The sequence below is a fragment of the Actinacidiphila yanglinensis genome (genome assembly GCF_900107965.1).
GTDB classification, from domain to species: Bacteria; Actinomycetota; Actinomycetes; order Streptomycetales; family Streptomycetaceae; genus Actinacidiphila; species Actinacidiphila yanglinensis.
The window spans coordinates 57,672-288,357 of sequence record NZ_FNVU01000003.1; the positions used below are offsets into that span (position 1 = coordinate 57,672).

A 230,686-nucleotide genomic window follows, 5' to 3' on the forward strand; every position below is an offset into this window, starting at 1 on the left:
GCCCGTGGTGGTGGCCACCGCCACCCTCGCCCTCCAGCGGCAGCTGGTCGAGCGCGACCTGCCGCGGACGGTCCAGGCGCTGAAGCCGCTGCTGCGGCGCGAACCGCAGTTCGCGATCCTCAAGGGACGTTCGAACTACCTGTGCCTGCACCGGCTGCACGAAGGCGTGCCGCAGGACGACGAGGACGGCCTCTTCGACCCCTTCGAGGCCGCCGCGCCGACCAGCAAGCTCGGCCAGGACCTTCTGCGGCTGCGCGACTGGGCCGACGAGACCGGGACCGGCGACCGGGACGGACTCAGCCCCGGCGTCTCCGACCGTGCCTGGAGCCAGGTCTCGGTCACCTCCCGCGAGTGCCTGGGCGCCACCAAGTGCGCCTACGGGGCCGAGTGCTTCGCGGAGGCCGCACGCGAGCGCGCCAAACTCGCCGATGTCGTCGTGACCAATCACGCGCTGCTCGCCATCGACGCCATCGAGGGCGCCCCGGTGCTGCCGAGCCACGAGGTGCTGATCGTCGACGAGGCGCACGAACTGGTCTCCCGTGTCACCGGAGTCGCCACCGGCGAGCTGAGCCCGATCGGGGTGAACCGCGCCGTCAAACGCGCCGCCAAGCTCGTCAACGAGAAGGCCGCCGACGCGCTCCTGAGTGCCGGGGAGGGCTTCGAGCGGGTGATGGAGCTGGCTCTGCCCGGCCGGCTGGAGGAGATTCCCGAGGACCTCGCCTACGTGCTCGCCGCGCTCCGCGACGCCTGCCGGCTGGTGATCACCGCGCTGGGCGAGACCCGGGACAAGTCCGTGCAGGACGAGGACGTGGTCCGCAAGCAGGCCCTCGCGTCCGTCGAGCACGTCCATGAGGTCGCCGAACGCCTTGTGCAGGGTTCGGAGTTCGACGTGGTGTGGTGCGAGCGGCACGACAGGTTCGGTGCGTCGCTGCGGGTGGCGCCGCTGAGCGTGTCGGGCCTGCTGCGCGAGAAGCTCTTCAGCGAGCGGTCCGTGGTGCTCACCTCCGCCACGCTCAAGCTGGGCGGCGACTTCAACGGGGTGGCCGCCTCGCTCGGCCTTGCCCCCGAGGGCGCGAAGGCAGCCGAGGGCGAGGAGGACCCGCCGCCATGGAAGGGCATCGACGTCGGGTCGCCCTTCGACTACCGCCGCCAGGGGATCCTGTACGTCGCGAAGCATCTTTCCCAGCCGGGCCGCGACTCCGGCCGCGAGGACATGCTCGACGAACTCGCCGACCTGGTGGAGGCGGCAGGCGGTCGCACTCTCGGGCTCTTCTCGTCGATGCGCGGCGCCCAGGCAGCCGCGGAGGCGATGCGGGGGCGGTTGGACCACCCGGTGCTGCTCCAGGGCGAGGAGACGCTGGGCGAGCTGATCCGCGCGTTCGCCGAGGACGCCCGGACCTGCCTGTTCGGCACGCTGTCGCTGTGGCAGGGGGTGGACGTGCCGGGCGTGAACTGCCAGCTTGTGGTGATGGACCGGATCCCGTTCCCGCGGCCGGACGACCCGCTGATGAGCGCGCGGCAGAAGTCGGTGGAGGAGCGCGGGGGGAACGGCTTCATGGCGGTGGCGGCCACGCACGCCGCCCTGTTGATGGCGCAGGGCGCCGGGCGGCTGATCCGCGCCACGGGAGACCGGGGCGTGGTGGCGGTGCTCGATCCGCGGCTTTCCACCGCGCGTTACGGCGGCTTCCTGCGCTCGTCGATGCCCGAGTTCTGGTACACCAACGACCGGAACCAGGTGCGGAAGTCGCTGGCGGCGATCAATGCCGCGGCGGAGCAGCCGGTGGCGGCGGAGGCTGCGGAGACGGCCGAGGTCTAGCTGCTGAGGTGCCGCTGCCGGCGGCGCACGGTGGTGGGGCGTGCGCGGAGCGTCGTCCCCGCCGCCCCGGCACCGGGCGCTCGCCGACCGCAGCGGCTCCTGCCGGCCGTCCCGGCCGCGCTGGGCTGCCTGTTGGGCGGTTGCGCGGGGCGGCAGCGGGCGGGTCTCCAGAGCCCTCCAGAGGGCACGACAGGGCCCAGCAGGCCGCCCGTGGCGGACTGCTGGGCCCTGTCGGTCCTGTCTGCTGCCGGCGGCTGTGAGAGGCCGGCTCAGGCTCGCTCAGATTCGGCGGAGCACCGCCACGACCTTGCCGAGGATCGTCGCCTCGTCACCGGGGATCGGCTGGTAGGCCGCGTTGTGCGGCAGCAGCCACACGTGGCCGTTGTCCCGCTTAAAGCGCTTCACGGTGGCCTCGCCGTCGAGCATCGCCGCGACGATGTCGCCGTTCTCCGCCACGGGCTGGCGCCGCACGGTCACCCAGTCGCCGTCGCAGATCGCCGCCTCGATCATCGAGTCGCCGACCACCTTCAGCACGAACAGCTCGCCGTCGCCGACGAGTTGCCGCGGCAGCGGGAAGACGTCCTCGACGGACTCCTCGGCGAGGATCGGACCGCCGGCCGCGATCCGGCCGACCAGCGGGACGTACGACGCCGAGGGCTTGCCGGTGGTGTCGGTGGGCTGCGGGTGGCTCGCGTCGGACGCGCGGACCTCGTACGCGCGCGGGCGGTGCGGGTCGCGGCGCAGGAATCCCTTGCGCTCCAGCGCCATGAGCTGGTGGGCGACCGAGGAGGTGCTGGACAGCCCGACGGCCTGGCCGATCTCGCGCATGGACGGCGGATATCCGCGGCGCTGCACGGAGTCCCGGATGACCTCGATGACGCGCCGCTGGCGCTCGGTCAGTCCGGAGCTGTCGGCGCGAATACCCGGGGGCCGTCCGGGGAGTGCGCGCGCGGGCTTCGGGGCGTTGTCTTCGTTCGTCACGTCCAACGGGCCGATTCCGTCCGGGGAGCGGTCATGGGCGGGCAATGTGGCAGTGGCGCTCTCTGCGGTGGTGGTCACGGCGGCCCCTTTCGAGTTGTTCTCCACCGCATGGACTGCGGTCGGCTCGCATCCGCGTGCGGGCAGTTAGTACAACGGTAGTGGGTTTCGAAAGGTTGCGCCAAACACACGTTCGAGTGAATTAGCGTAAATCTGCTGACGCGATCAAGGTACCGGGTGTATTGATCGAATGGAAGTTCGATTCCCACATCACTTCCGGCGTGCCGGTCCAGGGTGCCGGATCGCGTGTGCGCGGCGACGCGCGGGGTGGTCCGCATTCCGTCGCAGCCAGTCTCGCACCGCCCCCGCGCGTCGCTTTCCGGACACCTTCCCGTACGCTCCGGGATGTCGCGGACGCGCTCTGTGGCGACCTCCGCAGTCACGACACGCGGACGGCACCCCTTGATGCACGAGCACCAGATCTAGTGGTTGGATAGGGCCCGGCCACCACAAGTTGTGGTTTCCAAGCGGGTCCGATGACTCCAATGTCGTTGCGATCGCCTATGCTTGAGGCTGCTTCGGGGGTTCGAGCAGGGCCCTGCGGAAGCATGTCCGCCGTGTGCTCACCGTGGTGAGGAAGGGAGTGGGAAACGCCGTGCACTGCCCCTTCTGCAGACACCCCGACAGCCGCGTCGTCGACAGCCGGACCACCGATGACGGCGCCTCGATCCGCCGCCGTCGGCAGTGTCCTGACTGCGGGAGGCGCTTCACCACCGTTGAGTCGGCCTCGCTGATGGTGATCAAGCGCAGCGGCGTCACTGAGCCCTTCAGTCGCAACAAGGTGATCGCCGGGGTGCGCAAAGCGTGCCAGGGCCGGCCGGTCACCGAGGACGCCCTCGCCCAGCTCGGGCAGCGCGTCGAGGAGGCGGTCCGGGCCACCGGCAGCGCCGAGCTGTCCACCCACGACGTGGGGCTGGCCATACTCGGCCCGCTCCAGGAGCTCGACCTCGTCGCCTACCTGCGGTTCGCCAGCGTCTACCGGGCCTTCGACTCCCTTGACGACTTCGAGCGGGCCATCACGGAGCTGCGCGAGCAGCTCCCACCCATGACTCCCGGCGGGCTTGACGAGGACCTCGGGGTCCCCGCGCCCGCAGTCGCCGACTGATCGGCGCCGGGACACGGATTTGCCCCGGTGCCCCTAGGGCCCGAGGCGGCAGACAACACACCGTGCTGCGGGAAGAACCGCGCACATCAGGGCGTTTTGCCCGTATAGGGAGGCGGAATGACAGAGACGACGAGCGGCCCGGCACGCGGTTCGCGCACCAAGGGGACGAAGGTGGCCAAGGGCCTGCGTGTCGAACGCATCCACACGACCCCGGGCGTGCACCCGTACGACGAGGTGGTCTGGGAGCACCGTGACGTCGTCATGACGAACTGGCGCGACGGGTCGATCAACTTCGAGCAGCGTGGCGTCGAGTTCCCCGACTTCTGGTCGGTGAACGCGGTCAACATCGTGACCAGCAAGTACTTCCGCGGTGCGGTCGGCAGCCCGAAGCGGGAGAAGAGCCTCAAGCAGCTCATCGACCGGGTGGTGCTCACCTACCGCAAGGCAGGCGAGAAGAACGGCTACTTCGCCGGCCCCGCGGACGCCGAGATCTTCGAGCACGAGCTGACGTACGCCCTGCTGCACCAGGTGTTCAGCTTCAACTCGCCGGTGTGGTTCAACGTCGGGACGGCCCAGCCGCAGCAGGTCTCGGCCTGCTTCATCCTGTCGGTCGACGACTCGATGGACTCGATCCTGGACTGGTACAAGGAAGAGGGGATGATCTTCAAGGGCGGCTCGGGTGCCGGCCTGAACCTCTCCCGCATCCGCTCCTCCAAGGAACTGCTGTCCTCCGGGGGCAATGCCTCGGGCCCCGTCTCCTTCATGAGGGGCGCCGACGCCTCCGCGGGCACCATCAAGTCGGGCGGTGCCACCCGCCGCGCCGCCAAGATGGTGGTCCTGGACGTCGACCACCCCGACGTCGAGGCCTTCATCGAGACCAAGGTCAAGGAAGAGCAGAAGATCCGCGCCCTGCGGGACGCCGGCTTCGACATGGACCTCGGTGGGGACGACATCACCTCCGTCCAGTACCAGAACGCCAACAACTCGGTCCGGGTCAACGACGAGTTCATGAAGGCCGTCGAGGACGGCCGCGAGTTCGGACTGCGCGCCCGGATGACCGGTGAGGTCATCGAGCAGGTCGACGCCAAGGCGCTGTTCCGCAAGCTGGCCGAGGCGGCATGGGCCTGCGCCGACCCCGGCATCCAGTACGACGACACCATCAACCACTGGCACACGTCCCCGGAGACCGGCCGGATCACCGCGTCCAACCCGTGCAGCGAGTACATGCACCTGGACAACTCCAGCTGCAACCTCGCGTCGCTGAACCTGATGAAGTTCCTGCGCCATGACGACCAGGGACACCAGACGTTCGACGCCGAGCGCTTCGCGAAGGTGGTCGAGCTGGTCATCACGGCGATGGACATCTCGATCTGCTTCGCCGACTTCCCGACCGAGAAGATCGGCGAGACCACTCGCGCCTTCCGCCAGCTCGGCATCGGCTACGCGAACCTGGGCGCGCTGCTCATGGCCACCGGGCACGCGTACGACTCGGACGGCGGTCGCGCGCTGGCCGGCGCCATCACCTCCCTGATGACCGGCACGTCCTACAAGCGGTCCGCCGAAATGGCCGCCGTGGTCGGTCCGTACGACGGCTACGCGCGCAACGCGGACGCCCACAACCGCGTCATGAAGCAGCACTCGGACGCCAACACCGTCGCCAAGCGGGTGGACGACCTCGACACCCCGGTGTGGGCCGCGGCGACCGAGGCGTGGCAGGACGTCCTCCGGCTCGGTGAGAAGAACGGTTTCCGCAACGCCCAGGCGTCGGTGCTGGCCCCCACCGGCACCATCGGCCTGATGATGGACTGCGACACGACCGGTGTGGAGCCCGACCTGGCGCTGGTCAAGTTCAAGAAGCTGGTCGGCGGCGGCTCGATGCAGATCGTGAACAACACGGTCCCCGTCTCGCTCAAGCGCCTGGGTTACCAGGAGGAGCAGATCGAGGCGATCGTCGCCCACATCGCCGAGCACGGCAACGTGATCGACGCGCCCGGCCTCAAGCAGGAGCACTACGAGGTCTTCGACTGCGCGATGGGCGAGCGGGCGATCTCCGCGATGGGCCACGTGCGGATGATGGCCGCAGCCCAGCCCTTCCTGTCGGGTGCCATCTCCAAGACGGTCAACCTGCCGGAGTCCGCGACCGTCGAGGAGGTCGAGCAGGTCTACTACGAGGGCTGGAAGCTCGGCCTGAAGGCGCTCGCGATCTACCGCGACAACTGCAAGGTCGGCCAGCCGCTGTCGGCGAAGAAGAAGCAGGACGCGAAGGCGGACGCCACGGCCGAGGCCCCCGCCCCGGTGGAGAAGGTGGTCGAGTACCGCCCGGTCCGCAAGCGCCTGCCCAAGGGCCGCCCCGGGATCACCACCTCCTTCACCGTCGGTGGCGCCGAGGGCTACATGACGGCGAACTCCTACCCGGACGACGGCCTCGGCGAGGTCTTCCTGAAGATGTCCAAGCAGGGCTCGACCCTCGCGGGCATGATGGACGCCTTCTCCATCGCGGTCTCCGTCGGCATGCAGTACGGCGTCCCGCTGGAGACCTACGTCTCGAAGTTCACCAACATGCGCTTCGAGCCCGCCGGCCTCACCGACGACCCGGACGTGCGGATGGCGCAGTCCATCGTGGACTACATCTTCCGCCGCCTGGCGCTGGACTTCCTGCCCTTCGAGACCCGCTCCGCCCTCGGCATCCACTCCGCCGAGGAGCGCCAGCGGCACCTCGACACCGGCTCCTATGAGGCCGGTGAGGACGACGTCGACGTCGAGGGACTCGCGCAGTCCGCGCCGCGCCACGTGGAAGCCCCCAAGCCGCTGTCGGTGGCCAAGCCCGCGGCCGCGGCTCCCGCTCCCAAGGAGGCGCACAACTCCACGGAGCTGCTGGAGATCCAGCTCGGCCTGAACGCCGACGCACCCCTGTGCTTCTCCTGCGGCACGAAGATGCGTCGCGCCGGAAGCTGCTACCTCTGCGAGGGCTGCGGCTCGACCAGTGGGTGCAGCTGAGCACTGACCGGCCAGGGCCGAACTGAGCGGCTGATGCCGGGTTGATCGACTCGGATCCGACCGGCCGAGTGACGTCGCGCAAAGCGATGCCACCCGGCCGGTCGCGTCGTTCGCGGGCACTGCTCGTCGGCGCTGCCCCTCGGGCACGGGGCGTCGGGTCCGGTTCCTCGGGCCGGAGACGGTGGGCGCGCGGCGGTTGTGGCGTTCGGGTGAACATCGGGAAGCGGGTGTTTCGCGCGTCAGGGCGACGTGGGGAACAGTTCCGGGAGAAGGACGTCCGAGGCGAGGGAAAACCGCCTCGGGCACGGTGAAGTCATCGATGAGCGAGGGGGATTGGTCATGGCAGGTGTGGACATTCGGTACGTGGGCGGGCCGACGGCGGTGGTGACGATCGGCGGGCTCCGTCTGCTCACCGATCCGACGTTCGACGCACCGGGGGAGTATCCGATCGGCGCCAGGAAGCTGGTGAAGACGGCAGGGCCGGCCCTGGGGCCCGCGGAGGTGGGACCGGTCGACGCCGTGTTGCTGTCGCACGACCAGCATCCGGACAACCTCGATCGTGCGGGCCGGGATCTGCTGGCCGAGGCGCCGTTGGTGCTGAGCACGCGCTCGGCCCACGACCGGCTCGTCGGCGCGGTGCGCACGCTGCCGAACTGGGAGCACGTCGACCTGCCCCGGCCGGACGGCGGGGTGCTGCGGGTGACCGGCGTGCCCGCGCAGCACGGTCCGGACGGCAGCGAGAAGCTGGTCGGCGAGGTCACGGGGTTCGTGCTGTCGGGCAGCGGCCTGCCGACGGTCTACGTCAGCGGGGACAACGCCTCGCTCGAGGTGGTGCGGTCCATCGCCGCGCGCCTGGGGCCGTTCGACGTGGCCCTGCTGTTCGCGGGCGCGGCCCGCACCGAGCTGGTGCCGGACGGCACACTGACCCTGACCAGCGCCGAGGCGGCGGAGGCCGCCGTGATCCTGGGTGCAGGACAGGTCGTGCCGCTGCATTTCGAGCAATGGGCGCACTTCACGGAGGACGGCGACAGCCTGGAGGCGGAGTTCGGGAAGGCGGGTCTGGCCGACCGCCTGCACCGGCTCGGACCAGGTGCTTCCATAGCGCTCTGAGCGAGACCCCCGCGGTGCCGGATTGGACCGGGCCGGATGCCTGACGCCACTACGATGGCGCGGTGTTGGTCAAGTGGATACGCTGCGGGGTCGTCGACCGGCCCGGATTCGATCGCGGGCAGCGCCGGTGGGTGGCGCTGCGGCAGCAGCCGGGATTTCTCGGTCAGGGCGGGGGTTGGAGCCGGTCCCAGCCGGGAGTCGCGCACCTGTTCGCCTTCTGGGACGACCGGCGCTCGTACGACGCGTTCATGGCCGGCCCGCACGACGGCGTCGCCGCTCATCAACAGGGCACGTACGAGCTGCTCGCGGTGCGGTTGTTCCAGCACCGGCTCGATGTGAAGGTTGGCTTCAAGCCGCGTTTCACCGACACGGATCTGCTCAGGGTCGCGCTGTGCAAGGTGCGACCGGAGCGCGTCGACCACTTCACGCAGATGCAGGAGCGGGTGTGGAATCCGGCCATGGCCGGCTCGCCCGGGATGCTGCGCGGGTCCTTCGGCCAGGGCGAGACGGACGACTTCCTTGTCCTGTCGATGTGGAACTCGGCCACGGAGCACGGCAAGTACCGGGAGGGGGCGGTGGAGCGGCTGTCGGAGCGTGCGGACCTGGACGGTGACGTGATCTCCGTCGCCGGTGACGTGGTGGATGTGGTGCAGGCCTGGACGGTCTGATCCGCGTTCCCGGTCCGGTCGGGTGGATGGGTTCAGCCGGCGCCGGACAGTGGGCTGCGGCCCCTCGATGCCTGCGCGGGCGCTGGTGGGCGAAGCCGCGACGGTGGCAATAGGCTGGCCGCATGGGACGCCCGCAACGCATCGTGCTCGTCCGGCACGGCGAGTCCCAGGGCAACGAGGACGACACCGTCTACGAACGGGTCCCCGACCACGCCCTGGAGCTGACCGCCGAGGGCAGAAGGCAGGCCGCACGTGCGGGCGCCCGGCTGCGCAAGGTGTTCGGCGGGGAGCGGGTGCAGGCATTCGTCTCCCCGTACCGGCGGACCTGGCACACCTTCGAGGAGTTGGGCCTGGACCCGGGGCTGGTCCAGGCACGCGAGGAGCCCCGCCTGCGGGAGCAGGACTGGGGCAACTGGCAGGACCCGGAGGACATCCAGCGCCAGCGCAAGGCCCGGGACGCGTACGGCCACTTCTTCTACCGTTTCGCGATGGGGGAGAGCGGCGCCGACGTCCATGATCGGGTGGGGGCGTTCCTGGAGACGCTCTACCGTGCCTTCGACAAACCGGACTTCCCGCCGAACGTCCTGCTGGTCACCCACGGCCTGACGATGCGACTGTTCTGTATGCGCTGGTTCCACTGGACGGTCGAGGAGTTCGAGACGCTGTCCAACCCGTCCAACGGCGAGACCCGCATGCTGCTCCTCCAGAGCTCCGGCCGCTATCACCTGGACCGTCCGTTCGAGCGCTGGGGCACTCCCTGCCCGCCCGGCGGCGGCCTGCAGTGACCGCTGTTCCGCCGGGGTGGTGCGATGTGATTCCGGTGGGAGCACACGCGAGCGCGGGCCGGTCCCGCAGCGTGTCCAGCCGCTCTCGCTGACGGGTCACCGCCCGCTCGCTCTGCCGGCTCCGGCCGCTCTGTGGGTGCCGGTGCGTGTTCCTTCCCGGTGCCGGTCAGTACGATGCGTGCGATGAGACCAGAGGTTCCGACACGATGATTCCTGAGCCCGCCCCCGAGCCTGCCTCCGAGCCGGGTCCCGTATCTGCCCGCCTGTCCCGCGCCACGGCCAGCCTGCGCGGGCTGGCGGTGGGCGACGCGCTGGGGTCCCAGTTCTTCGTCCCCGCCAACTACGCCGCCCTCCAGAGCGGCGACCTTCCGCCCGGCCCGTGGGCCTGGACCGACGACACGGAGATGGCCTGCTCCGTCCTCGCCGTGTTGGTGGCGCACGGCCGGATCGACCAGGACGCGCTCGCCCGGTCCTTCGCCGAGCACCACGACTTCGACCGCGGTTACGGGCCGGCCGTGAATCGGATGCTGCGGCTGATCCGGCAGGAGGGTGCCGACTGGCGTGAGCTCGCCGCCGGGCTGTTCAACGGGCAGGGGTCGTGGGGCAACGGGGCGGCGATGCGGATCGCGCCGCTGGGCGCCTGGTACGCGGGCGACCCGGAGCAGGCCACCCACCAGGCCGAGATCTCCGCGTACACCACGCACCAGCACCGGGAAGCCGTGGTCGGGGCGATGGCGGTCGCGGCCGCCGCCGCTCTCGCCGCGGATCCGGCGGGACCCGACGACCCCGACGCGCTCCTGGGCGCGGTGCTGGAGCTGGTGCCACGCAGCGCCGTGCACGCGGGTATCCGCCGCGCTCGCGACATGCTCGACTACGCCGACGTGGCCACCGTCGCCGCGGTGCTCGGCTGCGGCCGCCGCACCAGCGCGCACGACACGGTGCCCTTCGCACTGTGGGCCGCGGCGCGCCACCTCGGCGACTACGAGCGGGCGTTCTGGACCACGGCGCGGGTCGGCGGCGACGTGGACACCAATTGCGCGATCGTCGGGGGCATCATCGCCGCCCGCACCGGCGGGGAGCCGCCCGCCACCTGGACGCGATGGACCGAACCCCTGCCGGAATGGGCCGGATCGGCCTGATCACCCCACGGTCAGCTGCCCGTTGCCGAAGGGTAGGCTGAACACGTCATGCCCTACGTACCGCCAACCCACACCGTCGAGCGTTCGATGCGCGCCACCCTCGGCGTACGCACCGTCGCCGGAGTGGACGAGGTGGGCCGTGGCGCGTGGGCCGGACCTGTCACCGTCTGCGCGGCGGTCACTGGACTGCGCCGCCCGCCCGAGGGCCTGACCGACTCCAAGCTGATCACCCCGAAGCGACGGGCCAAGCTGGCCGCCCTCCTCACCGACTGGGTGACCTCCTACGCGCTGGGCCACGCGTCACCCGAGGAGATCGACAGCCTCGGGATGACCGCGGCGCTGCGGCTGGCCGCGGGGCGTGCCCTGGCGGATCTGCCCGAACGCCCCGACGCGGTCATCCTGGATGGCAAGCACAACTACCTGGGCGGGGCCTGGCGGGTGCGGACGGTGATCAAAGGCGACCAGTCCTGTGTCGCGGTGGCTGCCGCATCGGTGATCGCCAAGGTGCGCCGCGATGCCGCGATGGCCGAACTCGGTGTGGAATACACCCCGTTCGCCTTCGCTGACAACGCCGGATATCCGTCACCCGTTCACCGTGCGGCACTTGAGGAACTGGGTCCGACCGCGCAGCACCGGCTGTCCTGGTCGTATCTGGACGCGATGCCGCGGTGGCAGCACCTCAAGAAGGTGCGGGACGACGCCGACGCAGGGGAACAACTCGGTTTCGATTTCTGATTGGGGACCCACCCCCCGCTGCGCATTCACAGCACGTTTGATAGACATCAACTCATGCCTCTCACCCCCGAGGAGCCTCAGATTCACGAGAGCGTCCCGGGTCCCCGCACTGCTCCGACCGCCGGTCGGAATGCGTCGACCCCCCGTCCAGTTCCCGGCCCGCCGCGGCCCGCGGCACCGCGTCCCGCACCGCCGAGGGACGCCGCAGGCGCCGGCCCCGGCCGTCCCGGGCCCCACCGTCCCGCGGGCAAGGCCGGACCGGTGACCCCGTCCGCGCCGTCCGCCGTCGGCGCCGTGCCGCAGCAGCGGTCCACCGGGACCACGAGCCCCCAGATCCAGGTCATCCCCGTTCCCGAGGCCGGCGCGATCGACGCTGCCGACGAAACGGTTGACCTGCTGCTGGACACCGGCCGTGCACCCGGCGAGATCCTGGTCCTGACCGCCGGCGAGGCGCATCCGTGGGCCGCCCACGAGATGTCCTTCGGCGAGACGTCGTACTGGGCCCAGCACGACGCGGCGGACGACGTCTTCTACGCCGACATCCGGGCCGCGCGCGCCACCGGCCGCCCGGTGGTCGTCGTCGCCCTCAACGGCGGGGACGACGAAGAGATGTCGCGTGCGCTTGCGGGTGCACTGGCCCGCGCCGGTGTGCTGCTGATCGTGTGCGGCGATCCGACGCGGACCAACGGCCTGCTCGGCGCGAGCGCGTGACCGCGCCGACCGCTCGCCGGTGGGAATCGGCCCGCTGACCGCCGATCCCGGCCCCCGACGACCTGTGGTCGGTGGGCCGGCGGCCGGTGTCAGTGTGCGGCTGCCCGGCGTTCCGCCAGCGGTGCCGTCTGCGGCTCGGCGGTGTGCGCCGGCGCATTCGTGTGCTGGGCCACCGAGGTGCGGGCGTTGGGCGTTCGCCCAGCACGGCTCTCACCGATGACGTTCCAGCCGTCGTCGGTGAGGGTCACATACGATCCGCAGCGCAGGCCGTGCAAGGTGCAGGCATCGCGCAGGCCCCACATCCAGGCGCCGTCCTCCGCGGTCCAGTCCGGTCCGCCGTCGCGGCAGACCATGAGCACCGCGGTCCGCACGGGGTGGCGTAGCCGCAGGTCGTGTGGAATCACCCTGCGCAGGTGGGAGAGCAGGGAGTTGCGGCGCTCCCAGCCGTCGAGCACCCCGCTGCGGGCGGTGAAGGAGGCGCTGGCCCTGATCCGTCCGTCCGGGTCGTAGACCGCGACCACGGCGGTCGACGGCGACGGCAGGTGCCTGGCGTGCAGATCCTTGATGACATCGCGCGGGTTGGCCAGCATCGGCACTCCGCTGCCGGCCCACGCCGCCGGCTCGACGCTGCGCGACACCGGAGGGGAAGCGCTGGACGAGGTCTCAGGAACGAACCCGATGGTCACGGTCCTCCCTTCACGGATGCACCCGTAGACCGGGCGCGGGCGCACGCCGGTCAGGGGGCTCGGAGAGCCGATCGGGGAATCCAGCGCCAATTCTTCCCCTCGTACTGCCGTGCGGCAACGGTCAATTGGCACCAACGACCGGTATGGCACCGTCCGCCGGATAGATCCCCTCCGATGCGGCCGGCTAGCCCTGCACCGCCAGGACCAGCGGGAACACCGCGGTCGCCCCGGCCTGGCGGAGCAGCCGGGCCGCGACCGCCATCGTCCACCCGGTGTCCGACAGGTCGTCCACCAGCAGGATCGGGCCCGGATTCGCGCGCAGAGACGCACTTACGGGCGCGGACACCTCGAATGCGCCGTGCAGGGCGCGCACCCGCTGCGCGCTGTTGCTGCGCGGTACCGCGCCCGGATCCGCGTCCTGGGTGTGGGCGACCTCCCCCAGCAGCGGCATCCGGCCGATCTCGGCGATCTTGGTCGCCAGCGACTCCACGAGGCGGCGGTGGCGGCGCGAGGCGATGCCGACCACGCCGACCGGGCGTTGAGCCGCCCCCGGCTCGCCGCTCGCCCAGCCTCCCGGGCCCTTGGCCCAGTCCGCGAGCACCTGGACCACGGCATCCACCGCCTCATCGGGAACCGGGCGGTCCTCCGCGTCCGCGGCGAACAGCGGGCGCAGCCGGTTGCCCCATCCGATGTCGGACAGCCGGCCCAGCGCGCGGCCGGTCGCGGCCTGCTCGCCGGCCGGGACCCGCCCCTTGAGGGGTACGCCCGCCGCCTCCATACCCGTGGGCCACATCTTGCGGGGTTCGAGTTCGATGCCGGGACGTCCCAGAGCGGCACGCGCGGCTTCGAGGGCGGCGGCCGACACCTCCACCGGGAAGCGTGCGCCGGCGCAGTTGTCGCACCGGCCGCAGGGGGCGGCCTGCTCGTCGTCGAGCTGGCGGCGCAGGAACTCCATCCGGCAGTCCGTCGTCGTGGCGTACTCGCGCATCGCCTGCTGCTCCGCCTCGCGTTGGCGAGCCACCCACGCGTAGCGCTCCGTGTCATAGACCCACGGCCGACCGGTGGAGGTCCAGCCGCCGCGCACTCGCAGCACTGCCCCGTCCACGTCGAGGACCTTCAGCATGGTCTCCAGCCGTGAGCGGCGCAGGTCGACTCGCGCTTCCAGCGCGGGCACGGACAGCGGCCGGTCGGCCGCCGCCAGCACGTCGAGCGTGCGACGGACCTGGTCCTCGGGCGGGAAGGCCAGGGAGGCGAAGTACCGCCAGATCGCGGCGTCCTCCGGACCGGGGAGGAGCAGCACCTCGGCATGGTCGACGCCGCGGCCGGCCCTGCCGACCTGCTGGTAGTAAGCGATGGGGGAGGAGGGCGATCCGACGTGCACCACGAAGCCGAGGTCGGGTTTGTCGAAGCCCATGCCCAGGGCGGAGGTGGCGACCAGCGCCTTGACGCGGTTGGCCAGCAGATCCGCCTCGGCGGCCTGCCGGTCGGCGTTCTCGGTTCGGCCCGAGTACGAGGCCACCTCGTAGCCGCGGTGGCGCAGGAAGGCGGTGATCTCCTCGGTGGCGGCCACCGTCATCGCGTAGATGATCCCGGAGCCCGGCAGGGTGTCGAGGTGGTCGGCCAGCCACGCCAGCCGGTGGGCCGCGTCCGGCAGGCGCAGGACGCCGAGCGAGAGGCTCTCGCGCTCCAGCGAACCGCGCAGCACGAGGGCGCCCTCCTCCGCACCCGCGGCCGTGCCGGTACCGAGCTGCTCGGCGATGTCCGAGGTGACACGGGCGTTGGCGGTGGCGGTGGTGGCCAGCACCGGCACGCCGGGCCGCAGGTCGGCGAGCATGGTGCGCAGCCGCCGGTAGTCCGGGCGGAAGTCGTGTCCCCAGTCGGAGATGCAGTGCGCCTCGTCGACGACGAGCAGGCCGGTGGTCGCCGCCAGCTTCGGCAGCACCTGGTCCCGGAAATCGGGGTTGTTCAGCCGCTCGGGGCTGACCAGCAGGACGTCGACCTCGCCGGTGGCGATTTCGGCCTCGATCGCGCTCCACTCCTCGCTGTTCGACGAGTTGATGGTGCGGGCGTTGATCCCCGCGCGCGCGGCCGCCTCCACCTGGTTGCGCATGAGCGCGAGCAGTGGAGAGACGATCACCGTCGGCCCGCTGCCCCGCTCGCGCAGAAGCGCGGTGGCCACGAAGTAGACCGCGGACTTGCCCCATCCCGTCCGCTGGACCACCAACGCTCTGCGGCCGTGCGCGACGAGCGCCTCCACGGCCCGCCACTGGTCCTCGCGCAGGCGCGCGGATCCGGGCTCGGCGTCGAGGAGTCGGCTCAGTACGGTGTCGGCCGCGCTGCGCAGCGCGGTGGTCGTCTCGGTCATGCCTCTATGCAACCCGACCGGACCGACACTTCGCCAACCACCGGCCGTCGACCTGTGGAAAACCTGCCCGCACAGGTTTTCCACAGCCGAGCGGGTGATCCTCCGCGGGCCGACCGCGCCGTGCGTCATCGTCGAGACATGACACAGAGCGACGAGATCCGGCACGGACAGTCATCGGACGGACCGATGGACGTCAAAGTCACGCTGCGCGGCCCCGCGGAACTCGCGGACGCGTTGCCCTACCTGCTCGGCTTCCACCCGACGGACAGCCTGGTCCTCGTGGCGCTCCACGGGGAGCACGGCCGCTTCGGCGGCAGACTGCGGGTGAGCCTGCCGGAGAATCCAGTCGACTGGCCCGGCAGCGCCGACCGGCTCGCGGAGTGCCTGGTGAGAAACAGTGCCCGCCGCAGTGGACACCCGGACGCGGTCGTGGTCTTCCTCTGCCAGGACCCGTCCGAAGGCGAGCGCCCCTCGGAGGTGATGGAGCGACTGCGACCGCTCGCGCAGCGGTTGAGGGTCGCCTGCGGAGAGTTGGAGGTGCCGGTGGTCGAGGCGCTGTGCGTGTCGGCCGGGCGCTGGTGGTCCTACTGCCGGCCGGACCGCGTGCCCGCACCTGCCGAGGGCACCGCGCTTCCCCTGCCGGGAAGCAGCGCGATGGCTGCCACGGCCGCGTATGCGGGCCTGCCGGTTCCCTGCTCTCTGCGGGACGTCGAGGGTCGGCTCAGCCCGCCACGGGCTCGCGACTCCCGCCAGGAGAACGCCTTGGATGCGGCCTGCGCCGAACTGCTGCCGCGGTTGCTGACCGACAGCCGCGTGGAGGAGATGCGCCGCCGCACCCTCGGCCTGGCGCGCGTCGCGCTGGAGAGGTTCCGGGCCGCGCCACGGCTGGAGGACCCGGCCCGCGCCGACCGGCAGGACGACGCGCTGCTGGCGGACGACGAAGCGGCCACCATGATTCTGGGCCTCCAGGACAAGGCGGCGCGCGACCGGGCGGCTGAATGGGCGGACCCCGGCCAGGCCGACGCGGCGGTGCGGTTGTGGCGTGCCCTGGCCCGCCGCTGCTCCGGGCCGTACCAGGAGCACGCCGTCGCGCCCCTCACCCTCGCCGGCTGGGTCGCGTGGTCGACCGGGGACGAGAGCGAGGCCCGCATTGCCCTGGGGATGGCGCTCCACCTCGATCCGCACTACACCTTCGCCCGGCTGCTGCACACATCCGTCAACGAGGGCCTTGACCCCGAGTTGGTGCGGTGCAGCCTGCGCAAGGAGAGGCGCAAACGGGTGCTCGGCACGGCGGCCGCTCGCCGAGGGCCGACGGGGCCGGCCGGAAGGGGCCCGGCCCATCGTTCACCCGGTGACCGACGTGCGCGGAGCCGACGATGAGCCAGCTGTGCGACCTGCGTCCCGCATCTGCCGTCGCGGGGGCGGTGGAGTCGGCGGCGGAGCGAGGTCCGCTGGTGAGCAGCGAAGGGCATCGGAGGGCCGTCCGGGAGCCGAGCGTAGGTGAGCGCGGTGTGAAGCATGCGGTGAAGGGTGCGCCCGCCGGAGGGAGTACGGGCGGGTGCGCCGGACGGGTCCAGCGCCCTGCTCGACCTGGATGCCCAGGTGATCCGGGACGTGGCGGGTGCGCGCCGAGCGGCGAGCCCGACGATGGCCGGGAATCACCGCGACCTGATCGTCAAGAGCGTCGATCCGGCTGTTTATCGTCAGGCAGACGACTAAGATCGCGTCATGTCGCCCTACGACCCGTCGGCCTTTCCGCCCTTTGCCGTCACCGTCGACCTGGTGGTGCTCACGGTGCGACATCACGCGCTGTGCGCGCTCTCGGTCCGCAGGGGCGAGCCCCCCTTCCAGGGTCGATGGGCACTGCCGGGCGGCTTCGTGCGCGACGACGAGGACCTGTCGCAGGCGGCGGCGCGCGAGCTGGCCGAGGAGACGGGTCTGCGGGCGCAGAACGGCGCCCATCTGGAACAACTCGCCACCTACGGAGATCCGCAGCGCGACCCGCGGATGAGGGTGGTCAGCGTGGCGCACCTCGTACTGGCTCCGGACCTGCCGGCGCCGCGAGCCGGTGGCGACGCCCGCAGTGCCCGCTGGGCGCCGGTCGGCACGCTCCTGGCGGAGAACGGGCAGGACCACGCGGGGGATGCGACCGGGCTCGCCTTCGACCATGGCCGCATCCTGGCCGACGGAGTGGAGCGGGCGCGTTCGAAGATCGAGTACTCGTCTCTGGCCACGGCCTTCTGTCCGCCCGAGTTCACCGTCGGCGAGCTGCGGCGGGTCTACGAGGCGGTGTGGGGAGTGGCGCTCGACCCGCGCAACTTCCACCGCAAGGTGACCGGGACGGTCGGGTTCCTCGTACCGACCGGGGGCACGACGACCCGTCAGGGCGGCCGTCCTGCACAGCTGTTCAGGGCCGGGGGCGCGGCGCTCCTCAATCCGCCAATGCTCCGACCAGAAGTGTAATTTCAAGGCTTTTGTCCGTTTTATTAGGTATTCCAGCGCTATGGTGCTGGAGTGATCCAGGCCATCGGACTGACCAGCTTCTCCCGCCGCAAAACCCCGCCCGCCGTCGCCGACCTGACCTTCGAGGTGCGGGAGGGCGAGGTGACCGGTCTGCTCGGGCCGACCGGCTCGGGAAAGTCCACGGCGCTCCGCCTCCTGCTGGGAGTGCAGGCCGGCCGTGGCGCCACCCTGGTCGACGGTCGCCCCCTGCACGAACTGGCCCGCCCCGCCCACGACATCGGATCCCTGCTGGGGGACGTCCCCGGGCACCCCCGGCGTAGCGCCCGCGGTCACCTGCGCATGCTCTGCGCCGCCTACGGGCTGCCGCTGTCGCGGGCCGACGAGATCCTCGACGTGGTCGGCCTGGACGCGGTGGCGGAAGAGCGGCTGGAGACGCACTCGCTCGGCATGGACCGCCGGCTGGGCTTCGCCGTCGCGCTGCTCTCCCGCCCGCGCGCCCTGATCCTGGACGACCCTGCCCGCGGGCTCCTGCCGCGGGAGGCCGCCTGGGTCCACGAACTGGTGCGCCGGCACGCGGCGGAGGGCGGAGCCGTCCTGCTCACCGGCAGGGACGCGGGCGCTCTGGCGCGGACGTCGGACCGCGTCATCGCGCTGGACGGGGGACGGCTCGTCGCGGACGAGACCGCCGATCAGTTCGCGCGCAGCCGGCTGCGGCCCTACGTGGCGGTGCGGTCGCCCTACGCCCAGCGGCTGGCCGAACTGCTCAGCGGTGAGGGGGCCGAGGTGGTCGCCGCGAGCGGCAGCCGCATCGCCGTCTACGGCACGACGTCCGCGGTGGTCGGGGAGACCGCCTACCGGCACGGCATCCTGCTGCACGAACTGGCCGACACCACCGGTGACCGGCTGGAGCGGCCGCCCGCCCAGGCGGACCCGGAGGAGCGGGCAGTGCGGAGGCGGCGGTTCGCGACCCGGCGGGTGCGTCGCATCGGGCGCCGCCCGGGCCCGGTCCGCGCGATCGGGTACGAGGTCCGGCGGGCCTTCGGGGTGCGCACCCCCTGGCCGACCGTGTTCACCGCGCTGGCGTGCTCGGTGCTGGCGACCGTCTGGATCGCGCGTACCGGTTCGGCGAACTCCTCGCCCCTGCGGATGCTGTCCGGCTGGGCGCCCGAACTGCCGATCCCCGCGTCGGCGATCGGCGCCGGGCTGCTCGGCGCGCTCAGCTACGGGCAGGAGTTCCGCTTCCCGGCGCTGGCACCCGGACACGGTCCCGAGCCGCGCAGCTCCCGCCTGCTCCGCGCCAAGCTCCTGGTCGGCGCGCTGACCGCACTGGCCCTCGCGTTCATGGCCTCCGCCGCCGACGTGGCCGTGCTCCGGCTGATCGCCCCCGCCCGCGTCCCGGATCCGCTGGACCACCCGGCGGCGCTGGCCGGTTGCGCCGCCCTCACGGTCGGATGCTGCTGGGCCGGAGTCCTGGCGGCAGCGGTGTTCCGTACGACGGCGCTCGGGCTGTCCGCGGTCCTGGCGGTGCCGCTGCTCGCCGTACCGGGCGTACGCGCCCTGCTCGGTGGGCGGCAGGCCAAAGAACTCGGCGACGCCGGAGGAGCGTTGTGGTCGGTGGTGACCGGGGTGTCACAGGACGGCGGCGGGGGAGCGGGCAGGGTGCTGCGCTTCGTCGGTCAACCGTTCTTCCTGGGACTGGCGTTGTCGCTCACGGTGCTGGTCGGCGCTTTCGCGGTAAGCGCGTTGCGCGGCCGGCGCCAGGAGCGGAGGTCAACTGCCGTCCCCACTGCCGGAAGCGCGACGCTCACAGGCAAGAAGGGATGAATCCTCCAGAAAAAACGTCAATGATCAGGTGATGAGTGCTCACCCTTTCGTGTGCTTTTCAGCAAAGCCCTCAAGGCCCGGTTCGGCATCGCCGACAAAGGATGCGTGAGTACCCTTGCGCATTCCATGATGACCGCGGCCCGTTCCGCCGACTCCGGCATCGCCGGTTCGGGCGAGCTTGATCGCTATCCGTACACCGAGGGCCCTGGCGCGGAGCGCCCCGGGCTCGCCGCCTGGGAAGGCGTGGAACCCGACATGGGCCGGGTCGGCCGCCGCGCCGGAGGCAGCCGCGGCCGTGGTCTGCACGGCCAACTCGTCCAGCAGCTGGGTCAGATGATCGTCTCGGGCGACCTGGGTGCGGACCGCCCGCTGGTCCCCGAGGAGATTGGTCAGCGCTTCGAGGTCTCCCGCACCGTGGTGCGCGAGTCCCTGCGCGTGCTGGAGGCCAAGGGCCTGGTCAGCGCTCGTCCCAATGTCGGCACCCGGGTCCGCCCGGTCAGCGACTGGAACCTGCTGGACCCCGACATCATCGAGTGGCGTGCCTTCGGCCCCCAGCGCGAGGACCAGCGGCGCGAACTGCTCGAACTGCGCACGACCATCGAGCCCGTCGCCGCCCGCCTGGCAGCCGGCCACGGCCGTGAGGACGTCCAGCAGCGGCTCGCCGACATGGCCGAGATCATGGCCCACGCCAGCGCCCAGGGCGACACGCTCACCTTCACCCGCGCCGACGTCGAGTTCCACAGCCTCGTGCTCCAGGTCGCGGGCAACCGGATGCTGGAGCACCTGTCCGGCATCGTCTCGGCCGCTCTGCACGTCTCCGGCGGTCTGGCCACCGGGTGCGAGCGTCCGGGGGACACCTCGGTCGGCCTCCACCACCGGATCGTCGAGGCGCTGGCCGAGGGCGACGGCGGCACCGCCGAGGCGGCGATGCGCCAGTTGCTGGCCGCCCCCGCCGAGCCGGCCTCCGTGCCCCCCGCCGACCACGTCGTCCCGGCACCCCGCGAGAAGAACTGATCCCCCGCGAGCCGCCGCGGACTCCGATCCAGGGGTCAGCGGCGGCCCCATGTGTGCGAGATGTCCCGCTCTGGTATGTATCAGTACGTTATGGGGTGTGACTCGGGCCACGTAAGCTTGGCGTAACGCTTGGCGAGGCAGTGCGATGACTTAAGAGGTGGCCGCCGCACACGCAATGTTCAACAGAATATTCGGCGTCGTCTCTGACGCTGAGTCGCTGTGCGGTACCACCCAGTCGTTCCCATCGTTCCGAGAGGTTGTTCGTGTCGGCCAGCACATCCCGTACGCTCCCGTCCGAGATCGCCGAATCCGAGTCTCTGATGGCGCTCATCGAGCAGGGTAAGGCCCAGGGCCAGATCGCCGGCGACGATGTGCGTCGGGCGTTCGAAGCGGACCAGATTCCGGCAACCCAGTGGAAGAACGTTCTGCGCAGCCTCAACCAGGTCCTCGACGAGGAGGGTGTGACGCTGATGGTGACCGCCGCAGAGGCGCCCAAGCGCACCCGTAAGAGCGTCGCAGCCAAGAGCCCGGCGAAACGTACTGCCACCAAAACGGTCGCCACCAAGGCGGCGGCCCCAGCCAAGAAGACCGTAGCGCCCAAGGTCGACGCCCCGGAGGCGGCGACCGAGGCCGAGACCACGGTGGAGCAATCGGTGGAGGCGGAAACCCCAGCCAAGAAGGCGCCCGCGAAGAAGACCGCCGCCAAGAAGGCGGTTGCCAAGAAGGCCCCGGCGAAGAAGGTGGCGGCGAAGAAGACCGCCGCGCCCGGGGACGAGGCTGCCGCCGAGACGGACGAGCCGGTCGAGGACGGCGCGCCGGGCAAGGGCGGCGAGGACGAGGCCGAGAAGCCGGAGTCCGAGAGCTTCGTGCTCTCCGACGACGACGAGGACGACGCGCCTGCCCAGCAGGTCGCCGTCGCCGGTGCCACGGCCGACCCGGTCAAGGACTACCTGAAGCAGATCGGCAAGGTCCCGCTGCTCAACGCGGAGCAGGAGGTCGAGCTCGCCAAGCGGATCGAGGCCGGCCTGTTCGCCGAGGACAAGCTGGCGGCGGCGGACAAGCTCGCGCCGAAGCTCAAGCGCGAACTGGAGATCATCGCCGAGGACGGCCGGTGGGCGAAGAACCACCTGCTGGAGGCGAACCTCCGCCTCGTGGTCTCGCTGGCCAAGCGGTACACCGGTCGGGGCATGCTCTTCCTCGACCTGATCCAGGAGGGCAACCTGGGCCTGATCCGTGCGGTCGAGAAGTTCGACTACACCAAGGGCTTCAAGTTCTCCACCTATGCCACCTGGTGGATCCGCCAGGCGATCACCCGCGCCATGGCCGACCAGGCCCGCACCATCCGTATCCCGGTGCACATGGTCGAGGTCATCAACAAGCTGGCCCGCGTCCAGCGCCAGATGCTCCAGGACCTGGGCCGCGAGCCCACTCCGGAGGAACTGGCCAAGGAACTCGACATGACCCCCGAGAAGGTCATCGAGGTCCAGAAGTACGGCCGTGAGCCCATCTCGCTGCACACCCCGCTCGGCGAGGACGGCGACAGCGAGTTCGGTGACCTGATCGAGGACTCCGAAGCGGTCGTGCCCGCCGACGCGGTGAGCTTCACGCTCCTCCAGGAACAGCTCCACTCGGTGCTGGACACCCTGTCCGAGCGCGAGGCCGGCGTGGTCTCCATGCGCTTCGGCCTCACGGACGGGCAGCCCAAGACGCTGGACGAGATCGGCAAGGTCTACGGAGTGACGCGTGAGCGCATCCGCCAGATCGAGTCGAAGACGATGTCCAAGCTGCGCCACCCGTCGCGCTCGCAGGTGCTGCGCGACTACCTCGACTGACAGCTCGTCGCTCGAGCGTCGAAGGGGCCACGCGGGGAGACCCGCGTGGCCTCTTTCGGTCCGATTTCAGTCCGGCGTCTTTGCGGATGCGGCCCCCTGACCTGTCGATGACTCTGGGTATCCCGAGTGATTCACAGGGTCAGGAGGCCCCCGCATGCGTTTCAGCGTCCGTACCGTCATCGCGGCCATAGTCGCGCTGCTGCCGGCTCTGGTGGTGCCTCTGGCGCTGCCCGCCACTCCGGCAGCGGCCCACGAGGTCGTCGTGGGCGGTACCCCGACCACGACCCAGCAGGAGCCCTGGGTGGTGGCGCTGTCCAGCCGCTCCCGCTTCGGCTCCGACCGTTCGGGCCAGTTCTGCGGTGGAGTGGCCGTAGGGGCTCGAACGGTGGTCACCGCCGCACACTGCTTCGGCAAGGAAGCGCTCGGTGTGGACGACTGGCAGCAGCTGCCGGATCTCCGGGTCATCGCGGACCGCACCGATCTGACCAGTGCCAGCGGTGAGGAGATCCAGTTGTCCAAGGTCTGGGTGAACCCGGACTTCGACCAGACCACCAACGCCAACGACGTTGCGGTGATCACGCTCGCGCAGCCGCTGCCGAGCGGTGCGGCCATTCCGATGGCGGAACCGTCCGACGCGGATTCCTACCGCGCCGGCACCGTGGCGGAGGTCTACGGCTGGGGGGACACGACCGGCAACGGGGGGTACGCGACCGGATTGCGCACCGCAGGCGTCACCGTCCTCGCGGACTCAGCCTGTGAGAAGGCATATCCGGGCGGTAGCGTCGGTACGTACGCCCCGGCGTCGATGATGTGCGCCGGGGTGAACGGCGGCGGCCGGGACGCCTGCCAGGGCGACAGCGGTGGGCCGCTGGTCGTCGCCGGCAAGCTGGTCGGCCTTGTCTCGTGGGGGAACGGGTGCGCTCTCGCGGACTTCCCGGGCGTCTACACCCGGGTCTCCGCGATGGAGGCACTGATCGCGCAGCACATGTGAGCGGCGCCCCGAGGGGCCCGGCTCATGGCTGCGCGTGTCGTGGCTGAACGGGAAAACCCGCGGGCGGACACCCCCTCAAGGGGTCCGTCCGCCCGCGGCTCCGAACTCGTCGCTGGTGTGAAGGCTCAGCGCTCGTCGTCTCCCGTCGACGCCGGGGTCTCGTTCAGCCGGCCGGTCTCGTCCTGTATCTCGGCTGCGATCTTCTTCAGTTCGGGCTCGAACTTGCGGCCATGGTGCGCGCAGAAGAGCAGCTCTCCGCCACTGATGAGCACGACACGCAGGTAGGCCTGAGCGCCGCAACGGTCGCAGCGGTCGCCCGCTGTCAGCGGACTCGCGGGGGTCAGAACAGTAGTCACGTCGCCTCTTCTCTAGCTCGACGAGCAGTCGTACCAGGGTCAACATCCAACCAGGCCGAAAACGTTCCCGCAGACGGCTTTTTCTCGGAACCGTCTTCGATATGACCGGGTGTGACCGATTGGCGGCGAATAGGAGTCAATTGCGCCGGATGTCGGGTGTGGAGCTGTTGTCCGGCTCGCCCCCCGGTTGGCGACCGGGTTGTTGGAGAGGACGTGCCCGGAGCCTAAATGGTTCATGCCTCTTTGGGAACGTGACATGTGTATCACTCGCGCGGGTTATCGAACGCCTGCTCGACAAGGATTAGGATGGGCTGTCCGGATGCCGGGTCGCAGCACTGTCCGCCTGCCCCGCATCGGTACCCTCTCACCGATACGGCTGAATATCTTGACCGAGGAGCTGCCCGCGTGACCGCCGAAACAACCGTGCCGCCCTCCGCGCTACTGACCGGTGCAGATCGCGACGGTTCCAACTACACAGCGCGGCATCTCCTTGTCCTCGAAGGTCTCGAGGCCGTCCGCAAGCGACCCGGTATGTACATCGGGTCGACCGACAGTCGCGGCCTGATGCACTGCATCTGGGAGATCATCGACAACTCCGTCGACGAGGCGCTGGCCGGTCACGGCGACCGCATCGAGGTCGTGCTGCGCTCCGACTCATCCATCGAGGTGCGCGACAACGGCCGCGGCATCCCGGTCGACGTCGAGCCGAAGACCGGACTGTCCGGCGTCGAGGTCGTCATGACCAAGCTGCACGCCGGCGGCAAGTTCGGCGGCGGGTCCTACGCGGCCTCCGGCGGTCTGCACGGAGTCGGCGCCTCGGTGGTCAACGCGCTGTCCGCGCGCCTGGACGTCGAAGTGGACCGTGGCGGGCACACCCACAGCATCAGCTTCCGCCGGGGCGTGCCCGGCGTCTTCGCCGAGTCCGGCCCGGACGCCGCCTTCGAGCCGGCCAGTGGCGTGAACCGCACCAAGAAGGTCCCGCGCACGCGCACCGGCACCCGGGTGCGTTACTGGGCGGATCGGCAGATCTTCCTCAAGGACGCCAGGCTCTCGCTGGACACCCTCCACCAACGGGCCCGCCAGACCGCCTTCCTGGTCCCCGGGCTGACCATCGTGGTGCGCGACGAGCGTGGGGTGGAGGAGGGCCGGCCGGTCGAGGAGGTCTTCCACTACGACGGCGGGATCAGCGAGTTCTGCGAGTACCTCGCCCCCGACAAGCCGATCTGCGACGTGCAGCGGCTGTCCGGCAGTGGCACCTTCAAGGAGACCGTCCCCGTACTCGACGACCGCGGCCACATGACGCCCACCGAGGTCACCCGCGAACTCGGCGTCGACATCGCGCTGCGCTGGGGCACCGGATACGACAGCAACCTCAAGTCGTTCGTCAACATCATCGCGACGCCCAAGGGCGGTACCCACGTCACCGGGTTCGAGCGCTCGGTGGCCAAGACGGTCAACGAGGTGCTGCGCGCCACGAAGCTGCTGCGCGTCGCCGAGGACGACGTCGTCAAGGACGACGCCATGGAGGGCCTGACGGCGGTGGTCACCGTCCGGCTGGCCGAGCCGCAGTTCGAGGGGCAGACCAAGGAGGTGCTGGGCACCTCGGCGGCAAACCGCATCGTGGCCGCCGTGGTGGCCAAGGAGCTCAAGGACTTCCTCACCTCCACCCGGCGCGACACCAAGGCCCAGGCAAGGGCGGTGCTGGAGAAGACCGTTGCCGCGGCCAGGACCCGGATCGCGGCCCGGCAGCACAAGGAGGCGCAGCGCAGGAAGACCGCGCTGGAGACCTCCTCGCTGCCCGCCAAGCTCGCCGACTGCCGCAGCGACAACGTCGAACGCAGCGAACTGTTCATCGTCGAGGGCGACTCGGCGCTCGGCACCGCCAAGCTGGCGCGCAACTCGGAGTTCCAGGCACTCCTGCCGATCCGCGGCAAGATCCTCAACGTGCAGAAGTCCTCCGTCTCGGACATGCTCAAGAACGCCGAGTGCGGCGCGATCATCCAGGTCATAGGAGCCGGCTCCGGGCGCACCTTCGACATCGACCAGGCGCGCTACGGCAAGGTGATCTTCCTGGCCGACGCCGACGTCGACGGCGCCCACATCCGCTGCCTGCTGCTGACCCTCTTCCAGCGCTACATGCGGGCCATGGTCGAGGAGGGGCGGGTCTTCTCGGCGGTGCCCCCGCTGCACCGGATCGAGCTTGTCCAGCCCAAGAAGGGCCAGGACAAGTACCTGTACACCTACTCCGACGCCGAGCTGCGGCAGACGCTGCTGGACCTCAAGCGGCGCAACGTCCGCTACAAGGACAGCATCCAGCGCTACAAGGGCCTCGGCGAGATGGACGCCAACCAGCTCGCGGAGACCACGATGGACCCGCGCCACCGCACCCTGCGCCGGATCAACATCAGCGACCTCGAAGCCGCGGAGCAGGCGTTCGACCTCCTGATGGGCAACGAGGTGGCGCCGCGCAAGGAGTTCATCTCCAGCTCCGCGTCCACCCTGGACCGTTCGAAGATCGACGTCTGACGCGAGGCGTCGGGTGCGCGGGGCGTGAGGAGACCCGGAGGGGGGCCGGCGTGCTCCCCCAGAGGCGCGCTGACGGGTGGTCAGGGTGGGAGGGCCTCGCCCGCGGGACAGGGACTCTCGCGGGCGCAGGAGGCCGCGATGACGCGGACGAGCCGCCGGCCGGAGCGCGGGCGGCGGCTCGCCGGGTTTGCCCATGGGGGCTCCACGGCCCGGGGCGGGCGGGTTCGGGCCTGCTTGTTGCAGGGGTTGAGCTTCCCGCTCACCTTGACGATGTTCGGCGCGTAGATCCAGCCGCCCACGCCGGTGGAGACGTTCTCGCCGTGGATCCACTCGCGTCCCGCGGTGTTGCCGTGCCAGCAGTACCCGACCGACCTGCGCACCGCGAACCCTGCCCGACGCAGGATCGACCGCCGCCAACTCCGGATCCAGGCAGGGCTGTCGGGCGCCGTGGCCGGGATCGGACCGGGTTGACTCCACGGCGCAGTCGAGGCAGCGGTCGGCTGCCCCTCCGGCTGGTTCTGTCGGCGGAAGTGGGTGAGCCTGCCGAACGAGGCGACCCTGGCGGGCGGCGACTCCACCAGGGAGGACAGCCAGTCCGTGTCGTGGCAGCACTTGACCATCAGCAGCGCGCTGGAGCGTGTCCTCACGCCGCCAGGTGTCGCGCACGGAGGAGTGGGCGAAGTGAACCGCGCGGGTCGTGAACGGCACTGGCGGGGAGCGGGCTTACCTGGGTCGGGGCGGGGGCTCCACCCGAGGGTGGAGAGACGGTTTCAACCCGGGGCTTGATCCGCTGACCAGTGGATTTCCGTAGATTCGACGACACAAGCCCCTCGTCTCGTCGAGCCTCGGAGGCACCCGCCATGTCCGGTTTGACCAATGCCCTGGTGATCGTCGCGGTCGTCGGCGTGGTGATCGCCCGTCAGCTCAGGCCGCGCGCGGTCGCGGGCGGCCGCTGGTGGCTCATGCCGGTCATCCTGCTGGCGCTGGCGATACGCGAGGGCGGCGGTCTCATCGACAGCCATCACGAGCAGGCCGCCGTGGTGCTGCTCGCCGCCGAGTTGGTGGTCGGCGGCGTGATGGGTGTCGTCTGGGCCACGACCACTCACCTGTGGACCGAGCCCGACGGCCGGGTGATGGCCAAGGGCACCAAGGCCACCATCGCGGTGTGGGTGCTCGGCATAGCGGTTCGCGCGGGGCTGTACGCGATCGCGGCGGCGGTCGGTGTGCGTCAGACCTCGACCTCGGTACTGATCGCGGTCGCCGCGACGCTGCTGATACGCAGCGGCGTGCTCTACTGGCGGGCCCAGAGCCTGGGGCCGTCGTACCGTACGGCTTCATGAGCATCTGGACGACTTGGCCCTCAATTGAGGCGCTGTCCCGTGAGGGCCGGCCGAAGTCCCGGCGGCGCGTCGGGCGCGGTGTCCGGCTGGTGCTGATGGCCGTCGCGGTGTGGGCGATCGCCGCCAAGGGGGACCTGAACCCGTGGGCTTCCCTGGGTGCGTGTCTCGGGGTGCTGGCCGCGTGGGCGGTGCTGTGGGCGTACTTCCGCGTCACTCTGCGCCACCGGTTGTGGCCGGCGCTCGGGCTGATCGCGCTGCTGGTGGCGGGTGGTGCGATCGCGGACGGAGCGGGCGCGCGGCTGGCGGCGGGGCTGCTGTGGTGCGGGTGCGGGGTGCTGTCGTTGGAGCGGCTGCCGCTGGCCGCGGGGTTGCCGACCGCGGCGGTGTCGCTGACCTTGTTCGGGTTGCTCGCGAGCGGTGCGAACTGGTTGGTGGCGACCGTGACCGCGCTCGGTCTGGCTCTCGCGGGCTACACGGTGCGACTGGACGCCGAGGCCCGAGGGAACACCCAGCGGCTGCTGGTCCAGGAGCGGGCCGCGCGGAAGGCGGAGGCACAGACGGCCGCGCTCGCCGAGCGGGCCAGGATCGCCCGGGAGATCCACGACGTGCTCGCGCACAGCCTGTCGGCGCAGACCGTCCACCTGGAGGCCACTCGTCTGCTGGTCGAGCGTGGAGCGGAGCGGGAGGTGGTGCTGGAGCGAGTGGTGGCGGCTCGCCGGATGGCGCGGGAAGGGCTGGCCGAGACGCGGCAGGCGCTGTCCGCGCTGCGCGGCGACCTGGCGCCGGTGGAGGACTTCCTCCGGGAGTTGGTGGCGTCGGAGGGAGCCCGGCTGGAGGTCGAGGGGGACTCGCGGCGGCTGCCGGCGGAGGCGGGGCTCGCGGTGCGGAGGGTCGCGCAGGAGGCGATGACGAACGTGCGCAAGCACGCGCCCGGGGCGGAGGTCGTGCTGCGGCTGGAGTACCGGCCGGAGGAGGTGGAGTTGGAGTTCCGTGATTTCGGCGGCCGATCGCCTGTGGACAACTCTTTGGGGGCGTCCGGGTCGGGCTACGGTCTTCGGGGGATGCGGGAGCGCGCCGAGTTGCTGGGAGGCGCGCTGGACGCCGGACCGGCCGAGGAGGGCTTTGTGGTGCGCTTGCGGGTGCCCGCATGACGCGGGTGGTGGTCGCGGACGACCAGACGGTGGTGCGCGAGGGAATCGTGATGTTGCTGGGATTGCTGCCCGGGCTCGAAGTGGTGGGGGCGGCGGGAGACGGAGAGGAGGCGGTGCGGCTGGTGGCGGAGCGGCATCCGGACGTGGTGCTGATGGATCTGAGGATGCCCCGGTGCGACGGGGTCGAGGCGACCCGGCGGATTCGTGAGCAGTACCCGGGGACGCAGGTGGTGGTGCTGACGACGTATGCGGACGACGACTCGTTGTTCCCCGCGCTGCGGGCCGGCGCTCGCGGATACCTGACGAAGGACGCGGGCGGGGAGGAGATCGCCCGGGCCATCACGGATGTGACGGCGGGCCGTGCGGGGCTGTCTCCGGCAGTGCAGAGCAGGGTGCTGGACGCTCTGACGAAGGGTGGGCGGCCGGTGCCGGGGCCGGTGCGTCGGGAGGGAGAGGAGTTGCCCGACGGGTTGACGATACGGGAGGCGGAGGTGTTGGCACTGGTGGCGGAGGGATTGTCCAACACGGAGATCGCCGGGCGGTTGCACGTGAGCATGGCCACGGTGAAGACGCACATCAACAACCTGTTCGCCAAGACCGGAGTGCGCGATCGGGCCCAGGCGGTGGGATACGCCTACCGCCACGGGATCACCTGATGGTGTGAAGGTTTGGGCTTGTTGGACCTGGATCTTCCCGCTCTGTCCATGATTGGGCGCACGGCCGACCGGCCGGTGGAACGAGGAGAGTTCGGTGGACGAGCACGGCGGGGCGGACCCGGGGACGCTGGGGGTGGACAGCCCGTGGCAGCAGGCCGCGGTGGTGCGGCGGTGGGAGCCGGAGGCGGATACCGATCCGGATGCGGGTGCCGAGAGAGAGTCCCCCGCCGTGTCGGCGACGGTGCCGCGGGCGCGCCGGGAGGACGAGGCGGCGGTCCGGTCGGCGGTGTATCGGGAAGTGCAGGACAGCGCGGCGTTTCGGGAAGTGCGGGCGCGCTACCGGGGGTTCGCGTTCCCGGCGGCGGCGGTGTTCGTGAGCTGGTACCTGCTGTACGTGGTGATGGCGACCACCGCACCGGGCCTGATGGCGCATCAGGTGGCGGGGCAGCTGAATGTGGCGATGGTCGCCGGGCTGGCGCAGTTCGCGACGACCTTCCTTCTGACGTGGGCGTACGCGCGGCATGCGCGGCTGCGGAGGGACCGGGCGGCGCTTGACCTTCGGTGGACGCTGGCCACCAGGACCGGGCAGGAGCGGGTGCGGTGACGGCGCAGTGGGCGGGGCAGTTGACGGGGCAGCAGATGGGGCCGCGGACGGGTGTCGCGTATCTGGCGGAGGGGACGGGGGATCACCAGGGGCTGGCGATCGTGCTGTTCACCCTGTTCGTGTCGGTGACGTTGGCGATCACCGCGTGGGCGGGGCGGCGGCGTAGCTCGTCGGTGGAGTTCTTCGCCGGAGGGCGCCTGTTCACCCCGGCGGAGAACGGCTTCGCGATCGCCGGGGACTACATGTCGGCGGCGTCGTTCCTGGGGATCTCCGGGCTGATCGCGCTGTTCGGGTACGACGGGCTGCTGTACTCGGTCGGGTTCTTCGTGGCGTGGCTGGTCGTGTTGATGCTCATCGCCGAACTGGTCCGGAACGTCGGCCGGTACACCCTGGCGGACGTGCTGTCGGCGCGGATGCGGCACCGGCCGGTGCGGATCGCGGCGGGCACGGCGTCGGTGACGGTGTCGATCCTGTACCTGGTGGCGCAGATGGTCGGCGCGGGCAGCCTGGTCGGGCTGCTGCTCGGCGGCACCGGGGCGGCCAGGACCTGGACGGTGATCGGGGTCGGTGCGCTGATGGTGGTCTACGTGTCGTTCGGCGGGATGCGGGCGACCACGTGGATCCAGATCGTCAAGACGGTGCTCCTGATGGGCGGGACGATCGCGCTGACGGTGATGGTATTGGTCAAGTTCCACGGAAACGTGGACGGGTTGCTGCGGGCGGCGGTGACGGGCAGCGGGCAGGGCGAGGCCTTCCTCGCGCCCGGGTTGAAGTACGGCGGCAGCGGCACCTCCCGGCTGGACTTCATCAGCCTGGGACTGGCGCTGGTGCTGGGCACGGCGGGGTTGCCGCACATCCTGTCGCGGTTCTACACGGTGCCGACGGCGCGTTCGGCGCGGCGGTCGGTGGTGTGGGCGATCGGGCTGATCGGGGCGTTCTACCTGATGACGATCGTGCTGGGGTTCGGCGCGGCCGCGATGGTCGGTTCCGACACGGTGCGCGCGTCGAACGAAGCGGGCAACACCGCGGTGCCGCTGCTCGCGGAGGAACTCGGCGGCGGATCGGGCACGACCGGCGGTGCGGTGCTCTTCGCGGTGGTGGGGTCGGTGGCGTTCGCGACGATCCTGGCGGTGGTGGCGGGCATCACGCTCGCGTCGTCGGCGTCGGTGGCCCACGATCTGTACGCCACGGTGCGGCGCAGCCCGCGGCATGCGGCCAGGGGCGAAGCGGGCAACCCCAGCGGGCAGATGGAGGAGGACGAGGTACGGGTGGCGCGGTTCTCGGCGGTCGGGATCGGCGCGGTCGCGATCGCGCTGAGCCTGCTGGCGCAGGATCAGAACATCGCGTTCCTGGTCGGGTTGGCGTTCGCGGTGGCGGCGTCGGCGAACCTGCCCTCGCTGCTCTACTCGCTGTTCTGGCGGCGGTTCACCAGCAAGGGCGCAGTGTGGTCGATCTACGGCGGCCTGATCCCGGCGCTGACCCTGGTGGTGCTGTCGCCGGTGACCTCCGGCGAGGCCGACTCGCTCTTCCCGGGCGTGGACTTCCACGTCTTCCCGCTGGAGAACCCGGGGCTGGTCTCGATCCCGCTGGGCTTCCTCGCCGGCTGGTTGGGCACGCTGCTGACCCGGGAGCCCGCGGACGAAGTGGCGTTCGCGGAGACGGAGGTGCGCTCGCTGACGGGAGCCGGGGCCGTGTAGCGCGGCGAGGTCAGTGCGCCGGGGCCGGGCCCGAGTCCGGGAGCGGGAGCGGGTCGACGGACTCGACGTCCATCCGGGCGGGGGTGCCGAGTTTGGCGCCGCAGCTCTCCGGGCGCGGGGGAGTGGCGGCGCGCTCGGCGACCAGAACCCCCCACGCGCGGCCGTCGACGTGCTCGACCCGTACGTTCCAGGCGGCCCGAGGCCCCGGGCCGGCTCCGGCAACCGCGGCGCGCACCCCGGACGCGTCCTCAGGGTCGACGGGGTCCGCGCCGCCCACCGCGAGCGCGCCCGCCCGGTCCTCGCCGATCCGCGCGCGGACCGCCAACTCGGCTGCCTGGCCCGGCCGGGACCAGGTGGAGCGGCCACGGCAGCCGGTGAGCGCGACCCGCCCGTCCTGCGCGGCACTCAACGCGTCCTTGGCGAGGGCGGCGTCGAGACGTCCGTAGGCGTAGCCGTGGGGGAGCACCAGCATGGTCGGGGCGAAGCGGTGGCCGCCGAGGTGGGTGGTCTCCCAGACGTCGAAAGCGCCGTCGGCGGCGAGTTCGGCCGCGAGCGGGCGGCCGTGCAGGGCGCAGCAGCGGTCGCGGGTGCCGTTGGTGCAGACGAGGGCGATCGGCGGGCCGTCGTGGGGGGAGCCGAATCCGTCGTCGCGGCCGGCGCCCAGGGCGGTGAAGTCGAGGTCGGCCAGTTCGGCGGGGTCGGCGACTTCGGTGCCGCGGATCCAGGGGTCGCCGGGTGCCGTGTGGGCGGCGATCACCCGGTGGCGGCGCGGGCGGTGGGTGTCGGCGTGCCGCCCGGGGCGGCGGACAAGGCCGAGCCGGACGCCAGTGCCGTCGGCGAGCCCCTCCAGCGCGCGCCCGACGGCCGGGTCGAGATGGCTCGCCCTGAGGGCCTTGGCGCCCCACGGGCCCGGCTGCTCGATCAGCAACCAGGTGCGCGCGGTCGCCGCGGTGGCGGCCACCGGTTCGGCGAGTTCGGCTGAGGCATCCGTGCACAGGCTCACCCCGCCGAGCCTAGTGCGCTCGGCGGGGCGTACCCGTACCCGTACCCGGATGTGCACCCGTCCCCGACGACACGCGGCAGCCGTACCTGCACCCGTCCCGGAACGCACGCGGCACCCCGGGCGGGCCGTACCTGGGCCGTACCCGGGGCCGCGTCGATCCGGACTACACCGGTCCCGCCACCACCGCGACCGGCTTCGCCAGCGGCACGCCGGAGCCGTCCCGGCGCGGGTCCTTCGGCGGGAGTTCCGCCGGCGTGCCCGTGGACGTGGCCGCGCGGGCGGGCGCGGCGCCGGCCCAGGCGAGCACCAGCCCGTCCTCGCCGCGCAGGAAGCGCTGGCAGCGCACCCCGCCCGTGGCCCGCCCCTTGCGCGGGTACTGGTCGAACGGCGTGAGCTTCGCGGTGCCCTCGGTGGCGCCGTCCAGGGTGCCCTCGGACCGGGCCACGGTGAAGACCACCGCGTCGACCGCCGGGTCCACCGCGGTGAAGGAGATCACCTGGGCGCCGTCGGCGAGCTTGATCCCGGCCATGCCGCCGGCCGGACGCCCCTGTGGACGGACCTGGGAGGCGGGGTAGCGCAGCAGTTGGGCGTCGTCGGTGATGAAGACCAGGTCCTCGTCGCCCGTGCGCAGCTCCACCGCGCCGACGATCGTGTCGCCCTCCTTGAGGCCGATGACCTCCAGATCGTCCTTGTTCGGCGGGTAGTCCGGCACGACCCGCTTCACCACGCCCTGTGCGGTGCCGAGCGCCAGCCCCGGCGAGGACTCGTCGAGGGTGGTCAGGCACAGCGCGCGCTCGCCGTCGTCGAGCGCCAGGAACTCCGTGAGCGGTGCGCCGCCCGCGAGTGACGGGGGGCCCACGGTGTCGGGCAGCATCGGCAGGTCGATGACGGTCAGCCGCAGCAGCCGCCCGGTCGACGTCACCACACCGATGTCGGACCGGGCGGTGGTCGGCACCGCCGAGACCACGACGTCGTGCTTGGCCCGCTTGGACGAGCCCGACCCCTTCCCCGTGTCGGAGTCCGATCCGTCGGCGCCGTCGTCGAGTCCGGTGCGCGCCAGCAGACCGGTCGAGGAGAGCAGCACCCGGCACGGGTCGTCGGCGACCTCCAGGGGCACCGCGCTGACCGGTGCGCCCGCCGACTCCAGCAGGACCGTGCGCCGCTCGGTGCCGTACTTCTTGGCGACCGCGGCGAGTTCCCCCGACACCAGCTTCCGCAGCTCCGCGTCCGATTCGAGGATGCGGGTCAGCTCGGCGATCTCCTCGTTGAGCCGGTCGCGTTCGGCCTCCAGCTCGATCCGGTCGAAGCGGGTCAGGCGGCGCAGCGGTGTGTCGAGGATGTACTGCGTCTGGATGTCGGACAGGCCGAAGCGCTCCATCAGCCGTTCCTTGGCCTGCGCCGCGTTCTCGCTGGCCCGGATGATCGAGATGACCTCGTCGATGTCGACCAGCGCCACCAGCAGGCCGTTCACCAGGTGCAGCCGGTCGCGGCGCTTGGTACGCCGGAACTCGCAGCGCCTGCGCACCACGGTGAAGCGGTGGTCGACGTAGACCTCGAGCAGTTCCTTCAGGCCGAGGGTGAGCGGCTGGCCGTCCACCAGGGCCACGTTGTTGATGCCGAAGGAGTCCTCCATCGGCGTCAGCTTGTAGAGCTGTTCGAGCACCGCCTCCGGGTTGAAGCCGTTCTTGATCTCGATGACCAGCCGCAGGCCGTGTTCGCGGTCGGTGAGGTCCTTGACGTCGGCGATGCCCTGCAGCTTCTTCGCGCCGACCATGTCCTTGATCTTGGCGATGACCTTCTCGGGCCCGACGGTGAACGGCAGTTCGGTGACGACCAGGCCCTTGCGGCGCGGGGTGACGTCCTCCACCGACACGGTCGCGCGGATCTTGAAGGTGCCGCGGCCGGTCTCGTACGCGTCGCGGATGCCGGACAGGCCGATGATCCGGCCGCCGGTGGGCAGGTCGGGTCCGGGGACGTGGCGCATCAGCGCGTCCAGGTCCGCGTTGGGGTACCGGATCAGGTGCCGGGCGGCGGAGATCACCTCGCCCAGGTTGTGCGGCGCCATGTTGGTGGCCATGCCGACCGCGATCCCGGAGGAGCCGTTGACCAGCAGGTTCGGGTAGGCGGCCGGCAGGACGTCGGGCTCCTGCTCCTGGCCGTCGTAGTTGGGCGCGAAGTCGACGGTGTCCTCGTCGATCGACTCGACCATGAGCTGGGCCGGCCCCGACATCCGGGCCTCGGTGTAGCGCATCGCGGCCGGAAGGTCGTCCAGCGAGCCGAAGTTGCCGTGCCCGTCGACCAGCGGCAGCCGCTGGGAGAAGGGCTGCGCCATCCGGACCATGGCGTCGTAGATCGACGCGTCGCCGTGCGGGTGCAGCTTGCCCATCACCTCGCCGACGACGCGGGCGCACTTGACGAAGCCGCGGTCGGGGCGCAGGCCCATCTCGTTCATCTGGTAGACGATGCGGCGGTGCACCGGCTTCATGCCGTCGCGGGCGTCGGGCAGAGCGCGGGCGTAGATCACCGAGTAGGCGTACTCAAGGTAGGAGCCCTTCATCTCGTCCACGACGTCGATGTCGAGGATGCGCTCCTCGAAGTCGTCGTCCGGGGGCGGGCTCTTCGTCGTGCGGCGGGCCATCTCGGCGGCGCTCCTTTGCCTTGCGTGGTGCCTAGCGGGTGCGTGACGGGTGCTGCTGCGTGCTGCTGGGTGCTGTCGAGTCCTGCGTGCGGTGCTGCGTCGGGGGCAGGGCTACGCCGCGGTGCGGCGCGGTCCATTGTGGACCGAGGCACCGACAGCGCGGACCGCGACCCGGCACGAGCGGCGTCCCGAGCGGGAACTTCGCGCGGCGCGGCCACGCGTGCCTAGAGTGGCAGCACTCTACGCAGTCACGCAGCAGCGACCGGAAGGACAGCTTGCCCATGGGTCACACGGCCACGCCGGAGGCACACTCCAGCGGCCTGACAGCCACCGAGCACCGCCTGGCGAACGGCCTGCGGGTGGTGCTCTCCGAGGACCACCTCACCCCGGTCGCCGCGGTCTGCCTCTGGTACGACGTCGGTTCGCGCCACGAGGTCGAGGGCCGTACCGGTCTCGCCCACCTCTTCGAGCACCTGATGTTCCAGGGTTCGGCCAGCGTCAAGGGCAACGGCCACTTCGAACTGGTCCAGGGCGCGGGTGGCTCGCTGAACGGCACCACCAGCTTCGAGCGCACCAACTACTTCGAGACCATGCCCGCCCACCAGCTCGAACTGGCCCTGTGGCTGGAGGCGGACCGCATGGGCAGCCTGCTGACCGCCCTGGACGAGGAGAGCCTGGACAACCAGCGGGACGTGGTGAAGAACGAGCGCCGCCAGCGGTACGACAACGTGCCCTACGGCACGGCCTTCGAGCGGCTCACCGCGCTCGCCTACCCCGACGGGCACCCGTACCACCACACCCCGATCGGGTCGATGGCCGACCTGGACGCGGCCTCCCTGGAGGACGCCCGCGCGTTCTTCCGCACGTACTACGCGCCCGGCAACGCGGTGCTGTCCGTGGTCGGCGACATCGACCCGGCGCAGACCCTCGGCTGGATCGAGAAGTACTTCGGCACCATCCCCGCCCACGACGGCAAGTCCGCGCCGCGTGACGGCTCGCTGCCCGACGTGGTCGGTGAGAACGTCCGCGAGGTCGTCGAGGAGGACGTGCCCTCCCGCGCCCTGATGGCCGTCTACCGGCTGCCCCACGACGGCACCCGGGAGAGTGACGCCGCCGACCTCGCGTTGACGGTGCTGGGCGGCGGTGAGTCCTCCCGGCTGCACAACCGGCTGGTCCGGCGGGACCGTTCCGCGGTCACCGCCGGGTTCGGCCTGCTGCGGCTGGCGGGGGCGCCCTCGCTGGGCTGGCTGGACGTCAAGGCGTCCAGCGGTGTCGAACTGTCCGCCATCGAGGCGGCGGTGGACGAGGAGCTGGCCCGGTTCGCCGTCCAGGGCCCCACGCCCGAGGAGATGGAGCGCGCCCAGGCCCAGCTGGAGCGCGAGTGGCTGGACCGGCTGGCCACGGTCGCCGGCCGCGCCGACGAACTGTGCCGTTTCGCCGTCCTGTTCGGCGACCCGCAGCTCGCCCTCACCGCGGTCCAGCGGGTGCTGGACGTGACCGCCGACGAGGTCCGGGAGATCGCCGCGGCCCGGCTGCGCCCCGACAACCGCGCCGTCCTCGTCTACGAGCCCACCGCGGGCGCCGCCACCACCGAGCAGGACGACCAGGACGACCAGGACGACCAGGGAGAAGGTGCCGAGGCATGAGCGACACCGCCGCCACCATGACGTTCCACCCGCAGCCGCAGGGCGGCGAGCCCAAGCCGTGGGCGTTCCCCGCCCCCGACCGGGGCACCCTGGCCAACGGCCTGACCCTGCTCACCAGCCACCGCCCCGGCCAGCAGGTCGTCGCGGTCGAGGTGATGCTCGACGTGCCGCTGGCCGCCGAGCCGAAGGACCTCGACGGCGTGGCCACCATCATGGCCAGGGCGCTGTCGGAGGGCACCGACGAGCACACGGCCGAGGAGTTCGCCGCCGAACTGGAGCGCTGCGGCGCGACCCTGGACGCCCACGCGGACCATCCGGGCGTGCGGGTCTCCCTCGAAGTGCCCGCCTCGCGGCTGGACAAGGCGCTGGACCTGCTCGCCGCGGCGCTGCGGGCCCCGGCCTTCCCGGACGACGAGATCAAGCGGCTGGTCGCCAACCGCCTCGACGAGATCCCGCACGAGCTGGCCAACCCCAGCCGCCGCGCCTCGATGGCGCTGTCCAAGGAGCTGTTCCCGGCCGACGCGCGCAACTCGCGCCCCCGCCAGGGCACCGAGGAGACCGTGCGCCGGATCGACGCGGCCGCCGTGCGCGCCTTCTACGGCGCGCACGTCCGGCCGTCGACCACCACCGCGGTCGTGGTCGGCGACCTCACCGGCATCGACCTGCCCGCGCTGCTGGACGCCACCCTCGGCCGCTGGACCGGTGCCAAGGCCGATCCGCCGGCCCGCCCGGTGATCACCGCCGACGACACCGCCCGGGTGGTGATCGTCGACCGGCCCGGCTCGGTGCAGACGCAGCTGCTCATCGGCCGGACCGGTGCGGACCGGCAGGACCCGGTGTGGGCGGCGCAGGTGCTCGGGGTGTACTGCCTCGGCGGCACCCTCACCTCCCGGCTGGACCGGGTGCTGCGCGAGGAGAAGGGCTACACCTACGGGGTGCGCGCCCTCGCCCAGGTGCTGCTGTCCTCCGCGGACGGCACCGGCGCCGCGCTGCTGGCCATCAGCGGCTCGGTCGCCACCGAGGTCACCGGTCCGGCGCTGGCCGACGCCTTGCGGGTGATCCGCGAGATCGGCGAGGGCGGTCTGACCGACGCCGAGCGCGACGTGGCAGTGCAGAACCTCGTCGGGGTCGCCCCGCTGCGGTTCGAGACGGCCGCGGCGGTGGCCGACACCTTCGCCGACCAGGTGGAGCAGGAACTGCCGGACGACTTCCAGGCCGCGCTGTACGCCCGGCTCGCGGAGACCGGCACGGTGGAGGCGACCGCCGCGGTCGTCAACGCCTTCCCGCTCGACCGGCTCGTGGTGGTCCTGGTCGGCGACGCGGCCGCGATCACCGAGCCGGTACGGGAGCTGGGCATCGGCCCGGTGACCGTCATCTCCTGACCCCGGTCCGCCGCACACCCGCACCACCGCGCACCACCTCCGCAAGACCCCGGCGCCCACCGGCGCCGACCGGAACCCCGGCCCGCCCGCGCGGCGCCGGGGTTCCGGCGTTTTGTGGCCTCCGCTACATATCGGTCGATCTGCTTGGTATACGGTCGCGCGCCCGGTTAGCGTCGCGCTCACTGCCCCCACGGCAGCCCGTCAGCCGACCCGGGTGGGCGCGTAGGAAGAAAGGAGGACGCCTCGTCATGGCGTTCCCCGTTCGCCCCGCCTCGCGCGGGAAGCACCGCCGTCCGCACCGTCTGGGCGCGGGCGCGGCTCTCGCGGGTGTCGTGGTCCTCGCCGGCGGCGGCACCGCCGGCGCCCTCGCCGCGGTGTCGCCCGGCCGGGCCACCGCCCCCACGGCCCGCAACGCCCTCTTCGCCCAGGTGCTCGGCGCACCTGGGCTGCTCGCGCAAGGTCTCGACACGCAGGCGACGGCCCAGCGCGAGGCCGCCGACGTCCACGCGACACCTCCCGCGCCGCCGACCCCCGCCGCGCCCCGGACGACGTCCCCGGCCCAGGCCGCGCCGAAGTCCGGGCCGACGAACCGGCCCGCGGCCAAGTCGCCGGACCCGGCCACCCCCGCGCCGAAGTCCACCGCCAAGACCGGCGCCGGAAGCGCCGTCAAGCCCGCGCCGAAGCCCGGCGCCGGCTCCACGCCGAAGCCGAGCGCCAAGCCCGCGTCGAAGCCCACCGCCAATCCCCGCACCAAGAGCAGCGCCAAGGCCGCGCCCAAGCCCGCGCCGAAGCCGAAGGCCACACCCGCGCCGGAGCCGAAGGCCACCCCCGCCTCCCCGGCGAAGACCGCCACCGGATCGGCCGGAGCCGCCGCCGTCAACGGCTGGACCAGGCCCGTCGCCAACGGCCCGATCGGCACCGCGTACGGGACCCCCGGCTCCCTGTGGTCCGCCGGCCACAGCACCGGCGTGGACCTCCTCGTCCCGTCCGGCACGGCCGTCCACGCGGTCGCCGCCGGCACGGTCGTCTCGGCCGGCTGGGACGGCGGGTACGGCTACGACGTGATCATCAGGCACGCGGACGGCAGGTACACCCTCTACGGCAACCTGTCGAAGACCCTGGTCTCGGCCGGGCAGGCCGTCACCGAGGGGCAGCAGATCGGTGTCTCCGGCGCGACCGGCAACTCCACCGGCCCGCATCTGCACTTCGAGGTGCGCACCTCTCCCGCCTACGGCTCGGACATCGACCCGGTGGCATACCTGCGCAGCCACGGCGTCGAGCTCTGATCCGACCCTCCTGATCCGGGCCCGACCGCGCCCGGCTCCATCCGTTCTGTCCGAAAACAATCCAAGAATTCAGGGGCTGCTTTCCCGTTCTCGTTCGTGCTGGAATAGAGTCACGGCAGAATACGGGGAGAGAACGGAGTCCTTGCGATGCGGAAACGGATGTGAACGGCACGGAGAGCCCCGGGCGGCGTATCTCGGCCCAGGTGGTGTGCACGGCGATTCGCGACGACATCGTGGGCGGTTTCTATCCGCCGGGCAGCCGGTTGACCGAGGAACTGCTCGCGCAGCGGTACGGGGTCTCCCGGGTGCCGGTGCGCGAGGCGCTGCGCACCCTGGAGTCCGAGGGCTTCGTGCGCACCCGCCGGCACGCCGGCGCGTCGGTGGCCGAGCCGACCGAGCAGGAGGCCGCGGACCTGCTGGAGATCCGCGGCCTGCTGGAACCGCTGGGCGCCGCCCGGGCCGCCCAGCGGCGTACCGAGTCCCATCTGAAGGTGCTGCGCGGCCTGGTCCGGCTCGGTCAGGAACGCGCGGTGCAGGGGCAGTTGTCGGACCTGCCGTCGCTGGGCGGCTGGTTCCACGAGACGCTGGCGCAGGCGTCGGGCAGTCCCACGCTGGCCGCCCTGCTGACCCAGCTGCGGCACAAGATCGCCTGGGTGTACTCCGACGACGGCACCGGCCGGGCCGCGCAGGCGTGGGAGGAGCACGCCGCGATCGTGGACGCGGTGGCCCGCGGTGACGCGGAGCGCGCCCGCCGGCTCGCGGCGCTGCACGTGGAGCGGGCCACCGCGGTGAGGACCCTGAAACATCCCGTACACGCCGGGCGCCGCCGTACTTAACAATCGCACCGTATACAAGAGTGAATTGCCGTTCCGCGTATTGCGGAGAAGCGGGACAGGGCGTTGCCGGACAATCCGTGGGGGACTGTCCGGACCGTCGAATTCAGCTGCGCGGGATTACCGTACGGTGGTCGGTGATCCTGCGCGGCGGCGAGGGTGCATCCGCGGGCGGAATTCCCGCGGGAAAAGCCGTCCGCCCGAAAGCGGAATCATCCGCCCGAAAACGGAACCGTCCGACGGCGGAACCGTCCGCCCGAGGAATGCCGCCCGCCCGAGGGACGCCGCCGCCGGGGAGCGCCGTGCGGCGGCGGTGGCTCAGACCGTCTCCGGCAGCTCTTCCAGTCCCTCGGTGACCAGCTTCGCCAGCCGGTCGAGCGCCGCGTCGGCGCCGTCGGCCTCCGAGGCGAGTACGACCTCCTCGCCACCCTGCGCGCCGAGGCCGAGCACCGCGAGCATGGAGGCGGCGTTGACCGGGTCGCCGCCGGCCTTCGCGATGGTCACGGGAACTCCGGCGGCCGTCGCCGCGCGGACGAAGATGGACGCGGGACGGGCGTGCAGGCCTTCCGCCCAGCCGACATTGACGTGCCGCTCAGCCATGGTGGTGTCCTTCGGGTCGGTGCATTCGGTGCAGGTGGTACCAGTTGTCTAGACCAGTTAAGCACGCCCGCGGTGCTGCTCCGGCACTCCGGCCCGCGCTTGAACGCCTCTCCCCAGACTGCCTCCTGCGCGTCGGGGGCGCGCGCAGACACCCCACAGCGGGCCCGCCGCATACGCTGGAACCATGAGCGATCAGCCGTACCCCGTCCACTGGGAGGCGGATGTCGTGCTGCGCGACGGCGGCATCGCCCGGATCCGGCCGATCGGGCCGGAGGACGCCGGGCGGCTGGTCGACTTCTACGAGCAGGTCTCCGACGAGTCGAAGTACTACCGGTTCTTCGCGCCCTATCCGCGGCTGTCCGACCGGGACGTGCACCGCTTCACCCACCACGACTACGACGACCGGGTCGGCCTGGCCGCCACCGTGGGGGACGAGTTCATCGCCACCGTCCGCTACGACCGCACCGACGAGCAGGGCCGGGCCGTCTCCGGGCCGGCCGGCACCCGCGCCGAGGTCGCCTTCCTCGTGCAGGACGCCCATCAGGGTCGCGGGGTCGCCTCCGCGCTGCTCGAACACATCGCCGCTGTCGCCCGCGAGCGCGGCATCCTGCACTTCACCGCCGAAGTCCTCCCCGCCAACCGCAAGATGGTCAAGGTCTTCACCGACGCCGGCTACACCCAGCAGCGCAGTTTCACCGACGGCGTGGTCCACCTCGACCTCGACCTGGAACCCACCGACGAGTCCGTACGCGTGATGCGGGCCCGCGAGCACCGTGCCGAGGCCCGCTCCGTCCAGAGGCTGCTGCGGCCGGAGTCGGTGGCGGTGGTCGGCACCGGCCGCCGGCCCGGCGGCGTCGGCCGCACGCTGCTGCGCAACATCGCGGCGGGCGGCTTCACCGGGCGCCTCTACGCGGTCAACCACTCCTTTCCCGAGGGCGGCACCGACCTCGACGGCGTGCCCGGCCACCGCTCGGTGCGGGAGATCGCGGCGAGCGGCGCGAGCGTCGACCTCGCGGTGATCGCGGTCCCCGCCGACCGGGTGCCCGACGCCGTAGCCGACTGCGGAGCCGCCTCCGTGCGCGGCCTGGTCGTGGTCAGCGCGGGCTACTCCGAGACAGGACCCGAGGGCAGGACGCGCCAGCGCGAACTGGTCCGCCAGGCCCGCGCCCACGGCATGCGGGTGATCGGCCCGAACGCCTTCGGGGTGCTCAACACCGCGCCCGACGCCCGTCTGAACGCCTCGCTGTCGCCCGAGATGCCGCACCGCGGCCGGCTCGGGCTGTTCACCCAGTCCGGGTCCATCGGCATCGCCCTGCTCTCCGGCCTGCACCGCCGGGGCCTGGGTCCGTCCACCTTCGTCTCCGCCGGCAACCGAGCGGACGTCTCCGGCAACGATCTGCTGCAGTACTGGCAGGACGACCCGGACACCGGCGCGGTACTGATGTACCTGGAGTCGTTCGGCAACCCGCGCAAGTTCACCCGGCTCGCCCGCCGCACCGCCACCGACAAGCCCGTGGTCGTGGTGAAGGGCGCCCTGCACTCCGGGGCGGTGCCCGCCGGCCACGAGGTGCCGGTCACCCGCATCCCCGACTCCACCGTGTCCGCGCTCTTCCGCCAGGCGGGCGTGATCCGCGTCGACACGGTCACCGAACTCCTCGACGCCGGGCTGTTCCTCGCGCTCCAGCCGCTCCCGGCCGGCAACCGGGTCGCCGTCCTCGGCAACTCCGAGTCCCTGGGCCTGCTCACCTACGACGCGGCCCTCACCGCCGGTCTGCGCCCGGCCGCCCCGATCGACCTCACCACCGCCGCCGGCCCGGCCGACTTCGCCGCCGCGCTCGCGACCGCGCTCGCCGACCCCGGCAGCGACGCGGTCGTGGTCACCGCGATCCCACGGGTCGGCACGGACCTGCTGACCGCGGACCCGAGCGATCCGGCCGGGCCCGCCGATCCCGCCGACCCCGAGTCGGGCGACGACCCGGCCCTCGCCGCCGCCCTGCGCACGGCCGCCGCCGGCGCGGGCAAGCCCGTCGTCGTGGTCCATCTCGCCCTCGACGCCATGGCCGACCGCCTGGCCGCCCGCGCCGACGCGGGCGGCGGCCCCGGCGCCCGCATCCCCGCCTACCGCGCCCCCGACCGGGCGGTGGGGTCGCTCGCCGAGGCCAGCGCGTACGCCGCGTGGCGGGCGGCCGCCGCGGAACCGGGCCGGGTCCCGGACCTGGACCGGATCGACGAGGCCGCCGCGGCCGAGGACGTCCGCCGGCTGCTGCCCGCCGGGACACCCGCGGGGGAGGGCATCACCCTCGCGGACGCGGACGCGGCGGCGCTGCTCGGCCGCTACGGCATCGAGGTGCTGCGGGCCCGCCCCGCTCCCGACCCGGACGCCGCGGCCGAGGCCGCCGCCGCGCTCGGCTACCCCGTGGCGCTGAAGACCACCGCACCCCACCTGCGGCACCGCGCCGACCTCGGCGGTGTGCGACTCGACCTGGCCGACGAGGCGGACCTGCGGCGGGCCTACGGCGAGCTCACCGCGCGGCTCGGCGGCCCGGCCGAACTGCGGCCGGTGGTACAGGCGATGGCCCCGCGCGGGGTGGACACGGTGGTGCGGGCGGGGGTCGATCCGGCGGCCGGCGCGGTGCTCTCCTTCGGCCTGGCCGGGGCGCCCTCCGAACTGCTCGGGGATGTCGCGCACCGCCTCGTGCCGGCCACCGACCGGGACGCCGCGGAACTGGTGCGGTCCATCAAGGCCGCGCCACTGCTGTTCGGCTGGCGCGGCGCCGAGCCGGTGGACACCGCCGCGCTGGAGGAGCTGCTGCTGCGGGTGTCGATGCTCGCCGAGGACCTGCCCGAGGTGGTCGCGGTCTCCCTGGAACCCGTGGTGGTCGCGGCGCGCGGCCTGAGCGTGCTCGGCGCGCGGGTGCGGCTGGCCACCCCACCGGCCCGCACCGACCTGGGACCCCGCGCGCTGACCACCTACTGACCGCGAAAGTGCCGAGCGCGCCCTGACGTGCGGCGCGGAGGGGACCGGCCCGCGACCGCACCCGCGACAGGCGGAGCCGGGCTCGAAAGCGGGCACCGACCCGTGCGACGACTGAGTTCTGACCACCGCGGAGCGCGCATAGGATGGACGGCATGGCGAAGACCGGTACGACGACTCAGGGCCTGCGCACAGCCATCGAGCGCAGCGGCTACTACCCGGCTCTGGTGGCCGAGGCCGTCGAGGCCGCGGTCGGGCGCGAGCCGGTCACGTCGTACCTGGTCCACCAGGAGACCACCTTCGACGCCAACGAGGTGCGGCGGCACGTGACGGTGCTGGTGCTCACCGGCAGCCGTTTCATCGTCAGCCATACCGACGAGCAGGCCGCCGACGACACGTCGCCGAGCCCGTACGCCACGACGTCCACCGAATCGGTGAAGATCGGGCGGATCTCCTCGGTGGTGGTCAGCCGGGTGGTGGCCAATCCCGAGTCCTACACGCCCGGCACCGCGGGGACTCCGGGCACCCTGCCGCGCGAGGTGGTACTCACCATCGGGTGGGGCGCGGTCTCCCGGATCGACCTGGAGCCGGCCGCGTGCGGTGACCCCAACTGCGAGGCGGACCACGGCTACACCGGGTCCTCGACCGTCGACGACCTGTCCCTGCGGGTGAGCGAGGCGGGCGACGGCCCCGACACCGTCCGCCAGGCCTTGGCCTTCGCGCAGGCCCTCTCCGAGGCGACAGCGGCGACGGACTGATGGGCGCACCCCTCCCCGGCGCGCCCCGCGTCCCGCACGGTCCCCGCTCGCAGAACTCCCACCACCAGGGCTCCCCCTCCCAGGGCGCACCCCCGCACGCCTCGCACCCGCTGGGCGCCGACCCGCACGACCCCGTGCCGCTCGACCCGCGGGCCGCCCCCGTGCCGGCCTACGGCACGGGCGCGCTGTGCGACGTGATCCCGGCCGCGGTCGCCGGGTTCCGCATCCCCGGGATGCCCGCCACCGGGCTCACCCTCGAACCCGCGGACCGGGTCTGCGTGTTCCTGGTGGACGGGCTCGGCTGGGAGCTGATCCTGCGCCACCCCGACGAGGCGCCGTATCTGACGTCGCTGCTGGGTACCTCGCTCGGCGGCAGCGGCCGGCCGCTCACCGCCGGGTTCCCGGCCACCACCGCGACCTCGCTGGCGTCGGTGGGCACCGGGCTGCCGCCGGGCGCGCACGGCCTGGCCGGTTACACCACCCTCAACCCGGACACCGGCGAGCTGATGAACCAGCTGCGCTGGCAGCCGTGGACCTCGCCGAACGTCTGGCAGCCGCACCCCACCGTCTTCCGGCTCGCCGACGCGGCCGGCATCGCCACCTGCCAGGTGTCCTCGCCGACCTTCGCGCAGACCCCGCTGACGAAGGTCGCGCTGTCCGGCGGCACCTTCCACGGCCGGCTGACCGGGGAGGAGCGGATGGACCTGGCGGCGGACCGGCTCGCCGCCGCCGACCGCACGCTGGTCTACACGTACTACAGCGAGCTCGACGGGATGGGCCACCGGCACGGCGTCGACTCCGACGCCTGGCGCGGGCAGTTGGCGATGGTCGACCGGCTGGTGCAGCGGCTCGCCGAGCAACTGCCGCCGCGCAGCGCCCTGTACGTCACCGCTGACCACGGCATGATCGACATCCCGTTCGACGAGGAGTCCAGGATCGACTTCGACGAGGACTGGGAACTGCGGGCCGGGGTCGCGGTGCTCGGCGGCGAGGGCCGGGCCCGGCACGTGTACGCGGTGCCCGGTGCGGCCGCCGACGTGCTCGCGGTGTGGCGGGAGGTGCTGGGCGACCGGATGTGGGTGGCAAGCCGCGCGGAGGCGGTCGCCGCCGGCTGGTTCGGTCCCGAGCCGGAACGCCGGGTGCTGGGCCGGATCGGCGACGTGGTGGCCGCCGCCCGCGACGACATGGCGATCGTCGCCCACCGCACCGAGCCGGGCGAGTCGAAGATGGTCGGGCTGCACGGCTCCATGACCCCCGTCGAGCAACTGGTGCCGCTGCTGCAAGTACGCTCCTGAGCTGTCACCGTCCGTCCCGCGTACCGCCGCCGTCGCCCTCGGCCGGCCGAACGCCCGCCGTCCGTCCCGAAAGGCCGTCGTCCTTCCCATGTCCGAGCTGGTCTTCTTCTCCGGAACGATGGACTGCGGCAAGAGCACCCTCGCCCTGCAGATCATCCACAACCGCACCGCCCGCGGGCTCCAGTCGGTGATCTTCACCCGCGACGACCGGGCGGGACAGGGCAAGCTCTCCTCCCGGCTCGGCCTGGTCACCGAGGCGGTCGAGGTCACCGACGCCATGGACCTGTACGGGCATCTGGTCGGCGTGATCAGCCGCGGCGGCCGGGTGGACTACGTGGTCGTCGACGAGGCGCAGTTCCTGGCTCCGGAGCAGATCGACCAGCTGGCCCGGGTGGTGGACGAACTCACCCTGGACGTCTACGCGTTCGGGATCACCACCGACTTCCGCACCCGGCTCTTCCCCGGCTCGCGGCGGCTGATCGAACTCGCCGACCGGATAGAGGCGCTCCAGGTCGAGGCGCTGTGCTGGTGCGGCGCCCGCGCCACCCACAACGCCCGCACCATCGACGGCGTCATGGTGGTCGAGGGCGCCCAGGTGGTGGTCGGCGACGTGGACCGCGCGGCGGAGGTCGGCTACGAGGTGCTGTGCCGCCGCCACCACCGGCGCCGGATGACCTCCGCGTCGGCCGCCGCGAGTGCCCTGTCGCCCGACGTGCTGCCGGTCAACCACGGCTGATCCCGCCGACCACGGTTGATCCGGGCGGACTTCGGGCGGAACCGGTGGCAGCGGGCCCGGGCCACCGCCGGCGAGGACGGTCACCCGGGCCCGCTCACGGCCGGACATGCGTGCCGGGTCAGGCACCTGGCAGCGGCCCGGGCCGCGCGACGACGGTACGTTCAGCGGTCACCGGCACCGTGATCGTCCGTGCGCCGTCGGGAGGTCCGGCACCGCCGCGCCTGCGCACGAGGGCCGGTCTGTCCATGGCGGTCAGCGCGGGTTCGCCCGCCGGTGCCGGGCCCGCTCCGCCTCGAAGCGCGCCGCCCACTGGGCGGTCCGGTCCAGGTAGGCGGTCTGCGCGGACCTGCCGTGCCGCCCGTAGGCACCCTCGAAGTCGAGGTAGTCCAGCGTGCCGGGGGTGTGGGCGGTGGCGGGTTCGATCATGGTGCCCTCGTGCCACTCGTTGAAGGACGTGATGCTCACCCAGTCCGGCGGCGCGTCACCGTTGCCCGACGCCAGGGCGTACGCCCACTCCTGGTCGTAGGTCGCGCCGTCGGCCCGGTCCAGGGTCGGGGTGGTGTTGCCGGGCACCGCGCGGTCGTCGAGGTACCCGGGGCCGAGCGAGGGCGCCCACACCATGCCGCGGTCCGCGCAGAACGCGGCGACCTCGGTCCAGTCCGGCGTGTTGTGGGTGGCGATCGCGTCGTAGGTGTAGGCGCCGCCGAAGTCGCCGATCCGGGTCAGGTCCCAGGTCTGCGCCATCACGATGGCCTGGTCGTCGACCTGGTGCAGCGCCGACCAGTCCACGGTGAGCAGGCTGTTGAAGATGTAGTACGCGGTGCGGTGGCCGTGCTCCGGGTCGCGGTGGAAGGCCGGGTGGTCGCCGTACTTCCCGCTGATGTAGCGAATGTCGGCCACCACCGAGTCCGCGTCGCGGCCGTCGTACGGCTCGATGTGCCAGGCGACCTGGAGGCCCTGCCGGGCTGCGGCCTCCAGCACCACCTCGGCCTGCTGGTCCTCGTAACTGCCCTGCCCCCACCAGCTGCTGACCAGGACGCCGGTGCCGGCCTGCCGCAGCCAGCGCATGTGCTGGCCGACCGCGCCGTGCAGGTCCCCGGAGTCGTAGGGGCCGAGCACCGGGTAGTAGTTGGAGGCGATGTCGTCCGGCGGGGTGAGGGAGCCCTGCTGCCAGTGCCGCCACTGCCCGGAGAAGTCGGGGTTGCCGTACCACGGGTAGTAGAAGATGTGGGTGTGCCGGGAGACCGACTGCGACAGGGCGTCCTGCGCGCCGCCGGTGGCGGGTGCCGGGGTGGCGGCCTGCGCGTTCTGGCCGGTGAGGCCGACCAGCGCGGCGGCGCCCGCCGCGGCGGCGCCGGTCAGCAGGGTGCGGCGGGAGGGGGGCGTGGGTGCGGGGGACATCAGCTCTCTCCTTCGGTCGTACGCCAGGTGCGCCGCGGGGCGAATCCCAGCAGATCGATGCAAGCGGTCCGGTCGAAGAGCGTGGCGTGCCCGCTGACTGCCGAGCGCAGGGGCACCCCGGGATGGTGCGCGGCCATCAGGGCCGCGGAGGTCTGGGCCGAAGTGGTGTCCGGGGCGGTCACGTTGATCACGTGGGCGCCGCTGAGCGGGAGTTCCAGGGCGAGCCGGATCGCGGTGGCCGCGTCCAGGGTGTGCAGCCAGCCCCACAGGTCGTGCCGCTGGCCGGCCGGGTCGGCGGCGCAGGCGGCGAGGAAGTCCGCCAGCCGGCCGCCGGTCCCGGTGAAGGGGAAGCGCATGCTCACCGCGTCCATGCCGTACCGGCGGTGCGCGGTGCGGGCCACCTCCTCCAGCACCGTCTTGGACAGCCCGTACGGGTCGCGCAGCAGGCTCGGGTGGGCCTCGTCCAGCGGCACATACGCGGGCGAGACCGGCACCGGCGACCAGGCCAGGCCGACCGCGGCCATGCTGGACGCGGCCACCACCCGGCGCACCCCGGCGCGTCCGGCCTCCTCGAAGACCCGGTGCGCGGTGTGGCAGTTGTGCGCGAACAGGGTGCTCGGGTCGGGCGTGTTCGGGTGCGGGATCGCGCCGAGGTGGACCACGGCGTCCGCACCGTCCACGGCCTTGCGGACCAGGTCCGGGTCCTGGAGGTCACCGGTGTGCACCCGCAGCGCGCGCGGTTCGTCCACCGGACGCAGGTCGGTGAGCACCACGTCGTGGCCGGCCGCGAGCAGTTCCGCGGTGACGTGGCCGCCGATGTGCCCGGCGGCCCCCGTGACGAGCACCCGCATCAACCCTTCACCGCCCCGACCAGGCCGTTGACGAAGTAGCGCTGGAGGGAGAGGAAGAGCAGCACCACGGGCACGACGACGATCAGGGCGCCGGCCATCATCTCGTTGTAGTGCGGGACGTTCTCCGACGACAGCGTCTGCAGGCCGAGCGGAAGGGTGTAGGAGCCGGGGTTGTTGAGGGAGACCCGGGTCAGCAGGTACTCGTTCCAGGTCGGAATGGCCGTCAGCAGCCCGACGGTGATCAGGGCCGGCCGGCTCAGCGGCAGGTAGATGCGGGTGAAGACGTGGAACTCGTTGGCGCCGTCCACCCGCGCCGACTCCCGCAGTTCTTTCGGTACCGCGGAGAACGCCCCGGTCATCAGCAGGATCGACAGCGGGGCGCCGCCGTTGACGAAGGGCAGCACCAGCCCGATGTGCGAGCCGAGCAGGTGGAGCTTGTCCTCCAGCAGCACGATCGGCAGCATCACGGTGATGCCCGGCACGAACAGCAGCGAGATGAACAGCTTCTGCAGCAGCCCGCGGCCGGGGAAGTCCAGCACCGCGAAGGCGTAGCCGGCCGCCGCGTAGACCACCAGCGTCAGCACCACCGTCATCGCGGTGACCTCGAGACTGTTGACGAAGTAGCGGAAGAAGTGCAGCTGGTTCCAGGTGCTGGTCAGGGTGTGCAGGGTCGGCTGATGGGGGATCAGGTGACCGCCGCGCACCACCTCGATCTGGTTCTTGAAGGCGGCGGAGACCATCCACAGGAACGGGTAGACGCTCACCAGGCCGTAGGCCGTCAGCAGGACGGCGATCACGACCTTGGCGCTGATCCTGCGGGCCAGCCGGCCGCCGTCGGACCCGGACTCGCCACCGGAGCCGGCCGTGCCGTTGGTGCGCCCCGCGGCGGACGCGCCGTCCGCCGGGCCGAGGGGAATCGTTGTCATGTCCTGCTCCGCAGTACTCGGAGGTTGATCAGGGCGATCACCAGTGCGGCGGCGAACAGCAGCCAGCCGAGCGCGCTGGCCAGGCCCAGGGTCGGATCGAGGTCCATGAGGAAGGCCAGCCGGTACGCCTCCAGGCCGAGCACGTTGGTGTGGTCGCCGGGGCCGCCGTTGGTCATCACCAGGAAGGTCTGGAAGCCCTGCAGCGAGTCGCGCAGGTTCAGCAGCACCACGATCGCGGTGATCGGCCGCACCAGCGGCCACACCACCGAGAAGTTGGTGCGCCACCAGCCGGCGCCGTCCAGCTGCGCGGCCTCCAGCACGCTGCGGTCGATGGACTGCAACCCGGTCAGGTACATCAGCATCGCCACCGGCACCGCGCCCCACACCGTCACCACGATCATGGTCGGGAGCGCGGTGTGCGGGTTGCCGAGCCACCCCTGCGGCTGGGAGAGCGAGCCCATGCCGACGCTCTTGAGCAGGGTGTTGATCGCGCCGTCGGGCTGGAGGATGTACTGCCAGGCGAAGAACACCGCGATGCCGCTGGTCACGTAGGGCACGAAGTACACCGAGCGCAGCAGGGTCTGCATGCGCCGCGCGGAGTTGAGCAGCACCGCCAGCGGGAAGGACACCAGGACGGTGAGCGCCGGCACCGCGAGCATGACGTACAGGGTGTGCAGGGCGGCGTGCTGGACCCGGGGCGCGTAGCGCGGGTCGGCCCACAGCAGATCCTTGTAGTTCTGGATGCCGACCCAGGTCCAGTGCGCGGCGAAGCCGTTCCACTGGGCGAAGCTGAGCAGGAAGCCGTAGCCCACGGTGTACAGGCCCATGACCGCGAAGAGCACCACGGCCGGGGCGACGAACAGCCAGCCGGAGACCGCCTCGTAGCCGCGGCGCCGCGGGCGCAGCCGGGCGGCCCGGGCGGCGGGGCCGGCGCCCGGCCGGGGGTCGCGCGGACCCCCGCCGGGCGCGGCCGTCTCCGCCGACAGGGCGGGACGGGGAGCGGTGGTCACTTCGCCAACTTCCAGAAGGAGTTGTTGAGCTTCGCCATCGCCTTGCCGGTCGCCGCCACGCTCTTCTGGTGCAGGGGGGTCAGGTCGGCGAGGATCTCGCTCATCGAGTCCTGGTCGTAGCCGGGCGGGCGGAAGCTGCTGTCACTCGGGTCGTAGGTGTTCTCCGGCGTGCCGACGAACGTCCTGGTCATGTCCGCGAGCGTCGGGCCCATCACCTGCGCCGCGTCTGCGCCGAGTTCGGTGGCCGGCACCTCGGTGGCGTCCTTGGCGAACTTCGAGGCGATCGACGGCTGGGAGAGGAACTTCATCCACTTCTCGGCGTTCGCGGAGTGCGAGCTGGTCGAGGTGACGGTCAGTCCGGTCAGCGCCAGCGGGCCGAGCGCGGGCTTGGGCACGGCGCCGCCGGCCGGGCCGGGGATGCCGAAGGCCATCACGTCGTCGGGGTTCATGCCGTTCTGCTGGAGGAAGGCCAGCGTGAAGGTGCCGCCGATGTCCCAGGCGGACTTGCCCTGCGCGAACGCCTGGTCGGCGGTGTCGATGTCGAGGATCTGGGTGCCGGGCATCCAGTACGGCTGCAGTTTGGCGTACTCGCTCAGCACCTTCTGGCCGTCGGCGGAGGAGAAGTCCTCGGAGGCGTTCTGGCCGAAGAGCGCGTGGTACTTGTCCTTCCCCAGCAGCGAGAAGGCCAGCGGCTGCATGGTCCAGGTCATCCCGGTCGCCTTGACCTTCAGGCCCAGGCTGACCCCGCCGGTGGTGGGGTTCTTCGCGGTGGTCGCCTTCAGGTCGGCCAGCCACTCCTCGTACGTGGCCGGGGGCTTGGTGATGCCGGCCGCGGCGAGCACCTTCTTGTTGCCCATCACGATGCCGAAGGTGCCGGAGGTGAAGGGGACGCTGAAGCGCTGGCCCTTCTTGACACCGTGGTCCTTGGAGTCGGCCGGCAGCGACTCCTTGTACATCTCGGGCGTGACCGTGCCGGAGGCCTGCACGCCCTTCTGGTACAGGCCGTTCCAGGAGGAGTCGACGTCCTGGGAGATGTCCTTGGCGATGCCGGTGGAGCCCAGCGCCAGGTCCTCGCCGTCGGAGTGCACCTCCAGCACGTCGGGCAGGTCGTGGGTCTTCGCGGCGGCCTGCACCTTGGTGGTGTAGGCGTCGTCGGGGCCGTACGCCGTGATCTTCACGGTGATTCCGGTCTGCTTCTTGAACGCGGCGGCGGCGTTGCGCAGGCCCGCGACGTGGGACTGCTTGAAGGTCCACATCTCCAGTGTCTTGCCGTTGCCGGAGGATCCGCCCGAGCCGCCGCAGGCGGCGATCGGCGCCAGCGACAGCACCGTCACGACGGCCAGGGCGGTGCTCCTGGTCCGGCGGGTTCTCCGGCCGCTTCCCGTGACAGATCCTGCAGAAGGTTCCGCACCAGGTCCCACAAAAGGTATCCGCATAGCCCCTGCCTAGGGTTCGATCGTTCAGAAGACCGAATGACGTTGGAGTCCCTGAACTTACGGTGGTGTTTGATATAGCGTCAAGGCGTGCGGTGCGATTGGGTGTGCACCCAGGGGCCGGCAGGTTTCGGCGCAGGGGAGCGCGGTGAGCGGAGGATCAGTGGAATCGGTGGCATCAGCGGGGCGCGGGCGCGGGCCCGAACGCAAGCCCGAAGAGGTCAAGTCCGCGGCGCGGGTCCTGGAGGTGCTGGAACTCCTCGGCGCCGACGGGGCCCGGCTGTCGCTGGCCGAGATGGCCGCGTCGATGGCCGTGCCCAAGAGCAGCCTGCACGCGATCCTGCGCACCATGCAGGCGCGCGGCTGGGTCGATCTCGACCCCTCCGGGACCCGCTACAGCCTGGGCCTGAAGGCCCTGTTGACCGGGACCGCCTACCTGGAGGGTGACGACGTCACGAGCCTGGCGGGGCCGGTGCTCGACGCGCTCGCCGAGGAGACCGGCGAGGCGGTCCACCTCGGCAGGCTGGACGGCACGCACGTCGTCTACCTGGCCAAACGCGAGTCCCGGCATGCCCTGCGGATGTACTCGGCGGTCGGCCGGCGGCTGCCCGCGCACGCCACCGGACTCGGCAAGGCGGTGCTCGCGCAGTACGACCCGGCCGAGGTGCAGCGGCGGTTGGACTGGCCGCTGGAGCGGCTGACCCCGGACACCGTGGTCGACCCCGAGGAGTTCCTGGCCCAGCTCGCCGAGGCCCGGCTGCGCGGGTGGGCGGCGGACGACGGCGAGAACTCGGTGGACATCCGCTGCGTCGCGGTCGCGCTCGGCAGCGGCCAGGGCGAGGACGCGATCAGCTGCTCGGCCCCCAAGAGCCGGATGGACGACGCCAGGATGGAGGAGATCGCGCAGGCCGTGACCGAGGCGGCGCACTCGCTGAGCACGCTCCTCAAGCGCCTCGGCCCGCACTGAGACACCGTCACCCAGACCTGGACGCCCTGCTTCCGACGCCCGTTGCGCACCGGCCGGTCCGAGTTTGTCAGACCTCTTGACAAACTCGGACCGGCTTCCTTACGTTCGTGATCCGGTACGGCATTCTGCTATCTGTACAGCTGCCTGTACGTGCCATGCGTGAAGTCGTCGCCCCCCAAAGGGATAGCACACGCTGCCCCGGAGCGGTCGGTGACCGCTTCGCGCCGACCGGAACCGCCTTCCTGCACGTGGGAGTTCGCATGGCTTTGCCTGATGCCGGCCCCGCTCCGCTCGCCCCCGCACCCTGGGTCGACGAGCGCGGTGCCACGATCCGCATCACGGCCGTCCGCACGTTCCTGACCGCCCCCCACGGCTGTCCTCATCTCATCGTCCGTATCGAGACCAACGACCCGGGACTGTACGGCCTGGGCTGCGCCAGCGACCCGCAGCGCACTCTGGCCGTCCGCTCGGTGCTCGACGACTACGTGGCCCCGCTGCTGATCGGCCGGGACCCCGACGACATCGACGACATCCACCGGCTGCTGCTCAACAGCGCGTACTGGCGCGGCGGCTCGATCACCGGCAACGCGCTCGGCGGCGTCGACGTCGCGCTGTGGGACCTGAAGGCCAAGCGGCTGGGCGCCCCGCTGTACTCGCTGTTCGGCGGCAAGGTCCGCACCTTCGCCGAGGCGTACACCCATGTCGACGGCCTGGACGCGGCGGAACTGGCCGACAAGGTGCAGGCCGCCCGCGAGCGCGGCTACCGGCACGTGCGCATCCAGGCCGCGGTGCCCGGCGCGGACACCTACGGCGCGCACGGCGGCGGCACCGACCCCGAGGCGGTCCGCACCCGGCGCGCGCCCTGGGACGGCGCCGGCTACCTGCGCTACGTCCCCGGGGTGCTCAACCGGGTGCGCGAACTCGTCGGCGACGGCGTGGAACTCCTGCACGACGTGCACGAGCGGCTCGACCCGCGGCAGGCCCGGGAGTTCCTGCGGCGGGTGGAGGACGCCCGGCTGTACTTCGTGGAGGACCTGCTCGCGCCGGAGGACGCCGGGCACTTCAAGCGGCTGCACGACGTCTCGCCGGTGCCGCTGGCGGTCGGCGAACTGTTCCACGACCCGGCCCAGTTCACCGCCCTGATCGCCGGCGGCGACGGCCCCGACATCGACTTCGCCCGGATCAGGGTGCCCACGCTCGGCGGCCTGACCCCGGCCCGTAAGATCGCTGTGCTGTGCGAGCTGCGCGGGGTGCGGCTGGCACCGCACGGCCCGGCCGACGTCAGCCCGATCGCCCAGGCCGCCACGATCGCCATGGACGTCTCCAGCCACGCCTTCGGGGTGCAGGAGGCCGCGGTGTTCCGGCCGCCCGTCCATGAGGTCTACCCGGGCACCGTCGCCGCCACCGACGGCGGCCTGGTGCCACCGGAGACCCCGGGCCACGGCGTCGACTTCGACGAGGCCGCGGCCGCCCTGTACCCGGTGCCCGAACCCCTGGCCCACGACCGGTGGGCCCTGCTGCGCAACATCGATGGGAGCGTGCAACGCCCGTGACCGATCCGAACCGTCCGCACCGCAGGGCCCTGGTGGTCCGAGGCGGCTGGGAAGGCCACTCGCCGGTGCAGATCACCGATCTGTTCGTGCCGTTCCTGAAGGACAGCGGCTTCCAGGTGGACACGGCCGACACGCTGGAGGTCTACACCGACGCCGAGCGGCTGGCCGCCACCGACCTGGTGGTGCAGTGCTGGACCATGGGAGAGATCACCCCCGAGCAGACCCGGGGCCTGGTCGCGGCCGTCCGGGCCGGCACCGGTTTCGCCGGCTGGCACGGCGGGATCGTCGACTCCTTCCGCGGCGACGTCGACTACCACTTCCTGACCGGCGGCCAGTTCCTGCACCACCCCGACGGGTTCGTGGACCACACCGTCCACCTCGTGCCCGAACGGGCCGACCACCCGCTGCTCGCCGGGCTCGGCGACTTCGCGGTGCACACCGAGCAGTACTGGGTCTCCACCGACCCCGACATCGACGTGCTGGCCACCACCGTCTTCCCGGCCGGCGAGGAGCGCGACCACCCGGTCGTGATGCCGACCGTCTGGACCCGGCAGCAGGGCGCCGGCCGGGTCTTCGTCAACGCCATCGGCCACAAGGCCGACGACTTCGACGTGCCCGAGGTGCGGGCACTGACCGAGAGGGGACTGCTGTGGGCGAGCCGCTGAGGATCGGCATGGTCGGTGCGGGCAAGATCAGCGGCCAGTACCTCGACACCATCGCGAAGCTGGACACGCTGCGGCTCACCGCCCTCACCGACCTGGACGCCGCCCGGGCCCGGGAGGCCGCGGACCGCACGGGTGCCGAGGTGGCGGGCAGCGTCGCCGCACTCGTCGCCCGCGACGACGTGGACGCCGTGCTCAACCTGACCATCCCGGCCGTGCACGCCGAGGTCGCGCTCGCCGCGATCGCCGCGGGCAAGCACGTCTACGGCGAGAAGCCGCTCGCCACCTCCCGCGAGGAGGCCGCCGCGATCCTGGCCGCCGCGCAGGCGGCGGGAGTTCGCGTCGGCAGCGCGCCCGACACGGTGCTCGGCACCGGCACCCAGACCGCCCGCAAGGCGGTCGACGACGGGCTGATCGGCGTCCCGGTCGCGGCGACCGCCTTCATGACGACGCCGGGCCACGAGGCATGGCACCCGGACCCGGAGTTCTACTACCGTCCCGGCGGCGGCCCGTTGCTCGACATGGGCCCGTACTACCTGTCCGCGCTGGTGCACCTGCTGGGCCCGGTGGTCAAGGTCACCGGTGCCGCCGCCACGCCGCGGGCCGAGCGGGAGATCGGCAGCGGCCCCCGGGCCGGGCAGCGCTTCGCGGTCGAGGTCGACACCCACGTCACCGGGGTGCTCGAACACGCCGGCGGGGCACTGTCCACGCTCGTCATGAGCTTCGACATCCATGCCGCGCACCTGCCGCGGATCGAGGTGCACGGCACCGCCGGATCGCTGTCGGTGCCCGACCCGAACGGCTTCGACGGCACGGTCGAGGTGTTCACCGCGGGTGGTGCGTGGCAGCCGCTGCCGGTGTCGGCCGGGTACCCCGGCGCCGGGCGCGGCACCGGGCTCGCCGACCTCGCGGACGCGCTGGCGGCCGGCCGCCCGCACCTGGCGTCGGCCGAACTCGCCGCGCACGTCCTCGATGTGATGCTCACGCTGCTCGACTCGGCGCACCGCGGGCAGGCGCTCCCGGTGGCCCGCACGTGCGAGCGGCCCGCGCCGGTGGGGCGGCCGGTCTAGGGGCGGGGCCGGACCGGGAAGGGCGGAGCCGGGACCGGAAAGACCGGGGCCGGACGGGAAAGGCCAGGCGGCGGGCGCGGACACCAGGGACCGCGCCCGCCGCCTTTTGCTGCGTGAATTGTCAGGCGACTTATCTTCCGGATCGGGCCCGAAATGACCTCGAAATAGCCTGACAAACACGTTCTCGCAGGTCACGACCTGCAAGAAAGCCGAATTGGTGAGAGGCGTTGACTTGATAACACACATGGTTTTACATAGCGGGAACCCGCTGGACAGGAAGGCTGCCCATGCATGACCGGATCGCCTCGGGCGAGGAGCGGATAGCCGCCTTCCTCTCCGAGAAGCTGCGCCCAGCGCTGTATCCGCAGCGGCTGCCCATGGACATCGGCGCCTGGCACATCCCGGGCGAGCCGGTTCCGGCGGACGTCGCACTGCGCGCCGAGTACACCCCGTTCGCGGTGGGCGAGCCCTGGGGGCGGCCCTGGGCCACCACCTGGTTCCGGGTGCACGCCACGGTGCCCGAACGCTGGGCGGGCCGCCGGGTCGAGGCCCTGATCGACCTCGGCTCCGACCCCGACGGCGGCAGCGCCGAAGGGCTCGTCCACGACGAGCGGGGCATCCCGCTGCAGGGCCTGCACCCCCATCTGCGCGCCGTGCCGGTGGCGTTCCGCGCGGCCGGCGGCGAACCGGTGCGGCTGCTGGTCGAGGCGGCCGCCAACCCGCTGATCGACAGCGGCAGCGGTGCCGGCAGCCGCTACGGCGACCCGGCGACCGCCGGCGACACCCCGCTGTACCGGCTGCGGCGCGCCGACATCGCGATCCGCGACGAGGACGTCTGGCAACTCCTGCACGACATCGAGGCGTTGCACGGGCTGATGCGGGCGCTGCCCGACGCCTTGCCGCGCACCTACGAGATCCTCGCCGCCCTCGAGGCCGCCGTCGACGCCGTCGACCCGCGGGCCGTCGCCCGCACCGCGGGGCGCGCCCGGACGCTGCTCGGCCCGGTGCTGGGCCGGCACGCGCACGAGTCCGCGCACACCTTCGCGGCGGTGGGCCACGCGCACATCGACTCCGCCCGGTTGTGGCCGGTGCGCGAGACCGTGCGCAAGTGCGCCCGCACCTTCAGCACCATGGCCGCGCTCACCGAGGAGTACCCCGGCCTGGTCGTCGCGGCGTCCTCCGCCCAGCACTACGCCTGGATGAAGGAGCACCACCCGCACGTCTTCGAGCGGATCCGCAAGGCCGTCGCCGACGGCAACTGGGCGCCCGTCGGGGGCATGTGGGTCGAGGCCGACGCCGAACTGCCCGGTGGCGAGGCGCTGGCCCGCCAGTTCGTGCACGGCCGCCGCTTCTTCCGCGACGAGCTCGGCCTGGACAGCGACGGGGTCTGGCTGCCCGACGCCTCGGGCGCCTCCGCCGCCTTCCCGCAGCTCGCCGCGCTGGCCGGGGCCCGCTGGCTGCTCGCCCCCCGCCCCGGGCCGGACCGGCCGGGCGCCCCGGCCCGGCACACCTTCCGCTGGGAGGGGATCGACGGCACCCGCCTGTTCACCCACCTGGTGCCCGGCGGCGCCGAGGGCACCACCCTGACCGGGTCCGAACTCACCGGCGCCGTCGCCTCCTTCGCCGACCTCGGCGCCGCCACCACCTCGCTGCTGCCCGTCGGCCGCGGCGACGCCGGGCCCGACCGGACCGTGCTGGAGCACGCCCGCCGCTTCGCCGACCTCGAAGGCGCCCCCCGCGTCGTGCCACGTACCCCGTCGGCGTTCTTCCGCGACGCGGAGCAGGAGTACCCGCACGCCCCGGTCTGGCGCGGCACCCTCGATCTCGCCGCCCACCGCGGCTCCTACACCAGCCAGGCCCGCACCAAGCGCGGCAACCGCCGCAGCGAGGCCCTGCTGCACGAAGCCGAACTGTGGTCGGCGACCGCCGCGGTGCGCCACGACATCCCGTACCCCTACGCCGAGTTGGACCGGCTGTGGCGGCAGGTGCTGCTCCAGCAGGCGCACGACATCCTGCCCGGCACCTCCATCGCCTGGGTGCACGAGGAGGCCGAGCAGACCCATCGCGACGTGCACCGGCGGCTGGAGCGGCTGATCCGGCGGGCGACCGCCGACCCCGACGCCGAACCGGACGGCACCGGCGTGCTCAACGCCGCGCCCCGCGCGCGCCGCGAGGTCGTCGTGCTCGACGCGGACGCCCGGCCGCTTCCGGGCGGTCAGCAACTGGCCGGCGGCGGCACCGCCGTCCTCGCGCAGGCGCCCGCCCTCGGCGCCGGCCGGGCCGGCCTCCCGCTCGGCGACCTGCCGCCCGTCACCGTGGAGACCCGCGCCGACGGCGGGCACGTGCTGGACAACGGGCTGCTGCGGGTCGTGGTCGACGCCGCCGGGCTGGTCCGCTCCGCCGTCGAGTCGCGCACCGGCCGCGAGGCCATCGCGCCCGGCGAGGCCGGCAACCTGCTCCAACTCCACCGCGACGAGCCGGCCGACCGCAGCGCGCTGCGGCTGGCCCCGGGCACCCGGCGCGACCTCGACCGTGCCGACGTGGTGGAACTGCGCGACGCCGGACCGCTGCTGGCCACCGTCCGGGTGGTCCGCGGCACCGGCCGCTCCACCGTCGTCCAGCACCTCACCCTCGGCGCCGGCAGCCGCTCCCTCACCGTCGACACCGAGGTCGACTGGCGCGAGCAGGACACCCTGCTCAAGTCCGCCTGGCCGCTGGACGTGCATGCCGAACACACCAGCGCCGAGACCCAGTTCGGGCACGTCACCAGGCCCACCCACGACAACGTCGGCGCCGGCGCGGCCGGCCGGGAGGCCGCGGCACTGCGCTGGCTGCACGTCGGCGAGCACGGCTGGGGCGTCGCCCTCGCCTCCGACGCGTCCTACGGCTACGACACCACCCGCCGCACCCGCCCGGACGGCGGCACCACCACGGTCGTGCGCCACACCCTGCTGCGCGCCCCGCACAGCCCCGACCCGCACGCCGACCGCGGCCCGCAGCACTTCCGGCACACCCTGCGGCCCGGCGCCGGCATCGAGGACGCGATCACCGAGGGGTACGCGCTCAACCTGCCGCTGCGCCCGGGGCCCGGCGCCGCCGCACCGCCCCTGGTCGCCGTCGACCATCCCGGCGTGATCGTCGAGACGGTCAAGCTCGCCGACGACCGCAGCGGGGACGTCGTGGTCCGCCTCTACGAGTCCCGCGGCGGCCGCGCCCGCACCACCCTGACCGCGGACTTCCCGGTCGGCGCCGTGCGCGAGGCCGACCTGCTCGAAGTCCCCCTCGCCACCCATCCCCCCTCGGCCCCGCTCACCCTGCGTCCTTTCCAGATCCTCACCCTCCGCATCACGCCCAAGGACCGGCACCGTGCCTGAGACAGCCCTGCCCCCCGCGCCCGCGCCCGCCCGCCGCGGACCGCGCGACGTCCGGCCCCGACCCGCCGCGGGGGTGCGGCGTGGCTGAGGTCGTACAGGAACCCGGACCGGTGGACGTGTTGCGGGAGTGGGCCGGCGGGGGCGGCCCCCTCGCGGTGCGGGCACGGGTCGTGCTGCTCGCCACGCAGGGGCTGCGGGACGCGGAGATCGCCCGGCGGCTCGGGGTGTCCCGGCAGACCGTGGGCACCTGGCGGCACCGCTGGCAGAGCGCCGGTCTCGCCGGGCTCGAACAGCGCCCGCGCACCGGCCGGCCCGCCACCGTCGACGAGGCGGAGGTCGTCGCCCGGGCCCTGCTGGCCCCCGGCGGCTCCGGCGCGAGCCGCGCGATCGCCCGCGAACTCGGCCTGTCCCACGCCACGGTGGCCTCGATCCGCCGCCGCTGGGCGCTCGGCGGCGACGTGACCCGGGGCGCCCGGGTGCCCACCCGCCCGCCGCTGCCCGGCGCGGACGTCTGGGTGATGGGCGTCTACGTCGACGAGCGCCGCGCGGTCCTGCTCGCCGGCACCCGCCCGGACACGCCGCCGCCGGCCGCCGTGGCCACGGTGCTCGGGGAGGACGTGCTGTCCGGGCTGGCCGGGGCGATGGACGCGCTGCGCCCCGGCGGGCCGGTCGCGCCCCCGGAGGACGGTCCGGCCGCCGGCCCGGACCCGGAACTCGCGCGCTACCTGGCCGAAGCCACCGCGCACCACCCCGACATCGCGCTGCACGCCGTGACGCTGTGGGACGGCGGGCTCGTCGAAGCGGCGCCGGCCGGCCCCGTGCCGGGCGGTGTGACCGCGCACCGGCTCCCCGCCAACGCCTCCTGGCGCAGCTTCCTGCGGGCCATGGCCGCGCTGGACAGCACCAGCCACCCCGAGTCCTCGCGCCGGGTCTACCTCGACCTGGTCGCGGCGCTGGGCCGTGGCGCGGCACCCGTGCGGTGGCTGCGCGAGAACGTCGCCGGCCACCTGCGCAGCAGCGTCCCGGCCCCGCCCGTCACGGCGAACCCGTCGCACCCGTCGCACCCGTCGAATTCGGCGAACCCGGCGGCGAATCCGGCGGCGGGCACGGCGAACCCCGCCAACCCGGCGGGGACTTCGGGGACGTCCGTTCCGGCGGAGCCGATCGCCTCCAGCGGGGTGAACCAGATCGACCTGGGCTCGTTCAACGAGTGCGTGGTGATCGAGTCGGTGCGGCTGTCGGGCACCATCACCCGCGGCGAGATCGCCCACCGCACCGGCCTGACCCAGCAGTCCGTCTCCAGGATCGCCCGCTCGCTGATCGACCGCGGCATCCTCGTGGAGGACGCGCAGCGCCGGGCCACTTCGGGCAAGCCGCGTACCCCGGTGCGGCTGTGCGGCAGCGCCGCGCACGCACTCGGCCTGCACATCGACCCCGAGGTGCTGACCGCCGTGGTGATCGACCTCGACGGGGCGATCGTCTGCACCTGCACCCGGCCGGTGGGCGCGGACACCGACCCGGCCGAGTTCGTCGCGCAGGTCGTGGCGTTGGGGCGGGAGGCGCTGGAGAAGGCGCAGGGCTCGGTGCCGGAGGACGGCTTCCTGGGCATCGGCGTCGCCGTGCCGGGCCCGGTCGACATCGCCTCCGGCACGGTGCTCGGCCCGCCGCTGATGTCGGCGTGGAACGACATCCCGCTGCTGTACCTGCTCAAGGACCACTTCCCGTGCCCGGTGATCATCGAGAAGGACTCGCTGGCCGCGGCGGCGGGGGAGCGCTGGATCGGCCGCGACCGCAGGGCGCGCGACTTCGCCTACCTGTACCTGGGCACCGGCGTCGGCTCCGGCCTCTACCTCAACGGCGACCTCTACCGCGGAGTGAGCGCCAACGCCGGGGAGTTCGGCCAGCTGTGCGCGATCTCGCTCGGCCGCACCGGTCCCGACGGGCGGCCCGAGATGGTGCCCGAGTGCAACCCGCCCGCCTCCGTGCCGGAGTTCGCCGCCCGCAACGGCTTCCCCGGGTCGGGCGCGGCCGCCGGGAGCACCGCCGCGTACCGCGAGGTGGGCCGGGCCGCCGCGGCCGGCGACGCGTTCGCGGCCGCCGCGCTGCGGGAGGTCGCCGGTGCGGTCGGCCGCGGCGCGCTGGGCCTGGTCGACCTGCTCGACATCGACCTGATCGTGCTGGGCGGTCCCTTCTTCACCGAGGACACGGCGGGCTTCTACCTCGACGAGATCCACCGGGTGGTCAACGACTTCCCGACCGCGCGCCGGCTGCGGCGGGTCGAGGTCGAGCCGTCCGTGCTCAGTGCCGAGGCCGCCGCCGTGGGGGCGGCGTCCACGATCTTCCATGCCACGTTCACCCCGCGGTTGCGCACCCGTGCTCGCGCCTGACCGGGGTTTTGTCATCATCAGTCAAAACGGTGCGGCGTAGTCCTGTCAGAACTCTTGACTCAAGGTCAAACCTGACCACAAACTGCCGCCTTGGGAACGCATGGCCCGGACTTTCTTCGGACTTGCACCAAAGGCAGCCCCACGAGTCCGAGTGGGACCGGGTGTTCCGCTTGATCGCGCTTGAAGACACTCCCCGGACGACGGAGGCAGGATGGACAAGCGAAGGCGTCGGCGCGCGAGCCTGGCCGCAGTGTGCGCGATGGCGTGCGCGGTGGGACTGAGTGCCACCTACGGCGGGACCGCCGTGGCACAGGCCCCGCACGCGGCCGCGAGCACGCCGATCTACCTGGACACGCACTACTCCTTCCAGGAGCGAGCCGCCGACCTGGTGTCGAGGATGACACTCCAGGAGAAGGTGCAGCAGCTCAGCACGAACAGCGGACCTGCGATCCCGCGGCTGGGGGTGCAGCAGTACACGTACTGGAGCGAGGGGCAGCACGGCGTCAACAGCCTCGGCGCGGACCAGAACAACGGCGGGGTGCAGGGCGGCGTCCACTCCACCAGTTTCCCCACCAACTTCGCCTCGTCCATGTCCTGGGACAAGAGCCTGATGTACCAGGAGAGCACCGCGATCTCCGACGAGGCCCGCGGCTTCCTCGACAAGTCGCTCTTCGGCACCGGCCAGAACAACCTCGGCCCGTCCGCCGACGACTACGGCTCCCTGACCTACTGGGCGCCGACGGTCAACCTCGACCGGGACCCGCGCTGGGGCCGCACCGACGAGGCGTTCGGCGAGGACCCGTACTTCGTCGGGCAGATGGCCGGGCAGTTCATCGACGGCTACGAGGGCAACAACCCCGACGGCACCTCGCAGACCGGCTACCTCAAGGTGGCCGCCACCGCGAAGCACTACGCGCTGAACAACGTCGAGGACAACCGCACCGGCATCAGTTCCGACGTCAACGACACCGACCTGCGCGACTACTACACCGCGCAGTTCCGCGACCTGATCGAGGACGCGCACGTGTCGGGCCTGATGACGTCGTACAACGCGATCAACGGCACCCCCTCGACGTCGGACACCTACACCACCAACGAACTCGCCCAGCGCACCTACGGGTTCGGCGGCTACATCACCTCCGACTGCGGTGCGGTCGGCACCAACTGGCGCCAGTTCCCCGGCGGCCACGACTGGGCGCCGCCCGGCTGGACCACCGACCACGACCCGAACAACCCCACCTGGACCCAGACCGCGACCGGGAAGACCATGTCCGGCCAGGCCGGCGGCCAGGCGTACTCGCTGCGGGCCGGCACCGACCTGAACTGCACCGGCGACGAGGCCACCACCGCCAACATCGAGCAGGCCATCGAGGCCGGCGCGCTCAGCGAGGGCGTCATCGACACCGCGCTGGTGAAGGTCTTCACCATCCGTATGGAGACCGGCGAGTTCGATCCGGCCGGCAGCGTGAAGTACACCTCGATCACCAAGGACCAGATCGAGAGCCCGGCCCACCAGGCGCTGGCCACCAAGGTCGCCGACAACGCGCTGGTGCTGCTGAAGAACTCCGCGCCCGCCACCGGCACCGGCGCGCTGCTGCCGGTCGACCCGTCGACGACGAAGAAGATCGTCATCCTCGGCGACATGGCCAACACCACCTCGCTCGGCCTGTACTCGGGCGCGCCGGACCACACCACCAGCCCGGTGCAGGGCATCACCGACGAGGTGAAGGCCGCCAACCCGGACGCCGACGTGGTCTTCGACGCCGCCGGTACCTCCTCGACGGCCACCTCCGCCGCGACCCTCAGCGACCAGACCAAGGCCGACATCCAGTCCGCCGACCTGGTCGTGGTCTTCGTCGGCACCTCGCAGGCCAACGCCGACGAGGGCAAGGACCGCGCCAACCTCGACATGCCCGGCAACTACGACTCGCTGATCGACCAGACCACCGCGCTCGGCAACAAGAAGGTGGCCCTGGTCGTCCAGTCCGACGGGCCGGTGGACATCCAGTCCCGGCAGGCGGCGGACTCGGGGGTCTCCTCGATCGTCTTCAGCGGCTACAACGGCCAGTCCCAGGGCACCGCGCTCGCCGATGTCCTGTTCGGCAGGCAGAACCCGTCCGGGCACCTCAACTTCACCTGGTACAAGGACGACTCGCAGCTCCCGGACAAGTCCGACTACGGACTGACCCCCGGAGAGACCGACGGGCTCGGCCGCACCTACCAGTACTTCACCGGCACCCCGACCTACCCCTTCGGGTACGGCCTGAGCTACAGCTCCTTCTCCTACTCGCACGTCACCGCCGACCACACGCAGATCACCGCGGACGGCTCGGTGAAGATCGGCGTCGACGTCAAGAACACCGGCAAGGTCGCCGGCGCGACCGTCGCGCAGCTCTACGCGGCCACGCCGTTCACGGTCAAGGGCGTCCAGCTGCCGAAGAAGCGGCTCGCCGGCTTCGCGAAGACCGGCGTCCTCAAGCCCGGCCAGACCCAGCACCTGACGATCACCGTCAAGGCCGCGGACCTGTCGAGCTGGGACGCCGCCGCCTCCCGGCAGACCGTGTACAACGGCCCCTACCAGTTCCAGGTCTCCTCGGACTCCGCGCACCCCGCGGGCACCGCGACCGTCCGCATCAGCGGGCGGCTCACCCCGAAGGTGCAGACCGTCACCGTCCAGCCGGAGAACGTCGTCCTCAACGCGGGCGACACCTTCAGCCTCGCCGGCAAGAACCAGTGGATCAAGGACGACACCGACCACTCCAAGGAGCAGCGCGACACGTCCATCACCGCGGACAACGTCGTCGAGGCGGTCGACAACGACCAGTCGTTCGTGGACCTGAGCACCCACCGGCCCACCTACAAGAGCAGCAACCCGAAGGTCGCCACGGTCGACAGGAACGGGACCGTGCACGCGGTCGCGGACGGGGTCGCCACCCTCTCGGCGACGGTCGGCGGGGTCACCGGCTCCGCACCGATCGTGGTGCGCAACTCGCTGACGCTCGGCGCGGTGCCGATCGCGAAGGCCGGCTCCACGCTCACCGCGACCACCACGTACACCAACGGCAGCGCCGCCGCGGTCAGTGGCATCTCGGTCGGGCTGCAGGTGCCCGACGGCTGGACCGCCACCGCGACCACGCCGTCCACCTTCGACCAGGTCGGCGCCGGACAGAAGGCCGTCACCACCTGGTCGGTCGCCATCCCGACGGGCGCCGACCCGGCGTCCTTCACCCTGGACGCGACGGTCAGCACACCCGGCGGCGACCACACCGCGCAGGCGCCGGTCACCGTGCCGTACGCCTCGCTGACCGACGCCTACAACAACTCCGGCATCAGCGACGACTCCGCACCCGGCACCGGCAGCCTCGACGGCGGCGGGGCCAGCTACTCCGCCCAGGCACTCGCGGCGGCCGGCTGGACGGCGGGGCAGAGCACCACGCACGACGGGGTGTCCTTCGCCTTCCCCGCGACCGCGGGCACCGGCAAGCCGGACAACACCATCGCCGGCGGGCAGGCGGTCGAGCTGACCGGGACCGGCGGCAAGCTGGGCTTCGTCGGCACCAGCGACTTCGGCGCCTCCTCGGGCAGCGGCACCATCCTCTACACCGACGGCACCACCCAGACGTACGCGCTGGCACTGGCCGACTGGTGGGGCAGCAGTGCCTCGCAGGGCAGTGACATCGCGGCGACGACGCCCTACATCAACAACGCCGGCGGACCGCAGAACCAGACCGTGCACCTCTACGCGGCCACGGTGAACCTGCAACCCGGCAAGACCGTGCAGGCCATCACCCTGCCCAACGTGAGCCAGACGGCGACCAACAGCCAGCTGGCCATGCACCTGTTCAGCATCGCCATCGGCGGCTGATCCCGCCGGGTGGGAGCCGGCCACCACCGGTGGCCGGCTCCCACCCGCGCCCCTCCTCCCGGGCCCGCCCGGCCCCCCGCGTGCATCCGCTCCCCGGGCCGGCCCGTTCTCCCCGCATGCCCACACACCCGCGCACGCCCATGGACCCCCATGGAAGGAACCATGACCAACCAGCACGAGAAGCCCGGTTCAGCCCTGGTGCCGACCCGCCGCCAGATGCTCACCCTCGGTGCCGCGACCGCCGCCGCCCTCGGCCTGCAGCGGCTCGGCGCCGCCCAGGCGGCCGCGCCCGGCGACGGCCGGTTCGCCGCGCCCGCCACCGGCGGCGCCCAGGTGCTCCAGTCGCTCAACGGCACCTGGGACTTCCTGCCCGCCGCGGCCGGCGCCGCCTACCCGCCGCCGGACTCCGGCTGGGCCGGCATCCCGGTGCCGGCCGAATGGAACATGAACACCGGGCCGTTCGCCACCTCCTGGAACGCGTACGACCTGTTCGGGACACCCGCGGACTGGAACGACGTGGACACCGCCTGGTACCGGCGGACCGTCGCGGTGCCGGCCAAGGCGAAGGGGCAGCGGATCGTGCTGCGCTTCGAGGCGGTCAACTTCGAGGCCACCGTGTGGTTCAACGGCGTCCAGGTCGCCCACCACCTCGACGGCCTGCTGCCCTTCGAGGCCGACGTCACGGACCACGTCGCCTTCGGCGGCACCAACACCGTGCACCTGCTGGTGCGTTCGCCCGGCGCGGCCGCCCACCAGTCCGACGGGTTCCACCACCCCGCGGGCTCCTGGTGGGGCCAGGAGGCGGCCGGGATCTGGCAGGACGTGTGGCTGCTGGCCCGCAACCCGGTCTCCACCGCCGACACCGCGATCGTCACCTCCGTCACCGACGGGAAGCTCACCGCCACCACCGAACTGCGCAACGACGGCGCGGCCGACACCACCGTCCGGGTCGACCACACGGTGTGGGACGGCGCCCGCCAGGTCCTGCGGCTCAGCCGCCAGGTGACCGTCCCGGCCGGCGGCACCACCACCGTCGAGGAGAGCACGGCCTGGAGCAAGCCGCGGCTGTGGTCCCCGGCCGACCCGCACCTGTACGAGCTGCGGGTCGACGTCCGCGGCTCCGCGAACGGCCCGGTGCTCGACTCCACCACGCACCGCTTCGGCTTCCGCGAGGTCACCGTCGACGGCCCGGCGCTGCTGCTCAACGGCGAACCGCAGCTGCTGCGCGGCGACTCCTGGCACTACATGGGCTCCGTCCAGAACAGCCGTGCCTACGCCGAGATGTGGATGGGCATGGCCAAGGACGCCGGCGTCAACTACATGCGGCTGCACGCCATGCCGTACCCGCCGGTCTACTACGACGTCGCCGACGAACTCGGCATGATGATCGTCGGCGAGTCCGGCATCTACGGCTCCTCCGGCAACTACGCCATGAACGCCGACGACTTCTGGGCCAACTGCGCGACCCACCTGAAGGACCGCGTGGTCCGCGACCGCAACCACCCCTCGATCATCGCCTGGAGTGCGGAGAACGAGATGCTGGCCGCCTTCGGCCAGAGCTGGGTGCCGCAGGTCGCCGCGCTCAAGCCGCCGGTGCTCGCCGAGGACACCAGCCGCCCGGTCTACTTCGAGGGAGACGGCGACCCGCAGAGTGCGGGCGACCTGCGCAGCACCCACTACCCGCTGGAGATCACCACCGGCAACACCGCGATCCCCGAGAGCGCCCGTGCGCTGGCCCCCGGCCAGTCCCGCGGCGACGAGTGGGACCGCAAGAAGCCGTTCCTGATCAGCGAGTTCAGCTCGATGTACTACGCCAACCCGTCCGACGTCAGCGCGATCGGCGGCCCGGCGGCGTACGCCGACCTGGACGGCCTGTGGTCCGCGCACGCGCTCACCCTGCGTGCCCAGATCGAGGGCTTCCGGTACGCCGGGATCACCGCGATCTCCCCCTGGAACACGGTCTGGTACGGCATGCGCCCGCTGCCCTTCGACGGCACGTCGGTGCCGGCGGCGGACCCGAGCGGGTCCGGGCCGCGGCTGAAGCGGGTCGGGCCGTTCGCGGCCACCCTCAACCCCGGCTTCCAGCGCGGGCTGCCCGACTTCCGGCCCAACCCGATCCACGACGCGGTGGTGCGGGTCTTCCAGCCGGTCGCCGCGCTCGCGATGGACTACCGCACCCACTACTTCGGCGGCAGCACCCTGTCGAAGGACCTGATGATCTGCAACGACACCGCGGACAGCGCCAGGTTGACGGTGGCCTGGTCGCTGAGCGGACCCGGCATCCCCACCCGCAAGGGCTCGGCGAAGACCACCGTGGCCGCCACCGGCCGCGGCTCCGTGACCGCGAAACTGGCCCTGCCGAAGGTCTCGAAGGCCACTCCCGCCACCCTGCGGATCAGCGTCACCGGCGACGGGAGGTTCAGCGACGAGATCGCGCTGACCCTGTACCCGGTACCGGCCGCGAAGCTCGGCGCACCGCTCAAGGCCGCGGTGCTGGAAGGGACGTCAGGCGCCGCCACCACCGCGGCACTGACCGCGCTCGGGATCACCACGAGGACCCTGACCGGCTTCGGTGCGCTGCCCGACCCCGCCTCCGGCGAGGTGCTGGTGGTCGCCGAGGGCGCCGACCCGGCCGCGACCGGCGACGACGGCACCGCGGTCGCCGCGTTCGCCGCGGCCGGCGGCCAGGTGCTGGTGCTGGCGCAGACCGCGTTCCCGCAGATCCTGCCGTGGCCGCAGTTCACCACCGGCAGCAAGCAGACCGTCACCCACGTCGCCGCGCCGCACCACCCGGTGCTGGCCGGCATCGGCGCCGACGACCTGCGCTGGTGGCAGACCGCCGACGAGACGGTGACCTCCACCGTCCTGCTCAAGCCCCGCTTCGGCAGCCTCCTCTCGCTCGCCGACGCCGGACCCGCGCTGGCCGCGACCGCCCTCGCGGAGGCGCGGTACGGCAAGGGCCGCTACGTGATGTGCCAGTACCCGGTGGTGGCCGCGCAGTCCGCCGAGCCGGTCGCGGCGGCGCTGCTGCGCAACCTGCTGGGGTACGTGGCCCGACCGGCCGCGGCCACCGGCCGGTTCGGTGTGCTCGCCGCGGACGGCACGAGCGCGGCCGCGGTGACGCTCAAGGCCGCGGCGGCCGACCTGACCGTGCTCGGCACGGTCGACGCGGACGCGCTCGCGAACCTGGACATCCTGCTGGTGGACGCCTCGGCCGGCAACGACGCGGCGCTGGCCTCGCTCAAGGCCGCCGCCTCCGACGTGACCGCCTGGACCGCCGCCGGCGGCACCCTGTGGATCAACGGCGCCACCCCGGACACCTGGGCGTCGCTGGCTCCGTTCCTGCCGTCCGGCGCCAAGCTCACCGCCGTGGACGCCGACCACGCCCACGGCGCCGTGGCCACCGGCGACTCGGCGCTGACCACCGGGGTCAGCAACGCCGACCTGGACTGGCCGGGCGCCGGCGCCGCGCTGGTGGCGTACACCGTGCAGGCCAAGGGCGGCACCAGCGCGGTGGACACCCGGGCGGTCGCCTGGAGCCTGTTCAGCGCGGGCAACGAGCAGACCAAGTACGGGAAGGCGGCGCACAGCGCGCTCGGCTTCACCGCGGGCAGCGCGCTGCTGCGGGTGGCCACGGGGAAGGGATCGGTGATCGTCGACCAGTTGCTGTGGCCGAACAAGAGCGCGCTGCCCACCCAGGTCGGGCTGGCCGCGCTGCTGGCCGCGAACGTCGGGGCGGCCTTCGCCGCGGGCGCCGGCTCGGGCGAACTGCCCACCGACGGCTGGAAGGGGTTCACCAACCCGGCCACCGGCAATCCGGCCAATGCCTTCGACCGGAACCCCAGCACCCGGTGGAGTACCGACACGCTGCGCCAGCCGGGGATGTACTTCGGCCTCGACCTGGGCGCGTCGCACCGGATCGACAAGATCGTGTGGGACGCGTCCGCGTCGAGCGGCGACGTCCCCAGCGCCGCCGATCTGCTGGTCTCCACCGACAACTCCACCTGGACCACGGTGCTCAGCCTCGCCGACACCTCGCCGTACACCACGGGTGGCGTCATGACGCTCGGCTTCGACCCGGTGGACGCCCGGTACTTCAAGGTCGTCAACACCAAGGCGGGCGGCCTGTACATGTCGGTGCACGAGATCTACGTGTACACGGCGGCGCAGTGAGCGGCACGGGTCGGGAGCGGTGCGGCGGTGCGCGGATGAGGTGCTGATCCGTTGAGGTACTGATCCAGTGATCTGCTGAGCCGCCGCTCCATCGAGCCGGTCGGACGGGCGTGGGGGCCCGTTCGGCCGGCTTCCGGCGTTATGGCACCACCTTCCGCGAGTCATCGGAGGTATTTACGGCGATCTCGTGCGCAACGTCTTTACACGCCCCGTGGGCGGGCCTATAAAGGTGCGGACATCGGATGAATGGCGGGGCGTCAGACCGGGGAGCAACCGAACTCCCCTGCCGGCGAGGCCGGTTGCCGTCCCGTTCCGGTGCCCGCGAGCCGCACGTGCGCACCTCCGCACCTCCCGCAGGTCCCGCACCTCCCGCACGGTCCGAACCCCCGACAGCCCGCTGCCCGCACCGGCACCGGGTGAGGAGCCGTCATGAGCAGATTCAGCCGCAGAGGCTTCCTGCAGATCGCGGGCGGAGCCGCGGCCACCGGCGCACTGCCGCTGGTCGCCGCCGACCCCGCCGCCGCCGCGGCGCCCGACCGGTCCGGCGGGCACCATGAGCCCGGACCCCGGCCCGGGGACGCCGGCCCGCGCAGCGCGGTCAGCACGTCCTGGACCGAGAACTGGGAGAGCGGCTTCGTCACCGGCAACGGCAACCTCGGCGCCGTCCTCTACGGCAAGCCGGAGGCACCCGTCCTGCTGGTCAACCACAGCAAGCTCTACACCTCGCAGTACTCCCCGCAGCAGCGCACCATCGCCGAGACCGCCGCCTTCGTGCCGCAGATCCGGCAGTTGATCGCCGACCAGGGCTACGCGGCCATGCTCGACTGGTCGTTCGAGCAGTCCAAGGAGCACGGCCTCGCCCCCGACGAGGCGATCGACTACCACCCGGGCCTCTTCCTCACCTGCGCGATCACCGGCGCCGACCAGGCCGCGGACCACCGGCGCACCGAGAACTTCGAGAACGGCGAGATCACCACCACCTGGCAGGGCAGCGCCGGCGCCTTCACCACGAAGGCGTTCGCCTCGCGGGCGGACAACGTTGTCGTGTTCCTGATCTCGGGTCCCGGCAAGGGCGCCCTCGACGCGACCCTCAGCCTCGGCCCGGTCGGCACCGACCTGATCACGGCCGGCCCCGCCCAGGGCGCCGACTGGATCGGCTTCCACAACCTTTACGCTCCCGGCAACGGAGGCTACGACGGCGTCGTGCGGATCGCCACCACCGGCGGCACCGCCACCACCGCCGCCGGACCCGACGGCGCGGGCACCATCACGGTCACGGGCGCCGACCAGGCCCTCGTACTGGTCAGGATCGACCGCTGGCGGCCGCCGCAGACCGGGGGAGTGGCCGCGCTCGCCGCCGCGGTGGCGAAACTGCCCACCGACTACGCCAAGCTGCTGCGCCCGCACGCGGCCGTGCACGGCGAGCTGTTCAGCCGGGTCAGCGTCGACTTCGGCGGCGGCGCCGACCGCGCGCTGACCACCGACGTCCTGCTCGCCCGGGCCGCCCGCGACCGGGTGATGCCGCCCGCTCTGCTGGAGAAGGTCTACGACGCGAGCCGCTACGTCATCCTCTCCGCCAGCGGCGACCTGCCGCCCAACCTCCAGGGTGTGTGGAACGGGAGTTGGGCGCCGCCCTGGCACAGCGACTACAGCGCGGACGCCAACCTCCAGCTCGCCGTCGACTCGCTGGTCAGCGGCGCGATGCCCGAACTCATGGCGGGCTTTTTCTCCCTCGTCGAGTCCGGGGTGCCCTCCTGGCGCGAGGGCGCCACCAAGCTGGCCGGCTGCCGAGGCATCCTCTACCCGGCCCGCATGCAGGACCAGGGGACCTACTTCCAGCAGAACCACGACTGGCAGTGGTTCAACCAGGTCTCCATCGCCGGCTGGCTCGGCCACTACTTCTACGACTACTACCGCTACACCGGCGACCTCGACTTCCTGCGCGAGCGGGCCCTCCCGTATCTCAAGGACTGCGCGCTGTTCTACGAGGACTGGTGGACCTCCGACGCCGACGGCACGCTGCGCTCCACCCCGTCCTTCTCCTACGAGTGCGCCTTCGCCGACAACGCCACCATCGACTTCGCCGTCGCCAAGGAGGTGCTCACCAACCTGATCGAGGGCTGCCGGCTGCTCGGCGTCGAGCACGAGGGCGTGGCCCGCTGGACCGCGCTGCTGGCCCGCTTCCCCGCCTACATGGTCAACACCGCGCAGACCACCGGCGGCACCCCGCCGCCGAACTGGCTGATGGACGGGGGCGTCCCGGCGGTCGCGGACGGCACCCTGAAGGAGTTCATCGGCGCGAACATGCTGGAGTTCCCGCCGCACCGCCACCTGTCCTCGCTCTACCCGCTGTTCGTCAGCAACGAGTTGAGCCCCGAGGCCACGCCGGACCTGTGGACCGCGGCGGGCAAGCAGTACGACAAGAAGATCCGCAGCGTCACCGAGTCCGAGTCCCACTACCGGATGCAGGCCTCGCTGTGCGCCGCCCGGCTCGGCCGCGGCGACGACATCTGGAACTTCCTCACGCTGATGGCCGCCAACAACGTCTTCCACACCAGCCTGGTCCCCTCGCACTACGACGACCTGAACGTCTTCAACGTCGATGCCAGCGGCGGCATCCCCGCGGTCCTGCACAACGCCCTGGTGTTCTCCGCCCCGGGCCGGCTCGACCTGCTGCCCGCGCTGCCCGGCGCGCTGCCGGCCGGCGCGATCCACGGCATCCTCGCCCGCGGCCGGATCACGGTGACCTCGCTGGCCTGGGACTACCCGGCCGGCACGGTCCACGCCCGGCTCGACTCGGCGGTCCGGCAGTCCGTGGAACTGTCGGTGCCGCCCGGGCTGGCGGACGTGACGCTCACCCTCGACGGCCGCGCCCGGCCGATCGGCCCGCTCGGCACCGCCGGACGCCGCGGCCTGCGGGTCACGCTGCCCAAGGGTGCCAGCGACATCGGGATCACCTTCACCCCCGTCACGCCGCCGACCCCCTCGCACCTCCTTTCCTTCGGCGCCGCGGCCACCGCGTCCTCCACCCGCACCACCGACGGGGACGTCGGCCCGGAGAAGACCGTCGACAGCGACAGCACCACCCGCTGGACCAGCGACTACGCCGACGACCAGTGGCTGCAGCTCGACCTGGGCGCCGTCCACGACCTCACCGAGGTCAAGCTGAACTGGGAGACGGCCACCGCGAAGGACTTCGCGGTCGACGTCTCCGCCGACGGACACACCTGGACCACGATCGCCAACGTCACCGGCAACTCCGCCGCCGGCTGGATGGACTTCCCCGGCCTCGCCGTCTCCGGCCGCTACGTCCGCCTCGACCTGACCACCCGCGCCACCTCGTACGGCTTCTCGCTGTGGGACGTCGAGGTCTACGGGAGCTGAGCCCGCCGCGCCGCGTCCGCACGCCATCCGCACCGCCCGCCCACCTCTCCCAGGAGGAGCCCGTGCGCGACCCCGAACTCCCCGAGGAATCCCCCGAAGCCTCCGACCAGCAACCGCGGCCGCCCCGGACGACGGCCGGGCTGTCCCGGCGGCGGTTCCTCGCCGCCAACTCCACCGTGCTCGCCGCCTTCGGGGCCGGCGTGCTGCTGCCCGCCGGGGTCGCCGCGGCGGCCGGACCTGCCGGCGGCACGCGCGGCGCCGGGGCCGGCGAGGACCTCGCGCTCCACCGGCCGGTCGCCGTGTCCTCCACCGCCTACGCCGCCACCATCGCGCCCTTCGCGGTCGACGGCCTCGACGGTACGGGGGTGCGCGGCAGCGGCTGGCGGGCGGCGGTGGGCGACCCGCAGTGGATCACGGTCGACCTCCAGTCGGTGTGCACCCTCACCGGTGTCGGCCTCGTCTTCGAAGCCGAGGCGGGCGACACCCCGTACCTGCCGCCGGCCGGCGCGCACTCGCGGGAGGGTTCCACCGGCACCGAGATCCAGTCCAGTTGCGCGGTGGCCTTCACCCTGGAGGTGTCGAAGGACCACGCGAACTGGCAGACCGTGCACGAGGAGAGCGACGGCGCGGGCGGCGCGGTGCACATCACCCTGGATCCGGCCGTCGCCGGCCGCTGGATCCGGATGACCGCGACCGAGCGCTCCAGTGCCGCGCCGCTCGGCCTCAACGGGCTGCGGGTGTACGGCACCGCGGGCGCCGGCCGGCCCGCCGCCGAGGGCTGGACGGACTGGCGGATGCCCGCGGGCGATCCGCCGGATCTGGCCGTCGCCGCCGACGGCAGCGTGCCGATCGAGTCCGGATGGGCCCTGACCGCCGACGACTTCGCGCCCTCGGCCGACGGCGCGGTGCTCTCCGGCGCGGGGGTGGACGTCTCCCGCTGGCTGCCCGCGACCGTTCCGGGCACCGTGCTCGCCGCGCTGGTCGAGCAGGGCAAGCTGCCCGATCCGGTGGTCGGGCGGCAGAACCTCGAGGTGCCCGAGGCACTCTCCCGGCACTCCTGGTGGTACCGCCGGTCGTTCCGCGTCCCGCCCGGGCTGGAGCGGGGCCCGGGCCGCCGGGTCCGGCTGGAGTTCGACGGGGTCAACCACCACGCCGAGTTCTGGCTCAACGGCATCCGGCTGGGCGAGGCCACCCATCCCTACGCCCGCGCCGCGTTCGACATCACCGGCGCGCTGCGTCCGGGCAGCGCCGAGAACGTCCTCGCGGTGCGGGTGGACCCGATGCCCTACCCGGGCAGCCCGGCCGACAAGGGCCCGAGCGGCGACTCCTGGCTCGACGCGGGCAGCGGGACCATGAACCGCAACGCGCCCACGTACATGTCCGTGTCCGGCTGGGACTGGATGCCGCCCGTGCGCGACCGCGCGACCGGCATCTGGAACCACGTGCGGCTGCGTGCCACCGGCGCCGCGCTCGTCGCCGATCCCCGGATCTCCACCACGCTGCCCGACCTGCCGGACCTCGGCACCGCCGAGGTGACCGTCGTCGTGCCGGTCACCAACACCGCGGACAGCGACCAGCGCGTCACCGTCACGGCCGCGTTCGACGGCATCACGGTCCGCAAGGACGTCACCGTGCCGGCCGGGAAGACCTCGGATGTCTCGCTGGCTTCGGGGGAGTTCCCCGCGCTGCGGATCACCGACCCGAAGTTGTGGTGGCCCAACGGGTACGGCGACCCCGCCCTGCACGACCTCACCCTCACCGCGGCGGCCGGCGGCGCCACCAGCGACCGCAGGACGTTCCGCTTCGGCATGCGGCAGTTCGACTACGCCTTCAGCATGCCCATCGCGTTCGTGAACGGGCACGGCACCCAGACGGTCGACTTCGCCACCCGGTCGGCACGGTACGTGAGAGTGCTCGCCGCCCACCGCGCCACCCAGTACGGCGTGTCGATGTGGACGCTGTCGGTGTACGCCGCCGGCGACCACGACACCGACCTCGCCCGCGGCAGGACGGCCACGGCGTCCTCCACCGACGGCAGCGCGGGCCCGCCCGGCAACGTCACCGACGGCGACTCCGGCACCCGCTGGTCGTCCGCCTACCAGGACGGCCAGTGGATCCAGGTGGACCTCGGCGACACCGTGGACACCGACCGGGTCACCATCGAGTGGGAGACCGCCTACGCCACCGACTTCACCGTCCAGGTCTCCGCCGACGGACAGCAGTGGACCGACGCGGCCTCGGTCTCCCAGCCGCCCGTGCGCCCGCTGGAGATCTCCGTCAACGGCACCCGCGTCTTCTGCCGTGGCGGCAACTGGGGCTTCGACGAGCTGCTGCGCCGCGTGCTGGGCACCCGCACCGCGGACACCGTTGCCCTGCACCGCGACCAGAACTTCACGATGATCCGCAACTGGGTCGGGTGCAGCAACCGCGAGGAGTTCTTCGCTGCCTGCGACGAGAACGGCCTGCTGGTCTGGAACGACTTCTGGGACGGCTGGTCGATGGACCCGCCGGACCACGCCACCTACCTCGCACTCGCCCGCGACACGCTGCGCGCCTACCGGCACCACCCGAGCGTCGCCGTGTGGTGCGGTGCCAACGAGGGCGCGCCGCCGTCCGCCATCGACGACGGGGTGCGGCAGGCCGTCGCCGACGAAGCGCCCGACACCCTCTACCTCGGCAGTTCCGCCGACGGCGTGGTCAAGGGCCACGGCCCCTACGGCTGGACCGACCCGGGCAGTTACTTCGGCACCGGGAACTTCGGCTTCCACACCGAGATCGGCATGCCGGTGCTGCCGGTCGCCGAGACCATGCGCAACCTCGCCGGGGACGAGGCGCCCTGGCCGATCGGCGACGTCTGGGGCGCCCACGACTGGGCCCGCAACGGCGCCCAGTCGCCGCAGAGCTACCAGGCCGCCATCGAGGACCGGTTGGGCACCTCCGCCGACCTGGACACCTTCACCACCAAGGCGCAGCTGGTCAACTACGAGAACGCGCGCGCCATGTTCGAGGCGTGGACCTCCGCGCTGTGGGACAACGCCTCCGGCCTGCTGCTGTGGATGTCGCACCCCGCCTGGTACAGCACGGTGTGGCAGACCTACGACTACGACCTGGACGTCAACGGCTTCTACCACGGCGCCCGCAAGGCGTGCGAGCCGCTGCACGTCCAACTGAGGCCCGCCGACGGGCAGATCACGGCGGTCAACCACACCACGGCGGCGCTCGTGGGGGCGACGGCGACCGCGACCACGTACGACCTGCTCGGCAACCGCCTGGCCGACCCGGTCACGGCGACGGTCGACGTGGCGCCCTCGGCCACGGCGGCCGGCCCGACCGCCGCCTTCACCGCCGACCTGCCGGCGCTGCACCTGCTGCGCCTGGAGCTGACCGCCGCCGACGGCACGAAGCTGTCCGAGAACACCTACTGGCGCTACCGGCAGACCTCCGACCTTCGCGGGCTCAACGCGCTGGCGCAGACCCGGGTGACGGTCGGTTCGGTGCGCGCGGCCGGACCGGCCGGACCGGGCGGGCACGCCGGGCGGGGGCACGGGACGTCCGCGGAAGGCGGCGCCCTGACCGCGGTGGTGCGCAACACCGGTGCCACCACGGCGGTGATGGTGCGGATCTCGCTGCGGGACCGCACGACCGACGCGCGGGTGCTGCCCGCGTACGTGAGCGACAACTACCTGTGGCTGCTGCCGGGGGAGGAGCGGACCGTCACCGCGCGCTGGCCGCACGCCACGCGCGGCGGGGCCCGTCCGCGGATCGTGGCCGAGGGCTACAACGTGCGCCGCACGGTTGCCGGGTGAGCCGGGTGAGCCGGGTGAGCCGGGTGAGCCGGACCGGCCGGTCGCGCCGGGTGCCGCCGTCGAGCGGGCCGTCGCGCGGATGAGGGTGCCCCGGCCGCCGCCCCCCTGACCAGGGTGGCGGCCGGAGCACCGGTCCTCGGGGGCGCGGGGATCAGGACGAGGAGCTGAACGCCGAGTCGAAGGATGCCTCGGGCGGCTCGATCGCGGCCAGCGCCCTGACGTGCGCGAGCGCCTGCGGGGCGCCCAGCAGCCGGTCCATCCCGGCGTCCTCCCACTCCACCGAGATCGGCCCGTCGTAGCCGATGCTGTTCAGCATCCGGAAGACGGGCTCCCACGGCACGTCGCCGTGCCCGGTGGAGACGAAGTCCCAGCCGCGCCGCGGGTCGCCCCACGGCAGGTGCGAGCCGAGCCGGCCGTTTCGCCCGTTCAGCTGCTTGACGGACTCCTTGCAGTCCACGTGATAGATGCGGTCCTTGAAGTCGTAGAGAAAGCCCACCGGGTCCAGGTCCTGCCACACGAAGTGGCTCGGGTCGAAGTTCAGCCCGAACGCCGGGCGGTGGCCGATCGCCTCCAGGGTGCGGACCGTGGTCCAGTAGTCGTAGGCGATCTCGCTGGGGTGCACCTCGTGGGCGAAGCGCACCCCGACCTCGTCGAAGACGTCGAGGATCGGGTTCCAGCGGTCGGCGAAGTCCTGGTAGCCGCGGTCGATCATCTCCGGCGGGACCGGCGGGAACATCGCCACGGTGTGCCAGATCGACGAACCGGTGAAGCCCACCACGGTCTTGACCCCGAAGGCGGCGGCCGCCCGCGCGGTGTTCTTGATCTCCTCCGCGGCGCGCTGCCGGACCCCCTCGGGCTCGCCGTCGCCCCAGATCCGGGCCGGGAGGATGCCCTTGTGCCGCTCGTCGATCGGGTGGTCGCACACCGCCTGCCCGGTGAGGTGGCAGGAGATCGTCCAGCTGCGCAGCCCGTGCTTCTCCAGGGTGTCGCGCAACCGCGGCAGGTAGGAGTCGTCGCTCAGCGCCGCCTCCACGTCGAAGTGGTCGCCCCAGCAGGCGATCTCCAGGCCGTCGTAGCCCCACTCGGAGGCGAGCCGGCACACCTCGGTGAACGGCAGGTCGGCGAACTGGCCGGTGAACAGGGTGACGGGTCGGGCCATGGCGTGGGTCCTCCTGCGGTCGGTCGTACGAAGTCGTGGCGGGTCGGGGGAGGTCAGGGGTGGGGCGGGGCCTCGCGGTTCCGGGCCGGTCGGCGCGGGCGGCCCCGCGGCTCAGGACGTGACGGGGATGTGCACGCCCAGCGCGGCGGCGCTGGACTCCACCGCGGCCAGGACCCGTTGCACCTGGAGCCCTTCGGCGAAGGACGGCCGCGGGTCGGTGCCCTCGGCCACCGCCGTGACGAAGTCGCGTACCTGGTGGGTGAAGGAGTGCTCGTACCCGATCAGGTGGCCGGGCGGCCACCAGGCGTCCATGTACGGGTGGGTCGGCTCGGTCACCAGCAGCCGGCGGAAGCCCGCGGTCGCGGCGTCCTCGGTCCGGTCGTGGAAGGCCAGTTCGTTCATCGACTCGGCGTCGAAGGCGATGCTGCCCAGCGAGCCGCTGATCTCGATCCGCATCGCGTTCTTGTGCCCGGTGGCGAACCGCGTCGCCTCGAACACGCCGATCGCGCCGCCCTCGAACCGTGCCGTGAACACCGCCGCATCGTCCACGGTCACCGCGCCGCGCTCGCCCGACGCGGTGCCGGACAGGCCGCTGGAGCTGGCCGGCAGCGGCCGCTCGGTCACGAACGTCTCCAGCAGCGCGCCCACCGACGCGATCCGCCGGCCGGTCAGGTACTGCGCCGCGTCGATGCTGTGCGCGCCCAGGTCGCCGAGCGCTCCCGACCCGGCCCGGTCCTTGCGCAGCCGCCAGGCGAGCGGGAACTCCGGGTCCACCAGCCAGTCCTGGAGGTAGCTCGCGCGCACCTGGTGGATGCGGCCGAGCCGGCCGTCCGCGACGAGTTGCCGGGCCAGCGCCATCGCGGGCACCCGGCGGTAGTTGAAGGCGACCATCGAGCGCACCCCGGCGGCCCGGGCCCGCTCGGCCGCGCCGGCCATCTCCTCGGCCTCCGCGACCGAGTTGGCGAGCGGCTTCTCGCACAGCACGTGCTTGCCCGCGGCCAGCGCCGCCAGCGCGATCGGGGCGTGGCTGTCGCCCGGCGTGCAGATGTCCACGACATCGATGTCCGGACGTGCCACGAGCGCGCGCCAGTCGGTCTCGCAGGACTCCCAGCCGTACCGCTCGGCGGACGCGCGGACGGACGCGGCGTCCCGGCCGCAGACGGCCGCCATCTCGACCCTGCGCGGGAGGTCGAAGAAGCGGCCCGCGGTGCGCCAGGCGTGCGAGTGGGCGGCGCCCATGAAGGCGTGCCCGACCATGCCGACCCGCAGGGCGGGCACCGTGGCCGCCGCGTCCGCGGGCGGCGGGGGTGTAGACGTCAAGGTGGATCCTCCTGGCGGCCCGACGCAATTGTTATTCATCCGGCATCGACTGAAACTCCGTGCGCCGGATAGAACAGTTCGCGAGTTTCTGCCTAAACTTTGTCATAAGTCAAGGCTCTTGACGGCAGGATCCGCAAGAAGGCACCGTGCGGCTGACCATTCGTACACACCCCGGGGGTCATGATCGAAACGCCAGTCAACCTGCGCGAGGTAGGAAGGCTACGGGTCCTGGAGGCCCTGCACACCACTACGCGCAGCAGCCGTCCCGAACTGGTCCGGGTCACCGGGCTGTCCAGGGCCACCGTCTCCTCCCTGATCGCCGACCTGATCGCGGTCGGGCTGGTCACCGAGGACGAAGGCCCCGAGGACCCGGAGCCGCGCCGCACCGGACGCCCCGCGCAGTCGCTCTCCCTGGTCCCGACCGCCGGCTACGCGATCGGCGCGGACATCGGCCACCAGCACGTGCGGGTGATCCTGTGCGACCTGTTCGGCGCGGTGCTGTGGGAGCACTGGGTGGCCAAGGAGGTGGACCGCGCCCCGGAGGAGACCCTCGACCTGGTCGCGGTCCTGGTCGGCCGGGCCCTCCAGGAGACCGGGGTGGTCCGCGAGCGCGTGCTCGGCATCGGCGCCGGCATCGCCTCCCCGGTCGAGAAGGGCAGCGGCGCCCTGGGCGCGGAGGGCATCATGCCCGGCTGGGTCGGCATGCGCCTGACCGACGAGCTGCGCCGCCGTACCTCCCTGCCGGTCCGCGTGACCAACGACGCCAACGCCGGCGCGCTCGCCGAGCGGATGTACGGCGCGGGGCGGCAGGCCGGCGACATGGTCTACGTGCGGCTGTCGGCCGGTATCGGCGCGGGCATCGTCAGCAACGGGAAGCTGCTGCTGGGCGCGCGCGGCCTGGCCGGTGAGATCGGGCACCTCCCGCTCACCGCGGACGGGTTGATCTGCCGCTGCGGCAACCGCGGCTGCCTGGAGACCGTGGCCAGCCCGGTCGCCATCGCCCGTCTTCTGTCGGACAGTTGGGGGCAGCAGGTCGCCCCCCGGGACCTGCCCGCGCTGATCGAGCAGCGCAACACCGGGGCCCTGCGGGCGGTCCGCGACGCCGGGGACGCGGTCGGCCGCGCGCTGTCCACCCTGGTCACGCTGCTCAACCCGCGGCTGATCGTGGTCGGCGGCGACCTGGCGGGTGCCGGCGAGGACATCCTCGAACCGATGCGGGCCGGGGTGCGGCGGCACACGCTGCCGTCGGCGGTGGAGAGCGTCGAGATCGTCACCGGTGGCCTCGGAGACGGCGCCGAGGTCCGCGGCGCGGCGGGGCTGGTCCTGGCCGACGCCCCCCAACTGCTGTCCGGAGCACCCGCCGCGCCGCAGGCGAAGCCCGCGTAGCGCCGCGCGGAGGGACCCTGCGGGCGCGTGGAAGGGAGCGCGTACGGTCCTCCGGCCGCTGCGCGGACGGATGCACGGACGGAGCCGTGGGCGAGCACCCACAATGGGTGCATGGAACCCCTGATCACCGCGGCCGAGCTGACCGCGGCGCCCGCCACGACCGCCGTCCTCGACGTCCGCTACCGGATGGGCGGCCCGCCCGGGCACGGCGAGTACGCCCGCGGGCACATCCCCGGCGCCCGCTACGTCGACCTGGACGCGGCCCTGGCCGCGCCGCCGGGCCCGAACGGGCGGCACCCGCTGCCCGACGTCGAGGTGTTCGGGGCGGCGATGCGCGCCGCGGGGGTCGGCGCGGACACCGACGTGGTGCTCTACGACGACTGGAACGGCTGGGGCCCGGCCAGGGCGTGGTGGCTGCTGCGCTGGGCGGGCCACGCGAGGGTCCGGGTGCTGGACGGCGGGCTGGCCGCGTGGAAGGCCGCGGGGCTGCCGCTGAGCACCGAGGAACCCGTGCCGGGGGAGGGGGACTTCGTGCCCCGGCCCGGCGCGCTGCCGGTGCTCGACGCGGACGGCGCCGCCGAACTGGCCCGCCGCGGGCTGCTGCTGGACGCCCGCGCCGGGGAGCGCTACCGCGGCGAGACCGAGCCGATCGACCCGGTCGCGGGCCACATTCCGGGCGCGGTGAACGCACCGACGACCGAGAACGTCACCGAGGGCGGGCTCTTCCGCACCCCCGCCGAACTCACCGCCCGCTTCGGCGCGCTGGGCGCGACGCCGGGGGCCGAGGTCGGCGTCTACTGCGGCTCGGGCGTGTCCGCGGCCCACCAGATCCTGGCGCTCGCCGTCGCGGGCGTCCCCGCGGCCCTCTACGTGGGCTCCTGGAGCGAGTGGACGGCCGAGGGCTCCCGCCCGGTGGCGACCGGCGGGCGGCCGGGCTGAGCGGCCGGTGCCGGGTTCCGGCGCCGGGGCGGGCCGGCACCGCTCGGCCCGCGCGAGGCACGCGTAAGGGGCAGTCACCAAAGTGGCTGCCCCTTACGGCCGTCGGCTCCCGGTCGGTGACCCGATTCCCCTCACGGGGCCGGGCTACTCCTGCTTCTTACGGCGGCTGCCGAAGACGATCTCGTCCCAGCTCGGCACCGTGGCCCGCCGGCCCGGGCGGACACCGTCCGCCTCGGCCTGGCGGTCGGTGGTGCCCTTCAGGCGGTCGCGGTGGCCCGCCACCGCGCGCGGCATCAGCACGTCGGCATAGGCGGAACCCGCGCCCGCGCTCGCGGCGGGAGCAGCCTCCTCCGCGGCCTCCTGCGGTACTTCGGCCGCCGGTGCGGTGTCCGGCGGTCCCGCGGGGGGAGCGGGCACGACCATGTCGCCACGGAAGCTCGGCACCGCTTCGAGCAGGCTGGTGAGCGAGTCCCGCTCCTCCGGCTGCTCCTCGGCACGCGCCTCCCGGTCCTGGCGCTCCACCCGCTCGGGGCGCTCCGGGCGCTCGGTCCCCGGGCGATCCAGCGGGCGGTCCCTGGGCAGCCGGGCGATCCGGGGCACGAACGGGAAGCTCGGCTCCTGGCCCTGCGTCTGCGTGGTCTCGCCGATCAGCGCGCGGGCCTCGTCGTCGACCGCCTGGACGAGGCGGCGCGGCGGGTCGTAGGTCCAGCTCGCCGAGTGCGGCTCACCGGCCACCCGGTAGACCAGCAGCACCTCCCAGCTGCCGTCGTCGCGGCGCCAGGAGTCCCACAGCACGGTGTCCTTCTCGGCGCCGCGCAGCAGCAGTCGCTCGGCGACCGCCTCGCCCAGCTGGGGGCCGGTGGTCTCGCCCTGGCGCCGCACCGGGGTCTTCCTGGCCCGCTCGGCCATGAAGGCCCGCTCGGCCAGGACCGGCCCCTCGAAGCGCCGTACCCGCTCCACCGGGATGCCGCCCAGCTGGGCGACCTCCTCGGCCGAGGCACCCGCGCGTATCCGCGCCTGGATGTCCCGGGGCCGCAGATGGCTCTCGACCTCGATCTCGATCTGCCCGAGCCGGGCCCGGTCGTTGCGCACGGCGGCGCGCAGCCGCTCGTCGATGGGGAGGGTGTACTCCGTGCTGTCGGCAGCTTTGAGCACCAGTCGGGTGCCGTCGTTGCTGACGGCCACGACCCGCAGTTCGGGCACGGTTACCTCCCGGGTGGTGCCTGCCGACGTCACGTGCGTCGCTGCTCCCGTTGAACGAGTGTGGCCTGCCCGGGTGCAGCGTGCCACAACCTTGCGGAGTTACCCGGCGTGTCGGGGTGAGATGGTGACACGCCGTTATGGGAAGGTGGTCGGTTGGCCACCCAGCGTGACCAACAGGGGCACCCCGGGACGAGCGCTCTCGATTCCCCTCCACACGTCCTGGGCGACCGACCGGGCATCGGAAGCCAGGATTCGTCACGGTACTCCATTCGGACCACCGGAGGGTGGCTGCCGCGCCGTCGAATGTCGTGCGCCGAGGGCGAGTTGGGTGACCCGGCTCACAAACACCTGCTGCACGCATCACCCAAAAGAGGGCGTAGTTCGCCAAACGGCGCCCTAGGCGCCCAGCACCCGTCGCAGGTAGTCGTTGCCGAACAGGCGGTCAGGGTCGAGCCGGTCCCGGAGGGCGGTGAACTCGTCGAAGCGCGGGTAGGCCGCGCGCAGGTGCTCCGCGTCCCGGGTGTGCATCTTGCCCCAGTGCGGGCGCCCGCCCGCCGCCGTCATGATCCGCTCCACCGCGGTGAAGTAGTCCTGGTAGCGGCTGCCCCGGTACATGTGCACCGCGATGTAGGCGCTGTCCCGCCCGGACGCCGTGGACAGCGCGATGTCGTCCGCGGGTGCCACCCGCACCTCGACGGGGAAGCTGATCCGCAGGTCCGACCGCTCCACCATGGCCTTCACCTCCCGCAGCACCGCCACCGCGGCCTCCCGCGGCACCGCGTACTCCATCTCCACGAAACGCACCCGGCGCGGGCTGGTGAAGACCTTGTAGGCGACGTCGGTGTACGTCCGCGCGGACAGTGCCCGGCTGGAGATCCGCGCGATCCCCGGGATCGCCGACGGCGCCACCCGGCCCAGCGCGCAGGCGGCCTGGAAGACGCCGTTGGACAGCAACTCGTCGTCGATCCAGCCGCGCACGGCGGGCATCGGGGCGGCCGGGCCCGGACTGCGGTTGTTCCGCTTGGTGTTGCAGCCCTCGGTGTGCGGGAACCAGTAGAACTCGAAGTGCTCGTTCTCCGCCGTGAACTGCTCGAAGTCGGCCATCACCCGCTCGAAGGCCATCGGCTCCTCGCGGGCGGTCAGCAGGAACAGCGGTTCCACCGCGAAGGTGAGAGCGCTGACGACGCCGAGCGCGCCGAGCCCGATCCGGGCGGCGGCGAACACCTCGGGGTTCCGCTCGGCCGAGCACTCCAGCACCGAGCCGTCGGCGGTGACCAGTTCCAGGGCGGTCAGTTGCGCGGCGATGGAGCCCGAGTCACGGCCGGTGCCGTGCGTGCCGGTACTGGTGGCGCCGGCCGCCGTCTGCTCCATGATGTCGCCCATGTTCCGCAGCGACAGGCCCGCCGCGGCCAGTGCCGTGTTGAGCTGGCGGAGTTGCACCCCCGCCTCCACGGTGACGGTGCCGGCCTCCCGGTCGATCGCCCGGATCGCGGTCAGGCCCTCGGGCCGCACCAGCAGCCCGTCGGTGGCGGCGGCCGCGGTGAAGGAGTGGCCGGAGCCGACGGCCTTCACCCGCAGGCCGTCCCCGGCCGCCCGCCGTACCTCCGCGGCGAGTTCGTCCACGGACGCGGGCGCGGCGACCCGTCCCGGGCGCGCGGTGACGTTGCCGGCCCAGTTACGCCACACCTTCTCCCTCGCGGCAGCCGTCGTGCCGCCCGACACCGTGGACGCTGCTCCGGTCCGGCTCATCGTCGTCCAGCTCCTCCCGATCCGGTGCCGGCAGCAGCCGGCCGTAGCCGAGGAACGCCACCGCGGCCGCGCAGGTCGCGGCGGTGGTGCACACCCAGAAGGCGGCCGAGGCGCCGTGCGCGTCGATCACCCGACCGGCGAGCGCGGCACCGGCGGCGACGCCGACCGCGAGTCCCGTGCTGGTCCACGTGATGCCCTCGGTCAACCGTCCCCGGGGTACCAGCTGTTCGACCAGGCCCATCGCGTTGACCATCGTGGGGGCGATGGTCAGGCCGGAGAAGAACAGCGCCAAGGCCAGGAACGGCAGGCTCCCGACCAGTAGTGGCGGGATCATACTCACCGCCATCAGCCCGATGCCCAGCCGGAACCGCCCGGCGATCGTCCCGCCCGGCTTCACCAGCCCGAACACCAGCCCGGCCAGGCACGAACCGAGCGCGTACGTCGCCAGCACCAGGCTGGCCAGCGCCTTGTGGCCGCGCTCGTCGGCGAAGGCCACCGTGGTCACGTCCACCGCCCCGAAGACCGTGCCCACTCCCACGAACACCCCGCACAGCACCGGCAGTCCGGGGGTGCGCAGCGCCGAGCCGCCGTTGAGGTGGGCGTGCGGGACGGGCGTCGGCTCGGTCGCCCGCTGCGCGGTGAGCAGCAGCACTCCGGTGCCCAGGAACACCGCGGCCAGCAGCGGGCCCGCCTCGGGGAACCACACCGTGCACAGGCCGATCGAGGTGATCGGGCCGACGATGAAGACGATCTCGTCGACGACCGACTCCAGCGAGTACGCGGTGTGCAGCATCTCCGGCGAGCCGCGGTGGATCTCCGACCAGCGGGCCCTGACCATCGCGCCCATGCTCGGGGTGAGCCCCGCGCAGATCACGCAGGCGAAGTACGCCCAGTCCGGGGCCCCGGCGCGGACGCACACCAGCAGTCCGGCCACCGACGCCACGGTCACCGCGGTGACCGGCCGCAGCACGCGGGCCTGCCCGTAGCGGTCCACCAGCCGGGACACCTGCGGCCCGCAGACCGCGCCGGACAACGCGAGCGTGGCGGTCAGCGCACCGGCCAGGCCGTACCGCCCGGTCACCTGGGAGATCATCGTCACTATGCCGATGCCCAGCATCGAAAGGGGCATCCGCCCGATCAGTCCGGCGGCACTGAACGCCTTCGCGCCCGGGGTGCGGAAGACCGCTCGGTAGGGGCTGGTCACGTGGCGCTCCCGGCGTCGTCGTCGCCTCCGTCGGCCCGGGCATCGGCAGGGGTGTCGGCATCGGCACGGGCGGGACGGCAGGCGTCCCGCGTAAGGTACATGGCTGCTGTCTACAGCTTACGGACCGCGGCAACCGGTTTTCGGCGCGGCCGGGCGCGGGGGAATTCATACGGGAGTGGCAGGATCGGACGCATGCCTGATCCGCGTGACCCGCACCCCCTGCCGGACCGGCCGGACGCCGACGCCGGTCCCTATGACGCCCTGCTGCTGCTCTCCTTCGGCGGACCGGAGGGTCCGGACGACGTCGTGCCGTTCCTGGAGAACGTCACCCGGGGGAGGGGCATCCCGCGCGAGCGGCTGAAGGAGGTCGGCAAGCACTACTTCCTCTTCGGCGGTGTCAGCCCGATCAACGCGCAGAACCGCGAACTGCTGGACGCGCTGCGCAAGGAGTTCGCCGAGCACGGCCTGGACCTGCCGCTGTACTGGGGCAACCGGAACTGGGCGCCCTACCTGACCGACGCGCTGCGCGAGATCGCCGACGCGGGACACCACCGGGTGCTGGTCCTGGCCACCAGCGCCTACGCGTCGTACTCCGGCTGCCGCCAGTACCGGGAGAACCTGGCCGCCTCGCTCGCCGTCCTCGCCGAGGAGGGCCGGCCCGCGCTGCGCGTGGACAAGCTGCGGCACTACTTCAACCACCCCGGCTTCGTCGAGCCGATGGCCGACCACACGCTGGCCGCGCTGGCCGCACTGCCCGAGGGCGTCCGCGACGGTGCCCGCCTCGCCTTCACCACGCACTCCATCCCCACCGCGGCGGCCGACACCTCGGGCCCGGTCGAGGGCCACGGCGACGGCGGCGCGTACGTCGCCCAGCACCTGGAGGTGGCCCGGCTGGTCGCCGAGCGGGTCCGCGCGGCCACCGGCGTGGACCGCCCGTGGGAGCTCGTCTACCAGTCGCGCAGCGGCGCCCCGCACATCCCGTGGCTGGAGCCGGACATCTGCGACCACCTGGAGGCCGAGCACGCGGCCGGGGCGCCCGCGGTCGTCATGGTGCCCATCGGGTTCGTCTCGGACCACATGGAGGTCAAGTACGACCTCGACACGGAGGCCACCGCCAAGGCCGAGGAACTCGGGCTGCCGGTCTCCCGCGCCGCCACGGTCGGCGCCGACCGGCGGTTCGCCGCCGCCGTGCGCGACCTGGTGCTGGAGCGGGCCGCGACCGAGCGCGGCCTCGCCCCGGTCCGCTGCGCGCTGGGCGCGCTCGGCCCGAGCCACGACGTGTGCCCCGCGGGCTGCTGCCCGGTCGCCGACAAGCGACAGCCGCCGCGGCCCGCCGCCGCAGGAACCGACTGAGGAGACCGGAACTGATGAGCACACCCGCCCACGGTCCGTCCGAGCCCGGCGGCGTCGCGCCGCAGGCCGGCCCCACCGCCGACGGCGAGAACGCCGAACTGCTGGAGATCGCCCTGGAGGCCGCGCGCCGGGCCGGCGCCCTGCTGCGCGACGGCCGCCCCGCCGACCTTGGCGTGGCCGCGACCAAGTCCAGCCCGATCGACGTCGTCACCGAGATGGACATCGCCGCCGAGAAACTGATCACCGCCTACATCGGCCGACAGCGCCCCGACGACGGCTTCCTCGGTGAGGAGGGCGCCAGCAGCGAGGGCACCAGCGGGATCCGCTGGGTGATCGATCCGCTCGACGGCACCGTGAACTACCTCTACGGCCTGCCGGCGTGGTCGGTGAGCATCGCCGCCGAGCGGGACGGCGAGGCGGTGGTCGGCGTCGTGGAGGCGCCGATGCGCCGGGAGACCTACCAGGCGGTGCTCGGCGGCGGCGCCTACGTCGAGGGCACCCGGGCGCACTGCCGGCCCGCCCCGGACTTCGAGCACGCCCTGGTCGCCACCGGGTTCAGCTACCTGCGCGAGCGCCGGGTCGCCATGGCCGAGGTGATCAAGGGGCTGCTGCCGCAGGTGCGGGACATCCGGCGCGGCGGCTCCGCCGCGATCGACCTCGCCGACGTCGGCTGCGGCCGGCTCGACGCGTACTACGAGCGCGGGCTGAACCCCTGGGACCTCGCGGCGGGCGCGCTCTTCGCCCGCGAGGCCGGCGCGCTGACCGGTGGGCGCCCCGGTGAGCCGCCGTCGGGCGAGCTGACGCTGGCGGCCCCGCCCGGCCTGTTCGAGCCCCTCCAGCGCCGCCTGGACGAGCTGGGGGCGTGGCACGACTGACCCGCGCCGCCGATCTCCGGGGACCCCGGCGACCGGCCCCGGCGACCGACCCGAGCCGCCCCGCGCCCGCGGGGCGGCTCCCCGCGGGCATGCGAACGCCCCGGCACCTTCGCGGTGACCGGGGCGTGCGGCTTTGGGGGCCGGAGGTTCAGGCGACCTTGGGCCGTACGTCCACCCCGTGCTCTGCGGCGAGGCGGCGCAGATCGTCGAGCTCGCTCAGTTCCACATCGGCGAGGAAGTCGTCCCCGGTTTCGCGGGCCCGGCGCAGGTCGGACTCCGTGCTGTGTATGCGCTGGAGGATTCCATTCGTGAACGCGTCCATGTGCGCCCCCTCGTCGTCTCCGTTGACACGCGAGTGTCAAGCCAGGTGCCTCGCGCGGGAAGCGCGGTGCAAGGCGTGATGGGTGGGTGTTGGGTGTAAAGCCGTCCTCCCCACGGGGCCCGAATCGGAAACCTCACCGACCCCAACTAAATTCCGGTGGCCCCCCGCGTCCCGTTCCGCGGCCCTCGGCGTCCCGGTCTCCGGTCTCCGGCGTCCCGTTCCCGGGCCCCCGGGGGCACCGCTGCCCGGTCCTTCGCGCACCGCCGCGAGGTCCTCCAGCCACCGCTCCGCGGGCCGCCGGCGCCTCCCCTTACCGCCGATTTACGGGGGTCCGGTGCAGGATGGAGAAGAATCCCCACAGCTCACGGAAGGAACAACGCCTTGCGCGTACTGGTCGTCGAGGACGAGCAACTGCTCGCCGATGCGGTTGCCACCGGCCTGCGCCGCGAGGCCATGGCCGTCGACGTGGTCTATGACGGCGGCGCGGCCCTGGAGCGCATCGGCGTCAACGACTACGACGTGGTGGTGCTCGACCGCGACCTGCCGGTGGTCCACGGCGACGAGGTGTGCCGCCAGGTGGTCGGCCTCGGCCTGCCCATGCGGGTCCTGATGCTCACCGCGGCCGGCGACGTCAGTGACCGGGTCGAGGGCCTGGAGCTCGGCGCCGACGACTACCTGCCCAAGCCCTTCGCCTTCACCGAGCTGACCGCCCGCGTCCGCGCGCTGGGGCGCCGGACCACGGCGGCGCTGCCGCCGGTCCTGGAGCGCTCCGGCATCCGGCTGGACCCCAACCGCAGGGAGGCCTTCCGTGACGGCAGGGAGATCCATCTCGCGCCCAAGGAGTTCGCCGTCCTGGAGGTGCTGATGCGCAGCGAGGGCTCCGTGGTCTCCGCGGAGCAGCTGCTGGAGAAGGCCTGGGACGAGAACACCGACCCGTTCACCAACGTGGTCCGGGTCACGGTGATGACACTGCGCCGCAAGCTGGGCGAGCCCCCGGTGATCGTCACGGTGCCCGGCTCCGGCTACCGGATCTGATCGGCCATGGCACACCTGTCCTCGCACGGCTCCGCGAACCAGCCGCCCGCCCGCCCGGTGGCCCCGCCCCGCCCGGCCTGGGACCCGCCGACCGCGGAGAAACCGCCGCCCTGGCTGCGGCCGACCATCCGGATACGCCTGACCGTGCTCTACGGCGGCATGTTCCTCATCGCCGGTGTCGTGCTGCTGTGGATCATCTACCTGCTGGCCGCCCAGGCGATCAACCAGGGCAGCGCGCTGCCCTTCCGGGTCACTTCCGCCTCCCAGGTGGTCGTCGCGCCGAACGACTGCGTCGCGCACAGCACCGCCAGCGACCTGAACAGCGCGGTCCAAGCGTGCATGCAGCACCAGCGCGACCTTGCGCTGAATACGCTGCTCAAGCGGTCGCTGCTGGCCCTCATCGGGCTCGCCGTGGTGGCCTTCGCCTTCGGCTACGTGATGGCCGGCCGGGTGCTGGCGCCGCTGGGCCGGATCACCCGCACCGCACGCGGTGTGGTCGGCTCCGACCTGGCCCGCCGCATCGAGCTGGACGGCCCGGACGACGAGCTGAAGGAGCTGGCCGACACCTTCGACGAGATGCTGGACCGGCTGGAGCGGTCGTTCACCGCGCAGCGCCGCTTCGTGGCGAACGCCTCGCACGAGCTGCGCACCCCGCTGGCGATCAACCGCACCCTGCTGGAGGTGCAGCTCTCCGATCCGGACGCCTCGCCCGACCTCCAGCAGCTCGGCAAGACCCTGCTGGCCACCAACGAGCGCAGCGAGCAGCTCGTGGAGGGCCTGCTGCTGCTCGCCCGCAGCGAGAACGAGATCGTGGACCGCAAGACCGTGGACCTCGCCGAGGCGGCCTCCAGAGCCCTGGACCAGACCCGTGCCGAGGCCGAGGCCGCGGGCGTGGCGCTGCGCGACCAGCTGGACCCGGCGGTCGTGCAGGGGAACGGGGTGCTGCTGGAGCGGATCGCGCTGAACCTGGTGCAGAACGCCGTGCGCTACAACGTGGCGAAGGACGGCTGGGTCGACGTGACCACCAGCGCCGAGCACGGCCAGGCGCTCCTGGTGGTGGCGAACACCGGACCGGTCGTTCCCGCCTACGAGGTGGACAACATGTTCGAGCCCTTCCGCCGGCTGCGCACCGAGCGCACCGGGAGCGACAAGGGCGTCGGGCTGGGCCTGTCCATCGCCCGGTCGGTCGCCAGGGCACACGGAGGGGTGATCACCGCGCAGCCGCGCGAGGGAGGCGGCCTGGTCATGAGGGTCGCGATCCCGATGTGAGGTGCGAAAAGAGTGCCGGCCGGGCTGTGAACCACGTCACGCCCGGCCGGGCCCGGCCCGCCACGCCGAAGAAGATCCTGTTCGCTTTGCGAGTAATCGACCTTTCTGGTGGGGACGGCGCATGCCTGTGATCGATTGCACACCGCACTCTCACAGTGTGTACGCTCGGTGATCACAGATCTGGGAGAAACGGCAGTAAATTCCATGTTTCCGCAGGTCATGATCACGGGAAGTACACGGAGAGGCATCCATGGCGGGTGACTTTCAGACCGCCACGGACCATGATCGGCCACCCTTGCGATCACCTCTTCGGGGGCGTTATCGGGTGTCGATTGAGTAACAGGCCTTGATGTGAGGCAAAATCTCCGCCTCGGGTCGGGCACAAGTCCGGCCTCCCGCGCGTTACGTGCGCTGGAGACACCACAGACACCCACAGGGGGAGAGCGAAATGGCTACGGATTACGACACCCCACGCAAGACCGACGATGACGTCAATGAGGACAGCATCGAGGAACTGAAGGCCCGGCGGAACGAGAAGTCGACCTCCGCGGTCGACGTCGACGAGTTCGACCAGGCGGAATCTTTGGAGCTGCCCGGCGCTGACCTGTCCAACGAGGAACTCTCGGTCCGCGTCCTGCCCCGTCAGGCGGACGAGTTCACCTGCATGAGTTGCTTCCTGGTCCACCACAGGAGCCAGCTCGCTGCCGAGAAGAACGGAAATCCCATCTGCCGCGACTGCGCGGCCTGACCGGCCCGCGCCGTGAGCGGCTCACCGGAGGAGCGACGGAATGTCGAGCGAGGCCGCGCGGCCTCGCTCGCGGCCGCGAGCGTCCACGGGGTCACCCGGGGCGTCGGCGGCGGTGCTCGTGCGGGCGGGCGGCTGGCCAAGGTCGGCATCGGCTCGGTCGCCGAGCGGCTCGTCGAGAGTGCTCCGCGCATCCCCGTGCGCGGACTCGACACGCTTCGCGCCCAGTTCCCCGGCCTCGGCCCGGACGAGATCGCGGACCGGCTGATCGCCGCAGCCGTGAAGGGCACCATGACGGTCGGCGCCGGTGTGGGCGCGGCCGCCATGCTGCCGACCCCGCCCGCGATGCCGGCCGAACTGGCCGCGGAGACCCTCGGCGTGGCCGCCGTCGAGTACAAGCTCATCGCCGAGCTGCACGAGGTCTACGGACTGCGTGTCCCCGGCACCGCGCGTGAGCGCGCCACCGCCTACCTGTGGTCGTGGACGGAGCAGCGCGGCATCGACGCGCTGAAGCTGTCGACCCTCAACGTGGCGCTCGGCACCAGCATGAAGCGGGAGATGCGGCAGCGGCTCCTGCGCCGGACCCTCAGACACACCCCGTCGCTGACGCCGTTCATGATCGGCGCCGCCGTCGGCGCGCTGATGAACCGGCGCGACACCCGCAAGCTCGCCCGCCGGGTCCGCAAGGACCTGCGCGCCCACCAGCTGCCCTGGCCGCTGATCGTGGAGAGCGCCGAGCTCAGTGGCGAGGCGGGCCACCCCGGATCGTCCGAACCCCCCGGCCCCGTCCAGGAGTAGCCGCTGAGGGCCCCCAGCGAGGTCCCTCCGCCCGCGTGACCGCCCGTGGCGGGCGCGTCACCTAGCTCGCGCGACCGGCCGTCCTGAGCGCACCCAGCGCGTCGGCCAGCTGCTGCGGCGAGCGGGTCGAGAGGTAGACGTACGGCGTCGGGTCCGCCGGATCGGTCACCTCCACCTTCAGGGCCGTCGGCACGTAGGACCGCAGCAGCATGAACGCGCGCGGGTCCGCCTTGTACGACCGCCAGGCCACGGCCTCCTCCCGGTCGAGCACCACGGCGTCGCCCAGTGCCTCCAGCGGGATGCGCGCCTTGCCCGCGACCAGCGATCCGGCCACCACGCGGATCCGCGCGGAGCCGTAGGAGCTGACCATCATCATCGACAGGGCCGCGCCCACCACCAGGCCGCCGAGCATCGCCAGCAGGCCGAAGGGGAAGAAGACCAGGGCCAGGCCGACGCCCCCGCCGATGGCCATGAACCACCAGGAGCGCGGCACGGTGAGGCGTTCGTCGTAGGGCTGCGTGGCACCAGGCATGGCACAAGACTGCCATGCCCCCCACGGGCCGCCGCTCGCGGACCGGGCGAGCGCGGCAGAGCCGTGCGGGCGAACAGGGGCACCCACTGGTTTGCGCGATAAGGTCTGCGGCGTGAGTGCAGCCACAACACCTCCGAACGCGAGCCGACCGGGCCTGGCGCCGCCGCCCGGCGCCGCCGCGCCCGTACGGCATCCCGAGGCGCCCGTGCCCGGCGAACTGCTCGGCGCGCACTACGACCAGTGCTTCGGCTGCGGCGAATCCCAGCCGCACGGGCTGCACCTGGCGGCCCGCGCGGGCGAAGGCGTGAGCGTCACCGCGGAGTTCACCGTGCAGCCGGCCCACCAGGGGGCGCCCGGGCTCGCGCACGGCGGGGTGCTGGTCACCGCGCTGGACGAGACGCTCGGCTCGCTGAGCTGGATGCTGCGGATCATCGCGGTGACCGGGCGGCTGGAGTCGGACTTCCTGCGGCCGGTGCCGGTGGGTTCGACCCTGTACCTGTCCGCGCGCTGCACCGCGGTGGACGGACGCAAGATCTACAGCAGCGCCGAGGGGCGGATCGGCGGCCCGGACGGCCCGGTGGCGGTCCGCGCCGACGCGCTGTTCGTCGAGGTGGAACTCGGCCACTTCACCCGCAACGGCCGCCCGGAGGAGATCAAGGCCGCGATGGCCGACCCGGACCAGGTCAAGGTCGCGCGCGCCTTCGAGGTGAACCCGTGAGCCGGCCGCCGGTGGATGTGCTGCTGCGCCGGCTCGACGACTCGGTGCCGGTGCCGGAGTACGCGCACCCCGGGGACGCCGGCGCCGATCTGATCACCACGGAAGCGGCCGAACTGGCGCCCGGCGAGCGGGCGGTGCTGCCCACGGGCATCGCCCTCGCGCTGCCGGACGGCTACGCGGCCTTCGTCCACCCGCGTTCCGGCCTGGCCGCGCGCTGCGGAGTGGCGATGGTGAATGCCCCGGGAACGGTGGATGCCGGGTACCGTGGGGAGATCAAGGTGATCGTGGTCAATCTCGACCCGCGCGAAACCGTCAGGTTCGAGCCGGGCGATCGGGTCGCCCAACTGGTCGTCCAGCAGGTCGAGCGGGTTCGCTTCCACGAGGTCGCGGAACTGCCGGGCTCTGCCAGGGCCGCGGGGGGCTTCGGCTCCACGGGGGGTCACGCCGCGGTGCAGACACCGTCGGCGGACACGTCCAGCAACGGATACGCATCGGTCGTCAGCGACCGGGAAGGACAGTGACCGTGTTCCGTCGTCGCAAGGAGCGCGAAGACGCCATCGACGAGCTCGACGAGGCCGAGGGCCCCGGCGACTCGGCGGAGGACACCGCGGAGCCGGACGACTCCGAGGAGTCGTCCGACTACAGCCTCCCGCCCGCCCCGCGGCCCGACGGCCCGTGGGACGTGAGCGAGGTGCAGGAGCCCGGCGAGGGCCGGGTGGACCTCGGCGGCCTGTTCGTGCCCGGTGTCGACGGTATGGAGCTGCGGGTCGAGGTGGCCGGCGAGTCCATCGTCGCCGCGACCGTGGTGCTGCGGGACAGCGCCGTGCAGCTCCAGGCGTTCGCCGCCCCGAAGTCGGAGGGCATCTGGGGCGAGGTGCGCGAGGAGATCGCCTCGGGCATCACCCAGCAGGGCGGCATCGTCGACGAGGTCGAAGGCCCGCTCGGATGGGAGCTGCGCGCGCAGGTCCCCGTCCAACTGCCCGACGGCACCAACGGAGTGCAGCTCGTGCGCTTCATCGGCTGCGACGGTCCGCGCTGGTTCCTGCGCGGCGTGATCTCCGGCCAGGGTGCGGTGCAGCCCGCCGCGGCCGGTGTGCTGGAGTCGGTCTTCCGTGACACCGTGGTGCTGCGCGGTGACGCTCCGATGGCGCCGCGCGACCCGATCGTGCTGAAGCTGCCGAACGACGCGCAGATGGTGCCGGACGGCACGGCGCCCGAGCCGAGCGAGCCGTCGAAGTTCGGTGACGGCATCGACCCGATGCGGCGCGGCCCGGAGATCACCGAGCTGCACTGAGCCCGCCGGACCCACCCCACCCGGTCGCCGGCACGTTCGGCGGCCGGGTGATCTGTGCGTGCCGTGCCCCGTGGCCGGCCTCGCCAACTCCGCGCGTCGTCCTGATCGTTACCCGCCACCGGCTGGTTTCCCGGCGGTCGCGGCGTACCGTACGGATACGCGGCGGCCGGACCGTGACCATGGCGGCGGCCGGGACCGCGCCGGCGGGGACGACCGTGGAAGCGCCGGCGGGGGCCACCGCGACGGGGCCGGCCCGATCGGAGAACGGGCCGGGAGGGGGAGGAAGAAGCATGAGCGAGCAGTTCGCCGACCGGACCGGTGCGGGCACCGCCGTCGACGAGGGTCCGGACGCCGGTGACATGGTCGTCGTCGAGGACCTGCGGCGTACCTACGGCTCCGGCGACACCGCCGTGCCCGCGCTGCGCGGGGTGTCCTTCTCCGTGCCGCGCGGCGAACTGGTCGCGCTCAAAGGCCGTTCCGGGTCCGGGAAGACCACCATCCTGAACCTGGTCGGCGGCCTGGACAGCCCGGACGGCGGCCGCATCGTGCTGGACGGCACCGACCTGGCCGGGCTCGGCGACGACGCCTTGCTGGCGCTGCGCCGCGACCGGATCGGCTTCGTCTTCCAGTCCTTCGGGCTCATCCCGATCCTGACCGCCGCCGAGAATGTCGGCGTGCCGATGCGGCTGCGCAAGGTCCCGCCGCGCGAGCGGGAGGAGCGCGTCGAGTTGCTGCTCTCCCTGGTCGGCCTCGCCGACCACGCCGCGCAGCGGCCGGGGGAGATGTCCGGCGGCCAGCAGCAACGCGTCGCGATCGCCCGCGCGCTCGCCAACCGCCCGGTGCTGCTGATCGCCGACGAGCCCACCGGGCAGCTCGACGCGGACACCGGACTGGCGGTGATGGAGCTGCTGCGCGCGGTGGTGCGCAGCGAGGGCGTGACGGCGCTGGTCGCCACGCACGACGCGCAGCTGCTTGCCCTGGCCGACCGGGTGCTGGAGCTGCGGGACGGGCGGATCGTCGACGCGCGCGAGGCGGACACGCCCTAGCGTCCGGCACGCAGGAGACGGGGCGCGCGGCCCACGCGGGAGACGGGCGCGGTTCGACGGGGCCGGCGTCGCGCCGGTGCGGCGGGAACGTGCCCGGCGTTGCCGCCCGAGCACTCTGGTCCCCGGTGGGCATCCCGGTACCCTGGATCTCATGAGTGGTGGTATCCGTTCCGACAGGCCCGCGGGTCGCTTCCGTCGCATGCTCGATCGCCTGTCCTCCTCGCAGGAGGAACTGGACTCCGAGGAACTGCAACAGGACGCCCTCGCGGTCGGTTGCACGCGGATCTGCGACTGCTCCGACCGACAGATCGTGTCCGTGACCGGTACGCTGCGTACGGTCACGCTCCGTCCTCGGGCCGGCGTGCCCGCACTGGAAGCCGAGCTCTTCGACGGTTCGGCCGCGCTCGGCGTGGTGTGGCTGGGGCGCCGCAGCATCGTCGGCATAGAACCAGGACGCATGATCATCGCGTCCGGCCGGATCTCCATGAACCGGGGCCGTCCGGTGCTGTTCAACCCCAAGTACGAGCTGCGTCCGGTCGGACAGGAGTAACCAGGTGACGTCGATCGACAACACGGATCAGACGGTGGGCGCCGATCCGGCGGGCCCCGACGGTCCGCAGGGCACCGACGAGGCGGCCCGCGCGGTGACCGAGGCGGCGCTCTTCGAGGCGTTCGGCGGGGTCCGCGGCATGGTGGAGACCACCGTGCCGGGGCTGATCTTCGTCGCGATCTACACGGTCAACCACGACATCAAGAGCTCGGCGATCGCCTCGCTCGCGCTGTCCGTGGTGATGGGCGTGACCCGGCTGCTCCAGCGCGACACCCTCAAGCACGCCTTCAGCGGGGTGTTCGGGGTCGCCTTCGGCGCGGTCTTCGCGATGATGTCGGGCAACGCGAAGAACTTCTACCTGCCGGGCATGCTCTACACGCTCGGCCTCGCGATCGCCTACATCGTCACCGCGGCGGCCAGGGTCCCGCTGCTCGGCCTGATCCTCGGGCCGATCTTCAAGGAGAACCTGTCGTGGCGCACCCGCAACCCGGGGCGGCTGCGGGCGTACACCAAGGCGAGCTGGGCGTGGGGCCTGATCCTGCTGGCCAAGTCCGCGATCCTCTTCCCGCTGTACTGGTGGGGCAACGCGACGCAGCTCGGCTGGGTCAAGGTGGCGCTCGGCATCCCGCCGTTCCTGCTGTCGGTCTACCTCACCTGGATCTTCCTGGTGAAGGCGCCGCCGCCGATCGACGTGATCGCGGAGATGGAGGCGGCGGAGAAGGCCGAGAAGGAGGAGAAGGCCGCGCAGGCCGAGAAGGACCACGAGGCGTCGCCCGTCTCGGACTGAGTGCCCTCCCGGACATGCGAACGGGGCCCCGAACCACTTGTGGTGGTTCGGGGCCCCGTTCGCATGTCCGGGCGCTCCGCTTGCCCTGCTTGCCCTGCGCCTTGCGGGCCGGCTGCTCGGGCCTACTCGCCGCTTGCGGCGTCCTGGACCGACAGCAGGTCCTCCAACTGCTCCTCGCGGTGCGGCGCCGCCACGAACAGCAGCTCGTCGCCCGCCTCCAGGGCGTCGTCCTTGGAGGGCGTGAGCACCCGGTTGCCGCGGATGATCGTCACCAGAGAGGTGTCGGTGGGCCACTCCACGTCACCGACCCGGGTGCCGACGAGCGCGGCCTCCTCGGGCAGCGTCAACTCGACGAGGTTCGCGTCCCCCTGGCTGAAGCGCAGCAGTCGTACCAGGTCGCCGACGCTCACCGCCTCCTCGACCAGTGCCGACATCAGGCGCGGGGTGGAGACGGCGACGTCGACACCCCAGGACTCGTTGAACAGCCACTCGTTCTTGGGGTTGTTCACGCGGGCGACGACCCGTGGGACGCCGTACTCCGTCTTGGCGAGCAGCGACACCACCAGGTTGACCTTGTCGTCGCCGGTGGCGGCGATCACCACGTTGCAGCGCTGGAGCGCGGCCTCGTCGAGCGAGGTGATCTCGCAGGCGTCGGCGAGCAGCCACTCCGCTTGCGGGACCCGCTCCACGGAGATGGAGGTCGGGTTCTTGTCGACCAGCAGCACCTCGTGGCCGTTCTCCAGCAGTTCCGCGGCGATGGAGCGGCCGACGGCGCCGGCCCCGGCGATGGCGACCCTCATGACTGCGCCCCCTCGGGCCCCTTGGCGAACGCGGCCTCGACGTCGGCGACGCCGTCGGTGCGCATCATGACGTGGACGAGGTCGCCTTCCTGCAGCACCGTCTGGGAGGTCGGCAGCGTGGCCTCGCCGAGCCGGGTGAGAAAGGCCACACGGACGCCGGTCTCGTCCTGCAGCCGGCTCACCTTGTGGCCGATCCAGGCGGCGGGGGTGTGCACTTCGGCCAGCTGGACACCGCCGCTGGGGTCGCGCCACAGCGGTTCGGCGCCGGACGGCAGCAGCCTGCGCAGCATCTGGTCGGCGGTCCAGCGCACGGTGGCCACCGTCGGGATGCCCAGGCGCTGGTAGACCTCGGCGCGCTTGGGGTCGTAGATCCGGGCCGCCACGTTCTCGATGCCGAACATCTCGCGGGCCACCCGGGCCGCGATGATGTTGGAGTTGTCGCCGCTGCTGACGGCCGCGAAGGCGCCCGCCTCCTCGATTCCGGCCTCACGCAGCGTGTCCTGGTCGAACCCGACTCCGGTCACCCGACGCCCGCCGAACCCGGAGCCGAGCCGGCGGAACGCCGTCGGGTCCTGGTCGATCACCGCGACCGTATGACCATGCTGTTCGAGGGAGTGCGCGAGCGCTGAACCCACTCGCCCGCATCCCATAATCACGACGTGCACGACCGTCCTTCCGGCTGCCAACACTTGATGCCTGAGTCTGACGACTGATGCGACAAAGACCGTGAAACCAAGAGCCGTCGTCGTAAAAGTTGGTCCAAGACTCTCAGACCGAGGGCCCAAGCTACACACGCGAGGGGTGGCGCAGAAGGTTCCGCCGGTGCGGTGGCACAAGTTCGTCACACTCGTCGGCCGCAGGGCACACGGGTGGGAGGCACATCCCTTAACATCGCGGGGTGTCCAAACTGACCGACCTGCCGAAACGGATTCTGATCGGCCGGGCGTTGCGCAGCGACAAGCTGGGCGAAACGCTGCTGCCCAAGCGGCTCGCCCTTCCCGTCTTCGCCTCCGACCCGCTCTCCTCCGTGGCGTACGCGCCGGGTGAGGTGCTGCTGGTCCTGTCGATCGCCGGCGCCTCCGCCTACCACTTCAGTCCGTGGATCACGGGTGCGGTCGTGGTGCTGATGTTCACCGTGGTCGCCTCCTACCGGCAGAACGTGCACGCCTACCCCTCCGGCGGCGGCGACTACGAGGTCGCCACCACCAACCTGGGGCCGAAGGCGGGGCTCACCGTCGCCAGCGCGCTGCTGGTCGACTACGTGCTCACCGTCGCGGTGTCGGTCGCCTCGGGCATCGAGAACCTGGGCTCGGCGGTGCCGTTCTTCGTCACCCACAAGGTCCTCGGCGCGGTCGGGATGATCGTGATCCTGATGCTGATGAACCTGCGCGGGGTGCGCGAGTCGGGGACGATCTTCGCGATCCCGACCTACGCGTTCGTCTTCGGCGTCTTCTGCATGATCGCGTGGGGCATCTTCAAGATCGCCTCCGGGCATGACATGAGCGCGCCGACCGCGCACTACACGATCCATGCCCAGTCCTCCGGCATCGGCGGATTCGCGCTGATCTTCCTGCTGCTACGGGCGTTCTCCTCCGGTTGTGCCGCGCTCACCGGGGTCGAGGCGATCAGCAACGGTGTGCCGGCCTTCAAGAAGCCCAAGTCGAAGAACGCCGCGACCACGCTCGCGGCGATGGGCCTGCTCGCCGTCACGATGTTCTGCGGGATCATCGCGCTGGCCATCGACACCCACGTGCGGATGGCCGAGAACCCGGCCACCGACCTGCTCAACCACGGCAGGCCGCTCGGCGCCCACTACACCCAGGACCCGGTGATCGCGCAGGTCGCCGAGGCGGTCTTCGGGCACAACTCGATCCCGTTCATCTTCCTGGCCGCGGTCACCGCGCTGGTGCTGTTCCTGGCCGCGAACACCGCCTACAACGGCTTCCCGGTGCTCGGCTCGATCCTCGCCCAGGACCGCTACCTGCCGCGCCAGCTGCACACCCGCGGCGACCGGCTCGCCTTCTCCAACGGCATCGTGCTGCTGGCCGGCTTCGCCGCGGTGCTCGTCTACATCTACGGCGCGAACTCCACCCGGCTGATCCAGCTCTACATCGTCGGCGTCTTCGTCTCCTTCACGCTCAGCCAGACCGGCATGGTCCGGCACTGGAACCGGCACCTGCGCAGCGAGACCGACCCGGCCAAGCGCCGGCACATGTACCGCTCCCGCGCGATCAACGCCTTCGGCGCATTCCTCACCGGGCTGGTGCTGGTGATCGTGCTGCTCACGAAGTTCACCCACGGCGCCTGGGTCGCGGTGCTCGGCATGGTGATCTTCTTCGCCACGATGACCGCGATCCGGCGGCACTACACCCGCGTCTCCGAGGAGATCGCCGCCGAGGACGAACCCGGCGACGAGTACGTCCGCCCGTCCCGGGTGCACTCCATCGTGCTGGTCTCCAAGCTCCACAAGCCCACCCTGCGCGCGCTGTCCTACGCCAAGCTGATGCGCTCGGACAGCCTCGAAGCCCTCAGCATCAACGTCGACCCCGACGACACCAAGGCCCTCCAGGCCGAGTGGCAGGCGCGCGGCATCGACGTGCCCCTGAAGGTCCTCGACTCGCCCTACCGCGAGATCACCCGGCCGATCATCGACTACGTCAAGGGCCTGCGCCGCGACAGCCCGCGGGACGTGGTCAGCGTCTACATCCCGGAGTACGTGGTCGGCCACTGGTACGAGCACCTGCTGCACAACCAGAGCGCCCTGCGGCTCAAGGGCCGCCTGCTGTTCAGCCCCGGCGTCATGGTCACCTCGGTGCCATGGCAGCTCGACTCCTCCGAGGCCGCCCGCGCGCGTGCCCGGCGCCGTGCGAACTGGAACGCGCCCGGCTCCATCCGCCGCGGTCCGGTCGGCCCGGCCAGGACCGACCACCGCGAGCAGCGCCCGGCGCCGGACGCGGGTGCGGGCGCCGGTGCCGGCGCGGGGCAGAAGTAGCGGGGCGGAGCAGCGGGAACGGGGTGGGGCTCGGAGCGGGCCTGTCGGGGTCCGGCGGAGCGCGGGCCGGTGGCGTAGGGAGCGCGGGGCGGGTCCGGAAGAAGCAGCCGGTCCGCTCGGGGCGGGAGCGCACGTAGACTGGGCGGTCGCCGTCCCCCGCCGACCAGTCCCGCGAGCCGCCTCGCGGTCCACCTCAGGAGCAGCGCCGCCATGCAGACCGATTCCGCCCCCTCGCTGGTCGGCCACGAGTTCGAGGTCGAGGTCGGGCCGGTCGCACACGGCGGCCACTGCGTGGCCCGCACCGAGGCCGGACAGGTGCTCTTCGTGCGGCACACGCTCCCCGGCGAACGGGTCGTCGCCCGCGTCACCGAGGGCGAGCAGGGGGCACGCTTCCTTCGCGCCGATGCCGTGCGCATCCTCCAGGCGGCCAAGGACCGGGTGGAGCCGCCCTGCCCGTTCTCCGGGCCGGGCCGCTGCGGCGGCTGCGACTGGCAGCACGCCACCCCCGGCGCCCAACGCCGGCTCAAGGCGGCGGTCCTCACCGAGCAACTCGCCCGCCTCGCCGGCCTCACCCCCGAGGAAGCGGGCTGGGACGGCACCGTCGCACCCGCGCCCGGCGACAAGGCCGCTCCTGCGGCGACCACCGGCTCCGACGACGCCCGCCACACCTCCACCGTGCCCGCCTGGCGCACGCGCGTGCAGTACGCCGTGGACGCCGACGGCCGGGTCGGACTGCGCCGGCACCGCTCGCACGATGTCGAGGTGATCGACCACTGCCTCATCGCCGCTCCGGGCGTCACCGAACTCGGCGTCGAGGCGCGCACCTGGCCGCAGATCGCCACCGTCGAGGCGATCGCCGCCACCGGCTCCCACGACCGCCAGGTCGTCCTCACCCCGCGGCCAGGTGGCAGGCTGCCCATCGTCGAACTCGACAAGCCCGTCTCCGTGCAGCGCATCGGCGAACGCGACCACGCCGTGCACCGTGTCCACGGCCGCCCCTTCGTCCGCGAGCGCGCCGCGGGCCGCACCTGGCGGGTCGGCGAGGGCGGCTTCTGGCAGGTGCACCCGAAGGCGGCCGACGTTCTCGTCGAGGCCGTCATGCAGGGCCTGATGCCCCGCAAGGGCGACATGGCCCTCGACCTGTACTGCGGAGTCGGGCTCTTCGCCGGCGCCCTGGCCGAACGGGTCGGTGACCGCGGCGCCGTACTCGGCGTGGAGTCCGCCAAGCGCGCCGTCGAGGACGCCCGGCACAACCTCCAGGACCTCGAACGGGTCCGGATCGAGCACGGCAAGGTCGAGCAGGTGCTGCCCCGAACCGGCATCACCGAGGCCGACCTTGTGGTCCTCGACCCGCCCCGGGCCGGGGCCGGCCACGCCATCGTCCGGCAGGTCGCCTCCCTCGACGCCCGCCGCATCGCCTACGTCGCCTGCGATCCGGCGGCCCTCGCGCGCGACCTGGCATGGTTCGCCGAGGAGGGCTACCACCCGCTGCGGCTGACGGCCTTCGACCTCTTCCCGTTCACCCACCACATGGAGTGCGTGGCGATCCTGGGGCCACGCGGGAAGTGAGCCGCGGGCGCACGGGAAGGGCTGACGTCATGTCCTTCCGTCCGACCCGGGCGTGGGCCGCTCACGCCCCGCTCATCTCCAGGAGCTTGACGACCGTGTTCCAGTTGCGCGAGGTCGCGGTCAGGCCCAGCCACCGGTCGGTGAACCGGGTGGCCAGCTTGGAGTTGCGGATCGAGTCCGGGAAGTGGGCGTAGATCTCCCGCTCACCGGCCCGGAACTCGTCGGGGGCGTAGACGGCCGGGTCCAGGGTCGCCAACTTCTCCCGGGGCGGGGGCCCGGACAAGAAGACGACCACGAACCGCGAGCCGTCCACACCCTCCATCGAGAACGGGTTGGCGTCGACCACGCGCCGCAGGTCCGGCCCCGTCCGGACCAGGCAGGCGATGATCAGCCCCAACGCGTCGGAGATGCGTTGCTCCAACTCCGCGGCCAGGCGTTGTGGATCTTCCTCCTCTCCATGCGTGAAGACGGCGTTGCCGCTTTGCAGATGGGTGCGCACCGCGGTGCCGCCCATGTCGGTGAGCAGGCCGCGCAGTGTCTCCATGGGGACCCGTGAATGGCCCCCGACGTTGATGCCGCGAAGGAGCGCGACATAGCTGCCGGCGGGCGAGCCGGCGGTGTCCGCCGCGCCCGCGGTTCTCGCTGATCGGGACGTACTGGGTTTCGTCACCTCCGCAAAGGTAGTGGTGGGGTGTGGCGGGCGGGCGCCGACGGCCCCGTGGACAGGGACGGATCCGGATTCAGGTGCGAGCCGGACAGGCGGTGATTCGGGCACTGCCATGATCCGATCCGCTGTCGGTCTGTTTTTCCTGAATCCATGCGGATCATGCCGGATGTCCCTCTTTCGAAGGACGAATCGTCCGCCGGAACGGTTCGTCACGCCCGGAGGTGAATACCTTCGCGCCCATGATCAGCAGCCAGCAGCGCCCGATCGTCACCGAACTCCGGCTGTCGGCCTTCAAATCACACCGGGGTGCCACGTTCCCGCTCGAACCGCTCACGCTCCTCGCCGGCGGGAGCGGAACGGGGAAGTCCAGCGTCCTTGAAGGACTGGCCGTCCTCGGACGGCTCGCCTCCGGAGCCGATCTGGAGGAGGTGTTCGCCGTGTCCCGCAACGGCAGGTCCTTCGTGCGCGGCGGCGCGGCGGCCTGCGTACCGCAAGGCGCTCTGCCCGACGCGCAGGGGCGGCGCGGCTTCCGGATCGGCTGCACCACCGCCGGACCGCTCGGCCCGGTCCGCCTCGACCTGGCCGTCCAGGTCGAACCCACCCTGCGGATCGTCGGCGAGCGCCTCACCGGCTCCGGCGAGACCCTGCTGACCACGGCGCTTCGCGACCCCACCCGGCCGACGGTGCAGGCGGCGTGGCACACCGCAGGCGCCGTCGCGGTCACCCGGGCGCCCCTTCCCGACGACCGGCTCGCCACGGCGCTGCTGCCGCTGCGGGTCTCCGGTCGCACCGACGGGCAGCGACTGGTGCTGGCCGCGGCCGAGCAACTCGTTGTCGCACTGCGCGGAGTCTTCCCGATCGCCCCGCGTCCGGAGTTGATGCGCGGCCCCGTCCGGGTCGGCGACGGGCGGCTGCGCAGCTCGTGCGACAACCTGTCCGCGGTGCTGGCCAGGACGGAGGACGAGTGCAGCATCCGGCACGGCATGCTCGTCGGAGCCGTACGCGCGGTGTGCAGCGGGCCCGTTCACGGCCTGACGACGCTGCCCGCGCTGATCGCCGGTGACAGCCGGGAGCCGCTGGTCGAGGCGGTGATCGCCGCGGTCGACCGCGGTTCGCTCGGCATGGTCCCGGTCGATCGGCTCGGTGACGGTGAACTGCGCTTTCTGGCCCTGGCGTTGGTCCTGCTCACCGGTCCCGGCGTGCTCGACGTCGACACCAGCACCGAGCATCTGCCCGCGGGGCAGGTCCTGACCGTCGTGGCCGACGGGTTCGACGTCGGGGTCGACCGGCGGCAGGTGCGCGAGTTGCTGCGGCTGGCCGAAGTCGCCTCCGCCCGGGGCCACATCAGGCTGCTGTGCACCGTGCAGGACCCTGTGTACGGGGAGGAGCGCGAGGAGGTGGCGTTGACCGTGCTCGGCGAGGGGTCGGTGATCAAGTCGGGGGGCGGGAAGAGGAGGAAGCGGGGGAGCGGCGGGGAGGGTTCGGCGGAGGGGGAGAGTGTGGCGGGCGGCGAGCCCGAGGGTGCGGGTGATCCGTCCGGCGCGGAGGGTGCGCCCGGCGCGGCGGAGGCGGTGGGTGGGGTGGCGCCGGTGGGCGTTGGTGGGACGGGTTCGGCCGGCGAGGAGCAGAGTGCCTGCGGGGGTGGGGAGTTGGCGGCGGCCGTGGACGGTGAGGGGACCCGCGGGTGCGAAACGGGTGAATCGCGTGAACCGGGTGCACCGTGCGAGGCGGAAGGGGCCGCGGCGGTCGCGGAGGGGCCGTCGCCCGGCGGACCGGAAGAGGCTCTCGTTCCGGTGAAGCCTCTTCCGGTGGAGCCCGGCGCTGCGGACCCGGAGCCTTCGGTGCGGGTTCCCGACGGGGCGGCCTCAGCCGGGTTCGGCCGGAAGGTTGACGACTGGGCCGAATCCGCCGCCGAGCCGCTCCCGGGCAGCTCCCCTTCCTACGGCCGACCGCAGTTCGGCGACGCGTACGGCGACTTCGAGTCTCCCGACTTCGAGTCTCCCGGCTCCGAGTACGACGACTTCGGGTACGACGGTTCCGAGTACGTCGGTTCCGGGTACGACGACGCCTCGCACGGCAGGTTCGACGTCCTCACCGATCACGTCTACGCGGACACCGTTGACGCCATGCACGGTCACGCCGAACCGGCCTGGATCGACTCCGCCTTCACGGAACCGGCGCTGCCGGGCGCCGGACGGGAACCTGATCCGTCGCCGGCAACTCCCGTGCGAGCGGTGCCCGCTGCGCGCGCCGAGTCCGATTTCGTGCGGCCGGACCGCGCGCCGTGCACATGCGCGCGCGGTGAACAGGGCCGGGCGGCGAGCGAAGGCGAGGATGAGGTAGACCGGTCCGTGTGACCGACCGAAACGATCTCGCCGAACTGCAGCAGCGCCTCGTGGACTTCGCGGCCGCGCGCCGTTGGGAGCCCTTCCACACCCCGAAGAACCTCGCCGCCGCGCTCAGCGTCGAGGCGTCCGAACTGCTGGAGATCTTCCAGTGGTTGACGCCCGAGCAGTCGGCGGCGGTGATGGAGGGGGAGGAAGCGGCCCACCGGGTGCGGGACGAGGTGGCGGACGTCCTCGCCTACCTCCTCCAGTTCTGCGCCGTGCTGGACATCGATGTGCTGGCCGCGCTCGCGGCGAAGATCGACCGGAACGAGCTGAGGTTTCCCAAGCCGGGGCCCGCTCAGCCCACCGATCCCTCGAAAGAGTGACCGAGTTATCCACAATGCTGGGTTTTCCACAGATTCGGTTCCGCCCCTTCCGCGCTGCTCGTGATCCGTCACTCTGAGTGATGTGAGGACGGCGGCGCCGGGTCGCCCCTCGGACACGGGAGGCACAGACGATGGATGCGGTACGGCTTGTGGAAGAGGCGTCGCGGGCGATGGGCCGCGATCCGCAGCCGGACGACGTCATCGCGGAGGCGTGGCAGGCCTACGAGTTGACGGACGCGATCGGGCGGCTGCTGGCGGAGGAGTGGGGCCGGCGGGCGGAGGGCGAGGGCGGCCGGCCCGGCCGCTGCGGGTCCACGCGAGATCCGGGAGGTACGGTCTCCCGCGCCGGACCGGTACCGGTGGTCTCGGCCACGCGGGTGGGGCCGCCCCGGGCCGCCCGATTGACCACGGTCCGTGATCCGACCCGCGCGCTGCGAGCGCTTCGCACCCTGCTGGGCGAGATCGGGCTCGCCCTGGTGGCCCTCATTACCTCCGCGTGCGACGAGGAGGCCTATTGGGAGTGTGTCGAAGCGCTGGACGCCGTCGATGAGGCCAAGGACCGCGTGCAGGTGCTGGCGCGCGCCGAATCGGGGTGAGGCCGCCCGCACCACATCTGATGCAGGATGGAGGAATGGATCTACGTATCTTCACCGAGCCCCAGCAAGGGGCGAGCTATGACACGCTGCTGGCCGTCGCGAAGGCCACCGAGGCCCTGGGCTTCGACGCCTTCTTCCGCTCCGACCACTACCTGACGATGGGCGGCGACGGCCTGCCCGGACCCACGGACGCGTGGATCACGCTGGCCGGTCTCGCGAGGGAAACCAGCCGGATCAAGCTCGGCACGCTGATGACGGCAGGCACCTTCCGGTTGCCGGGCGTCATGGCCATCCAGGTGGCGCAGGTCGACCAGATGTCGGGCGGTCGCGTCGAGTTCGGGCTCGGCGCGGGGTGGTACGAAGCGGAGCACACCGCGTACGGCATCCCCTTCCCGAAGGAGAAGTTCGGCCGGCTGGAGGAGCAGCTGGCGATCATCACCGGACTGTGGGGGACGCCGGCGGGGCAGACCTTCGACTTCGACGGCAAGTACTACCAGCTCAAGGACTCACCGGCGCTGGCCAAGCCCGCTCAGGCGTCGCTTCCGGTGATCATCGGCGGGATGGGCGCCAAGCGGACCCCGGAGCTGACGGCGCGCTACGCGGCGGAGTTCAACGTGCCGTTCGCGTCGATCGAGGACAGCGGCCGGCAGTTCGAGCGGGTGCGGGAGGCGGCCCGGGCGGCCGGCCGGGCGGCGGACGACCTGGTGCTGTCCAACGCGCTGGTGGTCGCGGTCGGCAAGGACGACGCCGAGGTGGCGCGGCGGGCGGCCTCGATCGGGCGGGAGGTGGACGAGTTGAAGGCCAACGGGCTGGCCGGTTCACCGGCCGAGGTCGTCGACAAGATCGGGCGGTACGCCGAGTTGGGTGCCACGCGGTTCTACCTCCAGGTGCTCGACCTCGCGGACCTGGACCACTTGGAGCTGATCTCCGCGCAGGTGAAGTCACAGCTCGGGTGACGCTGCGATGACGCCGTCCGTGCCCGCGGCGGAGCGGGATTCCGCTCGCGGGCCGGGCGGGACGGGCCCTTGGAGGGCCACCGGGAAGGAGCACGTGCGGAACGCTGTGGAAGGAGGGAAGGCGACGGACGTCGGAAAGGCGATCGAAGGACGGCCGGTCGTGCCGGTCGAGGGCGTTCTGGTGCTGGACGGCGGGCTGTCCAACCAGCTCGCCGAGCAGGGCTGCGACCTGGCCGATCCGCTCTGGACGGCCCGGCTGCTGGCGGACGAGCCCGGCCAGATCCTGGCGGCTCACACCGCCTACATGCGCGCAGGTGCGCAGGTGCTCACCACGGCGAGCTACCAGGCGACGTACGAGGGGTTCGCACAGCGCGGTGTCGGCCGCGCGGATGCGACACGACTCCTGCGGCGCAGCGTCGAGCTGGCCCGGCAGGCGGCTGCGGGCCGGCCCGAGGTGCGGGTGGCGGCGTCGGTGGGGCCCTACGGGGCGATGCTGGCGGACGGGAGCGAGTACCGAGGGAGGTACGGGCTGAGCGTGCGGGAGTTGGAGAGGTTCCATCGACCGCGGATCGAGGCGCTGGCTGCCGCGGGGCCGGATGTCCTCGCGCTGGAGACGGTGCCGGATGTCGACGAAGGTGAGGCGATGCTGAGGGCGGCCGAGGGTGCCGGGGTGCCGGTGTGGCTGTCGTACACGATCGAGGGCGGTCTGACACGGGCCGGGCAGCGGTTGGAGGAGGCGTTCGCGCTGGTGGCAGGCCGGGACGAGGTGGTCGCCGTGGGCGTCAACTGCTGCGCTCCGGGCGAGGTCGGGGACGCGGTGCGGTTGGCCGCGGAGGTGACGGGCAAGCCGGTCGTCGCCTACCCCAACAGCGGCGAGCAGTGGGACGCGGAGGGGCGGCACTGGGTGGGCGGTACGACGTTCGATCCGGCGCTGGTCACCGGGTGGCGGCGGGCAGGCGCGCGGCTGGTCGGCGGCTGCTGTCGGGTGGGGCCCACCGGGATCGCGGGGATCTCGGCGGCGTTGCGGGCCGGCGGCTGACAGGTCGAACGGTGCGTGTGGTGCGTGCGGTGCCTGCGGCGCGGTAATCCGGTGTCGGGCGGGAGCCCGGGCGCCGATACTCGGGTACGTGTTCATGACGATCACTGCCACCGGCAGTACCGAATGTCCGGCCACCGACCTGGGGTTCCTCCTGCACAAGCACCCTGACAGGGCGCAGGTGTTCTCGACGGCCTACGGCCGGGCGCATGTCTTCTACCCCGAGGCGGGCGCCGAGTCGACCACCGCCGCGCTGCTGCTGGAGGTGGATTCGCCCGCGCTGGTGCGGCGAGGGAAGGGCAAGGGTCGCGGTGGCGCGCCCGATGCGTCGCTCGCGCAGTACGTGAACGACCGGCCGTACGCCGCGTCGTCGCTGCTGGCGGTGGCACTGCGGACGGTGTTCTCCAGCGCGCTGCGCGGGGAGTGCCGGACGCACCCGGAGCGGGCGGCGGCGCCGATGCCGTTGCGGATCGAGGTGCCGGTACTGCCCGCGCGGGGCGGGGCGGCGCTGGTGGCGAAGTTGTTCGAGCCGCTGGGATGGCGGGTGGCGGCCGAGCCGATCGTGCTCGACTCGCGATTCCCGGAGTGGGGCGAGTCGCGCTATGTGGCACTGACGCTGGAAGGGGAGTTGCGGCTGGCGGAGGCGTTGCGGCATCTGTACGTGCTGCTGCCGGTGCTGGACGACGCCAAGCACTACTGGGTGTCGGAGGACGAGGTCGACAAGCTGTTGAGGTTCGGCGAGGGCTGGCTGGCGGGCCACCCGGAGCAGAAGCTGATCACCAGCCGCTACCTGTCCCGGCGCTGGTCGCTGACGCGGCAGGCGAACGAGCGGCTGGAGCTCGTCCGGCTGGCCGATGCCGACGACATCGAGGTGGAGGCGATCGACAACGCCGTCGAGCCCGAGGTGCCGGAGGAGGTGGCGGAGCGGCCGGCGCCACTGGCCGTGCAGCGCCGGGAGGCGATCCTCGCCGAGCTGCGCGCCGCCGGCGCGGCCCGGGTACTGGATCTGGGCTGCGGGCAGGGGCAGTTGGTGGCGGCGCTGCTGAAGGAGGCGCGCTTCACCGAGATCGTGGGCGTGGACGTGTCCGTCCGGGCGCTGGACATCGCGGCCCGCCGGTTGCGGCTGGACCGGATGGGGGAGCGGCAGGCGGGACGGGTCGCGCTGCTCCAGGGTTCGCTGGCCTACACCGACAGCCGGCTGAAGGGATACGACGCCGCGGTGCTCAGCGAGGTGATCGAGCACCTGGACCTGCCGCGACTGCCGGCGCTGGAGTACGCCGTGTTCGGCTCGGCGCGGCCGCGGAGGGTGATCGTGACGACGCCGAACGTCGAGTACAACGTCCGGTGGGAGTCGTTGCCGGCCGGGCATGTGCGACACGCGGACCACCGGTTCGAGTGGACCCGGGCGCAGTTCGGCACGTGGGCGGGCGAGGTGGCCGAGCGGTACGGCTACCAGGCGCGGTTCGTGCCTGTCGGGCCCGACGACCCGGAGGTGGGGCCGCCCACCCAGGTGGCGGTCTTCAGCCGCACCGCGGACGGCGGGCCGGACGCCGCGGCCAGGACCCGCGCCGGGGACAACCGCACAACGAGTGACAACCACGCCGCCGATGACAACCACGGCGACAGCGACAAGACCACGGACGAGAAGGAGGCCGTCGCATGACCGAGCACCGTGTGAACCCGGGTACCCCGGACGCGTTGGCCCCCGAGGCCGCGCCCGACCGCAGGGCGCCGCGCGAGCTGGCCGTCACCGACCTCTCCCTGGTCGTGCTGATCGGCGCCACCGGCTCGGGCAAGTCCACCTTCGCCGCCCGGCACTTCAAGCCGACCGAGGTGATCTCCTCCGACTTCTGCCGCGGCCTGGTCAGCGACGACGAGAACGACCAGGGCGCCACCCGGGACGCGTTCGACGTGCTGCACTACATCGCCGGAAAGCGGCTCGCGGCGGGGCGCCGTACCGTGATCGACGCGACCAGCGTGCAGGTCGAGTCCCGCCGCCAGCTGATCGCGCTGGCCCGCGAGCACGACGTGCTGCCGATCGCGATCGTGCTGGACGTTCCGGAGCAGGTGTGCGCCGAGCGCAACGCGAGTCGCCCCGACCGCGCCGGGATGTCCCCGCACGTCATCCAGCGCCACCAGCGGGAGCTGCGCCGCTCGCTGCGCGGACTGGAGCGCGAGGGCTTCCGCAAGGTGCACATCCTGCGCGGGACCGAGGAGGTCGACACCGCGCGGGTCGTCACCGAGCGCCGGTACAACGACCTGACGCACCTCACCGGCCCGTTCGACATCATCGGCGATGTGCACGGATGCAGCTCGGAGCTGGAGACGCTGCTCGCCAGGCTCGGTTACGAGGACGGCACGCACCCCGAGGGCCGTACCGCCGTGTTCGTCGGCGACCTGGTCGACCGCGGCCCGGACAGCCCGGGCGTGCTGCGCCGTGTGATGGGCATGGTCGAGGCCGGCACCGCCCTGTGCGTGCCGGGCAACCACGAGAACAAGCTCGGCCGCTACCTCAAGGGCCGCAAGGTGCAGCACACCCACGGCCTGGCCGAGACCATCGAGCAGTTCGAGGAGGAGGACAAGCGCGACCCCGAGTTCCGGGCGAGGGTGAAGACGTTCATCGAGGGCCTCGTCAGCCACTACGTGCTGGACGGCGGCAAGTTGGTGGTCTGCCACGCCGGCCTGCCGGAGAAGTACCACGGCCGCACCTCCGGCCGGGTCCGCTCGCACGCCCTCTACGGGGACACCACCGGCGAGACCGACGAGTTCGGCCTGCCGGTGCGCTACCCGTGGGCGGAGGACTACCGCGGCCGCGCGGCCGTCGTCTACGGCCACACCCCCGTCCCGACCACGTCCTGGATCAACAACACCCTGTGCCTCGACACCGGTGCCGTCTTCGGCGGCCGGATGACCGCGCTGCGCTGGCCCGAGCGGGAGATCGTCGACGTGCCGGCCGAGCGGGTCTGGTACGAGCCGGTGAAGCCGCTCGCCACCCCCGCGCCCGGTGCGCGGGACGGTCGCCCGCTCGACCTCGCCGACGTGTCCGGCCGCCGTACGGTGGAGACCACCCGGATGGGACGGCTCGCCGTCCGCGAGGAGAACGCGGCCGCCGCCCTGGAGGTGATGAGCCGCTTCGCGGTCGACCCGCGCCTGCTCGGCTACCTGCCGCCGACCATGTCGCCGTGCGCCACCTCCCGGCAGGAGGGATACCTGGAGCACCCCGCCGAGGCGTTCGCCGCCTACCGTGAGGACGGCGTCGCGCAGGTCGTGTGCGAGGAGAAGCACATGGGTTCGCGCGCGGTCGCCCTCGTCTGCCGCGACGAGGAGATCGCCCGGGAGCGCTTCGGCGTGACCACTCCGGGGGTCACCGGCGCGCTGCACACGCGTACCGGCCGGCCGTTCTTCGACGACGCTGCCGTCACCGAGGAGGTGCTGGCCCGGCTGCGCGCCGCCGTCACCGCAGCCGGCCTGTGGGAGGAGTTGGACACCGGCTGGCTGCTGCTCGACGCCGAGTTGCTGCCCTGGTCGCTGAAGGCGTCCGGCCTGCTGCGCAAGCAGTACGCCGCGGTGGGGGCCGCCGCCGGAGCCGCCTTCCCCGCCGCCCTCGCCGCTTTGGAGGCGGCGGCCGCGCGCGGCACCGATGTGTCCGCGCTGCTGGCCCGGCAGGTCGAGCGCGCCGCCGACGCGTCCGCGTTCACCGAGGCGTACCGCCGCTACTGCTGGAGCACCGACGGGCTCGACGGGGTGCGGCTCGCACCGTTCCAGCTGCTCGCCGTCCAGGGCCGCAGCCTCGCCGACCTGCCGCACGACCGGCAGCTCGCCCTCATTGACCGCCTGGTCGAGGCCGACGGCAGCGGGCTGCTCCAGGCCACCCGCCGGCTGCTGGTCGACACCGGCGACGAGGAGTCGGTGGCGGCCGGGGTGCGCTGGTGGCTGGAAATGACCGAGGCGGGCGGCGAGGGCATGGTGGTGAAGCCGCTGGCCGCCCTGGTGCGCACCGAGTCCGGCCGGCTGGTGCAGCCCGGCGTGAAGTGCCGCGGCCGGGAGTACCTGCGGATCATCTACGGGCCCGAGTACACCCGCCCCGAGCACCTGGCACGGCTCCGCAGCCGGGCACTCGGCCACAAGCGGTCCCTCGCCCTGCGCGAGTACGCGCTGGGTCTGGAGGCCCTGGACCGGCTCGCCGCGGGTGAGCCGCTGTGGCGGGTGCACGAGGCGGTGTTCGCGGTGCTCGCCCTGGAGTCCGAGCCGGTCGACCCCCGGCTCTGACCTCACCCGGCCCCGGCGACAGCCCCGCCCCGGCGCGGCAACCACCCGCGCCGGGCGCGGTGCCCATCCGCGCCGGGGGAGGGCGAACCGACCCGTGAGCGCGGACCCGGGCCCCGCGTCGCCGCGCCGTGCCGTGTTGAGCCGTCCCCGACGTGGGAAGCTCTTCTTCCATGGCTTCCATGGCTCCCAGCGGTTTTCACGTCGACTCCGAGACCGGGCGGCTGCGCCGCGTCATCCTGCACCGCCCGGATCTCGAACTGAAGCGGCTGACCCCGACCAACAAGGACGCGTTGCTCTTCGACGACCTGTTGTGGGTCCGGCGGGCCAGGGCCGAGCACGACGGGTTCGCCGACGTGCTGCGGGACCGCGGGGTGCAGGTCCACCTCTTCGGCGACCTGCTGTGCGAGTCGCTGGAGGTGCCGGCGGCGAAGCGGCTCGTCCTCGACCGGGTCTTCGACGAGAAGGAGTACGGCCCGCTGGCGACCGGGCACCTGTGGGAGGCGTTCGACGGGCTGCCGGCGGCGGAACTGGCCGAGGCGCTGGTCGGGGGGATGACGAAGCGGGAGTTCCTGGAGCGGTTCGCCGAGCCCGTCTCGGTCCGGTTCCACGCCATGGACCTCGACGACTTCCTGCTCAACCCGCTGCCCAACCACCTGTTCACCCGCGACACGTCGGCCTGGGTCTACGACGGGGTGAGCATCAACGCGATGCGCTGGCCGGCCCGGCAGCGCGAGACCGTGCACTTCGAGGCGATCTACCGGCACCATCCGCTCTTCGCCGGCGGCGGCTTCCACGTCTGGTCCGAGGGCCAGGGCGCCTACCCCTCGACCATCGAGGGCGGCGACGTGCTGGTGATCGGCCGCGGCGCGGTCCTGATCGGCATGAGCGAGCGCACCACCCCGCAGGCCGTCGAGATGCTGGCGCGCGGGCTGTTCGCGGCCGGCTCGGCCCGCACCATCGTGGCCCTGGACATGCCGAAGGGGCGGGCGTTCATGCATCTGGACACCGTGATGACGATGGTCGACGGCGACACCTTCACGCAGTACGCGGGCCTCGGCATGCTGCGCTCGTACACCATCGAGCCGGGCTCGGAGGAGGGCGAGCTGAAGGTGACCGACCACCCGCCGGAGCACATGCACCGGGCGATCGCCGCCGCGCTCGGCCTGGACGCGATCACCGTGCTCACCGCGACGCAGGACGTGCACGCCGCCGAGCGCGAGCAGTGGGACGACGGGTGCAACGTGCTGGCCGTCGAGCCCGGCGTGGTGGTGGCGTACGAGCGGAACGCGACCACCAACACGTTCCTGCGCAAGCGCGGTGTCGAGGTGATCGAGATTCCCGGCAGCGAGCTGGGCCGGGGCCGGGGCGGGCCGCGGTGCATGAGCTGCCCGATCGAGCGCGACGCGGTATGACCCCATAGGAACCTGAATGAACCGATATTACGATTGATGGCCAGGCATGACGTGATGTGACCCCACCGTCCGCGCCTGCCCCGCAGAAGGGGGGCTGTATAACAATGCCGGTAATCGTATAAGGTTCCAGTGTTGATGACGCCGCACGCTAGGAGTTCCGCATGGCCGTCGACCTCAAGGGCCGGCACTTCCTCAAGGAGCTGGACTTCACTCCGGAGGAGTTCCGCCACCTCGTGGAGCTTGCCGCGGAGCTCAAGGCGGCCAAGAAGTCGGGCGCCGAGCGGCAGTGGCTGCGCGGGCGGAACATCGCACTGGTCTTCGAGAAGACGTCCACCCGTACCCGCAGCGCGTTCGAGGTCGCCGCCGCCGACCAGGGCGCCTCGACGACCTACCTCGACCCCTCCGGCTCGCAGATCGGGCACAAGGAGTCGATCAAGGACACCGCGCGGGTGCTGGGCCGGATGTTCGACGGCATCCAGTACCGGGGGCACGCCCAGACGGTGGTCGAGGAACTGGCCGCCTACGCCGGTGTCCCGGTGTGGAACGGCCTCACCGACGAGTGGCACCCCACCCAGATGCTCGCCGATGTCCTCACCATGACCGAGCACAACCCCAAGCCGCTGCCGGAGATCTCCTACGCCTACCTCGGCGACGCCCGCTACAACATGGGCAACTCGCTGCTGGTCACCGGCGCGCTGCTCGGCATGGACGTACGGATCGCGGCGCCCGAGGGGATGTGGCCGCAGGCCGAGGTGGTCGCGCAGGCCCGCGAGCTGGCCGCGCGGACCGGGGCGCGGATCACCCTGACCGAGAGCGTCGAGGAGGGCGTCCGCGGCGTCGACCACGTGCACACCGACGTGTGGGTGTCGATGGGCGAGCCCAAGGAGGTCTGGGACGAGCGGATCCGGGTGCTCGCGCCGTACGCCGTCACCGCTGACGTGATGCGGGCCACCGGCAATCCGCAGGCCACCTTCCTGCACTGCCTGCCCGCGTTCCACGACCTCGGCACCGCCGTCGGCCGCGAGATCCACGCCCGGCACGGCCTGGAGCACCTGGAGGTCTCCGACGAGGTCTTCGAGTCCGAGCAGTCCGTCGTCTTCGACCAGGCGGAGAACCGGATGCACACCATCAAGGCGATCCTGGTCTCCACTCTCTCCTGAGCCACGGCGCCCACCCCCGCCACCACGGCCCCGCCCGTCCGTACCGCTCCCTGCCCCTGGGCCGAACTCGGCTAGGGTACGCACGAGTTGCGGTCCCGACCGGAGGCACCGGATGCGGACCGGCGGGCAGGGGGAGGCATGAAGAGCGGCGAGAGCGGGCCGACCACGACCGCGGACGGCGGCCCGGCGGAGGTGCCATCCGCGCTGACGTCGGTCGTGGTGCACGCCCAGGGCGCGGTGTGCACCCGCCGGGCGCGACTCCTGCTGCCTGCGGGCACGTTCGGGGAAGCGGCGGTACGGGTCCGGGTCGGTGGACTGCCGCCCGCGCTGTACGGCGGCTCGTTGCGCGGAAGCGTGGTGTCGGGCCCGCCCGGCCTGCGGGTCGCCGACATCCGTGTCGATGTCGCGGCGACACTGCGGCGCGGCGAGGAGGCCCCCGGCCTGCGGCTGGACCTGGAGGACGCGGAGGACCGCCAGTCGAGACTGCGGGACCGCCGCGACCGGCTGGCGGCCGAGATCGCGGCGGTCGCCGGCTTCCGGGCCGAGGCGCCCCAGCCGCGACGCGGGGACGCGCCGCGCTGGGCGCCGGTGGAGTCCATCCTCGCGCTGGCCGGGTTCGTCGATGCCCGGCTGTCCGCGCTGCACACCCGACTGCGCGCCGCCGAGGACGAGTTGGAGAAGGCCGACCACGACGCCGACGTGCTGCGGCACCGGCTGCACCAGGCGTCCGGTGCGATGGACGTCGACCGCGTGAAGCCGTCCGTCTGCGCGGTGGTGACGCTGGTGTCCGACGCGGTTCCGGGCGCTGAGCCCGAGCCGGACCCGGACGCCGGGGCGGGCAGCGCCACCCCCGATCCGGCACCGGATTCCGGGTCCGCTCCCGACTCCGAGGACCGGCCCGAAACGGCCCCCGCAGACGTGGAGTTGGTGCTGGAGCTGGAGTACCACGCGCCCGGGGCCACCTGGTCCCCGGTCTACCAGTTGCGCCTCGACGGTGGCAGCGGCGCCGGCACCCTCGTGCTGCGGGCCTGCGTCGCGCAGCGGACCGGCGAGGACTGGGCGGGCGTGCGACTCGGCCTGTCCACCGCGGACCTGCTGCGCCGCGCCGACCTGCCGGAGTTGCGCAGCCTGCGGATCGGGCGCAGCCAGCAGGAGCCGTCCGGCCCGGGCTGGCGCGAACCCCCGTCGGGCCTGGACGAGTTGTTCGCGGGGTACGACACGGTCAAGGAGCCGGAGCCGTCCCGCGGGGTGCACCGCATGAGGGTCGGAGGCGCCCCGAGCCCGGCCCCGCCTGGTGGTGCCGTCTTCCAGGCGGGACCTCCGCTCCAGGCCCGGTCCGCGGAGGAGCCCGGCTACGGCGCGGCGCCCGTCAACCGCGGCTTCGCCGTACCCGTCTCCGCACCCCTGCCCGCGCCCGCCGCGCCCGCGCCGCCCCCACCGGCACCCGGGGCCGCGCAGCCCAGGAGCCGCCGCGCGACCCGGCAGCCCTCCTACTCCGCACAGGCGACCGCCGCGTCCGACGCCGCGGCGCCCCCGCATCCGCCGGCCGTCGCCCCCTCCGCCGATCAACTCGACTACGCCGGGCTGGTGATGACCGGTCCCCTGGCCGCCGAGGGCCGCGGGACCCTGCGGGCCGCCGACGACGGCACGGCCGCCCTCGTCACGGAGTACCGCCACCGGGCCGAGGCCGTCGCGGGCCTGGCCCGTCCCGCGCACGCGGTCGACGTCCGCGTCTCGGCCGGCTCCTTCGACTACCGCTTCGACACCGCGGCCCCGGCCGACGTCGAGGCGGACGGCCAGTGGCACACCGTGCCGGTGAGCGAGGTGCCGGTGCGCACGGAGTTCGAGTACGTCTGCGTCCCGGCGCAGGACACCGCCGTGTTCGGCACGGTCCTGGTGACGAACACGTCCGACCATCCGCTGCTGGCCGGCCCCGCCGACGTCGTGGTGGACGGCGACTTCGTCCGTACCGCGCCACTGCCGACCCTCGCGCCGGGACAGCGGCAGGCGGTGGGTCTCGGGGTGGCCGAGAGCGTCCAGGTGGCGCGGCGGGCGCACATGCGCGAGTCGACCGCGGGGCTGCGCGGCGGCACGACGGTGCTGGACCACAGCGTGGAGGTGGAGGTCGCCAACCGGCTGCCGTACCCGGCGCTGGTGGAGGTGCGCGAGCGGATCCCGACCTCGGCCGACAAGGACGTACGGATCGAGGAGCACCGGGGCGAGCCGCGCTGGACCGATCCCGGCGAACCGCTGGACGGCCAGGACGGGGTGTACGTCGCCGGCGCGCGGGTGTGGCGCGTCACGCTGGAGCCGGGGCGGACGGCGACCCTCACCGGAGGGTTCGAGATCCGCCTGCCGGTGGGCAAGTCGGTCGTCGGCGGAAACCGGAGGAACTGAACCATGACTGCCGCCGCGAAGCCCTCGCCCGCCGACCTCGGTACCCAGCCGGCCGCCGCCCCGGACCCCTCCGGCGGGGCCGGCCGCCCGGGCGCGCTCCCGTTGCCGATCACCGCTGTGACCTGCCTGGAGGACCGGGCCCAGGTCGAACGCACCGGCACCGTACGGCTCGTCGCCGGGGTGCAGCGGCTGCGGATCGGCCCGGTCACGCCGCTCGCCGTCGACCGTTCGCTGCGCGCCGAGATATCGGCCCACCCGGGCGACGGTGAGCCCGCGCCACCCGACCCCGCCGGCGACGGTGCCGCCGCCCCGGTGGAGAACGCCCCCCTGGAGGACGCCCCGCCGGCGGACACCCCGGTGGTGGCGGCCCGCGTGGTGGACGCCCGCGTCGTCCGCGCGTACACCCCGCCACCGCCCGGTGAACCCGGCGCCGACGCCTCCGAGTTGCGCCGCGACGTGCACGACCTGGAGCGGGAACTGCGCGAGGCCCGGCAGGTCGAGCAGCGCCAGGAGAACGCGCTCGCGGTGATCGACCAGGCCAGGACGGACCTGCACCGCGACATCGTGCAGGGCGCGGGTGCCGGCTCCGCCGACCCCGAGCGCTGGGCCGACCGGCTCGACCGGGTGGAGCAGGAGGCCGAGACCCGGATCGGTGAACTGCACCGGTTGCGCCGCAGGTTGCACGACATCGGCGAGGAACTGCGCGAGGCTCGCGAGGCGTTGGCGGCCACCGAGTACGAACCGCGGGTGCTGACGGCGTACCTCGAACTCGTGGTGGAGGCCGAGGACGCCGGCCGGGCGCACCTGCGCGTCGCCCATCTGGTGCCGTGCGCGCTGTGGCGCCCCGCCTACCGCGCCACGCTCGCGGAGGACCGCGGGTCGGTGCGGCTGGAGACCGACGCGTTCGTCTGGCAGGCCACCGGCGAGGACTGGAGCGGGGCGGCCCTGTCGCTGTCCACGGCGCGGCCCACCCTGGCCGCGACCCCGCCGGCGCTCACCGAGGACGTGCTCGCGCTGCGGGAGCGCTCGGCGGAGGAGCGGCGCACCGTGGAGGTGAACCTGCGGGAGGAGGAGATCCGCACGGTCGGCGGCGAGTCGCCGGGCGAAGCGACCGCGGCCGGGGTGCCGGGCCTGCCGGGGCTCGACGACGGCGGTGCGGTGCGCACGCTCTCCGCCCCCTACCCGGTCGACATCCCTTCCGACGGGAGGCCGCACCGCGTGCACCTGTCGTCCTTCACCGCGCCCTGCCGCGCGGAGCGCACCTGCGCCCCGGAGCTGTCCCCGCTGCTGGTGACCACCGCGCACTTCGCCAACGCGGCCGGCCACGTGCTGCTGGCCGGCCCGGTGGACCTGGTGCGGGGCAGCGGCTTCGTCGGCCGCGGTGAGCTGGCGTTCGCCGGGGCGGGGGAGGAGGTCCGGCTGGCGTTCGGCAGCGAGGACACCTTCCGGGTGGTCCGGCATGTCGAGGAGAGCCGCGACACCGCGGGCCTGACCGGCATCAACCAGCGCACGGTGATCACCCGCCGGGTCCGGCTGTTCGTCTCCCGGCTCGACGTACCCGATGGCGGTGGCGCTCAGGAAGTGGTGATCCGCGAGCGGGTTCCGGTGTCCGAGGTCTCCGCGGTCGAGGTGCGGGTGCGGACCGATTCCTCGTCACCCGCACCCGACGAGGTCGACGACGAGGGCATCGTCCGCTACACCCTGCGCCTCGGCCCGGGCGAGCGGCGCGAGATCACCCTCGTCCACGAGCTGACGGCGTCGAGTTCCGTGACGGGGCTGTAGGAGCCCGCGCCGGCGGCAGGGGCAACAGGGGCGCGCACGGACGGTGCGGGCGTCAGGGGTTGCCTCAGCGCCGCCACGCGACATGGTGGTTCACAAGACTGAACTCAGGTTTCATACATAGCCGTTGACCACCCTTGAGTGGGCATGCTATCCAAGGAGGCGTCTAAAGGACTAGACCTAGTTCACGTCAGTGAACGCTGAGCACGGAAAGGACCCCCCACATGAGAATCCACTCCAAGCTCCTCGTCGCGGCGACCGCCCTGGGCACCGCAGCCACGCTCGGTCTTCTCGGCACCAGTGGCACCGCGAGCGCCGCCTCCCCCACCAAGGCGCCCGGCGGCAACTTCAACCTGTCCGTCTGGGAGTTGCAGGAGCCCGTCGGCTCGCCCGGTTCGCCGACCACCATCCCCTCCTCCGAACTCCAGGGCGACGACGGCTTCCAGGACTCGTACTTCTACACCGACACGCGCGACGGCGCGATGACCTTCTGGGCCCCGGAGAAGGGCGTCACCACGCCCAACTCCAACTACGCCCGCTCCGAGTTGCGCGAGATGAACTCCAACGGCAGCGCGGCGAACTGGTCGCTCGGCGGCAGCCACAAGCTCAACGCGACCCTGCGCGTGGTCTCCGTGACGTCGAACGTCTGCGTCGGCCAGATCCACCTCGGCACCGGCGGGTCGTCCACCAAGCCCCTGATCGAGCTGTACTACCACTCCAACGGTGACATCGTCGCCGGCCTGGAGAACTCCCCGGACGGCGGCCAGACCACGCACACGGTCGGCCACGTGTCGATCGGCAAGACGTGGACCTACACGATCGCCGTCTCGGGCGGCAACACCATCGACCTGACGGTCAACGGCAGCACCACGCACTACGCCATCCCCTCGTCCTTCGACGCCTACAAGCAGTACTTCAAGGCCGGTTCCTACAACCAGTCGTCGTCGGACAGCACCACCAACGGCGCCCGCGTCGCCTTCTACGGGCTCACCGTCCAGCACAGCGGCTGAACCCGGCGAGCAGACCCGGGCCGAGCGGCGACCGCGCCGCGCGTGACGGTACGGCCGGCGGCCCCGCGGACCAGGATGCCTCCGGTCCGCGGGGCCGCCGCTCTGAACGGGCTGCGCTGAACCGGCCGCGCTGAACCGGCCCCGCCGATCCGCCCCGGGACCCGCCCGGGCATCCCACCCGAGGCCGGCCCCTCCCCGCGGTCACCCCCCGGCCGTGGCAGGGCTCCCGCGATGGACGGACAATGAGGGAGCAGGCGACACGAGACGGATCTCCTCGTCCCCTGCGGAGCACCACCCTCATCACCCTCGGCGTTCCGGCCGCTCACCGGACCGGGCGCCCTGTCGAGCGGAGCGGGACCATGCGAGAGTTCCTCGTCGAGATCGTCACGACCATCCCCGAGGGGACCGGCCAGGACGAGGTCGACAAGCGGCGGGCCGCCGAGGCCGTCCGAGCCCGGGAACTGGCCGCGAGCGGCAACCTGGCACGGCTGTGGCGCCCGGTCGGCGAGCTGCGCAGCGTCGGCATCTGGCTGGCCGCGGACGAGGGCGAACTCCGGGAGAAGGTGCTCGGCACCCTGCCGTTGCGCCCGTGGATGACCCTGAACGTCACCCCGCTGGAACCGCACCCCAACGACCCGGGCCCGTCCGAAGGCGCCCGGTGAGGTCGCCCGCCCGGGCACCGCACGCGGCCGGGTCCCGGTCGCGTGCGGTGCCCTCGGGACGGCGCCCGGCCCTCCCACCGTCACCCCGTCGACGCCTTCGCAGGAGCCTGCCATGACCACCTCGCGCGACCTGCTGATCGTCACCATGGACGACGCCGCGGCCGGCAGCACGGTCGATCCGGACGACCTCTCGCTCGCCCTCGCCGGGGCCGAACTGGTCGACCTGGTGGGCGCCGGCGCGATCACCCTCGACGGCGAACGCATCGTGCCGGGCGCCGCGACGGCCACCGGAGACCGCCTGCTGGACCGGGCGTCGTCGTCGGTGCTGCGGCAGGAGCCGTACGAGACCGTCGACCACTGGCTGTGGCGGCGCGGGGACACGCTGTCGGCCGAGTACGTCGCCGCCCTGGAGGCCGACGGCGACGCCGTGCGGCCGCGCCATCGCTGGATCCCGGTTCGCTCGGACCGGCTCGCGCTGGTCGACTCGCCGGCCCGCGTGCATGCGGCCGAGCGCTGGGCATCGGGTGATCCCGTGCTCTCCCTGCTCGCCGTCGCCGCCGGAGTGCCGGCCAGGCCGACGGACACCGCGGACCGCGTCACCGACGAGGTGACCGTGACCGTGGTGGACGCGGTCAACCAGGCGGTCACGGAACTGGAGGCGCGCCGGCAGCGCCGGAAGATCGAGAAGGACGCCTTCGACAACATCTGGCGGGCGCCGTGACGCGTGCTCCCGCCGGTAGGGTCCGGCGCCACCCGGACGTCCCGGCTCAGGTCGGCAGTTCGGTCCCGGCCTGCTCGCTCACCATGTAACGCGCGTACCAGTCGGGCCAGTTCGGGTCCTCCGCGCCGGTGCGCGCCTCGTGCTCCCCGTGCGCCGCGGCCGCGCGCCGCATCGCGGCTGCCAGGTCGTCGGCCGACGCGAACGCCGTGGTCGCGGGGTCCAGCCGGCCGGGGAGCCGGTCGGTGATCTCCTGGAGGACCCAGCCGTTGCCGTCCGGGTCGCTGAACGACACGAACGAGCCGTAACTGCTGCGCTGCGGATCCGGCCCGGCGACGCGGGCGTCCGTCCCGGCATGGTGGAAGACGCCGCCGGCGTCGTGGAACACCTCGCCCGGTTCGGCGCCGCCGCGCACCAGCTCCTCACGGGCCGCCTCGATGCTGTCGACGACCAGGTGCAGGCCCTGGGCCGTGCCCGGCGCCTGGTCCGTGACCGAGGTGCCGAAGATGACCGAGGACGGCGAACCCGGCGGTGTCACCTGCACCACCCGGAAGTTCCCGTCGGTGGCGACGTCCGCGTCCAGCCGCCAGCCCAGCGCGGTGTAGAAGTCCCTGGCCCGGTCGACGTCGGACACCGGCACCACGACGACCTCGAGTTTCATGTCCATGGGTACGCGCCTCCTCGACCCCTCTCGACACGGTCGAGGGAATCGGTCATGACCCTGTGCATCGGCCGGTTTCCAGCCTAGGGAGGTGCCCGACCAGCCGCACGCGGGGACGACCACCGCGCCGTCGCGGGCGTCACGGCGGCCGTGGACCACGCCCGCCCCTGGGCGCCGGCCGTCCGGCAGGGCAGACTCGCCGCCATGACCGAGCGAATTCCCCCGACCCCGGCGGCTTCCCCGTGGGTCGAGATCGACGGGCGCGCGGCCGGCGCGCAGGACCTGGTGCCGGTGCTCGCCGGGTACGGCCACTTCACGGCGATGCAGGTGCGCGGCGGCCGGGTCCGCGGGCTGCGCAGGCACCTGGAGCGGCTGGACGGGGCGAGCCGCGAACTGTTCGCGGCCGGACTCGACGGCGAGCGGGTGCGCGCCCACGTGCGGCACGCGCTGGACGGCGCCGGGCGCGCCGACGCCTCGGTACGGGTCAACGTGTTCCAGCCGGTCGACGAGCCGGGCGGCCCGGTGGCCGTCGTGGTCGCGGTACGCCCGCCCGCCGCGATGCCGCCCGGTCCCTACCGGGTGAAGTCGGTGCCGTACCAGCGCCCCGCCGCGCACCTCAAACACGTCGGCGGCTTCGGCCAGGCGTACTTCGGGCGGCAGGTCGCGGCCGAGGGGTACGACGAGGCGTTGCTGGTCGGCCCGGACGGCGAGATCGCCGAGGGTGCCATCACCAACATCGGGTTCGTGGCCGCGAATGCGGTGGTGTGGCCCCAGGCGCCGCACCTGCGCGGCATCACCCTCCAGGTGCTGGAGGAAGCGCTCGACGGGGCCGGCATCGCGCAGTCGCGACGCCCGCTGCGGCTGGCCGACGTCGACCGCTACGACGGCGCCTTCCTGATCAACTCCCGCGGCACCGCGCTGATCTCGCGGATCGACGGCACCCCGGTGCCCACCACCGCCGAACTCCTCCCGCGGATAGGGGAGTTGTACGCCTCCGTGCCGTGGGACGTGATCTAGTGCCGTGACCGGAAAGGTTCACCGTTTCGCGGCGCCCCGCACGGCACCTGTCCCCCTGCCTCCGGCGGGAGGTGCCCCTGCGTGGTCGGAGTCACCCGGGTACACCCAGTACGAGGGCGACCTCCCCCTGGCCCGGCGGCCGGGCGGTACCCCCACCGCCTTGCCATGCACCGCACCGGACACCGCGAACCAGGCAGACCTTTCCGGCCGCGGCACCAGGACTCCGGGCCGCCCGGTCGGAGCGGCCCGTACGGCCGGCGCCGGTCAGGACTCCAGCGGGTGGCCGGTCGTCGCGTCGACGTGGTCCGGGACCTCCTCGTGCCGGTCGCCGACCGTCAGCGTCCCGGTCGGCTCGAAGAGGAGGATCGACGCGCCGGTCGGAGCGGACGGCTTGTGCTCGGTGCCGCGCGGCACGGTGAACACCGAGCCGCGGGGGAGTACGACGGCCCGCTCACCGGCGTCGTCGCGCAGGAAGATCCGCAACTCGCCGTCGAGCACCAGGAAGAACTCGTCGGTGTCGTCGTGCACGTGCCACATGTAGTCGCCCTCGACCTTGGCGACGCGGACGTCGTAGTCGTTGACGCGTGTCACGATACGGGGGCTCCACAGGGCGTCGAAGGAGGCCAGGGCTTTGCTGAGGTCAAGGGGTTCGTCGCTCATGGCCTCATCCTTTCCGGGAAGGCCGGGCGACGTGAGGGCCGGGAATCGCAGATGACGCAAGAATCCGCGCACGCCGCCGGGGCCGGTCCGCTGCACCGCGTCGTCGTCATCGTGGACGAGAACTCGAACCCCTTCGAACTCGGATGCGCGACCGAGGTGTTCGGGCTGCGCCGGCCCGAACTCGGGCGCGAGCTGTATGACTTCCGGCTCTGTTCGGCGCGCCCGCGGACCTCGATGCGGGACGGGTTCTTCACCCTCACCGGGGTCGCCGGACTCGAAGCCGCCGACCACGCCGACACGTTGATCGTCCCGAACCGACCGGACGTCGACGCGTCGCGCGACCCGGACGTGCTCGACGCCGTCCGCCGGGCGCACCGGCGCGGCGCGCGCCTGGTGGGCTTCTGCAGCGGCGCCTACACCCTCGCCGAGGCCGGGGTCCTCGACGGCCGCCGGGCCACCGCGCACTGGCAGTGGGCGGACACCTTCCAGGCCCGCTTCCCGCACGTGCGACTCGAACCCGACGTGCTGTTCGTGGACGACGGCGACATCCTCACCGCGGCGGGCAGCGCGGCGGCGCTCGACCTCGGCCTGCACATCGTCCGGCGCGACCACGGCGCGGAGATCGCCGGCGCGGTGAGCAGGCGGCTGGTGTTCGCCGCCCACCGGGACGGCGGGCAGCGCCAGTTCATCGAGCGCCCGGTGCCCGCCCGGCCCGACGAGTCCCTCGGGCCGCTGCTCGCCTGGGCGCTGGAACGGCTGGACGCACCGCTCACCGTCGCCGACCTCGCGGACCGCGCCGCGGTCAGCCCGGCGACCCTGCACCGGCGCTTCCGTGCCGAGTTGGGGACGACACCGCTGGTGTGGCTCACCGGCGAGCGCGTCGCCCTGGCCTGCCGGCTGATCGAGCGCAGCCGGGCCCCCTTCGACGACGTCGCCCGGCGCAGCGGCCTGGGGACGGCGGCGAACCTGCGGGCGCTGGTGCAGCGCGAGACGGGCCTCACCCCGTCCGCGTACCGGCGCCGCTTCGGCGGATCGCCCGCCGCCGTCCTCACGCGAGCGCCCGCATCCGTTCCCGCATCCGTTCCCGCACCCGTGCCCGCACCTGCGTCCGCACGCGCGCCCGTGGCCGTACCCGGAGCCCGCGCCCGCCCCGCTCGTACCGTCCCACCGCCGGGCGCCCCGCTCCCGGGCACGTCCGCGCCGTAACGCCCCGCGGGCACGCACGAAGGCGGGTGCCCCGGGATCGGGACACCCGCCTTCGTGGAGGGTTGCGCGGAGGGTCCGGGCGCGGCCGCCGGTGGTTCCGGCCGCCGCGCCCTCGGCTCAGTGCAGGACCACCGGGACCTCGGCGGCCTCGTCCTGCGCGGACTGCCCGTCCTCGCTCGACGCGAGCCGGGTGCCACCGCCGGGGCGGCCGCCGTTGATGAAGACCAGGGCGATCAGGGACGCGACCGCCTCGATGCCCACCGCCCACCAGATGGCGTGGGTGTAGCCGTGCACCAGGCCCTGCGCCTGCACCAGCTTCTGGCCGCCGGCCGAGGCCGCGTGCGACGCCAGGTACGACGTCGTCGCGGAGGCCGCCACCGTGTTCAGCAGCGCGGTGCCGATGGCGCCGCCCACCTGCTGCGAGGTGTTGACCATGGCCGAGGCGACACCGGCGTCACGCGGCTGCACGCCGTGCGTCGCCAGCGACATGGCCGGCATGAACGCCGTGCCCATGCCCAGGCCCAGCAGGACCAGCCCCGGCAGGATCACGCCCGGGTAGGACGATCCGACCTCCAGCCGGGTCAGCAGCAGCATCGCGACGGCGGCCACGGCGAAACCGGGGGCCATCAGCCACCGGGCCGGAACCCGGGTGACCAGCCTGGTGCCGATCTGCGTGGAGCCGACCACGAACGCGGTGACCATGGGCAGGAACGCGAAGCCGGTCTTGATCGCCGAGTACCCCTGCACCACCTGCAGGTAGTAGGTGAGGAAGAGGAAGACACCGAAGAGCCCGATGATCGCCAGGCCCAGCGACAGGTACGTGCCGCCGCGGTTGCGCTCGGAGACGACCCGCAGGGGCAGCAGCGGAGCCTTGGTCCTCGTCTCGACCAGACCGAAGACGCCCAGCAGTACCACGGCGGCGACGAACAGGCCGATCGTCGAGGCCGCGGACCAGCCGCTGGTCTCGGCGCGGGTGAAGCCGTACACCAGCGAGACCAGGCCGAGCGTGGAGAGCACCACGCCGGGGATGTCGAGCGGCGAGCGGTTCCGCCCGCCCTCGGGCTCGCGGATCACGAAGTACGCGCCCAGGGCCGCGGTGATGGCGAAGGGGATGTTGGCGAAGAAGGTCCAGCGCCAGTTCAGGTACTCGGTGAGCACGCCGCCGAGCAGCAGCCCGACCGCGCCGCCGCCGCCGGCGATCGCGCCGAAGACGCCGAACGCCTTGGCCCGCTCCTTGGCGTCGGTGAAGGTCACCGCCAGCAGCGACAGCGCGGCGGGTGCGAGCAGCGCGCCGAAGAGGCCCTGCGCGGCACGGGATCCGAGCAGCATCGCCTGGTTACCTGCCGCGCCGCCGACCGCGGAGGCGAGGGCGAAGCCGAACAGGCCCAGGACGAAGGTGCGCTTGCGTCCCCACAGATCCGCCACGCGGCCACCGAAGAGCAGCAGCCCGCCGAAGGCGAGGGCGTAGGCGGTGATGACCCACTGCTTGTTCGCGTCGGAGATGCCGAGGGAGTGCTGGGCACTCGGCAGCGCGATGTTCACGATCGTCGCGTCCAGCACGACCATCAGCTGCGCGATCGAGATGAAGACCAGCGCTTTCCAGCGCCGGGGGTCCGGAATCGGCAGGCCCGACGTGCGGGCCTGTTCCGGGGAATTCGGCTGGGATGTCGTTCGGGACATGGAAGATCCACCTCGGGAGGGGAAAGAAGAGGAAAAAGGCATGGGGGTGCCGGGCGAACGGACCTTCGGGAGCGTTCGCGGCGCAATACGCGGGGGGACGGAACGGATGGGCGGACGGGAGCGTCAGGAAACGTTCATGGCGGATTCACGCATCGGAAAGCGGGGTTCTGGGAATTCCGTGTGCGGTGCCGGACGCCGTCGTCCGGTGCCGCCGCGGCGGTTCAGGAGGAGGTACAGGGGGCCTTGTGGCGGCGCCCGCGGAGGTCGTCGAGGACGGTGGGGCGGCCGGGCAGTGCGGCGTCGGAGGCGGCGGACGGCCGCAGGCCGTCCAGGAACAGGTGGAGGTGGCGGTGGGCGACCTCCTCGATGCCCGGGCAGTCGATGCCCGGCAGCGGTCGGGTGAGCTGGGACAGCGCGACCATCAGGTCGCCCACGCCGACGTCGGCACGCAGTTGCCCGGCCCGCCGCGCCCGGTCCATCAGGGCTTCGACGCCCCGATGCAGCCGGTCGCGCTGGGAGTTGAGGTCCGGAGTGAGCTCGTCGAACATCCCGGCCACCAGCCCGCACAGCGCGCCGACCCGCTCGTCGACCGCGGCGTGCGCGAAGCGGCGCAGCGCGGTGAACGGGTCGCTCTCCCGCGCGCCGGCCTCCTCCGCGTGGTCCGCGGTGCGGACCAGCACCGAGAGCAGCACGTCGTGCACGAGCACCCGCCGGTCGGCGAAATGCCGGTAGAGGGTGGCGTTTCCGATGCCCGCCCGCCGGGCGATCTCGTCGAGCGGGGCCTCCGGCCCGAACTCGACGAAAGCGTCCCGGGCCGCCGCCACGATCCGCTCCCTGTTCCGAAGAGCATCCGCGCGGACCCTCGGGGCGGAGGAGATCTCCTTCTCCGCGACCTCCGGGACTTCTGCGATGACGGTCACGACGGACCTCCTTCCTCCGAACGGGAATCTGATCGTGTGCGTGGCATCCGGTCCGATGCCCAACCGGGGGGTTGATCCCCGCTTGCGCTCACAGAATCTCAAACGGGGATCGGGTCCCCGGATATTTCACCGCGCGAATGTGACCTGCGCCATATCCGGGAAATTCTTTGTTACCGCCCCGTTCCGGTGCCGCCCGGACACGGACGGTGCGCCGGCGGAGTACGGCGCTCAGGGGTGGCTGCCGCTCGGGGGAGCCTCGCGCCCTGGGGTGCGTGCCGCTCAGGGCGCGCGCTTCAGTGGCGGTGCACGCTCACCGCGTACCCGCCGCCGGCATACGGCTCGCCGTCCCAGTTCGCGAAGTGCTCGACGAGGGTGAGCCCGGCGGCGGCGCAGGCGGCGTCGTACTCCGGCAGGGTCAGGGACGGGGGCACGGGCAGGTGCTCCCGGTCCAGGCCGAAGCCGGAGACGAGCAGGCCGCCCGGGCACAGGGCCGCGGCGAGCCGCCGGACCACCGCCTCCTCCGTGCCCGTGGCCAGCAGGGGGAAGATGTTGCCGGCCGCCACCACGAGGTCGAAGTCCGCCGCGACCCCGAAGGCGGCCGGCTCGAACTCCGCCAGATCGGCCTGGATCCAGGGCAGTTCCGGCGCCTGCTCCCGCGCCACCGCCAGCATGGACGTGTCGAGGTCGACGCCGACGCAGTCGTACCCGAGGGCGGCGAGACGGATCGTGACGCGTCCGGTGCCGCACCCGGCGTCCAGCACCCGGGCCCCGGGCGGGACGAGTGCGGCACACAGCCGCGCCTCTCCGTGCACGTCCTTGCCGGCGGCGGCGAGTGCGGCGAACCGCGCGGCGTAGTCCTCGCCCGTCCTGCCGCCGGTCAGCTCTTCCCATCGGTTCACGCCGGCAAGGATAGGCGCCCCCGGCGGCCGGGCCAGAGGGCTCCGGGCCCCGCACCGCATCCGCGGGTCCGTGCCCCGCAGGTCCGCGCCTGCGACTTCCGCGCCGAGGGGATCCGCCTGGCCGGACCCCGCCACGACCTCCCGTGAGCGGACCGGGTCGGCTCAGACGACCATGACCCGGCGCCCGCGCGTGTGACCGGCCTGGCTGTCGACGTGGGCCGCCGCGGCATCGGCGAGCGGGTACGACTTCTCGACCGGGATGTGGAGCTTGCCCAGCGCGATGAGCAGGGCGGCCTCGGCGAGCGCGTCCGGCACGCTCCCGGCCGTGCCGGAGAACCGGGCGCCGTGCAGCGGCGCGTCGAGATCGGCGATGGAGACCACCTTCCGCGGATCCCCGGTCAGCTCGCCGAGTTCACGGATCACGCCCGAACCGGCCAGATCGAGCGCCGCGTCGACACCGCCGAGCCGGCGCACCCGTTCCACCCAGCCCTCGCCGTACGTCGTCGCGACGGCACCGAGGCCGCGCAGATAGTCCTGGTTCGCGGCCCCGGCCGTGCCGATCACCGCGATGCCGCGCTCGCGGGCGATCTGCAGTACCGCCGAACCGACTCCCCCCGACGCACCGCTGACCAGCAGCGTCCGACCGGGTCGCACGCCGACCTCGCGGATGATGCGCAGCGCTGTCTCCACCACGGACGGGTACCCGGCGGCCTCTTCGAACGTCAGCCCCTCGGGCATGCGGACCCAGGCCGACAGCACGGCGAACTCGGCGTAGGTGCCGGTGCCTTCGCCGAACACGGGGTCGCCCACCTCGACCCCCGCGACGCCCTCGCCGACCTCGTCCACCACCCCTGCGGCGTCCTGGCCGACCCCGGAGGGCAACTCGGTCGGATGGGCGCCGAGGATCTGGCCCTCGCGGATCCTCCAGTCGACGGGGTTCACGCCCGCCGCCCGTACGGCGATGCGTACCTGGCCGGGGCCCGCGTGGGGCTCCTCGGCGTCTATGAGGTGCAGGACGTCCGGACCGCCGAACTCGGCGAAGCTCACCTTCTTCATGCGGGGACCGTAGCACTAACAGTTAGCTTTTTGAAACGACTCCACTTTTGCATCTGGTAGCGTCAGCGCATGACCGTGCCGCCCGGACGCCGTGAGCGCAAGAAGGCCGCGACCCGCCAGAGGATCGCCGACACCGCCCTGCGGCTCTTCCTGGAACGCGGGTACGACGCGGTGGGCATCCGTGACGTGGCCGCCGAGGCCGACGTGGCCGTCACCACGCTCTTCTCCCACTTCGCCTCGAAGGAGGCGCTGGTCTTCGAGCGGGACGAGGACTTCGAGCAGCGCCTCACGCAGGCGGTCACCGGCCGGGCGCCGCACGAACCGCTCATCCCCGCGCTGCGTGAGGAGATCCTGGCCCTGGTGCGCCACTGCACGGCGGACAGCGCCGCCCCGGTCTGGCGCATGATCGACGGGTCGCCCGCGCTGCGGAAGTACGAGGAGTCGGTGCGGCTGCGGCACGCGGAGACGCTGGCCGCGGCCATCGCAGGCGATCCCGAACCGCCGGTGAGCGCGACGGCGAGCCGGGCGATCGCGAGGTTCGTGATCGACGCCTATGCGCTGGCCCGCGAGGCGGCCGACCCGGAAGGCGCGGTGGACGAGGTCTTCCCGATGATCGAGGCGGCCTGGGAGGTCACCCGCGCCTCGCGGCGGGCGTGAGCAGAAAGCCGTCACACCCCGGCCGACCCTCCTGCGTTCACGGATCGGGCGGGGTGTGACGGCCGGCGGCGTCCGCCTCGAACGGCCGGAGCCAGCTGACGCCGGACCGGCGGCGGCCTCCGTGCCCGGTCAGCCGCTGTGGAGGATCCGAAAGCGATTGCTGTTCTTCGGGTCTCGCTCAACGACCTGCATGGGAGCGGATTCCCACTGCCGGACTCCTCCACCTGGCGGGCAGGAGAAACGGATCTCTCCGCGGCTGCCCGGTACCGCGAGGTGCGGCCAGGACTCGGCGACGCTCGCTCGGTCGGCTCCGTGGGAACGCAGTGCTTCAGCGAGCACTGTCACGGTGTCGTACCCCTCGAAGGCGACGAAGGACGGTGCTGTTGCCAGACGTTCGGCGAGCGCGGCCTCGGTGCGCTGTCCGAGGGCACCGAGGCGAGCAGGCAGGTAGCGCAGAAAGGGAATGGCGGATCCGTCATCTCCGAGGGCGGTCACCCATGCGGCGAACTCCGGCTGCCCGGCAGGAGCACCGATCAGAAGCTCGGCGAGACGAGGGTCGTGGCGGGCGGACTTGACCAGCGACACGGCGGGTTCCGGATTGCCGACGAGGAGAAGGAGCGCCGTCGCCCGTCGGTCGGCAACGGCATCGCACACCGCCGCAGGAGCAAGCGCGCGCATGTCGAGCTCCGTGACGGTCGCTCCGCGTGCGGCGAGCCGGTCCCGGAGAACAGCTGCTCCGGCGGCCCAGTAGATGCTCGGCTGGGTCACGACGGCCACGTGCCGATGCCCGGCGTCCAGGAGGAAGTCCGCGTAGAGGTTCCAGCCGCGGGACTGCCGCGGAGGCAGCCGCGCGACCCATCGGGTCGGCCCGTCGGTGAGTGCGTCGAGGACCGCGGACGAGCAGAGGAACGGAACGCCGAGCGCGTCGGCCCGGGCGGCAGCGGCGCGAGCGACGACACTGTGGTACTCACCCGCCAGTGCGACCACTCCCTCGCGGGCCAAGTCGTCCACTGCGGTGATCGCCCTGCTCGGATCGGCAGCGGTGTCTCGGACGAGAAGCTCCAGTGGCCTGCCGTTGATGCCGCCGCCCTCATTGACTTCGCGGACCGCCAGATCAAGTCCGGCGAGCAGGTGGCGGCCTGCCTCGACCCACCCGGGGCGTGTCAGGGGAACAAGGGCGCCGATCAGGAGCGCCGACCTGTCGGTTCGCCCTGTCTCAGAAAGTGGGGGTGCAGTGTTCATGAGTCCTGGTTCCTCGGTCACGGTCGTGCTGCACCGGCTGGAGTTCCGAGTTGCCTGAACTCCCCGGCCTTGCTGGTGTATCCCATCGCGTTCCGGCGGAAGTTGCCCCGTCCCGCACCTGGCCGGTTCGTGCCCGGCTGTCGGGCCTCCGGTGACGGCCTGACGGACTGACGGCCTGACGGATGAGGCTGCGGCCGAACACCTGGGCCTTCGAGCGGCCACAAATGCCGTGCACGGGAACAGTCCCGGACACGGCCGGGCGGGGCACGCTCCAAGGAGGGCCTCGACCGAGGCCGTGACAAGGAGATGCGCGCGACATGCTGGAAATCACACGCAAGCACGGGTGGAGCCGTGACCACGAGATCGCCCTCGACGGCTCCCCGGTGGCGCACTGGCGGCGCCGGGGACGCCGGTCCGGAGGTCCGCTCGAACTGGCAGGGGAGACTCTGGAGTTCCATGTCGCCCGATGGGGCCGATCGTACGAGCTGCGGGCCGCCGACGCGGTCCGCGCCTCGGCCCACCGCACCGGACGGGTGTGGGAGGTGGTCTGCGACGGCGACGACTACCGTCTGGAGCGGATCTCGCGGTTCCGCCGGCCCTGGCGGCTCCTGCACCACGGAAGGGAACTGGGCACCTTCACCCGCACTCGCCCCGGCCGGGGCCTGTCCGCCGAACTCGGCACCGCTCCCGTGCCCGTGCAGGTCTTCACCGGTCTGGTGGTGCAGTCCCTCTGGCAGCGCCAGGACGCCAGCACCGCCGCCGCGTCCAGCAGTTGACCACGACCGCTTGCGGGGACGGGCCGTGGACGGGACCTGCGAAGCGGTCCTCACCGCGTTGACGGCCCCCGGCTCCAATGCCCAGGGGAGGCCCTGGGATGCCGCCGCGCCCCTCCCTGACCCACTGCGTAGCAGGCCAGACGGGGCGCGGCGGCATTCGCGCACTCAGATGTCGCGGGAGAGACCGGGCGATTCTGCTCAGGCGACTTGGAAGGACCGCTTGGACAGCCCGAACCGATAGCCCTCGATCGTCGTCCGTACGGGCACGTCGGCGTCGGTTGCGACTCCGAGGGTGACGAACATGGGCGTGTAGTGCTCGACGGTGGGATGCGCGAAGCGCACCGCGGGGGCGAGGCTGCGGTAGTCGGCCAGGGCGTCGACGTCACCACGGGCGAGGGCGTCGGCGGCCCAGGCGTCGAAGTCGGCGGACCAGGAGGGGACGACGTTGTGCACGAACTGGTCCCGGGTCAGGAAGGGAACACCGTGCGTCATGTAGCCCGACCCGATGACGAGCACGCCTTCCTCACGCAGCCCCTGCAGTCGGCGGCCGATGTCCAGCAGTCGGGCGGGGTCGTGGGTGGGCAAGGACATCTGCAGGACCGGGACGTCGCCGTAGGGGTACATGATTTTCAACGGGACCCACGCGCCGTGGTCCAGGCCACGACTGGTGTGTTGGTGGATCGGTTCGCTGTCGGGCATCGAGGCCGCGACCCGGGCGGCCAGTGCCCCGGCGTCCGGTGTCTCGTAGGTCATCCGGAAGTACCGCTCGGCGAAGCCCCCGAAGTCGTGGACCAACGGTGTGGCCGGGTCCGACGCCGACAGGCTGAGCGGAGCCGATTCCCAGTGCGCGCTGACGATCAGGATCGCGGTCGGCTTGGGCAGGGACTGGGACCAGCCGAACAGCTCGCTCATCCACACCGCGTCCTCGAACAGCGCCGGAGAGCCATGGCTGAGGTAGAGCGCGGGCATCGGCCCGTCGGCGGGCGTCCAGCGGCGCTGACCGCGACTGGCGGGAGCCTGCTCGCTCATGAACCGGTCGTGGACCGCCGCGGGATCGACGGGAGCTTTCATGGTTGACCTCACTGCGCCTCGATCACGTCTGCGGTGGCGGAGCGCTCTTCGAGTCCGTAGAGCCTCATGGCGCCTCAGCTTCGGACGGCCGTGAGGGCGCCGGCCCAGGACTCGAGCTGGTCGAACAGGACGGACGCAGCGGAGTCGTGCGTCGCGGAGGGCTTGAACACCGAGTAGTTCTCGAAGTCGGTGAGCAGCGAGAACGACAACTGCTGGCGGACATGGGCCAGTTGCAGTTCACTCGAGATCGCCCGCAGGTGCTCGATCGCCCGCGTACCGCCGAGCGAGCCGTAGGAGACGAAGGCCGCCGCCTTGTTGTTCCACTCGGCGTAGAGGTAGTCGATGGCGTTCTTCAGCACGCCGGAGGTGGAGTGGTTGTACTCCGGGGTCACGAAGATGTACCCGTCGAACTCCTTGATCCTGGCGGCCCATGCCTTCGTGTGCTCGCCCGCGTACAGGCCCCTGCTCGCCGGCACCGCCTCGTCCAGGTGCGGCAGCGGGTGGTCGAGCAGGTCGATCAGCTCGTAGTCGGCGTTCGCCCGCTCCTTGGCCCGGGCCAGCACCCATTGCGCGACCGCCTCGCCGTTACGGCCGGGGCGGGTGCTGCCGAGAATGACGGCCAACTTCAGGTTGCTCATGGATGGTCCTTCCGCTTCTGGTCACGCTTGAACATTCAAGCGTGACCTTAACCGTCTTCACATGAGGATTCAAGTTGGTCTCGCCGCCATTAGGCTGCGCACATGTCTGTCCCAGGGGAGTCCGAGATGTCCGAGCCACAGTGGCTCAGTGGCGATCAGCTGGCGGCGTGGCGCGGGTTCATGAGGCTTCTCCAGAGGCTGCCGGCGGCGCTGGAGTCGCAGCTTCAGCAGGACTCGAAGCTCAGCTTCATCGAGTACTACGTGCTCGCGCACCTGTCCGACCAGCCCGAGCACCGCATGCGGATCAGCGAGCTCGCGGTCCTGGCCAACACGGAACTGTCCCGTCTGTCCCACATGATCAACCGGCTCGAGAAGCGCGGGTTCGTGCGCCGCGAGCCGGACCCGCACAACGGACGGTACACACAGGCGATCCTCACCGAAGCCGGTTTCGCGTACCTGGCGGACGCGGCGCCCCGACACGTCAGACACGTGCTGGACCTGTTCATCGACGTCGTGACCCCCGATGAACTACGGACCCTGCACCGGATTTCCGACAAGGTCCTCGCCCGCATCGAGCACGCGGGATGAGACGACGAGCGACCGTGCCGACGCGGTGACACGATCCTGTGGAAGCGCCCGCGAGTGATCCCGGTCGAGGACGAGGCGTCCGGTCGCGCGGGGCGGGTGTGTCAACCTGCCCGCGCGCGCACTCAAGTTGACACACCCCACGAGTGGCGCAGAGGTCAGATTGCGGGATGCTGGTCGCGGACCGGGCTGACCGACTCCAGCAGGGCTGCCAGGTGCAGGATGGTGGATTCGGCGTGCCAGCCGGCGGCGAGCTGAACGCCGATGGGCAGGCCATCGCTGCTGGTGCCGAACCGCATCGACAGCGCGGGCAGGCCGGTCAGGTTGAAGGGGATGGTGGCGGTCTGGATGTGTGCGGCATCCACGATGTGACCGTCGATCGTGAACCGGGTGAGGCCGTGCTCGTGGGCCGGGATCGGCAGAACCGGCAGCAGTAGGGCGTCGAACCGGTGGAAGTAGGCGGCGAAGGCGTCCCGCAGACGCTCGATGCCCTGTTCGGCCAGGACGTAGTCGCGCATCGAGGTGTCGGGGCCGGCCAGCATGTTCCGTGACACGGTGAACATCTGGTCCTCGTGCCCGGCGGTGACCTCCGCGAAGGCGGGCTTCACCTCCATCACGTGCTGCTTGTAGAACAGTTCGAGCGGGTTGTCGCGTGCGAAGGCCGGGATGTCCACCTGCTCGACCCGCGCGCCCGCGCCCTTGAGGGCTTCGGCGGCGGCGTGCACCGTGGCAGCCACCTGCGGGTCGATGGGGCCGAGCCCGGAGTCGACGAGCCAGCCCACGCGCACCGGGCGGTCGGGGTCGGCGCCCAGCCCCGCGTCATAGGAGCGGGGGGTGGTGGCGAAGCCGTCGGCGCCGTCGGGTCCGGACATCAGTGAGTAGGTCAGGGCGACGTCGCGGACGGTGCGGGCCATGGGGCCCACATGCCAGTCCCGCCGTGGTACGCGCGGCCACACGCCGGTCATGGGGATCCGGCCGTGGGTGGCCTTCAGCGCGACGATGCCGGTGTGGGCGGCCGGGCCGCGCACCGAGATCGCCAGGTCGCTGCCGAGCCCGAAGGGGGACAGTCCGGCGGCGACGGCCGCCGACTCGCCACCGCTCGAGCCGCCGGCCGTGCGGTCGAGGTGGTAGGGATTGTTCGTCCGACCGGTGAGCAGGTTGTCGCTTTCGGTGGAGTAGGAGAACTCCGGCAGGTTGGTCTTTGCCAGCAGGATGCCGCCGGCCTCCTTGATGCGGGCGACGCTGGTGGCATCGGTGTCGGGGATGCGGCCCTTGAAGATCGGGGAGCCGCGCTGGGTCAGCACCCCGATGGTGTCGAAGGAGTCCTTGGCCGTGAACGGGACGCCGTGCAGGGGACCGCTGTGCACGCCCCCCGCCAGAGCCCGGTCGGCGGCTTTCGCCGCTTCCAGCGCATCGTCGGCGAGCGTGACGACGGCGTTGATCTTCGGGTTGACGGCCTCGATGCGGTCCAGGTGAGCCTGGACCACCTCGACGGCGGACACCTTCTTGGCGCGGATCAGCTCAGCGAGCTCGATGGCGTCCGCGCGGGTCAGGTCGGTATTCATGATCGTTCCTCTAGTAGACTGGTCGTCTCTGCAATGGCCGTGAAAACTGCCGGCGGCGATGCCGCCGGCAGCGATGCTGTTCAGTTGTGCAGGATGCGGCGCGTGGTCGCCATGCACCGGTCGAGACAGGCCGTGCTGCGATGGATCTTGGCCATCACACTGGCGCCGAGCCACAGGTCGTAGAGAGTCTCGGCGGTCGCGCGTGGATCGGCATCGATGGTCAGGGATCCGTCGCCGACACCAGCGGTGATCATCCGCTCCAGTCGGTCGACGATCTGTGTGGTCCCGGCCTTCATGGTCTCCCGCATCGCCTCCGAGAGGTCGGCGATCTCGGCGCCGAGCTTGACCACCAGGCATCGCCCCTGGCAGTCGTCCACGGCCTGGGTGTCGTAGAAGTTCTGCCAGTACTGCATCAGCTGCTGTGCCGCGTTCTTGTTCCGGTCGGCGGTGATGCGGTCCATGGTGGCGAAGTACTCGTCGAAGTAGCGCTGCAGCAGCGCCTCGCCGAACGCGTCGCGGGAGGTGAAGAAGTGATAGAAGGACCCCTTCGGAACCCCTGCCTCCTTCAGGATTTCGTTCAGGCCGACCGCGCTGTATCCCTTGGCGGTGATCACTCTTCGCCCGCTGTCCAGGATGGCCCGGCGCGTGTCGACCCTCGCTGCTGTCATGGATCCATAGTGCCATGGCGTAGACCGGTCGTCTCACTCGGCGGAGAGGTCTCGCGCTGCACGGAGAAATGGACCCTCGGCCACGTGCGCACGCCGGCCTCGGCGCCGGCTCGATCGGCCTCCTTCATCGCCGTGCGACGTCCAGCGTCCCGCTTCACCCCCGGTCCTCCGGGAACGACGCTACGAGCCGGCGGAATCCTTCGGGACGCGCCCGGGGGTCTGTTGCCGGGAGTGGTCTCCCGCGAAGAGAGTGATCGCGTCGGTGATGAGCGCGTCCATCTGGTTGACGGGCGCTCTGCCGGCGATGATGAGTGCGGCGATGCCTTGAAGAGTGGCAACGAGGAGCAGGCGCAGTCGCTCGGGGTCAACCGGTGGGAGCCGTCCCACCTGCTGCCCCTGGTGAATCAGGTCGCCCACCGCGGTGGACAGCCCCATGAAGCTTTCGGTGAGGGCGTTCGGCTCGCCCCCGCTCTTCCTGGCGAACATGAGGTCGAGCAGGGCACTCTCACGCACCGCGAACCGGACGTACGCGGTCGCCGTCGCCCGCAGTCGCGCCTCGAAGTCCGGCGCGGCGCCACCGATCGCCGCGCGCACCTCGTCGCCAAGGCGGAGGAATCCCGCCTCCGCGAGGGCGTCCAGTAGGGATTGGCGGTCGGGGAAGTGGTGACGGGGCGCACCGTGGCTGACTCCTGCCCTCCGCGCGAGCTCACGCAGCGAGAGGTTCTCGGCGCCGTCCTCGCGAAGGATGCGCTCCGCTTCGGTGAGCAGGGCGGTCCGCAGGCGGCCGTGGTGGTAGGGGTGCGTCGTCATGGGGTGCAGTCTAGCCCCAATGTAGTCATTGACAGGTTTCTAGTCGCTGACTACATTCTTGTCCATGACTACATGGACTGTGCGTGACATTCCTGATCTGACCGGCACCACGGCGATCGTCACCGGTGCGAGCGCCGGGGTCGGGCGGTCCACCGCCCAGGCGTTGTCGGCGGCCGGAGCCCGAGTGGTCCTCGCGGTGCGCAACTCCGAAAAGGGCCGGAAGGCAGCTGCCGGCATGCCCGGGAAAACCGAGGTCCGCGAGCTCGACCTCGCCGACCTCGCATCGGTGCGGACGTTCGCTGCGGGCTGGGACGGCCCGATCGACCTGCTGGTCAACAATGCCGGGATCTCGGCTCCCTCCCTCGCCCGCACTGCCGACGGTTTCGAGTCCTCGTTCGGCGTCAACCACCTCGGCCACTTCGCCCTGACCAACCTGCTGTTCGAGCACCTCGCCGGCCGGGTCGTGACGGTTGCCTCACAGGCCGAGCGCATGGGCCGGCTCGACTTCGGAGACCTCGACTGGCAGCGGCGCCCCTTTCGCGGCTCCCGGGCCTACAACGACTCCAAGCTGGCAAACCTGCTGTTCACCGCGGAACTCCAGCGCCGGCTGATCGCCGCCGGGTCCGGCGTACTGGCGCAGGCGGCGCATCCCGGTCTGGTGGCGACCGACATCTACCAGCGTGACGGGCACCGCCCGCCCCTGCCGTGGGCCGTAGCCCTCAAGCTGCTGGCGCAAGGCCCCGACCGGGGCGCCCTTCCCGTGCTGTACGCAGCTGTCGCCGACATCCCCGGCGACAGCTTCACCGGCCCCAGCCACCTCGGCCATATGCGAGGCGCCCCCGAACTCATCGCACGCTCGGCCACCGCGCGGGATCTGGACCTCGCGGCCCGCCTCTGGGATGTCTCCGAACGGCTCACCCGCGTGAACTGCCCGGTCTGAAACTGGAGTTCGGCGAAACTGGGCTCGCGGGCCGGTACGAGGAGGCGGTCACTTCGAGTCGATGCTGCCCAGCGGGTCGACGGCCGCGGCCAGAGACCGACGGGCGGCAGGCCACGCGTCGTTGTCGAGGCCGAGCGCGGTGTGCAGATACGCCAGGGTGACGTGCTGGACGAGTGCGACACGCTCGGGGCTCTCGTCGGTGGTGCGGGTGTCGTTGGCCCCCTGGATGCCGCCGAGTCCGTGTTCGGCTCCGAAGAGGGTGAGCAGATCGGTGGCGCCGGAGCTGAGGCGGTATCCGTCGGTGAACCAGTCCGGACCGCGCACCGTCAACGGAGACCGGTCGTGGTCGCCGGCGACCACGAGGCTGGGTGTCTTCAGCTCGGCGAAATCTGGGCTCATGAACGGGAAGTACTGGGCGGCGAGCGGGGTCAGGTCGGGTCCGCCGGTACCGGGCAGGCAGAGCAGTACCGCCGCTTTCACCCGCGAGTCGGTCGTGCTCTCACCGGGCGTCCCGTCGGCGTCGACGACCCGTGCGCCCACCAGGGTGCTGGCGGTCTGTGCGCCCCAGGAGTGTCCGGCGACCGTGATGCGGTCGTGGTCGATGCGGCCGGCCAACCCGGGTACGCCGGCTTCGATGGCGTCGAGCTGGTCCAGGATCCGGGTCAGGTCGTCGGTGCGGATACGCCAGATGAGCGGGGTGCGCGGGTCGTCGGGGGGCAGGCCCAGCGAGTCGAGATGGGTGGGCTGGACGACGACGAATCCGTGGGAGGCCCAGAAAGCGACCAGAGGTGCGTAATCGTCCATGGTCAAGGTCATGCCGTGGGAGAAGACGACGACGGGCAGATCGTGGCCGGTCGTCGGCGCTGTGACCCGTACCTCCAGGTCCTGGCCGCGGTCCGGGGCGGCCAGTGCGAGCGGGCTGACAGAGACCACCGGGGTGGTGAAGCCGTTGCCGCCGTCGGTCGACGTGGTGTCGCTCATGTGTGAATGCCTCTCTCGAACAAGCCCAGTGGGCCGTGCTGCGCGGTGTCTGGCATCATTTCGATACGGAGCGCCGCTCCGGGTGACAATACGGAGCGCCGCTCCGCTTCGCAACCGGGAGATGCTCACGATGTCCACGGCCGATACGCCGCCGGCACCTGCAGGTCGCCGGCGATCCGACGTCCGCCGAAACGAGCGGAAGCTCCTGGACGCGGCCGCGGCCGTGTTCGTCCGTATGGGGATCGACGCGCCCGTGCGGGAGATCGCCGCCGAATCGGGCCTCGGCATGGGCACCATCTACCGCCACTTCCCCACCCGGGCGGACTTGGTGGTCGCGGTCTTCCGGCACCAGCTCGACGCGCTCGCCGCTGCCGCCGACCATCCCGCGGCTGCCGACACGCCGTACGAGGTCTTGCGGCGGTGGGTTCACCAGTTCGCCGACTTCCTGGTCACCAAGCACGGCCTCGCCGAGGCGCTGCACTCGGACCAAGCCGGATTCGAGGCCCTGCACAACGAGTTCGTCGAACGCCTGCTGCCCGTGCTCGACCAGCTGCTGAAAGCCTCTGCCTCCGCCGGCTGTACACGCGCCGACGTACGGGCCTACGACTTCATGCTCGGCATCGGCAACCTCTGTATCGGAGTCGAGACCTTCCCCGACTACCAGGCCCGCCGCATGATCGACCTGCTGCTCGCCGGCCTTGCCCGGACATCCCCGGCGCCGAGCTGACTTTGGGGCGTGCCGCTCGGTGATTCGTTGGTCCGGCGTGAGCGCGCCGGTAGAGCAACGGGCCGTGCGGGCGGCCGAGTTCGAGGCGATTCTGCCGCACCGCGACGAGTGGCGGCGTCGCCTCCTGAGAGGGGCCCAGGCCCAGTCTCTCGGCATTCGCCGGGGCCGGGCGAAAGCCCGTGCCCCGGCGGAGTGCGGATGCCCGGCGGTCAGCCCACCGCGCTCGCCCTCTGGGCCGCGGTCAGCTCCGAAGGCCGGACAGCACCCGCAGGGTCCCCCACGGAGGGGATGACCCTGTGAGCACCGGCGGGGGACACGGCTTTCGCTCCGGCCGTCGTGACCCTGTGGGCACCGGCGGGGGACACGGCTTTCGCTCCGGTGGTCGTGACCCTGTGGGCACCGGCGGGGGACACGGCTTTCGCTCCGGTGGTCGTGACCCTGTGAGCACCGGCGGTGGACGCGGCAGCAGCGGTGTGGCTCGGGGCCGCGGAGGCGACACCGACCGTGCCCGCAGCGGCCAGAGCGGTTCCGACGACGAGGCAGTACATCCTGCGGCGGCTCTGCGTGATCTTACGGTGACGTGACAACGATCTTCCTCTGTCCCGGTCTCGGGCTGCCACTCGTGGCGCGGAAGCCCTGGTGTGAGAGGAGTACGGCAGTGGACACGGGCGGGTTGCACGCAGCGGGAGAGAATCTTTTCCTGCCGCACCGTGCAACCCCGGACGCCCGCTCCCCGTATGTACTACGGGCGGGGGATGTGCGAGTGGAGGGTCGGCAAGAGTGAGGGAAGCCGTCCGGGAGCGGGAGTTCCGGGAGTTCGCCGAGACGCGGCAGGCACAGCTGAGACGCAGCGCCTACCTGCTGTGCGGTGATTGGCACCAGGCACAGGACCTGACTCAGACTGCTTTGATGAAGCTGTACGCGGCCTGGGGCCGGGTCGCCCGGGACGGCAACGTGGACGCGTACGCCCGTACCATCCTGACCCGTACCTTCATCGACCAGCAGCGCAAGCGGGGTTGGCGCGAGGAGTCGGTGAGCGAGCCGCCCGATCTGCCCTCCGCCGTCTCGGTGACCCCGGAGTTGCGATGGATGATGCAAGAGGCCCTGATGGAGCTGCCGCCCCGCTACCGAGCCGTGTTGGTCCTGCGGTTCTGGGAGGACTGGACCGTCGACCAGACCGCACACGCACTCCAGGTGAGCCCGGGGACGGTCAAGAGCCAGAGTGCCCGCGGGCTCGCCCGGCTCAAGGACATCATCGAGCGCCTGACCAGCGAACGGACCGGCAGATGAGACCGGACATGGACAAGCACGACGACTCTCTGCACGCCGCCTTCGAAGCGATCCTTGGTTCGCAGCCCGAGGTGCCGCTGCCCAGTGTCACCGACGCCGCGGTCGCGGGCGGTCGCCGCATCCGGCGCCGCCGGGCCGCGCTCGCCGCGGTGAGCGCGCTGGCGGTCGCCTCCGCGGTCGTCGTGGCCGTCGGCCTGACCCGGACGGACACCGCACGCACCACGCCGCCTCTGGCCCCCATCGGTACAACCGGCCCGACGACCCCTGCGACGCCCCACCCGACCGCGCCCGCACCGAAGAACTCCGGGGCAGTCTCTCCCTTCCGGCCGAAGGCGGGAGCCACCCCACACCAGGGCGCGAACGACCCGAACGGGGCAGTGTCGGTTTCGGGGGGTCAGGGCCCGGCGGCCCGACGGGTGGCTCCGTAGTGACGCCGCGGTGCATCGCGACAGTCGACCTGGCGACCGATCCCGGTCAGCAACTGGTGCCGCTGCGCAGCGTGGTGTGCAGCCCGATGAGCCACGAGCAGCTGAACCTGCTCGGCCCGGAACCCGTTGACCGACAGCGGCAGACCGCCCCGGTCGTCAGGCCCTGGACCCCGGCGTGGCGATCATCCCGCCGTCGGGCCGGGGCACTTTCCACGGTGGTCCCGTTGCTGCTCGATGACGCGCGACGACGAATCGCAACGCCAGGCAACCAAGAATCGCCCCGAAGTCGAGAGGTGCATCACTATGTCCGACCAGCCCGATTTCGATCATCTCGACGTCGAATACGACCAGTTTCTCCCTCTTCTTCAGGGCGCCGACGAGGGCCTGTTCGCCGCACTTGAGGCCGTCCCCGAGTCGGGCAGGGTGCTCGATCTCGCATGCGGCGTGGGGGAGCCGGCCGTGACACTGGCGCGGCAGCGACCCGACCTTCGGTTGACAGGCATCGACATCTCCGAGACCCAGATCGAGGCCGCGCGAGCGCGCGCCCGCAAGCTCGGTAACGATGGTGTGCGATTCGAGCTCATGTCCATGGACGCTCTGGAGTTGGAGCCCGGTTCGGTCGACGCGGTCATGTCCCGCATGGGCGCCCTGATGATGGGCGATCCCCTCCGTACGGTCCGGGAAGCCGCGCGGGTACTCGTCCCCGGCGGCAGGCTCGCCGTCGCCGTATGGGGAACGCTCGACATGCACGCTGCCATGCGGCTCGGCCTCCGCTGCCTTGACGCCGTGCTGCCCGCAGAACAAGTACCCGACCTCAGTGTCTTCGACAAGCTGGCCGCTGCCGGCGTACGTGACGGGCTCTTCCGCGAGGCAGGTCTGAACGCGGTCGAGTCGCGCACCCTTCGATGGACCTTCGAGCGCGCCGACTTCGAGAGCTGGTGGTCCTTCGTCCTTGCCATCCCCGGCCCCATGCAGGACGCGTTCCGCCGTCTTGACCAGGACGCACTCGGCCAGGCACGCCGAACCATGGCCGAGCTCGCCGCCCCTTGCCGTCGGCGGGACGGCTCTTACGCGTTCCCCATGGGCTGCCAACTTCTGAGTGGGCGACTCTGAGAGGACGTTTGATCGCGCCGCCATCGACGCGATCGTCGTGTGGTCGCGGGCGGCTGGTAGCGCCCGTGGTGGGGCGCTCGTAGCCTGCCCCGGGCCCAAAGTCCCAGAGAGGTCCCGCAGATGCCGCCGCACCGTCGCTGACCCACTGCGTAGCAGGCCAGGCGGGGGCGGCGGCATTCGCGCACTCAGATGTCGCGGAAGATCTCGATCTGCGCGCCGATCGTGTTGAGGCGTTCGGCCAGATCCTCGTAACCGCGGTTGATGACATAGACGTTGCGCAGGACCGACGTGCCCTCGGCGGCCATCATCGCCAGCAGCACCACCACCGCGGGGCGCAGCGCGGGCGGGCACATCATCTCGGCGGCGCGCCAGCGGGTCGGGCCGTCGACGAGCACCCGGTGCGGGTCGAGCAGCTTGATCTGGGCGCCCAGCCGGGTGAGTTCGGTGAGGTAGATCGCCCGGTTGTCGTAGACCCAGTCGTGGATGAGGGTGGAGCCCTGGGCGGTGGCCGCGATGGCCGCGAAGAAGGGCACGTTGTCGATGTTGAGCCCGGGGAACGGCATCGGGTGGATCTTGTCGATCGGCGAACTCAGCTTGGACGGACGGACGGTGAGGTCCACCAGCCGGGTGCGCCCGTTGTCCGCCCGGTACTCGGGGGTGAGTTCGTGGTCCAGCCCCATCTCCTCCAGCACCGCGAGCTCGATCTCCATGAACTCGATCGGCACCCGGCGGATGGTCAGTTCGGACTCGGTGACCACGGCCGCGGCCAGCAGGCTCATCGCCTCGACCGGGTCCTCGGAGGGCGCGTAGTCCACGTCGCGGTCGATCTGCGCGACGCCGTGCACGGTGAGCGTGGTGGTGCCGATGCCCTCGACCCGCACGCCCAGCTCCTCCAGGAAGAAGCACAGGTCCTGGACCATGTAGTTGGAGCTGGCATTGCGGATGACGGTCGCGCCCTCGTACCGGGCGGCGGCCAGCAGCGCGTTCTCGGTCACGGTGTCGCCGCGCTCGGTCAGCACGATCGCCCGCTTCGGGCTGACACCCCGGTCCACCTCGGCGTGGTACGAGCCGTCGGTCGCGGTGATGTCCAGGCCGAAGTGGCGCAGCGCGTTCATGTGCGGTTGGACGGTGCGGGTGCCCAGGTCGCAGCCGCCCGCGTACGGGATGCGGAAGCGGTCGGTGCGGTGCAGCAGCGGGCCGAGGAACATGATCACGCTGCGGGTGCGGCGGGCGGCGTCGGTGTCCATCGCGGCCAGGTCCAGCTCGGCCGGCGGCACGATCTCCAGGTCGTTCCCGTCGTTGATCCACCGGGTCCGGACACCGATGCTGCCCAGCACCTCCAGGATCCGGTAGACCTCCTCGATCCGGGCCACCCGGCGCAGCGTGGTGCGGCCGGCGTTCAGCAGCGTGGCGCACAGCAGCGCGACGCAGGCGTTCTTGCTCGTCTTGACGTCTATGGCGCCGGACAGCCGGCGCCCGCCGACCACTCTCAGGTGCATCGGACCGGCGTACCCGAGCGACACGATCTCGCTGTCCAGGGCCTCGCCGATCCGGGCGATCATCTCAAGGCTGATGTTCTGGTTGCCGCGCTCGATCCGGTTGACGGCGCTCTGGCTGGTGCCGAGCGCTTCCGCGAGTTGCGCCTGCGTCCAGCCGCGGTGCTGTCGCGCGTCCCGGATGAGCCTGCCGATGCGTACCAGGTAATCGTCGGTCATATGTCAGAGGCTATCTCATATTTGAGATAGGGCTAGCGGGGTTCGGCCATCCGTGGCGCGTCGGTGACATCTGTTGCGGCACTGGTACCCACGGGCACCCGTCCGACGCTCCGCCGCTCTCACCGTATCCCCGGCGACGCCGTCTGCCATCCGGGGCGCGGCCGTGCGGTGGACCCCCTCACCCACTCGGACGCCGCCCATCCGTATCCGGTTCCGTCCCGGTCTCGGTCCGGCATCCGACCGGTGAACGCGACGGTGGGGCGCGCCGCGCGTGGACACACTTCCGGCATGGTCATACGGGGGGAAGGACCGCGCGACTGGCGCGGGCGCGGTTTCGGGTCGCCGGGCGGGTACGGCACGAAGGGCGCGGTGGACGTGCCGCTGTCGGCCCGCCCGCCGCAGAGCGGCTTCTCCAACTGCCTGAGCTGCCTCGCGGTGATCACGGTCGTCGTGGTCCTGGTCCTCGGCCTGATGGTCTTCCTCGCGCTGCGGAGCCTGCGGACCGGGCCGTCGGCCCCCTCGCCGGACGACGTGCGGACCGTCGCGCACTCCGCGGGCGTCTCGGCCGCGGCGGCAGCCGCGGCGCGGCGGGACGCGGGCGCCGTGGACGCCGTCGCGAGCGCGCTGCCGGCCGGCCGGATCGGCCCCGACGCGGTCAACGACGTCTGCATCGGGCTGGTCGGCGGCAGGGACCCGAAGACGGCGCCGGTGCAGTGCGTCCGGACCACCCAGGCGATGATCGGCGGCCGCGGTGACCTGCGGTCCGCGCTGCGCGCTTCGGACCGCGGCCTGCGGGCCCACGGCTGGCGGCCGGCCGGCGTCACGCCGGGAAGCCCGCTGCCCCTGCCGGCCGGACGGCCGACACCCCCGCACGTGATCTACCTCGACGGCCGGGGCGACCGGTTGACCTTGACACCGAGCGTGCTGAGCCGCGCGTACCTGCCGCCCGGCAGCGCGCCGCAGCCCTCGCCCCGGCTGGTGGTCCAGATACCGGCCGACCCCCGGCTGGACGGCTTCCGCTCCGCCACCCCGGGTCCCTCCGCCGCCACGATCGCCGGCGCCTACGCCCACCATCCCTTCCTGCTGGGGATCCAGGTCCGCGACGTGTACCGGACCGGCGAGGCCGACGCGGCCTGACCGCGCCGGTGAGCACCGGTGGAGGCGGCCGGGCGCGGATACCCCGGCGGGCCGGGGGTACCCGATTCCGGGTGGTGTACTAGAGTTATCTCGACATCGAGATATCTGCCGAGGCGTACCGTCAGGACGCCAGCAATGCTTTGGTACGCGCGAGAACATGCATGAAGGAGACTGTCGTGTCGGCGAACAGCTTCGACGCCCGCAGCAGCTTGCAGGTGGGCGACGAATCGTATGAGATCTTCCGTCTGGACAAGGTGGACGGCTCCGCCCGGCTGCCGTACAGCCTGAAGGTGCTGCTGGAGAACCTGCTGCGTACGGAGGACGGCGCGAACATCACCGCCGACCACATCCGGGCGGTCGGCGGCTGGGACTCGCAGGCCCAGCCGAGCCAGGAGATCCAGTTCACGCCGGCCCGCGTGATCATGCAGGACTTCACGGGCGTGCCGTGCGTGGTGGACCTGGCGACCATGCGCGAGGCGGTCAAGGAACTGGGCGGCGACGCGGCGAAGATCAACCCGCTCGCCCCGGCCGAGCTGGTCATCGACCACTCGGTGATCGCCGACCGGTTCGGCACCCCGGAGTCGTTCACGCAGAACGTCGAGCTGGAGTACGGCCGCAACAAGGAGCGCTACCAGTTCCTGCGCTGGGGCCAGACCGCGTTCGACGAGTTCAAGGTGGTCCCGCCCGGCACCGGCATCGTGCACCAGGTGAACATCGAGCACCTGGCCCGCACCGTCATGGTCCGCGGCGGCCAGGCGTACCCCGACACCCTGGTCGGCACCGACTCCCACACCACCATGGTCAACGGCCTGGGCGTGCTCGGCTGGGGCGTCGGCGGCATCGAGGCCGAGGCCGCGATGCTCGGTCAGCCGGTGTCGATGCTGATCCCGCGGGTGGTCGGCTTCAAGCTCACCGGCGAACTGCCGGCCGGCACCACCGCCACCGACCTGGTGCTGACCATCACCGAGATGCTGCGCAAGCACGGCGTGGTGGGCAAGTTCGTCGAGTTCTACGGCGAGGGCGTGGCCGCCACGTCGCTGGCCAACCGCGCCACGATCGGCAACATGTCGCCCGAGTTCGGCTCCACCGCGGCGATCTTCCCGATCGACGCGGAGACGCTGAGCTACCTGACGCTGACCGGCCGCTCGGCCCAGCAGGTCGCGCTGGTGGAGGCGTACGCCAAGGAGCAGGGGCTGTGGCTGGACCCGGCCGCCGAGCCGGACTACTCCGAGAAGCTGGAGCTGGACCTGTCCACGGTGGTGCCGTCCATCGCCGGCCCCAAGCGCCCGCAGGACCGCATCGTGCTGGCGAACGCCGCCCAGCAGTTCGCCGTCGACGTGCGCAACTACGTCACCGACGACGAGGAGGCGGGCAAGGAGTCCTTCCCGGCCTCCGACGCCCCGGCCACCCACAACGGCGTGCCCACCAAGCCCACCCTGGTGACCACCCCCGAGGGCGACACCTACGAGATCGACCACGGCGCCGTCACCGTCGCCGCGATCACCTCGTGCACCAACACCTCCAACCCGTACGTGATGGTGGCCGCCGCCCTGGTGGCCAAGAAGGCGGTCGAGAAGGGCCTGACCCGCAAGCCGTGGGTCAAGACCACCCTCGCCCCGGGCTCGAAGGTCGTCACCGACTACTTCGACAAGGCGCACCTCACCCCGTACCTGGACAAGCTCGGCTTCAACCTCGTGGGGTACGGCTGCACCACCTGCATCGGCAACTCGGGCCCGCTGCCCGACGAGGTCTCCAAGGCGGTCAACGAGGCCGACCTCGCGGTCGCCGCGGTGCTCTCCGGCAACCGCAACTTCGAGGGCCGGATCAACCCGGACGTCAAGATGAACTACCTCGCCTCGCCGCCGCTGGTCGTCGCGTACGCCATCGCCGGTTCGATGAAGGTGGACATCACCAAGGACGCGCTCGGCACCGACACCGACGGCAAGCCGGTGTACCTGGAGGACATCTGGCCCACCGAGGCCGAGGTCAACGACGTGGTCGCGTCCGCGATCGGCCAGGACATGTTCCGCACCTCCTACGAGGACGTCTTCGCCGGCGACGCGCAGTGGCAGGCCCTGCCGATCCCCACCGGCAACACCTTCGAGTGGGACCCGCAGTCCACCTACGTGCGCAAGCCCCCGTACTTCGAGGGCATGACCACCGAGCCGGAGCCCGTCACCGACATCTCCGGCGCGCGGGTGCTGGCCAAGCTCGGCGACTCCGTCACCACCGACCACATCTCGCCGGCCGGCGCGATCAAGGCCGACACCCCGGCCGGCACGTACCTCACCGAGCACGGCGTGCAGCGCCGCGACTTCAACAGCTACGGCTCGCGCCGCGGCAACCACGAGGTCATGATCCGCGGCACCTTCGCCAACATCCGGCTGCGCAACCAGATCGCGCCGGGCACCGAGGGCGGCTTCACCCGCGACTTCACGCAGGAGGGTGCGCCGGTCGCGTACATCTACGACGCCTCCCGCAACTACATCGAGCAGGGCATCCCGCTGGTCGTGCTGGCGGGCAAGGAGTACGGCTCGGGCTCGTCGCGCGACTGGGCCGCCAAGGGCACCGCGCTGCTCGGCGTGAAGGCCGTCATCGCGGAGTCCTACGAGCGCATCCACCGCTCCAACCTGATCGGCATGGGAGTGCTGCCGCTGCAGTACCCCGAGGGCGAGAGCGCGCAGAGCCTGGGCCTGACCGGCGAGGAGACCTTCTCCTTCGCCGGCGTGACCGAGCTCAACGACGGCCGCACTCCGCGCACCGTGAAGGTCACCACCGACACCGGCGTCGAGTTCGACGCGGTGGTCCGGATCGACACCCCCGGAGAGGCGGACTACTACCGCAACGGCGGCATCATGCAGTACGTGCTGCGGTCGCTGCTGCGCAAGTGAGCCGCTGACCCGGGCGTAACACGTCCGTAGCATCACTGTCGGCCGTACGGGCCGCATCCCTGTCACCCGGGGGTGCGGCCCGTCCGCGTTTCCCGGCCGTTCGGCCGCCGCCCGACCCCCCCGGCAGGTTCACTAGTTGAACGCATCGATCGGGAGAGGCGTTGAGAACTGAATACAAGACCAGGCCGACCTTTCGGCCAGGCAAACATCCCACGTTTCGGACAGGTCTCAACTCGGGAAAGCTTGGCGGCCAACCTCTCATTCGATCTTGCCCTGCCGGAGTCAAGTGGACTATACCTGTCGGCGTCCGGGAACCCGCTGAGCGCGGGGGCGCGCGGGGGTGCTGACAGGGTGGCCAAGACGGCCGTCGGCTATCGTTCCTCGCCTCACTGGATGCAGTGCATCACTCACGCTTCAACTGTTCGCGGTCGTCGGCGGATTCCGCTGCACCGCATGAGTCCTGGAAGAAGGCTGAGGACTTGAGCATGGGCTCCGAGATCAACCGCCGCGATGCCATCAAGCGGGCCGTTGCCATCGGCGTGGTGGCCGTCCCGTCCGCTTCGCTGCTGTCCGCGTGTGCCTCCAGTGGAGGCGGCAGCGACAAGCCGAAGTCCGAACCGACGGGCGCCAAGTCGGCGACCAACCCGCTGGGCGTGAAGAAGGGCACTCCGCTCGAGGCCTTCATCTTCAAGGGCGGTTTCGGCGACGCGTACGTCAAGGCCGCGGAGACGGTCTACAACTCCGAGTACGGCATCAAGGTCAAGCACACCGGCACCCAGGGCCTCGGCCCCAAGCTCCAGCCGCGCTTCGCCAGCAACACCCCGCCGGACGTCATGGACAACTCCGGTGCCGACAACCTCGACACCGCGGCCCTGGCCAAGGAGAACAAGCTCCAGGACCTCACCGCGCTGCTGGACGCCCCGACCATCGACGACCCGAGCAAGAAGGTCCGCGACGTCCTGATCGCCGGCACCGTCGAGCAGGGCCAGTTCGGCACCTCGGCGATGTACGCGTTCAACTACGCGTTCACCGTCTACGGCGGCTGGTACTCCAACAAGCTCTTCCAGGACAAGGGCTGGGAGTACCCGCAGACCTTCGACCAGGCGCTGGCCCTGGGCGCCAAGGCGAAGAAGGAGAACATCTCCCTCTTCACCTACCCGGGCAAGTACCCGTACTACGTGCACTTCGACCTGCTCGCCCAGATCGGCAAGGTCGGCGGCAAGGACGTCCTCAACGCGATCGACGACCTCGAGGACGGCGCCTGGCAGGTGGACGCCGTCAAGCAGGTGATCGGGTACTACGAGGAGGTCGCGGCGAAGAAGTACTTCATGCCCGGCTCCGAGGGCATGACGCACATTCAGATGCAGACCGCCTGGACCAAGGGCAAGGCCGCGATCGTGGCGGACGGCTCCTGGGTGGAGAACGAGGCCGCCCCGACCATGCCGAAGGACTTCGACCTGGCCGTCGGCGCGCTGGTCGGTTCCGGCGCCTCCGACAAGCTGCCGTTCGGCACCGTCTACGCGGCGGCCGGCGAGCCGTACATCGTCGCGGCCAACGGCAAGAACCCGGTCGGCGGCATGGAACTGCTGCGCATCATGATCAGCAAGAAGGAGACGGACAACTTCACCAACACCACCAAGTCTCTGACCTGCATCACCGGTGCCTCGGAGGGCCTGACCCTCACCCCGGGCCTGGCCTCCGCGTCCAAGGCGCTGACGGCCGCGAGTGCGAACGTGCTCAACTCGCGCCTCCAGGACTGGTACGTGAAGCTCAATCAGGAGACCCTGGGCAACCTGACGCTCCAGCTCCTCACCGGCAAGATCGACGCCAAGAAGTGGATCGAGGGCGCGCAGAAGGCCGCGGACGCGACGAAGAACGACTCGTCCGTGCCCAAGTTCAAGCACGTGTGACCCGATCCATTCCCTGACGGCTGAGACGAGAGCGACCGGCACTATGCGACACGGCAAGTACCGGTTCATCATCGGGTTTCTGGCAGTTCCTGTGGCGTTGTACGCGGTCCTCGTGATCTCGCCCTTCATCCAGGACTTCCAGATCTCGTTGACGGACTGGAGCGGGTTGACCCCCGAGAAGCACTACATCGGGCTGGACAACTACCAGAAGATCATCCACAACAACCTCTTCTGGAAGGCACTGTGGCACAACGTCCTGATGCTGCTGATCGTGCCTCTCGTGACGCTGGCGCTGGGACTCTTCTTCGCCTTCATGCTCAATGTCGGCGGCCGGCGCAAGGGCAGCGCGTCGGTCGCCGGCGTTCGGGGCGCGGGTTTCTACAAGATCGTCTACTTCTTCCCGCAGGTGCTGTCGGTCACCGTGATCGCGGTGCTGTGGGAGCAGATCTACAACCCCGACCCGGACAACGGCCTGCTGAACAACCTGCTCGGCGACGTGGGCCTCACCTCGCTCCAGCAGTCCTGGCTGGGTGACCCGAGCATCGCGCTCGCCTGCATCATGGCGGTGATGGTCTGGTCGAACGTCGGCTTCTACGTGGTGCTCTTCTCGGCCGGCATGGCCTCCATCCCCGGCGAGATCTACGAGGCGGCGCTGCTGGACGGCGCCGGCCGCTTCGTCACCTTCTTCCGGGTCACGCTGCCGCTGCTGCGCGACACGGTGGCCACCGGCTGGGTCTACATGGGCATCATCGCCATGGACGGCTTCGCCCTGGTCCAGCTGATGTCCGTGAACAACGGCGGTCCCAACGAGTCGACCGACGTGGTCCCGCTGCTGCTGTACAAGACGGCGTTCCGCGACAACAGCCAGTACGGCATGGCGGCCGCGATCGGTGTCGCGATGCTGATCGTGACGCTGCTGTTCGCCGTCCTGACGCTGCGGCTGTCGCGCCGCGAGCGCATCGAGTTCTAGGGGTTCCGGGATGACCACAGAGACTTTCGAAGACACGCCCGGTCCGGCGGACAAGAGCCCGAACCAGGTCGCGCCCAAGTCCGCGCCCGACGCATCGGCCAAACACCGCTGGGGCGGCGAGGGAGTGGTGCTGAACGTCTTCAGCCACGGCTTCCTGGTCGTGTGGGCGCTGATGGTGGCGGTGCCGCTGCTGTGGGCGCTGTGGAGCTCGTTCAAGACCTCGGGCGACATCCTGTCGCACCCCTGGTCGCTGCCGGTGCACCCGCACTTCGACAGCTGGTCGCGTGCCTGGACCAAGGCGCACATGGGCCGCTACTTCATCAACACGGTGATCGTGGTCGGCTTCTCGACCTTCGGCACCATGCTGTTCGGCTCGATGGCCGCCTACGTGCTCGCCCGGTTCGAGTTCTTCGGCAACCGCTTCATCTACTTCCTGTTCGTCGGCGGCATGGCCTTCCCGGTCGTGATGGTGCTGGTGCCGCTGTTCTTCGTGACCAAGAACCTGGGCATCCTCAACACGCTGCCCGGCCTGATCCTGGTCTACATCGCCTACTCGCTGCCCTTCACCGTCTTCTTCATGACGTCGTTCTTCCGGACGCTGCCGACGTCGGTGGCGGAGGCGGCGCTGGTCGACGGGGCCAGCCACACCCGCACGTTCTTCCAGATCATGGTGCCGATGGCGAAGCCGGGCATCATCAGCATCGGGATCTTCAACGTGCTCGGGCAGTGGAACCAGTACCTGCTGCCCCTGGTGCTCAACCAGGGCAACACCGACAAATGGGTGCTCACCCAGGGTCTGGCCGACCTCGCGGTGCAGCAGGGGTACCAGGGCGACTGGTCGGGCCTGTTCGCCGGCCTGTCGATCGCGATGCTGCCGGTGCTGGCGGTCTACATCTTCTTCCAGCGCCAGGTGCAGGCGGGCCTGACCGCAGGTGCTGTGAAATAGGCCCACACCCGGCTCTGTCCACCCCGTACGCTGTCCCCGGCGGCTCCGCGAGCATGCGGAGCCGCTGGTCGGCGTCCGGGGTGGTTCGCGTAACGGTGTGGTTCTCCCCCTTGACGGGACATCACCCCTAACACTCAACTTAGAGTTCACATGTTGTAGACGACGGGGTCTCACTGGTGTGGCAGCTCTGACGCCGGTACCGGGCCTCGTCCCGTGCGGGCAGCCGGTACCGCTCCGGCTGCCGGGCAGGAGTGGATGTCGTGGAGACACCGGGATCGCAGTCATCGCTGCACCGGGCGAACCTGGAGCGCGTGGTGCGGGCCGTCCGGCTCGCCGGCTCGCTCACCCAGGCGGAGATCGCGCGCACGACCGGACTGTCCGCCGCGACCGTGTCCAATATCGTGCGCGAACTGCGTGACAACGGGACGGTGCAGGTCACGCCGACCTCCTCGGGCGGTCGGCGGGCGCGCAGCGTGGCGCTGTCCGGGGACGCGGGCATCGTGGTCGGCGTCGACTTCGGCCACTCCCACCTCAGGGTCGCCGTCGGGAACCTGGCCCACCAGGTGCTCGCCGAGCAGTCCGAGCCGATAGACGTGGACGCCTCGGCGTCCCAGGGTTTCGACCGGGCCGAGCAACTGGTCGCGCGGCTGGTGGAGTCCACCGGCATCGACCGCGACAAGGTGCTCGGCGTCGGCCTCGGCGTACCCGGCCCGATCGACATGGAGACCGGCACGCTCGGCTCCACCGCGATCCTGCCCGGCTGGAGCGGCATCAACCCGCGGCAGGAGCTGACCGACCGGCTCGGCGTGCCGGTGCAGGTGGACAACGACGCCAACCTCGGCGCGCTGGGGGAACTGGTCTGGGGCGGCGGCCGCGGGGTCAAGGACCTGGCCTACATCAAGGTGGCCAGCGGGGTCGGCGCCGGCCTGGTGGTCGACGGCCGGATCTACCGCGGACCCGGGGGCACCGCAGGCGAGATCGGGCATATCACCCTCGACGAGTCCGGGCCGGTGTGCCGCTGCGGCAACCGCGGCTGCCTGGAGACCTTCACCGCGGCGCGCTACGTGCTGGAGCTGCTGCGCGGCAGCCACGGGGACGGCCTGACGATCCCCAAGATGGTGCAGTTGGGGCGGGAGGGGGACCCGGGCTGCCGCCGGGTCATCGGCGACGTCGGCCGGCACATCGGGATGGGAGTGGCGAGCCTGTGCAACCTGCTCAACCCCAGCAGGGTCGTGCTCGGCGGGGACCTGGCCGAGGCGGGCGAGCTGGTGCTCGGCCCGATCCGCGAATCGGTCGCGCGGTACGCCATTCCGAGCGCCGCCCAGCGGCTGTCGGTGATGCCGGGAGCGCTCGGCGCCCGGGCCGAGGTTCTGGGGGCACTTGCCCTGGTTTTGAGTGAAATGGGCGATTCGACGCTCCTCGACGGGAACACACCGGTTGATACGCCCGCCTTTTCGGCATAACGGAGCGTTCACACAGCTAACGAAACGCGCCGTTGCCATCTCGTTAAGTGTTTACTTCTTGACGACACGTGTCAGCCGGAGTTGACTCACGAGCACCTCGGCCGCAGTGTTGCGGCCCTGTCAGGGAGGCAACCACAGATGAACGCAATGACGCGTCGGATCGTCATCGGCACGGCGGCTGTGTCGATGGCGGCCACCTTGGCCGCATGCGGCAAGGCTGGCGGCGGCAGTGACTCGGGCAAGGACAACAAGTCGATCGGCATCCTTCTGCCGGACACGGTCACGGCACGTTACGGCTCGTTCGACAAGCCGCTGATGGAGAAGAAGATCAAGGAGCTGTGCTCCGACTGCACCATCAGCTACGACGACGCCGCGGGTGACCCGTCGAAGCAGGCCCAGCAGGTGAGCACCATGATCACCAAGGGTGTCAAGGTCCTCATCCTCGACCCGCAGGACTCCGTCGGCATCGAGTCGTCGGTCCAGGCCGCGGTCAAGAAGGGCATCAAGGTCATAGCCTACGACCGCCTCGCCCAGGGCCCGGTCTCCGCGTACGTCTCGTACGACAACGAGAAGATCGGCGAGCTGCAGGGTCAGGCGCTGCTGACCGCGATGGGTGCGAACGCCAAGCCGACCTCCAAGATCGTCATGATCAACGGTGACCCGGCCGACCCGAACGCCGCGATGTTCAAGGCCGGCGCCCACAAGGCCCTCGACGGCAAGGTCAACATCGCCTACGAGCAGACCGGCCTGTGGAAGGACACCGAGGCGAACAAGAAGATGAACGCGGCGATCACTTCGCTCGGTGCGAAGAACATCGCGGGCGTCTACTCGGCCAACGACACGATGGCCGGCGGTATCGCCACCGCCCTCAAGGGCGCGCACATCAACCCGCCGCTGACCGGCCAGGACGCCGAACTCACGGGCCTGCAGCGGATCCTGGTGGGCACCCAGACGTCGACCATCTACAAGCCGTACAAGCCTGAGGCCGACGCCACCGCCGAGATCGCGGTCGACATGATCCAGGGCAAGGACTGGAAGTCCATCACCGACACCACCGCCAAGAGCGGGTCGGGCCAGACCGTTCCGTCCCACCTGATCACGGCCACCTCGGTGACCAAGGCCAACATCAACGCCACGGTCGTCAAGGACGGTCTGTACAAGACCTCCGACCTGTGCTCCGCGGCCTTCGTCCAGGCCTGCAAGAACGCCGGTATCACCGTGGGCTAGTGGCCCGCCTCCCGTGAGCCTGTCCGGCGCCCCGCCCCACCACACACACCCCGCTGCCGGGGTGGGGCGCCGGACGGAATCGCTTGCGGGGTTCCACCGCGGGGACGGGGCACTACCCCTTCCCCGTTGACTTTGTAATCCTGTGCTTCGCAGCACACCCACCGCGGCGCTGGAGTTCCAGCCCGCGGCATCCCCGCCGGTCAGGCGGCGAAGGAGATGGTTCACGTGTCCGCTACGCCCGTGCTGGCGTTGCGCGGAGTCTCCAAGCGATTCGGTGCGGTTCAGGCCCTCACCGATGTCGAACTGGAGGTCCATGCCGGAGAGGTCGCCGCCTTGGTGGGCGACAACGGTGCCGGCAAGTCCACTTTGGTCAAGACGATCGCCGGGGTCCACCCGATCGACGAGGGCGTCATCGAGTGGGAAGGCCGGGGCGTCAGCATCAACCGCCCCAGCGACGCCCAGCAGCTCGGTGTGGCCACCGTCTACCAGGACCTCGCGCTGTGCGACAACCTCGATGTCGTCGGCAACCTCTTCCTCGGTCGGGAGCTGCTGCGTTACGGCAGCATCGACGAGGTCACGATGGAAAAGCGCTCCCGCGAGCTGCTGAACACCCTGTCGATCCGCATCCCCAGCGTCCGGATCCCGATCGCCAGCCTCTCCGGTGGCCAGCGGCAGGTCGTCGCGATCGCCCGCGCCCTCATCGGCGACCCGAAGGTCGTCATCCTCGACGAGCCGACCGCAGCCCTCGGTGTCGAGCAGACCGCCCAGGTCCTCGACCTCGTCGAACGGCTGCGCGAGCGCGGCCTCGGCGTCATTCTGATCAGTCACAACATGGCCGACGTGACCGCCGTGGCGGACACCGTGCACGTGCTCCGGCTCGGCCGGAACAACGGCTCCTTCCCGGTCAAGGGCACGACGAACGAACAGATCATCGCCGCGATCACCGGTGCCACGGACAACGCCGTGACCCGTCGGCAGTCGCGCAACGCGGAGGCGACCCAGTGAGCAGCGACAAGACCACCGTGGACACCTCGAAGGGCGGCGTGCCCGCCGACGAGGTGCTGCCGCCCGCCGTGGAGGTCATCGACCCCCGGCTGCTCGTCCGGGAGCAGGGATTCCGCGGCTACATCACGGAGTTCAAGCGCCGGGTCAAGGGCGGCGAGCTCGGCTCGATGCCCGTCATCGCGGCCCTGATCATCATCTTCGTGGTGTTCCAGCTCGCGAACGACCGGTTCCTGAGCGCGAACAACATCAGCAACATCGGCTACTACCTGGCCGGCGCCGGCATGCTCTCCATCGGCCTGGTCTTCGTGCTGCTGCTCGGTGAGATCGACCTGTCGGTCGCCTCGGTCAGCGGTCTGGCCGCGGCGATCTTCGCGGTCTTCACGACCACGCACGGCATGAACATGTGGCTGGCGGTGCTGCTGACGATCGTCATCGGCGTCGCCATCGGCGCGATACACGGCTTCTTCCTGGCCAAGATCGGCGTGCCGGCCTTCGTGGTCACCCTGGCCGGCTTCCTCGGCTGGAACGGCCTGATGCTGTGGCTGCTGCGCAAGACCGGCAGCATCTCGATCGCGGACACCGGCCCGATCCACATCGTGGACCAGACGTCCTTCTTCATGAACTCCAGCATCGCCGGTGCCTACATCCTGGCCACCGTCGGTGTCGCCGCGATGCTGCTCAGCTCGCTGGCCGACCAGGCCCGTCGCCGCAAGGCCGGCGTGCCCTTCCGGCCCACCAGCGAGATCCTGCTGCGCACGGTGCTGCTGGCGATCGTCTCCTACGCCCTGGCCATCGTCCTGAACAACTCCAACGGCGTGCCGAACGCCCTGGTGCTGTTCCTGGTCGTCCTGGTGATCTGCGACTACGTGGTGCGCCGCACCACCTTCGGCCGCAAGGTCTTCGCGGTCGGCGGCAGCATCGAGGCGTCGAGCCGGGCCGGCATCAGCGTGCCCGGCATCCGGATCGCCGTCTTCGCCATCGCCGGCGGCTTCGCGGCCCTGGGCGGCCTGTTCATCGCCGGTCAGATCCAGACCGCCAACACCCAGGCCGGTAGCGGCAACCTGCTGATGCTGGCCATCGCGGCCGCGGTCATCGGCGGCACCAGCCTCTTCGGCGGTCGCGGCAACGTCTGGTCGGCCCTCATCGGTGGTCTGGTCATCCAGTCCATCCAGACCGGCCTCGACCTGCTCAACATGGACGTCTCCATCCAGTACATGATCACCGGTGGCGTCCTGCTCGCCGCGGTGGTCATCGACTCGGTGTCCCGCAGGACACAGCGGACGTCCGGCCGCGCCTAGCGCCCGGCCGCACCACCACGAGGCACCCGCGCCGGGTGCGCCCGGAAACCCTCCGGGCGCACCCGGCGCCCTCGTGTCCGGGCGTGTTCGCCTCCGTGTCCGGATGTGAGTGCTTCCTGGCCCGCGCCCGGGACCGGTCGCGCCCGTGTCCGGATGTGAGTGCTTCCCGGCCCGCGCCCGGGTGTCGGCGCCCCGGGCCGCGTCGGCCCAGCGGGCCCGCGGGGCCGCCGGTCCACGGCCGGTGACATATCTCGCACGGGTCGGCGGACGCTCCGGTATCCGGAACATTAGACTCGCTGAATGGCCAGATCGGCCCGCCGCGACGGACAAGTGCGCGCTAGGAAGAGGAGGCACGGGTGGCACTGCTGACCCGTATCAACGGACCCCGCGACCTCGACCGGCTCAGCCCGCAGCAACTGGTGGAACTCGCCGAGGAGATCCGGGACTTCCTCGTCGACGCGGTCTCCAAGACCGGCGGCCACCTCGGCCCGAACCTGGGCGTGGTGGAGTTGACCATCGCCCTGCACCGGGTCTTCCACTCACCGGCCGACCGCGTGCTGTTCGACACCGGCCACCAGGCCTACGTGCACAAGCTGCTCACCGGCCGTCAGGACTTCACCAGGCTGAAGGGCACCGGCGGGCTGTCCGGATACCCCTCGCGCAGCGAGTCCGAGCACGACGTGATCGAGAACAGCCACGCCTCCACCGTGCTCGGCTGGGCCGACGGCCTCGCCAAGGCCAACGAACTGCTGGACCGTGACGACCGGGTGGTCGCCGTGATCGGCGACGGCGCGCTCACCGGTGGCATGGCCTGGGAGGCGCTGAACAACATCGCCGCCGCCAAGCACCGCCCGCTGGTCATCGTGGTCAACGACAACGAGTGGTCGTACTCGCCGACCATCGGCGGCCTGGCCAACCACCTCGCCACGCTGCGCACCACCGACGGGTACGAGCAGTTCCTCGCCCGCACCAAGGAGGTGCTGGAGCGCACCCCGCTGATCGGCAAGCCGCTCTACGAGACGCTGCACGGCGCGAAGAAGGGCCTGAAGGACTTCGTCACCCCGCAGGGCATGTTCGAGGACCTGGGGCTGAAGTACCTCGGCCCGATCGACGGCCACGACATCGAGGCGGTCGAGTCCGCGCTGCAGCGCGCCAAGCGCTTCCGCGGACCGGTCATCGTGCACTGCATCACCGAGAAGGGCCGCGGCTACACCCCGGCCGAGCAGGACGAGATCGACCGCTTCCACGGCATCAGCCCGATCCACCCCGACACCGGGCTGCCGATCTCGGCCGGCGGCGCCGACTGGACCTCGGTCTTCGGCGACGAGATGCTCGAACTCGGCAAGGAGCGCGAGGACATCGTCGCCATCACCGCCGCGATGCTGCACCCGGTGGGCCTGACGAAGTTCGCCAAGGCGTTCCCCGAGCGGGTCTACGACGTCGGCATCGCCGAGCAGCACGCGGCGACCTCCGCGGCGGGCCTGGCCACCGGGGGGCTGCACCCGGTCTTCGCGGTGTACGCGACGTTCCTGAACCGGGCCTTCGACCAGGTGCTGATGGACGTCGCGCTGCACCGCTGCGGCGTGACCTTCGTGCTCGACCGGGCCGGGGTCACCGGCAGCGACGGCGCCACCCACAACGGCATCTGGGACATGTCCATCCTCCAGGTCGTGCCCGGGCTGCGGATCGCCGCGCCGCGCGACGCCGACCAGGTCCGCGCGCAGCTGCGCGAGGCGGTCGAGGTCGACGACGCGCCGACCGTGGTGCGCTACTCCAAGGGCGCCGTCGGGCCGGCGGTCGCGGCGGTCGGCCGGATCGGCGGCATGGACGTGCTGCGCACCCCCTCCACCGAGACCGCCCGTCCGGACGTGCTGCTGGTCTCCGTGGGCGCGCTGGCCCCGATGTGCCTGGAGATCGCCGCTCTCCTGGACGCCCAGGGCATCACCTCCACCGTGGTCGACCCGCGCTGGGTCAAGCCGGTCGACCCCGAGCTGCCGGTGCTGGCCGCCCGCCACCGCGTGGTCGTCACCGTCGAGGACAACGGCCGGGTCGGCGGGGTCGGCTCCTCGATCGCGCAGGCCCTGCGCGACGCCGAGGTGGACGTGCCGCTGCGCGACTTCGGCGTCCCGCCCCGCTTCCTGAAGCACGGCTCCCGCAAGGACGTGCTGGCGGAGATCGGCCTGACCGCCCCGAACATCGCCCGCCAGGTCACCGGGCTGGTCGCCACCATCGACGGCCGGTTCCCCGACGAGGCCGACCCCGCGGGCGCGGTGGACCCGGCCGCGGCCGACGAGGTGAGCCAGGACTGACCGCGGCGCGGGACCGTCCGCGCGCAGGGGGCCGCCGCATCGGGTGGCCCCCTTCGTGCGCGGGAGAGCCCGCGCACCGGGCCGCCGCGCGCTGCCCCCGCCAGCTGGCGCCGGGCGCCCGCGGAGGGCCCGGCGGCCCCCGGGGCCACCCGTTTTCCGGGGTGGGCGGGACCGGTGGTAGAAATGCGCGAGAGCAGTGCGGGACGATCGAGGTGGCGTAGTCATGACGGAGTCCAAGGGACCCGGCAAAACCGGCGGTGCGGCGGCGCCGGCGAAGAAGAAGCGGAAGGGTCCGCTCCGCAAGTTGCGGCCGTACGCGGTCGGCATCATGGCGATCGTCGTGGTCTTCGGCGGATCGGCGCTGATCGGCGCGCACGTGCGGGCCGGCAAGGACGACAAGGTGGCGGCACCGACCGGCGCGGTCGGGCCCGCGGTGGTGCCGACCGGCCCGGCCGACCCGAGCGCCACGGCGAGCCCCAGCCCCAGCGCCAGCAGCGGCCCGAACTTCCAGGTCCCGGTCCGCCCCGCGGTTCCGGTCACCATCACCGTCTACGAGGACCTGCGCAGCCCCGACTCCAAGGCGTTCGCCGACGAGTACGCGGACGTCCTGCGGCAGATGCTCACCACCGGACAGGTCCAGGTGCACTACCAGCTCGTCACCGCGTCGGACGGGAAGTACGGCGGCAAGAGCGCGGAGTTCGCGGCCAACGCCGCCGCCTGCGCCCAGGACCAGAGCCGCTTCACGCAGTTCGTCCAGGAGATCTGGGACCACCAGCCCGACCCGCACAGCGGCGCCCTCGGCAACGAGAAGCTGATCAAGAGCCTCGCCCACAAGGCCAAGAAGATCAAGATGGCCAACTTCGAGCCGTGCATCGAGCAGGGCGACCACAACGGATGGGTGATCAAGTCGCAGGCCGACTTCGCCCACTCCGGTCTCGGCGAGGTGCCCGCGCTGGAGATCAACGGCAAGCCGGTCAAGGACGTGCGGACCTCGCTGACCCCGGACAAGCTGCGCTCGATGGTGGACAAGGAGGCCAAGCGCGTGATCGCGATCCAGGCCACTCCGAGCGCCTCACCGACACAGAGCTGACCCCGAGCTGACACCCCGTCGGGCGCCGCAGCACCGCGCCGCCCGCCCACGCACCGCCCTCACGAGCCGTCAGGCGCCCAGCGCCCGGCGGCTCGTGCCGTTGCCCCGGATTTGCCCGGGTTTCCCTGATTTTCCCCGCGGTTTCCCCCCGGCCCGGGCTCGCGCGGGCCGCTCCACTCCCGCCACGTGGCTCCGCCGCGATCACGACGGTTCACACCTTCGGTCAAACTGCTTCCCCGCCCTGTCAACTTTCAGGCGAAATCGGGTAATGAAGGCATGTGACGCCTGATCAGGGAGGAGTGGTACGCGTGTCCCTACCGGTCTTCGAAGACGTCGAACCCCTGCCGAGCTGCGGTTGCGAGGACTGCGCGCGCCGCCGGCTGGCTGCCGCCGCGCGCGCGGCGGCAGCGGCCGGTCCCGCGGGCCCGGCCCGCCCGGCCGCGCGGGCGGTCGTCGCGGCGGCCGCCGCCGGCACCGCACTGGCCGGTGCGGCGGTGTGGGCCGCGCCCGCAGCGCAGGCCGACGGCGCCGGCACGAGCGACGCGGCCGCGGCACCCATGACACTCACCCGGGCCCAGATCCTGGACCGGGCCGAGACCTGGGTGGCCGCGAAGGTGCCGTACAGCATGACGTCCTACTGGAAGGACGGTTACCGGCAGGACTGCTCCGGCTTCGTGTCGATGGCCTGGGGCCTGAACACCAACGCCTGGACCGGCGACCTCGCCGGCTACGCGGTGCCGGTCACCAAGGACGAGTTGCAGCCCGGCGACGCCCTGCTCTTCGACAACGCGGACGACCCCGTCGAGGGCTCGCACGTCGTCCTGTTCGGCGGCTGGGTGGACGACGCCCACACCGCCTACACCGGGTACGAGCAGACGATGCCCAACACCCAGGTGCAGACCATCCCGTACGCCTACTGGTCGAACTCCGCGAAGTACCTGCCCTACCGGGACAAGTACCTGGCCGGCGCGGACTCGACGGCCGCCAAGGCCGCGCCCTCCCAGAACGCGCCCTCTGGCGGTTCCGGGCCCGAGGGGTCCACGGCCGCCTTCCCCGGGCGCGGCGCCTTCGGGCGGGGCGCGCAGGGGGCCGAGGTGACCCGGCTGGGCATGCTGCTCGTCGGGCGCGGCGCGGGCGGCGCCTACCGGGTCGGCCCCGGGCCGCGATGGGGCCGGGCCGACACCGAGGCCACCGCGGCCTTCCAGCGCGCCCAGGGCTGGTCGGGCACGGATGCGGACGGCCTGCCCGGGCCGGCCACCTGGAGCTACCTGGTCCACCACCGCGGCAAGGACGTCGCGGCCCCGCCGGCCGCGCGCAGCGCCCCCGCCGGCCAGGACGCGCCGGTGCCGCCGTACCCGGGCGCGGGCGCCTTCCGTCCGGGCAGCAGCAGCACCGACGTACTCGCCCTGGGCGCGCGGCTGGTCGCCAAGGGCTTCGGCGCCCACTACCGGGTCGGCCCCGGCCGCATCTGGTCCGAGGCGGACCGGCGCAACGTGGAGGCGTTCCAGCGTGCCCAGGGCTGGTCGGCGCGCGACGCGGACGGCCACCCCGGGCCCGAGACCTGGAGACGACTGTTCACGTGACCGCGCCGAGCACGTCCCCCAGCCCGGGTCCGTCCGACCCGCCCCCGCCCGACTGGTCCCGCCCACCGCTCACCGACACCGCCCAGACGCTGCAACTGCCGGCCGCGCTGCCCTGGCAGGCCCGCGATGGTGCGCGGGAAGAAGCCGACCCGGGCGTCCCCGGGCCGCTCGACACCCCCGTGGAGCGGCCCGGGCCCAGCCTGCCGGGCTGGGTGGCCGCCCTCGTCGCCCTCGCGGCGGCGCTGGCCGCCGCCGGGCTGCTGTGGCGGGCCGGCGCGCTGCCGTCCCGGCTCGAACGCCCGCCGCTGCCCCGCCCGCCGCGGACCGGGACCGGCGGCCGGCTGTGGGCGGGCCTGGCCCCGCTCGCCGCCGTGGGGCTGCTCGCGCTGTCCGGGCTGGTGCGCGGGCGGCCCGGCACCGTCCGCGTGCTCAGCTGTTGCGGGGGATACCGGGGGACCGTACGCCGGACCGGGCTGCTGTGGATCAGCCCGCTGCTGCGCCGCCGCCGCTTCGACGTGACGCTGCGGCACTGGCGCAGCCACCCCATCGACACCGTCGACGCGGGCGGTACCCCGCTGCGGATCAGCCTGCACCTGGTGTGGCGGGTGCGGGACACCGCCAGGGCCGTCTACGGGGTCCGCGACCACGACCGGTTCCTGCGCGAGGCGGTCGAGGCCGCCGTCGCCCGGGTCGCCGCCCGCCACCCGGTGGACGACTTCGGCGGCGACCGCCCGACGCTGCGCGACTGCGAGCGCGTCGCCGACGACCTGACCCGGCTGATCGCGGCGGAGGTGCGGATGGTCGGCGTGGAGGTCTTCTCGGCCACCCCGGTCCGGATCGACTACGCGCCCGAACTCGCCGCCGCGATGCGCCGGGCGCGGGTCGCCGCCGTCGACGCCAAGCGCCGCAAGGTCGCGCTCGACGAGGTACTGGCCGCGGTGGGGGAGACCCTGCGCGGCATCTCCGAGCGCGGACTCGGCCAGCTGGACGAGTACGAAACCAAGGCGCTGGTCCGGGACTTGACGGTCGCGCTGCTCAAGTCCTGAGCCCGCGCCCCGCCGCCTGCCCATGCGTCCGGCCGCCGCCCCCGTGGAGGGGGCGGCGGCCGGTCGGCTGCGCCGGGAGCGGTCGGCTACGCCGGGACGCTCGCCACGCCCGGGGCGAGGAACGGCTTGCCGTTCACCCGCGCGGAGACGCCCTCGCGGTCCAGGTAGGGGGTGATGCCGCCCAGGTGGAAGGGCCAGCCGGCGCCGGTGATCAGGCACAGGTCGATGTCCTGCGCCTCGGCGACGACGCCCTCGGAGAGCATCAGCCCGATCTCCTGCGCGACGGCGTCCAGCACCCGCTCGCGCACCTGCGCCTCGGTCAGCACCGTGTCGCCCTGCTCCAGCAGCGCCGCGACCTCCGGGTCCAGCACGGGGGCGCCGGAGTCGTGCAGGTAGAAGCCGCGCTTGCCGGCCTTGACCACCGCGGCGAGGTTCGCCGAGACCGTGAACCGGTCGGGGAACGCGCCGTGCAGCGTCTCGGAGACGTGCAGGCCGATCGCCGGGCCGACCAGTTCCAGCAGCACCAGCGGCGACATCGGCAGGCCCAGCGGCTCGATCGCCTTCTCGGCGACCTCGACCGGCGTGCCCTCGTCGATGACGTTCTGGATCTCGCCCATGAAGCGGGTCAGGATGCGGTTGACCACGAACGCGGGCGCGTCCTTGACCAGGACCGCGGTCTTCTTCAGCTTCTTGGCGACCGCGAAGGCGGTGGCCAGCGACGCGTCGTCGGTGCCCTCGCCGCGGACGATCTCCAGCAGCGGCAGCACCGCGACCGGGTTGAAGAAGTGGAAGCCGACCACCCGCTCGGGGTGCTCCAGCTTCGCGGCCATCTCCGCCACCGACAGCGAGGAGGTGTTGGTGGCCAGCACCGCGTCCGGCCGGACCACGGCCTCCAGTTCGGCGAAGACCTGCTGCTTGACGCCCATCTCCTCGAAGACGGCCTCGATCACGAAGTCGGCGTCGCCGAACGCGGTCGCCTTGTCCAGGTGCCCGCTGACCAGCGCCTTGAGCTGGTTCGCCTTGTCCTGGCCGATCCGGCCCTTGCCGAGCAGCTTGTCGACCTCGCCGTGGACGTACGCCACGCCCTTGTCGATCCGGGCCTGGTCGATGTCGGTCAGCACGACCGGCACCTCCAGGCGGCGGGCGAAGAGCAGGGCGAGTTGCGAGGCCATCAGGCCCGCGCCGACCACGCCGACCTTGGTCACCGGGCGGGCCAGCGCCTTGTCGGGCGCGCCGACCGGGCGCTTGCCGCGCTTCTGCACCAGGTTGAAGGCGTAGATGCCGGCCCGCAGTTCGCCGCCCATGATGAGGTCGGCCAGCGCGGTGTCCTCGGCCCCGAAGCCCTCGTGCAGGTCGCCGCTCTTCGCGGCGGCGATGATGTCGAGCGCGCGGTAGGCGGCCGGGGCGGCGCCGTGCACCTTGCCGTCGGCGATCGCGCGGCCGCGGGCAACCGCCCGGTCCCACGCCTCGCCGCGGTCGACCTCGGCGCGGGCCACCTCGATCTCGCCCTTGAGCACGGCCGCGGTCCAGGCGAGCGACTGCTCCAGGAAGTCGGCGGCGTCGAACAGCGCGTCGGCGATGCCGAGTTCGTGCACCTGGCCGCCCTTGAGCTGGCGGTTCTGGTTGAGCGAGTTCTCGATGATGACGCTCACCGCGCGGTCGGCGCCGATCAGGTTCGGCAGCAGGGTGCAACCGCCCCAGCCGGGCACCAGGCCGAGGAAGACCTCGGGCAGCGAGAACGCGGGCACCGACGCGGAGACCGTGCGGTAGGAGCAGTGCAGGCCGATCTCGACGCCACCGCCCATCGCGGCGCCGTTGTAGTACGCGAAGGTCGGGACCGCCAGCGACTGGAGGCGCTTGAAGACGTCGTGGCCGCCGCGGCCGATGGCCAGCGCGTCCTCGTGCCGCTTCAGCAGTTCCACGCCCTTGAGGTCGGCGCCGACCGCGAAGATGAACGGCTTGCCGGTGACGCCGACACCGACGATGGCGCCGTCGGCGGCCTCCTTCTCGACCTGGTCGAGGGCGGCGTCGAAGTTCGCCAGCGACTGCGGGCCGAGCGTGGTCGGCTTGGTGTGGTCGAAGCCGTTGTCCAGGGTGATCAGCGCGAACCGGCCCGCCCCCGGCAGGTCGAGGTGGCGCACCTGCGCGTGCGTGACGACCTCGTCCGGGAACAGCTGGGCCGCGCCCTTCAGCAGCTCTGCGGTGGTGGTCACTTGCCGCTCCCGTCGAAGTGGGGGTTCTCCCAGATGACCGTGCCGCCCATGCCGAAGCCGACGCACATCGTGGTGATGCCGTAGCGCACCTGCGGCTGCTCCTCGAACTGCCGGGCCAGCTGCGTCATCAGCCGCACCCCGGAGGAGGCCAGCGGGTGGCCGAAGGCGATGGCCCCGCCGTACTGGTTGACCCGCGGGTCGTCGTCGGCGATGCCGTAGTGGTCCAGCAGGGACAGCACCTGGACGGCGAACGCCTCGTTCACCTCGAACAGGCCGATGTCCTCGATGCCCAGGCCCGCCTTGGCCAGGGCCTTCTCGGTGGCCGGGATCGGGCCGACGCCCATCACCTCGGGCTCGACGCCGGCGAAGGCGTACGCCACGAGGCGCATCTTCACCGGCAGGTCCAGCTCGCGGGCCACGTCCTCGGCGGCGAGCAGGGAGGCGGTGGCACCGTCGTTGAGCCCGGCCGCGTTGCCCGCGGTGACCCGGCCGTGCGGGCGGAACGGGGTCTTCAGCCCGGCGAGTTGCTCCAGCGTGGTGCCCGGGCGCATCGGCTCGTCGGCGGTGGCCAGGCCCCAGCCGGTCTCTCCGACCTCGGGATCGGTGCGGCGGATCGCGATCGGCACCAGGTCCTGCTGGATCTTGCCGTTCGCGTACGCCTTCGCGGCCTTCTCCTGGCTGCGGACGGCGAACTCGTCGGCACGCGCCTTGGTCAGCTGCGGGAAGCGGTCGTGCAGGTTCTCCGCGGTCATGCCCATGAACAGCGCGGACTCGTCGACGAGCTTCTCCGAGACGAAGCGCGGGTTGGGGTCCACCCCCTCGCCCATCGGGTGCCGGCCCATGTGCTCCACCCCGCCGGCCACGACCACGTCGTACGCGCCGAAGGCGATGCCGCCCGCGGTGGTGGTCACCGCGGTCATCGCGCCCGCGCACATGCGGTCGATCGAGAAGCCGGGCACGGTGGTCGGCAGCCCCGCGAGGATGCCGGCGGTGCGGCCCAGGGTCAGGCCCTGGTCACCGATCTGCGTGGTGGCCGCGACCGCCACCTCGTCGATCCGCGCCGGGTCGAGACCCGGGTTGCGCCGCAGCAGCTCGCGGATGGACTTGATCACCAGGTCGTCCGCGCGGGTCTCGTGGTAGATCCCCTTCGGGCCCGCCTTGCCGAACGGTGTGCGGACGCCGTCGACGAAGACGACCTCCCTCGCGGTACGGGGCACGGTGCCACCTTCCCTTTTCTTTGTGTTCGCTCGCCTCCGGGCGCATGAACCCGGTGTCGACGGTCGCCTTTTTGTGTTCGCTCGCCTCCGGGCGCTTGAACCCGGTGTCGACGGTCGTCGCTCCCGCGCTCGTTCCTCGCTTGTCGCTTCTCCACTTTCGACACCGGCGCGCCCTTCGGCTCGCTCACCGGCGAACCCGGGGGAAGGTGACCGTGCGGGGGGACGCACTCCGTGAGGTGAACGCGGGGTCTGACGCACCCAATGCTACTCGCGGGTAACTGGTGTGCATACTCCCACCCCGGCATGCGGTGGAGGTCACATCCGCGGGCCCCGCCCCGGGCTACTCGGGGGCGGGGGCGGGCGGCTGCGCGGTGAGGGCCTGGGTGAGCAGGGGGGTGGTGAGGCTCACCTGCCAGGGCCGGGCGCCGAAGGAGGTCAGCGTGCTCGCCACCACCTCCGGGGTGATCGCGGACGGCGGCGCCCAGCAGATCCGGCGGACGGTGTCCGGGGTGAGGAGGTTCTCCTGAGGGAGGTTCAGCTCCTCGGCCAGCGCGGAGACGGCGGCGCGGGCCGCGGACAGCCGGGCGGCCGCCGCCGGGTCCTTGTCGGCCCAGGCGCGCGGGGGCGGCGGGCCGGTGTACGACGCGGTGGGCTGCGGGAGTTCGCGTTCGGGCAGCGCGCGGGCGTGGTCGATCGCGGCCTGCCACTGCTCGAGCTGGCGGCGCCCCATGCGGTGGCCGAAGCCGGGCAGCGCGGCGAGCGCGTGGACGTTCGGCGGGGACTCCAGCGCGGCGGCGACGATCGCCGCGTCGGTGAGCACGCGGCCGGGGGAGACGTCCCGCTCGCGGGCGGTACGGTCCCGCGCCTGCCACAGCTCGCGCACGATGCCGATCTGCCGGCGCCGGCGCACCTTGTGCATCCCCGAGGTGCGGCGCCAGGGGTCGACCCGCGGCGGCGGTGGCGGGGCCGCGGCGATCGCGGTGAACTCCTGGAGCGCCCAGTCCAGCTTGCCCTGGCCGCGCAGCTCCTCCTCCAGCGCGTCGCGCAGGTCGACCAGGAGCTCCACGTCGAGTGCCGCGTAGCGCAGCCACGGCTCGGGCAGCGGTCGGGTGGACCAGTCGACGGCGGAGTGGCCCTTCTCGAGGGTGAAGCCCAGGACGTTCTCCACCATCGCGCCCAGCCCCACGCGGGCGAAGCCGGCCAGCCGGCCGGCGAGTTCGGTGTCGAACAGGGAGGTCGGACGCATGCCCAGCTCGAGGAGGCAGGGCAGATCCTGGGTGGCTGCGTGCAGCACCCACTCGGTTCCGGCCAGTGCCTCGTCCAGAGCGGACAGGTCCGGACATCCGACGGGGTCGATCAGCGCGGTCCCTGCCCCGGCACGGCGCAACTGGACCAGATAGGCCCGCTGCCCGTAGCGGTAGCCGGAGGCGCGCTCGGCATCGACGGCGACCGGACCGGAACCTGCGGCGAACGCCGCGACGACTTCTGCGAGTGCCTCCGGGCTGGCGGTCACCGGCGGGATTCCCTCGCGCGGGTCCAGCAGCGGGACCGGCGCCGATGGTTCCTGGGTTGCGGTCTCTCTGGCGTCGGTCACCTGTCAAGGGTAGCCGTGGTGAGCGGCTGCGGTGGATCTCCGTCACGGCACGATTGCCGACCGGTCGGGGTCGCGGGCGGGGACGGGGGGTGTCCGGGCGGTGTCCGGCGGGCCGCGGCGCCCTGCGGCGGAACGTTCCGCCGCAGGGCACCGGCCGGTCTCAGTGGATGATGCCGGTGCGCAGGGCCACCGCGACCATGCCGGCCCGGTCGCCGGTGCCGAGCTTGCGGGCGATCCGCGCGAGATGGCTCTTGACGGTGAGCGCGGACAGGCCCATCGACACGCCGATCGCCTTGTTCGACTGGCCCTCCGCGACCAGCCGCAGCACCTCGACCTCGCGGCCGGACAGCTCGCGGTAGCCGCCTGGGTGGCCCGGCACGCCCGGCGGGCGGCGCTGCATGCGCGCCGCGGTGGCGCCCAGCGGGGCCAGGCCCGGGCGGCCGGCCAGCGCGCCCGCGGTGTTGCGGGTACCGGTGACCACGTAGCCCTTCACGCCGCCGGCCAGCGCGTTGCGCACCGCACCGATGTCGTCGGCGGCGGACAGCGCCAGGCCGTTGGGCCAGCCCGCGGCCCGCGTCTCGGCGAGGAGGGTGAGGCCGGAGCCGTCGGGAAGGTGGACGTCGGCGACGCAGATGTCGCGGGGGTTGCCGACCCGGGGCCGGGCTTCGGCGATGGAGGAAGCCTCGATCACGTCCCGGACTCCGAGCGCCCACAGGTGTCGGGTGACAGTGGAGCGAACCCGGGGATCGGCCACGACGACCATGGCCGTCGGCTTGCTGGGACGGTAGGCGACCAGGCTCGTGGGCTGCTCGAGAAGAACGGACACCGGGCCTCCTGTGCAAAGGGGACTGAAACGGTCACAGTCTCCTTCGGCAGCATTTGCTCCCGGCTTTAGAGAAAGATCACGATTTGTTGCGGAACAATTCCGGCAAATCGGACGGCCGATCGAACGGGCCCGTGTCGGCCCGGGAGCCCGGCCGCCGGGCGCGCCCGCGACCGCCGGCGGCGCGGTCCGCACCGGCAGGGCAGGCGGCCCGGTCGGCGGCAGCGCCGCGACCTGTCAGGTCCTGCGCTTCGGCAGCGGCACCACGCCGCCGGCCGGCCGCCCCGACGGGTCGGGGCCCTCGGCCGGCGGCAGGCCCGCGCAGGCGCACAGCAGGTCGCACCAGGCCACCAGGTGCGCGGCCGCGTCGGGACCGTCCGCCCCCGGCCGGTCCTGCGGTGTCCAGGACGCCCGGATCTCGATCTGCGTGTCGTCCCTGCGGTCCGACAGGCTGCCGAAGTAGTGGGAGGACGCGCGCGAGACGGTGCCGCTGGGCTCGTGGTAGCCGGCGCTGCGGGCCGCGAGCGCCCCGGTCAGCCACGACCAGCTCACCTCCGGCAGCAGCGGGTCGCCCGCCATCTCCGGCTCCAGCTCGGCCCTGGCCAGCGTGACCAGCCGGAACTCGCCGTGCCAGGCGTCATGGCCGTCCGGCTCGTGCAGCAGCACCAGCCGGCCGTCGGCCAGCTCCTCCCCGTCGGCGACCACCGTCGCCTCCAGTGCGAAGGCGTACGACGCGAGCCGGCGCGGCGCCGGCACCTCCTCGATCCGCACCTCGGTGCGGACCCGGGCGGTCCGCAGACCGTCCACCGCGCGCCGGAAGGAGAAGGGAGCCTCGTCCGCCGAGTGCCCGTGAACCGCAGCCATGCCCGGAAGACTAGGCCGCCACCCAGCTTCGCGCTCGCACCAACACCCCCTCGAACACCGCCTGATGCCCTCGCGCGCCGGTGCACGGGCGAGAGGACGGCCCGGCCGTGGGAGGATACGGGGTGTGAGTGCGCACCAGCAGACCGCTGCTTCCCCGTTCATCCGCGCCTGCCGGCGCGAATCCGTGCCGCACACCCCGGTGTGGTTCATGCGGCAGGCCGGGCGATCGCTGCCCGAGTACTTCAAGGTGCGCGACGGCATCTCGATCCTGGAGTCGTGCACCCGCCCGGAACTCGTCGCCGAGATCACCATGCAGCCGGTGCGGCGGCACGGCGTGGACGCGGCGGTCTACTTCAGCGACATCGTGGTGCCGCTCAAGGCCATCGGCATCGACCTGGACATCAAGCCCGGGGTCGGCCCGGTGGTCGGCGAACCCATCCGCACCCGCGCCGACCTCGCGCGCCTGCGCGCCCTGGAGCCCGACGACGTCTCGTACGTGACCGAGGCGATCGGGCTGCTCACCGCGGAGCTCGGCGCCACCCCGCTGATCGGCTTCGCCGGCGCGCCCTTCACCCTGGCCAGCTACCTCGTGGAGGGCGGCCCCTCGCGCAACCACGAGCGCACCAAGGCGATGATGTACGGCGAGCCCGAGCTGTGGCACGACCTGCTCGACCGGCTCGCCGACATCACCGTGGGATTCCTCAAGGTGCAGATCGAGGCGGGCGCCAGCGCGGTGCAGCTCTTCGACTCCTGGGTCGGCGCGCTCGCCCCCGCGGACTACCGGCGCTACGTCATGCCCACCTCCGTGAAGGTCTTCGACGCGGTCAAGGACTACGGGGTGCCCCGGATCCACTTCGGCGTCGGCACCGGGGAACTGCTCGGGCTCATGGGCGAGGCCGGCGCGGATGTCGTCGGCGTCGACTGGCGGGTGCCGCTCGACGAGGCGGCCCGCCGGGTCGGCCCCGGCAAGGCGCTCCAAGGCAACCTCGACCCGTCCGTCCTCTTCGCCCCCACCTCCGCGGTCGAGGCCAAGGCCACGGAGGTGCTGGACGCTGCGCGTGCGTCGGGGACCGGGCACATCTTCAACCTCGGGCACGGCGTTCTCCCGAGCACCGATCCCGACGCGCTCACCCGTCTCGTCGAGTACGTCCACGAACAGTCGCGGCGCTGACGGTGCCCTGACCCGCCCGGCTGCCCCGTCCTGTTGCGACGGGACCTTGCGGTCCGGCTGTGATTGCTCGCGCAGTTCCCCGCGCCCCTGGCTGGTGCGGTCCCTCCGCGAAAGGAGGGTCACCACCAAGGGGCGCTGGGGGCACTCCCCCTGGCTTCACCGGGGGCACCCCCACCCAGCCGCCAGGCTGGGGGAGGAACCGCGCGACAAGCCCACCACCGGCAGGCGGCCCCTCGACGGGCAGGACGGGGCACCCCGGAGGGTCAGGGCACCCTGCGCCGGAGGCGGTACGCGAGGTAGCCGACAAGCGCGACCACCGCGAGGAACGGCAACGCGACCGCGAGGGCGACGAGCAGCCCGCGGACGGCGACGGTGAACCCGTGCCACCCGACGGCGAACGCGTGCCCGACGGTGGACCAGAACCCGCGATGCCCCGCCGGCCTGGCGACAGCGGCCTTCACGGGCGGCTCGGACAGCTTGAGCGTGATCGTCGCGAGGTCGGTGCGGGACGTGAGGGACTTCTGCTGTGCCTCGAGCGACTCCAGCGCGGACTCGCGGGTGCTCAGCTCCCCCTCCAGGGACACCACGTCGGTGAGGTCGGTCGCCTTGTCCATCAGCGCCCGCACCCGCGCCACGCTGGCCTGCTGCGACGTGATCCGGCTTTTGACGTCGACGACCTGGCCGGTGACGTCCTGCACGTTCACCTTGCGCTCCAACAGCTTCCCGAGCGAGCCGAGTTCGGCGAGCACCGCGTCGTAGCGGGACGGCGGCACCCGGAGCTGGATGGTGGAGGCGGCCCGGCCGTGGGCGTCGACGGTCGTGGTCTCGTCGCCCGCGTAGCCGCCGGCCCGGTCGGCGTCCTGGCGGGCTCTGGCGAGCTGGTCCTGTACGTGCGGGGTGCGCACGCTGAGGGTCGCGGTGCGCACCACGTAGGTCGCCGGCGTCGCGGCGGGCGCCGTACCGGACCGGGTGGTGCCGGAACCGGTGGCGCCGGACGGCGTCGGCGTCGCGGCGTCGTACGGCGCGGAGTCCGCCTGCTTCGCGCCCGCCGCGTCGTCCCGCTGTGCCGACGACGCGTCACCGCCCGACGCGCTGCACCCCGCGACCGCGACGGCCGCGGCCAGCACCAGGGCGCAGCACGCCCCGATCCGCCGCCGGTTCCCCCGCCGGACCGCTCTTCGCCACACCTGCGTGTTCGTCATCAAATCCCCCCGATGTCAGGGCCGTTGGCGTACGAGTGCCGGTTGGACGCGGGGTGCTCGCGGTGGGTTTCGGCCCGGCGGTCCCGAAGGGGTCACGTTCGGAACTCGTTCCGGCGTCTGCGACAGTGGAGCCATGAGCCAGACGCGGGACGGCCGGGACGACCGAGGCGAGCAGGGCGGGCGCGGCGGCCCGGACGGCGGCGCCGGGGCCGCGGGGCATGTCGTGGTCGTCGGCGGCGGGATCTCCGGGCTCGCCGCGGCCCTCGACCTGGCCGCGGGCGGTGCCCGGGTCACCCTGCTCGAAGCGTCCGAGCGGCTGGGCGGGAAGCTGCACGCCGACGAGATCGCCGGAGTGCCGGTCGACCTCGGCGCCGAGTCGATACTGGCCCGGCGGCCGGAGGCGACAGCGCTGGCCCGCGAGGTCGGGCTCGGCGACGACCTCCAGCCGCCCGCCGTCGGGGGCGCGGCGCTGTGGACCCGCGGCCGGCTGCGCCCGATGCCCCAGGGCCAGGTCATGGGCGTGCCGGGCGACCTCGCACCGCTCGCCTCCTCCGGGGTGCTGTCCGCCGCCGGCCTGGCCCGCCTCCCGCTCGACCATGTGCTGCCCCGCACCGAGATCGGCGAGGACACGGCGGTCGGCGGGTACGTCGCCGCCCGGCTCGGCCGGGAGGTGGTGGACCGGCTGGTCGAACCGCTGCTCGGCGGGGTCTACGCGGGCAACTCCTACGAGATCTCGCTGCGCGCCGCCGTACCGCAGCTCTACGCCGCCGCCCACGAGGGCCGCTCGCTCATCGAGGCGGTCCGCGGCCTCCAGCGCAAGGCGGCCGCGGCCGGCGCCGGCGGCCCGGTCTTCAACGGCATCCGCGGCGGGATCGGCCGGCTGCCGCTCGCCGTGGCCGCCGCGTGCCGCGCCGCCGGGGTGCGGATCGAGACCGGCACCCCGGTGCGGGAACTGCGGCGTACCGGCCCGCACGGCTGGCGGATCGGCCTGGACGGCCGCGCGCTGGCCGCCGACGCGGTGGTGATCGCCGTGCCCGCGCGTGCCGCGGCCGACCTGCTCGCCGCCGAGGCACCCGCCGCCGCCGCCGAGTTGGGCGCGGTGGAGTACGCGAGCATGGCGCTGGTCACCATGGCCTTCCGCCGCCGCGACGTGCTGGCCCTGCCACTCAGCAGCGGCTTCCTGGTGCCGCCGGTGGACGGCCGGACGATCAAGGCGGCCACCTTCTCCAGCCGCAAGTGGGGCTGGCTCGACTCCGCCGGGGGCGACACCTTCGTGCTGCGGACCTCGGTCGGGCGGCACGGCGACACCGCCGACCTGGCCTGGGACGACACCGACCTGGTCCGGCTGTCCCGCGAGGACCTGGGCGAGGCGGTGGGCCTGCGGGCCGCGCCGATCGCGGCCCGGGTCACCCGGTGGACGGGCGGGCTGCCGCAGTACGCGGTCGGGCACGTGGACCGGGTACGGCGCCTGCGCGAGCAGGTCGGGAAGCTGCCGGGCGTGGCGCTGTGCGGCGCGGTCTACGACGGGGTGGGCATTCCCGCGTGCGTCGGCAGCGGGCGCCGGGCGGCCGCGGAGGTACTCGCCACCCTGGTGCCGGGTGCCCCGGACGGCGCGGGAGAATAGCCGTATGACCGATTCGACCGCCGATCGCGCCCTCGACTCCGCCGCAGCGGCAGCAGCGGCAGACGCCCAGAACCGGCCCGCCAACGCGGGCAAGAAGGCCAAGGACCTCAACGAGGTCATCCGCTACACCCTCTGGTCGGTCTTCCGGCTCAAGGACGTGCTGCCGGACGACCGCACCGGCTACGCGGACGAGGTGGAGGAGCTGTTCGCACAGCTCGCCGCGAAGGACGTCACCGTGCGCGGCACGTACGACCTGTCCGGGCTGCGGGCGGACGCCGACCTGATGATCTGGTGGCACGCGGAGACCGCCGAGGCGCTCCAGGACGCGTACAACCTCTTCCGCCGCACCCGGCTGGGCCGCGCGCTGGTCCCGGTGTGGTCCAACATGGCGCTGCACCGGCCGGCGGAGTTCAACAAGTCGCACGTCCCGGCCTTCCTCGCCGACGAGGAGGCGCGCGCGTACGTCAGCGTGTACCCGTTCGTCCGCTCCTACGACTGGTACCTGCTGCCCGACGAGGACCGGCGCCGGATGCTCGCCGACCACGGCAAGATGGCGCGCGGCTACCCCGACGTGCGGGCCAACACCGTGGCGTCCTTCTCGCTCGGCGACTACGAGTGGATCCTCGCGTTCGAGGCGGACGAGCTGCACCGGATCGTGGACCTCATGCGGCACCTGCGCGCGTCCGAGGCGCGGCTCCACGTCCGCGAGGAGGTTCCCTTCTACACCGGGCGCCGCCGCCCGGTCGCCGAACTGGTCGCCGGGCTGGCCTGAGCCGGCACCCCCGGCCGGTGCTCCCGGCCGGGGGCCGCGGTACGGCTCACGCGCCGGCCGCGTCCCGCGCGTCGTACGCCTCCCGGGACGTGAGTACCTGCGCGATGTACTGCTCGGACCACGCCTTCACCGCGCCGAGCACGGGGAGCAGTTCACGGCCCATGGGGGTCAGTTCGTAGTCCACCCGGACCGGCACCGCCGGGGTCACGGTGCGCTCCACCATGCCGTCGCGTTCCAGCGCGCGCAGGGTCTGGGTGAGCATCTTCTGGCTGACCCCGGCGATGGTCCTGGCCAGTTCCGCGTACCGGCGCGGCCCCTCCGCGAGGGCGCTGACCACCAGCGTCGTCCACTTGTCGCCGAGCCGGTCCAGCAACTGCCGCGACGGGCACTCCGCGACGAACGCGTCGTACGCGGTACGTGCCGCGGCGCGGCGCTGGGCGGCGGTACGCGTGGCCATGGGCTCTCCTCCGGGTGGGGTACGCACTTTCGGGTGCCTACTTACCAGAAGAGAGTAGCTCTCCGTAGGTTCGCAGGGGTCCGCCCGGCCGGGTGGACACCGAGCCGGGCGCACCGCCCGTCGAGCCGTGAGGAGAGCCGTCATGCGTGCAGTCGTGGTCCGGGACTTCGGGGGTCCCGAAGCGCTCGTGGGCATCGACACGGAGATCCCGGAGCCGGGGCCCGGGCAGGTCCGGATCGCGGTGCGGGCGGCCGGCGTCAACCCGGTCGACGTCGGGGTGCGGACCGGCGGGATGGTGGCCGCGGGCTTCACCTGGGCCCGCCCGCAGACGGGGATCGGCTGGGACGTGGCCGGGACGGTGGACGCGGTCGGGGCGGGCACGCGGTTCGCCCCCGGCGACCGCGTGATCGGTCTGGTCTCACGACTGGACCTGGAACTCGGCGGCTACGCCGAGTACGTGGTGCTCGACGAGGCCAACGTCGGCCGGGCGCCGCGCGCGGCGGGATTCGCCGAGGCGGCCACCCTCCCGCTGAACGGTCTCACCGCCGCGCAGGGACTCGATCTGCTCGGGCTGTCCGCGGGTGACTCGCTGCTGGTCACCGGAGCGGCCGGCGGCGTGGGCGGGTTCGCCGTCCAGCTCGCCGTCCTGCGCGGACTGCGGGTGGTCGCGTCCGCGGGGGAAGGGGACGCGGAACTGGTGCGGGCCCTGGGCGCCGACCACTTCGTGCCCCGCGGCGGGCAACTGGCCGACGACGTGCGGCGCCACGTCCCCGGCGGGGTCGACGGGGTCTTCGACGCGGCCGTGTCGGGGGTCGCGGCCCTGGAGGCGTTGCGGGGCGGCGGCGCCTTCGTCGCGGTCGGGCTCGGCGCGGATCCGGTGCCGCGGCACGGCACCCGCGTGGCCAACGTCTGGGTACGCGCGGACGGCCCGCGGCTCACGGAGTTGGCTGCGCTCGCGGACGCCGGTGCGGTCACCCTGCGGGTGGCGGCCACGTACCCCCTGTCCGCTGCCGCGCAGGCCCACGAACGGCTCGCCGCCGGGTCCGTACGAGGCCGCCTCGTTCTCGTCCCCTGACCTGCCCAGCTGCCCCGTCCTGCCGGCAACGGGACCTTGCGGTCCGCGGTGGTTGTTCGCGCAGTTCCCCGCGCCCCTGACTTGTGCGGGTCCCTCCGCGAAAAGAGCCGCACATACCCAGGGGCGCGGAAAACTGCGCGAGTGACCCACCACCGGCAGGTGGTCCCTCGACCGGCGGGCAGGGGCACCCTGGGGGTCGCGTTACCCCAGCAACGCGGGGTGCTGGGCGATCACCGTCGCCGAGTCCGGTGCCACCTCGGTGAAACCGGCGTCGCGGACCACGGGGAGCCCGGACGCGGCGAGCCGTGACCACTCCGCGGGGGAGGCCGTGCGGACCGCGAGGGGGAAGCCGTCCTCGCGCCAGGCGCGGCGCTGCTCGGCGTCGAGTTCCCACCAGGCGAGCTGGGCGCCGTGCCCGGCCTGGGCCATGGCCTTGCCCGCGGACATGGCGACGTCCGGCGCCATCCAGAGCACGGGGTGGACGGGGTCGGCGGGCGGCGGCGGCTCGGGGTCGTCGAGTTCGGTGCCGGACACCTGGAGCCGGGACAGATCCTTGGGCCAGCCGTCGAGCGGGATCGGGGGGAAGACCCGGACCTCGGCGGTCTTGCCGGTGACGGTGATCCCCGGCAGCGCCTCGGCGCGCTGCCACTCGCTGCGGCGGGCGCGCCGCACGACCTTGCGGATGCGGGCGTCCTGCCAGGCGTGGACCGCGGCCGTCCACTCGCCGTCCTCGGCGGTCGCCCGCTCGTCGGACAGCAGGGTCAGGACGGCCCGGGCCGCCGTCTCGAGGGCGTCGGTGCGGGCCGGCGGCGTCTCGCGCTCGATCCGGACCACGAGGGGCAGGACGTACTGGGGCGCGGCGTCGCGGTCGGTCGCCTCGTGCTGGAAGGGGCTGCTCACCCGGCCAGTGTCCCACCGGCGCTTTGCGGGCCCCGCGGGGTGGGTCAGGATGGGGGCGTGCTGGACGCGAACGGGCCGCGGCCCGAGGGGCTGCGGCTCGACGAGGTCGGGCGGCGCTACGGGTTGCGCGGCCCCTGGGTGCTGCGGGACGTGACGCTGGACGCGCCGGGCGGCTCGCTGGTGCGGGTCGAGGGCGCCAACGGCAGCGGGAAGTCCACGCTGCTGCGGATCGTCGCGGGAGTGGACCGGCCGACTTCCGGGCGCCTGCTCGGGCGGCCCGCGGCCGGCACGGCGTACGTCCCGGAACGGTTCCCGGCCGCGCTGCCCTTCCCCGTGCTGCGCTACCTCACCCATCTCGGCGCCATCCGCGGGCTGCCGCCGGACCTCGCCCGGGCCCGGGCCCAGCACTGGCTGGAGCGGTTCGGCGTCGCCGGTCACGCCCGCACCCCGCTCGACCAACTGTCCAAGGGCACCAGCCAGAAGGTCGCCGTCGCGCAGGCGCTGCTCGCCGATCCGGAACTGCTCGTCCTCGACGAGGCGTGGACCGGCCTGGACACCTCGGCCCGCGCGGTGCTCGACGACGTGGTGCGCGAGCGGGCCGGCGCGGGGGCGACCGTCTTCTACGTCGACCACGACCCGCACCGCCTCGCCGGTGAGGCGACCGCCGTGTACGCGGTGGCCGGGGGCGGTGAGGTCCGGCAGGTCGCGGGCGGCGCGGGCCCGTACCCGTACCGGGACACCGCGGCCGGGCACGTGGTCATCGAGGCCGCGGGCGACGGTGAAGTGCCGCCCGCGGTCCGGCCGTTCGGGCCCCGTCCGGCCGTCGGCGGGCGGCTGACGGTCGAGGCGCCGGCGGGGGAGTCCGACGGCGTGCTGCGCGCGCTGCTCGGCGCCGAGCCGCCCTGGCACATCGAGGCGGTCCGCACGAGCGCGCCGCCGCCCGGTCCGCCGGTGCCCGGGGCGACGCCGCCCGCGCGGGAGACGGCCGGTGCCGCCCCCGCCGGCCGCCCGCGGCGGACGCTCGGCGCGCTGGTCCGCTACCAGTCCGACCTGATGCTGCGCTCGCACCGCTGGCTGCCGCCGCTCCTCCTCTACGGCGCCGTGATGGGCATCGGCGTGGCCGGCGGCCAGCCGCTGCTCGGCTCGCTGGGGTACGCGGGCGCGCTGCTGCTGCCGGTCGCCGCGTGGCTGGTGCGGGTGTGCGCGACGGGTGAACCGGGGGCCGCGCGGGCCTGCACGGCCTCGGCGGTGGGACCGGGCCGCGCGCACCTGGGGGCGCTGCTCGCCGCGCTGGCCGCCTCCACGCTGCTCGCGCTGGCCGGTACCGGGGTCGTCGCGGTGGTCAGCGGGGCGCACACGGACGATCTGACGGTCGCCGTCCCGGTCGGCCCCGCGGTGCTGGCCGGGCTGATGGCCGCGGCGGTGTCGGTGCTGCTCGGCACGGCGGTCGGCGCGCTGACGAATCCGCCGCTGCTGCCGGGGACGGGCTGGTCGGTGCTGGTCACGGGGTTCTTCGCAGGCGCCGTCCTGCTGACCACCGGGTCGCCGGCGCAGGCCGCGGTGACCTCGCTCGTGCACGGGTCGCAGACCGGCGCGGTGCACTACCCGGTGGTCGCCCTGGTCGGGGCGACCTGCGCGGCGGTGGCGGCGTTGTGGGTGTCGGTGCGGGCGGTCGCCCGACTGGGAGCCGCGCGGCCCTGACCCGGGACCGTCCGAAACCCGGCAGTGCCTCACGCGCCGGCGGCGGCTCCGCCCGGGAGGGCGTCGACGACGCCCTCCGCCATCGGCGGCGTGACCGCCCGCAGGCAGCCGGCGGCGAGTTCGGCGGCGCCGATCTGCGCCTCGTGGGTGCCGTGGTGCCCGCAGGCAAACGCCCCCGAGACCGCCCCGGCCAGCGCGCACTGGTCGAGATCGCCGCCGTCGAAGAGGGTGTGCAGGAAGGCCGTGACGTAGGCGTCGCCCGCGCCGTTGCTGTCCACCACCGGCAGCTCGGGGCGGACCACCGGGAAGTGCCGGACCAGCTCGGGCCGGGCGCGTTCCACCACGTACGATCCGGCGGCGCCGTCGGTGGCCACCGCGAGACGGGCCCGGCCGCGGGCGATGATCCCGCGCAGGACGTCGGGTGCCCGCCCCGGGACCGCGGCGGCACTCATGAAGAGGTAGTCCGCGCCGTACGCCCACGGGTGCGCCGACGGGTCGGTACCGTTCCAGGCGTGCAGGTCGGTCGACACCGGGACGTCGCGCCGCCGGGCCTCGGCGAACAGTTCGCGGTTGACGTGCGAGCGGGAGAGGTACACGTGCCGGGCGCGGTCCAGGTGCGGACCGCAGAAGGAGACCGGCATCAGCAGGTCGGCCGGGTGGCGGCCGTCGAAGAAGGAGAACCGGCGGCCCTCGCGGTCGACCAGGTTGACGCTGCGCGGGGTGCCGGCCGGAGCGGGCAGGTGGTCGAAGTCCAGGCCGGCCGAGGCGTAGCGGTCCAGGATCAGGCGGCCGAGCATGTCGTCGCCGAGGAAGTCGAGGAACTTGGTGCGGCGGCCCAGGGCGTGGAAGTTCAGCGCCACGCCGTTGCCCGCGTGCGCGACGTAGTCCCGGATCGGCGGCACCGGGAGCGAGTCGCCGCCGGGGATCCGCAGCTCGTCGACCCGGACGACGGTGTCGACACCGCAGCCGCCGACGACGAGGACGTCGTGGTCCGCAGCGTCCTCGGCGCCGTCCGTCATGCCGCTGCTGTCCGTGCCGCTGCTGCCGTCCACGGCCATCCCCCCGGTTCGGTGCGTGACCGATCACCCTACCGGGACCGGGGGAGGAGGCGGGAGGTCAGCTCTCGGCGGGGGCCAGCCGCAGCGAGATCGAGTTGATGCAGTAGCGCTGGTCGGTGGGGGTCTGGTAGCCCTCGCCCTCGAAGACGTGGCCCAGGTGCGAGCCGCAGTTGGCGCAGCGCACCTCGACGCGGGCCATGCCCATCGAGCGGTCCTCGATCAGCTCGACCGCGTCGGACTCGGCCGGGTCGTAGAAGGAGGGCCAGCCGCAATGCGACTCGAACTTCGTGTCCGACCGGAACAGCTCCGCGCCGCAGGCACGGCACGAGTAGACGCCCTCGGTCTTGGTGTCGGTGTACTCCCCGGTGAAGGGGCGCTCCGTACCGGCCTGGCGCAGCACCGCGTACTCCTGCGGGGACAGCTCGGAGCGCCACTGCTCGTCGGTCTTGTCGACCTGGTACTTGCGCGCTTCCTGCGACATGCGAACCTCCTCAGTCGGGCTCGGACGGTCAGTCGGCGAGCCGGGCGAGAATCAGGGGACCGAGGTCCGTCACGTCCCCGGCCCCCATGGTGAGAACGAGATCACCGGGCTTCGCCATTCCCGCCACCAGGTCCACGGCCGCGTCCCGGTCGTGCACGGCCGTCACGTCGGCGCCCGCCGCCCGGGCCGCGTCCACGATCAGCTCGCTGGTGATGCCCGGCAGCGGGTCCTCGCGGGCCGGGTAGATGTCCAGGACCAGCGAGGCGTCGGCCGCCGCGAGCGCGCCGCCCATCTCGGTGCCCAGCTCCTTGGTCCGGCTGAACAGGTGCGGCTGGAAGACCACCAGCACCCTGCCCCGGCCCGCCTGCGGCCCGCCGTCGGTGCCGCCCGTGCCCGTGGCCTGGCGGATCGCGGCCAGATCGGCGGCCATCTCCGTCGGGTGGTGCGCGTAGGAGTCGATCACCTGCACGCCCGCGGCCTCGCCCTTGAGCTGCAGGCGCCGCCTGACCCCGGTGTACTTCGCCAGCGCGGACGCCAGGTTGCGGGCGGGCGCGCCGGCGGCGATGCCCGCGGCCAGGGCGGCGACCGCGTTGTGCGCGTAGTGCCGGCCGGGCACCGAGACAGTGAAGGTGAGCATGCGGCCGTCCAGTAGCACGCTGACCTCGCTGGTCAGCCCGCGCGGGTTGATCCGCGTGATCCGCACGTCCGCGCCCTCGGCCTCGCCGACGGTCACGATCCGCAGGCCGCCGATGTCCCGCACCCGGGAGGTCAGCTCGACCGCGCCGGACTGGTCGGAGGAGATCACCAGGGTGCCGCCGGGCAGCACCTTGCCGACGAACTCCTCGAAGGACGCGTACACCTCCTCCAGGGACGCGTAGTTCGCGTGGTGGTCCAGCTCCACGTTGAGGACCACCGCGACCTGCGGGGCGTACCGGTGGAAGCTGCGGTCCGACTCGTCGGCCTCGGCGACGAAGATCCCGCCGCCGCCGTGCTGCGCGTTGGACCCGGGCGCGTCCAGGTCGCCGCCGATCGCGTACGACGGGTCGAGGCCCAGCGTGCCCAGCGCCACCGCGAGCATGGAGGTGGTGGTGGTCTTGCCGTGCGTGCCCGCCACCGCGATCGGGACGGTGCCCTCCATCAGCGCGGCCAGCGCGTCACTGCGGTGCACCACCGGCAGGCCCCGCTCACGGGCCGCGACCAGCTCGGGGTTCTGCGCGCGGATCGCGCTGGAGACGACCACGGCCGACGCGTCGGGCGCAAGGTGCGCCGCATCATGGCCGATGTGCACGGTCGCGCCCAGTGCCCGCAGCGCCTGCGCCGTCTCGGAGTCCTTCGCGTCGCTGCCCGCCACCCGCGCCCCCCGCTGGGCGAGGATCTTCGCGATCCCCGACATCCCGGCGCCGCCGATGCCGATGAAGTGCGGTCGGTCCAGGTCGGGGGGTACGGGCGGGCCGGACGGGCTCATGCGCGGGTCTCCAGGAAGTGGTGGACGGACGAACCAGGCCACGATTCTTGCATCTCCGCGCGGGCGGCCCCCGCCGCTGCCGCCGCGCCGCGCTCAGTCCTGCTGCGCGAACAGCTTCAGCACCGGCACGCCCACTTTGTGCCGGGCCCGGGAGGTCCAGTCCCGGTGGAAGAACTCCTCCACGAAGTGCGGCGCGGTCAGCACGACCACCTCGTCCGCGCTGTGCTGCTCGACCACATCCTTCAGCTTGTCCAGCGGGTGGCTCTGCACCACCTCGCCCTCGGCCTGCTTGCCGGCGGCCCGCAACGCCTCCACGGAGTGCGCGAGGGAGCGCTCGGCGGGCGGGTAGGCGTCCTGGCCCTCCGGCACCTCGTTCTCCCGGGCGGCGTCGTCGAGGTGGCCGAGCGCCACGTCGTCCACGGCCCGCAGCAGGCGGTCCTGGTCGCCGCGGGGTTGCATGAGAACGACGAAGGAGACCTGCTCGTCACCGTGCAGAGTGGTGACCAGCTCCACATCGGCCGCGGCGAGCGGCCTCTCGATCATGAGTACGGTCGTGAACACGGACGCGTCCTTCTCTCTCGCGAGCGAGGCCCTGATCCTCACCGGGCACCGCTTCCATTGTTCCCGCGGGACACGAAGCGGAACGAAGGAATCCGCTTTTTTCCGCCGCACGTCCCCCGGGAGAGTGCCTTATGCCGTGACCTGCGGCTCCGATCGTTTGACGTAGCGGGTGAACAGGAAGCCGTCCTCCTCCAGCACCGACGCCGGCGCGAAGCGGGCCGGCCCCGCGACCCCCGGCCCGTTCATGATCCGGGGGGCGTCACCGCCGACGGCGAACGGCGACACCGTCAGGCACAGCTCGTCCACCACCTCCGCCGCCGCGAACTGGGCGAGTACCCGCGGGCCGCCCTCGTGCAGCATCCGCGTCAGACCCAGCGCCGCCAGTTCGCGTACCGCGCGCACCGGGTCCACCCCCTCGCCTTCCCCGGCGATCACGACCCGCACCCCCGCGGCCTCGGCCGCCGCCCGGCGCCTCGGGTCGGCCCCGGCGCCCGCCAGCACCAGCGTCGGGGTGCTCGGCGCCGTGTACAGCGGCGCCGTGAAGTCCAGGTCGAGCCGCCGGCTGACCACCGCGACGGCCGGGGCCGGGGTCTGGCCGGCCGCGGCGCGGCGCTCGGCGAACGCCGCGCGGGCCTTCGCCGGGCGGTAGCCCTCCTGGCGGACCGTCTCCGCGCCCACCACGATCACGTCGGCCAGCGCGCGCAGCGTGCCGAAGATCCGCATGTCCGCGGCGGAGGACAGGGCGGCCGACCGGCCCTCGTGGCGGGCGGCGCCGTCCAGCGAGGCGACCATGTTCGCCCGCAGGTAGGGGCCCGCCTCCCGCGGGGGGTACGCGTAGCTCTCCGCCAGGTCGACCGGGTGCGCCGCCGGTCCGGGCGGGGGGAACAGTTGCTGCATTTCCGCAGTCTCCCATCCGTTCCCGGCCGCCTCCGTGCGCGCCGTGCGGTGTCCGGCCGCCCTTCCCCCGCCTGCCCGTCCGGGGCCGCCCCCACCGGATGCGGGGGCGGTCGGGCGGCCCAGGTACTGTGGGATGTCGTGTCAGGGGAAGTCACCGCAGGAACAGCCGCACCGGTCGTGCTCGCCGAGCGCGACCCGCACGTGGACGCCACCCGGCTGCTCGCCGAGTTGGTGCCTCCGCCGCGGTTCGGCGCGGTCCGGTTCGCGACGTACGTCCCGGACCAGGCGCAGCCCAGCCAGGCCCGGGCGGTGCGCGCGCTGGAGGAGTTCGCGGCGGGGATCGGCGGTCCGGCCCCCGGGAGCGCCCGGCGGAAGTGGTTCCGTGTCAGGGAGCCCGAGCGGCCGAGCATCCCCGGCGGGGTCTATCTGGACGGCGGGTACGGCGTCGGCAAGACCCACCTGCTCGCCTCCCTGTGGCACGCCGCCGAGGCCCCGCCCGAGCAGAAGGCGTTCGGCACCTTCGTGGAGCTGACCAACCTCGTGGGCGCGCTCGGCTTCCGCCCGGCCGTCGACGCGCTCAGCTCCCACCGCCTGGTCTGCATCGACGAGTTCGAGCTGGACGACCCGGGCGACACCGTGCTCGTCTCCACCCTCCTCACCCGCCTCGCGGCGGCCGGGGTGCGGCTCGCCGCCACCTCCAACACGCTGCCCGGGAAGCTGGGCGAGGGCCGCTTCGCCGCCGCCGACTTCATGCGGGAGATCCAGGGGCTGTCCGCCCGGTTCACCTCGCTGCGGATCGACGGGGACGATTATCGGCACCGGGGGCTGCCGCAGGCCCCCGACCCCTACACCGACGCGCAGGTCACCGCGGCCGCCGCGCGGACGCCCGGCGCGGCGCTCGACGACTTCGGGCCGCTGGCCGCGCACCTCGCCGCGGTCCATCCCAGCCGGTACGGCGCGCTCGTGGACGGTGTGGCGGCGGTGTTCCTCCGGGGGGTGCGGCCGGTCACCGATCAGGCCGCGGCGCTGCGGCTGGTGGTTCTCGCGGACCGGCTCTACGACCGCGAGGTGCCGGTGATGGCGTCCGGGGTGCGGTTCGATCAGCTGTTCTCCGCGGAGATGCTCTCCGGGGGGTATCGGAAGAAGTATTTCCGGGCGGTGTCCAGGCTGACGTCGCTCGCGCGGGATTCCTCGCGGTTCGCCTGACCCTCCGGGGTGCCCCGTTCTGTTGTTGCGGGACCTTGCGGTCCGGCTGTGGTTGCTCGCGCAGTTCCCCACGCCCCTGGTTTGTGCGGGTCCTCCACTTCGACCCTCCGGAGTGCCCCGTTCTGCCGGTTGAGGGACCACCTGTCGGTGGTGGGTCGCTCGCGCAGTTCCCCGCGCCCCTTGAGTTGCCGTTCGTTCGCATGGCCAGCGTGTCAGGGCACCGTCGCCTGCGGGAGACCCGACCTCCCAGCCGCCAGGCCGGGGGAGAACTGCGACGAGCCACAGTGCACGGGCACCGTGAGAACCGGCAGCACCTGCCCCGGGGCGCGGCGAACCCCGGGGGCGGATGGCGGAGGCGGGGGAATGCCCGCAGGATGGGGGGATGGTGGAACTGGGCGGATTGCTGCGGGTGGAGCCGGGTGGGGAGCCGGTGGACTTGTCGGCGTACGACCCGCGGGGGACTCCGGGGGGTCCCGGGGGCAAGAAGAAGGGCCTCGCGGAGATCGAGCGGCTGCGGCCGCGCCTGGCCGCACTGCAGGAGAAGCTGTTCGCCCAGAGTGCGGTCGGCGGCGACCCGCGCCGGCTGCTGCTGGTCCTGCAAGGCATGGACACCTCCGGCAAGGGCGGCACCGTCAAGCACGTGGTCGCGGGGCTCAACCCGGTCGGCCTGCGGGTGCGGGCGTTCAAGGCGCCCACGGAGGAGGAACTCCGGCACAACTTCCTGTGGCGCGTGCGCAAGGCGCTCCCGCAGCCGGGCGAGATCGGCGTCTTCGACCGCTCGCACTACGAGGACGTGCTGATCGCCCGGGTGCACGACCTGGTCCCCGAGGCGACCTGGAGCCGCCGCTACGCCGAGATCAACCGCTTCGAGCGCGGGCTGGCCGAGGACGGCGTGACCGTGCTGAAGGTCTTCCTGCACATCAGCCCCGAGGAGCAGCGCGCCCGGCTGCTGGCCCGGCTGGACCGGCCCGGCAAGCACTGGAAGTTCAGCCCCACCGACGTCGAGGACCGCGCGCGCTGGCCTGACTACCAGCAGGCGTACGAGGCGGTGCTGGAGCGCTGCTCGACGCAGGAGGCGCCCTGGTACGTGGTCCCGGCGGACCGCAAGTGGTACCGGAACTGGGCGATCAGCCGGCTCCTGCTGGAGCACCTGGAGCGGATCGGCCCGGAGTATCCGGAGCCCGGCTTCGACCCGGAGAAGTACCGCCGGCTGCTGCTCGCCCTGTGAGCCGGCCGCCGGGTGGCGGCGCGGGTCAGCCCGAGCAGGCGGTGCGCTGCGCCTCCTGCCACTCGCACACCGGGCAGAGGGTCGCGCCTTTGGTGCTGTTGGGGTGCTCGGTGGGTTCGCCGCACAGCACGCAGTCGGCGCGCGGTTCCGCGGCGGGAGCGGCGGCTGGGGTCCCGGTGTCCGGGGGCGGCTGGTTCACGGCTTCACCGTAACCCCGTCGGAACCCGGCTCGGAGGCGCGCAGGACGGCCGCGCCCCGGGGCGGGAGCCGGACGGTGGGACCGGGCACGACGCGGCACTCGGGGCGGGCCATCAGCACGTGGTAGGGGCGGCGCAGCGGGACCCGGGCGGGGGCGTCGGAGAAGTTGACCAGGATGCAGAACGGCCCGCGCGAGATCCGCAGGGTGCGGCCGCCCGCCGTGGCGGTGATGGTGTCCAACTGCGGTGACGTGAGGGCGGGTTCGGAGCGGCGCAGGGCGATCAGGTCGCGGTACCACTCCAGCAGTTCGCGGTGCGCGGGCTTGTCCGCCTCCGCCCAGTCCAGGCAGGACCGGTCCCGGGTGGCCGGGTCCTGCGGGTCGGGCACGTCCTCCTCGGCCCAGCCGTGCGCCCCGAACTCCCGCCGCCGCCCGCGGGTGATGGCCGCGGCCAGCTCCGGGTCGTCGTGGTCGGTGAAGAACTGCCAGGGTGTGGTCGCCCCCCACTCCTCGCCCATGAAGAGCATCGGGGTGAACGGCGAGGTCAGCACCAGCGCGGCGGCGGCGCCGAGTTGCTGACCGGTGAGCCTGTCACCGGTCGCCCGGTTGCCGATCTGGTCGTGGGTCTGGGCGTAGCCGAGCAGCCGGTGCGCCGGCACCGTCGCCACGTCCAGCGGGCGGCCGTGGTGGCGGCCGCGGAAGGACGACCAGGCGCCGTCGTGGAAGAAGCCGTGGGTGAGCACCTTGGCGAGCGCGTTGGGACCTGCGGCGGCGAAGTCGGCGTAGTAGCCCTGGTTCTCCCCGGTGACGGCGGTGTGCACGGCGTGGTGGAAGTCGTCGTTCCACTGGGCGTGCAGGCCCAGGCCGCCCGCGTCGCGCGGCGCGGTGGTGCGCGGGTCGTTCAGGTCGGACTCGGCGATGAGGAACAGCGGCCGGCCGAGCGCCGCCGACAGCCCGTCCACGGCGGTGGACAGCTCCTCCAGGAAGTGCAGCGCGCGGGTGTCGACCAGGGCGTGCACCGCGTCCAGGCGCAGGCCGTCGAGGCGGTAGTCCCGCAGCCAGGCCAGCGCGCTGCCGATCAGGAAGTCGCGCACCTCGTCGGAGCCGGGCGCGTCGAGGTTGACCGCGTCTCCCCAGGGGGTGTGGTGCCGGTCGGTGAAGTACGGCCCGAACGGCGGCAGATGGTTGCCGGAGGGGCCCAGGTGGTTGTGCACCACGTCCAGGACCACGCCCAGGCCGTGCCGGTGCGCCGTGTCGACAAAGCGCTTCATCGCCTCGGGCCCGCCGTAGGGCTCGTGCACCGCCCACAGGGACACGCCCTCATAGCCCCACCCGTTGGTGCCGGGGAAGGGGCAGACCGGCATCAGTTGCACATGGGTGATGCCGAGCCGGGCCAGGTGCGGCAGCCGCTCCACCGCCGCGTCGAAGGTGCCCTGCGGGGTGAACGTGCCGACGTGCAGCTCGTAGAGCACCGCGCCCGGCAGGCCGCGGCCCGGCCACGGCGACTTCCAGCAGAAGGCGTCCTGGTCGACCACCGCGCTCGGCCCGTCCGGGCCGTCCGGCTGCCGCCGCGAGCGCGGGTCGGGCAGCGGCTGCCCGCCGTCGAGCCGGTAGGTGTACCGGGTGCCGTGCTCCGCGGTCAGGTCGGCCAGCCACCAGCCGGCCCGCGCGGGGTCGGGCCCCATGCCGTACGCCTGCCCGTCGATCAGTGCCTCCACCTTGCCGGCGTTCGGCGCCCACACCTCGAACAGCACGCAACGGCTCCTGTCCGGCCCGGTCGTCCCGGCCCCTCGTCGTTCCCGGCTCCGTCGGGTGGTACCCCGTGGCGCCCGTCCCGTACCGGGACCGCGATGGTCCCCGGGCACATGCATGCCCGGGGACGGGCCGCTCTAGTGCAGCACTAGACGAAGTCCACCCGCTCCTGGGTGATCGGGTACCCGGCCCGTGCGAAGGCGCGGGCCATCGGGAAGTTCGGCTGGTCGGTCGCGGCGGCGATCCGGTCGGCGCCCCGCTCCACCAGGTCGTGCGTGCACTCGACCAGCAGGTCGTACGCGTAGCCGCGGCCGCGCTGCTCGGGCACGACCGCGATGAAGCCGATGCACGCCATGGCCGGGTTGCGGGCCGGGATGTGCACGCCGACCACCTCGCCCTGCGGGGTGTACGCCACGCGCCGCCAGTCGTTGGGCGAGGGCATCCAGTCGAGCACGGCGAGGGTCTCGTCGAGCGCGGTGTCCAGCCCGTGCGCGTCCAGGTTCATCCGGTCGTGCGCGTCCAGCGTGCCCGTCATGATCCGGGCCATGACCGCGCGGAAGGCGCCGTCGTCGGGCTCCGGCCGGTACACCAGCCGTCCGGTGCGCTCGGGCAGCGGGTCCTCGCCCGCGGTCCAGGTGTAGCGGTAGCGCTCCACGAGCTTGCGCATCCCGGCGGCCTCGGCGGCGGCCGCCCGCGCCTCGTACGCGGCGCGCGGCGCGGGGTGCTCGCGCCAGCCGGACGGCAGGACGATGCCGTACTCGGCGAACAGCGGCGCGGCCCGCAGGAGTTCGACCGCGGCGGCCTCCTCGCCGTCCGCGAAGTCGAACCAGTCCAGGGCGACCGGCTCGGCGTCGCCGGGCTTGGCCCACCATGCGGCGCGGGCCACCACGACGCCGTCGCGCAGGGCGACCCACGACCACTCGGGGCGGTACTCGCCGCCCGCGTCGAGGGTGGCGAAGTCCTGCCCGAGCAGGGCACGGCCGACCTCCGCCGAGGCGGGCAGGGAGGTGAACAGGGGGGACTCGCCCGCGGTCAGCGAGCGGAGAACCAGATCAGACATGTGAGTCCTTCGGGAGTTCGCGGTGCGCTCCCGTACGGAGTCACGAACGTCCAGCGGACGGGCGGGAGCGCGGCAGAATGAATGTCGACATCGCTCTCGCCTCCTCTTCCGGGTCCTGGCTGGACGTGGTCGTGACCGTAGTCCAGCCCCGCGAGAGGTGTCCAGCGCTTTTCACGGCGCCTCCTCACCGGCGCGTACTCCCGCGGCGGAGTCCCCGGAGCCGGCCCGGTCCACCGATCCGCCGGCGTTCCAGCTCGCCAGCAGCGCCAGACGTTCCGCGGTCGGCGAGCCGGCCGGCGCGGTGTACGCCACCAGCAACTGGTCCGGCTCGCCCGGCAGCGCCAGCGTCTCGTACCCGAAGTCCAGGTCGCCGGCGAGAGGATGGCGCAGCCGCTTCACGCCGTATGTCTTCTCCTTGACCTGGTGGTCCGCCCACAGCCGCCGGAAGTCCTCGCTGTGCACGGACAGCTCGCCGACCAGCGCGGCCAGCCGCTCGTCGTCCGGGCGGCGCCCGGCGTACAGCCGCAGGTACGCGACGGTCTCGGCGGCGACGGCCGGCCAGTCCCGGTAGAAGGTGCGGGCGTCGGGGGTCGCCGACCTGGTGGACGTCTCCTCGATCGGCGCCCACCTGACCTTCCCCGGGTACGCCGTCTACAGCGCCACCAAGGCCGCGCTCACCCACCTGTCGGCCTCGCTGCGCGCCGAGTTCGGCCCGCGCGGCGTGCGGGTGACCAACATCGAACCCGGCCTGACCGGCACCGAACTGGGCGGGCACGTCGACAACCCGGGGCTCGCCGCCGAGCTGGACGGCATGTTCGAGGCGATGGAGGCGATGACCCCGCAGGACATCGCGGACCTGATCGGCTATGCCACCAGCCGCCCGGCCCGGGTTAACCTGCGGCAGGTGATCATCCTGCCGACCCGGCAGGTGTGAACGGGCGACGTGAGCGGGGGTGCGGCGATGGACCTGGACCTGGCCCAGGTGCGGGCCTTCACGGTGACGGCCGAACGGCTGCACTTCGGGCAGGCGGCCGCCGAACTGTTCCTCACCCAGCAGGCGTTGTCCAAGCGGGTGGCCCGGCTGGAGGACGCCCTGGGCCGCAAGCTCTTCGAGCGGACCGGCCACGGCGTGGAACTGACCGCGGCCGGGCGGCGCTTCCTCGAACCGGCCCGGGAACTGGTCCGGGCCGGCGAGGCCGCGGTCGCCGCCGCCCGGCTCGACGAGCGCCCGCTGCGGATCGGCGTCTGGGGCCACCTCTTCGCCCCGATGCGCACCCTCCGCACGCTGGTGGACCGCGAACCCGGCCTCGCCATCGAGCTGGGCCCGCGGCCCGGCTTCACCGAGGCGATGGCCGGACTGCGGTCCGGCGAGATCGACTTCGGCCTGGGCCGCACCCACGCGCTGGACGAGCCCTGGCCGCCCGCCGTCACCCGGCGGCTGGTCCGGCTGGAGCCGGTCAAGGCCGTGATGAGCCGGGAGAACCCGCTGGCCGGGGTGGACGTGCTCAGCCCCGCGGACCTGCGGGCCGGGCGGATGTGGTTCCCCGCACCCGCCGGGCGCGTCGGGTTTCTGGCCGCCTTCGCCGCGCACTTCGCGGTGCCGGCCGACTTCGCCGGGATCAACCTCGGCCTCGACCCCTTCTTCGGGTACCTCCACGACCACCCCGAGCACTTCTCGCTGATCTGCGCCGACGTCGAGGTGCCGCCGGCCGCCGACCTGCACGAAGCGGCCCTCGCCGGCCCGGTGCCCCTCTACGCCTGGCACGCGGTGTGGCGTACCCACGAACGGCACGCGGTGCTCCCGCAGTTGCTCGCGGCCTTCGCCGCGGCCGCCCGCGACGAGGGCTGGCTCGACCACGACCCGCAGCGGCACTGGCTCCCCGAGGAGGACATGCCCTCGGCGTAGCGGAGGGGGACGGCCCGGGCGTGCGGCGGCGCCGCGGTCAGCGGGCCAGCAGTGCGCGCAGGGCCGCGGCCACCTCCGCGGGGGCCTCCTCCGCCATGAAGTGGCCCCAGCCGACGGTGGTGTGCACCAGGTCGGACGCCCACCCGCTCCACAGTTCGCGCGCGTCGTAGCCGAGGGCCGCGCCCCAGTCCTGCTGGAGCACGGTGACCGGCATCCGCAGCCGGTTCCCGGCTTCCCGGTCGGCCCGGTCGTGGTCGACGTCGATCCCGGCGGACGCGCGGTAGTCGGCGACGATCGACGGGACGGCCGCGCGGCACGCCTCCAGGTACGCCGTACGCACCTCCGCCGGCAGCGCGCCGGGGTCGCCGGACCACGCGTCCAGGAAGTGCCCGAAGAACGCGTCCGGCGCCGCACCGATCATCTGCTCGGGCAGGCCGGGCGGCTGCGCCATCAGGTACAGGTGGAAGCCGATCGCGGCCGAGGTGCCGTGCATCGCCGCCCACATGTCGAGGGTGGGCAGCACGTCCAGACAGGCCAGGTGCGTCACCGCGTCCGGGTGGTCGAGCCCGGCGCGGAACGCGACCAGCGCGCCGCGGTCGTGGCCCGCCAGCGCGAAGCGGTCGTGCCCGAGCGCCCGGGCCAGGGCGACGGTGTCGGCCGCCATCGTGCGCTTGCTGTAGGCGGTGCCGTCCGGGTCGGCGGGTTTGTCGCTCGCGCCGTACCCGCGCAGGTCCGGGCAGATCACGGTGTGGTCCGCGGCGAGGTCGGCGGCCACGTGCCGCCACATCAGGTGGGTCTGCGGGAAGCCGTGCAGCAGCACGAGGGGGCGGCCCGAGCCGCCGATCGCCACGTTGAGGCTGACGCCTTCCGCCACGGGGACGCGGCGCTGCTCGAAGTTCGGGATCGCGAGGGGTGTCGGTGCCATGGGTTTTTGAGCCGTTCTGGGCTGGTTTTTTCCGGTGGGAGGTCCAGCTTCTCCCGCCCCGATCAGCAACGAATCAGTGTGCCCCGGTCCGCCCGGGGTGCCCAGTCCTGTCGGTTCCCGGACCATCCGGCGGTGGGTGGCTTGTCGCGCAGTTCCCCGCGCCCCTCGGAGGCTCGCCGTCGTGGCCGCGCCTCGATTCCGACCGCTACGCGGTGGGTGGCTTGTCGCGCAGTTCCCCGCGGCCCTGGAGAACACGCCGCTCGCCCGCGTTCGACGGGGGACCCGCACGCACAGGGGCGCGGCGAACTGCGCGGGCAACCACTTGCCGGGTGGAGGCCGAGTCCGGGCCGGGCTGGTACGGGGGGAGCCGTAGCGTGGGGGGATGGAGGACGTGGTGTTCGGGGTGCTCGGCGCGGTCGTGGGGGAGCGCGGCGGGAGGCCGCTCGCACTGAAGGGCCCGCGGCACAAAGCGGTGCTGGCCCGGCTGGTGGTGGCCCGACGGCGGGTCGTACCGGTGGCGCGGCTCGTCGAGGACCTGTGGGAGGAACCGCCGCGGGGAGCGGTGGGCGCGGTGCAGACGTTCGTCGCCGCGCTGCGCCGGGTGCTGGAGCCGGAACGACCGCCGAGGACCCCGGCCCGGCTGCTGGTGACGGAGGGACCCGGGTACGCGCTGCGGGCGGAGCCGGACGCGGTGGACGCCTGGCGGTTCGAAGCCGCGGTACGCGCCGCCGCCACGCTGCCACCCGCACAGGCGCTGGACCGGCTCCAGGAAGCCCTCGGAATGTGGCGCGGCCCCGCGTTCGCCGAGTTCGCGGATGAGCACTGGGCGCGGGCCGAACGCGCCCGGCTCGCCGAACTCCGCCTCCAGGCCGAGGAGCGCCGGGCCGAGGCGCGGCTGGCGCTGGGGCTGGCCGCGGAGGCGGTGCCGGACCTGGACGCCCACCTCGCCGACCATCCCTGGCGCGAGGACGCCTGGCGGCTGCTGGCCCTCGCGCTGTACCGCGGTGGCCGCCAGGGCGACGCGCTGGCGGTCCTGCGCCGCGCGAGGGCCATGCTCGTCGACCGGCTGGGGGTGGACCCGGGCCCGCGGCTGCGCCGCCTGGAGGCGGAGATCCTCGCCCAGGACCCGCGCCTCGACCCCGACCCGGCCCCCGAACCCCCCAGCTCCGCCGACCGGTTGTGGCGGGAGACCGCCGCGGCCTACGACCGTACGGTCGGCGGGGGCGCCAGGGCCCGGCTGGAGTCGACCGTCGGCCTGATCCGCAACCTCGCGGTGACCGGGGGCGGCGGGCTGGAGGCGGCCCGGCGGCACCGGCTCGCGGCGATCTCCGCGGCGGAGGAACTCGTCGACCCGGAGCTGACCACCCGGGTGATCGGCGGCTACGACGTGCCCGCGATCTGGACCCGGGGCGACGACCCCGCGTCGGACGCGCGGATCGTCGAGGCGGCCGAACGCACCCTGGCGGCGCTGCCCTCGCGGGGTACGGGCCGGGCGCCGGAGCCGTACGACGCGGCGCGCTGCCGCCTGCTCGCCACGATCGCGGTCGAGATGCGCGGCACCCGCTCCCCGCGCGGCCCGGAGGCGGCCCGGGCGGCCGAGGAGGCCGCGCGGCGGCTGGACGATCCGGGGCTGCTCGCGTACGCGCTCAACGGGGTGTTCATGCAGTCCTGCACCCGGGCCGGCCTGGCCCCGCGCCGGGACGAGGTCGGCGCCGAACTCGTCACGCTCGCCGCCCGGCACGGCCTCGCGACCTTCGAGGTGCTCGGGCACCTGATCCGGATGCAGGCGCGGGCCGCGCGCGCCGACTTCGCCGCCGCCGACGCGCATGCCGCCGCGGCGGACCGCCTGGCCGTACGCCACGAACTGCCGCTGGTCGGCGTCTTCACCGAGTGGTACGCGGCGCTGCGGCTGGCCGCCAGTGGGCCGCCGGGTCCGGCCGAGGCCGCGTACCGGGCAGCCGACGCCCGGCTGGAGGGCGCGGGCATGCCCGGCGTACGGCGCGGCCTGCTGCCGCTCGCGCTGCTGTGCCGCCGGCTCGCGGACGGCGCCGCGCCCGTCGAGGACGCCGCCGGGCGGATCGAGCCCGGCGCGGACTGGGGCCCGTACCGCCCCTGGGCCGAGCCGTTCCTCCTGCTGCGCGACGGCCGGCGCGCCGACGCTCGCGACGCGCTGGGCGCCGTGCCCGAGCCGCCCGCCGACCTCACCTACGAGGCCCTGTGCTGCCTGCACGCGTGCCTCGCCGCGCACTTCGCCGACCGCCCGGCCCTGCGGGCCGCCCGCGCCCGCCTGGTGCCGGCCGCCGCCGAACTCGCGGGCGCGGGCACCGGCATGTTGACGGCCGGCCCGGTGGCTCGCCATCTCGCCCTGATCGGCGCGGCGTTGGGCGAGTAGCCGGGTGCCGGGCGCGGCCCGTTCAGGACGCGGAGCCCACCGGGTCGTCGGAGAGCTGGTAGCCCTCGGCCTGGAGGCGGAAGAGCGCGGCATAGCGGCCGTCGCGGGCCATCAGGGCCGCGTGGTCGCCCTCCTCGACGATCCTGCCGCCTTCCAGGACGACGATGCGGTCGGCGTCGCGCACGGTGCTGAGCCGGTGCGAGATCAGCAGGCCGGCGCGCCCGCGACGGTGGTCGCGCAGCCCGCGGTGGATCTCGCGTTCGGCCACTGGGTCGAGGCCGGAGGAGGGTTCGTCCAGGATCAGCAGGTCCGCGTCGTCGCGGAGCAAGGCGCGGGCCAGGGCGACCCGTTGCCACTGCCCGCCGGACAGCAGCACGCCGGTCCCGCTGCCCGGCGCCCCCTTCGGTGCCCCATCCGGCCCGCCGCCGCGCCGGCCCACCCTGCCGCCCGTGGCGCGCGCGCCGGGGTTCCGCACGTGCATGCGGCTGAGATAGGTGGCGTATCCGTCCGGCAGCGCGGCGAGCCCGCCGTCGATCCCGGCGCGGGCGGCGGCGTCGCGCAGCCGGGGCAGATCGTGCAGGGCGGAGAGGTCGCCGACGGCGATGTTGTCGGCGGCGGACATGTCGTACGTCATGAAGTCCTGGAAGACCGCACCGATCCGGCGGCGTACGGAGGGCAGGTCGAGGCGGGCGAGGTCGGTGCCGTTCCAGGTGACGCTGCCCCGGGTCGGCCGGTAGAGCCCGAGCAGCAGCTTGACCAGGGTCGACTTGCCGGCGCCGTTGAGGCCGACGAGGGCGACGGACTCCCCCGGGCGGATCGTCAGGTCCACGCCGCGCAGCACCCAGTCGTGGTCGGGGTGGTAGCGGAACCACACCCCGCGCAGGGCGGCGCCCTCGACCAGCGGGCCCGCCTCCCCGGCCGGCCCGTCGTCCGCCGTCGGCCCGGGACCGGGCGGGGCGGCAGGCGGGCGGACCAGGTCGGTGTAGTGGCGGAAGAGCATCAGTGCCTGGCTCATCCCGCCGAGCAGGCTCACCAGGGAGGCGATGCTGAGCTGGACGCCGGCCAGCGCGCCGGTGACCACGGCCAGTTCGCCGACGCTGCCGTGGCCGGAGTCGATCCGGTGCACCGCCAGGAACAGGGCGGCGGCCGACACCCCCGCGGACAGCAGGCCGAGCGACCCGTCGACGCGCAGCACCGTGCGATCCACGGCGCGGTTGCCCTCCTGCGCGCCGCACAGGTCCCGCAGCATCCGGTCCCGGAAGAACCCGCCCAGGCCGTACAGCCGGATCTCCTTCGCCGCGCGGAGGTCGGTCATCAGCGTCACGTAGAAGACCTGGCGCCGCAGCAGGGGCGTGGTCAGCTCGGCCATCTCGCCGCGCCGGCGCCCCAGCCGGATCTGGGCGAACAGGGCGGGCAGCGCGGCGGCCGGCACGAGCAGGGCGATCCGCGGCGAGAACGCGCAGAGCGCCGTGACGAAGGTGCCGACGGTCAGCGCGCTCTGCACGACGGTGAGCACGGCGCCGACGATCAGCTGCGGGCTGCTCTGGCTGGCCTGCTGGGCGAGCCGGAGCCGGTCCTGGTGGCCGGGGTCCTCCAGTTCGGCCAGGCCCTGCCGTGCGCCGATACCGGTGAACAGCGCGGACTGCGTGTGCAGGGTGATCCGGCGGTCGGCCTCACGGTCGCTGTAGCGGGACAGCTCCTGCGCGACGGCCAGCACCCCGCCGACGGTGGCCAGCACGCCGACCGCGAGCCACAGGGGCGGGCCGGCGTGCCGTCCGAGCCGGTCCAGGACGGACTTGGTGGCCCAGGCGGTGGCGATCGGCGCGACCCCGGACAGCAGCGTGGTGGCGACCCGGACCAGCGCGGAGACCGGGGCCGCCCGCACGTACAGCGCGCAGGCCCGGAGCAGCAACGACCAGAAGCCGGAGGGCTGTTCGGTGGTGCGGCGGCGCATCCGGGTCAGCCGATCGGGAGCGGCAGCGGCAGCGCGCCCAGCGCGGGCCCGCTCGCGACGACCCGTCCGTCGGCGCCGACCAGGAAGTACGCCGGGGTCAGGTCGCTGCGGAACCGCCTGGCCAGCTCCGCGGCGTCCTCGCCCACCAGCAGGCGGCCGGTCGAGGAGAGCAGCGGGCGCAGGCCCTCCCGGTCGGCACCGGTGTCGACGAGGGCCGACAGGAGGTGCACGCCCGACGCCGCCAACGCCCCTGCGCGCGTGGCCAGTTCGGGTGCATGCCGCGCGCACTCCGGGCACGTGGTGGCGAAGAAGGCGACCAGCGTGGGGTGCCCGCGCAGCGACTCCCCGGTCACCGGCTCGCCCCGCGCGTCGCGCAGGTCCACCTCCGGTACCGCGGCGCCGGGTGCGAGGCCGTGCGAAGGGACGCTTCCGCCGGGAGCGGCAGCGGTGCGCAGCCGGCGGATCACCGCGCCGCTGACCGCGAGGTTGAGCACGCACAGGACGCCGACGACGATGACGGCGGCCGTCAGGACCACCATGGTGGGGCCTCCTTGGAGAAGGGGTTGGGTGCCGGGTGCGGGCGTGCGGGTTCGTGCGCTGGGCGCGGGCGGGACCGGGGTCAGCCGGGCGTCGCGAGCAGGTCCGCCAGGTCGTCCCAGAACGCGGCGATCCAGGCGGGCGCGGTCGCGGCCAGGACGCCGACCAGCAGCGCGGGCACGCCGATCGGCCGGGCTCCCGAGTCGCCGAGCGAGCCGGCCAGCCCGGTGCCCGCGGTCGCCATGAGCAGGGCATTGCGCGCCAACTGGGCGCGGCCGACGGGCGCGTGGCCGGCCCCGAAGCAGTTGCAGGAGACGGTGCTGCCGCGCCGCAGCGCCCCGGCCAGGGCCGCGCTGAACGCCAGTAGTAGGACGAACGCGGCGGCCAGCGCGAGGTCGGAGCCGGCGGGCGCGAGCAGGCCCGCCACGAGCAGGGCCTCCGCGGCGGGCACCGCGGCCGGCAGGGCCCGGTCGCCACGGTGCCCGGCCGTCCACCGGCCGAGCGGACCGCTCAGTTCCGCAAATGACTTGCGAAAACTTGCGTAGCCGCCGGCCGGAAACACCTTGGTCGCGGCGGAGAAAGCGAACACCATCGCGAGGACGAGCCGGGATTCCACTTGCGCCCAATGGGATATCGGAATCACGTATTCCACCCCGGGTTTTCTGCGAGATACTGGCGGGTGGTGCGTGGGGGCGAATTCCGGTCGCCCCCACGCACCCCCACGAGATGACCGGCGGGTCAGACGCCGCAGTCGGCGGCGTACACGACGCCGCTGATGTGGAGCTGGCAACGCACCGCTCCGCTGCACGAGTTGATGCTCTCGTACATGACCTCGTCGCCGACCTCCCAGATCGGCTTGTAGGGGCCCCAACCGCAGGCCGCCGCCTCCCTCTTGGGTGCTACGGCACGCAGAATGCGGTCGCCGACCCGCTCGAACGTCGTACGCATGGCTTCTCCTTCGGTCGTTCCCACGAATTTCAGGGGTGCCGGACGGCCGGTACGCGAATCCACCGGACCCGGCCGCACAAGAATGAAAGCACAGCCCGGAAATATTCAAGCCGCGGAACGAAAAAACTCGGAGCCGCACCCCGGGGAAACCGACGAAGCGTCACATAGTCGCCCATAGCGGGGAGTTGGATCGCGCAAGCACGTTGACTCGACTGAGCCGAAGATGTGAGGATCGCGAATGAAGGAAGGTAAATATCTTGCGCAGGGATGGTGATTGTTGACATCGACAGCCGTGGTGAGGGTTCGACCCGGGGATGCCAGCAAGCAGGCATGCGTGCGGCGGAGGGGGCCGCACGCGCGACCGGGGAGGAGTTACGGGCGGGCGGGGCGGCCGTTCACCCGCGGGTCTCCTCCGGTCCGGGTTCGCGGGTGAGCAGCGCCACCGGGGAGGAGGCGAGGAGGCCGGCGAGGGGGACCGCACCCTCGTGGGTGCCGCCGCCCAGCCGGTCGTGCCAGCGGCCCGGCGGCAGCGGCAGGACGGTCTCCCGCCAGCCGCCCGACTCCGCCAGCCGCAGCGACAGCCGGGTCACCACGGTCAGGGCGCCGCCGCCCCGGACGAAGGCCACGCAGTGCGCGGCGGCGGGGCCGTCGGCGGTCAGCGGGGCGTAGTCGGACCGCGGGCCGTACCACTCGGGGTGGTCGCGGCGCAGCCGCAGCGCGGTCGCGGTCAGCCGCAGCTTCTCCTCGTCGGGGTGCCGCGCCCCCGCCCCGCCCAGCACCCGCTCCAGGGTGCGGTCGACGTCGCCCCGGACGGTGCCCGGCTCGGGAGCGCTGAGCGGGCCCCGGTTGTCGGGATCGACGAGGGTGCGCACGGGGAACTCGGTGCCCTGGAACACGTCGGGCACGCCCGGCACGGTCAGGTGCAGCAGGGCCGCGCCCAGCGAGTTCGCGACGGCGTACGGCTCCAACTCCGCCGCGAAGGCGCGCACATCGTCCTGCCGCGCCCCGCAGGGACCCTCGCGGGTGAAGTCGGTGACCGCCTGCTCGTACGCCGCGTCCTGCTCGGTCCAGGTGGTGTGCAGCCCCGCCTCGCGCACGGACTTCAGGGCGGCGGGCAGCAACCGGTCCGGGTCGCAGGAGCCGAGGCCGATCGCGGTCTGGTGGACGGTGTACTCGGTGTGCCGGTCGGGCGCGGCGGCGCGGTCCTCCCCGGCGCGGACCGAGACGCCCGCCAGCCAATCCCGCCAGGCGGCCGGCCGCTCGGACAGCACCGCCAGCCGCAGCCGCAGATCCGCGCTGCGCTTGGTGTCGTGGGTGGACAGCACCGTGCCGGTGCCCGGCCGGGTGCGCTGTAGGAGCGCGCAGGAGGCGTGGAACTCGCCGGGGGAGACGGCGGGCTCCCCGGGATCGCGGCCCACCTCGCACAGCGAGAGCAGCGGCCCGTACCGGTAGAACGCCGCGTCCTCCACGGACTTGGCGTGCAGCGCGGAGGCGACCTGCGGGAAGCGGACGAGGAAGTCGTCGGCGTCCGGGCCCGGCGCGCAGCCGGCGGCGCCGGTCCGGCCGAGCGCCAGGTCGCGGAGCATCGCGAGGACGGGCGCCAGGGGCCGGCCGCGGTCGGCGGCGGCCTCCTCCGCGGCGCGGGTGAGCATGGTGACGTCGCGCTCCGCGGCCGGGGCGCCGGGGCGTACGTACGAGCGGTAGACGGGGACGCGCACCAGCAGTTCGCGCAGCGCCTCGTCCAGGATCTCCGGTGCGTACGGCGCGGTGTAAGGGCCGGTGTCCGTGTCGTCGGCCCTTACGTAAGGGCCGCCTTCCGGGAGTTCGGGGCTTACCTTCGCGGCGGCGCCCCCCGCCTGCCCCGCCTGCCCCGCCGCCCCCGCCTGCCCCGTCCGCTGCGCCCGATGCGCGCTGCGCGCCAGCCGGGAGACCTCCGCGGCCAGCTCCCGGGTGACGACGTTGTACGCGGCCCGCCGCACCGTCGGCCGCCAGCGGCCGCCCAGGTCGTCCGGTACTCCGGTGAACTCCCGGTAGAAGTCGGCCACTTCGGCGGCACCGACCGGGTCGGTGAACAGCCCGTCGATCCGGTCGAGGGCGTCGTAGCCGGTGGTTCCCGCGCACGCCCACCCCGCCGGCAGTTCCTCCCCGCGCTGGAGGATCTTCTCCACCACGGTCCAGCGGCCCCCGCTCGCCGCCGCCAGCTGCCGCAGGTAGCCCTCCGGGTCGGCGAGCCCGTCCGGGTGGTCGATGCGCAGCCCGTCGGCGACCCCGTCCCGCAGCAGCCGCAGCACCGTCGCGTGGGTCGCCTCGAACACCTCCGGCCGCTCCACCCGGACCGCGATCAGGTCGGAGATGGTGAAGAACCGCCGGTAGTTCAGATCGGTGCGGGCCGTGCGCCAGTACGCCAGCTCGTAGTGCTGCGCGGCGACCAGCTCCGGCAGCGGAAGGTCCTCGGTGCCCGGCCGCAGCGGGAAGCGGTGCTCGTAGTAGGCCAGTACCTTGCCGCCGCCGCCGGCCGCCCCGCCCTGCGCACCCCGCTCGCCCGGTCCACTCCGCTCGACCTGGTCCGCCACCGCGTGCCCCCGCGCCCTCTCGGCCCGCTTGTCGGTGACCACCGCCAGCTCGCCGAGCACGTCCGGCAGGGGCTCGCCCAGGACCGGCAGCAGCACCCGCCCGCCGCGCGCCGCCCAGTCGATGTCGAACCAGTCGGCGTACCGCGAGTCCGGGCCGTCCCGCAGCACCTCCCACAGCGGCCCGTTCAGGTGCTCCGGCGCCGGCACCGCCATGTGGTTGGGCACCACGTCCAGCACGAGCCCCATGCCGTGCGCCCGGGCCCGCGCGGACAGCTCGCGCAGGCCCTGCTCGCCGCCCAGCTCCGCCCGCACCCGGGTGTGGTCCACCACGTCGTAGCCGTGCGTCGAGCCGGGCACCGCCTCAAGGACCGGCGACAGGTGCAGATGGGTGACGCCCAGCGCGGCCAGGTACGGCACCCAGGCCGCCGCGTCGGCGAAGGTGAAGCGGGGCTGCACCTGGATGCGGTAGGTCGAGGCGGGCACCACCGAGGGGACCGAGGAAGCCGTCATGACGTCTTCCCTACCCCGAAACCGCGGCGGCCCCGCCGCTTCGCCGCGCCCGCGCTCCGGACGGCGGGCACCGGCCCGGCCGCCGGGCCGCGGCCGGGGAGCGTCACGGCCGCGCCCGCCGCGATTCACCCGTGCGGGTCAGTCCGGTGGCCGCTGCAGGACCACGATGCTGCGATCGGCCAGCAGCAGGGTGTCGCCGGCCCTGACCCGCTCCCCGGTGCCCGGCTGCACCCCGTCGGGCCGCTCGGTGTCGACCACGAGCTGCCACTCCTTGCCGTGGTTGACCGGTACCACGAACTCCAGGGCCCGCGGGGCGGCGTTGAACAGCAGCAGGAACGAGTCGTCGGTGATCGGCTCCCCGCGCGGGCCCGGCTCGGAGATCGCGTTGCCGTTGAGGAAGACCACCAGCGACCGGGCGTGCGCGGCCTGCCAGTCCCGCTGGGTCATCTCCCGCCCGTCGGGGGTGAACCAGGCGATGTCGGAGAGCTCGTCGTGGGTGCCCTGCACCGGGCGGCCGTGGAAGAACCGGCGGCGTCGGAAGACCGGGTGGTCGCGGCGCAGCCACACCATCGTCTTGACGAACTCGTGCAGCTTCAGCGCCTCGTCGTCGTCCTCGCCGGTGCCGGTCTTGTCCGGCCACTCCAGCCAGGACAGCGGGTTGTCCTGGCAGTAGACGTTGTTGTTGCCGCGCTGGGTGCGGCCGAACTCGTCCCCGTGGCTGAGCATCGGGACGCCCTGGGAGAGCATCAGGGTGGCCACGAAGTTCCGCATCTGGCGCAGCCGCAGGGCCTGCACCACCCGGTCCTCGGTCGGTCCCTCCTCCCCGCAGTTCCACGACCGGTTGAAGCTCTCGCCGTCCCGGTTGCCCTCGCCGTTGGCGTCGTTGCGCTTGTCGTTGTAGGAGACCAGGTCGCGCAGCGTGAAGCCGTCGTGGCAGGTGACGAAGTTGATCGAGGCGAGCGGGCGGCGGCCGTCGTCCTGGTAGAGGTCGGAGGAGCCGGTGAGCCGGGAGCCGAACTCCGCCAGGGTGGCGCTCTCGCCGCGCCACAGGTCGCGCACCGTGTCCCGGAACTTCCCGTTCCACTCCGTCCACAGCGGCGGGAAGTTGCCCACCTGGTAGCCGCCCTCGCCGACGTCCCACGGCTCGGCGATCAGCTTCACCTGGGAGACCACCGGGTCCTGCTGCACCAGGTCGAAGAACGACGACAGCCGGTCCACCTCGTGGAACTGCCGGGCCAGTGTGGCCGCCAGGTCGAAGCGGAAGCCGTCGACGTGCATCTCCGTCACCCAGTAGCGCAGCGAGTCCATGATGAGCTGGAGGACGTGCGGGCTGCGCATCAGCAGGCTGTTGCCGGTGCCGGTGGTGTCCGTGTAGTAGCGCTTGTCGCCGCCGAGCCGGTAGTACGACGCGTTGTCCAGGCCGCGCAGCGACAGCGTGGGGCCCAGGTGGCTGCCCTCGGCGGTGTGGTTGTAGACCACGTCGAGGATCACCTCGATGCCCGCCCGGTGCAGCGCGCGCACCGCCGTCTTGAACTCCAGCACCTGCTGGCCGCGGTCGCCCAGCGAGGAGTAGCCGTTGTGCGGGGCGAAGAAGCCGATGGTGTTGTAGCCCCAGTAGTTGGCCAGTCCGGCGTCGGCGAGGCGGTGGTCCTGGATGAACTGGTGCACCGGCATCAGTTCCAGGGTGGTCACCCCGAGTTCCACCAGGTGGCTGATCACCGACGGGTGCGCCAGCGCCGCGTAGGTGCCGCGGATCTCCTCCGGCAGCCCCGGGTGCGTCATCGTCAGGCCCTTGACGTGCGCCTCGTAGATGACCGTCTTGTGGTAGTCGGTGCGCGGCGGGCGGTCGTCGGCCCAGTCGAAGTACGGGTTGACCACCACGGAGGACATCGTGTGCGGGGCGGAGTCCAGGTCGTTGCGCGAGTCGGGCTCACCGAACCGGTAGCCGTAGACCGCCTCGTCCCAGTCGATGCCGCCGCTGACCGCCTTGGCGTAGGGGTCGAGCAGCAGCTTCGCGGAGTTGCAGCGGTGCCCGCGCGCCGGGTCGTACGGCCCGTGCACCCGGAAGCCGTACCGCTGGCCGGGCATCACCCCGGGCAGGTAGGCGTGCCGGACGAAGGCGTCCGCCTCGCGCAGTTCCACCGCGGTCTCGGAACCGTCGTCGTGCAGGAGGCACAGCTCGATCCGGGTGGCCACCTCGGAGAACACGGCGAAGTTGGTGCCCGCCCCGTCGAAGGTGGCACCGAGCGGGTACGACTGACCCGGCCAGACTTGCATGTGAGGACTCTTCCGCTGCGGGGACCGACCGCGTGGCGGGGGCCACGCGCCGGGCAGTACCTTGCGAGAGCATCCTCCCATCCCGCTCCCTCCCGAGGGTGACACTGCGGCAACGGCCAGCGACGGCACGGCAGATGGGGTTGTCTGCTAGTAGTCAAGTAGGGTCGTTCCGGCTGCGACACCCCCCGCACCGCAGTACCCTTCCTTGATCGTGGACGGGGGTGGGAGGCGGTGAGGTGGTGACGTCCGGAGGTCTGATGCTCCCGGGTGGCGGTGAGCAGGGAGACCGGCACGTCACGGGGGACGTCACGGACGACGAGTCCGCCACGCTGCCCGGCGTGGTCTCCGTCGCCGCGCCGATGGAGATCGGAGCGGAACTGGACTGGGGCGCCGACGCGTGGGCCGAGGTGCGCACCCGCGCCCGCCGGGCCGGGCGCGCCTACGTGTGGCTCAATCTCGTCGAGCAGCGGCTGCGCGCCGTCGTCAACGCCGTGCTGCGGCCGATCTACGAGCCCGTGCACGGCGAGGAGTGGGTGGTCGCCGCCGCCGGGCCGGCCGGCCACGAATGGGTGCAGCGGGCGGTCGCGGTGCGCGAGGTCAGCCGCCGCAAGGGCTTCCTGCTCGATCCGGCCGACGACAACGTGCTGAGCTTCCTGACCCTGCCGCAGCTGCGCGAGCTGGTGGTGCAGCACTGGCCCTGCTTCGAGCCGTACTTCGACGACCGGCGCGAGCTCGAACTCGCGTTGGACGAGCTGGAAGTGGCCCGGCATGTGGTCTCCCGCAACCGCGCGCTGTCCCGCACCGTGCTGGACCAGGTCGAGCGGGCCTCCGCGCGGCTGCTGGAACTGCTCGGCTCGGGGCCCTCGCACGCGGCCGGGCAGCGGCTGCCGGTGGACGCGGTGGAGGAACTGGTCGCCGACCGCTACTCCGACGTGATCGGCGTCTACCCCGACCGGGTGCGGCTGCAGCGCCAGTTGCCCGTCGAGGATCTGTTCACCGGCGCCAGGCGGCTGGACGCGGTCGGCATCGGCCTGAACCTGCTGGTGCAGAACTACTCGGGGCGGCGGCTGGTCCGGCTCGCGGAGTCCGGCTGCCGGGTGCGGCTGCTCTTCCTCAACCCGGCGAGCAGCGCGGTGCGCCGGCGCGAACGGGAACTCGGCCTCGGGCGCGGCGAGCTGGCCCGCTCGGTGGAGATGAACATCCTGCACATGCGGCGGGTACGCGCCCGGGTGCGTGACCAGGGCGCCTTCGAGATCAAGGTGTTCGACGAGACCCCGCGGTTCACCGCCTACCTCGTCGACGGCGACAGCACCGGCGGGCTCGCGGTGGTGCAGACCTACCTGCGCCGGGCCCGCGGCATGGAGGTGCCCGTGATGGTGCTGCGCGGCGGCAACCGGCGGGTGGTGCAGGACGAGAAGCCGGCCGAGGGCGGCCTCTTCGACGTCTACCGCGAGGAGTTCGAGGGCATCTGGGCCGACTCCCGGCCGGTCTCCTGACCCGCGGCCGGACATACCGGGTGCGTCCCGGGTGCGTCCCGGGCGCCGTATCCGCCCGGCCCGGCGCGGGGACTGTCAGTGGGTCAGGCGATGATGGCTGGGCACACGGGGGAGAACGGCTGGAAGGACACGCCATGGCATGGCACGAGGATCTGCTGGTCGGCTTCGACCTGGAGACCACGGGGACCGATCCGCGGCAGGCCCGCATCGTGACCGCGGCGGTCACCGAGGTCAAGGCGGGGGAGCCGGTGCGGCACCGCGGATGGCTCGCCGATCCGGGCGTGCCGATCCCGGCGGAGACCACCGCCATACACGGCGTGAGCACCGAGCGGGCCACCGCGGAGGGGCGGCCCGCGCCGGAGGTCGTGGCCGAGGTCGCCGACGCGCTGCGCGGCTACTGGGCGGCCCGGGTTCCGGTCGTCGTCTACAACGCGCCCTTCGATCTCACCCTTCTGGACGAGGAGTTGGCGCGGTACGCGCTGCCCCGGCTGGCTGCTGCCGACGGGGCTGCCGGGCCGGTGATCGACCCGCTGGTCATCGACCGGGCACTGGACCGCTACCGGCGCGGCAAGCGCACGCTGGAGGCTGCCTGCGGGGTCTACGGAGTGGTGCTCGACGGTGCGCACGAAGCGGGTGCGGATGCGCTTGCCGCGGTGCGGGTGGCCCGCGCGCTCGCCCTGCGGTTCCCCGAGGCCGGGGAGGCCGATCTGTGGGAGCTCCAGATCCGCCAGCGCGACTGGTACGCGGCCTGGGCCGAGGATTTCCAGTCCTGGCTGCGCCGCAAGGACGCTGACGCTGTGGTCGACCCGAGCTGGCCCATGGGAGCGCCTTCCCGCGTGTGACGGTCTGGCCGTGGGTGGTTGCGCTTGTCCGCCCGGCGGCGGCCCGGTGTGTGGCTGGTCGCGCAGTTCCCCGCGCCCCTGATGTGGTTGCTCGCCGTCGTCGGCTGACGGTTCCTCAGGGCTCAGTTGGGCGGGAGACGTTCACCATCAGGGGCGCGGGGAACTGCGCGAACAGCCCCAGTGGACCGCAAGGTCCTGTGACGGCAGGACGGGGCAGCCCGGGGGGGTCGGGGCGCCCAAGGAGAGTTCGGTCAGAACGAGTACCAGCGGACCGAGGGGTCCTCCGCGCGGAGCGAAGCCACGCGGCGCCGGAACTCCGTGCGTGCAGCGGAGTTCGCCGGGGCGTGCTGGGCCACCCACGCGCACCCGGCGGTCTCCCGGGCGCCGCGCAGCGTCTCGTAGCCGTCCCACGTGGTGACGTCCCACCCGTACTCCGCGGTGAACGCGTCGTACTCCGCGACGGGCACCCCGTAGCGGTCCCGGCTGAGTGCCTGAACCACCAGATCGTGCTCGCGCAGGTCGGAGGAGAAGGTCTCCAGGTCGACCAGGACCGGGCCGTCCGGGCCGATATGGACGTTGCGCGGCAGCGCGTCCCCGTGGATCGGACCCCGCGGCAGATGCGGGACCAGCTCGGCCGCGGCCTGCGCGAAACCGTCCCGCCGGCGCCGCAGGTACGCCGCGTCGGCCGGGTCCACCGCGTCGCCGGCCGCCCGCAGCCACCGCTCCACGCCGTCCAGCAGATCCCGCGGCGGGAGCCCGAAGTCGGGCTCGGGCAGGGCGTGGACGAGCCGCAGCAGCGGTGCCACGTCCGGCGTCTCCGCGGGCCGCAGCGACTCCGGCAGCCGCTGCCAGTACGTGATCGGGTGCCCTTCGACCAGCCGCACCTCGGACTCCGCCGACCGCACCGCCGGTACGTCGTGCTTGGCCAGCCAGTCCGCGGTGCGCACCTCGCGCCTGGCCCGGTCCAGCAGATCGGCGCCGCGCCCCACCTTGATCACCAACCGGCCGGCGGCGAAGACCGCGTTCTCCCCGAAGGACAGCAGATCGGCCTCCCGGTGCCCGGCGGCGTCCAGCACCGCACGCGCCCGCTCCTGCGTGAACACCGCGTCCGCCATGCCCAGCCTCTCGCTTCTCCGCCTGCCCGGCCCACCCGCGCCCGTACGCATATGCCAGAGGTATCGGCCATCAGTTCGGGCAGGGCAAGTGTCGCACCCCGGCCCGGTGGATTTTCCGTGGATTTCCTGGAAGTCCGCCGAAACCTGTCGCGGATACGTACCCGCCGTACCGATGAGTTACGACCCCGGCACTGGTCGTATCACGTGAGGACCCTTTCGGGTGACCGGAACGGGACAGGAAGCCGGTGGGCCGGGACAGGACGGGGAGGAGGGACGGCTGTGGCGTCCAGCGGCGGGCACACTCCGCGCGAACCTGACGGCACATGCGGCGGCGCGGCGCCGGTGCCGGTGGACGTCTGCGGTCTCACCGCCGACCGCGGCGCCTTGGCCGCGCTGGCCCGCGTCGCGCTGGCCGCGCGCCGGGCCGGCTTCCGGGTGCGGCTGTGCGGCGCCTCGGCCCCGCTACGCGCCCTCGTCGAACTCGTCGGGCTCGCCGGGCAGTTCGAGTGGGAGCCCGAAGAGCGGGAAGAGGTGCTCGACGTCGAGGAAGGAGTTCAGCGCGGTGATCCGCCCCTCTGAGACGTCCAGCACCTGGAGCGCCCAGCCGTGGTGCCCGGACCCTGACGGATCGCGGCGATACTGGCCGAAACCGGGTGCGCCGCTCGCCGCGACGGGCAGCAGCCGGGAGCCCGCGCAGCCGATGCCGGTGCCCCCGAACCACGCGCGTATCTCCTCGCGGCCCCGCAGCCACATCGGGTAGGGCGGCATGGACAGCGTGGCGTCCTCGTGCAGCAGGCTGGTCAGGGCGTCGAGGTCGTACCGCTCGAAGGCGTCGACGTAGCGGTCCAGCAGGGCCTGCCGCTCCTTGTCCATGGCCGGCGCGGACACGCCGGGAACGCCGCCCGAGGCCGCGGCCGCCTCCGGGTCGGCCCGGTGCTCGGCGGAGACCCCGGACTCCGCCAGGGTGGCCCGGGCCCGCTGGAGGGCGCTGTTGACCGACGCGACGGTGGTGCCCAGGAGTTCGGCGGTCTCGCTCGCCTTCCAGGCCAGCACCTCCCGCAGGATCAGCACCGCGCGCTGCCGGGGCGGCAGGTGCTGCAGGGCGGCCACGAAGGCCAGCCGGATGCTCTCGCGGGAGACCACCACGTCGGCCGGGTCGCCGGAGGAGGGCAGCGCCCGCACGTCGGGCACCGGCTCCACCCAGTCGGCCTCCGGGGTGCGGTCGGCCAGCACCGCGTCGGCCCGCGAGGCGGGGGACAGGTCCATCGGGCGGGCCCGGCGGTTGCCGGCCTTGAGGCTGTCCAGGCAGACGTTGGTGGCGATGCGGTACAGCCACGAACGCAGGCTGGCGCGGCCCTCGAAGCCGTCGGCGCCCCGCCAGGCGCGCACCATGGTCTCCTGCACCGCGTCCTCGGCCTCGAAGGCGGAGCCGAGCATCCGGTAGCAGTACCCCGTCAACTCGGACCGGTGGGCCTCCAGCCGCTCCTCGATCCCCTCGCCGGACCGGGTCCGCCCGGCCACCGCGGTCCGGCCTGCGCTCTGCCGTACGCTCATGGGCCCACCGTACTCGCGGGCACTGACAGTGCCCCCGCACCGGCGTGGCGCGGGGGCACTGCGAGCGGCTCGTGTGCAGGTGGGGCGGGGTCAGACGCGGTCCGGGACCGGCTGGGCCGGGCGGCTCGGGGTGGCCGGCGGCAGCGGCAGCACCGACTCGTCGTGCGTCAGGTCGGGCATCCGCCGCATCCAGCGCGGCAGGTACCAGTTCCGCTCGCCGAGCAGCATCATCACCGACGGCAGCAGCACCCCGCGGATCACCGTGGCGTCGATCAGGACCGCGAAGGCGAGGCCGACCCCCATCTGCTTCATGCTCTGCATCGACAGCGTCCCGAAGATCGCGAACACCGCGACCATGATGACGGCGGCGCTGGTGACCACGCCCGCGGTGGTGGTGATGCCGTGCTCGATCGCGCCCTTGGTGGTCAGGCCGCGCATCCGGGCCTCGCGGATCCGGGAGACCACGAACACGTGGTAGTCCATGCTCAGCCCGAACAGGATCACGAAGAGGAACAGCGGCAGCCAGGCCACCACCGCGCCGGTGCCCGACGCGCCCACCAGCGAGGCGCCGACCCCGTGCTGGAAGACCAGCGTCAGCACCCCGTAGGCCGCGCCCACCGACAGCAGGTTCAGCACGATCGAGGTGAGCGCGATGGTCAGCGACCGGAAGGACAGCAGCATCAGCAGGAAGGCGAAGGCGATCACGAAGGCGAACACCGGCGGGACGCTGCTGCCGATCTTGTGGGTGAAGTCCATCGACCCGGCGGTGTCACCGGTGACCGGCGCCTGCACCCCGTCGACCTTGCCGAGCGTGTCGGGCCGCACGTGGTCGCGCAGCAGCCGGACGTCCGCCTCGGCCTTGGCGCGGTCGGTGCCGCCGGCCAGCGGCACGTCGATCTCCGCGACGTTCTGCGGGCCGTGCACGGTGACGGTGACCGGGCCGGTGCTGGCGCCCGAACGGACCGCCTCGGCGCGGAAGTCCGCGATGGCCTTCTTCACCTGGGGGGAGTTGATCGCGCCGGCCTCGACCACCACGTGCGCCGGGTCGGGGCCGCCGGGGAAGGCGGAGTTGATGTGCTCGTAGGTCTTGATGATCGGCAGGCTGTCGCCGAGTTCCTGCTGCGTGGACAGGTTCGCGGTGTGCATCGAGAACGCCGGGATCGCGAGGGCGATCAGGGCGCCGCCGGCGATCAGGGTGGAGGTCTTCGGGTTGCGCAGCACCGGGCGCAGTACGGTCCGCCAGAAGCGGCTGCCGCCGCCGGCCGCAGGAGTGCGGCCGCGCTTCCGCGCCGCGCGCCCGACGAAGGGGAGGCGGCCCTTCTCGACCCTCCCGCCCAGCAGCGACAGCAGTGCGGGCAGCACCGTCACCGAGCCGAACATCGCGATGGCCACCACGATCATCGTGGCCATGCCCATCGCCTTGAAGTCCCCGATGCCGGTGAAGAGCATCCCGGCCATCGCCACGATCACGGTGAACCCGGAGATCAGGATGGCCCGGCCGGAGGTGGCCGCGGCGATCCGCAGCGCGGTCTCGCCGTCGTGGCCGGCGGCCCGCTCCTCGCGCTCGCGGCGCAGGTAGAACAGGCAGTAGTCGACGCCGACGGCCAGACCGACCAGCAGCATCACGGAGTTGGCGGTGTCGCTCATCGGGATCGCGTGGCTGACCAGTGCGACCACCCCGGTCGCGCCGAGGAAGGCCGTCAGGGCCAGGGCCACCGGCAGCAGCGCGGCTACCAGCGCGCCGAAGGCGATCAGCAGGATCGCCAGCGCGACCGGCACCGCCGAGTACTCGGCGGTCTTGAAGTCGCTGCCGAAGGCGTTGTTCACCGTGTGCTCGCCGCTGGCGTCGCCGAACTCCTCGATCCGCAGGTCCTTGTGCGCGGCCTGCGTCCTGGCCACCGCGTCGAGCACCGGCTGCACGTGGTCGGCGGCGTCGTCCGCCGACCCGCGCATGTCGAACTTCACCAGCGCGGAGCGGTGGTCCTTGGAGACGGCCTGGGTGTCGTACGGCGAACTGATCGCCGTCGCCAGCCCGGTGGAGCGCACCGCCGTGATCACGTCGCCGACCGCGGTGCGGACGGCCGGGTCGGTGACGGTGCCGTGCGCGGTCTGCACCAGCACCATCTCGCCGGCCCTGTCCTTCAGGCCCGCGTGGTCGGTGATGGTCGCGGCCTGGTTGACCTCGCCGGGCATCGACCGGTCCTCGTTGACGTCGGAGCGGCCCACCGCCTGCCCGATCACCATGGCCGCGATGACGAACAGCAGCCATCCGCCGACCGCCGCCCAGCGGTGCCGGGCGCTCCATCCGCCCATCGCCGCCGCGATGCCCATTCTGCTGCCGTGTGCGCGAGCGCGACTCACGGTGTCCCCCTCGAAGGATCGTCGTGGGTGGCGGCGTTGACCTGCCGCTCTGTCCACCCATGACGTTATGAGGCGAGGGGGCGTCCACCCATCCGGCCAACTGGTGACTTCCGCTGGGGCGATCTCCCCCTCAGGGGTGGGGAAAGCCCCACCCCACCCTGGAGGGTGTCCCTTAGAGGTTCGGGGGCCGCGGCCCTGAGACGCGCCTGGTCGTACCTGCGCAGCAGCAGTGCGGCGAGTTCGGGGGCCGGGCCGAGGACGTCGGCGAGGACGTCCGCGCCGGCCTCGCGCGCGCCCGCGGCGATCCGGTCCGGCAGGAAGCCCGGGGCGATGACGTACGGCGCCACCGCGACCCGGCGGACCCCCTCCGCGCGCAGCGCGCGCACCGCGTCCTGGGTGCGCGGCAGGGAGGCGGAGGCGAACGCGGGCCGCACGGCGCACCAACCGGTACGCCGCCACTCCCGCGCGATTTCTGCGATCACCGCGCTCGCCTCCGGATCGGTGGAGCCGGCCGACGCCAGGACGACGCCGGTCCCGGCCCGGTCGCCCGGCCGTACCCCGGCCGCCCGCAGCCGCCGCTCCAGGGCGGCGACCAGCAGCGGCGAGGGGCCCAGCACGTCGGCGGTGTGCAGCCGCAGGCCCGGCAGCGACGCCGCGGACTCGGCCAGCACCGCCGGGATGTCGGTCTTGGCGTGGAAGGCCCGGGTCAGCAGCAGCGGCAGCGCCACCGCGTCCCGGACGCCTTCGGCCGCCAGCCGCCGCACCGCGCCGGGCACCGAGGCCGGCTCGAAGTCCAGGAACGCGGTGTCCACCCGCAGTTCCGGCCGCGCCGCCGCCACCCGCGCGGTCAGCGCCCGTACGGTCGCGGCGTGCCGCGGGTCGCGGGAGCCGTGCGCGATCACCAGCAGCGCCGGACCGGCCCCGGCGTGCGGGTCCGGGCCGGGCGGCGCCGGGCGGTGGGACGCGGCGTGGAGGACCGCCGGGTGGTGCGGGCGCACGCCTACCGGGTTCCCACGGTCAGTCCGCGGCTGCGCAGCACCCAGCGCTCCAGCGGGCTGAAGACGATCTGGTCGATCGCGATGCCGACCACGAGGATCAGCAGGATGCCGAGGAACACCCCCGCCATGTCGGACGCCTCCCGCATGTTCTCCAGGTAGCGGCCCAGGCCCACGCCCAGGTCGGGCGAGGAGGCGATCAGCTCGGCGGCCATCAGCGAGCGCCAGGAGAACGCCCAGCCCTGCTTGAGCCCCGCCACGTAGCCGGGCAGCGACGCGGGCAGCAGGATGAACCAGGCGCCGCGCAGCCCGGTCGCGCCGATGGTGCGGCCCGCCCGCAGGTACAGCGGCGGGACCTGGTCGATGCCGGCGACCAGGCCGTTGGCGATCGACGGGACCGCGCCGAGCAGGATCACCGCGTACATCGCGGAGTCGCTCAGGCCCAGCCAGATCACCGCGGCCGGCACCCACGCCACCGACGGGAGCGACTGGAGCCCGGACAGGATCGGCCCGATCGCCGACCGGACGAACGGCACCCGGGCGACCACCAGGCCCAGCGGGGTGCCGATGGCCAGGGCGGCGAGGAAGCCGAGCAGGCCGCGCTCGACGCTGGTCCAGATGATCGAGAACAGGTCGCCGGCGTTCCAGCGGTCCACCAGTTCCTGCCACACCGCGTGCGGGCTGGGCAGCTTCGTCGGGTCGGCGACCTTGCCCCACGCGCACAACTGCCAGACCACCAGCACCAGTACGACCGCGGTCAGCGGCGGCAGCACCTTCTTCAGCAGCAGCTGCCCGGCAGGGGTGCGGCCGACGGTGACGGTCTCCAGCGCGTCCAGGCCGGCCTCCAGGCCGGACAGGTCGCGGGTCGGGCGCTCGTCGGCCCGGTCCTTCCCGTCCAGCGGCGCGGTGTCCTTCGCTCCGGTCTCAGTGCTGGCCATGACGGCGGATCTCCCCCCGGAGTTCTTCGGTGATCTCGACGGACAGGTCGGCCACGTCCGCGTCCTCGATACGGCGCGGCTGCGGGATGTCGATGGCCCACTCCCGGTTGACCCGGCCGGGCCGCGAGGACAGCAGCACCACCCGCTGGGCCAGCCGCACCGCCTCGCGCACGTTGTGCGTCACGAACAGCACCGACAGGTCGGTCTCCGACCAGATCCGGGTCAGCTCGTCGTGCAGCACGTCCCGGGTGATCGCGTCGAGCGCCGCGAACGGCTCGTCCATCAGCAGCAGTTGGCTGTCCTGGGCGAGCGCGCGGGCGAGTGCCACCCGCTGCCGCATGCCGCCGGACAGCTCGTGCACCCGCTTGCCGTAGGCGCCGCCGAGCCGGACCAGCGACAGCAGCCGCTCGGCCTCGGTCCGGCGGTCCTCGCGGGGGACACCGCGCAGCCGCAGCGCCAGCTCGATGTTCCGGCCGGCGGTCAGCCACGGGAACAGCGCGTGCTCCTGGAACATCAGCGCGGGCCGGCCGCCGGGCGCGTCGATGGTGCCCGCGGAGGGCTTGTCCAGGCCGGCCACCAGGTTCAGCAGCGTGGACTTGCCGCAGCCGGAGGCGCCCAGGAGGCAGACGAACTCGCCCGGGGCCACGTCCAGCGTGATGTCGTCCAGTACGAGCTGCTGGGCGCCGGGCCTGCCGAACGCCTTCGATACATGGTCGATTCGTGCGGCGTACCCGGCGGGTCCCGCCTGTGGCGCCGCGGGGCCGGTGAGGGTGTCGGCCATGGTGGTCACCTCCTGGGGTCCTCGGTCTTCAACATGGCGTACGGGGGAGTGGGGAAGGCGCGGCGGCACGGCGCGGCGGGTGGATGCCGCGCCGTGCCGCCCGCGCGGCTACTGGGTGCCGAGCCCGGCGGCGCTCACGGTGGGCTTGCCCTGCTCCTTGAGAACCTTGTTGAGCAGCGTCAGGTCGTAGATCCCGTCCAGCTTCGGCGCCTTGAGCAGGCCCGCGGACACCGCGTGCTCCGCCTCGGCCTTGGCCGTGCTCGCCAGCGGGTCGTCCAGGATCTGGATGGACTTCCACGCCGGGTCGAGCTGGCTGGCCGGCAGGGACTTCTGGGTCAGCGCCTTGATCTGGTCGTTCGCGTCGGACTTCGCCTTGTCGGGGTTGGCGTTGATCCACGCGTTGGTCTTCACCGAGCCGCGCAGCACCGCCTCGACCACGTCGGGGTGCGCCGTGAGGAACTTCTGCGACACGATCACGTTGGTGATCACGAACTGCTTGTCGGGCCACAGCGAGCTCTCGTCGAGCAGCACCTTCGCGCCCTCGTCCACCAGCTTGGAGGCGGTGGGCTCCGGCACCCACGCGCCGTCGATGGAGCCGTTGGCGTACGCCTGCGGGGTGATCGAGTTGTCGGTGCGGACCACCGAGACGTCACCCTTGCCGCTCTGCGCGTCGACCTTCCAGCCCTTGGACTTGATGAAGTTCAGCAGCGCCACGTCCTGGGTGTTGCCCAGCTGCGGGGTGGCGATCTTCTTGCCCTTGAGGTCCGCGATGCTCTTGATCTTCTTCGGGTTGACCACCAGCTTGACGCCGCCGGACGCCGACCCCGAGATGATCTTCAGGCTGCTGCCGTTGGACTGGGTGTAGCCGTTGATCGAGGGTGAGGGGCCGATCCACCCGATGTCGATCGAGCCGGCGTTGAGCGCCTCGATCTCCGCGGGGCCCGCGTTGAAGGTGGACTGCTTGATCTTGGTGCTGCCCAGCTCCTGCTGGAAGAACCCCTCCTTCAGGCCGACCAGTGCGGTGGCGTGGGTGAGGTTCGGGAAGTAGCCGATCTTCACCTGGTCGGTGGAGAGCTTCTTGGTGCTCGCGCTGCCGCTCGCGGCGGCCGGTGCGGTCGACGCGGTGTCGTCGGACTTGCTGGAGCCGTAGCCGCAGGCGGCCAGAGCGCCGAAGAGGATCGGCAGGGCGGCGGCCGCGGCGACGAGTCTGCGGCGGCGGGAGGCGCGTGGGGCGGGTATGCGGGGCTGGGCAGACACGGCTGTGTCCCTTCGTAAGGCCCGGCGTGTCGCGCCCGTTGAGGTGTCTAGGGCGCGGCCGGAGTGGCGTCAGGTCTTCGAAAGCGGTACGGCGGCAGGCCGCGCGCGGTGCGGCGGCGGGCCGGGTGGGTCGGAGGTCTGCGCCGTACCCGGCGGGTACGGCGGTCGGCGGTGGCCGCGGCGTCAATGCGTGGCGCGGCCGGACGGGTCAGCCCGCACATCGTGCGACCCCGCCCGTCCCCGAGCCGAGCGAGCCGCTGCCGACCCGTCCGCCCTCCTTCGCGAAGCCCGAGAAGGCTTCCTGAGCCAGCTGGTGCACGGTCAGAAGTCCCATCCCTCGTCGTCGGCGGTGGCGGCAGCCGGTGCCTGCGGGCGGGCGGCGAACGCCTCGCCCGCCATGCCGGCCGTCAGCGTGGTGCCGTCGGCAGGGTCTATCAGCAGGAACGACCCGGTCAGCCGCGACTCGGCGTAGGCGTCCACCGGTAGCGGCTCCGCGGTGCGCAGCACCACCGCGCCGATGTCGTTGACCTCCAGCGCCACCGGGTTCTCCTCGTGGGCCAGCCCGTGCGAGAGGTCGATCCGGTAGGGCAGGCCCTTCACGATCGCCTTCACGGTGCGGGTGGCGTGCTTGAGGAGCACCCGCTCGCCGACCCGCAGCGGCCGCTCGTGCAGGTGGCACGCGGTCGCCGTGATGTCCTGGGTGACCGCGGGCGCGTGGGCGGTCGGGGCGATCAGGTCGCCGCGGGAGACGTCCACGTCGTCGTCGAGCAGCAGCGTCACCGACTGCGGGGCCCACGCGGTGTCCACGCGGGTGCCGAGCGCGTCGATCCCGGCGATCGTGGTGGTGCGGCCCGAGGGCAGCACCGTCACCGGGTCCCCGACCCTCAGCAGTCCGGAGGCGATCTGCCCCGCGTAGCCGCGGTAGTCGGGGTGCTCGGCGGTCTGCGGCCGGATCACGTACTGCACCGGGAAGCGCGGCGGGCAGCCGGTGAGGTCGTGACCGACCGGGACGGTCTCCAGGTGTTCCAGCACCGTCGGGCCGCCGTACCAGTCCATGTTCGCCGACGGCTCCACGACGTTGTCGCCGGCCAGCGCGCTGATCGGGATGGCGGTGATGTCGGGCACCCCGAGCGAGGCCGCGTACGCGGTGAACTCCTCGGCGATCGCGGCGAACACGGGTTCGGCGTAGGAGACGAGGTCCATCTTGTTGACCGCGAGCACCACGTGCGGCACCCGCAGCAGCGCGGCGACCGCCGCGTGCCGCCGGGTCTGCTCGACCACGCCGTTGCGCGCGTCGACCAGCACCACGGCCAGTTCGGCGGTGGACGCGCCGGTGACCATGTTGCGGGTGTACTGCACGTGGCCGGGGGTGTCGGCGAGGATGAACCGGCGCCGCGCGGTGGCGAAGTAGCGGTACGCCACGTCGATGGTGATGCCCTGCTCGCGCTCGGCGCGCAGCCCGTCGGTGAGCAGCGCCAGGTCCGGGGTCTGCTGGCCGCGCACCAGGGACGCCCGCTCGACCGCCTCCAACTGGTCGGTGAGCACCGACTTGGAGTCGTGCAGCAGCCGTCCGACCAGGGTGGACTTGCCGTCGTCGACCGAGCCGGCGGTGGCGAAGCGCAGCAGGGTGGTGGCCGAGATCTGCTCGGCGGTGATCGGGCTCGTGGTGCCGGTCATGGCTAGAAGTACCCCTCGCGCTTGCGGTCTTCCATCGCGGCCTCGGACATCTTGTCGTCGGCGCGGGTGGCGCCCCGCTCGGTCAGCCGGGAGGCGGCGATCTCGGTGATCACCGCGTCGAGCGTGGTGGCGTCGGAGTCGACCGCGCCGGTGCAGGACATGTCGCCGACGGTGCGGTAGCGCACCAGCCGGTTCTCGACCGGTTCGCCGTCCTTCGGGCCGCCCCACTCGCCCGCGGTCAGCCACATGCCGGCCCGGTTGAAGACCTCGCGCCGGTGCGCGAAGTAGATCTCCGGCAGCGCGATGTGCTCGCGGGCGATGTACTGCCAGACGTCCAGCTCGGTCCAGTTGGACAGCGGGAAGACCCGGACGTGCTCGCCGGGGGCGTGCCGGCCGTTGTAGAGCGACCACAGCTCGGGGCGCTGCCGGCGCGGGTCCCACTGGGAGAACTCGTCGCGCAGCGAGAAGACGCGCTCCTTGGCCCGCGCCTTCTCCTCGTCGCGCCGCCCGCCGCCGAACACCGCGTCGAACCGGTGCTGCTGGATGGCCTCGGTCAGCGGGACGGTCTGCAGCGGGTTGCGGGTGCCGTCGGGGCGCTCGCGCAGCCGGCCGTCGTCGATGTAGTCCTGCACCTTCGCCACGTGCAGCCGCAGGGCGTGCTCGGCGACCGTGCGGTCCCGGAACTCCAGCACCTCGGGGAAGTTGTGCCCGGTGTCGACGTGCAGCAGCGAGAACGGCACCGGGGCCGGCGCGAACGCCTTGAGCGCCAGGTGCAGCATCACGATCGAGTCCTTGCCGCCGGAGAACAGGATCACCGGCCGCTCGAACTCGCCCGCCACCTCGCGGAAGATGTGCACCGCCTCGGACTCCAGCGCGTCCAGGTGTGTGAGCGCGTACGGACTGTCCGTCGTATCGCTCTGCGCGACGGTCGTCGTCATGCCCTGCCTCCTTCGCTCGCGAGCCGGCCGCTGGTCCCCAGGTACGCGTGCACGGCGGCAGCCGACTGCTCGACGGTGCTGCCCTCCGTCTCGATGCGCAACTCGGGTTCCCGCGGAACCTCGTACGGGTCGTCCACCCCGGTGAGCCCGGTCAGCTCGCCCGCGGCCTGCTTGGCGTACAGCCCCTTGACGTCGCGCACCGCGCAGACGTCGACGGGGGTCGCGACGTGCACCTCGACGTAGTCGGTGCCGCGGGCCTCGTGGCGCTTGCGGACCGCCTCGCGGCTGTCGGCGTAGGGCGCGATCACCGGGACCAGCACCAGCACGCCGTGGGAGGCGAGCAGTTCGGCGACGAAGCCGATCCGCTGCACGTTGGTGTGCCGGTCCTCGCGGCTGAACCCGAGCCCGGCGGAGAGGAATTCGCGGATCTCATCGCCGTCCAGGACCTCGACCCTGCGGCCGTCGGCGCGCAGCGTGCCGGCCAGGGCGGTGGCGATGGTGGTCTTGCCCGCGCTGGGCAGGCCCGTGAGCCATACGGTGGCTCCGCCGCTCATCCGGTTCTCCTGGTTCGTCGGGTCGGTGCGGCCGCCGGCCGCACTCACAGGTGTGTTCACAGGTGGATCCCGCACTCCGTCTTGCCGAGGCCGGCCCAGCGGCCGGAACGGGCGTCCTCACCCTCGAGCACCCGGCGGGTGCAGGGGGCGCAGCCCACCGAGGCGTAGCCGTCCGTCAGCAACGGGTTCGTGAGGACACCCTGCTCGGCGACGTATGCTTCCACGTCTTCCTGTGTCCACCTGGCTATGGGGGAGATCTTCACCTTGGCGCGCCGGGCGTCCCAGCCGACCACGGGGGTGCCCGCGCGGGTCGGGGACTCGTCGCGGCGCAGCCCGGTCGCCCAGGCGTCGTAGCCGCGCAGGCCCTCCTCCAGCGGGGCGACCTTGCGCAGCGCGCAGCACCGGTCGGGGTCGCGGTCGTGCAGTTTCGGGCCGTACTGCGCGTCCTGCTCGGCCACCGTCTGCCGGGGGGTGAGCGTGATCACGTTGACGTCCATGACGGCGGCCACCGCGTCCCGGGTGCCGATGGTCTCCGGGAAGTGGTAGCCGGTGTCGAGGAAGACGACGTCCACGCCGGGCATCGCGCGCGCGGCCAGGTGCGCGACGACGGCGTCCTCCATCGAGGAGGTGACGCAGAAGCGGCTGCCGAAGGTGTCGGCGGCCCAGCGCAGCACGTCGAGTGCGGACGCCTCCTCGAGGTCGCGGCCGGCCTGTTCGGCCAGCCGTTCGAGGTCCTGCGCGGTGTGCGGTGCGGTGGTCACGATGCGCCTCCGTCGGAAGAGCCGTGCGGTGAGGGAGCCTTGAATCCCTCGGCGAGCAGGCCGAGGAACTTCAACTGGAATGCGCGGTTGCACGCCCGGCATTCCCATGCGCCGTGCCCTTGTTCGGAGGGCCGAAGGTCTTCGTCGCCGCAGTAGGGGCAGTAGAACGGCGCGGCTCGCTCGGTCATGACAGCGCCTCCTCCGAGGCTCTGGCCGCCCACTGCGCGAAGCGCTCGCCGTCGGCCCGCTCGGCGCGGAAGCGGGACAGCAGGCGCTCGACGTAGTCGGGCAGTTCGGTGGCGGTGACCTTCAGGCCGCGGACCTTGCGGCCGAAGCCCGGGTCCAGGCCGAGGCCGCCGCCGAGGTGCACCTGGTAGCCCTCGACCTGCTTGCCGTCGGCGTCGGTGACGAGCTGGCCCTTGAGCCCGATGTCCGCGGTCTGGATGCGGGCGCAGGAGTTGGGGCAGCCGTTGATGTTGATGGCGATCGGCTCGTCGAAGTCCGGCAGCCGGCGCTCGAGTTCGTCGATCAGCGAGGCGCCGCGCGCCTTCGTCTCCACGATGGCCAGCTTGCAGAACTCGATGCCGGTGCAGGCCATGGTGCCGCGCCGGAAGGGCGACGGCCGGACCTGGAGGTCCAGCGCCTCCAGCCCGGCGGCGAGCGACTCGACCCGGTCCTGCTCGACGTCCAGCACGATCAGCTTCTGGTCGGTGGTGGTCCGCAGCCGGCCCGAGCCGTGCGCGGCGGCGAGTTCGGCGATCTTCGTCAGGGTGGCCCCGTCGACCCGGCCGACCCGCGGCGCGAAGCCGACGTAGAACCGGCCGTCCTTCTGCCGGTGCACGCCGATGTGGTCGCGCCACACCTGGGCGGGCTGCTCGGGCGCGGGACCGTCCAGCAGCGGCCGCTTGAGGTACTCGTCCTGGAGCACCTCGCGGAACCGCTCGGCGCCCCAGTCCGCGATCAGGAACTTCAGCCGCGCGCGGGAGCGCAGCCGGCGGTAGCCGTGGTCGCGGAAGATGCCGACCACCCCGGCCCACACGTCGGGCACCTCGCCCAGCGGCACCCACGCGCCGAGCCGCACGCCCAGCTTCGGGTTGGTGGACAGGCCGCCGCCGACCCACAGGTCGAAGCCGGGGCCGTGCTCGGGGTGGTCCACGCCGACGAAGGCGATGTCGTTGATCTCGTGCACCACGTCCAGCAGCGGGGAGCCGGAGATCGCGGTCTTGAACTTGCGCGGCAGGTTGGAGAACTCCTTGCTGCCGATGTACCGCTCGTGGATCTCGTCGATCGCGGGCGTGCCGTCGATGATCTCGTCCTCGGCGATGCCCGCGACGGGGGAGCCGAGGATGACGCGCGGCACGTCGCCGCACGCCTCGGTGGTGGACAGGCCCACGCCCTCCAGCCGGCGCCAGATCTCCGGCACGTCCTCGATCCTGATCCAGTGGTACTGGATGTTCTGCCGGTCGGTGAGGTCGGCGGTGCCGCGCGCGAACTCCTGGGAGATCTCGCCGATCACCCGCAACTGCGCCGTGGTGAGCCGGCCGCCGTCGATCCGCACCCGCATCATGAAGTAGCTGTCGTCCAGCTCCTCCGGCTCCAGCACGGCGGTGCGGCCGCCGTCGATGCCGGGGCGGCGCTGGGTGTACAGGCCCCACCAGCGCATCCGCCCGCGCAGGTCGGCGCCGTCGATCGAGTCGAACCCGCGGTGCGCGTAGATCGTCTCGATCCGGGTCCGCACGTTGAGACCGTCGTCGTCCTTCTTGGACTGCTCGTTGGCGTTCAGCGGGGTGAAGTGGCCCTTCGCCCACTGGCCTTCACCGCGGTGCCGGCCCGTCCTGCGGCGCGCCGCCGCGGCCTTGGGGGCGGCGTCCCCGGCCGGGGTCTGGGGAGAGTCAGGGCTGGAGGCCATGGCGATGCGTCCTTCGAGCAGGCGTGTATACGGTCGATACGGCGCGGGGCGGCATCAGGCCCGGACGGCCCGGGGCCCTGACAGCGGGCGGGGCGGAGGCGATGTCCCGGCGTGAGGCGGCTCCCGCGCATCCACGACGGCGGGGACGGCGGGTCGGCGCGCTCGCGCTACGAGCGCGCTAGTGTGCGGTCGGCCTCGCCGGACAGATGGCGCTGGACACGCGGCAGAAGTCGACGTGCGGCCGACCTACCAAGGCGATTCCAGTGCGTGACATGACGAAAGCGTGGCACGCGTGTGTTCGGCCAGTCCACCGACATCCACGATGTGGACTACTTCATCTCGATATGCGGGCAACCGTGATGCGGGTCACTCCCGCTCCGCGAGTACCGCGGGAGCCAGCGAGCGGGGCAGCAGCTCGTGCCCGCGGAGCGGGCGGAGCAGCTCCACCTCGACCCCGTCGGCGAACCGGTACGGGCGGTGCGCCAGCACCCCGCCGAGGGTACGGCGCAGCCGCGACATCTCGGCCCGGACGGTGACGGTGCGGCTCGGGTCGCCGAAGAGATCCGCGGCCAGCTGGGCCGCGCTGCGCCCGCCGCGGTGCAGCGCCAGCACGAACAGCAGCTCGGCGTGGCGCGGCGAGAGCGGCTGCGCCCAGTTCCCGGCGGGGCCGTGCACGGTCACCGTGCTGTCGCCGGCCCCGCTGAGGTCGAGCACCACCCGGTTCCCGGCCGGCGGCCGCTCCCGTGCCCCCGGCCGGATCAGCCAGCCGCCCGGCAGCGGGTCCAGCTCGCACAGCCCCAGCGACGGCAGCCACACCTGCCCCGCCCGCGCCTGCGCGGGCAGCGGCACCCGGTCCGGTGGCGCCATGCCGGTCACCGCGGCCGTCCAGCCGTTCCCGTCCACCACCAGCGCCTGCCCGGCGATCCGCGCCAGCAGCGGCGCCGCCACCGACCGCAGCCGCTCCACCGCGGCCCAGTGCCGCGTGCGCAGCTCCCCCTCCGCGACCCGCGCCACCGCCGACACGAGTGCGAGCGTGGCCGGGTGCACGCTGGCCACCGGGCCGCTCACGTCGACCACGCCCAGCAGACGGCCGTCCCGCGGGTCGTGCAGCGGCGCGGCGGCGCAGGTCCAGCCGTGGTGGGTGCGCACGAAGTGCTCGGCCGAGTGCACCTGCAACGGGGTGCCGGTGATCAGCGCGGTGCCTATCGCGTTGGTGCCCACGGTGTCCTCGGCCCAGGACGCGCCCTCGGCGAAGCCCAGCCGGTCCGCGCTCCTGCGCACCGCGAGGCTGCCGTCGCGCCACAGCACCCGGCCCTCGGCGTCGGTGACGACCATGATGTGCCAGGCCGCGTCCGCGACCGACACCAGCCCGTCGCGCAGGCCGGGCAGGATCTCGGCGATCGGCGTGGACCGCCGGCGGTGCTCGATCTCGTCGGTGCTCAGCACCCCGTTCGGCGTCCCGTTGTCCGGGTCCACGCCCAGCCGCAGCGCGCGCCGCCACGACTCACCGATCACCGCGCGCGGCGCCGTCCGCGGCACCTTGCCGGCCAGCGCGGCCTCCCGCACCGACGCCAGCAGCCGCGCCGAGGTCTGCGGGCCGGTACCGCCCGGTCGCACCGGGCCGATCGGAAGGTGTGCCATGTCGCCCCCGCTCAGCCGCTGTTGCCAGTTCCGGTTGGGTCGGTGCGCCGCGCCGCCGCAGCCGCCGCCGTGCGCCGGGCCTGCCTGCAACGTGCTGCAACCGTTGCGAGACTACGCGCATTCGACGGAAGGTGACGGCAGGTCACCGGTCCGCTCCGGGTCCGACTCGCGACCCTGGGCGCCCCTTCGGGGAGGCCGTGGACCGGGGGTGGCGCCGAGTCGGCGCGGCGCCACCCCCCTCGACCGCGACGGCCGCCGTTCCACGGCCCTCCGTAGGACGCCGGCGCCGCCCTCAGCGCTCCACCGGCCGGGCCCGTTCGACCAGTGCGGCCAGGTCGGCCGAGCGCGGCAGCGTGCCGAAGGCGGTCCCCCAGTCCCGGCCCAGCCGCGACGCGCAGAACGCGTCGGCGACCGGCGCCGGCGCGAACCGCACCAGCAGCGAGCCCTGCAGCACCAGCGCCATCCGCTCCACCACCCGCCGGGCCCTGGCCTCGATGTCCTCCAGGTCGGCGAGGTCGGCGAGCAGGTCCTTCACCGCGGCGTCCAGCCGGTGGTCCGCGCCGTGCGCCAGCCCGATCTCGGTGAGGAACGCGTCGACCGCCTGCGGCTCCCGCTGCAGCACCCGCAGCACGTCCAGCGCCTGGACGTTGCCGGAGCCCTCCCACACCGAGTTCAGCGGCGACTCCCGGAAGATCCGCGGCATGCCGGACTCCTCCACGTAGCCGTTCCCGCCCAGGCACTCCAGCGCCTCGACGGCCACCGCCGGGCAGCGCTTGGTGACCCAGAACTTGGTGACCGCCACCGCGAGGCGCCGCAGGCTGCGCTCCTGCGGGGTGTCCGCGTCGTACGCGGCGGCCAGCCGCAGCACCGTGGTGGTCGCCGCCTCCGACTCCAGTGCCAGGTCGGCCAGGACGTTGCGCATCAGCGGCTTGTCGATCAGCGGTCCGCCGAACGCGTGGCGGTAGGTGGCGTGGTGCACCGCCTGGGCCACCGCCTGGCGCATCAGCGCGGCCGAACCCAGCGCGCAGTCCAGCCGGGTGGCGGCGACCATCTCGATGATCGTGGCGACGCCGCGGCCCTCCTCGCCGACCCTGCGCGCCCAGGTGCCGGCGAACTCCACCTCCGAGGAGGCGTTGGAGCGGTTGCCGAGCTTGTCCTTCAGCCGCTGGATCGCGAAGACGTTCCGGCTGCCGTCGGCGAGTACCCGCGGCACCAGGAAGCACGTCAGCCGGTCCTGCCCCTGCGCGGGCACCTGGGCCAGCACCAGGAAGCCGTCCGACATCGGCGCCGAACAGAACCACTTGTGCCCGGTGAGGGCGTACGTGCCGTCCTCGGCGAGCGGCTCCGCGCGGGTGGTGTTGGCCCGCACGTCGGAGCCGCCCTGCTTCTCGGTCATGCCCATACCGAACAGCGCGCCCGGCTTCTGCCCGGGCGGCAGCAGCCGGGCATCGTAGACGCGCGAGCCGAGCCGCGGCTCCCACTCGGCGGCCAGTCGGGGGTCGGCGCGCAGCGCGGGCACCGCGGCGTGCGTCATCGACACCGGGCAGCCGTGCCCGGCCTCGACCTGCGACCACACCATGAATCCGGCCGCCCGGCGCAGGTGCCCGTCGGGCCGCGACCAGGCGTCGGTCAGTCCGGAGGAGACCGCGTGGCCCAGCAGCCGGTGCCAGGACGGATGGAAGTCGACCTCGTCGATCCGGTTGCCGTAGCGGTCGTGGGTGCGCAGCACGGGTGTAAAGGTGTTCGCCTCCTCGGCCCACCGCTGCGCCTGAGCGGAACCCGCGGCCTTGCCGAGGTCGCGCAACTCGCCGGTGATCTCCGCCAGCCGCACCGGATCCGCGTGCCGGGCCACGCCTTCGGCGAGCGCGCGGTCGGTGCTGTACACGTCATGGCCGACCAGGGGCGGCGCCTGGTTCGTGACCGTGTGAGTGGGGGCAGTCATGCCAGCTAACGTAAGGGGGTGCAAGCAGCAGACGAAAGAAGCCATCGGCGTCCGGGCCGCTGGCGGAGAGCCCGTGCGCTGTACCGGAATGTCTCCAAACGCCGGATGGCCTGGCTGCTGCTGAAGGACACCGTCGACTCGTGCATGGAGTACCGGGTCACCGGACTCGCCGCCGAGGCGGCCTTCTTCGTCCTGCTGTCCCTCCCGCCGCTGCTGCTCGGCCTGGTCGGCGCGCTGGGCTACGTCGACACCGTCATCGGCCTGGACACGATCGACCACATCCGCCAGAACATCCTCAAGGCGTCGGCCACGGTGCTCTCCGACAAGGGCGTCAACCAGCTGGTCAAGCCCCTGGTGGACGACGTCTTCCACGGTCGCCGGCCGGACCTGATCTCGATCGGCTTCCTCATCGCCCTGTGGTCGGGCTCCCGCGCCGTCAACGTCTTCGTCGACACCATCACCATCATGTACGGCCTGGAGGGCCGCCGCGGCATCGTCCGCACCCGGCTGATGTCCCTGGTGCTGTACGTGGCCGCGCTGCTGGTCGGCGCGGCGGTGCTGCCGCTCATCGTGATCGGGCCCGACACCCTCACCGGGTTCCTGCCCGGCGGCGCGGCCACCGAGCACATCCTGTACTGGCCGGCCGCGCTCTTCGCCTCGATCGCCTTCCTCACCACGCTCTACCACGTCTCCGTGCCGGTCAGGTCGCCCTGGTACGAGGACGTGCCCGGTGCCCTGGTGGCGCTGCTGATGTGGGTGGTCGGCAGCTTCATCCTGCGGATCTACCTCACCCACGCCGTCGAGGGGCACACGATCTACGGCTCGCTGGCCGCGCCCGTCGCGGTGCTGCTGTGGATAGGCGTGTCCGCGTTCGCCGTTCTGGTCGGCGCGGCGGTCAACGCGGCCGTGGACCGGGTGTGGCCCTCGGTCGCCACGTCGGCGGCCCGCGAGGAGAACAACCGGCTGCGCGAGGCCGCCGCCGAGGCCGTGGTGGCCCGCGCGGCCGCGCGCCGGGCCCGGCACGCTGCGCCGAGCAGCGACGACGAGGAGGAGCGCGAGGCGCAACTGCCGCCGGCGGAGTACCCGGAGCGCTGGGCCGACTTCCACCCCCATCTCGACGTCCGGGCCCGGCTGCGGCCCAGCCGTCCCGGCACCACGCCGCGCCGCCGCCCCCCGGCCCCCGACGCCCGCGCGTACCCGGGCGAGTTGCCGCCCGTCCCGCCGCCCGCCGCTCCCGCGCCGGCACCGCCCGCCGCGCCGCCCGCCGCGCCCGCGCCGTTCGGCCCGCCGTCCCCGCGCGTACCGCCGATGCCGCCGAACGCCCCCAGCGCCCTGGGCGACGGCAGGCCGCCCCCTGCCCAACCGCCCGCGCGCGGGTGACAATGAGGGCGTGTACAGCGAGTGGGCGCATCCGGCCGGCGGGGTGACCGTGTGGGCGCGGACGCACGGCGGCGGCGATTACCGCGTGCTGCCCGACGGCTGCATGGACCTGATCTGGCGTGACGGCGAGTTGCTGGTCGCCGGCCCCGACACCGCGGCCCACGCCGAGCGGGAGCGCCCGGGCGTGGCGTACGCCGGGCTGCGCTTCGCACCGGGCACCGGTCCGTGGCTGCTGGGCGCGCCCGCACGCGAGGTACGCGATCTGCGGGTGCCGCTGGACGCGTTGTGGCCCGGCGCCGCCGCCCGGCGCCTGGCGGCGCGCGCCGCGGACGACCCGGTGGCGGCACTGACCGGGTGGGTGACCCGGCGCACCCGGCAGGCGGGCCCCGCGGACCCGCTGCCCGGGCGGGTGGCCGGGGCGCTGGCGGACGGGCGCTCGGTCGCTCAGGTGGCCGGCTGGACCGGCCTGGGGGAGCGGCAGTTGCGGCGCCGCTGCGAGGCCGCGTTCGGCTACGGGCCGAAGACGCTGGCACGGGTGCTGCGCCTGCAGCGGGCGCTGGAACTGGCCCGCGCGGGCGGGTCGTTCGCCGCGGTGGCGGTGGCGGCGGGGTACGCCGACCAGCCGCACCTGTCCCGCGAGGTGCGCGCGCTGGCCGGGGTCCCGCTGCGCGAACTGGTCAGACGGTAGCGTCCCCGGCCGCGGACGGCAGTGCCGCGAACAGGTCCACCGCGTTGCCGTCGGGGTCGTGGACGATCGCGTAACGCTGGCCCCAGAAAGCGTCCCAGGGTTCGAGGTGGCCCTGGTGCCCCGCGCCGGTCAGCTCGGCGTAGCAGGCGTCCACGCCTTCCGGGCTGGCGCAGTCGAAGGCGAGCGAGACCCGCGTGCCGGTGGCCGGCGTCCACCGCGGGTCGAAGGAACGGACGGTGTCGACGGTGTCCCACGCCAGGCGCAGCCCGCCGGGCAGGCCCACCTCGACGTGCGGCTGCGCGTCGGCGTCCGCGGGCACCTCCAGCCCGAGTCGGCGGTAGAAGGCCAGCGAGGTTGCCATGTCGGCGACGGTCAGCGCGACCAGGTCGATCCGGGGAGTTGTCTTTGTGCTCATGAGGGCCACGCTACGGCCGAGCTCCCCCCCACGTCTTGAACGTTTCGGACCCTCCCGGGTGCCCCTGTCCGCCGGTCGAGGGACCATCTGCCGGTGGCCTGCTGAGCGCGCAGTTCCCCGCGCCCCTTGGCGGGTGCGGCTCCCTCCGCGAAAGGAGGGCAACCACCAAGGGGCGCGTGGGGGCACTCCCCCTGGCTTCGCCGGGGGCACCCCCACCCAGCCGCCAGGCTGGGGGAGAACTGCGCTCCCCCAGAGCTCCGCCTGGGGGGACCCCCACACCACCGCCGGACCGCAAGGTCCCTCGACCGGCGGACATGGGCGCCCCGGTGGGTCAGGGCACGACCGCAGGATTCTCCGCGTTGGTGAGCGTCTCCCACGCCACGAACAGGTCGTTCGTGCCCGCGGGGCGGCGGGACTCGGTGAGCGTCTGGGTGTTGGTCATCGCGATGCCCATCCGGTTGTGCAGCGCGTTGTAGCCGACCTCGGTGACCGGGCCGAGCCCGAGGGTGAGGGACCCGCCGCACAGCCACGACGGCGGGGCGGTGCCCAGCTCGTACTTGGACTGGAACCCCAGTGCCTGCCGCAGCCGTTCGCCGACCTGCGGGTAGAGGTCCTGGCCCTGGATCGCCGCGGTCTCGGCGACGTCCGAGATGGACGCGATGCCGTAACCCGTGTGGGTGAAGTCGCGGCAGGTCTCCTGGGTCAGCCCGGTGACGAACGTCGACTGCCCCTGCCAGTAGCTGATGATCTTCGCGCTGGTGTCCAGCCCGGAGCCCGGCACGGTCTTGGGCAGCGCGCCGTCGGTGGAGAGGTAGACGTACGCCGCGACCCGGTTGAGGTAGCGGGTGATCGCCTTGTCGTAGTCGGTGGCGTCGTTCAGGAAGATGGAGATGCCGACCGCGGCCTCCATCATCGTCAGCTCCCAGTTGCCGTTGCTGTTGGAGCCGTTGATGACCTCGGGCAGGTAGACGGTGCGCAGCATGGTGGAGAACTTGGTGATGTCCGCGGCCGACCAGCCGCTGTAGGTGTAGCGGATGATCTCCGCCGCGCGCGGCCACACCGAGCCCGCCCAGCCGGTCTGCAGCGGGGCGTTGCTGTTGGTGTGCTGGGTGATGGTCGACGCCCAGGCGTTCATCAGCTCGATGGACTTCTGCGCGTAGGCGCTGTTGCCGGAGATGTACCAGGCCAGCGCGTCGGTGTAGGCGGCGATGGCGTCCTGGCGCTCGTCCGTGCAACCGTTGTTGGGGTTGGAGTACGGGCCGCAGTCGACGCTGGCGCGCGGCTTGGGGGTGCGGGACAGGGAGGCGTAGGAGCTCCCCGTCATCTGGTTGTACGCGTCCTTCCAGGGCTCGGCGTTCGCCTGCACCTTGCCCTTGATGAAGTCGAGTTGGGGCAGGCTGACCATCACGCCGGGGTGGGTGAAGGTGGTCGGCGCGGCGGCGACGGCCGGCGCGGCCGCGGCGGGTGCGGCGGCCCTGGCCCGTCCGGCGGCCGAGGCGGCGCCGGTGCCGGGCAGCGCGGCGAACGCGGTGCCGAGCGCGGCCGCGGCGGCGATCAGGACGGTGGCGCGCCGAAAGCGTTTCCGGGTGGGGGAGGGGGTGCTGCTGCGGGGGGTTCTGCGCATGGGGGGCTCCTGGTTCCGCATGGGCGGGGACGCGCGGGAGTGCACGCAGGGAAGTGCGGGAACAACTCCGGTACGGAACGGGAAGGAAACCTTCCTGTCCGTGGTAGGCGAGGATCGCGGTGGTACGCCGTGGAGTCAAGGGGCTGAACACACGTCAAGCCGCTGACCTGGTCGGCCCAGTTGACGGGCCATGGATTCGGACAGAGGTCATTGACATGAACATAGTCTGGACCTTTGAATTCCCGGTACAGGCGCACGTCCCCACCGTCGCGCGACAGGAAGGTCCCCCACATGATCAGATCCCGCACGGCCGCGACCTGGTCCCGCTCCCTCGTCACCCTCTTCGCCCTGCTCGCCGCCGTGCTCGGCGTGCAGGCGGGACCCGCGCACACCGCCCACGGCGCCGCGCCGTTCAAGGTGATCGCGTTCTACAACGGCGACTACGACGCCGCCCACATCAGCTTCGACCACGAGGCGAACGCGTGGTTCCCGCAGCAGGGCGCCGCGAACGGGTTCACCTACACCGCGACCACCGACTGGAGCCAGCTCAACACCGCCAACCTGGCCAACTACCAGGTGGTGATGTTCCTGGACGACTACCCGCACACCGCCGCCCAGCAGTCCGCGTTCCAGACCTACATGCAGAACGGCGGCGGCTGGATCGGCTTCCACGTCGCCGCGTACAACGACGCGGTGCCCAGCGACTGGTCCTGGTACCACAACACCTTCCTGGGCACCGGCACCTTCAAGAGCAACAGCTGGGGGCCGACCCAGGAGACGCTGAAGATCGAGGACCCGAACCACCCGGCCACCGCGGGCCTGCCGTCGACCATCACCTCGTCGGTGAGCGAGTGGTACAGCTGGCAGAACGATCTGCGCACCAACCCCGACATCGACATCCTGGCCTCGATGGACCAGTCGACGTTCCCGATCGGCACCGACCCCGACCAGACCTGGTACAGCGGCTACTACCCGATCGTGTGGACCAACCGGAACTACAAGATGGTCTACAACAACTTCGGCCACAACCTGATGGACTACGACACCAACACCACGCTGTCGTCCACCTTCGCCAGCGCCCAGCAGAACCAGCTGCTGCTCCAGGAGATCCGCTGGGCGGCCGGCCAGAGCGGCACCGTCACCCCGCCGCCCGCCGACCCGACCGGTCAGGTCACCGGGTACGGCGGCAAGTGCGTGGACGTGGCCGGCGCGAGTTCCACCAACGGCGCCGCCGTGCAGCTCAACGACTGCAACGGCACCACCGCGCAGCAGTGGACGGTCGGTTCCGACGGCACGCTCAAGGCCCTGGGCAAGTGCATGGACGTCAGCTCGGCCGGCACGGCGAACGGCACGAAGGTCCAGCTCTACGACTGCAACGGCACCGGGTCGCAGGTCTGGCAGCCCGGCAGCGGCGGCTCGCTGGTCAACCCGCAGTCGGGCAAGTGCCTCGACGCCAC

General features: G+C 72.5%; 183 protein-coding genes and 3 pseudogenes (2 of these 186 only partly in view). 107 read left to right on the plus strand and 79 right to left on the minus strand.

Annotated features, from left to right (window positions below):
* Window positions 1-1,816 carry the 3' portion of an ATP-dependent DNA helicase gene (locus C4U44_RS07305; protein ID WP_103884833.1) on the plus strand. Its footprint begins 203 nt before the window's first position, so only the last 1,816 of its 2,019 coding nucleotides appear in the window; the start codon falls outside the window, past its left edge; its stop codon occupies window positions 1,814-1,816.
* A gap of 279 nt (window positions 1,817-2,095) precedes the next feature.
* On the opposite strand, the gene lexA is transcribed toward C4U44_RS07305, so the two are convergent.
* Window positions 2,096-2,875, minus strand: coding sequence for a transcriptional repressor LexA (lexA, locus tag C4U44_RS07310; RefSeq protein ID WP_103885268.1), 780 nt, complete (start codon window positions 2,873-2,875; stop codon window positions 2,096-2,098).
* A gap of 574 nt (window positions 2,876-3,449) precedes the next feature.
* On the opposite strand from lexA, the gene nrdR reads away from it, so the two are divergent.
* The 8 genes from nrdR to C4U44_RS07350 all read left to right on the plus strand — a co-directional run bounded on the left by nrdR (window position 3,450) and on the right by C4U44_RS07350 (window position 12,104).
* A complete protein-coding gene (gene nrdR, locus C4U44_RS07315) occupies window positions 3,450-3,959 on the plus strand; it encodes a transcriptional regulator NrdR (RefSeq protein WP_103884834.1) in 510 nt (169 codons plus the stop codon).
* A gap of 117 nt (window positions 3,960-4,076) precedes the next feature.
* Window positions 4,077-6,956 (plus strand): vitamin B12-dependent ribonucleotide reductase, encoded by a 2,880-nt coding sequence (locus tag C4U44_RS07320; protein WP_103884835.1) that lies wholly within the window; start codon window positions 4,077-4,079, stop codon window positions 6,954-6,956.
* 339 nt (window positions 6,957-7,295) lie between these two features.
* Window positions 7,296-8,066, plus strand: coding sequence for an MBL fold metallo-hydrolase (locus C4U44_RS07325; protein ID WP_103884836.1), 771 nt, complete (start codon window positions 7,296-7,298; stop codon window positions 8,064-8,066).
* 62 nt (window positions 8,067-8,128) lie between these two features.
* Complete coding sequence (locus tag C4U44_RS07330; protein ID WP_103884837.1) at window positions 8,129-8,734, plus strand: YdbC family protein; 606 nt, start codon at window positions 8,129-8,131, stop codon at window positions 8,732-8,734.
* 122 nt (window positions 8,735-8,856) lie between these two features.
* Window positions 8,857-9,519, plus strand: a complete 663-nt coding sequence (locus C4U44_RS07335; RefSeq protein WP_103884838.1) for a histidine phosphatase family protein — start codon at window positions 8,857-8,859, stop codon at window positions 9,517-9,519.
* A gap of 206 nt (window positions 9,520-9,725) precedes the next feature.
* Window positions 9,726-10,658, plus strand: coding sequence for an ADP-ribosylglycohydrolase family protein (locus tag C4U44_RS07340; protein WP_103884839.1), 933 nt, complete (start codon window positions 9,726-9,728; stop codon window positions 10,656-10,658).
* Between the two features lie 48 nt (window positions 10,659-10,706).
* Window positions 10,707-11,393: a ribonuclease HII gene (locus tag C4U44_RS07345; RefSeq protein WP_103884840.1), complete on the plus strand. Its 687-nt coding sequence runs from the start codon at window positions 10,707-10,709 to the stop codon at window positions 11,391-11,393.
* Between the two features lie 54 nt (window positions 11,394-11,447).
* A complete protein-coding gene (locus C4U44_RS07350; protein ID WP_103884841.1) occupies window positions 11,448-12,104 on the plus strand; it encodes a hypothetical protein in 657 nt (218 codons plus the stop codon).
* 89 nt (window positions 12,105-12,193) lie between these two features.
* On the opposite strand, the gene C4U44_RS07355 is transcribed toward C4U44_RS07350, so the two are convergent.
* Together C4U44_RS07355 and C4U44_RS07360 are read right to left on the minus strand one after the other, a co-directional pair.
* Window positions 12,194-12,790, minus strand: a complete 597-nt coding sequence (locus C4U44_RS07355; RefSeq protein ID WP_103884842.1) for a hypothetical protein — start codon at window positions 12,788-12,790, stop codon at window positions 12,194-12,196.
* A gap of 184 nt (window positions 12,791-12,974) precedes the next feature.
* Window positions 12,975-15,155, minus strand: a complete 2,181-nt coding sequence (locus C4U44_RS07360; RefSeq protein WP_103884843.1) for a RecQ family ATP-dependent DNA helicase — start codon at window positions 15,153-15,155, stop codon at window positions 12,975-12,977.
* A gap of 138 nt (window positions 15,156-15,293) precedes the next feature.
* On the opposite strand from C4U44_RS07360, the gene C4U44_RS07365 reads away from it, so the two are divergent.
* The 6 genes from C4U44_RS07365 to C4U44_RS07390 all read left to right on the plus strand — a co-directional run bounded on the left by C4U44_RS07365 (window position 15,294) and on the right by C4U44_RS07390 (window position 23,279).
* Window positions 15,294-16,535, plus strand: coding sequence for a DUF4192 domain-containing protein (locus tag C4U44_RS07365; protein WP_103884844.1), 1,242 nt, complete (start codon window positions 15,294-15,296; stop codon window positions 16,533-16,535).
* Window positions 16,536-16,883: 348 nt separating this feature from the next.
* Window positions 16,884-17,618 carry an NUDIX hydrolase gene (locus tag C4U44_RS07370; RefSeq protein WP_103884845.1) on the plus strand — a complete coding sequence of 245 codons (735 nt, stop codon included), beginning with the start codon at window positions 16,884-16,886 and terminating at the stop codon, window positions 17,616-17,618.
* A gap of 51 nt (window positions 17,619-17,669) precedes the next feature.
* Window positions 17,670-19,442 carry an ATP-binding cassette domain-containing protein gene (locus C4U44_RS07375; protein ID WP_103884846.1) on the plus strand — a complete coding sequence of 591 codons (1,773 nt, stop codon included), beginning with the start codon at window positions 17,670-17,672 and terminating at the stop codon, window positions 19,440-19,442.
* Between the two features lie 51 nt (window positions 19,443-19,493).
* Window positions 19,494-20,456 carry a FadR/GntR family transcriptional regulator gene (locus C4U44_RS07380; RefSeq protein ID WP_322973571.1) on the plus strand — a complete coding sequence of 321 codons (963 nt, stop codon included), beginning with the start codon at window positions 19,494-19,496 and terminating at the stop codon, window positions 20,454-20,456.
* 263 nt (window positions 20,457-20,719) lie between these two features.
* Window positions 20,720-22,288, plus strand: a complete 1,569-nt coding sequence (locus C4U44_RS07385; protein WP_103884847.1) for an RNA polymerase sigma factor — start codon at window positions 20,720-20,722, stop codon at window positions 22,286-22,288.
* Window positions 22,289-22,442: 154 nt separating this feature from the next.
* Window positions 22,443-23,279 carry a S1 family peptidase gene (locus tag C4U44_RS07390; protein ID WP_103884848.1) on the plus strand — a complete coding sequence of 279 codons (837 nt, stop codon included), beginning with the start codon at window positions 22,443-22,445 and terminating at the stop codon, window positions 23,277-23,279.
* A 125-nt stretch (window positions 23,280-23,404) separates the two neighbouring features.
* Here the strand turns inward: C4U44_RS07390 and C4U44_RS07395 are convergent, their stop codons facing one another.
* Window positions 23,405-23,635, minus strand: coding sequence for a DUF7455 domain-containing protein (locus C4U44_RS07395; RefSeq protein ID WP_103884849.1), 231 nt, complete (start codon window positions 23,633-23,635; stop codon window positions 23,405-23,407).
* A gap of 405 nt (window positions 23,636-24,040) precedes the next feature.
* On the opposite strand from C4U44_RS07395, the gene C4U44_RS07400 reads away from it, so the two are divergent.
* Entirely contained in the window at window positions 24,041-26,161 is a 2,121-nt protein-coding gene (locus C4U44_RS07400) for a DNA gyrase/topoisomerase IV subunit B (protein ID WP_103884850.1), read from the plus strand.
* Window positions 26,162-26,241: 80 nt separating this feature from the next.
* On the opposite strand, the gene C4U44_RS07405 is transcribed toward C4U44_RS07400, so the two are convergent.
* Window positions 26,242-26,808 (minus strand): hypothetical protein, encoded by a 567-nt coding sequence (locus C4U44_RS07405; RefSeq protein WP_146088217.1) that lies wholly within the window; start codon window positions 26,806-26,808, stop codon window positions 26,242-26,244.
* A gap of 213 nt (window positions 26,809-27,021) precedes the next feature.
* On the opposite strand from C4U44_RS07405, the gene C4U44_RS07410 reads away from it, so the two are divergent.
* The 5 genes from C4U44_RS07410 to C4U44_RS07430 all read left to right on the plus strand — a co-directional run bounded on the left by C4U44_RS07410 (window position 27,022) and on the right by C4U44_RS07430 (window position 31,609).
* Entirely contained in the window at window positions 27,022-27,501 is a 480-nt protein-coding gene (locus C4U44_RS07410; RefSeq protein WP_103884852.1) for a CcdC protein domain-containing protein, read from the plus strand.
* Complete coding sequence (locus C4U44_RS07415) at window positions 27,498-28,652, plus strand: sensor histidine kinase (RefSeq protein ID WP_103884853.1); 1,155 nt, start codon at window positions 27,498-27,500, stop codon at window positions 28,650-28,652. The genes C4U44_RS07410 and C4U44_RS07415 overlap by 4 nt, the downstream gene beginning before the upstream one ends.
* Window positions 28,649-29,308: a response regulator transcription factor gene (locus tag C4U44_RS07420; RefSeq protein ID WP_103884854.1), complete on the plus strand. Its 660-nt coding sequence runs from the start codon at window positions 28,649-28,651 to the stop codon at window positions 29,306-29,308. Before C4U44_RS07415 ends, C4U44_RS07420 begins: the two co-directional genes overlap by 4 nt.
* Before the next feature lie 94 nt (window positions 29,309-29,402).
* Window positions 29,403-29,912 (plus strand): DUF485 domain-containing protein, encoded by a 510-nt coding sequence (locus tag C4U44_RS07425; RefSeq protein ID WP_200823167.1) that lies wholly within the window; start codon window positions 29,403-29,405, stop codon window positions 29,910-29,912.
* Between the two features lie 35 nt (window positions 29,913-29,947).
* A complete protein-coding gene (locus C4U44_RS07430; protein ID WP_103885271.1) occupies window positions 29,948-31,609 on the plus strand; it encodes a solute symporter family protein in 1,662 nt (553 codons plus the stop codon).
* Window positions 31,610-31,619: 10 nt separating this feature from the next.
* Here C4U44_RS07430 and C4U44_RS07435 read toward each other — a convergent pair whose 3' ends face one another.
* Both C4U44_RS07435 and C4U44_RS07440 read right to left on the minus strand, forming a co-directional pair.
* Window positions 31,620-32,612 carry a sucrase ferredoxin gene (locus C4U44_RS07435; RefSeq protein ID WP_103884855.1) on the minus strand — a complete coding sequence of 331 codons (993 nt, stop codon included), beginning with the start codon at window positions 32,610-32,612 and terminating at the stop codon, window positions 31,620-31,622.
* 163 nt (window positions 32,613-32,775) lie between these two features.
* A complete protein-coding gene (locus C4U44_RS07440; RefSeq protein ID WP_103884856.1) occupies window positions 32,776-35,250 on the minus strand; it encodes a DNA gyrase/topoisomerase IV subunit A in 2,475 nt (824 codons plus the stop codon).
* 281 nt (window positions 35,251-35,531) lie between these two features.
* Between C4U44_RS07440 and C4U44_RS07445 the strand changes: the two genes are divergently transcribed.
* The 4 genes from C4U44_RS07445 (at window position 35,532) to C4U44_RS07460 (ending at window position 40,400) form a co-directional block, all read left to right on the plus strand.
* Window positions 35,532-36,896 carry a M16 family metallopeptidase gene (locus C4U44_RS07445; protein WP_103884857.1) on the plus strand — a complete coding sequence of 455 codons (1,365 nt, stop codon included), beginning with the start codon at window positions 35,532-35,534 and terminating at the stop codon, window positions 36,894-36,896.
* Window positions 36,893-38,278 carry a M16 family metallopeptidase gene (locus C4U44_RS07450; protein WP_103884858.1) on the plus strand — a complete coding sequence of 462 codons (1,386 nt, stop codon included), beginning with the start codon at window positions 36,893-36,895 and terminating at the stop codon, window positions 38,276-38,278. The genes C4U44_RS07445 and C4U44_RS07450 overlap by 4 nt, the downstream gene beginning before the upstream one ends.
* A gap of 248 nt (window positions 38,279-38,526) precedes the next feature.
* The gene (locus tag C4U44_RS43205; protein ID WP_103884859.1) at window positions 38,527-39,564 is read left to right on the plus strand and encodes a M23 family metallopeptidase; all 1,038 of its coding nucleotides are present in this window, start codon (window positions 38,527-38,529) and stop codon (window positions 39,562-39,564) included.
* A gap of 161 nt (window positions 39,565-39,725) precedes the next feature.
* Complete coding sequence (locus tag C4U44_RS07460) at window positions 39,726-40,400, plus strand: GntR family transcriptional regulator (protein WP_235031897.1); 675 nt, start codon at window positions 39,726-39,728, stop codon at window positions 40,398-40,400.
* Between the two features lie 315 nt (window positions 40,401-40,715).
* On the opposite strand, the gene C4U44_RS07465 is transcribed toward C4U44_RS07460, so the two are convergent.
* On the minus strand, window positions 40,716-40,997 hold the full coding sequence (locus C4U44_RS07465; RefSeq protein ID WP_103884860.1) for an HPr family phosphocarrier protein: 282 nt from the start codon (window positions 40,995-40,997) through the stop codon (window positions 40,716-40,718).
* Window positions 40,998-41,181: 184 nt separating this feature from the next.
* Here C4U44_RS07465 and C4U44_RS07470 point away from each other — a divergent pair, with 184 nt between their 5' ends.
* The 4 genes from C4U44_RS07470 (at window position 41,182) to C4U44_RS07485 (ending at window position 46,760) form a co-directional block, all read left to right on the plus strand.
* Window positions 41,182-43,974, plus strand: a complete 2,793-nt coding sequence (locus C4U44_RS07470) for a bifunctional acetate--CoA ligase family protein/GNAT family N-acetyltransferase (protein WP_103884861.1) — start codon at window positions 41,182-41,184, stop codon at window positions 43,972-43,974.
* 143 nt (window positions 43,975-44,117) lie between these two features.
* Window positions 44,118-44,729 carry a DUF5998 family protein gene (locus C4U44_RS07475; RefSeq protein ID WP_103884862.1) on the plus strand — a complete coding sequence of 204 codons (612 nt, stop codon included), beginning with the start codon at window positions 44,118-44,120 and terminating at the stop codon, window positions 44,727-44,729.
* Window positions 44,729-46,024, plus strand: a complete 1,296-nt coding sequence (locus C4U44_RS07480; protein WP_103884863.1) for an alkaline phosphatase family protein — start codon at window positions 44,729-44,731, stop codon at window positions 46,022-46,024. Before C4U44_RS07475 ends, C4U44_RS07480 begins: the two co-directional genes overlap by 1 nt.
* A gap of 88 nt (window positions 46,025-46,112) precedes the next feature.
* Window positions 46,113-46,760 (plus strand): thymidine kinase, encoded by a 648-nt coding sequence (locus C4U44_RS07485; RefSeq protein WP_103884864.1) that lies wholly within the window; start codon window positions 46,113-46,115, stop codon window positions 46,758-46,760.
* 252 nt (window positions 46,761-47,012) lie between these two features.
* Here the strand turns inward: C4U44_RS07485 and C4U44_RS07490 are convergent, their stop codons facing one another.
* Genes C4U44_RS07490 through C4U44_RS07510 form a run of 5 tightly spaced genes read right to left on the minus strand, consistent with a single transcriptional unit; the run spans window position 47,013 to window position 52,282 of the window.
* Window positions 47,013-48,161 carry a glycoside hydrolase family 99 protein gene (locus C4U44_RS07490; protein WP_103884865.1) on the minus strand — a complete coding sequence of 383 codons (1,149 nt, stop codon included), beginning with the start codon at window positions 48,159-48,161 and terminating at the stop codon, window positions 47,013-47,015.
* Entirely contained in the window at window positions 48,161-49,012 is an 852-nt protein-coding gene (locus C4U44_RS07495; protein ID WP_103884866.1) for an NAD-dependent epimerase/dehydratase family protein, read from the minus strand. Before C4U44_RS07495 ends, C4U44_RS07490 begins: the two co-directional genes overlap by 1 nt.
* Window positions 49,012-49,938, minus strand: a complete 927-nt coding sequence (locus tag C4U44_RS07500; RefSeq protein WP_103884867.1) for a carbohydrate ABC transporter permease — start codon at window positions 49,936-49,938, stop codon at window positions 49,012-49,014. Before C4U44_RS07500 ends, C4U44_RS07495 begins: the two co-directional genes overlap by 1 nt.
* Window positions 49,935-50,948 carry a carbohydrate ABC transporter permease gene (locus C4U44_RS07505; RefSeq protein ID WP_235031898.1) on the minus strand — a complete coding sequence of 338 codons (1,014 nt, stop codon included), beginning with the start codon at window positions 50,946-50,948 and terminating at the stop codon, window positions 49,935-49,937. Before C4U44_RS07505 ends, C4U44_RS07500 begins: the two co-directional genes overlap by 4 nt.
* On the minus strand, window positions 50,945-52,282 hold the full coding sequence (locus C4U44_RS07510; protein WP_160144997.1) for an ABC transporter substrate-binding protein: 1,338 nt from the start codon (window positions 52,280-52,282) through the stop codon (window positions 50,945-50,947). Before C4U44_RS07510 ends, C4U44_RS07505 begins: the two co-directional genes overlap by 4 nt.
* A gap of 271 nt (window positions 52,283-52,553) precedes the next feature.
* On the opposite strand from C4U44_RS07510, the gene C4U44_RS07515 reads away from it, so the two are divergent.
* The 10 genes from C4U44_RS07515 to C4U44_RS07560 all read left to right on the plus strand — a co-directional run bounded on the left by C4U44_RS07515 (window position 52,554) and on the right by C4U44_RS07560 (window position 77,622).
* Entirely contained in the window at window positions 52,554-53,348 is a 795-nt protein-coding gene (locus tag C4U44_RS07515; RefSeq protein ID WP_235031899.1) for an IclR family transcriptional regulator, read from the plus strand.
* A 260-nt stretch (window positions 53,349-53,608) separates the two neighbouring features.
* The gene (locus tag C4U44_RS07520) at window positions 53,609-54,901 is read left to right on the plus strand and encodes an enolase C-terminal domain-like protein (protein ID WP_103884870.1); all 1,293 of its coding nucleotides are present in this window, start codon (window positions 53,609-53,611) and stop codon (window positions 54,899-54,901) included.
* On the plus strand, window positions 54,898-55,566 hold the full coding sequence (locus C4U44_RS07525; RefSeq protein WP_235031900.1) for a ThuA domain-containing protein: 669 nt from the start codon (window positions 54,898-54,900) through the stop codon (window positions 55,564-55,566). The genes C4U44_RS07520 and C4U44_RS07525 overlap by 4 nt, the downstream gene beginning before the upstream one ends.
* Window positions 55,551-56,633 (plus strand): Gfo/Idh/MocA family protein, encoded by a 1,083-nt coding sequence (locus C4U44_RS07530; protein WP_103884871.1) that lies wholly within the window; start codon window positions 55,551-55,553, stop codon window positions 56,631-56,633. The genes C4U44_RS07525 and C4U44_RS07530 overlap by 16 nt, the downstream gene beginning before the upstream one ends.
* 287 nt (window positions 56,634-56,920) lie before the next feature.
* The gene (locus C4U44_RS07535; protein WP_103884872.1) at window positions 56,921-60,007 is read left to right on the plus strand and encodes an alpha-mannosidase; all 3,087 of its coding nucleotides are present in this window, start codon (window positions 56,921-56,923) and stop codon (window positions 60,005-60,007) included.
* 80 nt (window positions 60,008-60,087) lie between these two features.
* Entirely contained in the window at window positions 60,088-62,394 is a 2,307-nt protein-coding gene (locus C4U44_RS07540) for an ROK family protein (RefSeq protein WP_103884873.1), read from the plus strand.
* Window positions 62,395-62,605: 211 nt separating this feature from the next.
* On the plus strand, window positions 62,606-66,259 hold the full coding sequence (locus tag C4U44_RS07545; protein WP_103884874.1) for a glycoside hydrolase family 3 C-terminal domain-containing protein: 3,654 nt from the start codon (window positions 62,606-62,608) through the stop codon (window positions 66,257-66,259).
* A gap of 162 nt (window positions 66,260-66,421) precedes the next feature.
* A complete protein-coding gene (locus C4U44_RS07550) occupies window positions 66,422-70,432 on the plus strand; it encodes a sugar-binding domain-containing protein (protein ID WP_160144998.1) in 4,011 nt (1,336 codons plus the stop codon).
* A gap of 429 nt (window positions 70,433-70,861) precedes the next feature.
* On the plus strand, window positions 70,862-73,816 hold the full coding sequence (locus C4U44_RS07555; RefSeq protein WP_103884876.1) for a glycosyl hydrolase family 95 catalytic domain-containing protein: 2,955 nt from the start codon (window positions 70,862-70,864) through the stop codon (window positions 73,814-73,816).
* A 62-nt stretch (window positions 73,817-73,878) separates the two neighbouring features.
* Window positions 73,879-77,622 (plus strand): discoidin domain-containing protein, encoded by a 3,744-nt coding sequence (locus C4U44_RS07560; protein ID WP_235031901.1) that lies wholly within the window; start codon window positions 73,879-73,881, stop codon window positions 77,620-77,622.
* Between the two features lie 151 nt (window positions 77,623-77,773).
* Here the strand turns inward: C4U44_RS07560 and C4U44_RS07565 are convergent, their stop codons facing one another.
* Window positions 77,774-78,781, minus strand: coding sequence for a sugar phosphate isomerase/epimerase family protein (locus tag C4U44_RS07565; protein ID WP_103884877.1), 1,008 nt, complete (start codon window positions 78,779-78,781; stop codon window positions 77,774-77,776).
* 111 nt (window positions 78,782-78,892) lie between these two features.
* Entirely contained in the window at window positions 78,893-80,038 is a 1,146-nt protein-coding gene (locus tag C4U44_RS07570) for a Gfo/Idh/MocA family protein (RefSeq protein ID WP_235031935.1), read from the minus strand.
* A 243-nt stretch (window positions 80,039-80,281) separates the two neighbouring features.
* Between C4U44_RS07570 and C4U44_RS07575 the strand changes: the two genes are divergently transcribed.
* Complete coding sequence (locus C4U44_RS07575) at window positions 80,282-81,487, plus strand: ROK family transcriptional regulator (protein WP_103884879.1); 1,206 nt, start codon at window positions 80,282-80,284, stop codon at window positions 81,485-81,487.
* A 111-nt stretch (window positions 81,488-81,598) separates the two neighbouring features.
* Entirely contained in the window at window positions 81,599-82,426 is an 828-nt protein-coding gene (locus tag C4U44_RS07580; protein ID WP_103884880.1) for a sulfurtransferase, read from the plus strand.
* Window positions 82,427-82,570: 144 nt separating this feature from the next.
* On the opposite strand, the gene sepH is transcribed toward C4U44_RS07580, so the two are convergent.
* From sepH to C4U44_RS07595, 3 genes are all read right to left on the minus strand, one after another.
* Window positions 82,571-83,662, minus strand: coding sequence for a septation protein SepH (gene sepH, locus C4U44_RS07585; RefSeq protein WP_103884881.1), 1,092 nt, complete (start codon window positions 83,660-83,662; stop codon window positions 82,571-82,573).
* Window positions 83,663-84,025: 363 nt separating this feature from the next.
* Window positions 84,026-85,378 (minus strand): D-arabinono-1,4-lactone oxidase, encoded by a 1,353-nt coding sequence (locus tag C4U44_RS07590; RefSeq protein WP_103884882.1) that lies wholly within the window; start codon window positions 85,376-85,378, stop codon window positions 84,026-84,028.
* Entirely contained in the window at window positions 85,305-86,582 is a 1,278-nt protein-coding gene (locus C4U44_RS07595) for an MFS transporter (protein WP_103884883.1), read from the minus strand. Before C4U44_RS07595 ends, C4U44_RS07590 begins: the two co-directional genes overlap by 74 nt.
* A 192-nt stretch (window positions 86,583-86,774) precedes the next feature.
* On the opposite strand from C4U44_RS07595, the gene C4U44_RS07600 reads away from it, so the two are divergent.
* Together C4U44_RS07600 and C4U44_RS07605 are read left to right on the plus strand one after the other, a co-directional pair.
* Window positions 86,775-87,935, plus strand: a complete 1,161-nt coding sequence (locus tag C4U44_RS07600) for a ferrochelatase (protein WP_103884884.1) — start codon at window positions 86,775-86,777, stop codon at window positions 87,933-87,935.
* Window positions 87,936-87,949: 14 nt separating this feature from the next.
* Window positions 87,950-88,810 carry an inositol monophosphatase family protein gene (locus tag C4U44_RS07605; RefSeq protein ID WP_103884885.1) on the plus strand — a complete coding sequence of 287 codons (861 nt, stop codon included), beginning with the start codon at window positions 87,950-87,952 and terminating at the stop codon, window positions 88,808-88,810.
* 148 nt (window positions 88,811-88,958) lie between these two features.
* Here the strand turns inward: C4U44_RS07605 and C4U44_RS41870 are convergent, their stop codons facing one another.
* On the minus strand, window positions 88,959-89,132 hold the full coding sequence (locus tag C4U44_RS41870; protein ID WP_200823168.1) for a hypothetical protein: 174 nt from the start codon (window positions 89,130-89,132) through the stop codon (window positions 88,959-88,961).
* Between the two features lie 381 nt (window positions 89,133-89,513).
* On the opposite strand from C4U44_RS41870, the gene C4U44_RS07615 reads away from it, so the two are divergent.
* The 4 genes from C4U44_RS07615 to C4U44_RS07630 all read left to right on the plus strand — a co-directional run bounded on the left by C4U44_RS07615 (window position 89,514) and on the right by C4U44_RS07630 (window position 92,979).
* A complete protein-coding gene (locus C4U44_RS07615; protein WP_103884887.1) occupies window positions 89,514-90,167 on the plus strand; it encodes a response regulator transcription factor in 654 nt (217 codons plus the stop codon).
* A 6-nt stretch (window positions 90,168-90,173) separates the two neighbouring features.
* Entirely contained in the window at window positions 90,174-91,436 is a 1,263-nt protein-coding gene (locus C4U44_RS07620; RefSeq protein WP_103884888.1) for a sensor histidine kinase, read from the plus strand.
* A gap of 448 nt (window positions 91,437-91,884) precedes the next feature.
* On the plus strand, window positions 91,885-92,184 hold the full coding sequence (locus C4U44_RS07625) for a DUF4193 domain-containing protein (RefSeq protein WP_103884889.1): 300 nt from the start codon (window positions 91,885-91,887) through the stop codon (window positions 92,182-92,184).
* Between the two features lie 12 nt (window positions 92,185-92,196).
* Window positions 92,197-92,979 carry a hypothetical protein gene (locus C4U44_RS07630; RefSeq protein WP_200823169.1) on the plus strand — a complete coding sequence of 261 codons (783 nt, stop codon included), beginning with the start codon at window positions 92,197-92,199 and terminating at the stop codon, window positions 92,977-92,979.
* 61 nt (window positions 92,980-93,040) lie between these two features.
* On the opposite strand, the gene C4U44_RS07635 is transcribed toward C4U44_RS07630, so the two are convergent.
* Complete coding sequence (locus tag C4U44_RS07635; protein ID WP_103884890.1) at window positions 93,041-93,511, minus strand: DUF3093 domain-containing protein; 471 nt, start codon at window positions 93,509-93,511, stop codon at window positions 93,041-93,043.
* Between the two features lie 112 nt (window positions 93,512-93,623).
* Between C4U44_RS07635 and C4U44_RS07640 the strand changes: the two genes are divergently transcribed.
* The 6 genes from C4U44_RS07640 (at window position 93,624) to C4U44_RS07665 (ending at window position 97,906) form a co-directional block, all read left to right on the plus strand.
* Window positions 93,624-94,229 carry a PaaI family thioesterase gene (locus tag C4U44_RS07640; protein WP_407642798.1) on the plus strand — a complete coding sequence of 202 codons (606 nt, stop codon included), beginning with the start codon at window positions 93,624-93,626 and terminating at the stop codon, window positions 94,227-94,229.
* Entirely contained in the window at window positions 94,226-94,750 is a 525-nt protein-coding gene (gene dut / locus C4U44_RS07645) for a dUTP diphosphatase (protein WP_103884892.1), read from the plus strand. Before C4U44_RS07640 ends, dut begins: the two co-directional genes overlap by 4 nt.
* A gap of 2 nt (window positions 94,751-94,752) precedes the next feature.
* Window positions 94,753-95,523 (plus strand): DUF3710 domain-containing protein, encoded by a 771-nt coding sequence (locus tag C4U44_RS07650; protein ID WP_103884893.1) that lies wholly within the window; start codon window positions 94,753-94,755, stop codon window positions 95,521-95,523.
* Window positions 95,524-95,813: 290 nt separating this feature from the next.
* Entirely contained in the window at window positions 95,814-96,569 is a 756-nt protein-coding gene (locus C4U44_RS07655; protein ID WP_103884894.1) for an ABC transporter ATP-binding protein, read from the plus strand.
* Between the two features lie 151 nt (window positions 96,570-96,720).
* The gene (locus tag C4U44_RS07660) at window positions 96,721-97,119 is read left to right on the plus strand and encodes an OB-fold nucleic acid binding domain-containing protein (protein WP_103884895.1); all 399 of its coding nucleotides are present in this window, start codon (window positions 96,721-96,723) and stop codon (window positions 97,117-97,119) included.
* A 4-nt stretch (window positions 97,120-97,123) separates the two neighbouring features.
* A complete protein-coding gene (locus tag C4U44_RS07665) occupies window positions 97,124-97,906 on the plus strand; it encodes a DUF3159 domain-containing protein (protein ID WP_407642799.1) in 783 nt (260 codons plus the stop codon).
* A 122-nt stretch (window positions 97,907-98,028) separates the two neighbouring features.
* Here C4U44_RS07665 and C4U44_RS07670 read toward each other — a convergent pair whose 3' ends face one another.
* Both C4U44_RS07670 and C4U44_RS07675 read right to left on the minus strand, forming a co-directional pair.
* On the minus strand, window positions 98,029-98,706 hold the full coding sequence (locus C4U44_RS07670; protein WP_103884896.1) for a potassium channel family protein: 678 nt from the start codon (window positions 98,704-98,706) through the stop codon (window positions 98,029-98,031).
* Window positions 98,703-99,371: a potassium channel family protein gene (locus C4U44_RS07675; protein WP_103884897.1), complete on the minus strand. Its 669-nt coding sequence runs from the start codon at window positions 99,369-99,371 to the stop codon at window positions 98,703-98,705. The genes C4U44_RS07670 and C4U44_RS07675 overlap by 4 nt, the downstream gene beginning before the upstream one ends.
* Window positions 99,372-99,604: 233 nt before the next feature.
* On the opposite strand from C4U44_RS07675, the gene C4U44_RS07680 reads away from it, so the two are divergent.
* Together C4U44_RS07680 and C4U44_RS07685 are read left to right on the plus strand one after the other, a co-directional pair.
* A complete protein-coding gene (locus tag C4U44_RS07680; protein WP_103884898.1) occupies window positions 99,605-101,698 on the plus strand; it encodes an APC family permease in 2,094 nt (697 codons plus the stop codon).
* A 210-nt stretch (window positions 101,699-101,908) separates the two neighbouring features.
* Entirely contained in the window at window positions 101,909-103,267 is a 1,359-nt protein-coding gene (locus tag C4U44_RS07685; protein ID WP_103884899.1) for a class I SAM-dependent RNA methyltransferase, read from the plus strand.
* 61 nt (window positions 103,268-103,328) lie between these two features.
* On the opposite strand, the gene C4U44_RS07690 is transcribed toward C4U44_RS07685, so the two are convergent.
* The gene (locus tag C4U44_RS07690) at window positions 103,329-103,937 is read right to left on the minus strand and encodes a DUF1697 domain-containing protein (protein WP_235031902.1); all 609 of its coding nucleotides are present in this window, start codon (window positions 103,935-103,937) and stop codon (window positions 103,329-103,331) included.
* Between the two features lie 236 nt (window positions 103,938-104,173).
* On the opposite strand from C4U44_RS07690, the pseudogene C4U44_RS42355 reads away from it, so the two are divergent.
* From C4U44_RS42355 to C4U44_RS07760, 14 genes and pseudogenes are all read left to right on the plus strand, one after another.
* Window positions 104,174-105,334 (plus strand): annotated as a pseudogene (locus C4U44_RS42355) (AAA family ATPase); the annotation flags it as partial.
* A gap of 953 nt (window positions 105,335-106,287) precedes the next feature.
* Window positions 106,288-106,647, plus strand: coding sequence for a nucleotide pyrophosphohydrolase (locus C4U44_RS07700; RefSeq protein ID WP_103884901.1), 360 nt, complete (start codon window positions 106,288-106,290; stop codon window positions 106,645-106,647).
* A gap of 131 nt (window positions 106,648-106,778) precedes the next feature.
* Entirely contained in the window at window positions 106,779-107,243 is a 465-nt protein-coding gene (locus C4U44_RS07705) for a DUF6099 family protein (protein WP_103884902.1), read from the plus strand.
* A 35-nt stretch (window positions 107,244-107,278) separates the two neighbouring features.
* Window positions 107,279-108,199: an LLM class F420-dependent oxidoreductase gene (locus tag C4U44_RS07710; protein ID WP_103884903.1), complete on the plus strand. Its 921-nt coding sequence runs from the start codon at window positions 107,279-107,281 to the stop codon at window positions 108,197-108,199.
* A 142-nt stretch (window positions 108,200-108,341) separates the two neighbouring features.
* Entirely contained in the window at window positions 108,342-109,238 is an 897-nt protein-coding gene (mmuM, locus tag C4U44_RS07715; RefSeq protein WP_235031938.1) for a homocysteine S-methyltransferase, read from the plus strand.
* Window positions 109,239-109,326: 88 nt separating this feature from the next.
* Window positions 109,327-110,898, plus strand: a complete 1,572-nt coding sequence (locus C4U44_RS07720; RefSeq protein ID WP_103884905.1) for a 3' terminal RNA ribose 2'-O-methyltransferase Hen1 — start codon at window positions 109,327-109,329, stop codon at window positions 110,896-110,898.
* Window positions 110,895-113,504, plus strand: coding sequence for a polynucleotide kinase-phosphatase (locus tag C4U44_RS07725; RefSeq protein ID WP_103884906.1), 2,610 nt, complete (start codon window positions 110,895-110,897; stop codon window positions 113,502-113,504). Before C4U44_RS07720 ends, C4U44_RS07725 begins: the two co-directional genes overlap by 4 nt.
* Window positions 113,505-113,674: 170 nt before the next feature.
* Window positions 113,675-114,916, plus strand: coding sequence for an arginine deiminase (locus tag C4U44_RS07730; RefSeq protein WP_235031903.1), 1,242 nt, complete (start codon window positions 113,675-113,677; stop codon window positions 114,914-114,916).
* A gap of 161 nt (window positions 114,917-115,077) precedes the next feature.
* Window positions 115,078-116,076, plus strand: coding sequence for an ornithine carbamoyltransferase (argF, locus tag C4U44_RS07735; protein ID WP_103884908.1), 999 nt, complete (start codon window positions 115,078-115,080; stop codon window positions 116,074-116,076).
* 138 nt (window positions 116,077-116,214) lie between these two features.
* Window positions 116,215-118,473, plus strand: a complete 2,259-nt coding sequence (locus C4U44_RS07740; protein ID WP_103884909.1) for a DUF4139 domain-containing protein — start codon at window positions 116,215-116,217, stop codon at window positions 118,471-118,473.
* A gap of 3 nt (window positions 118,474-118,476) precedes the next feature.
* Window positions 118,477-120,255: a mucoidy inhibitor MuiA family protein gene (locus C4U44_RS07745; RefSeq protein WP_103884910.1), complete on the plus strand. Its 1,779-nt coding sequence runs from the start codon at window positions 118,477-118,479 to the stop codon at window positions 120,253-120,255.
* Between the two features lie 221 nt (window positions 120,256-120,476).
* Window positions 120,477-121,262: a polysaccharide lyase family 7 protein gene (locus C4U44_RS07750; protein WP_103884911.1), complete on the plus strand. Its 786-nt coding sequence runs from the start codon at window positions 120,477-120,479 to the stop codon at window positions 121,260-121,262.
* A gap of 359 nt (window positions 121,263-121,621) precedes the next feature.
* Entirely contained in the window at window positions 121,622-121,924 is a 303-nt protein-coding gene (locus tag C4U44_RS07755; protein WP_103884912.1) for a muconolactone Delta-isomerase family protein, read from the plus strand.
* 112 nt (window positions 121,925-122,036) lie between these two features.
* The gene (locus C4U44_RS07760) at window positions 122,037-122,645 is read left to right on the plus strand and encodes a GOLPH3/VPS74 family protein (protein WP_103884913.1); all 609 of its coding nucleotides are present in this window, start codon (window positions 122,037-122,039) and stop codon (window positions 122,643-122,645) included.
* A gap of 46 nt (window positions 122,646-122,691) precedes the next feature.
* On the opposite strand, the gene C4U44_RS07765 is transcribed toward C4U44_RS07760, so the two are convergent.
* Entirely contained in the window at window positions 122,692-123,309 is a 618-nt protein-coding gene (locus C4U44_RS07765) for a VOC family protein (RefSeq protein ID WP_103884914.1), read from the minus strand.
* Between the two features lie 198 nt (window positions 123,310-123,507).
* On the opposite strand from C4U44_RS07765, the gene C4U44_RS07770 reads away from it, so the two are divergent.
* Window positions 123,508-124,320: an aminotransferase class IV gene (locus C4U44_RS07770; RefSeq protein ID WP_103885277.1), complete on the plus strand. Its 813-nt coding sequence runs from the start codon at window positions 123,508-123,510 to the stop codon at window positions 124,318-124,320.
* 264 nt (window positions 124,321-124,584) lie between these two features.
* Here C4U44_RS07770 and C4U44_RS07775 read toward each other — a convergent pair whose 3' ends face one another.
* Window positions 124,585-124,980 carry a cupin domain-containing protein gene (locus C4U44_RS07775; protein ID WP_103884915.1) on the minus strand — a complete coding sequence of 132 codons (396 nt, stop codon included), beginning with the start codon at window positions 124,978-124,980 and terminating at the stop codon, window positions 124,585-124,587.
* 51 nt (window positions 124,981-125,031) lie between these two features.
* On the opposite strand from C4U44_RS07775, the pseudogene C4U44_RS07780 reads away from it, so the two are divergent.
* Window positions 125,032-126,009, plus strand: a pseudogene (locus tag C4U44_RS07780) (GlxA family transcriptional regulator); the annotation flags it as partial.
* Between the two features lie 294 nt (window positions 126,010-126,303).
* On the opposite strand, the gene C4U44_RS07785 reads toward C4U44_RS07780, so the two are convergent.
* The 4 genes from C4U44_RS07785 to C4U44_RS07800 form a co-directional block, all read right to left on the minus strand.
* On the minus strand, window positions 126,304-127,866 hold the full coding sequence (locus tag C4U44_RS07785) for an MFS transporter (protein ID WP_103884917.1): 1,563 nt from the start codon (window positions 127,864-127,866) through the stop codon (window positions 126,304-126,306).
* A 221-nt stretch (window positions 127,867-128,087) separates the two neighbouring features.
* Window positions 128,088-128,786, minus strand: a complete 699-nt coding sequence (locus tag C4U44_RS07790; protein WP_407642800.1) for a TetR/AcrR family transcriptional regulator — start codon at window positions 128,784-128,786, stop codon at window positions 128,088-128,090.
* 293 nt (window positions 128,787-129,079) lie between these two features.
* On the minus strand, window positions 129,080-129,685 hold the full coding sequence (locus C4U44_RS07795) for a class I SAM-dependent methyltransferase (protein WP_103885279.1): 606 nt from the start codon (window positions 129,683-129,685) through the stop codon (window positions 129,080-129,082).
* A gap of 162 nt (window positions 129,686-129,847) precedes the next feature.
* Window positions 129,848-130,741, minus strand: coding sequence for an NADP-dependent oxidoreductase (locus C4U44_RS07800; RefSeq protein WP_103884918.1), 894 nt, complete (start codon window positions 130,739-130,741; stop codon window positions 129,848-129,850).
* A gap of 69 nt (window positions 130,742-130,810) precedes the next feature.
* Here C4U44_RS07800 and C4U44_RS07805 point away from each other — a divergent pair, with 69 nt between their 5' ends.
* Entirely contained in the window at window positions 130,811-131,398 is a 588-nt protein-coding gene (locus tag C4U44_RS07805; protein ID WP_103884919.1) for a TetR/AcrR family transcriptional regulator, read from the plus strand.
* A gap of 129 nt (window positions 131,399-131,527) precedes the next feature.
* Here the strand turns inward: C4U44_RS07805 and C4U44_RS07810 are convergent, their stop codons facing one another.
* Window positions 131,528-132,640: an ABC transporter substrate-binding protein gene (locus tag C4U44_RS07810; RefSeq protein ID WP_103884920.1), complete on the minus strand. Its 1,113-nt coding sequence runs from the start codon at window positions 132,638-132,640 to the stop codon at window positions 131,528-131,530.
* A 317-nt stretch (window positions 132,641-132,957) separates the two neighbouring features.
* Between C4U44_RS07810 and C4U44_RS07815 the strand changes: the two genes are divergently transcribed.
* Window positions 132,958-133,416: a hypothetical protein gene (locus tag C4U44_RS07815; RefSeq protein WP_103884921.1), complete on the plus strand. Its 459-nt coding sequence runs from the start codon at window positions 132,958-132,960 to the stop codon at window positions 133,414-133,416.
* A 198-nt stretch (window positions 133,417-133,614) separates the two neighbouring features.
* On the opposite strand, the gene C4U44_RS07820 is transcribed toward C4U44_RS07815, so the two are convergent.
* Both C4U44_RS07820 and C4U44_RS07825 read right to left on the minus strand, forming a co-directional pair.
* On the minus strand, window positions 133,615-134,487 hold the full coding sequence (locus C4U44_RS07820) for a dioxygenase family protein (protein WP_103884922.1): 873 nt from the start codon (window positions 134,485-134,487) through the stop codon (window positions 133,615-133,617).
* A gap of 74 nt (window positions 134,488-134,561) precedes the next feature.
* Entirely contained in the window at window positions 134,562-135,125 is a 564-nt protein-coding gene (locus tag C4U44_RS07825; protein WP_103884923.1) for an NADPH-dependent FMN reductase, read from the minus strand.
* 126 nt (window positions 135,126-135,251) lie between these two features.
* Here C4U44_RS07825 and C4U44_RS07830 point away from each other — a divergent pair, with 126 nt between their 5' ends.
* Window positions 135,252-135,713 carry a MarR family winged helix-turn-helix transcriptional regulator gene (locus C4U44_RS07830; protein WP_103884924.1) on the plus strand — a complete coding sequence of 154 codons (462 nt, stop codon included), beginning with the start codon at window positions 135,252-135,254 and terminating at the stop codon, window positions 135,711-135,713.
* Between the two features lie 155 nt (window positions 135,714-135,868).
* On the opposite strand, the gene C4U44_RS07835 is transcribed toward C4U44_RS07830, so the two are convergent.
* From C4U44_RS07835 to C4U44_RS07845, 3 genes are all read right to left on the minus strand, one after another.
* The gene (locus tag C4U44_RS07835) at window positions 135,869-137,392 is read right to left on the minus strand and encodes an amidase (RefSeq protein WP_235031904.1); all 1,524 of its coding nucleotides are present in this window, start codon (window positions 137,390-137,392) and stop codon (window positions 135,869-135,871) included.
* Window positions 137,356-137,943 (minus strand): TetR/AcrR family transcriptional regulator, encoded by a 588-nt coding sequence (locus C4U44_RS07840; RefSeq protein ID WP_103884926.1) that lies wholly within the window; start codon window positions 137,941-137,943, stop codon window positions 137,356-137,358. Before C4U44_RS07840 ends, C4U44_RS07835 begins: the two co-directional genes overlap by 37 nt.
* Before the next feature lie 180 nt (window positions 137,944-138,123).
* Window positions 138,124-138,753 carry a TetR/AcrR family transcriptional regulator gene (locus tag C4U44_RS07845; protein WP_103884927.1) on the minus strand — a complete coding sequence of 210 codons (630 nt, stop codon included), beginning with the start codon at window positions 138,751-138,753 and terminating at the stop codon, window positions 138,124-138,126.
* Between the two features lie 64 nt (window positions 138,754-138,817).
* Between C4U44_RS07845 and C4U44_RS07850 the strand changes: the two genes are divergently transcribed.
* Window positions 138,818-139,693 carry an oxidoreductase gene (locus tag C4U44_RS07850; RefSeq protein ID WP_103884928.1) on the plus strand — a complete coding sequence of 292 codons (876 nt, stop codon included), beginning with the start codon at window positions 138,818-138,820 and terminating at the stop codon, window positions 139,691-139,693.
* 48 nt (window positions 139,694-139,741) lie between these two features.
* Here the strand turns inward: C4U44_RS07850 and C4U44_RS07855 are convergent, their stop codons facing one another.
* Entirely contained in the window at window positions 139,742-140,674 is a 933-nt protein-coding gene (locus tag C4U44_RS07855; RefSeq protein ID WP_103884929.1) for an alpha/beta hydrolase family protein, read from the minus strand.
* Between the two features lie 130 nt (window positions 140,675-140,804).
* On the opposite strand from C4U44_RS07855, the gene C4U44_RS07860 reads away from it, so the two are divergent.
* The 4 genes from C4U44_RS07860 (at window position 140,805) to C4U44_RS07875 (ending at window position 144,232) form a co-directional block, all read left to right on the plus strand.
* Window positions 140,805-141,401 (plus strand): TetR/AcrR family transcriptional regulator, encoded by a 597-nt coding sequence (locus C4U44_RS07860; RefSeq protein WP_103885280.1) that lies wholly within the window; start codon window positions 140,805-140,807, stop codon window positions 141,399-141,401.
* A 780-nt stretch (window positions 141,402-142,181) separates the two neighbouring features.
* The gene (locus tag C4U44_RS07865) at window positions 142,182-142,691 is read left to right on the plus strand and encodes a SigE family RNA polymerase sigma factor (RefSeq protein WP_103884930.1); all 510 of its coding nucleotides are present in this window, start codon (window positions 142,182-142,184) and stop codon (window positions 142,689-142,691) included.
* Between the two features lie 8 nt (window positions 142,692-142,699).
* Window positions 142,700-143,119 (plus strand): hypothetical protein, encoded by a 420-nt coding sequence (locus C4U44_RS07870; RefSeq protein ID WP_103884931.1) that lies wholly within the window; start codon window positions 142,700-142,702, stop codon window positions 143,117-143,119.
* Window positions 143,120-143,422: 303 nt separating this feature from the next.
* The gene (locus C4U44_RS07875) at window positions 143,423-144,232 is read left to right on the plus strand and encodes a class I SAM-dependent methyltransferase (protein ID WP_160144999.1); all 810 of its coding nucleotides are present in this window, start codon (window positions 143,423-143,425) and stop codon (window positions 144,230-144,232) included.
* Window positions 144,233-144,417: 185 nt separating this feature from the next.
* Here the strand turns inward: C4U44_RS07875 and C4U44_RS07880 are convergent, their stop codons facing one another.
* On the minus strand, window positions 144,418-145,947 hold the full coding sequence (locus tag C4U44_RS07880; RefSeq protein ID WP_103884933.1) for a helix-turn-helix domain-containing protein: 1,530 nt from the start codon (window positions 145,945-145,947) through the stop codon (window positions 144,418-144,420).
* Between the two features lie 288 nt (window positions 145,948-146,235).
* On the opposite strand from C4U44_RS07880, the gene C4U44_RS07885 reads away from it, so the two are divergent.
* From C4U44_RS07885 to C4U44_RS07950, 13 genes are all read left to right on the plus strand, one after another.
* Window positions 146,236-147,084, plus strand: coding sequence for a hypothetical protein (locus C4U44_RS07885; protein ID WP_103884934.1), 849 nt, complete (start codon window positions 146,236-146,238; stop codon window positions 147,082-147,084).
* Between the two features lie 176 nt (window positions 147,085-147,260).
* Entirely contained in the window at window positions 147,261-149,975 is a 2,715-nt protein-coding gene (gene acnA / locus C4U44_RS07890) for an aconitate hydratase AcnA (RefSeq protein WP_103884935.1), read from the plus strand.
* Between the two features lie 485 nt (window positions 149,976-150,460).
* A complete protein-coding gene (ngcE, locus tag C4U44_RS07895; RefSeq protein ID WP_103884936.1) occupies window positions 150,461-151,885 on the plus strand; it encodes an N-acetylglucosamine/diacetylchitobiose ABC transporter substrate-binding protein in 1,425 nt (474 codons plus the stop codon).
* Window positions 151,886-151,928: 43 nt separating this feature from the next.
* On the plus strand, window positions 151,929-152,855 hold the full coding sequence (locus C4U44_RS07900; RefSeq protein ID WP_103884937.1) for a carbohydrate ABC transporter permease: 927 nt from the start codon (window positions 151,929-151,931) through the stop codon (window positions 152,853-152,855).
* A 10-nt stretch (window positions 152,856-152,865) separates the two neighbouring features.
* Window positions 152,866-153,801, plus strand: a complete 936-nt coding sequence (locus C4U44_RS07905) for a carbohydrate ABC transporter permease (protein WP_103884938.1) — start codon at window positions 152,866-152,868, stop codon at window positions 153,799-153,801.
* Between the two features lie 260 nt (window positions 153,802-154,061).
* The gene (locus C4U44_RS07910) at window positions 154,062-155,264 is read left to right on the plus strand and encodes an ROK family transcriptional regulator (RefSeq protein ID WP_103884939.1); all 1,203 of its coding nucleotides are present in this window, start codon (window positions 154,062-154,064) and stop codon (window positions 155,262-155,264) included.
* Window positions 155,265-155,402: 138 nt separating this feature from the next.
* Window positions 155,403-156,491, plus strand: coding sequence for a sugar ABC transporter substrate-binding protein (locus tag C4U44_RS07915; protein WP_103884940.1), 1,089 nt, complete (start codon window positions 155,403-155,405; stop codon window positions 156,489-156,491).
* A 216-nt stretch (window positions 156,492-156,707) separates the two neighbouring features.
* Window positions 156,708-157,496 carry an ATP-binding cassette domain-containing protein gene (locus tag C4U44_RS07920; RefSeq protein ID WP_103884941.1) on the plus strand — a complete coding sequence of 263 codons (789 nt, stop codon included), beginning with the start codon at window positions 156,708-156,710 and terminating at the stop codon, window positions 157,494-157,496.
* Window positions 157,493-158,794 (plus strand): sugar ABC transporter permease, encoded by a 1,302-nt coding sequence (locus tag C4U44_RS07925; RefSeq protein WP_103884942.1) that lies wholly within the window; start codon window positions 157,493-157,495, stop codon window positions 158,792-158,794. The genes C4U44_RS07920 and C4U44_RS07925 overlap by 4 nt, the downstream gene beginning before the upstream one ends.
* Window positions 158,795-159,150: 356 nt before the next feature.
* Window positions 159,151-161,103: a 1-deoxy-D-xylulose-5-phosphate synthase gene (gene dxs, locus C4U44_RS07935; RefSeq protein WP_103884944.1), complete on the plus strand. Its 1,953-nt coding sequence runs from the start codon at window positions 159,151-159,153 to the stop codon at window positions 161,101-161,103.
* 223 nt (window positions 161,104-161,326) lie between these two features.
* Window positions 161,327-162,193 carry a DsbA family protein gene (locus tag C4U44_RS07940; protein WP_235031906.1) on the plus strand — a complete coding sequence of 289 codons (867 nt, stop codon included), beginning with the start codon at window positions 161,327-161,329 and terminating at the stop codon, window positions 162,191-162,193.
* Window positions 162,194-162,501: 308 nt separating this feature from the next.
* Window positions 162,502-163,776, plus strand: a complete 1,275-nt coding sequence (locus C4U44_RS07945) for a peptidoglycan-binding protein (RefSeq protein ID WP_103884945.1) — start codon at window positions 162,502-162,504, stop codon at window positions 163,774-163,776.
* Entirely contained in the window at window positions 163,773-164,822 is a 1,050-nt protein-coding gene (locus tag C4U44_RS07950) for an SPFH domain-containing protein (RefSeq protein ID WP_235031907.1), read from the plus strand. Before C4U44_RS07945 ends, C4U44_RS07950 begins: the two co-directional genes overlap by 4 nt.
* Window positions 164,823-164,908: 86 nt before the next feature.
* Here C4U44_RS07950 and C4U44_RS07955 read toward each other — a convergent pair whose 3' ends face one another.
* The 5 genes from C4U44_RS07955 to C4U44_RS07975 all read right to left on the minus strand — a co-directional run bounded on the left by C4U44_RS07955 (window position 164,909) and on the right by C4U44_RS07975 (window position 171,533).
* Window positions 164,909-167,035 carry a 3-hydroxyacyl-CoA dehydrogenase NAD-binding domain-containing protein gene (locus tag C4U44_RS07955; RefSeq protein ID WP_103884946.1) on the minus strand — a complete coding sequence of 709 codons (2,127 nt, stop codon included), beginning with the start codon at window positions 167,033-167,035 and terminating at the stop codon, window positions 164,909-164,911.
* Window positions 167,032-168,252: a thiolase family protein gene (locus C4U44_RS07960; RefSeq protein WP_103884947.1), complete on the minus strand. Its 1,221-nt coding sequence runs from the start codon at window positions 168,250-168,252 to the stop codon at window positions 167,032-167,034. Before C4U44_RS07960 ends, C4U44_RS07955 begins: the two co-directional genes overlap by 4 nt.
* 340 nt (window positions 168,253-168,592) lie before the next feature.
* Window positions 168,593-169,846 carry a ribonuclease D gene (locus C4U44_RS07965; protein ID WP_103884948.1) on the minus strand — a complete coding sequence of 418 codons (1,254 nt, stop codon included), beginning with the start codon at window positions 169,844-169,846 and terminating at the stop codon, window positions 168,593-168,595.
* 160 nt (window positions 169,847-170,006) lie between these two features.
* Entirely contained in the window at window positions 170,007-170,672 is a 666-nt protein-coding gene (locus tag C4U44_RS07970) for a response regulator transcription factor (protein ID WP_103884949.1), read from the minus strand.
* Window positions 170,673-170,906: 234 nt separating this feature from the next.
* On the minus strand, window positions 170,907-171,533 hold the full coding sequence (locus C4U44_RS07975) for a DUF3000 domain-containing protein (protein WP_103884950.1): 627 nt from the start codon (window positions 171,531-171,533) through the stop codon (window positions 170,907-170,909).
* Between the two features lie 124 nt (window positions 171,534-171,657).
* On the opposite strand from C4U44_RS07975, the gene hemE reads away from it, so the two are divergent.
* Window positions 171,658-172,704, plus strand: coding sequence for a uroporphyrinogen decarboxylase (hemE, locus tag C4U44_RS07980; protein ID WP_407642801.1), 1,047 nt, complete (start codon window positions 171,658-171,660; stop codon window positions 172,702-172,704).
* Between the two features lie 263 nt (window positions 172,705-172,967).
* Here hemE and C4U44_RS07985 read toward each other — a convergent pair whose 3' ends face one another.
* Window positions 172,968-173,906, minus strand: a complete 939-nt coding sequence (locus C4U44_RS07985; protein WP_103884952.1) for a DUF4349 domain-containing protein — start codon at window positions 173,904-173,906, stop codon at window positions 172,968-172,970.
* Between the two features lie 133 nt (window positions 173,907-174,039).
* Between C4U44_RS07985 and hemG the strand changes: the two genes are divergently transcribed.
* A complete protein-coding gene (gene hemG / locus C4U44_RS07990) occupies window positions 174,040-175,530 on the plus strand; it encodes a protoporphyrinogen oxidase (RefSeq protein WP_103884953.1) in 1,491 nt (496 codons plus the stop codon).
* A 4-nt stretch (window positions 175,531-175,534) separates the two neighbouring features.
* Window positions 175,535-176,302, plus strand: coding sequence for a hydrogen peroxide-dependent heme synthase (gene hemQ, locus C4U44_RS07995; protein ID WP_235031908.1), 768 nt, complete (start codon window positions 175,535-175,537; stop codon window positions 176,300-176,302).
* Window positions 176,303-176,348: 46 nt separating this feature from the next.
* On the opposite strand, the gene C4U44_RS08000 is transcribed toward hemQ, so the two are convergent.
* Window positions 176,349-176,759 carry a winged helix-turn-helix transcriptional regulator gene (locus C4U44_RS08000; protein WP_103884954.1) on the minus strand — a complete coding sequence of 137 codons (411 nt, stop codon included), beginning with the start codon at window positions 176,757-176,759 and terminating at the stop codon, window positions 176,349-176,351.
* A gap of 142 nt (window positions 176,760-176,901) precedes the next feature.
* Here C4U44_RS08000 and C4U44_RS08005 point away from each other — a divergent pair, with 142 nt between their 5' ends.
* On the plus strand, window positions 176,902-177,834 hold the full coding sequence (locus tag C4U44_RS08005) for an NADP-dependent oxidoreductase (protein ID WP_103884955.1): 933 nt from the start codon (window positions 176,902-176,904) through the stop codon (window positions 177,832-177,834).
* Window positions 177,835-178,035: 201 nt separating this feature from the next.
* Here C4U44_RS08005 and C4U44_RS08010 read toward each other — a convergent pair whose 3' ends face one another.
* Window positions 178,036-178,734, minus strand: a complete 699-nt coding sequence (locus C4U44_RS08010) for an aminoacyl-tRNA hydrolase (protein ID WP_103884956.1) — start codon at window positions 178,732-178,734, stop codon at window positions 178,036-178,038.
* Between the two features lie 57 nt (window positions 178,735-178,791).
* Between C4U44_RS08010 and C4U44_RS43420 the strand changes: the two genes are divergently transcribed.
* Complete coding sequence (locus C4U44_RS43420; RefSeq protein ID WP_322973575.1) at window positions 178,792-180,435, plus strand: ATP-binding cassette domain-containing protein; 1,644 nt, start codon at window positions 178,792-178,794, stop codon at window positions 180,433-180,435.
* Window positions 180,436-180,464: 29 nt separating this feature from the next.
* Here C4U44_RS43420 and C4U44_RS08020 read toward each other — a convergent pair whose 3' ends face one another.
* From C4U44_RS08020 to C4U44_RS08040, 5 genes are all read right to left on the minus strand, one after another.
* On the minus strand, window positions 180,465-181,487 hold the full coding sequence (locus C4U44_RS08020) for a carbohydrate kinase family protein (RefSeq protein WP_322973576.1): 1,023 nt from the start codon (window positions 181,485-181,487) through the stop codon (window positions 180,465-180,467).
* A gap of 64 nt (window positions 181,488-181,551) precedes the next feature.
* Complete coding sequence (msrB, locus tag C4U44_RS08025; protein ID WP_103884957.1) at window positions 181,552-181,974, minus strand: peptide-methionine (R)-S-oxide reductase MsrB; 423 nt, start codon at window positions 181,972-181,974, stop codon at window positions 181,552-181,554.
* A gap of 28 nt (window positions 181,975-182,002) precedes the next feature.
* Complete coding sequence (gene murC / locus C4U44_RS08030; RefSeq protein WP_103884958.1) at window positions 182,003-183,439, minus strand: UDP-N-acetylmuramate--L-alanine ligase; 1,437 nt, start codon at window positions 183,437-183,439, stop codon at window positions 182,003-182,005.
* 93 nt (window positions 183,440-183,532) lie between these two features.
* Window positions 183,533-184,000, minus strand: a complete 468-nt coding sequence (locus C4U44_RS08035) for an indole-3-glycerol phosphate synthase (RefSeq protein WP_103884959.1) — start codon at window positions 183,998-184,000, stop codon at window positions 183,533-183,535.
* Window positions 184,001-184,129: 129 nt separating this feature from the next.
* Window positions 184,130-184,897, minus strand: coding sequence for a pyrimidine reductase family protein (locus C4U44_RS08040; RefSeq protein ID WP_103884960.1), 768 nt, complete (start codon window positions 184,895-184,897; stop codon window positions 184,130-184,132).
* A gap of 138 nt (window positions 184,898-185,035) precedes the next feature.
* Between C4U44_RS08040 and zapE the strand changes: the two genes are divergently transcribed.
* A complete protein-coding gene (zapE, locus tag C4U44_RS08045; RefSeq protein WP_103884961.1) occupies window positions 185,036-186,103 on the plus strand; it encodes a cell division protein ZapE in 1,068 nt (355 codons plus the stop codon).
* Between the two features lie 382 nt (window positions 186,104-186,485).
* Window positions 186,486-187,331, plus strand: coding sequence for a PPK2 family polyphosphate kinase (locus C4U44_RS08050; protein ID WP_235031909.1), 846 nt, complete (start codon window positions 186,486-186,488; stop codon window positions 187,329-187,331).
* Window positions 187,332-187,356: 25 nt separating this feature from the next.
* On the opposite strand, the gene C4U44_RS41880 is transcribed toward C4U44_RS08050, so the two are convergent.
* The 4 genes from C4U44_RS41880 to C4U44_RS08065 form a co-directional block, all read right to left on the minus strand.
* On the minus strand, window positions 187,357-187,530 hold the full coding sequence (locus tag C4U44_RS41880) for a hypothetical protein (protein ID WP_200823173.1): 174 nt from the start codon (window positions 187,528-187,530) through the stop codon (window positions 187,357-187,359).
* Entirely contained in the window at window positions 187,527-189,281 is a 1,755-nt protein-coding gene (gene treZ / locus C4U44_RS08055; protein ID WP_235031910.1) for a malto-oligosyltrehalose trehalohydrolase, read from the minus strand. Before treZ ends, C4U44_RS41880 begins: the two co-directional genes overlap by 4 nt.
* Window positions 189,282-189,427: 146 nt before the next feature.
* Window positions 189,428-190,339 carry a GNAT family N-acetyltransferase gene (locus C4U44_RS08060; RefSeq protein WP_103884963.1) on the minus strand — a complete coding sequence of 304 codons (912 nt, stop codon included), beginning with the start codon at window positions 190,337-190,339 and terminating at the stop codon, window positions 189,428-189,430.
* Window positions 190,340-190,510: 171 nt separating this feature from the next.
* The gene (locus C4U44_RS08065; protein ID WP_160145006.1) at window positions 190,511-190,957 is read right to left on the minus strand and encodes an MmyB family transcriptional regulator; all 447 of its coding nucleotides are present in this window, start codon (window positions 190,955-190,957) and stop codon (window positions 190,511-190,513) included.
* Between C4U44_RS08065 and C4U44_RS08070 the strand changes: the two are divergent.
* Window positions 190,932-191,273 (plus strand): annotated as a pseudogene (locus C4U44_RS08070) (SDR family oxidoreductase); the annotation flags it as partial. The gene C4U44_RS08065 and the pseudogene C4U44_RS08070 overlap by 26 nt on opposite strands.
* 9 nt (window positions 191,274-191,282) lie before the next feature.
* Entirely contained in the window at window positions 191,283-192,245 is a 963-nt protein-coding gene (locus C4U44_RS08075) for a LysR family transcriptional regulator (protein ID WP_235031911.1), read from the plus strand.
* A gap of 37 nt (window positions 192,246-192,282) precedes the next feature.
* On the opposite strand, the gene C4U44_RS08080 is transcribed toward C4U44_RS08075, so the two are convergent.
* A complete protein-coding gene (locus C4U44_RS08080; RefSeq protein WP_103884966.1) occupies window positions 192,283-193,170 on the minus strand; it encodes an alpha/beta fold hydrolase in 888 nt (295 codons plus the stop codon).
* A gap of 382 nt (window positions 193,171-193,552) precedes the next feature.
* Here C4U44_RS08080 and C4U44_RS08085 point away from each other — a divergent pair, with 382 nt between their 5' ends.
* On the plus strand, window positions 193,553-195,562 hold the full coding sequence (locus C4U44_RS08085) for an AfsR/SARP family transcriptional regulator (RefSeq protein WP_103884967.1): 2,010 nt from the start codon (window positions 193,553-193,555) through the stop codon (window positions 195,560-195,562).
* Window positions 195,563-195,584: 22 nt separating this feature from the next.
* On the opposite strand, the gene C4U44_RS08090 is transcribed toward C4U44_RS08085, so the two are convergent.
* The 6 genes from C4U44_RS08090 to glgX form a co-directional block, all read right to left on the minus strand.
* A complete protein-coding gene (locus C4U44_RS08090; RefSeq protein WP_107503978.1) occupies window positions 195,585-197,516 on the minus strand; it encodes an ABC transporter ATP-binding protein in 1,932 nt (643 codons plus the stop codon).
* Window positions 197,517-197,521: 5 nt separating this feature from the next.
* Window positions 197,522-198,055 carry a TlpA family protein disulfide reductase gene (locus C4U44_RS08095; RefSeq protein WP_103884968.1) on the minus strand — a complete coding sequence of 178 codons (534 nt, stop codon included), beginning with the start codon at window positions 198,053-198,055 and terminating at the stop codon, window positions 197,522-197,524.
* 80 nt (window positions 198,056-198,135) lie between these two features.
* Complete coding sequence (locus C4U44_RS08100; RefSeq protein ID WP_103884969.1) at window positions 198,136-198,669, minus strand: MauE/DoxX family redox-associated membrane protein; 534 nt, start codon at window positions 198,667-198,669, stop codon at window positions 198,136-198,138.
* Window positions 198,670-198,791: 122 nt separating this feature from the next.
* Entirely contained in the window at window positions 198,792-199,001 is a 210-nt protein-coding gene (locus C4U44_RS08105; RefSeq protein WP_103884970.1) for a hypothetical protein, read from the minus strand.
* A 395-nt stretch (window positions 199,002-199,396) separates the two neighbouring features.
* Window positions 199,397-202,084, minus strand: a complete 2,688-nt coding sequence (locus tag C4U44_RS08110; protein WP_103884971.1) for an alpha-amylase family glycosyl hydrolase — start codon at window positions 202,082-202,084, stop codon at window positions 199,397-199,399.
* Between the two features lie 138 nt (window positions 202,085-202,222).
* Window positions 202,223-204,361 carry a glycogen debranching protein GlgX gene (gene glgX, locus C4U44_RS08115; protein WP_103884972.1) on the minus strand — a complete coding sequence of 713 codons (2,139 nt, stop codon included), beginning with the start codon at window positions 204,359-204,361 and terminating at the stop codon, window positions 202,223-202,225.
* A 239-nt stretch (window positions 204,362-204,600) separates the two neighbouring features.
* Here glgX and C4U44_RS08120 point away from each other — a divergent pair, with 239 nt between their 5' ends.
* Window positions 204,601-205,857: an SAV2148 family HEPN domain-containing protein gene (locus tag C4U44_RS08120; protein ID WP_407642814.1), complete on the plus strand. Its 1,257-nt coding sequence runs from the start codon at window positions 204,601-204,603 to the stop codon at window positions 205,855-205,857.
* 134 nt (window positions 205,858-205,991) lie between these two features.
* On the plus strand, window positions 205,992-206,699 hold the full coding sequence (locus C4U44_RS08125) for a 3'-5' exonuclease (RefSeq protein WP_103884974.1): 708 nt from the start codon (window positions 205,992-205,994) through the stop codon (window positions 206,697-206,699).
* A 251-nt stretch (window positions 206,700-206,950) separates the two neighbouring features.
* Here C4U44_RS08125 and C4U44_RS08130 read toward each other — a convergent pair whose 3' ends face one another.
* The 16 genes from C4U44_RS08130 to C4U44_RS08200 form a co-directional block, all read right to left on the minus strand.
* Complete coding sequence (locus C4U44_RS08130; protein ID WP_103884975.1) at window positions 206,951-207,814, minus strand: aminoglycoside phosphotransferase family protein; 864 nt, start codon at window positions 207,812-207,814, stop codon at window positions 206,951-206,953.
* Window positions 207,815-208,276: 462 nt separating this feature from the next.
* Window positions 208,277-209,368 (minus strand): sigma-70 family RNA polymerase sigma factor, encoded by a 1,092-nt coding sequence (locus C4U44_RS08135; protein WP_103884976.1) that lies wholly within the window; start codon window positions 209,366-209,368, stop codon window positions 208,277-208,279.
* A 90-nt stretch (window positions 209,369-209,458) separates the two neighbouring features.
* Window positions 209,459-211,699 (minus strand): MMPL family transporter, encoded by a 2,241-nt coding sequence (locus C4U44_RS08140; RefSeq protein WP_200823193.1) that lies wholly within the window; start codon window positions 211,697-211,699, stop codon window positions 209,459-209,461.
* A 95-nt stretch (window positions 211,700-211,794) separates the two neighbouring features.
* Window positions 211,795-212,637: a sirohydrochlorin chelatase gene (locus C4U44_RS08145; RefSeq protein WP_103885289.1), complete on the minus strand. Its 843-nt coding sequence runs from the start codon at window positions 212,635-212,637 to the stop codon at window positions 211,795-211,797.
* Window positions 212,638-212,729: 92 nt separating this feature from the next.
* Complete coding sequence (locus C4U44_RS08150) at window positions 212,730-213,662, minus strand: ABC transporter permease (RefSeq protein WP_103884977.1); 933 nt, start codon at window positions 213,660-213,662, stop codon at window positions 212,730-212,732.
* A complete protein-coding gene (locus C4U44_RS08155; protein ID WP_407642802.1) occupies window positions 213,649-214,452 on the minus strand; it encodes an ABC transporter ATP-binding protein in 804 nt (267 codons plus the stop codon). The genes C4U44_RS08150 and C4U44_RS08155 overlap by 14 nt, the downstream gene beginning before the upstream one ends.
* A 99-nt stretch (window positions 214,453-214,551) precedes the next feature.
* A complete protein-coding gene (locus tag C4U44_RS08160) occupies window positions 214,552-215,682 on the minus strand; it encodes an aliphatic sulfonate ABC transporter substrate-binding protein (RefSeq protein WP_103885290.1) in 1,131 nt (376 codons plus the stop codon).
* A gap of 339 nt (window positions 215,683-216,021) precedes the next feature.
* Window positions 216,022-217,377 carry a sulfate adenylyltransferase subunit 1 gene (locus C4U44_RS08165; protein WP_103884979.1) on the minus strand — a complete coding sequence of 452 codons (1,356 nt, stop codon included), beginning with the start codon at window positions 217,375-217,377 and terminating at the stop codon, window positions 216,022-216,024.
* Window positions 217,378-217,379: 2 nt separating this feature from the next.
* The gene (cysD, locus tag C4U44_RS08170) at window positions 217,380-218,315 is read right to left on the minus strand and encodes a sulfate adenylyltransferase subunit CysD (protein WP_103884980.1); all 936 of its coding nucleotides are present in this window, start codon (window positions 218,313-218,315) and stop codon (window positions 217,380-217,382) included.
* The gene (gene cysC / locus C4U44_RS08175) at window positions 218,312-218,869 is read right to left on the minus strand and encodes an adenylyl-sulfate kinase (protein WP_103885291.1); all 558 of its coding nucleotides are present in this window, start codon (window positions 218,867-218,869) and stop codon (window positions 218,312-218,314) included. Before cysC ends, cysD begins: the two co-directional genes overlap by 4 nt.
* A 56-nt stretch (window positions 218,870-218,925) precedes the next feature.
* Window positions 218,926-219,630, minus strand: a complete 705-nt coding sequence (locus C4U44_RS08180; protein ID WP_200823199.1) for a phosphoadenylyl-sulfate reductase — start codon at window positions 219,628-219,630, stop codon at window positions 218,926-218,928.
* Entirely contained in the window at window positions 219,627-219,818 is a 192-nt protein-coding gene (locus C4U44_RS08185; protein WP_103884982.1) for a hypothetical protein, read from the minus strand. Before C4U44_RS08185 ends, C4U44_RS08180 begins: the two co-directional genes overlap by 4 nt.
* The gene (locus tag C4U44_RS08190) at window positions 219,815-221,539 is read right to left on the minus strand and encodes a nitrite/sulfite reductase (protein ID WP_103884983.1); all 1,725 of its coding nucleotides are present in this window, start codon (window positions 221,537-221,539) and stop codon (window positions 219,815-219,817) included. Before C4U44_RS08190 ends, C4U44_RS08185 begins: the two co-directional genes overlap by 4 nt.
* Window positions 221,540-221,717: 178 nt before the next feature.
* On the minus strand, window positions 221,718-221,813 hold the full coding sequence (locus C4U44_RS43425; RefSeq protein ID WP_322973577.1) for a putative leader peptide: 96 nt from the start codon (window positions 221,811-221,813) through the stop codon (window positions 221,718-221,720).
* Between the two features lie 92 nt (window positions 221,814-221,905).
* On the minus strand, window positions 221,906-223,180 hold the full coding sequence (locus tag C4U44_RS08195; protein ID WP_103884984.1) for a helix-turn-helix domain-containing protein: 1,275 nt from the start codon (window positions 223,178-223,180) through the stop codon (window positions 221,906-221,908).
* 292 nt (window positions 223,181-223,472) lie between these two features.
* Window positions 223,473-225,122 carry an acyl-CoA dehydrogenase family protein gene (locus C4U44_RS08200; protein ID WP_103884985.1) on the minus strand — a complete coding sequence of 550 codons (1,650 nt, stop codon included), beginning with the start codon at window positions 225,120-225,122 and terminating at the stop codon, window positions 223,473-223,475.
* A gap of 18 nt (window positions 225,123-225,140) precedes the next feature.
* Between C4U44_RS08200 and C4U44_RS08205 the strand changes: the two genes are divergently transcribed.
* Window positions 225,141-226,502, plus strand: a complete 1,362-nt coding sequence (locus C4U44_RS08205; RefSeq protein WP_235031912.1) for a YihY/virulence factor BrkB family protein — start codon at window positions 225,141-225,143, stop codon at window positions 226,500-226,502.
* A gap of 10 nt (window positions 226,503-226,512) precedes the next feature.
* Window positions 226,513-227,190 carry a helix-turn-helix domain-containing protein gene (locus tag C4U44_RS08210; protein ID WP_235031913.1) on the plus strand — a complete coding sequence of 226 codons (678 nt, stop codon included), beginning with the start codon at window positions 226,513-226,515 and terminating at the stop codon, window positions 227,188-227,190.
* Here C4U44_RS08210 and C4U44_RS08215 read toward each other — a convergent pair.
* Window positions 227,180-227,605, minus strand: coding sequence for a VOC family protein (locus tag C4U44_RS08215; RefSeq protein ID WP_103884987.1), 426 nt, complete (start codon window positions 227,603-227,605; stop codon window positions 227,180-227,182). The genes C4U44_RS08210 and C4U44_RS08215 overlap by 11 nt on opposite strands.
* A gap of 331 nt (window positions 227,606-227,936) precedes the next feature.
* Window positions 227,937-229,229 carry an alginate lyase family protein gene (locus C4U44_RS08220; RefSeq protein WP_103884988.1) on the minus strand — a complete coding sequence of 431 codons (1,293 nt, stop codon included), beginning with the start codon at window positions 229,227-229,229 and terminating at the stop codon, window positions 227,937-227,939.
* Between the two features lie 291 nt (window positions 229,230-229,520).
* Between C4U44_RS08220 and C4U44_RS08225 the strand changes: the two genes are divergently transcribed.
* On the plus strand, window positions 229,521-230,686 hold the 5' portion of the coding sequence (locus tag C4U44_RS08225) for a ThuA domain-containing protein (protein WP_103884989.1). 85 nt of this gene lie beyond the right edge of the window; the window shows 1,166 of its 1,251 coding nt (coding positions 1-1,166); its start codon is at window positions 229,521-229,523; its stop codon lies off the right edge, out of view.

Coding starts and splice junctions, on each gene's coding strand:
- C4U44_RS08130 (WP_103884975.1), bottom strand. CDS start 207,814: ATGGCGGACGCGGTGTTCACGCAGGAGCGGGCGCGTGCGGTGCTGGAC.
- C4U44_RS07900 (WP_103884937.1), top strand. CDS start 151,929: ATGCGACACGGCAAGTACCGGTTCATCATCGGGTTTCTGGCAGTTCCT.
- C4U44_RS07855 (WP_103884929.1), bottom strand. CDS start 140,674: ATGAGCGACACCACGTCGACCGACGGCGGCAACGGCTTCACCACCCCG.
- C4U44_RS41870 (WP_200823168.1), bottom strand. CDS start 89,132: ATGGACGCGTTCACGAATGGAATCCTCCAGCGCATACACAGCACGGAG.
- C4U44_RS07815 (WP_103884921.1), top strand. CDS start 132,958: ATGCTGGAAATCACACGCAAGCACGGGTGGAGCCGTGACCACGAGATC.
- glgX (WP_103884972.1), bottom strand. CDS start 204,361: ATGCAAGTCTGGCCGGGTCAGTCGTACCCGCTCGGTGCCACCTTCGAC.
- C4U44_RS08000 (WP_103884954.1), bottom strand. CDS start 176,759: ATGGCCACGCGTACCGCCGCCCAGCGCCGCGCCGCGGCACGTACCGCG.
- C4U44_RS07880 (WP_103884933.1), bottom strand. CDS start 145,947: ATGACCGACGATTACCTGGTACGCATCGGCAGGCTCATCCGGGACGCG.
- C4U44_RS07470 (WP_103884861.1), top strand. CDS start 41,182: ATGAGCGATCAGCCGTACCCCGTCCACTGGGAGGCGGATGTCGTGCTG.
- C4U44_RS07685 (WP_103884899.1), top strand. CDS start 101,909: ATGCAGACCGATTCCGCCCCCTCGCTGGTCGGCCACGAGTTCGAGGTC.
- C4U44_RS07860 (WP_103885280.1), top strand. CDS start 140,805: ATGTCCACGGCCGATACGCCGCCGGCACCTGCAGGTCGCCGGCGATCC.
- C4U44_RS07760 (WP_103884913.1), top strand. CDS start 122,037: ATGACCACCTCGCGCGACCTGCTGATCGTCACCATGGACGACGCCGCG.
- C4U44_RS07520 (WP_103884870.1), top strand. CDS start 53,609: ATGGCTTTGCCTGATGCCGGCCCCGCTCCGCTCGCCCCCGCACCCTGG.
- C4U44_RS07590 (WP_103884882.1), bottom strand. CDS start 85,378: ATGAGCCGGACCGGAGCAGCGTCCACGGTGTCGGGCGGCACGACGGCT.
- C4U44_RS08135 (WP_103884976.1), bottom strand. CDS start 209,368: ATGAGCGTACGGCAGAGCGCAGGCCGGACCGCGGTGGCCGGGCGGACC.
- C4U44_RS07765 (WP_103884914.1), bottom strand. CDS start 123,309: ATGGACATGAAACTCGAGGTCGTCGTGGTGCCGGTGTCCGACGTCGAC.
- C4U44_RS07870 (WP_103884931.1), top strand. CDS start 142,700: ATGGACAAGCACGACGACTCTCTGCACGCCGCCTTCGAAGCGATCCTT.
- C4U44_RS07545 (WP_103884874.1), top strand. CDS start 62,606: ATGGACAAGCGAAGGCGTCGGCGCGCGAGCCTGGCCGCAGTGTGCGCG.
- hemG (WP_103884953.1), top strand. CDS start 174,040: ATGAGCCAGACGCGGGACGGCCGGGACGACCGAGGCGAGCAGGGCGGG.
- msrB (WP_103884957.1), bottom strand. CDS start 181,974: ATGTCGCAGGAAGCGCGCAAGTACCAGGTCGACAAGACCGACGAGCAG.
- C4U44_RS07820 (WP_103884922.1), bottom strand. CDS start 134,487: ATGAAAGCTCCCGTCGATCCCGCGGCGGTCCACGACCGGTTCATGAGC.
- C4U44_RS07565 (WP_103884877.1), bottom strand. CDS start 78,781: ATGGCCCGACCCGTCACCCTGTTCACCGGCCAGTTCGCCGACCTGCCG.
- C4U44_RS07940 (WP_235031906.1), top strand. CDS start 161,327: ATGACGGAGTCCAAGGGACCCGGCAAAACCGGCGGTGCGGCGGCGCCG.
- C4U44_RS08165 (WP_103884979.1), bottom strand. CDS start 217,377: ATGACCGGCACCACGAGCCCGATCACCGCCGAGCAGATCTCGGCCACC.
- C4U44_RS07805 (WP_103884919.1), top strand. CDS start 130,811: ATGACCGTGCCGCCCGGACGCCGTGAGCGCAAGAAGGCCGCGACCCGC.
- C4U44_RS07920 (WP_103884941.1), top strand. CDS start 156,708: ATGGTTCACGTGTCCGCTACGCCCGTGCTGGCGTTGCGCGGAGTCTCC.
- C4U44_RS08050 (WP_235031909.1), top strand. CDS start 186,486: ATGGTGGAACTGGGCGGATTGCTGCGGGTGGAGCCGGGTGGGGAGCCG.
- C4U44_RS08110 (WP_103884971.1), bottom strand. CDS start 202,084: ATGACGGCTTCCTCGGTCCCCTCGGTGGTGCCCGCCTCGACCTACCGC.
- C4U44_RS07485 (WP_103884864.1), top strand. CDS start 46,113: ATGTCCGAGCTGGTCTTCTTCTCCGGAACGATGGACTGCGGCAAGAGC.
- C4U44_RS07770 (WP_103885277.1), top strand. CDS start 123,508: ATGACCGAGCGAATTCCCCCGACCCCGGCGGCTTCCCCGTGGGTCGAG.
- C4U44_RS07810 (WP_103884920.1), bottom strand. CDS start 132,640: ATGAACACTGCACCCCCACTTTCTGAGACAGGGCGAACCGACAGGTCG.
- C4U44_RS08215 (WP_103884987.1), bottom strand. CDS start 227,605: ATGAGCACAAAGACAACTCCCCGGATCGACCTGGTCGCGCTGACCGTC.
- C4U44_RS07830 (WP_103884924.1), top strand. CDS start 135,252: ATGTCCGAGCCACAGTGGCTCAGTGGCGATCAGCTGGCGGCGTGGCGC.
- C4U44_RS07475 (WP_103884862.1), top strand. CDS start 44,118: ATGGACGGCATGGCGAAGACCGGTACGACGACTCAGGGCCTGCGCACA.
- C4U44_RS08200 (WP_103884985.1), bottom strand. CDS start 225,122: ATGACTGCCCCCACTCACACGGTCACGAACCAGGCGCCGCCCCTGGTC.
- C4U44_RS07605 (WP_103884885.1), top strand. CDS start 87,950: ATGAGCACACCCGCCCACGGTCCGTCCGAGCCCGGCGGCGTCGCGCCG.
- C4U44_RS07575 (WP_103884879.1), top strand. CDS start 80,282: ATGATCGAAACGCCAGTCAACCTGCGCGAGGTAGGAAGGCTACGGGTC.
- C4U44_RS07390 (WP_103884848.1), top strand. CDS start 22,443: ATGCGTTTCAGCGTCCGTACCGTCATCGCGGCCATAGTCGCGCTGCTG.
- C4U44_RS08190 (WP_103884983.1), bottom strand. CDS start 221,539: ATGGCCTCCAGCCCTGACTCTCCCCAGACCCCGGCCGGGGACGCCGCC.
- murC (WP_103884958.1), bottom strand. CDS start 183,439: ATGAGCCCGTCCGGCCCGCCCGTACCCCCCGACCTGGACCGACCGCAC.
- C4U44_RS07335 (WP_103884838.1), top strand. CDS start 8,857: ATGGGACGCCCGCAACGCATCGTGCTCGTCCGGCACGGCGAGTCCCAG.
- C4U44_RS07450 (WP_103884858.1), top strand. CDS start 36,893: ATGAGCGACACCGCCGCCACCATGACGTTCCACCCGCAGCCGCAGGGC.
- C4U44_RS08220 (WP_103884988.1), bottom strand. CDS start 229,229: ATGCGCAGAACCCCCCGCAGCAGCACCCCCTCCCCCACCCGGAAACGC.
- C4U44_RS07325 (WP_103884836.1), top strand. CDS start 7,296: ATGGCAGGTGTGGACATTCGGTACGTGGGCGGGCCGACGGCGGTGGTG.
- C4U44_RS07440 (WP_103884856.1), bottom strand. CDS start 35,250: ATGGCCCGCCGCACGACGAAGAGCCCGCCCCCGGACGACGACTTCGAG.
- C4U44_RS07635 (WP_103884890.1), bottom strand. CDS start 93,511: ATGCCTGGTGCCACGCAGCCCTACGACGAACGCCTCACCGTGCCGCGC.
- C4U44_RS07655 (WP_103884894.1), top strand. CDS start 95,814: ATGAGCGAGCAGTTCGCCGACCGGACCGGTGCGGGCACCGCCGTCGAC.
- C4U44_RS07570 (WP_235031935.1), bottom strand. CDS start 80,038: ATGGTCGGGCACGCCTTCATGGGCGCCGCCCACTCGCACGCCTGGCGC.
- C4U44_RS07885 (WP_103884934.1), top strand. CDS start 146,236: ATGGTCATACGGGGGGAAGGACCGCGCGACTGGCGCGGGCGCGGTTTC.
- C4U44_RS07800 (WP_103884918.1), bottom strand. CDS start 130,741: ATGAAGAAGGTGAGCTTCGCCGAGTTCGGCGGTCCGGACGTCCTGCAC.
- C4U44_RS07850 (WP_103884928.1), top strand. CDS start 138,818: ATGACTACATGGACTGTGCGTGACATTCCTGATCTGACCGGCACCACG.
- C4U44_RS08005 (WP_103884955.1), top strand. CDS start 176,902: ATGCGTGCAGTCGTGGTCCGGGACTTCGGGGGTCCCGAAGCGCTCGTG.
- C4U44_RS07905 (WP_103884938.1), top strand. CDS start 152,866: ATGACCACAGAGACTTTCGAAGACACGCCCGGTCCGGCGGACAAGAGC.
- C4U44_RS07660 (WP_103884895.1), top strand. CDS start 96,721: ATGAGTGGTGGTATCCGTTCCGACAGGCCCGCGGGTCGCTTCCGTCGC.
- C4U44_RS07360 (WP_103884843.1), bottom strand. CDS start 15,155: ATGACCGAGACGACCACCGCGCTGCGCAGCGCGGCCGACACCGTACTG.
- C4U44_RS07745 (WP_103884910.1), top strand. CDS start 118,477: ATGACTGCCGCCGCGAAGCCCTCGCCCGCCGACCTCGGTACCCAGCCG.
- C4U44_RS07620 (WP_103884888.1), top strand. CDS start 90,174: ATGGCACACCTGTCCTCGCACGGCTCCGCGAACCAGCCGCCCGCCCGC.
- C4U44_RS07490 (WP_103884865.1), bottom strand. CDS start 48,161: ATGTCCCCCGCACCCACGCCCCCCTCCCGCCGCACCCTGCTGACCGGC.
- C4U44_RS07845 (WP_103884927.1), bottom strand. CDS start 138,753: ATGACGACGCACCCCTACCACCACGGCCGCCTGCGGACCGCCCTGCTC.
- C4U44_RS08095 (WP_103884968.1), bottom strand. CDS start 198,055: ATGGTGGTCCTGACGGCCGCCGTCATCGTCGTCGGCGTCCTGTGCGTG.
- C4U44_RS07365 (WP_103884844.1), top strand. CDS start 15,294: ATGACACAGAGCGACGAGATCCGGCACGGACAGTCATCGGACGGACCG.
- C4U44_RS07410 (WP_103884852.1), top strand. CDS start 27,022: ATGTCCGGTTTGACCAATGCCCTGGTGATCGTCGCGGTCGTCGGCGTG.
- C4U44_RS07625 (WP_103884889.1), top strand. CDS start 91,885: ATGGCTACGGATTACGACACCCCACGCAAGACCGACGATGACGTCAAT.
- C4U44_RS07755 (WP_103884912.1), top strand. CDS start 121,622: ATGCGAGAGTTCCTCGTCGAGATCGTCACGACCATCCCCGAGGGGACC.
- C4U44_RS07975 (WP_103884950.1), bottom strand. CDS start 171,533: ATGGCTGCGGTTCACGGGCACTCGGCGGACGAGGCTCCCTTCTCCTTC.
- C4U44_RS07415 (WP_103884853.1), top strand. CDS start 27,498: ATGAGCATCTGGACGACTTGGCCCTCAATTGAGGCGCTGTCCCGTGAG.
- C4U44_RS07840 (WP_103884926.1), bottom strand. CDS start 137,943: ATGACAGCAGCGAGGGTCGACACGCGCCGGGCCATCCTGGACAGCGGG.
- C4U44_RS07875 (WP_160144999.1), top strand. CDS start 143,423: ATGTCCGACCAGCCCGATTTCGATCATCTCGACGTCGAATACGACCAG.
- C4U44_RS08040 (WP_103884960.1), bottom strand. CDS start 184,897: ATGCAGCAACTGTTCCCCCCGCCCGGACCGGCGGCGCACCCGGTCGAC.
- ngcE (WP_103884936.1), top strand. CDS start 150,461: ATGGGCTCCGAGATCAACCGCCGCGATGCCATCAAGCGGGCCGTTGCC.
- hemQ (WP_235031908.1), top strand. CDS start 175,535: ATGACCGATTCGACCGCCGATCGCGCCCTCGACTCCGCCGCAGCGGCA.
- C4U44_RS08125 (WP_103884974.1), top strand. CDS start 205,992: ATGGCATGGCACGAGGATCTGCTGGTCGGCTTCGACCTGGAGACCACG.
- C4U44_RS07985 (WP_103884952.1), bottom strand. CDS start 173,906: ATGACGAACACGCAGGTGTGGCGAAGAGCGGTCCGGCGGGGGAACCGG.
- C4U44_RS07915 (WP_103884940.1), top strand. CDS start 155,403: ATGAACGCAATGACGCGTCGGATCGTCATCGGCACGGCGGCTGTGTCG.
- C4U44_RS08085 (WP_103884967.1), top strand. CDS start 193,553: ATGGAGGACGTGGTGTTCGGGGTGCTCGGCGCGGTCGTGGGGGAGCGC.
- C4U44_RS07550 (WP_160144998.1), top strand. CDS start 66,422: ATGACCAACCAGCACGAGAAGCCCGGTTCAGCCCTGGTGCCGACCCGC.
- C4U44_RS07495 (WP_103884866.1), bottom strand. CDS start 49,012: ATGCGGGTGCTCGTCACGGGGGCCGCCGGGCACATCGGCGGCCACGTC.
- C4U44_RS07465 (WP_103884860.1), bottom strand. CDS start 40,997: ATGGCTGAGCGGCACGTCAATGTCGGCTGGGCGGAAGGCCTGCACGCC.
- C4U44_RS08060 (WP_103884963.1), bottom strand. CDS start 190,339: ATGTCTGATCTGGTTCTCCGCTCGCTGACCGCGGGCGAGTCCCCCCTG.
- C4U44_RS43205 (WP_103884859.1), top strand. CDS start 38,527: ATGGCGTTCCCCGTTCGCCCCGCCTCGCGCGGGAAGCACCGCCGTCCG.
- C4U44_RS07750 (WP_103884911.1), top strand. CDS start 120,477: ATGAGAATCCACTCCAAGCTCCTCGTCGCGGCGACCGCCCTGGGCACC.
- C4U44_RS08140 (WP_200823193.1), bottom strand. CDS start 211,699: ATGGGCATCGCGGCGGCGATGGGCGGATGGAGCGCCCGGCACCGCTGG.
- C4U44_RS07775 (WP_103884915.1), bottom strand. CDS start 124,980: ATGAGCGACGAACCCCTTGACCTCAGCAAAGCCCTGGCCTCCTTCGAC.
- C4U44_RS07535 (WP_103884872.1), top strand. CDS start 56,921: ATGCATGACCGGATCGCCTCGGGCGAGGAGCGGATAGCCGCCTTCCTC.
- C4U44_RS07420 (WP_103884854.1), top strand. CDS start 28,649: ATGACGCGGGTGGTGGTCGCGGACGACCAGACGGTGGTGCGCGAGGGA.
- C4U44_RS07370 (WP_103884845.1), top strand. CDS start 16,884: ATGTCGCCCTACGACCCGTCGGCCTTTCCGCCCTTTGCCGTCACCGTC.
- C4U44_RS07705 (WP_103884902.1), top strand. CDS start 106,779: ATGGATGCGGTACGGCTTGTGGAAGAGGCGTCGCGGGCGATGGGCCGC.
- C4U44_RS07500 (WP_103884867.1), bottom strand. CDS start 49,938: ATGACAACGATTCCCCTCGGCCCGGCGGACGGCGCGTCCGCCGCGGGG.
- C4U44_RS07580 (WP_103884880.1), top strand. CDS start 81,599: ATGGAACCCCTGATCACCGCGGCCGAGCTGACCGCGGCGCCCGCCACG.
- cysD (WP_103884980.1), bottom strand. CDS start 218,315: ATGACGACGACCGTCGCGCAGAGCGATACGACGGACAGTCCGTACGCG.
- C4U44_RS07785 (WP_103884917.1), bottom strand. CDS start 127,866: ATGTCCCGAACGACATCCCAGCCGAATTCCCCGGAACAGGCCCGCACG.
- C4U44_RS07340 (WP_103884839.1), top strand. CDS start 9,726: ATGATTCCTGAGCCCGCCCCCGAGCCTGCCTCCGAGCCGGGTCCCGTA.
- C4U44_RS07345 (WP_103884840.1), top strand. CDS start 10,707: ATGCCCTACGTACCGCCAACCCACACCGTCGAGCGTTCGATGCGCGCC.
- C4U44_RS07445 (WP_103884857.1), top strand. CDS start 35,532: ATGGGTCACACGGCCACGCCGGAGGCACACTCCAGCGGCCTGACAGCC.
- C4U44_RS07670 (WP_103884896.1), bottom strand. CDS start 98,706: ATGAGGGTCGCCATCGCCGGGGCCGGCGCCGTCGGCCGCTCCATCGCC.
- C4U44_RS07430 (WP_103885271.1), top strand. CDS start 29,948: ATGGGGCCGCGGACGGGTGTCGCGTATCTGGCGGAGGGGACGGGGGAT.
- C4U44_RS08195 (WP_103884984.1), bottom strand. CDS start 223,180: ATGGCACACCTTCCGATCGGCCCGGTGCGACCGGGCGGTACCGGCCCG.
- C4U44_RS07320 (WP_103884835.1), top strand. CDS start 4,077: ATGACAGAGACGACGAGCGGCCCGGCACGCGGTTCGCGCACCAAGGGG.
- C4U44_RS08080 (WP_103884966.1), bottom strand. CDS start 193,170: ATGGCACCGACACCCCTCGCGATCCCGAACTTCGAGCAGCGCCGCGTC.
- C4U44_RS07555 (WP_103884876.1), top strand. CDS start 70,862: ATGAGCAGATTCAGCCGCAGAGGCTTCCTGCAGATCGCGGGCGGAGCC.
- C4U44_RS43425 (WP_322973577.1), bottom strand. CDS start 221,813: ATGTCACGCACTGGAATCGCCTTGGTAGGTCGGCCGCACGTCGACTTC.
- C4U44_RS08105 (WP_103884970.1), bottom strand. CDS start 199,001: ATGCGTACGACGTTCGAGCGGGTCGGCGACCGCATTCTGCGTGCCGTA.
- C4U44_RS07480 (WP_103884863.1), top strand. CDS start 44,729: ATGGGCGCACCCCTCCCCGGCGCGCCCCGCGTCCCGCACGGTCCCCGC.
- C4U44_RS07710 (WP_103884903.1), top strand. CDS start 107,279: ATGGATCTACGTATCTTCACCGAGCCCCAGCAAGGGGCGAGCTATGAC.
- cysC (WP_103885291.1), bottom strand. CDS start 218,869: ATGAGCGGCGGAGCCACCGTATGGCTCACGGGCCTGCCCAGCGCGGGC.
- C4U44_RS07825 (WP_103884923.1), bottom strand. CDS start 135,125: ATGAGCAACCTGAAGTTGGCCGTCATTCTCGGCAGCACCCGCCCCGGC.
- C4U44_RS07600 (WP_103884884.1), top strand. CDS start 86,775: ATGCCTGATCCGCGTGACCCGCACCCCCTGCCGGACCGGCCGGACGCC.
- C4U44_RS07725 (WP_103884906.1), top strand. CDS start 110,895: ATGACCGAGCACCGTGTGAACCCGGGTACCCCGGACGCGTTGGCCCCC.
- C4U44_RS07730 (WP_235031903.1), top strand. CDS start 113,675: ATGGCTTCCATGGCTCCCAGCGGTTTTCACGTCGACTCCGAGACCGGG.
- argF (WP_103884908.1), top strand. CDS start 115,078: ATGGCCGTCGACCTCAAGGGCCGGCACTTCCTCAAGGAGCTGGACTTC.
- C4U44_RS08090 (WP_107503978.1), bottom strand. CDS start 197,516: ATGCGCCGCCGCACCACCGAACAGCCCTCCGGCTTCTGGTCGTTGCTG.
- C4U44_RS08150 (WP_103884977.1), bottom strand. CDS start 213,662: ATGGCCAGCACTGAGACCGGAGCGAAGGACACCGCGCCGCTGGACGGG.
- C4U44_RS08185 (WP_103884982.1), bottom strand. CDS start 219,818: ATGACCGAGCGAGCCGCGCCGTTCTACTGCCCCTACTGCGGCGACGAA.
- C4U44_RS07350 (WP_103884841.1), top strand. CDS start 11,448: ATGCCTCTCACCCCCGAGGAGCCTCAGATTCACGAGAGCGTCCCGGGT.
- C4U44_RS07740 (WP_103884909.1), top strand. CDS start 116,215: ATGAAGAGCGGCGAGAGCGGGCCGACCACGACCGCGGACGGCGGCCCG.